189 protein-coding genes, 6 tRNA genes and 6 pseudogenes (2 of these 201 only partly in view) are annotated in these 230,686 nt (G+C 44.6%); 120 read left to right on the forward strand and 81 right to left on the reverse strand.

Features of this window, described 5'->3' with window-relative positions; translation table 11 throughout:
* The 3 genes in view from H8S64_RS03750 to H8S64_RS03760 are tightly spaced (at most 4 nt apart) and all read right to left on the reverse strand, a layout consistent with a single transcriptional unit that may run on beyond the window.
* Positions 1–320, reverse strand: the start of a protein-coding gene (locus H8S64_RS03750) for a zinc-dependent metalloproteinase lipoprotein (RefSeq protein WP_186975045.1). 916 nt of this gene lie to the left of the window's left edge; the window shows 320 of its 1,236 coding nt (coding positions 1–320); its start codon is at positions 318–320; its stop codon lies off the left edge, out of view.
* Position 321: 1 nt separating this feature from the next.
* Complete coding sequence (gene smpB, locus H8S64_RS03755) at positions 322–771, reverse strand: SsrA-binding protein SmpB (RefSeq protein ID WP_186975046.1); 450 nt, start codon at positions 769–771, stop codon at positions 322–324.
* Positions 772–775: 4 nt separating this feature from the next.
* Complete coding sequence (locus tag H8S64_RS03760; RefSeq protein WP_186975047.1) at positions 776–1,363, reverse strand: YIP1 family protein; 588 nt, start codon at positions 1,361–1,363, stop codon at positions 776–778.
* A gap of 208 nt (positions 1,364–1,571) precedes the next feature.
* Here H8S64_RS03760 and H8S64_RS03765 point away from each other — a divergent pair, with 208 nt between their 5' ends.
* The 4 genes from H8S64_RS03765 to H8S64_RS03780 all read left to right on the forward strand — a co-directional run bounded on the left by H8S64_RS03765 (position 1,572) and on the right by H8S64_RS03780 (position 6,106).
* Positions 1,572–3,071 (forward strand): L-lactate permease, encoded by a 1,500-nt coding sequence (locus tag H8S64_RS03765; protein ID WP_186975048.1) that lies wholly within the window; start codon positions 1,572–1,574, stop codon positions 3,069–3,071.
* Positions 3,072–3,135: 64 nt separating this feature from the next.
* Positions 3,136–3,873: a (Fe-S)-binding protein gene (locus H8S64_RS03770; protein WP_186975049.1), complete on the forward strand. Its 738-nt coding sequence runs from the start codon at positions 3,136–3,138 to the stop codon at positions 3,871–3,873.
* Between the two features lie 169 nt (positions 3,874–4,042).
* Positions 4,043–5,410 carry a lactate utilization protein B gene (locus H8S64_RS03775; RefSeq protein ID WP_099292016.1) on the forward strand — a complete coding sequence of 456 codons (1,368 nt, stop codon included), beginning with the start codon at positions 4,043–4,045 and terminating at the stop codon, positions 5,408–5,410.
* A gap of 117 nt (positions 5,411–5,527) precedes the next feature.
* Entirely contained in the window at positions 5,528–6,106 is a 579-nt protein-coding gene (locus H8S64_RS03780; RefSeq protein WP_099292017.1) for a LutC/YkgG family protein, read from the forward strand.
* A 144-nt stretch (positions 6,107–6,250) separates the two neighbouring features.
* Here H8S64_RS03780 and H8S64_RS03785 read toward each other — a convergent pair whose 3' ends face one another.
* From H8S64_RS03785 to H8S64_RS03835, 11 genes are all read right to left on the reverse strand, one after another.
* Positions 6,251–6,496, reverse strand: coding sequence for a hypothetical protein (locus tag H8S64_RS03785; protein ID WP_099292018.1), 246 nt, complete (start codon positions 6,494–6,496; stop codon positions 6,251–6,253).
* Between the two features lie 112 nt (positions 6,497–6,608).
* A complete protein-coding gene (locus H8S64_RS03790; RefSeq protein WP_255469418.1) occupies positions 6,609–7,880 on the reverse strand; it encodes a sugar MFS transporter in 1,272 nt (423 codons plus the stop codon).
* Between the two features lie 179 nt (positions 7,881–8,059).
* A complete protein-coding gene (locus H8S64_RS03795; protein WP_186975050.1) occupies positions 8,060–9,223 on the reverse strand; it encodes a TlpA disulfide reductase family protein in 1,164 nt (387 codons plus the stop codon).
* Between the two features lie 7 nt (positions 9,224–9,230).
* Positions 9,231–10,490 carry a thioredoxin family protein gene (locus H8S64_RS03800; protein ID WP_186975051.1) on the reverse strand — a complete coding sequence of 420 codons (1,260 nt, stop codon included), beginning with the start codon at positions 10,488–10,490 and terminating at the stop codon, positions 9,231–9,233.
* A 27-nt stretch (positions 10,491–10,517) separates the two neighbouring features.
* Positions 10,518–11,729, reverse strand: a complete 1,212-nt coding sequence (locus H8S64_RS03805) for a TlpA disulfide reductase family protein (protein ID WP_186975052.1) — start codon at positions 11,727–11,729, stop codon at positions 10,518–10,520.
* 11 nt (positions 11,730–11,740) lie between these two features.
* Positions 11,741–12,463, reverse strand: a complete 723-nt coding sequence (locus H8S64_RS03810; RefSeq protein ID WP_186975053.1) for a fibrobacter succinogenes major paralogous domain-containing protein — start codon at positions 12,461–12,463, stop codon at positions 11,741–11,743.
* 10 nt (positions 12,464–12,473) lie between these two features.
* Entirely contained in the window at positions 12,474–13,355 is an 882-nt protein-coding gene (locus H8S64_RS03815; RefSeq protein WP_186975054.1) for a hypothetical protein, read from the reverse strand.
* 19 nt (positions 13,356–13,374) lie between these two features.
* Positions 13,375–14,907: a RagB/SusD family nutrient uptake outer membrane protein gene (locus H8S64_RS03820; RefSeq protein WP_186975055.1), complete on the reverse strand. Its 1,533-nt coding sequence runs from the start codon at positions 14,905–14,907 to the stop codon at positions 13,375–13,377.
* A 12-nt stretch (positions 14,908–14,919) separates the two neighbouring features.
* Complete coding sequence (locus tag H8S64_RS03825) at positions 14,920–18,441, reverse strand: SusC/RagA family TonB-linked outer membrane protein (RefSeq protein ID WP_255469419.1); 3,522 nt, start codon at positions 18,439–18,441, stop codon at positions 14,920–14,922.
* Between the two features lie 166 nt (positions 18,442–18,607).
* The gene (locus tag H8S64_RS03830; RefSeq protein WP_186975057.1) at positions 18,608–19,762 is read right to left on the reverse strand and encodes a FecR domain-containing protein; all 1,155 of its coding nucleotides are present in this window, start codon (positions 19,760–19,762) and stop codon (positions 18,608–18,610) included.
* 51 nt (positions 19,763–19,813) lie between these two features.
* Positions 19,814–20,365, reverse strand: a complete 552-nt coding sequence (locus H8S64_RS03835; RefSeq protein ID WP_186975058.1) for an RNA polymerase sigma factor — start codon at positions 20,363–20,365, stop codon at positions 19,814–19,816.
* 467 nt (positions 20,366–20,832) lie between these two features.
* Between H8S64_RS03835 and H8S64_RS03840 the strand changes: the two are divergent.
* The 14 genes and pseudogenes from H8S64_RS03840 (at position 20,833) to H8S64_RS03905 (ending at position 36,844) form a co-directional block, all read left to right on the forward strand.
* Positions 20,833–21,398 (forward strand): annotated as a pseudogene (locus H8S64_RS03840) (virulence RhuM family protein).
* Positions 21,399–21,451: 53 nt separating this feature from the next.
* Entirely contained in the window at positions 21,452–22,153 is a 702-nt protein-coding gene (cmk, locus tag H8S64_RS03845; protein ID WP_186975059.1) for a (d)CMP kinase, read from the forward strand.
* Entirely contained in the window at positions 22,137–22,979 is an 843-nt protein-coding gene (locus H8S64_RS03850; protein WP_186975060.1) for a 4-hydroxy-3-methylbut-2-enyl diphosphate reductase, read from the forward strand. Before cmk ends, H8S64_RS03850 begins: the two co-directional genes overlap by 17 nt.
* A 136-nt stretch (positions 22,980–23,115) precedes the next feature.
* Positions 23,116–24,096 (forward strand): 6-phosphofructokinase, encoded by a 981-nt coding sequence (gene pfkA, locus H8S64_RS03855; RefSeq protein WP_099294467.1) that lies wholly within the window; start codon positions 23,116–23,118, stop codon positions 24,094–24,096.
* Positions 24,097–24,232: 136 nt separating this feature from the next.
* Positions 24,233–26,689, forward strand: a complete 2,457-nt coding sequence (gene priA, locus H8S64_RS03860; RefSeq protein ID WP_186975061.1) for a replication restart helicase PriA — start codon at positions 24,233–24,235, stop codon at positions 26,687–26,689.
* Positions 26,690–27,058: 369 nt separating this feature from the next.
* Positions 27,059–28,051 (forward strand): AAA family ATPase, encoded by a 993-nt coding sequence (locus tag H8S64_RS03865; RefSeq protein ID WP_099292034.1) that lies wholly within the window; start codon positions 27,059–27,061, stop codon positions 28,049–28,051.
* A gap of 167 nt (positions 28,052–28,218) precedes the next feature.
* Positions 28,219–29,097, forward strand: coding sequence for a DUF58 domain-containing protein (locus tag H8S64_RS03870; protein ID WP_099292035.1), 879 nt, complete (start codon positions 28,219–28,221; stop codon positions 29,095–29,097).
* A 26-nt stretch (positions 29,098–29,123) separates the two neighbouring features.
* Positions 29,124–30,161 (forward strand): BatD family protein, encoded by a 1,038-nt coding sequence (locus tag H8S64_RS03875; RefSeq protein WP_227215227.1) that lies wholly within the window; start codon positions 29,124–29,126, stop codon positions 30,159–30,161.
* A gap of 74 nt (positions 30,162–30,235) precedes the next feature.
* Positions 30,236–31,228 (forward strand): vWA domain-containing protein, encoded by a 993-nt coding sequence (locus tag H8S64_RS03880; protein ID WP_099292036.1) that lies wholly within the window; start codon positions 30,236–30,238, stop codon positions 31,226–31,228.
* A 149-nt stretch (positions 31,229–31,377) separates the two neighbouring features.
* Positions 31,378–32,430 (forward strand): VWA domain-containing protein, encoded by a 1,053-nt coding sequence (locus tag H8S64_RS03885; protein ID WP_186975062.1) that lies wholly within the window; start codon positions 31,378–31,380, stop codon positions 32,428–32,430.
* Between the two features lie 12 nt (positions 32,431–32,442).
* Entirely contained in the window at positions 32,443–33,249 is an 807-nt protein-coding gene (locus H8S64_RS03890; protein ID WP_099292038.1) for a tetratricopeptide repeat protein, read from the forward strand.
* Positions 33,250–33,299: 50 nt separating this feature from the next.
* Positions 33,300–35,129, forward strand: coding sequence for a BatD family protein (locus tag H8S64_RS03895; RefSeq protein WP_255469420.1), 1,830 nt, complete (start codon positions 33,300–33,302; stop codon positions 35,127–35,129).
* 34 nt (positions 35,130–35,163) lie between these two features.
* On the forward strand, positions 35,164–35,919 hold the full coding sequence (locus tag H8S64_RS03900; RefSeq protein WP_255469421.1) for a tetratricopeptide repeat protein: 756 nt from the start codon (positions 35,164–35,166) through the stop codon (positions 35,917–35,919).
* A 121-nt stretch (positions 35,920–36,040) separates the two neighbouring features.
* A complete protein-coding gene (locus tag H8S64_RS03905) occupies positions 36,041–36,844 on the forward strand; it encodes a peroxiredoxin family protein (RefSeq protein ID WP_186975064.1) in 804 nt (267 codons plus the stop codon).
* A gap of 42 nt (positions 36,845–36,886) precedes the next feature.
* Here H8S64_RS03905 and H8S64_RS03910 read toward each other — a convergent pair whose 3' ends face one another.
* From H8S64_RS03910 to H8S64_RS03960, 11 genes are all read right to left on the reverse strand, one after another.
* Complete coding sequence (locus H8S64_RS03910) at positions 36,887–37,636, reverse strand: LytR/AlgR family response regulator transcription factor (protein ID WP_186975065.1); 750 nt, start codon at positions 37,634–37,636, stop codon at positions 36,887–36,889.
* 7 nt (positions 37,637–37,643) lie between these two features.
* The gene (locus tag H8S64_RS03915) at positions 37,644–38,666 is read right to left on the reverse strand and encodes a sensor histidine kinase (protein WP_186975066.1); all 1,023 of its coding nucleotides are present in this window, start codon (positions 38,664–38,666) and stop codon (positions 37,644–37,646) included.
* Between the two features lie 131 nt (positions 38,667–38,797).
* Positions 38,798–39,628: an NAD(+) diphosphatase gene (gene nudC / locus H8S64_RS03920; protein WP_186975067.1), complete on the reverse strand. Its 831-nt coding sequence runs from the start codon at positions 39,626–39,628 to the stop codon at positions 38,798–38,800.
* 116 nt (positions 39,629–39,744) lie between these two features.
* Positions 39,745–40,293 (reverse strand): hypothetical protein, encoded by a 549-nt coding sequence (locus H8S64_RS03925; RefSeq protein WP_186975068.1) that lies wholly within the window; start codon positions 40,291–40,293, stop codon positions 39,745–39,747.
* Between the two features lie 11 nt (positions 40,294–40,304).
* Positions 40,305–41,516 (reverse strand): DUF4857 domain-containing protein, encoded by a 1,212-nt coding sequence (locus tag H8S64_RS03930; RefSeq protein WP_186975069.1) that lies wholly within the window; start codon positions 41,514–41,516, stop codon positions 40,305–40,307.
* 20 nt (positions 41,517–41,536) lie between these two features.
* Positions 41,537–42,205, reverse strand: a complete 669-nt coding sequence (locus H8S64_RS03935) for a hypothetical protein (RefSeq protein ID WP_186975070.1) — start codon at positions 42,203–42,205, stop codon at positions 41,537–41,539.
* A gap of 22 nt (positions 42,206–42,227) precedes the next feature.
* Positions 42,228–43,112: an ABC transporter ATP-binding protein gene (locus H8S64_RS03940; RefSeq protein ID WP_186975071.1), complete on the reverse strand. Its 885-nt coding sequence runs from the start codon at positions 43,110–43,112 to the stop codon at positions 42,228–42,230.
* A gap of 14 nt (positions 43,113–43,126) precedes the next feature.
* A complete protein-coding gene (locus H8S64_RS03945; protein ID WP_186975072.1) occupies positions 43,127–44,656 on the reverse strand; it encodes a DUF6850 family outer membrane beta-barrel protein in 1,530 nt (509 codons plus the stop codon).
* Between the two features lie 21 nt (positions 44,657–44,677).
* Positions 44,678–45,883, reverse strand: coding sequence for a DUF4876 domain-containing protein (locus H8S64_RS03950; RefSeq protein ID WP_186975073.1), 1,206 nt, complete (start codon positions 45,881–45,883; stop codon positions 44,678–44,680).
* Between the two features lie 20 nt (positions 45,884–45,903).
* Entirely contained in the window at positions 45,904–48,684 is a 2,781-nt protein-coding gene (locus tag H8S64_RS03955; RefSeq protein ID WP_186975074.1) for a TonB-dependent receptor, read from the reverse strand.
* Between the two features lie 320 nt (positions 48,685–49,004).
* On the reverse strand, positions 49,005–49,796 hold the full coding sequence (locus tag H8S64_RS03960) for a M48 family metallopeptidase (protein ID WP_099292049.1): 792 nt from the start codon (positions 49,794–49,796) through the stop codon (positions 49,005–49,007).
* Between the two features lie 170 nt (positions 49,797–49,966).
* Between H8S64_RS03960 and H8S64_RS03965 the strand changes: the two genes are divergently transcribed.
* Positions 49,967–50,039, forward strand: a tRNA-Arg gene (locus H8S64_RS03965).
* Positions 50,040–50,062: 23 nt separating this feature from the next.
* Here the strand turns inward: H8S64_RS03965 and H8S64_RS03970 are convergent.
* The gene (locus H8S64_RS03970) at positions 50,063–50,953 is read right to left on the reverse strand and encodes a DMT family transporter (protein ID WP_186975075.1); all 891 of its coding nucleotides are present in this window, start codon (positions 50,951–50,953) and stop codon (positions 50,063–50,065) included.
* Between the two features lie 87 nt (positions 50,954–51,040).
* Between H8S64_RS03970 and H8S64_RS03975 the strand changes: the two genes are divergently transcribed.
* Together H8S64_RS03975 and H8S64_RS03980 are read left to right on the forward strand one after the other, a co-directional pair.
* The gene (locus H8S64_RS03975; RefSeq protein ID WP_255469422.1) at positions 51,041–52,021 is read left to right on the forward strand and encodes an alpha/beta hydrolase; all 981 of its coding nucleotides are present in this window, start codon (positions 51,041–51,043) and stop codon (positions 52,019–52,021) included.
* Positions 52,022–52,699: 678 nt separating this feature from the next.
* A complete protein-coding gene (locus H8S64_RS03980) occupies positions 52,700–53,671 on the forward strand; it encodes a hypothetical protein (protein WP_099292052.1) in 972 nt (323 codons plus the stop codon).
* Positions 53,672–53,728: 57 nt separating this feature from the next.
* Here H8S64_RS03980 and H8S64_RS03985 read toward each other — a convergent pair whose 3' ends face one another.
* The 3 genes from H8S64_RS03985 to H8S64_RS03995 all read right to left on the reverse strand — a co-directional run bounded on the left by H8S64_RS03985 (position 53,729) and on the right by H8S64_RS03995 (position 58,387).
* Positions 53,729–56,251 (reverse strand): AsmA-like C-terminal region-containing protein, encoded by a 2,523-nt coding sequence (locus H8S64_RS03985; RefSeq protein WP_186975076.1) that lies wholly within the window; start codon positions 56,249–56,251, stop codon positions 53,729–53,731.
* A 68-nt stretch (positions 56,252–56,319) separates the two neighbouring features.
* Complete coding sequence (locus tag H8S64_RS03990) at positions 56,320–56,883, reverse strand: ComEA family DNA-binding protein (RefSeq protein ID WP_255469423.1); 564 nt, start codon at positions 56,881–56,883, stop codon at positions 56,320–56,322.
* Between the two features lie 91 nt (positions 56,884–56,974).
* A complete protein-coding gene (locus H8S64_RS03995; RefSeq protein WP_186975077.1) occupies positions 56,975–58,387 on the reverse strand; it encodes a S41 family peptidase in 1,413 nt (470 codons plus the stop codon).
* A gap of 217 nt (positions 58,388–58,604) precedes the next feature.
* On the opposite strand from H8S64_RS03995, the gene H8S64_RS04000 reads away from it, so the two are divergent.
* The 11 genes from H8S64_RS04000 to pbpC all read left to right on the forward strand — a co-directional run bounded on the left by H8S64_RS04000 (position 58,605) and on the right by pbpC (position 70,940).
* Positions 58,605–58,677 (forward strand) — tRNA-Lys (locus H8S64_RS04000).
* 609 nt (positions 58,678–59,286) lie between these two features.
* Entirely contained in the window at positions 59,287–59,529 is a 243-nt protein-coding gene (locus H8S64_RS04005) for a helix-turn-helix domain-containing protein (RefSeq protein WP_099292055.1), read from the forward strand.
* 303 nt (positions 59,530–59,832) lie between these two features.
* Positions 59,833–60,456 carry a TetR/AcrR family transcriptional regulator gene (locus tag H8S64_RS04010; protein ID WP_186975078.1) on the forward strand — a complete coding sequence of 208 codons (624 nt, stop codon included), beginning with the start codon at positions 59,833–59,835 and terminating at the stop codon, positions 60,454–60,456.
* The gene (locus tag H8S64_RS04015) at positions 60,446–61,411 is read left to right on the forward strand and encodes an Acg family FMN-binding oxidoreductase (protein ID WP_186975079.1); all 966 of its coding nucleotides are present in this window, start codon (positions 60,446–60,448) and stop codon (positions 61,409–61,411) included. The genes H8S64_RS04010 and H8S64_RS04015 overlap by 11 nt, the downstream gene beginning before the upstream one ends.
* A gap of 137 nt (positions 61,412–61,548) precedes the next feature.
* On the forward strand, positions 61,549–62,643 hold the full coding sequence (locus tag H8S64_RS04020) for an SIR2 family protein (RefSeq protein ID WP_099292057.1): 1,095 nt from the start codon (positions 61,549–61,551) through the stop codon (positions 62,641–62,643).
* 94 nt (positions 62,644–62,737) lie between these two features.
* Positions 62,738–64,018, forward strand: coding sequence for a cysteate synthase (locus H8S64_RS04025; RefSeq protein ID WP_186975080.1), 1,281 nt, complete (start codon positions 62,738–62,740; stop codon positions 64,016–64,018).
* A gap of 76 nt (positions 64,019–64,094) precedes the next feature.
* A complete protein-coding gene (locus tag H8S64_RS04030; RefSeq protein ID WP_099292058.1) occupies positions 64,095–65,423 on the forward strand; it encodes a YihY/virulence factor BrkB family protein in 1,329 nt (442 codons plus the stop codon).
* 133 nt (positions 65,424–65,556) lie between these two features.
* On the forward strand, positions 65,557–65,934 hold the full coding sequence (locus H8S64_RS04035; protein WP_099292059.1) for an START-like domain-containing protein: 378 nt from the start codon (positions 65,557–65,559) through the stop codon (positions 65,932–65,934).
* A gap of 212 nt (positions 65,935–66,146) precedes the next feature.
* Entirely contained in the window at positions 66,147–67,610 is a 1,464-nt protein-coding gene (locus H8S64_RS04040; RefSeq protein WP_186975081.1) for an LptF/LptG family permease, read from the forward strand.
* Entirely contained in the window at positions 67,603–68,559 is a 957-nt protein-coding gene (gene fmt / locus H8S64_RS04045; RefSeq protein ID WP_099292061.1) for a methionyl-tRNA formyltransferase, read from the forward strand. The genes H8S64_RS04040 and fmt overlap by 8 nt, the downstream gene beginning before the upstream one ends.
* Before the next feature lie 11 nt (positions 68,560–68,570).
* Positions 68,571–70,940, forward strand: a complete 2,370-nt coding sequence (gene pbpC / locus H8S64_RS04050; RefSeq protein WP_255469424.1) for a penicillin-binding protein 1C — start codon at positions 68,571–68,573, stop codon at positions 70,938–70,940.
* 150 nt (positions 70,941–71,090) lie between these two features.
* Here pbpC and H8S64_RS04055 read toward each other — a convergent pair whose 3' ends face one another.
* Positions 71,091–71,846, reverse strand: coding sequence for an SDR family NAD(P)-dependent oxidoreductase (locus tag H8S64_RS04055; RefSeq protein ID WP_186975082.1), 756 nt, complete (start codon positions 71,844–71,846; stop codon positions 71,091–71,093).
* Between the two features lie 175 nt (positions 71,847–72,021).
* On the opposite strand from H8S64_RS04055, the gene H8S64_RS04060 reads away from it, so the two are divergent.
* The 6 genes from H8S64_RS04060 to H8S64_RS04085 all read left to right on the forward strand — a co-directional run bounded on the left by H8S64_RS04060 (position 72,022) and on the right by H8S64_RS04085 (position 79,657).
* Positions 72,022–73,566 (forward strand): NAD(P)/FAD-dependent oxidoreductase, encoded by a 1,545-nt coding sequence (locus H8S64_RS04060; RefSeq protein ID WP_186975083.1) that lies wholly within the window; start codon positions 72,022–72,024, stop codon positions 73,564–73,566.
* Between the two features lie 147 nt (positions 73,567–73,713).
* Complete coding sequence (locus tag H8S64_RS04065) at positions 73,714–73,983, forward strand: HU family DNA-binding protein (RefSeq protein ID WP_099292064.1); 270 nt, start codon at positions 73,714–73,716, stop codon at positions 73,981–73,983.
* A 161-nt stretch (positions 73,984–74,144) separates the two neighbouring features.
* Positions 74,145–74,819: a TrmH family RNA methyltransferase gene (locus H8S64_RS04070; protein WP_099292065.1), complete on the forward strand. Its 675-nt coding sequence runs from the start codon at positions 74,145–74,147 to the stop codon at positions 74,817–74,819.
* 3 nt (positions 74,820–74,822) lie between these two features.
* On the forward strand, positions 74,823–75,671 hold the full coding sequence (locus H8S64_RS04075) for a hypothetical protein (protein ID WP_186975084.1): 849 nt from the start codon (positions 74,823–74,825) through the stop codon (positions 75,669–75,671).
* A 2-nt stretch (positions 75,672–75,673) separates the two neighbouring features.
* Entirely contained in the window at positions 75,674–77,575 is a 1,902-nt protein-coding gene (locus tag H8S64_RS04080; protein ID WP_186975085.1) for a dipeptidyl-peptidase 3 family protein, read from the forward strand.
* Positions 77,576–77,590: 15 nt separating this feature from the next.
* Positions 77,591–79,657, forward strand: coding sequence for a cation:proton antiporter (locus H8S64_RS04085; protein WP_186975086.1), 2,067 nt, complete (start codon positions 77,591–77,593; stop codon positions 79,655–79,657).
* A gap of 80 nt (positions 79,658–79,737) precedes the next feature.
* Here the strand turns inward: H8S64_RS04085 and H8S64_RS04090 are convergent, their stop codons facing one another.
* From H8S64_RS04090 to H8S64_RS04115, 6 genes are all read right to left on the reverse strand, one after another.
* Complete coding sequence (locus H8S64_RS04090; RefSeq protein WP_186975087.1) at positions 79,738–81,339, reverse strand: PKD-like family lipoprotein; 1,602 nt, start codon at positions 81,337–81,339, stop codon at positions 79,738–79,740.
* Between the two features lie 25 nt (positions 81,340–81,364).
* Positions 81,365–82,063: a DUF4843 domain-containing protein gene (locus tag H8S64_RS04095; RefSeq protein ID WP_186975088.1), complete on the reverse strand. Its 699-nt coding sequence runs from the start codon at positions 82,061–82,063 to the stop codon at positions 81,365–81,367.
* 19 nt (positions 82,064–82,082) lie between these two features.
* Positions 82,083–83,552 carry a RagB/SusD family nutrient uptake outer membrane protein gene (locus H8S64_RS04100; protein ID WP_186975089.1) on the reverse strand — a complete coding sequence of 490 codons (1,470 nt, stop codon included), beginning with the start codon at positions 83,550–83,552 and terminating at the stop codon, positions 82,083–82,085.
* Between the two features lie 11 nt (positions 83,553–83,563).
* Entirely contained in the window at positions 83,564–86,920 is a 3,357-nt protein-coding gene (locus H8S64_RS04105; RefSeq protein ID WP_186975090.1) for a SusC/RagA family TonB-linked outer membrane protein, read from the reverse strand.
* Positions 86,921–87,286: 366 nt separating this feature from the next.
* Complete coding sequence (locus H8S64_RS04110) at positions 87,287–88,339, reverse strand: FecR family protein (protein WP_186975091.1); 1,053 nt, start codon at positions 88,337–88,339, stop codon at positions 87,287–87,289.
* 72 nt (positions 88,340–88,411) lie between these two features.
* The gene (locus tag H8S64_RS04115; RefSeq protein ID WP_186975092.1) at positions 88,412–88,939 is read right to left on the reverse strand and encodes a sigma-70 family RNA polymerase sigma factor; all 528 of its coding nucleotides are present in this window, start codon (positions 88,937–88,939) and stop codon (positions 88,412–88,414) included.
* A 298-nt stretch (positions 88,940–89,237) separates the two neighbouring features.
* Here H8S64_RS04115 and H8S64_RS04120 point away from each other — a divergent pair, with 298 nt between their 5' ends.
* From H8S64_RS04120 to H8S64_RS04130, 3 genes are all read left to right on the forward strand, one after another.
* A complete protein-coding gene (locus H8S64_RS04120) occupies positions 89,238–89,942 on the forward strand; it encodes a hemerythrin domain-containing protein (protein ID WP_255469425.1) in 705 nt (234 codons plus the stop codon).
* Entirely contained in the window at positions 89,929–90,537 is a 609-nt protein-coding gene (locus H8S64_RS04125) for a response regulator transcription factor (protein WP_186975094.1), read from the forward strand. Before H8S64_RS04120 ends, H8S64_RS04125 begins: the two co-directional genes overlap by 14 nt.
* Before the next feature lie 472 nt (positions 90,538–91,009).
* Complete coding sequence (locus H8S64_RS04130) at positions 91,010–92,647, forward strand: M64 family metallopeptidase (RefSeq protein ID WP_186975095.1); 1,638 nt, start codon at positions 91,010–91,012, stop codon at positions 92,645–92,647.
* Here the strand turns inward: H8S64_RS04130 and H8S64_RS04135 are convergent.
* Positions 92,644–93,846, reverse strand: coding sequence for an MFS transporter (locus tag H8S64_RS04135; protein ID WP_186975096.1), 1,203 nt, complete (start codon positions 93,844–93,846; stop codon positions 92,644–92,646). The two genes, H8S64_RS04130 and H8S64_RS04135, sit on opposite strands and share 4 nt — an antisense overlap.
* Before the next feature lie 151 nt (positions 93,847–93,997).
* Between H8S64_RS04135 and H8S64_RS04140 the strand changes: the two genes are divergently transcribed.
* The gene (locus H8S64_RS04140) at positions 93,998–94,831 is read left to right on the forward strand and encodes a PepSY-like domain-containing protein (protein WP_186975097.1); all 834 of its coding nucleotides are present in this window, start codon (positions 93,998–94,000) and stop codon (positions 94,829–94,831) included.
* Between the two features lie 81 nt (positions 94,832–94,912).
* Here H8S64_RS04140 and H8S64_RS04145 read toward each other — a convergent pair whose 3' ends face one another.
* Positions 94,913–96,091 carry a class I SAM-dependent rRNA methyltransferase gene (locus H8S64_RS04145; protein ID WP_186975098.1) on the reverse strand — a complete coding sequence of 393 codons (1,179 nt, stop codon included), beginning with the start codon at positions 96,089–96,091 and terminating at the stop codon, positions 94,913–94,915.
* A 148-nt stretch (positions 96,092–96,239) separates the two neighbouring features.
* Positions 96,240–96,488: a DNA-binding protein gene (locus tag H8S64_RS04150; RefSeq protein ID WP_099292078.1), complete on the reverse strand. Its 249-nt coding sequence runs from the start codon at positions 96,486–96,488 to the stop codon at positions 96,240–96,242.
* 236 nt (positions 96,489–96,724) lie between these two features.
* On the opposite strand from H8S64_RS04150, the gene H8S64_RS04155 reads away from it, so the two are divergent.
* Positions 96,725–98,029, forward strand: a complete 1,305-nt coding sequence (locus H8S64_RS04155) for a DEAD/DEAH box helicase (RefSeq protein WP_186975099.1) — start codon at positions 96,725–96,727, stop codon at positions 98,027–98,029.
* 257 nt (positions 98,030–98,286) lie between these two features.
* Positions 98,287–99,663 (forward strand): tryptophanase TnaA, encoded by a 1,377-nt coding sequence (gene tnaA, locus H8S64_RS04160; protein ID WP_186975100.1) that lies wholly within the window; start codon positions 98,287–98,289, stop codon positions 99,661–99,663.
* A gap of 135 nt (positions 99,664–99,798) precedes the next feature.
* Here tnaA and tpx read toward each other — a convergent pair whose 3' ends face one another.
* A complete protein-coding gene (gene tpx / locus H8S64_RS04165; protein ID WP_186975101.1) occupies positions 99,799–100,305 on the reverse strand; it encodes a thiol peroxidase in 507 nt (168 codons plus the stop codon).
* Between the two features lie 636 nt (positions 100,306–100,941).
* Here tpx and H8S64_RS04170 point away from each other — a divergent pair.
* Genes H8S64_RS04170 through H8S64_RS04185 form a run of 4 tightly spaced genes read left to right on the forward strand, consistent with a single transcriptional unit; the run spans position 100,942 to position 105,527 of the window.
* The gene (locus tag H8S64_RS04170; RefSeq protein WP_186975102.1) at positions 100,942–102,162 is read left to right on the forward strand and encodes an ABC-three component system protein; all 1,221 of its coding nucleotides are present in this window, start codon (positions 100,942–100,944) and stop codon (positions 102,160–102,162) included.
* On the forward strand, positions 102,159–102,617 hold the full coding sequence (locus H8S64_RS04175) for a three component ABC system middle component (protein WP_186975103.1): 459 nt from the start codon (positions 102,159–102,161) through the stop codon (positions 102,615–102,617). The genes H8S64_RS04170 and H8S64_RS04175 overlap by 4 nt, the downstream gene beginning before the upstream one ends.
* Positions 102,614–104,488 carry a DUF3732 domain-containing protein gene (locus tag H8S64_RS04180; protein ID WP_186975104.1) on the forward strand — a complete coding sequence of 625 codons (1,875 nt, stop codon included), beginning with the start codon at positions 102,614–102,616 and terminating at the stop codon, positions 104,486–104,488. The genes H8S64_RS04175 and H8S64_RS04180 overlap by 4 nt, the downstream gene beginning before the upstream one ends.
* A gap of 1 nt (position 104,489) precedes the next feature.
* Complete coding sequence (locus tag H8S64_RS04185; protein WP_186975105.1) at positions 104,490–105,527, forward strand: nucleoid-associated protein; 1,038 nt, start codon at positions 104,490–104,492, stop codon at positions 105,525–105,527.
* A gap of 79 nt (positions 105,528–105,606) precedes the next feature.
* On the opposite strand, the gene H8S64_RS04190 is transcribed toward H8S64_RS04185, so the two are convergent.
* From H8S64_RS04190 to H8S64_RS04200, 3 genes are read right to left on the reverse strand one after another with little or no spacing between them, the layout of a single operon-like run.
* Positions 105,607–106,275 (reverse strand): hypothetical protein, encoded by a 669-nt coding sequence (locus tag H8S64_RS04190; RefSeq protein WP_186975106.1) that lies wholly within the window; start codon positions 106,273–106,275, stop codon positions 105,607–105,609.
* Between the two features lie 18 nt (positions 106,276–106,293).
* Complete coding sequence (locus H8S64_RS04195) at positions 106,294–107,241, reverse strand: relaxase/mobilization nuclease domain-containing protein (RefSeq protein WP_186975107.1); 948 nt, start codon at positions 107,239–107,241, stop codon at positions 106,294–106,296.
* A complete protein-coding gene (locus tag H8S64_RS04200) occupies positions 107,216–107,584 on the reverse strand; it encodes a plasmid mobilization protein (RefSeq protein ID WP_186975108.1) in 369 nt (122 codons plus the stop codon). Before H8S64_RS04200 ends, H8S64_RS04195 begins: the two co-directional genes overlap by 26 nt.
* A gap of 626 nt (positions 107,585–108,210) precedes the next feature.
* Between H8S64_RS04200 and H8S64_RS04205 the strand changes: the two genes are divergently transcribed.
* On the forward strand, positions 108,211–108,510 hold the full coding sequence (locus tag H8S64_RS04205; protein WP_186975109.1) for a helix-turn-helix domain-containing protein: 300 nt from the start codon (positions 108,211–108,213) through the stop codon (positions 108,508–108,510).
* A 10-nt stretch (positions 108,511–108,520) separates the two neighbouring features.
* Positions 108,521–108,793 carry a helix-turn-helix domain-containing protein gene (locus tag H8S64_RS04210; protein ID WP_255469426.1) on the forward strand — a complete coding sequence of 91 codons (273 nt, stop codon included), beginning with the start codon at positions 108,521–108,523 and terminating at the stop codon, positions 108,791–108,793.
* A gap of 5 nt (positions 108,794–108,798) precedes the next feature.
* On the opposite strand, the gene H8S64_RS04215 is transcribed toward H8S64_RS04210, so the two are convergent.
* The 5 genes from H8S64_RS04215 to H8S64_RS04235 all read right to left on the reverse strand — a co-directional run bounded on the left by H8S64_RS04215 (position 108,799) and on the right by H8S64_RS04235 (position 115,280).
* Positions 108,799–109,173 carry a hypothetical protein gene (locus tag H8S64_RS04215; protein WP_186975110.1) on the reverse strand — a complete coding sequence of 125 codons (375 nt, stop codon included), beginning with the start codon at positions 109,171–109,173 and terminating at the stop codon, positions 108,799–108,801.
* 151 nt (positions 109,174–109,324) lie between these two features.
* The gene (locus H8S64_RS04220; protein ID WP_186975111.1) at positions 109,325–109,747 is read right to left on the reverse strand and encodes a hypothetical protein; all 423 of its coding nucleotides are present in this window, start codon (positions 109,745–109,747) and stop codon (positions 109,325–109,327) included.
* Positions 109,748–109,758: 11 nt separating this feature from the next.
* Positions 109,759–110,388 carry a fasciclin domain-containing protein gene (locus tag H8S64_RS04225; RefSeq protein WP_186975112.1) on the reverse strand — a complete coding sequence of 210 codons (630 nt, stop codon included), beginning with the start codon at positions 110,386–110,388 and terminating at the stop codon, positions 109,759–109,761.
* A gap of 19 nt (positions 110,389–110,407) precedes the next feature.
* Complete coding sequence (locus H8S64_RS04230; RefSeq protein WP_186975113.1) at positions 110,408–111,928, reverse strand: RagB/SusD family nutrient uptake outer membrane protein; 1,521 nt, start codon at positions 111,926–111,928, stop codon at positions 110,408–110,410.
* A 4-nt stretch (positions 111,929–111,932) separates the two neighbouring features.
* Positions 111,933–115,280: a SusC/RagA family TonB-linked outer membrane protein gene (locus H8S64_RS04235; protein ID WP_186975114.1), complete on the reverse strand. Its 3,348-nt coding sequence runs from the start codon at positions 115,278–115,280 to the stop codon at positions 111,933–111,935.
* A gap of 208 nt (positions 115,281–115,488) precedes the next feature.
* Here H8S64_RS04235 and H8S64_RS04240 point away from each other — a divergent pair, with 208 nt between their 5' ends.
* Positions 115,489–115,725, forward strand: a complete 237-nt coding sequence (locus H8S64_RS04240; RefSeq protein ID WP_186975115.1) for a helix-turn-helix domain-containing protein — start codon at positions 115,489–115,491, stop codon at positions 115,723–115,725.
* A 539-nt stretch (positions 115,726–116,264) separates the two neighbouring features.
* Here the strand turns inward: H8S64_RS04240 and H8S64_RS22705 are convergent.
* A pseudogene (locus tag H8S64_RS22705) lies at positions 116,265–116,372 on the reverse strand (hypothetical protein); the annotation flags it as partial.
* A 125-nt stretch (positions 116,373–116,497) separates the two neighbouring features.
* Between H8S64_RS22705 and H8S64_RS04245 the strand changes: the two are divergent.
* Positions 116,498–116,805: pseudogene (locus H8S64_RS04245) on the forward strand (DNA-3-methyladenine glycosylase I); the annotation flags it as partial.
* 811 nt (positions 116,806–117,616) lie between these two features.
* Here H8S64_RS04245 and H8S64_RS04250 read toward each other — a convergent pair.
* Positions 117,617–118,843 carry a site-specific integrase gene (locus H8S64_RS04250; protein ID WP_186975116.1) on the reverse strand — a complete coding sequence of 409 codons (1,227 nt, stop codon included), beginning with the start codon at positions 118,841–118,843 and terminating at the stop codon, positions 117,617–117,619.
* A 243-nt stretch (positions 118,844–119,086) separates the two neighbouring features.
* Positions 119,087–119,160, reverse strand: a tRNA-Arg gene (locus tag H8S64_RS04255).
* A 218-nt stretch (positions 119,161–119,378) separates the two neighbouring features.
* Between H8S64_RS04255 and H8S64_RS04260 the strand changes: the two genes are divergently transcribed.
* Entirely contained in the window at positions 119,379–119,567 is a 189-nt protein-coding gene (locus H8S64_RS04260; RefSeq protein ID WP_099292082.1) for a hypothetical protein, read from the forward strand.
* Positions 119,568–119,660: 93 nt separating this feature from the next.
* On the opposite strand, the gene H8S64_RS04265 is transcribed toward H8S64_RS04260, so the two are convergent.
* The 7 genes from H8S64_RS04265 to H8S64_RS04295 form a co-directional block, all read right to left on the reverse strand.
* Entirely contained in the window at positions 119,661–120,605 is a 945-nt protein-coding gene (locus H8S64_RS04265) for a DUF362 domain-containing protein (protein ID WP_436231460.1), read from the reverse strand.
* Positions 120,606–120,646: 41 nt separating this feature from the next.
* Positions 120,647–121,438, reverse strand: a complete 792-nt coding sequence (gene tatC, locus H8S64_RS04270) for a twin-arginine translocase subunit TatC (protein ID WP_186975118.1) — start codon at positions 121,436–121,438, stop codon at positions 120,647–120,649.
* The gene (locus H8S64_RS04275; protein WP_099292085.1) at positions 121,435–121,626 is read right to left on the reverse strand and encodes a Sec-independent protein translocase subunit TatA/TatB; all 192 of its coding nucleotides are present in this window, start codon (positions 121,624–121,626) and stop codon (positions 121,435–121,437) included. Before H8S64_RS04275 ends, tatC begins: the two co-directional genes overlap by 4 nt.
* A 12-nt stretch (positions 121,627–121,638) precedes the next feature.
* Positions 121,639–122,151 (reverse strand): ECF transporter S component, encoded by a 513-nt coding sequence (locus H8S64_RS04280; protein ID WP_186975119.1) that lies wholly within the window; start codon positions 122,149–122,151, stop codon positions 121,639–121,641.
* 11 nt (positions 122,152–122,162) lie between these two features.
* Complete coding sequence (locus tag H8S64_RS04285) at positions 122,163–124,481, reverse strand: TonB-dependent receptor domain-containing protein (protein WP_255469456.1); 2,319 nt, start codon at positions 124,479–124,481, stop codon at positions 122,163–122,165.
* 188 nt (positions 124,482–124,669) lie between these two features.
* Complete coding sequence (locus H8S64_RS04290) at positions 124,670–126,067, reverse strand: aldo/keto reductase (protein ID WP_186975121.1); 1,398 nt, start codon at positions 126,065–126,067, stop codon at positions 124,670–124,672.
* Positions 126,068–126,087: 20 nt separating this feature from the next.
* Complete coding sequence (locus H8S64_RS04295) at positions 126,088–127,569, reverse strand: 4Fe-4S binding protein (protein WP_186975122.1); 1,482 nt, start codon at positions 127,567–127,569, stop codon at positions 126,088–126,090.
* A 572-nt stretch (positions 127,570–128,141) separates the two neighbouring features.
* On the opposite strand from H8S64_RS04295, the pseudogene H8S64_RS04300 reads away from it, so the two are divergent.
* Positions 128,142–129,254 (forward strand): annotated as a pseudogene (locus H8S64_RS04300) (DNA polymerase III subunit gamma/tau); the annotation flags it as partial.
* A gap of 89 nt (positions 129,255–129,343) precedes the next feature.
* Positions 129,344–129,880, forward strand: a complete 537-nt coding sequence (locus H8S64_RS04305) for a DUF8439 domain-containing protein (protein WP_186975124.1) — start codon at positions 129,344–129,346, stop codon at positions 129,878–129,880.
* Between the two features lie 72 nt (positions 129,881–129,952).
* Here H8S64_RS04305 and H8S64_RS04310 read toward each other — a convergent pair whose 3' ends face one another.
* Complete coding sequence (locus tag H8S64_RS04310) at positions 129,953–132,217, reverse strand: monovalent cation:proton antiporter family protein (protein ID WP_099292092.1); 2,265 nt, start codon at positions 132,215–132,217, stop codon at positions 129,953–129,955.
* A 133-nt stretch (positions 132,218–132,350) separates the two neighbouring features.
* Between H8S64_RS04310 and H8S64_RS04315 the strand changes: the two genes are divergently transcribed.
* From H8S64_RS04315 to H8S64_RS04325, 3 genes are all read left to right on the forward strand, one after another.
* Complete coding sequence (locus H8S64_RS04315) at positions 132,351–133,349, forward strand: 4Fe-4S binding protein (RefSeq protein ID WP_186975125.1); 999 nt, start codon at positions 132,351–132,353, stop codon at positions 133,347–133,349.
* 88 nt (positions 133,350–133,437) lie between these two features.
* The gene (locus tag H8S64_RS04320) at positions 133,438–134,088 is read left to right on the forward strand and encodes a DUF47 domain-containing protein (protein WP_186975126.1); all 651 of its coding nucleotides are present in this window, start codon (positions 133,438–133,440) and stop codon (positions 134,086–134,088) included.
* Between the two features lie 5 nt (positions 134,089–134,093).
* Positions 134,094–135,131, forward strand: a complete 1,038-nt coding sequence (locus tag H8S64_RS04325; protein ID WP_186975127.1) for an inorganic phosphate transporter — start codon at positions 134,094–134,096, stop codon at positions 135,129–135,131.
* Between the two features lie 78 nt (positions 135,132–135,209).
* On the opposite strand, the gene H8S64_RS04330 is transcribed toward H8S64_RS04325, so the two are convergent.
* Positions 135,210–135,743, reverse strand: coding sequence for a DJ-1/PfpI family protein (locus H8S64_RS04330; RefSeq protein WP_186975128.1), 534 nt, complete (start codon positions 135,741–135,743; stop codon positions 135,210–135,212).
* Between the two features lie 165 nt (positions 135,744–135,908).
* Here H8S64_RS04330 and H8S64_RS04335 point away from each other — a divergent pair, with 165 nt between their 5' ends.
* The 4 genes from H8S64_RS04335 to H8S64_RS04350 all read left to right on the forward strand — a co-directional run bounded on the left by H8S64_RS04335 (position 135,909) and on the right by H8S64_RS04350 (position 139,336).
* Positions 135,909–136,256 carry a winged helix-turn-helix transcriptional regulator gene (locus H8S64_RS04335; RefSeq protein WP_099292097.1) on the forward strand — a complete coding sequence of 116 codons (348 nt, stop codon included), beginning with the start codon at positions 135,909–135,911 and terminating at the stop codon, positions 136,254–136,256.
* A gap of 147 nt (positions 136,257–136,403) precedes the next feature.
* Entirely contained in the window at positions 136,404–138,275 is a 1,872-nt protein-coding gene (locus tag H8S64_RS04340; protein WP_186975129.1) for a heavy metal translocating P-type ATPase, read from the forward strand.
* A 5-nt stretch (positions 138,276–138,280) separates the two neighbouring features.
* On the forward strand, positions 138,281–138,703 hold the full coding sequence (locus H8S64_RS04345) for a Fur family transcriptional regulator (RefSeq protein ID WP_186975130.1): 423 nt from the start codon (positions 138,281–138,283) through the stop codon (positions 138,701–138,703).
* Between the two features lie 9 nt (positions 138,704–138,712).
* Positions 138,713–139,336, forward strand: a complete 624-nt coding sequence (locus H8S64_RS04350; RefSeq protein WP_186975131.1) for a phosphoglycerate mutase family protein — start codon at positions 138,713–138,715, stop codon at positions 139,334–139,336.
* Here H8S64_RS04350 and H8S64_RS04355 read toward each other — a convergent pair.
* Positions 139,308–139,907, reverse strand: a complete 600-nt coding sequence (locus H8S64_RS04355; RefSeq protein ID WP_186975132.1) for a Crp/Fnr family transcriptional regulator — start codon at positions 139,905–139,907, stop codon at positions 139,308–139,310. The genes H8S64_RS04350 and H8S64_RS04355 overlap by 29 nt on opposite strands.
* The gene (locus H8S64_RS04360; protein WP_186975133.1) at positions 139,904–141,253 is read right to left on the reverse strand and encodes an MATE family efflux transporter; all 1,350 of its coding nucleotides are present in this window, start codon (positions 141,251–141,253) and stop codon (positions 139,904–139,906) included. The genes H8S64_RS04355 and H8S64_RS04360 overlap by 4 nt, the downstream gene beginning before the upstream one ends.
* A gap of 131 nt (positions 141,254–141,384) precedes the next feature.
* Between H8S64_RS04360 and H8S64_RS04365 the strand changes: the two genes are divergently transcribed.
* Positions 141,385–142,161 carry a hypothetical protein gene (locus H8S64_RS04365; RefSeq protein WP_186975134.1) on the forward strand — a complete coding sequence of 259 codons (777 nt, stop codon included), beginning with the start codon at positions 141,385–141,387 and terminating at the stop codon, positions 142,159–142,161.
* Positions 142,162–142,214: 53 nt separating this feature from the next.
* On the opposite strand, the gene H8S64_RS04370 is transcribed toward H8S64_RS04365, so the two are convergent.
* A complete protein-coding gene (locus tag H8S64_RS04370) occupies positions 142,215–143,276 on the reverse strand; it encodes an NAD(P)H-dependent flavin oxidoreductase (protein WP_186975135.1) in 1,062 nt (353 codons plus the stop codon).
* Positions 143,277–143,632: 356 nt separating this feature from the next.
* Between H8S64_RS04370 and H8S64_RS04375 the strand changes: the two genes are divergently transcribed.
* On the forward strand, positions 143,633–144,382 hold the full coding sequence (locus tag H8S64_RS04375; RefSeq protein ID WP_186975136.1) for an N-acetyltransferase: 750 nt from the start codon (positions 143,633–143,635) through the stop codon (positions 144,380–144,382).
* Between the two features lie 86 nt (positions 144,383–144,468).
* Here H8S64_RS04375 and H8S64_RS04380 read toward each other — a convergent pair.
* Both H8S64_RS04380 and H8S64_RS04385 read right to left on the reverse strand, forming a co-directional pair.
* Positions 144,469–144,542: transfer RNA gene (locus H8S64_RS04380), tRNA-Asp, on the reverse strand.
* A 28-nt stretch (positions 144,543–144,570) separates the two neighbouring features.
* Positions 144,571–144,644, reverse strand: a tRNA-Asp gene (locus H8S64_RS04385).
* Positions 144,645–144,943: 299 nt separating this feature from the next.
* On the opposite strand from H8S64_RS04385, the gene gcvH reads away from it, so the two are divergent.
* Positions 144,944–145,318, forward strand: a complete 375-nt coding sequence (gcvH, locus tag H8S64_RS04390; protein WP_186975137.1) for a glycine cleavage system protein GcvH — start codon at positions 144,944–144,946, stop codon at positions 145,316–145,318.
* 163 nt (positions 145,319–145,481) lie between these two features.
* Complete coding sequence (gene glmM, locus H8S64_RS04395; RefSeq protein WP_186975138.1) at positions 145,482–146,864, forward strand: phosphoglucosamine mutase; 1,383 nt, start codon at positions 145,482–145,484, stop codon at positions 146,862–146,864.
* Positions 146,865–147,090: 226 nt separating this feature from the next.
* Here glmM and H8S64_RS04400 read toward each other — a convergent pair whose 3' ends face one another.
* The 7 genes from H8S64_RS04400 to H8S64_RS04430 all read right to left on the reverse strand — a co-directional run bounded on the left by H8S64_RS04400 (position 147,091) and on the right by H8S64_RS04430 (position 159,846).
* Entirely contained in the window at positions 147,091–147,879 is a 789-nt protein-coding gene (locus tag H8S64_RS04400; protein ID WP_186975139.1) for a hypothetical protein, read from the reverse strand.
* An 11-nt stretch (positions 147,880–147,890) separates the two neighbouring features.
* Positions 147,891–149,399 carry a RagB/SusD family nutrient uptake outer membrane protein gene (locus tag H8S64_RS04405; protein WP_099292107.1) on the reverse strand — a complete coding sequence of 503 codons (1,509 nt, stop codon included), beginning with the start codon at positions 149,397–149,399 and terminating at the stop codon, positions 147,891–147,893.
* Between the two features lie 21 nt (positions 149,400–149,420).
* Positions 149,421–152,855 carry a SusC/RagA family TonB-linked outer membrane protein gene (locus H8S64_RS04410; RefSeq protein WP_186975140.1) on the reverse strand — a complete coding sequence of 1,145 codons (3,435 nt, stop codon included), beginning with the start codon at positions 152,853–152,855 and terminating at the stop codon, positions 149,421–149,423.
* Between the two features lie 17 nt (positions 152,856–152,872).
* The gene (locus H8S64_RS04415; RefSeq protein ID WP_141560946.1) at positions 152,873–153,892 is read right to left on the reverse strand and encodes a hypothetical protein; all 1,020 of its coding nucleotides are present in this window, start codon (positions 153,890–153,892) and stop codon (positions 152,873–152,875) included.
* A gap of 77 nt (positions 153,893–153,969) precedes the next feature.
* Positions 153,970–157,608 (reverse strand): SusC/RagA family TonB-linked outer membrane protein, encoded by a 3,639-nt coding sequence (locus H8S64_RS04420; RefSeq protein ID WP_186975141.1) that lies wholly within the window; start codon positions 157,606–157,608, stop codon positions 153,970–153,972.
* A gap of 126 nt (positions 157,609–157,734) precedes the next feature.
* The gene (locus H8S64_RS04425) at positions 157,735–158,868 is read right to left on the reverse strand and encodes a FecR family protein (RefSeq protein ID WP_186975142.1); all 1,134 of its coding nucleotides are present in this window, start codon (positions 158,866–158,868) and stop codon (positions 157,735–157,737) included.
* A gap of 402 nt (positions 158,869–159,270) precedes the next feature.
* A complete protein-coding gene (locus H8S64_RS04430) occupies positions 159,271–159,846 on the reverse strand; it encodes a sigma-70 family RNA polymerase sigma factor (protein WP_186975143.1) in 576 nt (191 codons plus the stop codon).
* 126 nt (positions 159,847–159,972) lie between these two features.
* Between H8S64_RS04430 and H8S64_RS04435 the strand changes: the two genes are divergently transcribed.
* From H8S64_RS04435 to H8S64_RS04535, 21 genes are all read left to right on the forward strand, one after another.
* The gene (locus H8S64_RS04435) at positions 159,973–161,340 is read left to right on the forward strand and encodes a TlpA family protein disulfide reductase (protein WP_186975144.1); all 1,368 of its coding nucleotides are present in this window, start codon (positions 159,973–159,975) and stop codon (positions 161,338–161,340) included.
* A 23-nt stretch (positions 161,341–161,363) separates the two neighbouring features.
* Positions 161,364–162,443, forward strand: a complete 1,080-nt coding sequence (locus H8S64_RS04440) for a TlpA family protein disulfide reductase (protein WP_186975145.1) — start codon at positions 161,364–161,366, stop codon at positions 162,441–162,443.
* Between the two features lie 11 nt (positions 162,444–162,454).
* On the forward strand, positions 162,455–163,900 hold the full coding sequence (locus H8S64_RS04445; protein WP_186975146.1) for a TlpA family protein disulfide reductase: 1,446 nt from the start codon (positions 162,455–162,457) through the stop codon (positions 163,898–163,900).
* A gap of 353 nt (positions 163,901–164,253) precedes the next feature.
* Positions 164,254–164,832: an RNA polymerase sigma factor gene (locus tag H8S64_RS04450; protein ID WP_186975147.1), complete on the forward strand. Its 579-nt coding sequence runs from the start codon at positions 164,254–164,256 to the stop codon at positions 164,830–164,832.
* A 252-nt stretch (positions 164,833–165,084) separates the two neighbouring features.
* The gene (locus H8S64_RS04455) at positions 165,085–166,281 is read left to right on the forward strand and encodes a FecR domain-containing protein (protein WP_186975148.1); all 1,197 of its coding nucleotides are present in this window, start codon (positions 165,085–165,087) and stop codon (positions 166,279–166,281) included.
* 33 nt (positions 166,282–166,314) lie between these two features.
* Positions 166,315–169,104 carry a SusC/RagA family TonB-linked outer membrane protein gene (locus tag H8S64_RS04460; protein WP_186975149.1) on the forward strand — a complete coding sequence of 930 codons (2,790 nt, stop codon included), beginning with the start codon at positions 166,315–166,317 and terminating at the stop codon, positions 169,102–169,104.
* A gap of 12 nt (positions 169,105–169,116) precedes the next feature.
* Positions 169,117–170,499, forward strand: a complete 1,383-nt coding sequence (locus tag H8S64_RS04465; protein WP_186975150.1) for a RagB/SusD family nutrient uptake outer membrane protein — start codon at positions 169,117–169,119, stop codon at positions 170,497–170,499.
* Positions 170,500–170,534: 35 nt separating this feature from the next.
* Positions 170,535–174,044: a SusC/RagA family TonB-linked outer membrane protein gene (locus tag H8S64_RS04470; protein WP_186975151.1), complete on the forward strand. Its 3,510-nt coding sequence runs from the start codon at positions 170,535–170,537 to the stop codon at positions 174,042–174,044.
* A 12-nt stretch (positions 174,045–174,056) separates the two neighbouring features.
* The gene (locus H8S64_RS04475; RefSeq protein WP_099292121.1) at positions 174,057–175,556 is read left to right on the forward strand and encodes a RagB/SusD family nutrient uptake outer membrane protein; all 1,500 of its coding nucleotides are present in this window, start codon (positions 174,057–174,059) and stop codon (positions 175,554–175,556) included.
* Between the two features lie 32 nt (positions 175,557–175,588).
* Positions 175,589–176,311, forward strand: coding sequence for a DUF4843 domain-containing protein (locus H8S64_RS04480; RefSeq protein WP_186975152.1), 723 nt, complete (start codon positions 175,589–175,591; stop codon positions 176,309–176,311).
* A 12-nt stretch (positions 176,312–176,323) separates the two neighbouring features.
* Positions 176,324–177,904, forward strand: a complete 1,581-nt coding sequence (locus H8S64_RS04485) for a PKD-like family lipoprotein (RefSeq protein ID WP_099292123.1) — start codon at positions 176,324–176,326, stop codon at positions 177,902–177,904.
* A 264-nt stretch (positions 177,905–178,168) separates the two neighbouring features.
* On the forward strand, positions 178,169–179,059 hold the full coding sequence (locus H8S64_RS04490) for an ABC transporter ATP-binding protein (RefSeq protein WP_099292124.1): 891 nt from the start codon (positions 178,169–178,171) through the stop codon (positions 179,057–179,059).
* A 4-nt stretch (positions 179,060–179,063) separates the two neighbouring features.
* Complete coding sequence (locus H8S64_RS04495; protein WP_099292125.1) at positions 179,064–179,741, forward strand: hypothetical protein; 678 nt, start codon at positions 179,064–179,066, stop codon at positions 179,739–179,741.
* A 2-nt stretch (positions 179,742–179,743) separates the two neighbouring features.
* Positions 179,744–180,973, forward strand: a complete 1,230-nt coding sequence (locus tag H8S64_RS04500) for a DUF4857 domain-containing protein (protein ID WP_186975153.1) — start codon at positions 179,744–179,746, stop codon at positions 180,971–180,973.
* Positions 180,974–180,988: 15 nt separating this feature from the next.
* Positions 180,989–181,879, forward strand: a complete 891-nt coding sequence (locus tag H8S64_RS04505; protein ID WP_099292127.1) for an ABC transporter ATP-binding protein — start codon at positions 180,989–180,991, stop codon at positions 181,877–181,879.
* A 4-nt stretch (positions 181,880–181,883) separates the two neighbouring features.
* Positions 181,884–182,549, forward strand: a complete 666-nt coding sequence (locus H8S64_RS04510) for a hypothetical protein (protein WP_186975154.1) — start codon at positions 181,884–181,886, stop codon at positions 182,547–182,549.
* Positions 182,550–182,551: 2 nt separating this feature from the next.
* Complete coding sequence (locus tag H8S64_RS04515) at positions 182,552–183,805, forward strand: DUF4857 domain-containing protein (protein WP_186975155.1); 1,254 nt, start codon at positions 182,552–182,554, stop codon at positions 183,803–183,805.
* 5 nt (positions 183,806–183,810) lie between these two features.
* The gene (locus H8S64_RS04520) at positions 183,811–184,458 is read left to right on the forward strand and encodes a YiiX/YebB-like N1pC/P60 family cysteine hydrolase (RefSeq protein WP_186975482.1); all 648 of its coding nucleotides are present in this window, start codon (positions 183,811–183,813) and stop codon (positions 184,456–184,458) included.
* Positions 184,459–184,682: 224 nt separating this feature from the next.
* Positions 184,683–185,285: a GNAT family N-acetyltransferase gene (locus H8S64_RS04525; protein ID WP_255469427.1), complete on the forward strand. Its 603-nt coding sequence runs from the start codon at positions 184,683–184,685 to the stop codon at positions 185,283–185,285.
* Between the two features lie 328 nt (positions 185,286–185,613).
* A complete protein-coding gene (locus H8S64_RS04530) occupies positions 185,614–186,189 on the forward strand; it encodes an RNA polymerase sigma-70 factor (RefSeq protein WP_099292130.1) in 576 nt (191 codons plus the stop codon).
* A gap of 98 nt (positions 186,190–186,287) precedes the next feature.
* Positions 186,288–187,844, forward strand: a complete 1,557-nt coding sequence (locus tag H8S64_RS04535) for an ATP-binding protein (RefSeq protein WP_186975156.1) — start codon at positions 186,288–186,290, stop codon at positions 187,842–187,844.
* 59 nt (positions 187,845–187,903) lie between these two features.
* Here the strand turns inward: H8S64_RS04535 and H8S64_RS04540 are convergent, their stop codons facing one another.
* Positions 187,904–188,164, reverse strand: a complete 261-nt coding sequence (locus H8S64_RS04540) for a hypothetical protein (protein WP_186975157.1) — start codon at positions 188,162–188,164, stop codon at positions 187,904–187,906.
* A 111-nt stretch (positions 188,165–188,275) separates the two neighbouring features.
* Between H8S64_RS04540 and H8S64_RS22380 the strand changes: the two genes are divergently transcribed.
* From H8S64_RS22380 to mobV, 6 genes are all read left to right on the forward strand, one after another.
* Positions 188,276–188,467 (forward strand): hypothetical protein, encoded by a 192-nt coding sequence (locus H8S64_RS22380; protein WP_222621140.1) that lies wholly within the window; start codon positions 188,276–188,278, stop codon positions 188,465–188,467.
* Positions 188,468–188,505: 38 nt separating this feature from the next.
* Positions 188,506–189,735 (forward strand): site-specific integrase, encoded by a 1,230-nt coding sequence (locus tag H8S64_RS04545; protein WP_186975158.1) that lies wholly within the window; start codon positions 188,506–188,508, stop codon positions 189,733–189,735.
* Entirely contained in the window at positions 189,732–190,106 is a 375-nt protein-coding gene (locus H8S64_RS04550; RefSeq protein ID WP_186975159.1) for a virulence RhuM family protein, read from the forward strand. Before H8S64_RS04545 ends, H8S64_RS04550 begins: the two co-directional genes overlap by 4 nt.
* 307 nt (positions 190,107–190,413) lie before the next feature.
* On the forward strand, positions 190,414–191,619 hold the full coding sequence (locus H8S64_RS04555; RefSeq protein ID WP_186975160.1) for a primase-helicase family protein: 1,206 nt from the start codon (positions 190,414–190,416) through the stop codon (positions 191,617–191,619).
* A gap of 254 nt (positions 191,620–191,873) precedes the next feature.
* Positions 191,874–192,839: a toprim domain-containing protein gene (locus H8S64_RS04560; protein ID WP_186975161.1), complete on the forward strand. Its 966-nt coding sequence runs from the start codon at positions 191,874–191,876 to the stop codon at positions 192,837–192,839.
* Positions 192,840–193,054: 215 nt separating this feature from the next.
* Entirely contained in the window at positions 193,055–194,407 is a 1,353-nt protein-coding gene (mobV, locus tag H8S64_RS04565) for a MobV family relaxase (protein ID WP_186975162.1), read from the forward strand.
* A gap of 475 nt (positions 194,408–194,882) precedes the next feature.
* Here mobV and H8S64_RS04570 read toward each other — a convergent pair whose 3' ends face one another.
* On the reverse strand, positions 194,883–195,686 hold the full coding sequence (locus H8S64_RS04570) for an AraC family transcriptional regulator (RefSeq protein ID WP_255469428.1): 804 nt from the start codon (positions 195,684–195,686) through the stop codon (positions 194,883–194,885).
* Between the two features lie 103 nt (positions 195,687–195,789).
* Here H8S64_RS04570 and H8S64_RS04575 point away from each other — a divergent pair, with 103 nt between their 5' ends.
* From H8S64_RS04575 to H8S64_RS04665, 19 genes and pseudogenes are all read left to right on the forward strand, one after another.
* On the forward strand, positions 195,790–196,959 hold the full coding sequence (locus H8S64_RS04575) for a multidrug effflux MFS transporter (RefSeq protein WP_186975163.1): 1,170 nt from the start codon (positions 195,790–195,792) through the stop codon (positions 196,957–196,959).
* Positions 196,960–196,977: 18 nt separating this feature from the next.
* Positions 196,978–198,301, forward strand: a pseudogene (locus H8S64_RS04580) (sigma-54-dependent transcriptional regulator).
* 383 nt (positions 198,302–198,684) lie between these two features.
* Positions 198,685–199,890, forward strand: coding sequence for a FecR family protein (locus tag H8S64_RS04585; protein WP_099292133.1), 1,206 nt, complete (start codon positions 198,685–198,687; stop codon positions 199,888–199,890).
* A gap of 105 nt (positions 199,891–199,995) precedes the next feature.
* Positions 199,996–203,556 (forward strand): TonB-dependent receptor, encoded by a 3,561-nt coding sequence (locus tag H8S64_RS04590; RefSeq protein WP_255469429.1) that lies wholly within the window; start codon positions 199,996–199,998, stop codon positions 203,554–203,556.
* A gap of 3 nt (positions 203,557–203,559) precedes the next feature.
* Positions 203,560–205,137 carry a RagB/SusD family nutrient uptake outer membrane protein gene (locus tag H8S64_RS04595; protein WP_186975164.1) on the forward strand — a complete coding sequence of 526 codons (1,578 nt, stop codon included), beginning with the start codon at positions 203,560–203,562 and terminating at the stop codon, positions 205,135–205,137.
* Between the two features lie 17 nt (positions 205,138–205,154).
* A complete protein-coding gene (locus H8S64_RS04600; protein ID WP_186975165.1) occupies positions 205,155–205,787 on the forward strand; it encodes a fasciclin domain-containing protein in 633 nt (210 codons plus the stop codon).
* 39 nt (positions 205,788–205,826) lie between these two features.
* A complete protein-coding gene (locus H8S64_RS04605) occupies positions 205,827–206,261 on the forward strand; it encodes a hypothetical protein (RefSeq protein ID WP_186975166.1) in 435 nt (144 codons plus the stop codon).
* An 89-nt stretch (positions 206,262–206,350) separates the two neighbouring features.
* A complete protein-coding gene (locus tag H8S64_RS04610) occupies positions 206,351–207,055 on the forward strand; it encodes a hypothetical protein (protein WP_186975167.1) in 705 nt (234 codons plus the stop codon).
* 307 nt (positions 207,056–207,362) lie between these two features.
* Complete coding sequence (locus tag H8S64_RS04615) at positions 207,363–207,734, forward strand: 3TM-type holin (protein WP_099292138.1); 372 nt, start codon at positions 207,363–207,365, stop codon at positions 207,732–207,734.
* Positions 207,735–207,778: 44 nt separating this feature from the next.
* Positions 207,779–208,369, forward strand: a complete 591-nt coding sequence (locus H8S64_RS04620) for an N-acetylmuramoyl-L-alanine amidase (RefSeq protein ID WP_255469430.1) — start codon at positions 207,779–207,781, stop codon at positions 208,367–208,369.
* Positions 208,370–208,379: 10 nt separating this feature from the next.
* Positions 208,380–209,030, forward strand: coding sequence for a DUF6266 family protein (locus tag H8S64_RS04625; protein WP_186975168.1), 651 nt, complete (start codon positions 208,380–208,382; stop codon positions 209,028–209,030).
* A gap of 34 nt (positions 209,031–209,064) precedes the next feature.
* Positions 209,065–209,727 carry a DUF6266 family protein gene (locus H8S64_RS04630; RefSeq protein ID WP_186975169.1) on the forward strand — a complete coding sequence of 221 codons (663 nt, stop codon included), beginning with the start codon at positions 209,065–209,067 and terminating at the stop codon, positions 209,725–209,727.
* 2 nt (positions 209,728–209,729) lie between these two features.
* Entirely contained in the window at positions 209,730–209,921 is a 192-nt protein-coding gene (locus H8S64_RS04635) for a hypothetical protein (protein WP_186975170.1), read from the forward strand.
* A gap of 178 nt (positions 209,922–210,099) precedes the next feature.
* Positions 210,100–211,656, forward strand: coding sequence for an ATP-binding protein (locus H8S64_RS04640; RefSeq protein WP_099294495.1), 1,557 nt, complete (start codon positions 210,100–210,102; stop codon positions 211,654–211,656).
* A 166-nt stretch (positions 211,657–211,822) separates the two neighbouring features.
* Complete coding sequence (locus H8S64_RS04645) at positions 211,823–212,683, forward strand: nitroreductase family protein (RefSeq protein WP_186975171.1); 861 nt, start codon at positions 211,823–211,825, stop codon at positions 212,681–212,683.
* A gap of 55 nt (positions 212,684–212,738) precedes the next feature.
* Positions 212,739–213,041: a thioredoxin gene (gene trxA, locus H8S64_RS04650; RefSeq protein ID WP_186975172.1), complete on the forward strand. Its 303-nt coding sequence runs from the start codon at positions 212,739–212,741 to the stop codon at positions 213,039–213,041.
* Between the two features lie 17 nt (positions 213,042–213,058).
* Positions 213,059–214,717: pseudogene (locus tag H8S64_RS04655) on the forward strand (FAD-dependent oxidoreductase); the annotation flags it as partial.
* Positions 214,718–214,840: 123 nt separating this feature from the next.
* A complete protein-coding gene (locus H8S64_RS04660; RefSeq protein WP_099292145.1) occupies positions 214,841–215,830 on the forward strand; it encodes a FimB/Mfa2 family fimbrial subunit in 990 nt (329 codons plus the stop codon).
* A gap of 34 nt (positions 215,831–215,864) precedes the next feature.
* A complete protein-coding gene (locus tag H8S64_RS04665; RefSeq protein WP_186975174.1) occupies positions 215,865–216,764 on the forward strand; it encodes a FimB/Mfa2 family fimbrial subunit in 900 nt (299 codons plus the stop codon).
* Here H8S64_RS04665 and H8S64_RS04670 read toward each other — a convergent pair.
* A complete protein-coding gene (locus tag H8S64_RS04670; protein WP_227217837.1) occupies positions 216,703–217,218 on the reverse strand; it encodes a C40 family peptidase in 516 nt (171 codons plus the stop codon). The genes H8S64_RS04665 and H8S64_RS04670 overlap by 62 nt on opposite strands.
* A gap of 160 nt (positions 217,219–217,378) precedes the next feature.
* Between H8S64_RS04670 and H8S64_RS04675 the strand changes: the two genes are divergently transcribed.
* The 3 genes from H8S64_RS04675 to H8S64_RS04685 all read left to right on the forward strand — a co-directional run bounded on the left by H8S64_RS04675 (position 217,379) and on the right by H8S64_RS04685 (position 220,612).
* The gene (locus H8S64_RS04675) at positions 217,379–217,975 is read left to right on the forward strand and encodes an acyl carrier protein phosphodiesterase (RefSeq protein ID WP_186975175.1); all 597 of its coding nucleotides are present in this window, start codon (positions 217,379–217,381) and stop codon (positions 217,973–217,975) included.
* Positions 217,976–217,992: 17 nt separating this feature from the next.
* A complete protein-coding gene (locus H8S64_RS04680) occupies positions 217,993–218,832 on the forward strand; it encodes a mechanosensitive ion channel family protein (RefSeq protein WP_186975176.1) in 840 nt (279 codons plus the stop codon).
* A gap of 136 nt (positions 218,833–218,968) precedes the next feature.
* A complete protein-coding gene (locus H8S64_RS04685) occupies positions 218,969–220,612 on the forward strand; it encodes a B12-binding domain-containing radical SAM protein (RefSeq protein WP_186975177.1) in 1,644 nt (547 codons plus the stop codon).
* A gap of 1 nt (position 220,613) precedes the next feature.
* Here H8S64_RS04685 and H8S64_RS04690 read toward each other — a convergent pair whose 3' ends face one another.
* Positions 220,614–221,186, reverse strand: a complete 573-nt coding sequence (locus H8S64_RS04690; RefSeq protein WP_186975178.1) for an anthranilate synthase component II — start codon at positions 221,184–221,186, stop codon at positions 220,614–220,616.
* A 173-nt stretch (positions 221,187–221,359) separates the two neighbouring features.
* On the opposite strand from H8S64_RS04690, the gene H8S64_RS04695 reads away from it, so the two are divergent.
* From H8S64_RS04695 to H8S64_RS04710, 4 genes are all read left to right on the forward strand, one after another.
* Positions 221,360–222,607: an MFS transporter gene (locus H8S64_RS04695; RefSeq protein WP_186975179.1), complete on the forward strand. Its 1,248-nt coding sequence runs from the start codon at positions 221,360–221,362 to the stop codon at positions 222,605–222,607.
* Positions 222,591–223,337, forward strand: coding sequence for a lysophospholipid acyltransferase family protein (locus H8S64_RS04700; protein WP_186975180.1), 747 nt, complete (start codon positions 222,591–222,593; stop codon positions 223,335–223,337). The genes H8S64_RS04695 and H8S64_RS04700 overlap by 17 nt, the downstream gene beginning before the upstream one ends.
* 80 nt (positions 223,338–223,417) lie before the next feature.
* On the forward strand, positions 223,418–224,392 hold the full coding sequence (locus tag H8S64_RS04705; protein ID WP_186975181.1) for an aminodeoxychorismate synthase component I: 975 nt from the start codon (positions 223,418–223,420) through the stop codon (positions 224,390–224,392).
* Between the two features lie 11 nt (positions 224,393–224,403).
* A complete protein-coding gene (locus H8S64_RS04710) occupies positions 224,404–225,003 on the forward strand; it encodes an aminotransferase class IV (RefSeq protein WP_186975182.1) in 600 nt (199 codons plus the stop codon).
* Positions 225,004–225,005: 2 nt separating this feature from the next.
* On the opposite strand, the gene H8S64_RS04715 is transcribed toward H8S64_RS04710, so the two are convergent.
* From H8S64_RS04715 to truA, 5 genes are all read right to left on the reverse strand, one after another.
* Positions 225,006–225,707, reverse strand: a complete 702-nt coding sequence (locus H8S64_RS04715; RefSeq protein WP_186975183.1) for a hypothetical protein — start codon at positions 225,705–225,707, stop codon at positions 225,006–225,008.
* A gap of 73 nt (positions 225,708–225,780) precedes the next feature.
* Positions 225,781–227,604 (reverse strand): MutS-related protein, encoded by a 1,824-nt coding sequence (locus H8S64_RS04720; RefSeq protein ID WP_186975184.1) that lies wholly within the window; start codon positions 227,602–227,604, stop codon positions 225,781–225,783.
* A 428-nt stretch (positions 227,605–228,032) separates the two neighbouring features.
* Positions 228,033–228,105: transfer RNA gene (locus tag H8S64_RS04725), tRNA-Phe, on the reverse strand.
* 76 nt (positions 228,106–228,181) lie between these two features.
* On the reverse strand, positions 228,182–229,336 hold the full coding sequence (locus H8S64_RS04730) for an Lnb N-terminal periplasmic domain-containing protein (protein ID WP_099292157.1): 1,155 nt from the start codon (positions 229,334–229,336) through the stop codon (positions 228,182–228,184).
* Positions 229,333–230,097 (reverse strand): tRNA pseudouridine(38-40) synthase TruA, encoded by a 765-nt coding sequence (gene truA, locus H8S64_RS04735; protein WP_186975185.1) that lies wholly within the window; start codon positions 230,095–230,097, stop codon positions 229,333–229,335. Before truA ends, H8S64_RS04730 begins: the two co-directional genes overlap by 4 nt.
* A gap of 159 nt (positions 230,098–230,256) precedes the next feature.
* On the opposite strand from truA, the gene H8S64_RS04740 reads away from it, so the two are divergent.
* Positions 230,257–230,686, forward strand: partial view of a YggS family pyridoxal phosphate-dependent enzyme gene (locus tag H8S64_RS04740; protein WP_099292159.1) — the 5' portion only. It continues 257 nt past the right edge of the window; only the first 430 of its 687 coding nucleotides appear in the window; the start codon lies at positions 230,257–230,259; the stop codon falls past the right edge of the window.

The following is a 230,686-nucleotide window of genomic DNA, read 5'->3' on the forward strand; positions in this document are numbered from 1 at the left end:
TGACGGATGGTTATATCTGTTTTGCTTCCGCTTTTATTAGCGAGGGAGAGGGTGACGGAACGTTGATCGGGTGCGATATTGGGAGTAATGGTGATGATCAGTGAGTCACCGGAATCCCCGTTGAGTTGTCGGGTGGAGCACCAGCGCTCGGCACCTGATACCGTCCAATCCGAATTGCTGTTTACCCCGATACGGAGAACGTGTTCGTTATTATCCAGATTGTAAGTGTTGTCTGAAGATAATTCAAGGCTATCGTTATCATCTTTCGAGCAAGCGGCGAGGACGACGAGAAAGAGTGTCCAGTATATTAGTTTTTTCATATTATCTTTTCATGTAACGATCCATTTCCCGTTTGGCGTCTTTTTGTTTGAGGGTTTCCCGTTTGTCGTATTCTTTCTTTCCGCGGGCGAGGGCGATGCGTAGTTTGGCGATGCCTTTCTCGTTGAGGAAGAGGCGGAAAGGGACGATGGTGAGTCCCGATTCTTTGGTCTTGCGTTCGAGTTTCACGAGTTCCTTGTGCTGCAACAGAAGTTTGCGGTCACGGCGCTCGATGTGGTTGTAGTAGGTGCCCAGTTTGTATTCGGCGACGTACATGCCCTTAACCCACAATTCCCCGTTGTGGAAGTAGCAATAGGCGTCGACGAGGCTGGCTTTGCCGGCACGGATAGATTTGATTTCCGTTCCCGTCAGCACGATGCCGGCGGTGTATTCCTCCAGAAATTCGTAGTCGAAGGAGGCTCTTTTGTTTTTTATATTGATGTCGTTCTGCATACTTTTATATATTAAGCGTGATGGTGGGAACACGGAATATGATTACCAGTAACCGTTGTATGATCATCGGCGAAACGATGAGCAACAGTCCCACGATAACAAGGGTACTTTTGCGAAGTTGTACGTTGAGTCCGCCCATTTGGTTTATGCCGACGTATAACGTGCGGAGGCAAAGCAGGCTAAGCAAGCCGGTCAGCTGTCCGAGAAAACCTTCGGGCATTCCTTGCGAGAGGCAATGAAAAATGATGAAGATACCCGAACAGTAGACTGAAAGACGAATGGCTACCTCGTTGGCTTCCGTGATTTTGTCCGTGAGATACTCGCGGCTTACCCGATACGTGGCGTAAGCACCTCCAACGGAGGCGACCAAAGTAATGGCAGCTATGGCGAAAGCGTAGAAAGGCGGGGTGTGCAGCAGTTGCAGGAGGAACGTGCAGACGGAACCCGCTACCGCCAAGGGGATAAGGTAACCCCGGAAAACATCCGTGCCATCCATGTTTTCCCGTTTCACCGCCCGCCACTCCGTTTCCGGGTGGAACAGCATTTCCCGTGTTCTGGCGTATATACCTCTGATATCCGATCTTTTTATCATATCGCGAAAGTACGAATTAATTTTAGATTTTAGATTCTATCGATTCGGTGATTTAGTGATTTCGGATTCGGTGATTGGGAATTAATAAATCGTGATAATATTGTAACATATTTTTCTTTAATTTCGTTAGTGTTAAACGTGAGTAAGTTTAGCGGAAAGCGATTGCGGCGGGAGATAATGACGAATTTTAATCTTTAAAATGATGTATATGGAAACGTTGTACGCGGCATTACCGATTATTATTTTGATTATTCTGATGGGAGTGATGAAAGTTTCCGGTGATAAAAGTAGTGTGATAACGCTGTTTATCACGGCATTTTTGGCATTGTTCGCTTTTAATTTATCGGTGCCGGACATGATTAATTCTTTTCTTTACGGGATGCTGAAAGCGTTGATTCCTATTTTGTTTATTATACTGATGGCGATATACAGTTATAACGTGCTGTTGCAAACGAAGAAGATAGAGGTGTTGAAGCAACAGTTTTCTGCTATATCGGTGGACAAAAGCGTGCAGGTGTTGCTGATCACGTGGGGGTTCGGGGGATTGCTGGAAGGTATGGCGGGTTTCGGGACGGCGGTGGCTATCCCGGCGGCGATATTGATCAGCCTCGGGTTCAAGCCGATGTTCTCGGCGGTGGTCAGTTTGATAGCCAACAGTGTTCCGACGGCATTCGGGGCGGTGGGAGTTCCGGTAATCGTGCTGGCACAGGAAACGGGGTTGCCCGTGATCCCGTTGAGTACGGCGGTGGTATTGCAGTTGTCGGTGTTGATGTTGCTGGTGCCTTTCGTGATCACGTTTTTAGCCGATCCCCGGTTGAAGGCGTTGCCGAAAAACCTGTTATTGAGTTTGTCGGTGGGGGCGGTGTCGTTGGTGGCGCAGTATCTTGCCGCTCACTATATCGGGGCGGAAACTCCCGCTATTATCGGTAGTATTGCCGCCATTATCGTGATTATTCTGCTTGGGAAATTGATTGACAGGGGGAAGGAGAAACCCGCGGGGATGATTTATTCCGGCGGAGAGATTGCACGGGCATGGATGGTGTACGTGTTGATCATGGCACTTGTACTGGTCACGAGCCCGCTGTTTCCCGTTATCCGGGAGGTATTGCAGTCTGTATTGGTTTCCACGGTGCATATTACGATACGCGGAGAGGTGAAAGTGTACACGATACAGTGGTTGATACAAGGTGGCGTGTTGCTTTTTATCGGTTCCTTTGTCGGCGGGTTGATTCAAGGCGGAAAGGCGGGAGCTTTGCTCGTGCTGTTGTGGCGGTCGGTTGTGCAGTTGCGCAAGACGATCGTGACGGTAATCTGTCTGGTGGGATTCTCTTCCATCATGGAAACGTCGGGGATGATCAACCAGTTGGCGGTGGCTCTTGCTGCCGCGACGGGTGCGCTCTACCCGTTGTTTGCACCCATGATCGGGGCATTGGGAACCTTCTTGACGGGTAGTGATACATCGGCAAACATCCTGTTCGGTAAATTGCAGGCCGGGGTTGCCGCGCACACGGGAGTCGATCCCACGTGGTTGTCGGCAGCGAACACGGCGGGAGCCACGGGAGGAAAGATTATTTCCCCGCAAAGTATCGCTATTGCCACGTCCGCCTGCGACCAGCAGGGACAGGAGGGAAGCATATTGAAAGCGGCCATTCCTTACGCGCTGGCTTATGTTATTATTGCCGGGGTGGTAGTGTATCTTTTTGCATGATGGGAAAGCCGGCAACTTGTAACTTGCCGAAGGCAAATGAAACTTGTAACTAATATTATATATTATGAAGATTGGATTATTTATTCCCTGTTACATCAACGCGATCTATCCCGGCGTGGGGGTAGCGTCGTATAAATTATTGAAGTCGCTGGGGTTAGATGTTGATTACCCGTTGGATCAGACGTGCTGCGGGCAACCCATGGCGAATGGCGGATTCCAGAAGGATTCCGCGAAGTTGGCGGGGCGAATGGAACAGTTGTTCGAGAAATATGACTACGTGGTGGGTCCCTCGGCAAGTTGCGTGGTTTTCGTGAAAGAGCATTACCCGACACTGTTGCACAAGGAGGAACACGCTTGTATCAGCAGTAGGATATACGAGATATGCGAGTTCCTGCACGACGTGGTGAAAGTGGATAAGCTGGATACCCGTTTCCCGCACAAGGTGAGTATTCATAACAGTTGCCACGGGGAGAGGTTGCTGCATCTTTCGTCACCGAGCGAGTTGGTGATACCCCGCTACTCGAAGCTGAGGGATTTGTTGTCACTGGTAAAGGACGTGGAGGTGTTCGAGCCGAAACGTGTGGATGAATGTTGCGGTTTCGGGGGAATGTTTGCCGTGGAAGAAGCGGCTACTTCCGTTTGCATGGGACAGGACAAGGTACGTGATCATATATCCACCGGGGCGGAATACATCACGGGTGCCGACAGTTCGTGCCTGATGCACATGGAGGGGATTATCCGCCGGGAGAAGTTGCCGATAAAGACGATACACGTGGTGGAGATTTTGGGTAACGGTTTGTAAAGTTTATAAAGTTCATAAGGTTTATAAAGTCTGTTGACCCCTGCGGGGCGCTTTGCTCACGGCAGCTTGTGCTGCCGATAAACTTAGTCCGAAGGACACCCGTAACCTTATGAACTTTACGAACCTTATAAACTTTATAAACTAATTTGTAAATAACGTAAATCTAAATATTATGAGTTCACATGCTAAAGCAGCCAAGAAGTTTATCGCGGATAAGGAGAGGACGGCATGGCACGATCAGGCGCTCTACTTCGTGCGGGAGAAAAGGGATAAAATGGCGAACGATGTACCCGAATGGGAGGCGTTGCGGGAAATGGCGAGCCAGATGAAACGCCACACGATCAGTAATCTGGGGTATTATCTCGATATGTTCGAGAGAAACGCCACAGCGAACGGTATACACGTGCATTGGGCGAAGGATGCCGAGGAGCACAACCGTATCGTGTACGGGATTATTCAGAAACATGGGGGGAAGAATCTGGTGAAGAGTAAGTCCATGTTATCGGAAGAATGTGGATTGACGCCTTACTTGAAGGCTCGGGGAGTGGATGCCGTGGAGTCGGATCTGGGCGAACGGATCATGCAGTTGATGGGAACGCCGCCCAGTCATATCGTGCTGCCCGCCATTCACGTGAAGCGGGAGGAAGTGGGGAAGGTGTTCGAGAAAGAGTTGCACACGGAACCGGGGAACAGTGATCCGACTTACCTGACGCATGCCGCACGTGCCGCTTTGCGGGAGAAATTCCTGCACGCGGATATCGCCATGACGGGAGTTAATTTTGCCGTGGCTTCATCGGGGGCTTTCGTGGTATGCACGAACGAGGGGAATGCCGACATGGGTACTTCGTTCCCGAAGGTACATATCGCTATCATGGGGTTGGAGAAGGTGATCCCGGATTACAAGGCGTTGGCGCTGTATACCCGTTTGTTGGCCCGCTCTGCCACGGGGCAGCCGTCGACGACATACACCTCGCATTACAAGAAGCCCGTCGAGGGACAGGAGATGCATATCGTGATCGTGGATAACGGGCGTACCGATATACTGGCTTGCACGGAACACGTGAATATGCTGAAATGTATCCGTTGCGGGTCGTGTATCAATACTTGTCCGGTGTACCGCCGCACGGGCGGTTATTCTTACTCTTATTTTATTCCCGGCCCTATCGGGATTAATTTAGGAATGTTGAAATCACCAGAGAAGTACTCGGGTAACGTATCGGCATGTTCACTTTGTTATTCCTGCTCGAACGTGTGTCCCGTGAAGATAGATCTGGCGGAACAGATCTACAAGTGGCGTCAGAATCTGGCACCGTTGCATCTTGCCGCTGCGTCGAAAAAGTTTATGGAGAAAGGCATGAAATTCGTGATGGAGCGTCCCGGTCTTTTCTATCCGGCAATAAAAGCAGGACGGATAGCCGAAAAGATGCCTCGTTTCGTGCTGTACAACAACCTCGACGCGTGGGGTATCGGACGAGAATTACCACAATTCACGAAAGAGACGTTTAACGAGATGTGGAAGAAAGGGAAAATTAAATGATTGACGATTTGTGATTGATGATTTCAGATTTCTCTTCATTTGCTGGGGAACGGTAAAGTCGGTAGAAAGGGGCTTAAAATCTAAAATCTTCAATCTAAAATCATAAATATATAAGTTATGGGTAGTAAAGATGAAATATTTGCAAGGATAAAAGCTCACGGGATTGACCGCGTGGAACGCCCGGAGATGACGTTTACGCCGTTAGTTTATCCTGATCCGCTGGTGCAATTTGAAAAGATATTGAAAGCGGTGGGTGCGAATTACGTGTTGCTTGATAAGGGGCAGGACGTGAACGAGGTAATCCGGAAGGCTTATCCGGATGCCAAGTCGATAGCTTCGAATTTGCCGGAGATTACTTGTGCGACGGTGAATCCGGATATGTTGGATGATCCGAGAGAGTTGAACGGTACGGATGTAGGGGTTGTGCGAGGAGAGTTCGGGGTGTTGGAAAACGGGATGGTGTGGATAAAGCGACAGACTCGTTACAAGGCATTGCTTTTTATCGCGGAGGCGTTGGTGGTGATACTGGATCGCACTCGTCTCGTGAATAATATGCACGAGGCGTATACCCAACCGGATTTCGATGATTACGAATACGGTAGTTTTATCGCCGGACCTTCAAAGACTGCCGATATCGAGCAAGCGCTGGTTATCGGGGCTCACGGGGCAAGAGGAGTGACGGTGATTCTGGAGTAAAGGTTTATAAAGTTCATAAGGTTTATAAAGTTTATAAAGTAGTGGACCCCTGCGGGGCGCTATACCAACGGCAGCTAATGCTGCCGTTTAAGCTGTGTCCGAAGGACACTTGGTACTTTATGAACCTTATAAACCTTATGAACTTTATAAACCGTCCTCTCCCTTATCGGCTGCCTTCGAGAAAAAGCGATAGGCGGCGAAAGATACTATCAAGGGGAAAAGGTAAATAATTCCCGGGGAGAAAAGGGCAAAATACCAAGGAGCTCCCCATTCCGGGGTATCCGCGAACTGGAGGGCTTTGTAGCCGACGTGGACGATACCGACGCATAGGAATAGAATAGCGGCTATGCCGAATAACTTTCTGTTTTTGAGTGCTTTCGTTTTTTCCATAAATTTGTTATTTTGCCTTTGGCAAGTTACAAGTTGCATTCGCTTTCCGTGGGTTACAAGTTCATGATTAACCTGCAACTTGCCGGAGGTAAATGCAACTTGCAACCTGTAACTATTTATTATATAAATGTTTAATGCCAACCCGGTGTCCCGCTACGGCGAAGTAGAGGATAAACAGGTAGCACGGTAATACCATCCAGTAAGCACCTTGGAAGCCCATGCAGGTGGTGAGTGAGCCGTATAGCATCGGAAGCAAGGCTCCCCCGGCGATAGCCATGATAAGCAGAGCCGATCCGGTTTTCGTGTGACGTCCCAAGCCGAAGATGGCGAGCGGGAAGATTGCCGGCCACATCAGCGAGTTAGCAAGGCTTAACAAGGTCAAACACCAGATAGACACGTTAGCCGGAAGAACGGCGGTGCATATCCCGAGGATGACGCCGAGGACGGCACAGTAAGCTAAAGCCCGTTCTTGGGTGATGTATTTTGGGATGGCGATGATACCGATAATGTAACCGACGATCATGGCAATCATGCCGAAGGTCGGGAATACCCGGGCGGCTTCCATGTTCATGTTTAATGATTTGGCGTACCCGATGACCGTGTCGATGGCGATAACCTCGACTCCCACGTAAAGGAACAAGGTGACGATACCGATCCACAAGTGCGGGAAGCTGAATATACTTGATTTACCCCCGTGTTGGATACTGCCTTCTTCTTCTTCCGGGTCTTCGATCTGGGGAAGCGGAGAGAAACGCACGAACAGCGCCAGCACGACGAGCGACACCATAATCACGATGTAGGGTACGATGGATTTCGATGCCAGAAGGTCGAGTTCTGCCGCTTTTTGGATAGGATCCATTGTCTTTAAACTTGCTTCCAGTGCATCGATGTTTTTCAACATGATAGACCCGAGGATAAGCGGGCTGATGGCTCCTGCCACCTTGTTGCAAATACCCATGATGCTCACCCGTTGGGCGGCACTTTCCGGGGCTCCCAATTCAATCACGTAGGGGTTGGATGCGGTTTGCAGCACGGACAATCCCGTACCCATGATAAAAAGTCCCAGCAGGAACAGACCGTAGGTGCGAGTCATCGCCGCGGGTATAAACAGTAATGCCCCGACTGCCATCACGAGCAACCCGAGCATCATGCCGTTTTTGTAGCCTGTTTTGCGTAATACCCATGACGAGGGTAGTGCCATGACAAAGTAGGCAATGTAGAAAGCGAAGGTCACGAGGTAGCTTTGCCACTCGTGTTGCAGTTCGCAAGCGATTTTAAGATAAGGGATTAGGGTAGCGTTCAACCACGTGACGAACCCGAAGATAAAGAAGAGGATTCCAATAATGATAATCCCCATGCTGTAAGAATTTTTCTTTTGTTCCATCATCATCTAATTAATAATATACATAAACACGTAAACACATAAGAGTCCTACAAAGTTATTAATTTTTGATAATGATGGATGAAATTGTAGAAAATTATTGCCCGGAGAGGGGATAATAATAAAACGAGGCTGCCGAAACAACCTCGTTTACAATCTAATAAAGAAAATAGAGATGTTAGTTAGTGTGTTTTTGCTAATTCCGCTTCCAGTTCGTCACTGCTGTGTCCCGAGAAAATGATTTTCCCGTCGGGGTCGATAAACAAGAAGGTCGGTATAGACTTGAGATTATAGTATTTGCCGACTTCTTTGCTCAAAGCACGGGTAGCGAGGAACTGGGACCAAGGCAACTTTTCTTCTCCCATGGCCTTTTGCCACTCTTTTTCTTCTTTGTCTAGTGATACGCTGATAAAATTGACTTTTTCCCCGTGCAGCTTGTACATCTCTCGTAAGTGAGGGAAACTTGCCCGGCACGGTCCGCACCACGATGCCCAGAAGTCGATCAACGTGTATTGTCCCGCCTTCAATTGGGCGAGGAGAGATAGCGTGTCGCCTTTCGAGGTTATCACTTTTCCTTCCTGTAACGGTTTGCCTTGGGCGAATGCGCTCGCTTCTTTCAGGTACTGGCGGAAATTTTTAAGCCTCGGGCAAGTATCCCGGTAGGAAGCGAAGAGTTGTTCCAGTTCATCGAGATAACCTTGGTCGTAGGTAAAAGGTTCTTTTTTCAATTCCTCGACTAACATTAGATTCACGGCGAGGTTCGAGTGGCCCGCTATAAATTCCCGGGTTTGTCGAGCCAGTTCTGTTTGTGCCGCTACTATTCTTTTGGCGTCTTCCGGTTGTTTGTTCTCTTGGAATCTAAACGTTCGGAGAAGATGGCGGGTCGGGATAGTTTGTTGCTGGTAGGCATAATAAATATCCTGTGCCGGGGAACCCGTTAGCGTGTAGTTTTTCTCTTTACGAATATCGTATTTCCAGAAAGAGTGAGGCAGACTGTCCACGTGAGGCGTGGTGAATGTCAATTTCCCGTTCTCCACGAAGAAATTGATATCCGCGTAAATAATTTTGTTTTCTTCTTTTATGTTTTTCCGGTCACAGATGTCTTGGTTATTCAAGCGTAGTTCGCAGAGAGTGGGTTGTTCCAGTTTTCCCCGGAATTCGAATCGCTCGTTGACGATAAATCCCTTAAGACGTTCTTTGTTTTCCCCGGGGATAGCTAATTCTATTTCCGTGCTGTCCATTGCCCCGGGAATGGTACCGCGAAGCACGAAATGATCCATGGGTTTCATGTCACAGGCGCTTATGGCGCTTGCCAGTAATAGGAATGATAGGTATCTTTTTTTCATGTTCATCTTATTTTTTATCAGGTTGTTTTTCCTTGTTCAAGCGTTTTTTGTACCCGTCGAATATCCACTCCGAGTGGCGTTTGTTCTCGTCATCGGGTAACCCGGGAAGTACTTTTTCCCCTAGGGCGATAAGGCGAGCGTAATCTTCTTTTTCCAATCTATCCCCGAAGCACGACAATATGATGTCATAAGTGGTGAGGTCGTTGCTTGATAAGTTTTCAGCCTTTTTTTCCATGTGGGCGATAACTTGTTGCGTGAGTTTTTTGCCGAGTTTCCCGTAGTTAGCGGGATAAGGTTCTTGGGTTTTCCACAAGATGGTACGGAATCCGAAAGCGTACATTTTCAATTCTTCGGCATTCACGTGTGGTATTTTTGCTTTCACGATGGCGGCAACCTTTTCGATATCTCGTTGGCTGACAGGTTCTGCCAAAGCTAACATTTTTTCCAGACTTTCTTGTCCCTTGATACGGAAGCCGTTGATTTGTGCTTTCACTTTCTCCACGGGGGCGGCGTCTTCTTTGGCGTATCCGGCGATGTAATCCTGTAATATCTTAGCATGGTGATAGAATAAGAATTTCTCCACGATTTCTTCGCCCGTGTTCTTTCGGATGGCATCGAGGTTCGCCAGCAGGAAGTCGAACATGGGAGAACCAATCACGCAACTCTCGTCTTCGTAAATCGACCAGTATTCTTTTTCGGTCTTTTCCTTGTCCGTGAGGCGTTGCAATAACTCCTTGTACACCTTAGCGGCTTTCTCGTCACTGGCAGCATCCGATAAGGCATTTTTATATGCCAAAAGTTCGGCATTGCTCATCTTGCCTTTCTCGTATTCTTGGTGCATGTACAGTAGCGAGGTCTTCTCGTTCAAGCCTTTTTCCACTCTATCGATAAAAGTTTCCAGCTTGTCGCCCCCGACCAATTTGTGTTGTATCGTGCCATCGGGACGGATGATAACGAAAGTGGGGTAGGCGTGCACGTCGAATTTTTTAGCCAGTTCCACACCTTCACCCTTCTCCATGTCGTATTTCACGCACACGAAACGGGGATTGAAGTAATCTCCCGCCTCTTTTCGCGGGAACACGTTATTCGCCATGTTCTTGCACGGTCCGCACCATTCGGTGTAGCAGTCCATGAACACGAGTTTGTTCTCTTTTTTCGCTGCCTCTAGGGCTTCAGTGAATGTTAAATCACGGAAGTTCACGCCTTCCTGCGCGAACACCGTGATTTGCACAAACAAGATAGCGATAAACAAATAGATTTTTTTCATACAGGTAATTTTTACAATACGAATTTATTATTGATTATTTTCCACTAATTGGCGTACGGTTAATTGCAGGGCGTCCGCATCGTGACTACTGAACACGACCCTTCCTGCCGGGTCAAGAAGCACGAGCCGGGGGATGCTGGTGACATTGTAAGTTTTGAATATTTCGGTATAACTCTTTCGATCGTTGCTCCGCAATTGAGTCCACGGCATATCCTCTTCTTTCATGGCTTTTTCCCAATCGGTTTTCTTTTCATCCATGGAGATGCTGACCACGTTCAATTGCTCCCGGCTGTATTTGTTGTAGAGTTTTTTCACGGAGGGGATAGCCGCTTTGCACGGTCCGCACCACGATGCCCAGAAGTCGATCAGCGTGTAGCTTCCCGGATGGACGTGTGATGAGAGTTTTTCTCTTGTCCCCACGGGTGTTTCTAGTTCCACGTCAGTGTACTTTACGCCTTTATATTGCCTCATGGCTTGTTCCATTCTTTTGAGGAAACGGGGTTTGCGTATCGTGTCTGTGATTTGTTCCGCTACACGGGATAGTTCTTCCAACTCTTCTTTGGTTCGGGTAAATTCTTCTTTAATCAGGTTTTCCGCGATATACAACGATACGGGGGAAGTCGGGTGCTGGCGGATAAACTCCATGCGGGCGGCATCGACAATCGCTTGTTTCTCCACTTGTTGGGGGTAAAATTCCGCGAATATTTTGGCGTAAACTTCTGCCGGGTAATTGTATTTGTTGAAGAATCTTAGATTTGATAAGGTGTCATAAGGTATATAAGCGTCCAATTCCAAGGGAAGCATTTTTTGCCGGTAAGCGTTGAAGTCGGCTTGCAGCACACCTCCTGTAACTTTAGCGTTTGTTTCCTTTGCCACGGGAAACATCGTGGAAATGTATGATAAGCTGTCATAATGTTTCGCCTGCATCTCCATTTTGGAGTTATCCAAGAACAGGAAAGTTCCGTTGTTTGTAATCTCTTTTTTCTCCTGAACCAGATTCCTGTTACTGATTCTGATGTCACAGAATACCGGGGTAGGAGTACTTCCCCGTAATTCGAAACGACCGTTCCGGACGGTATCCGTGGCTAGGGTTTCTTTTTTCTCTTTCTCAAGGTTGTTGAGAGTGACAATCATCCCGTCTTTCAGTCCGGGAAAACTTCCCCGGATGACGTACTCGTCCTTGTTGCCGCAGGCGCTGTAAACGAACAGCGCTGCGGCAAGGTAAAATAATTTGTTCATATCGTAATGTTTTATTGAGCATCCCGCACGTAACGTACACTCAAGTATTTGGGGTATACGTTGTTCAGATAGTCTTGCTCGTAAGTAGCCATTATTTCACGTTCAATTCGCGAACTGTTATAGCGTATACTCCGGTAATACACGGCTGTGCCTTCCGGGTAACTGTCTTTGTCCTCGGTGGAAGTCCAATAATACCCGTATACCCGCACCAGACGTAAATGCAGATTCATGGGCCTGACAGCCTGCACGGCGACGTACCCGCCTAGGAGGAGATTCATGCCGCTACCTGTTTCGTCTTGTTGTAGGAGTTCGCCGACCCCGGAACCGCGCCATCCCTTTTTGTCGGCTGTGTTATCGGACATCCCCATGGCTTGTTCCAGTTTTTGCCAGTCTTCGTCCGTGGGTAAACGCCACCCGTCGGGTACGTGTTCCTGTGCTTGTTCGTAAGTGTATAAATTGCCGTAGATTTCGAAATCGGCTATTGCCAGTTCTTTATTATCGATGTCAATCAAGTCATCACCCCATCTGTTTGTTGCGTTGTAATAAGGTTCTCCGCCTTTATAATTGGATGCCATCCAGTCTATCCCGTTGTAGCGTACCCATTTGTACACTTGTCCGTCCGTGTCGGTAAAAGTTCCCGTGGCTTCTGGGGTTATGCGGGGCAGTTTGTCGTCATCGTCGTTACATCCGACGAAGGCTAATGCGATGTATAGTAAGTAGAATATTTTTTTCATGTGTTTGGTATTAGAATATGTAACCTTTTTTCTTGACAACCTCTTTCATAATGTCATATTTTTGAAGAATGACAGGGTATTCGGCATATTGCGTTTTGAATGTATCTTCATCTTCATAGAAGACTGCTTTCAGGAAAGCGGTTAAGTCGCTACTCTCGTATGGGAAATAGGAGCTCCAGCTGCTCCATGATATGAAGCCCAACGTGTACATTTCTTCAGCAGTTGGTTTGGGTTTGGTTAGTGATTGGAAAGAGGAGAAATATTCCCCGTAATAGGGAGCGCCGAACGCTATAAATTCCGTCAGTTCTTCGTCGTAATATTTCGTTTTACCCGCGATTATAGAGTAAAAAATGTCTATGCATTGCTCTTTGATTTCTTCTTCATCCATGTCGGATATCCCTTGGGTTGAAAGAGCTAGGCAACGTCTCCCGTTATAAAAATTAGTTTCACTCCACCCGTAGCTGTAGGATTCCATCTTTTCTACCAGAAATATGGAGTAAGGGCGTAATCCCTCGCCTAGATGAGGAAGAATATACGTTTCTACAAAATGCACGGCTTCTTCTTTATGGCGAATATCCTGAATGTACGTGAAGCGTGCTCCATCTGTCGTACCCGTGATATTGTACGATAAATCGAGTAATTCTGTAAACCAATAGGGAGTCCCGTCTGCGTATGTTCCCCGTTGTTCGTGGCGTAGAGTGTCGTTAAAGAGAAGGTGTATTTTGTTGGTTTCGTAAAAGGTTCGGCGTAATATGGATTCTTCATCCGTGGCGTCGGGAGAGATCGTGAAGTAGTCATATCGCATTTCCGTCGGTTCCAGTTTTTCCTCTTTGCTGCAAGCGAAGCTAACCATTAAGGTACAAAGGACTATGAAATAATATATATTTTTCATCGTGGTATACTCTTTATTATTAATTACTTTCTTCTATGGGAAGGCGTTCCGGTCGATTGTTTGTATTTAGGGTATTCTGGAAATCCAGTACTTCTTTCGGGAATGCCAGCGTGTAGGCTTTATCATAAGGCTCTAGTTCGAACAAGCGTACTCTTTCTGCATTCCATCGTGAATCGTAATCAGTGTAGAGATGGCGAATTGCTTTTGACCACGGGTACTTCTCGCATACGGTATAACGGCGCAGGTCATACCAACGGTGACCTTCCAGACAGAGTTCGCGTTGTCGTTCCAGTCGAATCAAGTCGATCAATGTATTTCCCGTTTCGTTGACAGTCGGGGTAGAGTCAAAACGTTTACTTTGTAATTGACCGAGTAATTGTCGGGCTATGTCTTCAGCGTTGTCAAACGCGCAGGCTTCAGCTAAAATAAGATAAGCCTCCGAGGTGCGGAATAGGAAATTGTCCGAAACACTACAAGCGGCACCCCAATGAGCACGTCCCCAGTAAATTTTTTTGTAATAATAACCGTATTCCTCTTCTGAAATATAAAACTTCTTTCTCAAGTCTTTGGCGTCAAACGCTTCGATCAAGTCTTCCGAGATATAAAACGGATATTCATCCTCGTAGTCATCTTGTCCATAGATATAGTTTGTCAAGAAATGGCCTCCCATGGAAAAGATAACTTCCGGGTTATCCGATGTGAAAACATTGTCCGTCCCGGTAAACAGGTTGAGGTCTGTCAAGGCATCATTTCGATCCAAGACGAATTGAGCGTACTTGCGTGCGTTGGGGTAGTCCTGCATGTACAGGTAAACACGGGCAGTCAACAGGTAGGCTGTGGTAAGATCAGCCCGATAGATGCTTTTGCGTGTCGTTTTGGACAGACAGTCGATGGCTCCGTTCAGATCTTTGATAATTTGTTCGTACACTTCGGCAACCGTGTTGTTGTTATATTCTTTATCCTCCACGTACGAGGTCAGTTTCAACGGAACTCCCGGGGTAGTCGCCGCTTTAGAGGAAACGTACGGATCCGCGTACAGGTTTACCAAAGTAAAATAGTATAATGCACGCAGGAATCGGGCTTCTCCTTCCACTCTGTTTTTTGTGGCTTCCTCTTCGTCATCATGAATCGTGACTTCGTTCAATTCGTCAAGAATCATGTTGGTTGCGTTGATATAGTTGTAAGTTCTTTTCCAGTCAGTATTTTCGGTGCCCACGCTGGTTCCCTTTATGTTGATGCCTACTTGGCGTTGCCACGTGTAATACCCGAAAAACTCTTCAAAAGAACCGTAATCTCCATAAGACGTTTCGCTGTTTTGTCTTAGTTCATCGCTCATGAAATGGATAAACTGGTTGTACGGGGCTCCTACCTGCTTACGTGTGCTGCTGGCTATGTAGTAATATCCTGCCGGGTAATAAGCGCTTCCCAGTAATAACTCGTCCAGATCCCCGACGGTTTCAACCCTTGCCAAATCTTGGGAATACTCTTTCAAGAAGCTGTCACAAGAGGAGAGAATGAGTGATATGCAGCCGATTATTAATATGTTTTTCATGATGTTTTGATTTTAAAATGAAACACTTAATCCGAAAGTATAAGTTGGTCTGTCCGATAGTTGTATTTCACTGAACCCGCCTTGTGTCGGGGTTTGTCCTTTCAGTTTGCTGGAGCATAACGTGAATAAGTTGGTGCCCGACAAGGTGAGTGCCAGCCGGGAAAGACCTATTTTAGACAGGGTATTTTCCCCGAATTCGTAAGTGAAGCTTAGGCTGGAGCATTTCAAGTAGTTGGCGCTGACAACCCGGATGTCGGAATAGTCGTACATTGTCCATGCGTCATCGGCAAATTGTTGAATATTATCGAACACGTCGGAATAGTGGTACGTGTAATTCCAATAGGCATCGCTATACAAGGATTCAAGTGCCGGAATATTTGTTTTGAGTTCATCACCCGGGTTTTTCCAACGTTTCAGGAAATCGCGGTGCACGTTGTATTCCGGGGAAAGATTTTTGTCGAACAGGCGGAATAGACGCGTTTTTGCACCAAGGCTGTAGGAGAACATGGCGTTCACTCGGATGTTTTTGTAGCGTAACGATGTACTTAAACCGCCGGACATGTAAGGTTCGCGGCGACCGGTGGCTTTCAGTACGCGAGTGAACGTTTCGTATTTGCTAAGCCCGAGAAGTTCGTGCTTTTGGTCTTCCATATCATTAAACAAGGGACCTCCGTCTATGGGACTAAGCCCTATAAAGTCGTAGGAATAGAATGTATTGACTGCTTTTCCCTTGATAACGGCGGTTCCGTTCAGAAATTCCGTGTAATCGTAAGTTTGTGAACTGGGATCATTCTTTACCGTGTTCTTGTCTTTCGAGAATGAGGTGGAAATCGTCCAGTACAAGTCTTTTCTGGATATCGGGGATACCGTGATGTCAACACTATACCCCTTGTTTTCCACGTCCCCTCCGTTTATCACGTAAGAGTCAACACCATTCATGGAAGCTACTTCTTTTGTCATGAACGCATCCTTGGTTCGTTTGTAATAATATTGAGTTTCCAGTTGCAAGCGATTGTGGAGCAAAGATAGTTGCAAGCCGACGTTGAAAGAACTGGTCTTTTCCCATTTTAGATTGGGGTTGGGGTTGCGTTCTATACTGCTCGTCATTTCGTTGTAATAAGGATCTGTAGGTTGTTTTTTGATTAACATGACGGGTGATTGGTCATCCAGCATGTTTCCTTGGTAACCGAAGGATGCTTTCAGCGTCATGTAGTCAATCCAATCGGCTTTTAGAGCTTCGTGTTCCGAAAAATTGTAAGCCGCGGAAGCCGACCAAATCGGTAAAAACTTGTTGTTGCTTTGATCTCCGAATTTGTTGGAGCCGTCTACACGGGCGTTCACGTTTGCCGTGAAGTAATTATGGTAACTGTAAGAAAGAGTCGCGTAGCCTGAAAGAATATTTGTCAGGTTATTCGAGAGCGAGGGTACATTCGAAGCTAACCAGACACCATATTCGGGAAAGTTTTCAAGGCTGATGCCGGAAACAAATGTCATCCCCCGATCCGGGTAGTAGCAACGGTCTGTACGACTGTACCCCTTGTATTTACTGGAACTCATCTCCATTCCCGCGCTGACGTTGATGTTGTGTTGTTCATTTACACCGAAATATTTGTTGGCGTTTATCTGCAAACGTGCCGTGTAGGAGTTGTTTCTGGTTTCGTTCGTGCTGAGTTCTCCGCCATAGGGTAATTCGGAGTAAGAAGGGGGAACTTCGCCATATTCCGAACCGCGGAGAGCGGCAACGTGATATGTCTTTTCTCCCCAGTAGCCCTCGATTTCCGTGTTGGAATTCGTGTACGATATGATCGCGTTGGCATTTAACCATGAATTGATGTCAAATCGTAAATTGGCGGTAACGGTGATACCGGAGGTGTGTTGATCCGAGTAACTGTTCTCCAGTTCATTCAATATATTATATTGGCGATAATTATTTCCGACTTTTCTTTCATAGTAGAAATACTTTCCGTTTTCATCATAAGCGGGGATAGCCCGGCTGGTGTTGTAGGCATAATCCATGGGAGATGTTTCGCTTTGATTGTATTTCCGGCGGCTCACGTTTCCCTGCATCTGGAACGAGGCTGTCAGCCATTCGGTCAGCGTGGACTCAAGGTTAAGGCTACTAGTGTAGCGTTCGTTGTAATTCCCCTTGATGACGTCGTTGTCGCGGGAATAACCGATGGACGCGTAGTATCGGGCTTGTTCGGAACCACCCGACATGCTGATCGTGTGTTGATGGGAAAAGGTGTCTTCTGTCAACAGTTTGAACCAGTCCGTGTTCAATGTTTCCAGATAGGCTACTTTTTCTGCAAATTGGGTATCGTTGATTTTCCCGTTGTACAGGTCATCGAGTAATCCCTCGTATCCCACGTAGTTAAAGTGTCCGCTAAACACGTAATGCTGTTCATTCAACTCGCGGGAGAATTGGATCCGTTCCCGGGAGTTCATCAAGTTGATTTTGCGGTCAGTGTAACGAGGACGTTGCCGGAACGTGGTGCTCATGTTATAATTGATGACGGGGGCACCGATGCGTCCTTTTTTCGTGGTAATCACGATCACCCCGTTAGCGGCTTTCGTCCCGTAAAGGGCAGTGGCGGCGGCATCTTTCAAGATGTCCAGACGTTCGATGTCCTGCGGGTTCAGTCCGGCAATAGCGTTACCGATGCGGTTGATATAATCCGGGTCATTCAGTTCCTCGGCAGAGATGGGCACCGGGTCTTGCACGATGATCCCGTCGACAACCCATAACGGTTCACGGTTACCTATTAACGTGGAAGTTCCTCGAATACGAATCTTGGGGGCGACACCAACCTCTCCGGAACCGGATACCAGTGTCATTCCGGAAACCCGCCCTTCCAGCATCTGATCAAGATTGGGGACTCCTGCCGTCATGATGTCGTCCATTTTCAAGCGTTGTGAGGCTCCCGTGTTTCTTCGACGGTCAATAACTTGATAACCTGTCACTACCACTTCCTCCATTTCTTGTGAATCTTCTTCTAATACGATAGTGAGGTTAGGTTGTCCCTTGTAAGCGATCGTCTGGGTTTTCATCCCCACGAAAGAAACTATCAACACGATGTTGGAATCTTTAGGTTGTGCCATTTCGAATCGCCCGTCCTTGTCGGTAGCCACGCCTACGCTTGTTCCTTTGATCATGACGGTCACGCCCGGTAGAGGTTCTTTTTTCTTATCCGTGACGATTCCTTTAATTTTACGTGTTTCGTCTTGTTTTTGGATAATACTCTTGCGAATAACGATGACATTCTCGTGAATACTGTATTCCAACCCGCTGTCTTTCAGGCATACGTCCAGAATAGACCGTATATCGGCATCCTTCATGTGAACGGATAGGTTCCCGAGGTGACCGACTTCTTCCACGTTGTAAACAAACGTGTATTCACTCTGTTGTTTAATCGTTTGCATCACGTCACGGATACTCCCGTTCTCGACCTCTACCGTCAGGAGAGCCTCTTGCGCGAGGACTCCCGCCGATAGATTCATGCAAAACAACAACATTAACAATGCGTTTAGCTTCATAATTAGCAACAATTTTTTTAATTTTTCATGCACGGGGGCATGAATAAAACAATTATTTTTCATACTTTTGTTTTATAGGTTTATAATTACACTCGCTTTGACGGGGGAGTGTATATCATTAAATTTGTGGCAGGTCGTGTTGGTAGCATGACCTGTTTTCTTTTATCTACTTGATGTATATGGTATTGCCCTCCTTCCTGCATTTGACCACCCGAGTTTCCTCTATAAAGTTGAGCACCTTGTCTATATCAGCATAGCGGGATACTTCAAGGGTGAACCGACGTTGTTTGGCATTTTCATTTTCAAAGACCACCCGGAACTCGTACCAGCGGGCGAGAGTTTCTATGATTGAGGCAAGGGGTTCCTCGTCGAAGTAGAACATATCCCGTACCCATGCCGTGACTACTCGCGTGTCTACTTTTTTCACCTCTATTAGCGGGTTATCCCGGCTGGTGATGGCTTGTTGTCCCGGACTGATGACCTGAGTGGTAACCTCGTTGCTTACTTCAACCTTACCGTTGACGAGGGTTGTGGCTACTTCTTTTTCCGTGTCATACGCGTTCACGTTGAATGTCGTGCCCAGCACGGCAATCTCTGTCCCTGCCGCGTGGACGATAAATTGTTTGGATGTATCGCGGGTTACTTCAAGATAGGCTTCCCCGCTTAACCACACTTCCCGGGTATCCCCGTTGAACGCTACCGGGTATTTCAAGGTACTTTCCGAGTTCAGTTTCACGACCGTGTTGTCCGCAAGTTTCACGGTGTATTCCCCGTATTTGGGTACAATGATTTTGTGGTAAACGGGAATTTCTTGGAGTGATTCCTGCTCGACAGTCGTGTAGTCAATTTCTTTTTGATTCATCTCGAGAGGGATACTTGCAGTTTGTTTGATAGCGGCATGTTCTTCCCGGTCGAGGGTGATGGTGTTTCCATTCTCGAGCACGAGTTGCACCGAGTTCAGCGGGCGTGGCGTCATGATTTCATCGGCTTTATCCCGCGAATAGAAATGCAGAATACCCGTCGTGAGTAATACTGCCGCGCAGCAGGCGACAGCCGTGTAACTTACCCGACGCCACGTGGCGTATCTTTTCGGGCGTACCCGGTATCTTCGGGTGAAGTCCTGCCACGCTTTCTCGGTGGTTGGCATCCCGTTGTTCCGGGAAGTTTCCGCGTGCAGCAGTTTCTCGTAAAGTTGACGGTTTTCCTCGCTTTGTGCCGCCCACGCCGCCAGCCGCCGTTCTTCATCCTCCGGTAGAACCCCCAATTTGTGCAGGGCGACCAAACGCGCGACCTCGATTCTCTTTATAATTTGTTTTTCCATATTCATTCGTTCTTCTCTTTGAATACGGATGAGGTCGAAAAGCGGGTGCGTCTATTTTTCGATTTTTAATAAATATTTCGCGAAGAATAATATAACGTATTCTTTACCAATGATTTCTCGTAGCTTCGAATACATCTCTTTTTTTCGAGATTTGACCGAATTGATAGAAATACCCAACGTGTCGGCTATTTCTTGGTTCCCCAATCCGTCGAGTGCAAGACGGGCTATTTCAAGACTGCGACCGGTCAATTGTGCAACGGCGGCTTGAACGAAACGTATCATTTCTTGGTTCGTGATTTCATCCAGAAAGAAATCATCGGAATATAATTTCTCTTTCAATTCATCGACGTCTTCCGTGTTGAATTTCTCGTGCCTCAGGACGTCCATGCAGAGATTCTTGGCCGTGATATAAAGAAAGGCTATGGCATTTCGGCGGGAATAAGCATCATCGAGCCGCTCGTACAGTTTGAAGAAGGTTTCTTGAGTCACATCCATGGATTGTTCCCGGTCTTTCAAATAGGTATGACAAAATCCCACCACTGCTTGAAAGTGACTCATGTACAATTCCTTGAACGTGTCTATGCCTTTAATGCCGTTTTCCATGCCTCGTGAGTTGAAGGCACAAATATAATGTTAATATTTTAAAAGTCGAAATATTATCTTCTTTGATATGTGTACTTGGAAAAGGTGTTATTTTATTTGAAGTTTATAAGCATTAAAGCGTAAAATAAAGTAAATAACAGTTATAATATATCTATATTATTTGTAGTTGCTTTATAGCATCTCCTATTCAACTCCCATTCAACTCCTATTCAACCCCTATTAAAATAGAAAAATAATAGGATTTAATTAGGAAATGAAAAGGTTATTTTACAAATTAAATAAGAAGGAAATAAATAGTATATTTAATTTTTATATAGGAATACATGCTGTTTTCTTGTTTACCAATTCTCGATAACCGCAATCGGGTCATCACTGTTTCTTTCAGAAATTATCACTACTTTTGCATATGTCATCAATAATTTATTGCTAGTTTCTGGAACCATTCTTTAAAGAAGAAAAATAGACCAATGAAAGAAGAAAATAAAATTATACTTTATCAAGACGATAACGAAATAACTCGTGTATCTGTGCGTTTTGCCGATGAAGATGTATGGCTGACACAAAATCAGTTGGCAGATATATATTGCACTACGCAAGAAAATGTATCGATGCACATAAGCAACATATATGCGGACCAAGAATTGGATGAAAATCGAACTTATAAGAAATTCTTATTAGTTCGGCAAGAAGGAAAACGTCAGGTAAAACGCAATATTGACCATTACAATCTTGATATGGTTATTGCCCTTGGTTATCGTGTGCAGTTGCAAGTTGCGACTCGCTTCCGTCGTTGGGCAACGCAGCGACTTCATGAATATATCCAAAAGGGCTTTGCAATGGATGATGAACGATTGAAGCAAGGTGGCAATCTATTGCCCATAAAAGAAAAATACTTATCGGCAAAGGTAACATATCACATAAACAGGCTATAGAAAAGGCAGAAAAAGAGTTCGAGATATATCGCAAACGAGAAATGGAATTGCTTGAAAGTGATTTTGATAGAGAGATAAAGAGGTTGAAAGATAAAAATTGATTTTTTTTCGCGAGTTCTTTGTATCTTCGCACGTTGAATAGATTTGAATGAAAATGGAAAAGAAAGGTTTGATAGTTGCCGTGGACGGGCATTCTTCGACGGGAAAAAGTACTGTTTCCAAGATTTTGGCGGCACGTTTAGGATATACTTATATAGATACGGGTGCGATGTACAGGATCGTGACCTTGAGAGCGATGCGGGACGGGTTGATTCGTGATGGCAAGGTGGACGACGAGGGGGTGAAACGAGTACTTCCGTCGATTGTTTTCGGTTTCAAGTATAATGACGAGAAGAAACGTTACGAGTCGTACATGAACGGGGAGTACGTGGAGAAGGCTATCCGGGGACTGGATGTGTCGGATAACGTGAGTCTGGTTGCTTCGTTGCCTTACGTGCGGGAGTTGCTGGTGGAGAAACAGCGGGAAATGGCGAGTGCCGGTGGCGTGATCATGGACGGTCGGGACATCGGTAGCGTGGTGTTTCCGAACGCGGAAGTGAAATTCTTTATGACAGCGAGTCCGGAGGTACGGGCGCGACGTAGGTACGAGGAGTTGAAGGGAAAAGGGGAGCAGGTAACGTACGAGGAAGTGGAAGCGAACGTGCGCAAGCGGGATTATATTGACGAGCACCGGGAAACTGCCCCGTTGGTACGGGTGCCGGATGCCGTGTTGATTGATAATAGCGATATGACGGTGGAGGAGGAAGTAGAAGAAATGATAAAGCTCATTCGTTCACGATATGAAAGTAGAGATTGACGAGAATTCCGGTTTCTGTTTCGGCGTGGTGAACGCTATCGCCAAGGCCGAGGAGGAGTTGCAGCAGGGGGAACTTTATTGCATCGGGGATATCGTTCACAACAATCTGGAGGTGGATCGCTTGAAGGGATTGGGGTTGCGGACAATAGACCACGAGGCGTTTGCCGACTTGCGGGATTGCCGGGTGTTGTTTCGGGCGCATGGCGAGCCGCCTAGTTCCTACGCTTTGGCGGAAAAAAATAATATTGAAGTGATAGACGCTTCGTGCCCCGTGGTATTAAATTTGCAGCAGAAAATCAGAGCGGCATACGAACGGGTGAAAGCGAACGGCGGACAGCTCGTGATATACGGGAAGCGGGGACATGCCGAGGTGAACGGGTTGGTAGCGCAGACGAACGGGGAAGCGTTGGTCGTGGAGCGGGAGGAAGATTTGAAAGAGATAGATTTTTCACGATTGGTTATCCTGTTCTCGCAGACGACGAAAAGCCTTGACGGGTTCAAGCGGATCGAGGAGTTGGTGAGAGCGAGTGCCCGCGGCGGCGTGGAGGTGAATGACACGATTTGCCGCAAGGTGGCAAACCGAATCCCGCAGTTGAGGGAGTTCGCGGTGCGACACGACGTGGTGCTGTTCGTGAGCGGGGAGAAGAGTTCTAACGGCAAACAGTTGTTTGCCGTGTGTCGGGAAGCGAATCCGAGAACCTATTTCGTGCAAGGTGTAGCTGATTTGAGCGATGAGATGTTCGAGGGGGCGGAAAGCGTGGGAATCAGTGGAGCTACATCGACACCGAGATGGGTGATGGAAGAGATAAAGAATGCGGTGATTTAAGATTTATGATTTACGATTTGTGATTGTAAATTTTAGATTTACGATTTTGGATTGAAGAAGAACAAGTAAGAATATAAATTGATTGATTGTAATTGGCATTTTCAATTTTCAACTTTCAATTTTCAATTGAATGATTATGGGAAAGATTAAAAGAATAGGTGTTTTGACCTCCGGGGGGGATGCTCCGGGGATGAATGCCGCTATTCGGGCGGTGGTGAGAGCGGCGATTTTTAATGGCTGTGAGGCATACGGGATTTATGACGGTTACGAGGGGTTGATAGAGGGAAACATGAAAAGACTGGAATCTCATGACGTGAGTAATATCATACAACGCGGGGGAACGATCTTGAAGACAGCCCGGAGTGCAGAATTCCGCACGGTGGAAGGACGTGCAAAGGCTTACGAGCAGATGAAACAGAACGGGTTGGACGCGTTGGTGGTGATTGGTGGAGATGGTACGTTTTCCGGCGCCCGTTTGTTGTGTCAAGAGCATAACGTGCCTGTCGTGGGGGTTCCCGGTACGATAGACAACGACCTGTACGGTACGGATTACACGATCGGCTACGATACGGCGGTGAATACCGTGGTGGATGCTGTCGATAAAATACGCGACACGGCGAGTTCCCATAACCGCTTGTTCTTTATCGAGGTGATGGGACGAGATGCCGGGTTTATTGCCTTGCGTTCGGCTGTTGCCACGGGTGCGGAAGCGGTGTTGGTGCCGGAGATTGAAACGGACGTGAATGATTTGGACAAGTTTTTGGAACATGATTATAAACCTCATAAGTCGAGTGGTATCGTGATCGTGGCAGAGGGTGACAAGTCGGGAGGAGCCTACACGATCGCGGATAAGATATCCAAGAAGCACCCGGAGTATGACGTGCGGGTGACCGTGTTGGGGCATATTCAACGAGGTGGTTCTCCTTCGGCATTCGACCGCGTGATGGCAAGCACGTTGGGCGTGGCGGCGGTAGATGCTTTGCTGGACGACCAGACCAGTATCATGGTGGGTATCATGAACAAGGACACCGTGCATGTGCCGTTCAACAAGGCGATTAAAAATTCCAAACCGTTGAATCATAATTTGTTAGGGTTGACGGAAATCCTGTCGATTTAATAATTTTAGATTTTAGATTTTAAATTTTAAATTGCAGGATTGAATGGTTTTAGATGTGTGATTTTAAATTGTTGAATTGAATGTTTTTAGGTTTTGGATTATTGAATCTAAAATCTAAAATCTAAAATCTAAAATTTTGCAGTTCGCTGACATCATCATCCCTTTGGGAGTGGAGAATTTTTTTACTTATTCGGTACCGACGGAATACGAGGGAACGGTAGCGGTAGGGGGGCTTGTTGTCGTTTCGTTCGTGAAGAATAAGCGTTACACGGGGGTTGTTTACGCGTTGCATTCCAACCCGCCCGTGGGATTCGAGACACGTCCGATAGAGCGGGTGATCGAGGAGGGATTCGCTCTTTCCGCTTCTCATTTGAAATTTTTGTTGTGGTTGAGCGAATATTATATGGCTCCACCGGGAGAGGTGACACGGGCGGCGTTGCCTGTTGCCATGCGTTTGGAGAGTTACACGAGTCTTTGTCTTGCCGCGGATTGGCAGGAAGATGGAACGGGAGGGGTAGAGTTGAGTCTGATGGAACGGGAGGTGATCGGGGTATTCCGACAGAACGGGGAAATTTGCATGGCGGAGGTGGAAAAGTTATTGCGACGGAAAGACGTGTACGTGGCGGTGCGTTCGTTGTTGGAGCAAGGGATTATTCAAGTGAAAGAGTCCGTGGATGATTTGTTCAAACCTAAATTGGAACGGTTGGTGCGTTGGGCGAGAGTGTTCTCGGGGGAAGAGTTGGGGAAGATCATAGATTCGTTGAAACGGGCGAAGGCGCAACAGAAGATGTTGTGTGACTGGATTATGTATTGCGACGAGCATCACACGGATTCGTTGCCTAAGGCGGAGTTTACCGGCGTGATCGGTAATTCGACGGCGGCATTGAAGGGATTGTGCGAGAGGGGCGTGCTGGAAGTTGCGACAATAGAGGTAAGCCGTTTGGATAGCACGGGGGAGGAGGTGCAGGAGATGCATGCCTTGTCGGGGGAGCAGGAACGGGCGTTGGAACAAGTGCGGGGGCATTTCAAGGAGAGGGACTGCGTGTTGTTGCAAGGGGTGACTTCCTCGGGAAAGACGGAGGTGTATATACATTTAATAGAGGAAACGATTCGGCAGGGGAAGCAAGTGTTGTATCTTTTGCCGGAGATTGCTTTGACGGTACAGATCGTGAAACGGTTGAGGCGGGTGTTCGGCGACCGGGTGGGGGTATACCATTCGGGAATGACGGACAGTGCCCGTGCCGAGATGTGGCGCAGGCAGAACGGGGAGAATCCTTATCCCGTGGTACTCGGGGTACGTTCTTCTATTTTCCTGCCTTACCGGAATTTGGGATTGGTTATTATCGACGAGGAGCACGAGGCTTCTTACAAGCAGAAAGAACCCGCTCCCCGTTATCATGGTAGGGATGCGGCTATCATGCTCGGCAAGATGAACGGGGCGAAGATATTGCTGGGTTCTGCCACGCCTTCGTTCGAGAGTTACCAGAATGCCATGAGCGGTAAATACGGTTTCGTGGAGCTGACCACCCGTTTCGGGGAGGTCATGATGCCCGAATTGATGTTCGTGGACGTGAAAGAATATCGCCGGAAGAAAATGATGAAAGGGAGTTTTACTCCCGTGTTGTACGAGGAGATGAAGCGGGTGCTGGAGAGGGGTATGCAGGTAATTCTGTTCCAGAATAGGCGGGGGTATTCCACTTTTTTGCAGTGTAACCATTGCGGGGCTATTTTAAAATGCAAGCATTGTGATGTAAGCATGACTTATTATCGTTTCCGGAATACGCTGAATTGCCATTATTGCGGGAGCCTGCGTCCGGTGCCGACTGTTTGCGAGGAGTGCGGTCAGGGACATTACGTGAATCGCACGCCGGGGACGGAGCGAATCGAGGAGGAGGTGAAACAGTATTTCCCGGAGGCACGCGTGGCACGCATGGATTTGGAGGTGATGAGCAACAAGGTGAAATTTCGTGCTTTGATTGAAGAGTTCGAGGCGGGGAATCTGGATATATTAATCGGGACGCAAATGGTTTCGAAGGGGTTGGATTTCGAGCGGGTGAAATTGGTGGGAGTTATGGATGCAGACAGTTTGGTCAGTTTTCCCGATTTCCGAGCCGAGGAACGGGCTTACGATATGTTGATGCAGGTAAGTGGTCGTAGCGGTCGGAAAGGGGAACAGGGGAAAGTGGTTATTCAAGTTGCCGACCGGGAGAACCGGGTGTACCGGTTGGTGGAAAAAGGGAGTTTCCACGGGTTCTATTCTTTCTTGTCACGGGAACGGGAGATGTTTCATTATCCGCCCTTTTCCCGGTTAATCCAGATAGAATTAAGGCACGTGAACGAGTATTCTTTGCGTAATGCCGCGAATGAATTAGCCCGAAAGTTACGGGAACGATTGGAACGTCGGGTATGTGGTCCGGCGGAGCCGGAAGTGGCAAGGGTGCGGAAAATGTACCGTATACAAGTGCTGATCAAGGCGGAGCAGGGGCTTTCGTTGTCGAAATTGAAGACTTTTATCCGGCAGAAGTGTGACGAGTTATTGAAAGGGGAGTCCGGCAAGGGATTGAAAGTTTATTTTGACGTGGATCCATTATAATCTGAAGGCAAATAGGCAGATTTCTACTTATTGTTAAGTGAACGGAAGGGAGAATTGAGCTGATTTTTGAAGTTTGATTGTTAATTAATGTGCTAGTAGAACAAGTCAAATGTTAAAAATATAATCGTATATCGGTAATAATCCGTAATTTAAGACGAGATTAGAAATTATTTGGGAAAACCTTAAAATTTGCATTAACATTATTTAGTATCCTTGATTTTAACATTTGCCGGAATAATACCTATTTTTGGAAAAACAGAAACGAGGGAAGAGAAGTAAAAAAAACTCTTTTCCGTGAAGTTTGAAACCGAGGTGATAATTTTGACGTTAAAATGTAGTATTAATAAATCAAATATAAAAATCAATGATATGAATACGGTTGATATCAAAGCATTGAACGAGCGCATACAACAAGAGAGTTCTTTTGTCGATATGATTACGATGGAGATGAACAAGGTGATTGTAGGACAGAAGCATCTTGTGGAGGGACTTATGATCGGTATGCTTTCTAACGGGCATATTTTGTTGGAAGGTGTTCCGGGGTTGGCGAAAACCTTGGCGATTAATACCCTTGCCAATATTATTAACGCTAAATTCAGTCGAATCCAGTTTACCCCGGATTTGTTGCCTGCCGACGTGGTGGGTACGATGATTTACTCCCAGAAGAAAGAGGAGTTCGTGGTGAAGAAAGGTCCGATTTTCGCTAACTTTATTCTGGCGGATGAGATTAACCGTGCCCCGGCAAAAGTGCAATCCGCTTTGTTGGAAGCGATGCAGGAGCGTCAGGTGACGATAGGCGATATGACTTATAAACTGGATGAGCCTTTCTTGGTAATGGCAACACAGAACCCGATAGAGCAAGAGGGTACTTATCCGCTGCCGGAAGCTCAAGTTGACCGTTTCATGTTGAAAGTGGTGATCGACTACCCGAAGAAAGACGAAGAGAAACTGATCGTTCGGCAGAATCTGGAAAAGACGTTCCCGGTAGCCAATACCATTTTGCAACCGGAGGATATTTTGCGTGCCCGTGAGGTCGTGAAAGAAGTTTATCTGGACGAGAAGATCGAGAAATATATCGTGGATATCGTGTTCGCTACCCGTTACCCGCAAGAACACGGTTTGGAGAAATTTGTTTCCATGATCGCTTACGGTGCTTCACCTCGTGCAAGTATCAGTTTGGCGAAAGCGGCTCAAGCTTACGCGTTTATCAAACGCCGCGGGTACGTGATTCCGGAGGATGTTCGTGCCGTTTGTCACGACGTGTTGCGCCACCGTATCGGGTTGAGTTACGAGGCAGAAGCCAACAGCCTGACCAGCGAGGACATTATCAGCGAGATTTTGAACACGGTTGAAGTACCTTAGAAATTGAAAATTGAAAATTGAAAATTGAAAATGACATGTTTTCAATCTGAGATTTTCAATTTGATGGCGAGAGAGTTTAGAATTGAGTTAGAATTTAGAGTGAAAAAGCGTTAGTCTTGTGCGGTTGGAATCTAAAATCTAAAATCTATAAATCTAAAATTATTAAGGTGGAGACTTCAGATTTATTAAAACGTGTTAGGCAGATCGAGATAAAGACGCGGGGGTTGTCAAGCAATATCTTTGCCGGCGAGTACCACACGGCTTTCAAGGGACGGGGTATGACCTTCAGCGAGGTGCGGGCGTACCAGTACGGGGATGATATCCGCAGTATAGACTGGAACGTGACCGCCCGTTACAATCATCCTTACGTGAAGATATTCGAGGAGGAGCGCGAATTGACGGTGATGTTGCTGATTGACGTGAGTGCCTCGCGTAATTTCGGAACGGTTTCGAAATTGAAGAAGAACCAGATCACGGAGATCGCTGCCGTGTTGGCATTCTCGGCTATCCAGAATAACGATAAGATCGGGGTAATCTTTTTCTCGGATCAGATAGAGAAGTTTATCCCGCCCAAAAAAGGACGTACGCATATCCTGCATATTATCCGCGAACTGGTGGATTTCTACCCGGAACGCAAGCAGACTAATATTGCGATGGCTTTGCAATACTTGACGAATGCGATTAAAAAGCGTTGTACTTGTTTTCTGATTTCCGATTTTATGGATGAACATGATTTTGAACATCCTTTGATTATTGCGAACAAAAAGCATGATGTCGTGGCTTTGCAATTGTATGATCGTCGGGAAAAGGTGCTGCCGCCGGTGGGGTTAATGTACTTGACGGATGCCGAAACGGGAGAGAGCGTGTGGGTGGATACTTCCGACAAGAAGGTTCGTGATCAATTCGAGGCGTACGCTTTGGAACGGGATAAAGAACTGGACAGGATATTCAAACATTCCGGGGTGGATATGGCATCTATCAGCGCGGATGAAGATTACGTGAGATCATTGATAGCATTGTTCAAGAGAAGAGGGGCTGGGTATTAATTGAAACTGAAAATGGAGAATTGAAAATGAAAAATAGGGTTGTTCTATTCGTAATATTGCTACTGTACGGTATCGGGGGATTGAAAGCTCAAAGCCGGGAATACGCGGCGGAGCTTGATACCAATTATATCATGATCGGTGACCAGATCAATTTCAGAATGAAGGTAAAGGCTGAACCGGGATTGAAGATCGTGTTTCCTCAATTGAAAGACACTCTGGCAAAAGGTGTGGAAATCATTTCCGGACCTGTTCGGGATTCTATCAAAGAGAAAGACGGACGGATACTCGTGCAGGAAAGTTACGTGATCACGTCTTTCGATTCGGGAGTGTTCATGATTCCGCCTATGCCTATCGAGATACAGCAGGAAAGTTATAACAACACGCTACGAACCGACCCGTTGGAGTTGATAGTGAATACTTTCGTGGTCGATCCGCAGAAAGGGAATTTCGATATCGTGATGCCTTTGGCTGCCCCGTGGACGTTCGCAGAGATACTGCCTTATTTATTATGGACTCTATTGGGTGTCGTGGTAATCCTGTTGATAATTTGGATTATCAAGGTGCGGAAATCACGCAAGTCACTCTTCGGGCACGAGAAACCGGCTATACCGCCTTACGTGCTTGCCATGAAGGCTTTGGAAGAGATCAAGAAGGAGAAGTTATGGCAAAGTGGTAAGACAAAAGAATATTACACGCAGTTGACTGATACGATTCGGAACTATTTGGACGGTGAGTTGGGTATTTCGGCGATGGAGCAAACTTCTTTCGAGACTTTACAGTCTTTGGAGAAGTGCGAAAAGGTGAATGCCAAACAGCGGGATAAGTTGGCGGATATGTTCGAAACTGCCGATTACGTGAAGTTCGCCAAGGCGGAACCGTTACAGGACGAGAACGTGCGTAACTTGGATATCGCTTATGATTTCGTGCAGGAAACGAATGACACGATCCGGGAAGAGAAAGAAAAAGAACGTCTGGAACGAGAGTTGAAAGAGCAACAGGAGAGAGAGGCGGCGGAAAAAGCAGCGGCGGAAGCGGCAAAGAGTGAAGAGGAGAAAAAGAATTAATTTACGATTTATGATTTTTGATTTATGATTCTCAGAATCTAAAATCAAGAAATCTAAAATTTAAAATAGAGAATATGTTTGGATATGAATTTGCAAACCCCGAATACTTTTGGTTATTGTTGGTACTGGTGCCAATGATTATCTGGTATATTTTTAAGGAGAAGCAGTCGCATGCCGATATGAAATTTTCTTCTATTCGGGTGTTCAAGCTGATGAAACGGGGAAACCGGATTTGGTTGCGTCACCTGTTGTTTGTGGCTCGGGTGTTCGCTATCGTTTTTCTGGTATTTGCTTTAGCCAGACCACAGTCCAGTTCGAGTTGGCAAACGTATAATAGTGAAGGTATAGATATCATGTTGGCATTGGATATTTCCGGTAGTATGTTGGCTCGGGACTTTACTCCCGACCGATTGGAAGCCGCGAAAGAAGTTGCCACGAAGTTCATACTGGAACGTCCCCAAGACCGGATCGGGTTGGTGGTATTCAGTGGAGAGAGTTTCACGCAGAGTCCCTTGACAACGGATCAGGCGGTGTTGGTCAACGTGATGAAAGATATTGAAAGCGGTATGATCGAGGACGGAACGGCTATTGGACTGGGATTGGCAAATGCCGTGAATCGTTTGAAAGACAGTAAAGCGAAATCCAAGGTGGTTATTCTTTTGACCGACGGTATCAATAACCGGGGGGCTATTGCACCGATGACGGCGGCGGAATTGGCGAAGACTTTCGGAATCCGGGTGTACACGATAGGTGTCGGTTCGCTGGGAGAGGCTCCTTATCCCGTGCAAACTCCTTTCGGCGTGCAGTTACAACGGATGCCGGTGGAGATTGACGAAGATATTTTGACTCAGATAGCCGATATGACCGGAGGTAAGTATTTCCGTGCCACGGATAACAAGAAACTGGAGCAGATATATAAGGAAATAGATCAATTGGAGAAAAGCAAAGTGGAGGTGAAGCATTTCAGCCGCAAGAACGAACACTTTTTCTATTTTGCCTTGATCGGAGCTTTATTGCTGATACTGGAAGCGTTAGGCAGATACACGTTATTGAGGAAAATTCCTTGATTTTAAATTTTAGATTTTAGATTTTAAATTTGGAAATGCAGGTTTAATCTAAGGTCTGAAAGTGAAAATGAAAATATAGAGATTGGAGAGGGACATGGAAAGTCATCAATCTAAAATCTAAAATTATTAAATCTAAAATTGAAAGGGTTATGTTTAGGTTTGCACATCCTGATTTATTATACTTACTGTTAGTAATTCCTTTGCTGATCGTGTTTTACGTGGTGGCTAGGATACGCAAGAAAAAGGCGATAGCGGAATTTGGGAATCCGGAATTGTTGGCAACGTTGATGCCTCTGCAATCGCCCAAGCGGGCGACGTGGAAATTCGTGATGGTATTGTTTGCGTTGTTCTTTGTTATTCTTGGAGTTGCCGCACCCCAATTCGGTTCCAAGTTACAACAAGTAAAGAAAGAAGGTGTCGAATTGATTATCGCGTTGGATGTGTCCAATTCCATGCTGGCACAGGATATAAAGCCCAGCCGGTTGGATGCGGCTAAACAGGCTATTTCCCGTATGGTGGAGAAATTGAGCGACGATAAGGTCGGGTTGATCGTGTTCGCCGGGGATGCATACGTGCAATTGCCAATCACGACGGATTATTCTTCTGCGAAATTATTCTTGTCGGGTATCAATACGGACATCGTTCCGATTCAAGGAACGGCGATCGGGACAGCGATAGAGCTGGCAGCCAAGTCATTTACCCCGGACACGGAAGCGTCGAAAGCCATTATCGTGATCACGGACGGGGAAAATCACGAGGATGATGCTGTCGCGGCGGCAAAGGCGGCCCGGGAGAAAGGGATTTACGTCCACACGATCGGGATGGGATTGGCGCAAGGTGCTCCGGTTCCCGAAAAGGGTAACCCCGGTCAGTACATGAGAGACGGGAGCGGCAATCCGGTGATCTCCAAGTTGGATGAAGATATGTTGAAAGCGATTGCCAAAGCGGGGGAAGGTATTTTCGTCCGTGCAAGTAATTCTAACGTGGGATTGAACACGTTGCTGGACGAGATAAACCGGATGGATAAGACTTTGCTGGAAGAACGGGTTTTTGCAGATTACGCCGATAAGTACCAGTATTTTTTGATTATGGCTTTGATTTTCGTGTTATTGGATTTCATGATATTGGGACGCAAGAACAAAAACTTCTTGAAAATTAATATCTTCGGTACGGAAGAAAAGCGTGTTGAAAGTAAACATTAAAATGAGCGTGTTATGATGAAAGTTTTAATGACAATGATATTCGCGGTGCTGGTAAGTTTGCCGGTATGGGCGCAACAGGAACGGAAATTTATTCGCGGAGGAAATGATTTGTTTAAAGATCAGGATTTCGAGAAAGCGGAGGTGGAATATCGTAAGGCGTTGGACATGGAGGTGAAGTCTTACGAGGGAGCCTTTAATCTGGGAGATGCTTTGTACAAGCAAAAGAAATATGACGAAGCCTTGCAGCAATTCCAATCTTTGGCTCAAAACGAAAAGAACAAGGAAAAACTGGGCGAGTTGTACCACAATATCGGGAATACCCTTTTGTCCATGAATAAGTTGGACGAAAGTATTGAGGCTTACAAGCAATCGCTGAGGAATCGTCCTAATTCTCAAGAAACCAAATATAATCTGGAATTTGCCCGCAAGATGAAGCAGGAACAAGAAAACCAAGACCAGAACAAGGATCAAAACAAGGATCAGAATAAAGACCAGAACCAAGACCAAAATAAGGATCAGAATCAAGATCAACAAAACAAGGATCAACAGGATCAAAATAAAGATCAACAGGATAAAGATCAAAACAAAGATCAGCAAGACCAGAATAAGGATCAACAAAATAAAGACCAGCAAAACAAAGATCAGCAGGATAAGAAGGAGCAGCAACAACAGCAGCAGCAACCTAAAATATCCAAAGAGGATGCCGAGCGTTTGCTGGAGGCTTTAGGGGAAGACGAGAAGAAGACGCAGGAAAAAGTACAAAAAGATAAAGCTCAGGCACAGAAAGCGAAAAAGATGAAGATTGAAAAGAATTGGTAACTTCGCGGTACGTGTCAAAGGGTATAACAGAATAAAAAGAATAAACAAAGATGAGGTCATTAATTATAGCATTATTGTTATGTGTTATAGGGGGGACAAAGGTATTTGCCCAAAAGACGACATTCGAGGTTTCGGCACCTTCCGTGGTGGAAGTCGGGGAGCAATTCAGACTTTCCTACACGTTGAACAAGCAAGGTGAGAATTTGCAGGTTCCGACGTTAAAAGGATTCGATCTGCTGGCAGGTCCCTCGTTAAGTACTTCGATGAGTTTCTCCAATATAAACGGTAAAATGGAGCAAAGCTCACAGTTTACTTACACGTACGTGTTGGAGGCACGAGAGGAGGGTGAATACACGATAGAGCCTGCGACAATCACCATTGACGGAAAGGAACATAAATCAGAGGCTATAAAAATTAAGGTAATCAAAGGCTCCGGGAACACTCAAGGAAACACGAATGGCGGAAACCGGGGAACCACTCAACAGCGGGAAGAGCGGGGGAGTGCTTCAATAAAGAAAGATGATTTGTTTTTGAAGGTAGAGGTATCCCGTAAGTCTTTGTACGTGGGCGAGAGCTTGGAATTGACATTGAAAGTGTATTCCCGTGTGAATCTGGCGGATTTGCAATGGAAGAAGATTCCCGCTTTTGACGGATTCATGACCGAGGAGAAAAAGATACAACAGATCAGGTTGAACCGGGAAGAGTATAATGGTAAGATTTACGATCAGGCGGGAGTATTACAGCAATTGATTCTGTTCCCGCAACACGCCGGAACTTTGACGATCGACCCGTATGAGATTGTTTGTTTGATTCGGCAGCGTACCACGGGGCGCTCCGGTAGTATATTTGACGATTTCTTCGGAGGATACCGGGATGTGCGGGTACTCTGCGAGAGTGATCCGGTAAATATTACCGTGAAGAGTTTGCCGGAAACCGGGAAGCCTCTGGGCTTTAGCGGTATGGTCGGGACTCTTTCCATGAACACGTCTATATCTACCGATACATTGCGGGCAAATGATGCGTTGACTTATAAAGTGGTTTTGCGGGGGAACGGGAATATGAAATTATTGAATGCGCCCAAGATTAATTTCCCGCACGACTTTGACGTGTATGATCCGAAGATCACGAAAGATGTTACCGGGACTTCCGGGACGGTTACTTACGAGTACATCGTGATACCCCGTTACGCGGGTGAATACAAGATTCCTGCCGTGCAATATTCTTATTTCGATCCGAAGTCGAGTACCTACAAGATGTTGAAAGGGGATGAATACACGATTCGTGTGGCGAAAGGGAATGAGGCAAGTTCCAACGCGGGAGAAGCGGCATTACAGTCATTCAAGAAAGAAGATGTACGTGTGTTGGGACAGGATATCCGTTATATCAAGTCCGGTAAGAGTGACTTGCGTCCGAAAGGGATACAGTATTTCGCGACGATGTCCTATTGGTTGAGTTTTATCATACCTTTCGTGTTGTTTGTGATCGGAATGATACTGAACCGTCGCCGGATTAAAGCGAATGCCGATTTGGTACGCATGAAGAGTAAGACGGCAAACAAAATGGCCCAGAAGCGTTTGAGAGCTGCCGCAGTTGCCATGAGAGCAGGTAATTCCGAACTATTCTATCAAGAAGTTTTGAACGCAATGTGGGGATACGTCAGCTATAAACTGAATATAGCGGCTTCCGAATTGAACCGGGATAATATTAACGATCATTTGACTCGTCGAGGGGCGGATGCGGCTTTGATACAAGGATTTATAGATGTACTTGATCATTGTGAATATGCCCGTTACGCTCCCGGGGCGAACCAAGGGGAGGAAATGGATAAGGTATACAAGGATAGTATATCCATTATCACGAAGTTGGATAAAGCGATTTAGGCAATTGAAAATGTACAATTGAAAATTGAAAATGATGAAGAAGGTATATATAATTTTGGTTTTGCTGTTATCCGGTATTGTTGCGTTTGCCACTGATACCAAGGCTTTGGAAGACGAGGCGACAAAGATGTATCAAGAAGGGAATTACCAGAAAGCGATAGATTTGTATAACGAGATTCTGGCTGATGACATGGAGTCGGCTTCCGTGTATTATAACTTGGGAAACTGTTATTACAAGTTGGGGGAGATCGCTCTGTCCATTTTGAATTACGAACGGGCTTTATTGCTCAAACCCGGGGATAAAGACGCCAAGTATAATCTAAAACTGGCACAACAGGCCACGGTGGATAATATCAAGGTTCTGCCGGAATTGTTTCTTGTACGTTGGTATAATGCGTTCGTGACCGCTTTCACGGCTGATCTGTGGGCTTATATTTCCGTGGCTCTTTTTATCGGTTTTCTGATCATGGCGGCATTGTTCTTCTACGCAACGTCCGTCTCTTTAAAGAAGAGTTGGTTTACCGTGGGAGTGATCCTGCTGCTCATGTCGATCATGACGATATTTTTTGCCTCGAAACAATATCATCGTATGACCAACAGGGATAGCGGTATAATCATGACTCCCAGCGTGGTGGTACGCGGTGCTCCCGACAGTAGCGGAACGGAATTGTTTGTCGTCCACGAGGGATTGAAAGTACAGGTTCTCGGTTCTTTGGGCGAATGGTACAACGTGCGTCTGGCCGACGGAAATGAGGGATGGGTTACTAAAGCCGATTTGGAAAAGATATAGAGATAACTACTCGTAGAAAATGATTTCAGCAAAAGGATTGTTCAGAATAAATGAACAATTCTTTTTTTTAACCCAAAAAAGGATTACCTTTGGTCGATATGTACGGCGTTAAATATTTATTATGAAATCATTTCTTTTTCTTTTATTAGTTTCTTTTTCTTTGAATACCTTTTCGCAAGAAATTACAGAAGAGAATTTTCGGAAGGCGGATAGTTTGATTTGGTTAGAGTATGAGCGTGCAATGGACTTTATCGATTCGTGTCGCAAAGTATGTCCGGGAATAGAAGATCAATTGGGAGAGCAAAGTAAACGGGTTTATACTATTGCTGCACGTAAAAATGTAGATAATGCCATTCGGTTCGCTGCGACACCGAGTGGATTGCAACGTTTGTTGTGGGTGCGGGGGGATGTATCGAAAGATACTTTATTGTCCGTGCTAAAAGGATTACCCCTTGAGATGCAAAATTCTCCTTACGGGAAAAGTCTTTTAATGCATATTAATACAAAACAAATACAGGAATTGGATCATTGTTATGATTTCAAGGCTACGACGGTAGACGGTAAAGAATTTTCACTTGCTTCTTTGCGGGGGAAGAGAGTTTTGTTTATTTATGATGGATTGGGATGCATGGGGCAAGGAGGAAGAGATTATTTGAATAATCTGTTTCAAAGTACTTCTCGTGATGATTTAGAGATTGTCGTGTATGGAAGTGTGTTTAATTTAGAGGAACTTGTGGAAATGAAGGTACGCTATCCTTTTGATTATATTTTTGTTTCGGATTTTATGGAAGACCATAGTCCTATCAAAATTATTTATGGTACACAAGCTATGCCGACTTGTTTTCTCATCGATAGGGAAGGTATCGTTAGATTGAAATCCGAGGGATTGGATACGGAAAGACTAGATAAATTATTAAGAGATTGATTTTTTCTCTTGTATTGATTGATTTATTGGAACGTTTGTTTTTTAGCTGACGAGCCACGATTTGAATTCGGAAGCTTTGTTTTTGCTGATATATATGTGTTCGGGGACTTCCGTGTCGAGGGTAACGAGTAGACGGTTGTCGAACCAGATGGTGATGTTCGTGACGCTGTCTTTTGCCACGATGAATTGTTTATTTGCCCGGGTGAAACGTGCCGGGTCGAGAGTGGTGATGATCTGTTCCAGTGTTTTGGAATAAGGGTATTTGTTTCCGTCTTTCAAGTAGATGCAGGTGTTTTTGTCTGTCGTGTAGAAGCAGGCGACGTCACGCAGGTTGACGGGGAGTAGCTTGTCCTTGTGTGGAATTAATAATCGATCTTGGTATTTCGGGGATACAGTGAGTTGGGTTAGTTGTGCGAGGTATTGCACGATGTCTTGGCGGGTGAGTTTACTGTATTTGTCGAGAGCATGGCGGATGTCTTCGACTTTTACCGGTTTCAACAGGTAGTCGATGCTGTTTACGCGGAAAGCCTCGATGGCGTACTGGTCGTAGGCAGTGGTGAAAACAATCGGGGTTTCCACGGTGATTTTGTCGAAGATGGCGAATGCAGAGCCGTCGGAGAGGTGGATGTCCATGAAGATCAGGTCGGGTGACGGGTTGGATTGCAGCCAGTGGACGGTTTGCGTGACACTTTCCGTATTACCGGCGATCCGGATACCGGAGTTTACACTCGTGATGATGTCGGCGAGGTTCTCGTAAGCGGCGGTTTCGTCTTCTACAATCAATACTCTCATGGCAATGTCATTTTAATGGGAGGCAGACACGGAATGTCTCGTTATCTTGTTCTACCCGGATATGTTGATTCATTAATAATTCAAAGCGTTTTCTAAGATTATTGAGTCCCGTTCCGTTCGTGTCGGGCGGGGTTAATTTCGGGTACACGGGATTGGTGATAACCAGTTCCCCGTTTTCGGTAAGACGGATGGAGATCGTCATTTTGTACTCGCTGTCGATGCGGTTGTGCACGATAACGTTTTCCACTATCGGGAGCAGGGAGAGTACCGGTAGTACCAGCGTGTCTTTCTGTCGTTCATCCACGTCGATGGAGAATACCAGTTTGTTGGCGAAACGTACTTCCATGACATACCGGAAGGATTGTATGAATTCGAGTTCCTCGCGCAGGGAAACGAGTCCCTTGTGATCGCTTTGCAGGATATAGCGGAAGATGTCCGACAATTGATTGACGTAGGTCAATGTTTTTTCATCATCTTTTTTGCGGATGAGGGAGGATATGCCGTTCAACGAGTTGAAGAAGAAGTGCGGGTTGATCTGGTTTGCGAGGGCGTCACAGCGGCTTTGCAGGTTCTCGAAGCGCAAGCGCTCGATTTCGTTCTCTTTTTCACGCTGTTTAGAGTAGAGCATGGAGATATATCCGACCACGGTACACAGGACACAGGTCACGGAGAACTGGGAGATCAGCGTGCTACCCCGGAAGTCCGTGCGGATGCCGAAACGGGATACCGTGTACGAGATTCCCAAAAAGACGAGGTAAACAGCCAGCGTGACGAGAAAGGTACGTCCCAAACGCTGACGGAATGCTGCCGTGGGTAACGTTCGTAGGTTGTAGCGTATCAACCAAGCTATCAATCCCCAGAAGAATAATAAACGATAAATGAAGTAGGTGAAATACAGCGGGTAACTCTCGGCCGACATCATGTTGATTTCCCACGGGAGGCAGGAGAGGTTGGGATATATGATGAAAATCGCACTGATCAGACTGATTAGCGGCAGTTTTCGGGATATGTAGAGGTCAAAAGCATCCATAGTCGTATTTTTTGTCGTTACAAAGAAAAAGAAAATAATTGAACCTTGCTCTTTCGGGAGAAGTAAAACGAAAAAAGAGGGAGGGAAAGCGAAAAAGGTTCGCCTGCAACTTGCAACTCGCCGCAGGCGAACTAATTGTTGTTTCTGAAATATTCGATCATTTCGCTCGTGAGGCTGATATCCGATTCGTTGGCGGGGATTTCCCGGCGGGGGAACCATTCAGCGACGGCGAGTTCGTCTTTGTCTAGGGTGATGTGGTCATTTCCCTCGACTTCTGCGAAGAAGCCCATGAGTAGGGTGTCGGAGAATGCCCAAGGTTGACTTTTGTAGTATTTGAGGTTTTTGACGTGCAGGCCGACTTCTTCCATGACTTCCCGGCGTACGGTTTCTTCCACGGATTCGCCTATTTCGGTGAATCCGGCGAGGAGGGCGTATCTCGTGTATTCGCGGTTGGCGTATTTGGATAACAGTATTTTGTCGCCGTTCGTAACGGCAACGATCACGGCGGGCATGATCTTGGGGTATTCCATGTTCCCGCATTTTTCACAATGCATCATGCGTTCTTTGTCGTGGGCAGACATTTTTGCCCCGCAATGACTGCAAAAACGATGGTTGTCGTACCACTTGTGCAAGCTGTAAGCGGTGATTCCGGCGAAAGCGGAATGACGGGGAAAGGCTTTTCTGAACACGGAGATATCGACTAAACGGAACTCGCCTTGTTCCTCGGCAGGTTGGTCTATCCAATAGAATCGGTCATCATCTATGGAGAACAGGTAGGTGGCGGATTGGAAAAGTGTGTCCGTGTCACCTCTCAACTCGCTGAAGCGGGGGAAACGTATGGCACCGTTTTGCTCGTGCAGGAGAACTGTACGGTTATTGAAACAGAGGGCGAAGTCTGTTGTTTCGGGTTCGCGATTGGAATAGGCGTTCGAGAATGTATGTGGTGCGATGTCCTGTATCATGGTGTTATACGCTGAGTTTTGAATAACTATTTATAGGGGACAAAGGTAGGATAAAAAGAGAGGATGTCAAAAGTACAACAGACTTTTGACATCCTCTCTTTTTATGCGATTTTAAACTACTTTACAATATCGTAGTCGATGCCTTCGACGTAGTAAATGACGTAGGCGTCTTTGTTGTTTTTCTTCATCCATTCGCGCATTTTGAGGATGCTGTTTTTCTCGGAATCGCAGTGAGCCTCGTCTTTTTCACCTTTGGCTTCTTCTTCTTTCAGTTCTTTTTCCCATTTGTCGATGTATTCTTTCGAGAAGCGTTGTTCTTTAAGAACACCGGTTACTGCGATCTCGGAATTGACTAATTCCCGGTTGAAGGATTTGATGTTACCACCGACTTCTACGCGGATCGTGGTTTCGTCCGTGGGGTCGGAGATGAAGCAACGGCGTCCGGAGTGGGAGCAGGTGTGCTTCACGGGGCCTTGGAAGACAATGGTGTCATTGACACGTTGGTCAGCCACGGCGAGGAGATCATTGACTTTTAATGCTTTCTCGGTGATGCTCGTGGTTTGCTTTTGTGCATCGGCTTGGGTGTTCTTGGGTTTGCTTTTGCATGAAACGATAGAACAAGCGGCGATGCCGGTAGCGATGATTATAAGTGTTGATTTCTTCATGATGATATAATTTAGTTTTTAATTCTTGCTATAAGGCAAACGGTGATAAAACCCGCTACGCCCGTGAACAGGGAGATGACGGCTGCCGTGTATTTCGCGTAAGGTTTTTGACGGCGGTAGAGGGCGAGTGTTATGATCGCCAGCAAAGCGCCGAGTCCTAGGGCTGTGAAATGGTAAGCCGATACGCGGGGATAGATGTAGCTGTTGGAGCTGTCGCCGAACCCCACGGTAAAGGGAAAGAGGTAAGGAGATACCTTGTCCCACGTCGAGGGAGTGGCGGGGCGATAGAGGTCTGCCACTTGCTTCATCGTGCCGTTTTCCAAGGCATAGGTGTATTCGCCCGAGGGTGATTCCTTGACAACTGTCCAATAGAACATATTTGCCATGACGGATATGCGGTCGATGTCCGGGTTGATGCCTTCCAGTACCTTCACGAGGCGGTAACCGTCGGTGGAGAGATAATAGAGGGTGCCGTCCGTGTCGTACAGGAAGCCGTAGAGGCTCCGGTTTTCCATTTCCTTGGGGAACATGGCGAGCGTTTTGATGCTTGTTCCGACTTTCGTGTCCTTGACGAAAGGTTTGCCGTTTGTCATCTTCACGTGGAAGAGGTTATTGCGGTTGTCGAGTACGAAATAACCTTCGTCGTATGATTTCATACTGGAGGGGATGCCCGCCACCCATTGCGCAGGTGCGGAGAATCCGGCTGCATCGAGGGCTTGCTGGAAGCGGGCGGATTTCTCTTCGTTCACCCGGTTCGTTTCCATGTCGATAAATTCGATACGCTCTTTCAGACGGAACATGTCGTCGGGGTTTTCGAGGTCTACTTTCCCGGAACATGACTCGAACATGGGGTATAGTTCGATCACGGGTGTGTTTTTGTCCTTGGGCTTGTACCAGAAGAAAAAGTTATTGCGCGCGATCGCCTGTAAATCCACGGGAACCCCTTGAATGGAGTCGGGCAAGGCGTTTTCCATTGCCAATTGCCGGTAATAGAACATGGGGAGTACCCGGTTGAATTCAGCGTCCGTGTACGAGTTGCCGTCGAGGTCCTTGCCCATGAGGCGTTCGTCAGCGGGATCGATGTAACAGAATTGGTTAATCACGGAACTGTAATACGTGAACGGGTAACGGACAGAGGAGTCCGTGGTGAGTTGCACGAGTGACGGGATGATCCATGATAAAAGGAATATGGAAAGCCCGATATATAGTATCTTTATTTTCATGTTTTCTTGATGTTTGATCGTTATTGCATACCCTGTTTGAATCGGCGGATGGATATCTTCGGAAACAGGAACAGGATTATGATTGCCCCGCACAGGTAGGGAAGCATGGGGGTGAACGCTCTCGGTACGCCTTCCGTGATGAAGAGCGAGAGGAGGAGCAGGGCGATAATCGCATTGCAGATGCGCTGTAACCACGTGGGTTCGAGTATAATCCAAGCGGTGAGCAGGTAGGCTGCCAGACCTGCCAACATGTGCGGGAGTGTGGTAGAGAACCATGCCCCGATGACTTCACGGGGGAAGTTGAGGGATAGTCCCCAGAGAAAACAACCGTAGCAGACGGCGAAGGCGAGGAGTAACGCTGTAAACCCGTACGCCAGCATCAAGAAGATGATACGGTTTTCGCCCAAGGGGAGATGCAAGGTCAGTTTGAAGCGTTTCTTTACCATTTCCGGTATGAATTGCGCTATGCCGAGGATGATGCCCGCCAGCAGGGGAAACATTTTCAATTGATCGAGAAGTACAACGTTCTTCTGGATAAATACTTCCCAGAGGTGGGGTATACCCACGTTGCGGGAGGCGCTGGATATACGCAGGGCGATGTATGCCATGCCCAACGCGAATACCGCGAAGATGAGCAGGAGTATCCAGCGGGTTTTGATCCACTCTTTAAAAAGTAGTGCTTTATTCATGATCTTGATGTCGTTTTAGTGATTAATATTTCCCGGTCAACCCGATGAACGCGTCTTCTAGGGTTAGTTCTTCCATCTGCAAGCCGGGGAGTCCCGTTCCTCGCGGGACGAGTATTTCCCGGACTTTGTCGGCGGGTTCGAAAGAATAAGTTGTCCATAAGCCGTTGACTTTCTCCGTGTTCCACAGGGCGTCGTGTTTCGCAGGGGATTGCCCGTCGGGAAGCGAGAAACGGAAACGGTGGAAGTTATCCATGATTTCGCGTGTCGGTTTGTGTATCAACAAGCGTCCGTAGTCGAGGATGATACAGTCGTCGATCAGGAGTTCCATGTCTTGAATGATATGCGACGTGAGGAAGATGGTCTTGTCGCCTTTTGCGGCGAAGTCTTTGAGGTATTCGACAAAGAGGCGGCGATAACCGGGATCGAGTCCCATGGAGAAGTCATCGAGGATGAGCAGTTCTGGGTCTTGGGCGAAAAGAAGTCCCAGTGCCACTTGCGAACGCTGACCGCATGACATGTGGTTGATCTTCTGGTGAGGAACCACGTTCAGTTTCTCCATGAGTTCGTAGAATGCCTCTTTTTTCCAGTTGGGAAAGAAGGCGCTGTAATATTTTTCAATCTGTTCTATCGTGAAATAAGAATGTTGGACGTGTCCTTCCAGCAATAACCCGATTTTAGCTTTAGTGGCGGGAGTGAGGTGGTTCATGTTTTCCCCGAGGAGAAAACACTCTCCCGACCGGGGTTGTTGGTAACCGTTGAGGATGTTGATGATCGTGGTTTTCCCGGTACCGTTTTTCCCGAGTAATCCCAACACCTTTCCTTTCTCGACGTCGAAACTCAAGTTCTCGTAAATGAGTTTCTCGCCGTAGTAGTGGGTGATGTTTTTACATTCAATGACTTTTTCCATGTAGTTGTTGTTGTTTAAAACGTGAAGCCGCAATGTGCCTGTAAGGTTTCCCGTTGAAGGTCGCCCTTGAAGGCATCATGCCGCCAGTTGATTTTGATAAAAATGCCTTTGTCCCCGCGGGAAAGCGTGTAATCCCAGCGAAGTGAAATATCGGAAGCCCAGCTGTCGGTTGAGAGGTTTGCGTATACCGTGTTTACCGGTTCCAGCAGGCGTCGCGTGGTTTCGTCTATATCTGTTAATTGTAATTCCGCGTCCGTGTTGTAGCGGTATTCACCTTCTGCGTCGAGGCGGAAAGTGGATTTCTTTATGCTTTTAGCGAGTGATACATTCATTCGTCCGGTCAGGTTGTTCAGTTTCATGAGTCGGGCAGGGTCGAGGTAAGTCATCTTGAACGTGTTCATCTCTGCTTGCGGCAGAATGTTCCACGAGAATTGCTTTTCCCTGTATTCTCTGTCGTACAGGAAAGAGAGTGAGAGGTTGTTTCTCTTGACGGATAATTGTTCCGTGCTGCCGATTTGCGGGTAAACACCCGTGGTGGGGTCGCCGAAAAGGTTCTCCGTGCCCTTGCGGTTCCGGTAGATGCCGTTGAGTTTTAGTCCCCATTGTTCGCGAGGGGTACGTGTCATGTACGCTACCTCGGCTTTTATTTCGTCTTGGTTCAGTTCGTTCAGAGGCAGGTTGTTGAGGGTGGAGATGATTTTCTCGAAAGTGAATCGCTCGTATTCGACAGCCGCGGAAAGTCCTTTTTTAGCGCAGGGAAAGAGTTCGACGCTTGCCCCGTACCGGTGCCCGTTATAGTAAACACTGGAGTTTTTACCGTAGAATCGGCGGGAGTCCGTTCCCAGTCCAAAGAGATGGTATTCGGTAAGTGTACCGAGTTCATTGTAGTATTTAACGTCGTTTGTCTGCTTGTATTTGCCCGCGTGGATGGCAAGACCGACGTCATAACGCCGTGTTATTCTCGCGGAGATGCCCACGGAGCCTTTGAGGTCGGAAACCACGTTTTTAGGACGGGGATCCCGATTACGATACTCGATGAGTGCCCTGTAATTGGCGAATATACCCCACGTGAAGCGTTTGCCCGCTTGCGCGTACCCTCCGGCGAAGTAGTATTCTTCGGTTTTCAGGTTACCGCCCAGCGTGTCCGCCATGACGTAAGGATAGACGGTTAAAAAATCAGAGGTCTCGTTCCATTGCACGTTGTTCCGTTTCCCGTTTTTGTAATATGCATTGCCCCAAGTTTTGCTATTTGCCCGTAATGAAATATATGACGATACGTTAAAATTAAAATTCTGAGTCTTTGAACCTAACTGGGGCAGGAGTGCCTTGTCGGCACTCGTTTGCTCCCAGCCAATTTGTAATTCGGTCAATGAAAAAGAATGAGCGTAATATTGTAATGCCGGGTTGCGGTACACTCGCGACACGAAGTTTTCTCCCGGGGAGAAAAATACCCGCGTGCGGGTGTTTACCGAAAGGGTATCCTGTGCCCGACTACTTGAGAATAAAACGGTTAAACTGAAAATCAGAATGAATAAAGACCTCATGATTTACTTGTTTAATAATAGTTATTTAGCTAATGAAGGAACGGCATCCGCCTCGAAGTCTAAGGTCGAATTGTTCGTGTCTTGTAATTTCTCTATCCCGTTGACGGTGGTCGGCAGCACTTTCCGGCGTACGCTTTTGTTGTAACGGTTCTGATCTTTGTCAATTTCACCGCAGTGAGTCCAGCCCATGTCCAAGGAAGGAGAGGTTACGATCCATTGGAATTCGGCAGGGATGGTCATGTTCACGGCATCGATGATGTACTCGTTCGGCACTTGGAGGCAATCTCCATCCATGGGTATCACGTGTTCGCCAAAGACGAAGGTGTACTCGTAATGATACATATTGACAGAATCAAGTACGTACTCCTCTATATTCGGGATACGGGCGAGGGCCATACTTTTAGATCCCCGGTTGTGGAAAAGGAATCTATCGTAGGGTGTCTTGATATTCGTTACAGCGGGGTTGTCAATATCGTTTGTTTCGTCATAGAATATCTCGAAGTCCGCCTTACTCAAGTCGAACGACTGCGAGTTCGCTTCGCGATGGTCGATGCCGTTGTCGGCGATGATGATCGATTCGCCGGGTTGCACGGGATACACCGTGCCGTCGCCGGGGATGGTGATAATAGCACTTACCGCCATGGCTTTGCTCATGATGTCCGGGGTGTAGTCTTGTTTGGTAACCGTCAGGAATTCTGACACCAATACGGAAAGTCCGTCAGCGTAAAGGACCGTGTCGGAGTTGTTGTAGATTTTGATAAACTTATCCCCGTCATATTGTTTGCCTTCAGGAGTGGTTGTTCCGGTAAAAAATATTTCGGCAATCACGAAATCCGATAATTCTTGAGATAAGAACAAGGTCAACGAGGATGAGGCAGTTTCTCCGGTGATGTTCACGGATTCTTTGTAACCTTTGATTTTGGTATTCATTTCTTGTTCTTCGAAAGAGTATTTCACGTTACCTTCAATCGTGATATGATATATTCCTTCGGTTAATTCGACTTCAAGCTGATTACCGGAGAAAGCGTTACTCGTGGTCGTTCTTCCCGTGTTGATGTTCTTGAAGCTGGCCGTCAGGTTGCTAACCGACGGATCGGTTAGGTCTTTCGGGTTTTCTGTCGTAAGGGTAAAGGCCGTTGTCCGGATCGAATTGTTATCATCGTTACAGGATGATAAGCTGAAGATGCTTGTTACAATTAAGCTGAAAATAATAAAATACTGTTTCATTTTATGGTGTTATTTAATGGTTATAGATTCAAGTTCAGTTCCATGCCGAAATAGGGCGTCACGTAATGTCTGACGGAAAAATTGTTTTCCTTGTAATCCGGGTTATAATCAAGTATGTTATTCACGAACAATGACAAGTTTATTTTATCCCGCATAAATTTTTTGGTTGCTTTAAAATGTACGCTAATGGAAATGGGGTCTGTCCTTTTTATGAATAGTTCTTTATTATACTGTTTCACGAGGTACTGGAGCACGGGATCAGAGAGATTATCTGCCGTGAAATCGTGTTCTATCCCGTCTATACCCACGTATTTTAATGGCGTTCCGCTTTTCCATTTGCTTTGCTGGCTGGAAATCCACAAGCACTGCACGAATGTTGCAAAGCTAAGTCCCAAGGGACGGATATACGTGTCGAACGCGAAGTTCGTGTTGAATTGCTGTTTGATGTACCCGTCATCATCCGGGTACAGGGCGACATATTTGATTTGTGCCCCGTTTATTAGCGTACTTTCATTCCGGTAGACGGGATGACTGTTGTGATAGGTCGATTTGAACCATGCCCCGTTTATCGTGATCTTGGTGCGAATGCTTTCGATACGTTTGGATGTGTACTGGTACTCAATTCCTTCCTTGATGATCATGCTGCCGTTGGTGGTTTGACCGAAGGTGTAAATCACGGTGTCTGTGCTGTAAGGGAGCGTGTTGATATCCGGGGGTGTTTGTATGGAACCGGGATCAAGCGCGGAAGCATCGTATTTTTTGTAATCGAAAGTACGCCAGAAGGAAGAAGTACGGAAACCGGATGTCATTTTTTCTCTGAAGTAGGTCATGGAGAAGTTGTTTTGACTGTAATCGAAGTCAAATCGAACTTCCCATTTGCGATTGCGCGCAGGTTCTAGTTTAAAATTGGTGATGTCTACTTTATAAGTCATCATGTTCAATCGGCGGTACTCTTCGTTCGTGTGGTAGTAATTCAATTGTGTGAGATCCACGTATCGAGTATCCGGGTAGAGTTGTGTCATGACGGGCATTTTCGTGTTCCAGCCGATACCCCCGGCAAGTTGGATATTCAGGATTCTGTTGAACAAGTAGGTGGTCGGGAATTTCCATAATAAATTTACCCGCGGGTCGAAATAAGTTTTACCGTTAATCTTGTATTCTTTATCAATGTTCAATGGGATAAGGGTACGGACACCTCCTGCCGCTTGGAAATTGTGTGTACCCACGGGTACGGTTATCCTGTCTTCGATGAAGAATGCCAGCGTGTGTTCTGCCGGGATGTCGTCATACGGGCGGGGACGTGCTTTCATCGAGGGGTAGAGAGGACGGGTCAAGTCATATACCTGTCCTTTCCCCAAGTTTTTATTCATCCTCCATTCGGCACCTATTTTCATCGCGTTTTCTACTCCCGATATGTTGAATCCCAGTTCTCCCATCGCTTTGCTATAAGCGTTCAACGGTTGACCGTCTACTTTCAGGTGTGCCGTGTAGCGGTAGGGAAGAAATATTCCGTCGTGTTCCCCTTCTTCCGTGTTGTCGGGAATAGGGGTGTCCTTGTCAAGGGAAATGTATTTCGTACGTTTGATTTGGTCTTTCGAGTAATCTATTGCCGCGGATAGCGAGAGGCTTTTTAGCAATCGGTTATTCGTGAAATTCCAGTATAGAGAATTGGCTAGAGCCACGCGGTTGTAAGTCGATTTGTATTTATCTATTTTTTTGTACGAGAGTTCCGGATCGTTCTTGGCATTATCGAACGAACTTCCGTAGTCCGTATTCAGGTTCCACGTCAATATATTCCAAGTACGCCCGATGCGTACGGAGCCCGTGAGGCGCTTGAATGTTTCGAGATTATTGCGGGGATCTATTTTAGAGTCCATATAGTCGATTCCGAAATTGATAGTCCAGCCGTTTCGGGTTGCCAGTCCTTTTCCGGCGTAGACGAGTTTGCTCCCGGCATCAGCTTTTAGGCGTATTTCCCACGGGTGGACTCCCGCTTTACGGGTGATTTTTACCAGTCCGCTCGTGAGTTCCCCGTATTCCACGGAAGGGATACCGCGGATGATTTCTACCGACTGTATGAAATCGGTTGACAGAGTTCTCGTATCGACACCTTTCCCGATACTGTTGCGGTTGTAGTCGTACTCGCCTTGATAGGTTCCCGGTATTTGCTGCATATTCGCGTCCGTGCTTAACGGAATACCGTCAATTAGAAAAGAAACCCCGAGTGAAGTTACATCGTAATCGGAACTGGATACCCCTACTTCACGCAATCGTATTTTGTTTACACTCCCGAGGGACGGATCTTTGGTCATCCCTCCCGGCAACAGAGAGAGAATATCCGTGAAACTTGACGGTTGCAGCAGATTCATGGCTTCCCGGTTTATTTTGGAAGAGGAGGTTAAACCTCGTGATTCGGATGCCGTGACAATGATGTCTTGTAACGTGATCGTGTCGATTTGCATGTGAAAAGACAAAGTTGTGTCCCGATGAATTGAGATTGTCCGGTGAAGGGGAAGATACCCGATAAACGACAGGCTCAAGGTGTATGTTCCCGGTTTGATGTTTCTGAAACTGAAACGTCCGGTTTTGTCGCTGACCGTGTTTAATTGTATCGTGTCGTTTTTTAGAGATACGGTGGTAAATTCCAATACTTCTTTTGATTCTTTGTCTTGTACGGTACCTTGTAAATGACACGTGTTTTTTTGCCCGAAACCGGGTAGGGTGAAAAGGATAAATGAAAATAGAATAAATAGCCTACATAATCTGTTATTTTTTATCCATATACATTTATTAATAATCATATCTTTATTACAATTTGTTACTCGTGTATTATTGGTTGCCACGGTTGATTCCCTGTGAATATTTTTACGTCACAAAATTACGGCATCACAAAATACGAATCCATCACCATAAATGAGGATATTTAAAAAACGGCATCCCTATTTGTGGTGGTGTGTCTTTATGGCTTGTAACAGACTTGTTGTAAGATAATTGTACGAGTGTTGTAATGAATTGGCGTAGCGATTAATAGCTAATAGAGGTGAGTTTCATTTATTGATGTAGCGGCAGATTGGGAATTACCTATTCTGCCGCTACATCTTACCGTATAGAAAACGTTTGATTATTTCTTTTGCAGGTTATCGGCTTTTTCTTTTAAACGGGCAGCTCTTTCGGCACTTCCGGGGTGAGAAGAAAACATCTTTTGAATGAGATTCGCCTTCTCACCGCCGGCTGCTGAAAGTTCAACCAGCTTATTTAAAGCTTTTGACATGGCATACGGGTCGACATTTTGCCGGATACAGAAATCAAAAGCGTAATCATCCGCGGCATTTTCTTGTTTTTGGGAGAATTGGGCACCCATGAATGCTTCGGCCAAATCGCCTAGTTGGGAGTCTGTTAATTTGGATACATTCTCGTTCAAGGCTCCCGCGGCGTTTTTAGCGGCAGAACGAAGATAAGCGTTTTTCATGGCGTTTTTGGAGTCGTGGTGAACCACGTGCCCGATCTCGTGTCCGATAACGGCAAGTACTTCGTCATCCGTCATGAGTTCCATTAATCCGGCGCATACCCGGATGCTACCGTCCCCGCAAGCGAACGCATTGACATCCACGACTTCATATACGCCGAAGTTCAACTTTAAACCTTCTATTTCCGGAAAGTTTGCCGTGATCTTGGCTAATCGTTTACCTAATTCACTATCCGGTGCGGCTAGTTTATTGTGAGTATCCATCCATTGCATGTACTCTTTGCTCATGCTTGCTATATCCTCATCGGAAAGAGTGATTGCTCCTGCCGCGTCCTTTCCGGCTTGAATGGCTTTTTTCGTGTCAATCTTCATTTTACCGATTTTGATTTGCGCCTGCAATGTCGTCACTCCGGCGACTAAAAAGATAAGTATAAATAAATTCTTCATTTTTAATTGTTTATGTTATTATGTATGTTTTATTACGTATCTCTATTTTGGTGGGCAAAAATATATATTTCCTGTAGATAAGGCAATAGTTGTAGATTATTTGAAAAATATTTCCCCCCGTATGATTCGTGTAAAAGAAATTATATTACCTTTGCATCGCTCAAGAAAAAGGACTCGTAGCTTAATGGATAGAGCACTTGGTTACGGCCCAAGAGGTTGTGGGTTCGACTCCCGCCGAGTTCACGAAACCGTCTGAATGTCAACATTCAGACGGTTTTTCTTTTCGTAGTAGAATCTTTGATAAAGACACTTCCCGTTTGCAGGATAACCGAGAGTATGATGATGCTGAGTCCGATATAAAAAGAGATGTTCAGTTCTTTCGCCTCGTTGAAGAGTAACATGGCCAGTAAGATGCTGTACACGGGTTCCAAATTGTAGCTTAGGTTGACGGTGAATGCCGAGATTGTTTTTAGTACTTGAATCTGGAGAATATACAACCCGATCGTACAGATTGACGCCAATAACAGCAGGTTGATGAAATCCGATAAATCGGGGAGTATCGTTGGTACGGGAAAGTAGCTCAAGTAAAGAGGTAATAAACAGGAGAGTCCGATAAATCCGCCTGCCATTTCATACAATAGCAACGTGCTTGTCACGTGCTTGCTGCCGATTTTTTTATTCGTGATCGTGAAAAGGGCGGCGAGGGCGGAAGATATGGCACCCAGACAGATCCCGAGACGATAACGGGTGTCGAAATGGAAGATTAGAATAATGCCGAACAACGTCAACAAGCTGAACAGTATTTCTCTGATAGATATTCTGCGCCGATAAATTAGGGGTTCCAAAAATGCCGTGAAGAATCCTGTCAGCGAGAAGCATACCACCCCGATCGATACATTGGATGCCTTGATACTTCCGTAGAAGAAAACCCAATGAAATCCAAGGAGTAACCCGACACCACCTATTTTGAGCGTATCCCCGAGAGCGATCTTGTGTAATTCTTTCTTGAAATACAATATGATCGAGAATAAAAGAGTGGCGAACATCATGCGATACCAAACCAGCAATCCTTCGTTCAGCGTTATCAGTTTCCCGAATATTCCCGTTGCCCCGGCAAGAATGATAGATACGTGTAGTTTGATAAAGGCTTCTTTCATTTTATGTTATTTGTATGATTTTCATCCGGAGCGAAATTATAATTTAATCTCTAAAAGAAGGATGAATCACGGTAAATAATTATACATTTGGAAGATGTAATCCATAATACGATGAATGCCATGACGACTTCTTACATGGAAGATATTTTGAAAGACGGGTTTGAACAACGGAGTATTTCGTTGCGGGATGATTATGAGGGAAAGGCTGTGAGCGTTTTGGTACGTCGTTTGGCAATAACGGACAAGGGGCAGGCGGTACTCTACATTCATGGTTTTAATGATTACTTTTTCCAAAAAGAGATGGCATTCCGGTTTAATGAACGGGGGATTCATTTCTATGCCTTGGATTTGAGAAAATACGGTCGTTCGTGGCTGCCTCACCAGAAATTCAATGATATCCGGGATTTGAGAACCTATTTTGAAGAGATAGAGGAGGCGTTGAGGATTATTCGTGAGGAGGGGATCCGGAAAACCGTGTTAATGGGACATTCCACGGGTGGGTTGATCATCACGCTCTTTGCCAAGGAAAAGCGGGACAATCCGCTTTTTGACGCTCTCGTGCTGAATAGCCCGTTTTTCGAATTTAACCAGAGTCGGGTGGTGCGAAAGTTATTGCCGTTGGTCGCTTGGGTGGGTAAATATATGCCGGAAATAAAGGTCGCGGGCGGATTCACGGAGGAGTACGGGAAGTATCTTCATCAGGCGTGTCTGGGGGAGTGGGATTATGATTTGACATGGAAACCGCATGTTGCACCCCGTGTTAATTTGGGATGGGTGCGGGCGATATATAAAGCGCAACGGGAGTTGATGAAGCCGTTTTCAGTAAATGCTCCCTTTTTAATACTACATTCTGAAAAGTCGGTTACGGATATTAAAGACAAGGAACAGATTCAGACCCGCGATTCTATTCTGAACGTGGAGGATATCAAACGGATTGCCCGAAATATCCGGGGCGATGTCAATATTGTCGCTATTCCCGGCGGTTTGCACGATTTGGTGCTTTCCGGGAAAGAGGTACGGGAAAACGTGTACCGGGAAATCTTTCGTTGGTGGGAGAGTTTAGGGTAATTATTCGTAAGGTTGGGGTCCACGCGTGGTTAATGGAGTATTTGGGTCATCATCGAAAGGAAGCGTGGACCCCGAGAGGCTCTTTTGAAACCCGTTCCGTTAGTCCGCGTTCGGAACGAGGTGTCCTCTTGCCTACGATTGGAGATCTTCGTGTACACATTGAGGTGAACAATCTGAATAGTTTGTATCGTTTACGTTGGTAAAAGTACTCCAAGGGTGTAAAGCACGGGGACTTATTGTCCCCGTGTTAAACAAATTTGAAAAAAAGAATGAACCGAATACAGTAATAATATATTTAAATTCGTGATGGTCATTCGTGTTTCGAGGGTTAGCTTTCATGGCAAAGGTTTTTATTTAATATTTATCTTTTTTGAACTGATGTAAAGTTATGAAAGATTGTTTTGTTTTTATAGACGTAAATCAAGTACTCGCGGGAGCGTTTTTACGTGAACTGTAGAAGTTCTTTTTCTCGCTTGAATGATTGACAGAAGGAAAGGACATCCCTGTCAGATTTTCATTTTTAAGAAGCGGGTGAATGGGGCTAATGTTGGATGTTTATTTCAAGAGGAAAAAACAGGGTACTGTGTCGAAATTAGTCATAATATCGTTATTTTGTTTCAGAGGTTTCGCTTGAAAATCCTCTACTTTTGTAGAGGGTTGTTAAATAAATTATCGCACATGAACATGAAAGAAGTTACACTGTATGATGGTTTCCTCTCGGAATTGCGAAAGAGAATTCCGAGAGGAGCCGAGCTGACAAACACCTTGGTAGATATGCTGTATATCGAACGCGAGGCTGTATATCGAAGGTTGCGGGGCGAAGTTCCTTTTACTTTTATCGAGGTAATGACTGTTTCGAAAGAACTGGGTATCTCGCTCGATAATCTGGCACAGGCGGATACCGGGAAGAGCAGACCTTTTCAATTGAAATTGGTGGAGTACGCGAATCCGTTAGAGTCGGATTATAAGATGATGAGAGAGTTTATCAATTTGCTTGCCATGGTAAAGGATGGGGAGGATTGGGAAGCCGGACAGTCGACCAATATTCTGCCGAGGTCTTTTTGTTATTACTATTCCAACATTACACGCTTTTATCTTTTCAAGTGGTTGTACCAGTATAGCCATGTCGATTCATTAAAGCATTACAGTGAAGTGAAAATCACGCCACAGTTGGCAAGTATGCAACAGGAGTACTTGCGGGTTACCCGACAGCTTAAATCAAGTTATTTTATTTTTGATCATCTTGTGTTCCATTACCTCGTAACGGATATCAAGTTTTTCGCCAGTATTAATTTGATTACCCCGGAAGATGTTGTTGCTTTGAAGGAGGATTTAATGCATTTGTTGGATGATATGGAGCATTTCGCGGCGAAGGGACGTTTTACGGATACGGGGAACGAGATGCTTATTTATCTGTCCAATATTAATCTCGACACGAATTATTGTTATTTCGGTTCTCGTGATTTTCATCTGAGCATGTTGAAGGCTTTTACCTTGAATATGGTTACTTCACGGGATTCGTATACTTACGAGCGATTGCGTTGTTGGTTACAGTCGTTGAAACGTTCTTCCACGCTGATAACCGTTAGCGGAGAGAAACAACGGGTGATGTTTTTCGAGGAACAACGGAGGTTGGTGGGAAGCCTTTGATGGTTTATGATTTCCGATTAGGTGAGTATCAACCCACCTAATCGGAAATTGCATTATTTATTTGAATAGTTTGTCTAATCCTTTCAGGATATTGTTTTTGAGTTCTTTGCCGGCTTCTTTTTGAATGGATTTCAACGCCTTGCTCAAGTCTGGTGTCACCGTGGGTTTGGATAAGGTTCCGCCTATCTTCACGTCCACGTCGAGAGATTTGATATTGTCGGCGCCGGGAATGGCTTTGAGTACGTTGTCAATGTCTTTCCCGAAATATTTGCGGGCGATGTTCATTGACATCACGTAATCCATTTTGCCGTCAACCGTTTGTGTTCCTTGGAACGTGGTCGGGTTACCCGCTATATTTGTCGTGAAAGGTTCAACCGTGATGTTTCCGTTGTTGATCTTGAAATCAACTTTCAAGTTCGCTATACTGAGGCGGCTTAATTCGTCGTTTTTCAGCAAGCTGGCGAGTTGCAGCATGGCCGGGTTATCCTTGATCAAGAATCCGGTTGTGGACAAACTGCCGCCACCGTTTGCCGTGGTCATGATCGGGCTCATTTCTTTGTCCAGTTCCGAACTGAATTTCATGGCTGCCGAGATTTTACCGCTACAATTCATGGCGATCGGGATACTTTCTTTGACAAACGAGAAAGCGTGGTAAGCGGAATTAATATCAATATCCGATATCCGCAGGTTGAGATCAACGGATGGTTTCGCCGGATTCGCGGTGTTGTACGAACCGTTCATGATCAGATTGCCTTCCAGCATATCCATGCTCAAGTTCTTTAGCGTGGCGATACCGCCGTTTGTTTCGATGCTTCCCTTGATGGTTTTGATAACCAGACTGTCGTACAGGACTTGTTTGATGTTCGTGTTGAAAGCCAATTGGATATTCTTGGGAATGGCGATACCTTCCGGGGCTTCGGCATCAGAAGATTGAACTGCCGTCGTGTCTTTTACCGGGGCGGCTTCGGCATCAGATGTCGAACCGGATGTCGTGCTTGTCATAAATTCATTCACGTTGATCGTGTTGGATGTCAGCGTGAAGTTACCTTTTAATGTCTGGTCTTTAAACACGTAGGGCAGATAGTTTGCCACGTATCCTTGTAACCCGAAATCCGAAGATTTGATTTTGACCAGTAGATTCTGCAAGTTAAGACGTGCGGGTGTGATCGTTATTTCTCCCGACGGGACAGAGATGCCTTCCGGGAAATCCGCGCTCTTGAACAGTACGTTTTTCAACGCTATTTTACCGTTAGCGGTAAATTTCTCGTATTGTTCTTTTTCTATATACTGGTATTTCCCGTCGAAAGAAAGGTCGGTCGTCAATATTCCGCTAAGAGTGATGTCTTTAAGAGGAAGTGCTTTTTTCAAGCTCTCGAAGTTGATAACTCCTTTCATGCCACCTTTGAATGTCGGATCGTCCAAGTTGGAAACCAATACATTCATGTTAAACGGGTTGTTGGCAACGGTGAACGTGAGCGTACTTAAGTTTGCCACGGTCTGTGCTACCGTCCCGCCCGGGTTGGTCACGTTCAGTTTCAGGTTTATTTTTTCTACCGATTCCGGTAATTCCGGGTATTTTAGGCTCGCGTTCAAGATATTGAAATGCAGGTTGATAGCCGGAAGATGATTCTCGTAATATTCTCCTTTGGCTTCCATGCTCAGTTGGAATTCACCGGAAGTTTTTACTCCCTCGAGTTCTTTTTGGAAATCTTTAGGTATTAAAGCGAGTAAACTTTCGAATTTCGTGTCGGGAGCGTTCAGTTTCAAGTCCATAGAGTATTTTTCGTCTTCCATGATACCGAAGCTGCCGATCAGGTCAAGTTTTAAATCGTTGAGCGCCATGTCATTCTTCTGAATGTTGAATTGCATCTCTTTTAGATTCGCGGCGATGTCCGCCTGCCAGTTGAAATCCGTGTTGTTTATCCACACGCTGTTGCCTTGGCGTAAAGAAATGTTTTTTAGGGAAAGCAGCACGTTGAGAATGGTGTTCGTTTCCGAGAAGTTCCCTTTCAGGTTCAAATTCACCGCGTCCACGTGAGCGAACGTTGAGGCTTGATAATCTTTATAATCCAATACCAGATTTCTGACCTCGATATTGTTGAAAGCGATAGCGGTTTCAGAGTCGGAAGCCGGTTCTTCTTTTGTCGCTTCCGGTTCTCGCGTTTCCACGTCTGTTGTGTCGGAAGGTACCATGATATCCCAATTAGCTTTTCCTTCGGCATTAACTTTTGGACTGAAGAAGCAGTCTTTGAGCAAAACGTTATTAATAATAATTTCATTCCCTGAAATAAGGGACTTTAAATTCACCGATGCCTCGAAATACGGGATGTTGATCAACGTATCGCGGGTGTTATTTTCTTCCTTGGAAATCATCACGTCGTCTAAAGTAACGCTAAGATTCGGGAAATTCTTGAACATACTCAAGCCAACGTCGCCGATGGCCAGTTCCGCTTGAATATATTTAGAGGATTTTTCCTCGATCAATCGAAGTATGTCGCTTTTGAAAAAGACGGGGATAACCATAAGAGCGACAATAATCAGCACGATGATAATTGCTAATGTGATAAATACTTTTTTCATGTCTTATATATATTACGTGTGTGTTATTGCAAAGGCAAATTCAAGCCATTGTTACAAAGTTATACAAATTATTTGAAGTAAGGTTTTATTTTTTGCAGTTTATATAACGGTAAAATTTTTTCCGAGTTTAAAATCGAGAAGTTGATTTTACCGAATTTCCGTTTGGCATTGAAAATGAGTTGCACGTCTTCGTAGGCGAGGTAGGGATGTTTCAGTACGGTTTTGAAGTCCATTGTGTCAAGGTTTCTTTGCTTGATCAGGTCTGGGTTTGCCGTAAAGTGGGAGAGGAGGGTATCTATATCGAGGTATTGGAATTTGATTTCTTTGAGTTGTGTGACGGAACGGAAGCCCCCGAGTTGCTCCCGGTAGCGAATGATTTTTGCGGCATAGTAGGGACCGATTCCCTTTATTTTTACCAGCATGGAACTGTCCGCCGTGTTTAATTCAATCGGGGAGGGGAGATGTTTTTTGACGGACGGGATGGAGGCTGTTGTCGTGTCGGGTGTTTCCGGACTCGCGAGCAGGAATAACCCGCACTCCGGTTTCCGGCTTGCTTGGGGCAGGACGAAAAGGGCAAGTATCATGATACCCAAGAATATAATTCCTCTTTTTTCCGATTTCCTTAAGGGCATAGTTCGTGAGGGTTGCTATTCTCTCGAGCGAGGTGAGAGATCTCTTGTCGGTAATGGTTTCCCGGAGATCTTTCACCACGTTCGAAAAGTGTTATTTCGTGTTCGTTATAATGATACGATTGCTTCTGATGTCATTAAACGTTCTGTGTATTTGTTTGAAATCCGGTGTCGATTGCAAGGCACTTCTCGGGCTTAACTTGTTTTCTCCCGTGATTATGGCTATCGCTTTTGCCAACAAGGGTTCATTTTCCGCACCTAGTGTAGAGGCCGGGGGTAAGAGTTGGTCTTCTACTTCATGGTGGGGTTCTAATCCTTTCACTGCGTCCGAGGGATACCCGTCGACATTCGTGTATCTTGAAACGATTGGTGCCATTAGCCAATTCGAGAGTTCTTCATCTGCCACAATTTTGCCGTTAGTGTCTTCTTTCGTGGGTTGCATTAATGCCATTGTGGTAAACTTGCCATATGTTTTTTGTCCGATTCGGATGACTTCCATAAAGGGTTTCAGGCAGATCGCCGTGTATTCGGATGCCGAGATGGTTTCTCTGGTAGTAAGTATATAAACCCGTTTGTTGGGTAAATTCAAATTACAATCTACTTTTTTGAAATAACGGTGGAGTTGTGTATCGAATCGGGAATCACTTTCAAAGGCTTTTTGACATTCGGAGTTCCATTTTTCATATGATAAAAGCTCTCCTTCAATCGCTTTATCCGGCGGAGCGATAGCACTGCACATCAGGGCAGATGCTGCATCGTCACCCCCGTGGTTATACCGGAGGTCAAGAACGAGATCCGTGATTCCTTCTGTTTTGAAGTAATTAAAAGCGTCTTCCAGACTATTGTTAAAAGAAGAGGCGAAGTCCGTGTACATGAGGTAGCCGATCTTGTGGTTTCCTTTTTCGATAACCTTGCGAATGAGTACAGGATCTGTTTCCATTTTTTTTGAAGTTAGCGTAACGGGTGGGGTACCTTCATCAGTTAGTTCATTGCCGTTTATGATTTTACCCTTGGTGAGTTGAATTGTTCCGTTTTGAGTTAGTTTGTCAATATTATCTTTGGTGATATACGTGTAATTGATTTTGAGTATGATATCGCCTCTTTTTAATTTTCCGTCGGCAGGTGAATTGGGATACACGTATTTGACAATGGCTACATAATTGTCTTTGCCAACACCATAGTAAGCTAAGTCATAACCGAATGTTTCCCCCGTGTTGGTAAGGGATTCCATGAGTCCTTGTGCGTCGTCCGTGATAATGGAGGCAGAGTCTTTCGATGACAGTAATTTCTCGAAATATTCAATCGGATCTTTTTCTTTTTGAGGATCAATGGCAGGCATTTCTTTGTTCCAAAGGTAAAACATCGACATGTTGTCGTGAATGAATTGATTAGCCCGTAGAGTTAGTTCTTCTTCTTTCGTGAGTTTGTCATTATCATCATCGTCTTGACAAGCGATAAATACTGATAATAACGCGAATAAATACATGATTTTTCTTACGCCGTTCATATAGGTATAGTTTTAAGTTATGAGTTTTTAAATTTCGTGAAAATTAACGAGACTTCCAAGGATAAATTATAAAATAAAATTATTTCCGCTCTAAATAAATTAAAATGAATCCTTTACCTCTGTTTAGATAAAAAACTGAGAAAATAATGGAAAATAAATTTGTGAGAAAACTAAAAAGGTATACCTTTGCATCCGCAATTGAGAAATACAATTGAAGGATTCAATAGCTCAGCTGGTAGAGCACAACACTTTTAATGTTGGGGTCCTGGGTTCGAGTCCCAGTTGGATCACGGAAGGCTTTCTAAAACAATCGTTTAGAGAGCCTTTTTTTATATTTGGTATCACAATGGTAACACGAGAATACTTTGGGGAACAACTGGAAAATCTGTGTTTTTTTGATAGTGTATCAAAAAGTGTGTATTGCCCTTCTTTTAGGATGCTTATCGATAATCCAATCCTTTCTTTATTGTTTGTCTATCTCTTCTCTCCACCTTATTGGCTTCATGATTACAGTAGAGTCACAGCATGGTCGTAAAAGTATGTACCAGTAGGCATCTTGCTACGATGTTGCTGTGTTCTTAGTCGGGAGAAAGGGGGGACTAAGGGTCGGGAAGGGGATTCTTTGATATTGTATATAAAAAAAATGAGGGTGCCAACTTGTCAGAAGAAACACCCCCAAGGTTCCCGTTATTGCGAGATAAAGGTTGGTTGAAAAGTACATCACTGCGGCTTTCCCTTTAAATCACGGTTTTAAACAGTCCCATTAAATGCTTTTAGAAGAAAATTTATTTTCGATGTGTGGTATTTAACGAAAACTGCGCTACAAAGATATATTTTATTTCGTAAACGAAGACATATTCGTAAGGGAAATTTTATTTAAACGTTCTTTTCTTTAGGGCATGAAACAGCGTAGGGATGATATATTGTTGAAGGAGATAGCCCGAAGGGTTAAGAAACTGAGGGAGATGCATGGTATCTCTCAGGCAGACTTTTTAATCGCGACAGATATTAATATCGGGCGGATAGAACTTGCAAAATTTAATATTACTGTGTCTACCTTAAAAGCGATTTGTGATTATTTTGAAATTTCAGTGAGCGATTTCTTGAAGGATATTCCAATATCCGAATTTTCAAACGAATAGATGTTTTTAGGTTCAGGTGATCGAGTTAGGTGACTATCTATAATGGTATATCCTAGCGTGATTCCAAGGTAATCCTATGGTAATACTACCTCAACTTACTTCCAAACCGGATTGAACTCCGTTATTTCGCCTTTTGTTAATAGTGCTGTAAGGGTTTTAGAAGGAGCTTGTAACCCCGTAGAGGTAGGAGTATGGTGGGATTACCTTGGGAATCTAGGGGGATCGAATAAAATATTTGTCGATATGCTTGTATGTTTCCGATAAGTAACATACTTTTGTTTCCGAATGGTAACATATTGATGTATGAAAGAAAAAAATAGTTTTGGAGAGAGGGATCGGGAGGTGACGGAACGACGTTTGCTTGACACGATTGAAAAGATGGTTATCGAGAACGGGTTCGAGAAGATAGGCGTTAATGCCGTTGCCGCTCAATCCGGTGTTTCCAAGATATTGATATATCGTTATTTCGGTTCGGTGGACGGACTTATGGCTGCCTATATACGGCAGCATGATTTTTGGATAAATTTTCCTGTCGAGGTTCTTGACCGGGAGCAATTGCCGGGATTCTTGAAAAAAATGTTCCGGGGACAAATCGAACAATTGCGGAGTAATCCCACGTTGAAGAGGCTTTACCGTTGGGAACTCTCTTCGGGTAATGATATGATCGTGAAGTTGAGGGAACAGCGGGAAAAGATCGGGGTGAACTTGATAGAGAAGGTGTGTGAACTGACCGATTACCCGCGTAAGGAAATAGAGGTGATGGCGTCGATGCTGACGGCTTCCATTACTTACTTGGTGATGTTGGAGGAGTTCTGCCCGGTGTTTAACGGGATTGCCATTAATCAGGATTCCGGTTGGGAGCAAATCGGTCAAGGAATAGATGCGCTCGTGGATAAGTATTTTAAAAATGGTGGTGATGAACGCTGATTTTCTGAGCATGATTGAATATGCTTCCAAGGCTCCGTCGGGACATAATACACAGCCTTGGAGGTTCGCGCTCACGGGTGACGGAATGGTTATTTTGCCGAAGTTTGAAGTTGCCCTGCCTGTGGTCGATGCTGATAACAGGGAATTGTTTATCAGCTTGGGATGCGCGTTGGAAAATCTGCTAATCTCTGCCCGTCATTTCGGTTACAAGGCTCGTGTCGTCGGATGTAACCCGGAAGGAATAGAAATCCGGTGCGTGAAGGATGAAGATGTCGCCAAGGAGCATTTATTCTATCAGATAGAGAAACGGCAAACGAATCGGAGTATTTATGATGGCAGAAAGTTGTCGGGAGAGGTGCTTGGATTGTTTGAATCGCTTCCCGTGGAGGATAATATCCGGTTGTATTCGGCGCCTGTCGGTTCTGTATTTGCCGATAGCTTGACAGGGTATATTATTAAAGGTAATGAGGTACAGATGAATGACAAGGCGTTTAAAAGAGAGTTGCTTTCTTGGATGCGTTTTAACGCGAAACAGATTAACGGGACTAACGACGGGTTGAGTTACAAGGTCTTCGGTAATCCGCCTCTGCCAAAGATGATGGCGAAGCCGATAGTCCGTTGTTTTTTGAAGGCGGCGGTGCAGAATAAGGCAGACAGGGAGAAAATAAAATCGTCTTCTCATTTGATTCTGTTTACTACCCGGAGCAACACGTTCATGGAGTGGATAGGTTTGGGACGAACGTTACAGCGTTTTTTGCTGAAAACGACGGAAGCGGGTGTCGCTTGCGCGTATCTGAACCAGCCGTGTGAAGTGTATGCTTTAGCTGCGGAAATGCGGGATTTGCTTCCGATAAACAGGGAGTATCCGACGCTGATTCTCAGGATAGGGTACGCGAAGCCCGTGCCTTATTCTCCGCACAAGAACGTGAGGGAGTTGTTGGTATGTCACGGCTGAATTTAAAGAGAGGCTTTATCATGACGGGATATCCTTGAAGGTGGGAATAGAGTTTTGAGTTGTGAATTTAACCGGAATGTCATAAAGATACACGGAATAAATGTTATTTTTGTGTAGGCTAACTAGAATGCGATCATATGAATAAAACGGTTTATTTTTTGGGTTCGGGGTTTTCGAAAGAGGCAGGTGGTCTGGTTCAGAGTGAGATCATTGATACTATTCTCGACGAGAATTTTACGCGGGATGATGAACGGTTGATTCGGGCGAGAGATAGTTTTATCGGTTTTTTGAAGGAGGAGTTACATATTTACAAGGATCATTATTGTAAGGTGCAACTGGAGGACGTGTTCACGCCTATCGACCGCTGTATCTGGGACGGACTTTCTATCGGGCGTTACAGTTCCCGGGCGCTTGTGGAGTTGCGGGAGGAGTTTAACGCGCTGATGGGTGCCGCGGTAAATTATAGTTTCAAGAAAAACGAAGCGTGCAGTGATTATGTCGACGAGTTTGCGGAGTATATCAACGGGATTGCCCGACGTCGCATGGAGGACGGGGAAGACCGAGTGTCGGTGATTACCACGAATTGGGACGTGTTGTTCGATCATGCTTTGAAGCGGGCGATCGAGAATACGCGCCCGGAGAAGTTGAGCGTGGTGGATTACTGTTGTTACGTGAGTTCGTGGGACGCGAACGACGACACGATTAAACCGGGATTGCTTGCCGTGGGATACGGCGGGTATAATATCAAGTTATTGAAGTTGCATGGTTCTATGAATTGGTTCCAATGTCCTTTGTGCCAGCGTATGTACGTGCGTTTCGGGGAGGAGATTGCTATTATGAAGGCGGCGTATTGCCGGCATTGCCGGAAGAATTACGGGATGCCGGATATCAGTTCGATTAAATTGCAGAGTAATCTTTTGTTGCCGACCTATTTGAAGAATTTGAGTAATATACAAATCAAGCTGGTATGGCAGAACGCGGCGATAGAACTGTCGGAGGCGAAGCGTATCGTGTTTATCGGCTACTCGTTGCCTTCTGCCGATTTCGAGATCCGGCAGTTGTTAGCCCGGATGATTCGCCCGGATGCTGAAATTCAAGTGGTGCTTTATCCCCATAGTTCCAGCGTGGAGGCGGAAGCCGAACGGTACAAGAATTTTTTCGGCAGTCGCGTGACGGAGCGGGATATATTCCGGTTGACGGTGCCGGAATACGTGGAGAATTTAAAATCTTAAATCTAAAATAAAAAGTGGTATTTATACCCTATCGCGGGTGTTCGGAATGCTTTACTTTTGTACTGAAGAAATGTACAATTCAAGGAGTGAAGATATGACACGTTATCATTTAGAATCATCGTGCTGTGGAACATCTTTCGAGGACGGGCAATGGGAGTTGGACTGCCCCCATAAAGATGGTGCGGCTTTGATTTTCGCTAATTACGCGAATCGTCAATTTGAAGTGAGAAATGATTTGCCCGGTATATACAAGTATGCTAATTGGTTACCGATTTGCCGGACGCTGGAAGGTTCGGGTGCGCCCGTGACTTACAAGAGCGAGGGGCTGGCGGAATATTTGGGATTGTCGAATTTGTACATCACGTTCAACGGTTATTGGCCGGAGCGGGGTGCTTTGATGAAGACGGGTTCGTTTAAGGAATGCGAGGCGTATGCCGTGTGTGCCCGTATTAACAGGAACAGCGATAAGATCATGGTGGTTGCTTCTGCCGGAAACACGGCGAGGGCTTTCGGTAGGGTATGCTCTGAGAATGGGATTCCGTTGTTATTGTGTATACCGGAAGATAATTTAAATGCAATCTGGGCTGATGAGCCTTGGAATGATTGTGTGAAGTTGGTTTGTGCGGGAGCCGGGTGTGATTATTTTGACGCGATACATCTTTCCAATATTATTTGTGAGATGGAGTATTTTTTCCCGGAGGGAGGAGCCAAGAACGTGGCCCGTCGTGACGGGATGGGAACGACGGTGTTGTCGGCTGTGCAGGAGATTGGTCGTATCCCGGATTATTATTTCCAAGCCGTGGGAAGCGGAACGGGTGCTATTGCCGCGTGGGAAGCTAACAAGCGTTTTATCGCGGACGGACGCTATGGCTCGAATTTGATGAAATTGATTGTTTCGCAGAATATTCCTTTCACGTTGATATATGATTCGTGGAAAGCAAATTCCAGAGCATTGGTGGATCTGGACGAGAATACGGCGCGCGAGGAAGTGAAGGAGATGTGTGCCAAGGTGTTGTCAAACCGTAAACCGCCTTATTCTTTGACCGGAGGACTTTACGATGCGTTGAAAGCGACGGGGGGTGACGTGATGTTGGCAACGAACGAGGAAGCCATGAAGGCGCAGGAGTTGTTCGAGAAACTGGAAGGTATTGATATAGAACCTGCCGCCGGGGTAGCTACGGCTACTTTGATGCAGGCGGTAAAGGAACAGCGGGTAGAAGAAGATGCCGTGATTATGCTGAATATCACGGGTGGTGGTGTCGGGCGTTACAAGAAGGAATTCAAGCCCGTGCAACAGAAGCCTCATTTGGTATTCCCCGTGAATCCCGACCCGGAAATGGTAAAGAAACAAGTCCGGGAGTTGATCGGACGGTAGGGGTTAGAACCTTATAAACTAAAAGGCTTGTGTTGAACAAGCCTTTTTTGTATCTTTGGGGTTTGAACGTGAGATTATGAATGTATTCAAGGAACATAAGGTTATGGACTTATTCCGGCGGTATCGGCAAGAGTTTGCCCGCCGTACGGATTGTTTATTGGATTTGGATTATCATTATATGGTATTGCGCCGGGATTACGGGAACCGTTTTATTATTACGGAGTTTTTACAAAAATCCTTGTCTATCCTTGTCGTTTCGCTCAATCGTTTTGTAAAGGATGCGTGTACGATTTCGGCTTCGGCTCTCACGTTTTATTCCGTGTTGGCATTTATACCTTTGATGGCGTTGGCGTTCGCTATTGCAACCGGTTTCGGGGCGAATAAATCGCTTGAAGATGAGTTTTTGAAACGTCTGGGGGATAATCAGGAGTTCGCGCAACAGTTGTTGGGATACGTGAACGGGGCTATACAGAACGCGAAAGGCGGAGTGGTGACTGGTGTGGGAATTGTCATTTTGCTTTGGGCGGTTATTCGGGTGCTGAATAGTACGGAGTTGACAATGAACCGGATCTGGGGAGTACGCAAGGGACGCAATTTAAGGCGGATGTTCACGGATTATTTCTCGATTATTTTTATTGCCCCTATTCTGATGATCTTGATCAGTAGTGTGAATGTTTTTCTGACCTCTTCTTATTGGCAGGATAATTTTCCTTTGATCAGTTCCGTGTTGACGATGTTTATCAAGTTGTTGCCTTATCTGTTGGTGTGGATGTTGTTTATTTTCCTGTATATGTTTATGCCGGCTACCCCGGTCAAGTTCAAGCATGCTTTTGTGGCGGCGATGATCGCGGGGACAGTGTATCAAGTGATACAATGGTTTTATATCCGTTTCCAGATAGGGGTGAGTTCTTATAACGCGATTTATGGTAGTTTGGCGGCGTTGCCGTTGTTGTTGGTGTGGTTGCAGTTAAGTTGGAGTGTCGTGTTGTGGGGGACGGAGTTGTGTTATATTTTTCGCAATCGTCATTTCATGTATAGGAATGAGTTGCTGGGGGACGAGGCGTGGATGGAAACGCTGGAATGTGCTTTGAAAATCATGAAGTACGTGGCACGGGTGTATATTAACGGTGACGGCGGTCCCAGTCTGGGGATGATTAACAAGGAATTGAAAATTAACACGGGAAAGTTGCGTCTGGTGCTTCAAGAATTGGTGGATTTGCATTTGTTGGTGGAAGCGAAAGAAGAGGAAGATTATTTTTATTACCCGGCTTTTGACCTGCACTCGATGTCTGTCGGGGATATTATTATTCGTTTTTCGCGTGTCCACGAGAGTAGGAACGAAGCATGGAAAAAACAATTTTCGGAAGCTATTCAAAAGGGATTTGCCGGGGATTCTCTGGTGTGAAAATAAAATAGTTGTAACATGCAGAGTTGTAGGGACAATCTATGATTCTTGATAAAAAAGACGGGTCGGAACGTAGCATTTTTTTGCATATTCCGTAAAACTTTCATATATTGTCGAACAAATAGAATGAAGTATGAGGAAAAGAATCGATTTAGAGTACATTTTCTCATCATCGGTAAGTATATTGTTCTCTCGTCTAAGTACCGCGCCGGGGTTAGCGGAGTGGTTTTCCGATGATGTGAAACATGCCGGAAATATCTTCACATTCGTGTGGGATGGTGTTGATGAGCAAGCCGAGCTTGTGGATATGAAGAAAAATTCATTCGTGCGTTTCAAGTGGCTGGACGCGGACGATGAAGAGGAGTTTTTCGAATTTTCTCTGCACGTGGAACCTTTAACGGAAGAGGTCGCTCTGATTATCACGGACTTTGTGGATGATGACGAGGAAGCGGACGAAATCGAGTTGTGGAATAAACAAGTCGAGATGCTTCATCGGACGGTGGGGGGATGACGTGCGAAGCACGTCGGGTTGAAAGTTTATAAGGTTTATAAAGTTCATAGACCCTGCGGGCGCTTTGTTTATGACAGTAAAGCTGTCAATTGAATTATTGACCTTATAAACTTTACGAACTTTATAAACCTTATAAACTTTTTCCTATCTTTGTAAATTCATTCGTGAAGAGTTAGATAGAAAAATAGAAAAAATAATATAAGGTGCTAAAGATGAAGAAACTACACCTGTATATGCTGAAAAGCTTTGTAGGTCCTTTCGTGGCGACGTTTTTTATTAGTATGTTCGTCTTGATTATGCAATTTTTGTGGCGATACATTGACGATCTCGTGGGGAAAGGATTGGATGGTGACGTGATTATACATTTGTTGTCTTACGTGGCTTTGACCTTGGTTCCGATGGGATTGCCTCTGGCGGTGCTTTTGGCCTCTATCATGACTTTCGGGAGTCTGGGAGAGAATTACGAGTTGACGGCATTGAAGGCGGCGGGTATTTCTTTATACCGGATCATGCAACCGTTGATTTTTTTAATTATCCTGTTCACGATTGCGGCTTTCTTCTTTTCCAATAACGTGCTTCCTTACGCGAATCTGAAAGCCAGTACCTTGCTTTATGATATCAAGAAACAGAAACCGGAATTGTCGTTGAAAGAAGGGGTGTTTATTAATGATATCGAGGGGTATAGTATTAAGGTGGATAAGATAGACAAGAAGACGGGGATGATGTATGACATGCTGATTTACAGTCACCCGAAAAACACCAGAAGGGGAAACTTTGAAACGACGATAGCCGATTCCGGGATAATGGAAGCCGATAAGTCCGGACTGTTTATGGAAGTGCAGTTGTATAACGGTTTTACTTACACGGACGAGGGCGGAAAGTCGGGGAATAAGGATACATATCCTTTCCGGAGGGTGAAATTCGATAAACAGTTTTTCGTGATCCCGTTGGCTGATAATCAATTGCAACGTTCGGATGATGATCTGTTCAAGGATAGTTACGGGATGTTGAATATCGTTCAGTTGGAGAATGCCGTTGATTCTTTGCAGAAACGATTGAGCGGACAGAAAAAAGGAACAATCAAAGGTATGTTGAGTGATAATTATCTGATAAAGAAAGAACGGAATCCACAACGGGATAGTGTGTTCGTGGAGGAAACGAGAGGGGAAGCGAGGGATTTGGATAGTTTGTATCAGAATTTTGACATACAGGAGCAGAAGAGTGCCGTGGATGCAGCTTTGAAGTTTGCCAAGAGTGCGCAGGAAAAGCATAGATGGGATTTGCAGGTAAATTCTAGGGACGAGGCGAGTATCCGCAGGTACAATATCGAGTGGCACCGGAAGTTCACGCTTTCGTTCGCTTGTTTTATTTTCTTCTTTATCGGTGCGCCTTTGGGAGGTATTATCCGAAAAGGAGGTCTGGGGGCACCCGTGGTTGTGTCGATATTCTTGTTTATCATGTATTACATTATATGGATGATGGGAGAGCGTGCGGCACGCGAGGGAGCATTGGAGCCGTGGCAGGGAATGTGGATTTCTTCCGTGATTCTTTTGCCGTTGGGGGCTATATTGACCTACACGGCGATGACCGATTCGGCTATAATGAGCAGTGAGTCTTACATGAATTTTATCAAGAAGATTGTCGGATTCTTTAAAAAGAAGAAAAAGGATGCGTAAATTGAGAATCGTGTACATGGGAACGCCGGATTTCGCGGTGTATCCTTTGCAGAAGTTATTGGAGGCAGGACAAAATATCGTGGCTGTCGTGACGAATCCGGATAAGCCTGCGGGGAGAGGGCAAAAGTTGCAGGAGTCCGCAGTGAAGAAATTTGCCGTGGAGCGGGGATTGCCCGTGTTGCAACCGGAACGTTTCCGTGACGAGCGATTTCTGGCGGAGTTAAAAGCATTTGAGGCGGATTTGCAGTTGGTGGTGGCGTTCAAGATGTTGCCGGAAGTGGTTTGGAATATGCCGCCCTTGGGTACGGTTAATTTACATGCTTCTTTGTTACCCGATTACCGTGGGGCCGCACCGATCAATTGGGCGGTGATAAACGGGGAGAAATATAGCGGAGTGACTACTTTTCTTTTAAAACACGAGATAGATACGGGAAATCTGATTTTTCAACAGCGGGTGGATATCAGCGATACCATGACTGCCGGAGAGTTGCATGATCAATTGATGACTGTCGGGGCGGATTTGTTGGTAAAGACCGTGGAGGCTATGGCAGAGGGGGAGTATCCTTTGCAGGATCAGATTGGGTTGTTGTCGGGACGTGAGCCGAAACATGCTCCCAAGATTTTCAAGGAGGATATGAAGATAGATTGGCAGCGGGAGCTGGATACGATATATAACCATATCCGCGGGTTGTCGCCGTTCCCGACCGCGTGGACGGAATTGAAGCACAAGACTACGGGAGAATGTATCTCGTTGAAGATATTTGTAGCCGAACGGATTCCGGAAAAGCATGGTAAGGAAGTTGTATTGGTGTCTGACGGGAAAAAGAGTTTGGATATCCTCGTGAACGGGGGAATTATCCGGGTGAAAGAATTGCAGTTATCCGGTAAGAAGCGGATGGGAACGGAAGAGTTTTTGCGAGGCTTCCATATCGGAGAGTATACCTTGTAATATAATCGCGTATGCATATCGGGCGGGATAAGATGCGAAGACCGATGCTCCGAAGGTGCATAGGGGGGTGCGTGTTACTCGCTTTTGTCTTGGGATGGTGGTATTTCTTGCCCGCCCCTTTATTTCGGGTTCCTTATTCAACCGTGATTCTTGACCGTGAGGGTGAGATCATGGGAATGACTGTTGCCGGGGACGGGCAGTTTCGGGTATCCGGTCGGGGGCGTCTGTCGGGAAAGTACGTGGCAGCCTTACTTTGTTTTGAGGATAAACGATTTTTCACGCACGAGGGGGTTGACCCTTTGGCTGTGGCACGTGCCTTATGGCTGAACGTGCGAAGCGGTTCGGTGGTAAGCGGGGGGAGTACTTTGACGATGCAGGTGGTACGCCTTTCCAGAGAGAACCCGCCTAGAACGATTCCGGAGAAGATTCTGGAAATGTTCCTTGCGCTTCGGTTGGAACAAAGTTACAATAAATGGGAGATTTTGAATATGTACGCCGATCATGCTCCTTTCGGGGGGAATATCGTGGGGATACAGACGGCGGCACTCAAGTATTTCAATCGTCAACCGGATGAATTGAGTTGGGCGGAAGCGGCTCTTTTGGCGGTATTGCCGAATGCTCCCGCGTTAATGTATCCGGGGAAGAATATGCCGGAACTGAAGGCGAAAAGGGATAAGTTATTGCGGGAGCTTCACGAAACGGGGTATTTCGGTGAAGATGATCTGACGGTTGCCATAGCGGAACCTTTGCCCGAACAGGTGTACAGCCCGGAGTGTATAACCCCGCATTTGTTGGCGAAGGCTTACGGGCAAAGGAGAGGACAGATCAGTTCTACTTTTATAGACTCGCGATTGCAGGCTAGGGTGAACGAGATCGTGGCGAGGCATATAGAGGTATTGAGGCATAATCATATTTATAACGCTGCCGTGTTGGTGGCACATATCCCGACCGGGGAAGTGCGGGCATACGTGGGGAATAGTCCGAAAGTGAGGGAAAACGGGGGCAATCAAGTGGATATTATTACTTCTAACCGAAGTTCCGGTAGTATTTTGAAACCGGCGTTGTATGCTTTGATGCAGCAATCCGGTTACATCCTGCCGGGGACAATCGTGTCGGATGTGCCTTCCCGTTTCGGGAGTTATACCCCCTCTAATTTTAATAAAGATTTTCAAGGGATTGTACCCGCGGGGAAAGCATTGTCCATGTCTTTGAATATTCCGTTCGTTCGTTTGCTGCGGGAGTACGGGGTGGAGCATTTTTATGATGATTTGAAAAAGATGGGAATAACCACCTTGGATCGTAAGGCCGAGAATTACGGGTTGAGCCTTATTTTGGGCGGGGCGGAATGTAAGTTGTGGGATTTGTGTAATATGTACGGGGGGATGGCTTCTATTCTGAGGCATTATTCGGAATGTGACGGGGCTGGTTTTGACCACGAATTTAGGCGTCTGCGGGTATGGGGGGATGAGGTGACAGATAGTACGGTTATTAGGCAAAATGTGGTAACGGCTTCGGCAGTTTGGCTTACTCTCAAGGCGTTGCAGGACGTGGAACGACCGGATTTAGAGTCGGGATGGAAGAATTTTGCATCTTCAATGAATTTGTCTTGGAAGACGGGAACGAGTTTCGGTTTTCGGGATGCTTGGGCGGTCGGGGTGAACCCGGAGTACGTGGTTGGGGTGTGGGTTGGTAACGCGGACGGCGAAGGGCGTCCCGGACTGATCGGGGTGAGAGCTGCCGCACCGATATTGTTTGAAGTGGCATCCCTGTTGCGAACGGATGAACGTTTTTATATGCCGAGGGAAGAAATGGTGGAAATGACCGTGTGCCGGAAGAGTGGCTATCGGGCTTCCGATATCTGCCCGGAAACGGATACCGTGTGGATAGCCCGTGCGGGAGAGAAGACTGCCGTTTGTCCTTATCATCGTTTGGTAAATTTGGATTTGGCGGGGAAGTATCGCGTCGATTCGGAATGCGAGTCCGTTAATCGGATGAAGATAGAGCCTTGGTTCGTGTTATCGCCCGTGCAGGAGTGGTATTATGCCCGCACGCATGCGGATTACAAGAAATTGCCGCCTTATCGTGCGGATTGCCAACGGGGACAGGATGACGTGATGGAAATGATTTATCCTCAACGGGGATTAAGAGTGTTTATTCCTAAAGATTTAGGGGGTATCGTGAGAGGGGTTGTATTTGAAATGGCTCACCGGGAGCCGTCGACAGTGGTTTATTGGCATATTGACAATCAATTTTTGGGAACAACTCGTTATCATCACCAATTAGAGGTGAATGTTGCGCCGGGACGGCATGTTCTGCATTTAGTGGATGCCAAGGGGAATACGCTACGACAGAGTTTTGTGGTGGTGGATGGAGAAAAGTAAGGTTTGTAAAGTTCATAAAGTTTATAAGGTTCATAAAGTTACGGGTGTCCTTTGGACAGCATTCATTGACAGTTTTGCTGTCATCAACAAAGCGCCCGCAGGGTCAATGAACCTTATGAACTTTTTAAACCTTATGAACTTTCGACTCCATTATTGTCTATTCACATCTCTGGAACTTGCTTGGGCGGTAGGCATGATTTGGATGTCGTTCAGGCAAATATGCGCGGGACGGGTGACGGCAAAGACGATGGTGTCGGCGATGTCTTCTCCCGTGAGCGGGATGATCCCTTTGTAAACATTATCGGCAGCTTGTTGGTCACCCTTGTAACGAACAACGGAGAATTCGGTTTCTACCATGCCGGGGGCGATGTTGGTTACTTTGATGTTGTGTTTCAGCATGTCAATCCGCATGGCTTTGGAAAGGGCGTCCACTGCGTGTTTGGTGGCGCAATAAACATTTCCGCCGGGATATACTTCTTTACCGGCGACAGAGGCTATATTTACGATGTGTCCTTTATTATTTTTAATCATCAAGGGAGCGACTTCGCGTGTGATGTAGAGTAAGCCTTTCACGTTCGTGTCGATCATGCGTTCCCAATCATCCAGAATACCGTCTTGAATAGGAGAAGTACCCACGGCAAGTCCGGCATTGTTCAAGAGTACATCTATATTTTTCCACGTATCCGGCAGACCGGAAATGGCATCGTGAACTTCTTGTTGATTGCGGACGTCAAATTGAAGTGCCAGTACACGGGTTCCTTTAGCTTTTAATTCGTTTTCAAAAGCGGTTAAACGGTCACCCCGACGTCCGGTGATGATGATGTCATACCCGATTTCAGCTAATTTAATGGCTGTTGCTTTTCCGATACCGGAAGTTGCTCCTGTGATTAATGCTATCTTGCTCATAAGTACATTTATTTAAAAATCTGTTGTGCGAAGGTAGGTGTTAATTGATGAATTTGGAAATTTGGAAATGTGAAAAATGGGTAGGGCTTGAAATTTTTCTTACTTTTGGATTTTGTAACTTATAACTTGTAACCTGTAACTTGTAACCTGCAACGTGGCGAAGCCACATAAGACTATGTATAAAGAGATAGAATTAAGAATAACACCGGAAGAGGCGCATGATAAAGAAATCGTCGATGATTTGTTAGCGAAAAGATTGCACGTGGATAGCGAGAGAATCAAACATATAGAGATTCTTCGTAAGTCTATTGATGCACGGCAACGTCAAGTTGTGATACAGTTGAAAGTGGGAGTGCATATAGACCGGATAGAACAGAAAGAGAGGGAATTTGTTCCGTTGTACAAAGATGTATCACAAGCGGAAACGGTGGTAGTCGTGGGGGCAGGTCCGGCGGGATTGTTCGCGGCGTTGAGGCTGATCGAGCGGGGGAAACGACCGATTGTGCTGGAGAGAGGTAAACGTGTGGAAGAGCGGAAGTTGGATTTGAACAGTCTGTATAAAACCGGGATTGCCGATGAGGATTCGAATTACGGTTTCGGCGAAGGCGGAGCCGGGACTTTTTCGGACGGGAAATTGTTTACACGTTCCAAAAAGCGGGGAAATGTAAATCGTATTCTGGAAATTCTGGTATATCATGGGGCTTCCGAGAGTATATTGATAGACGCGCACCCGCACATCGGTACGGACAAGTTGCCGCAGGTGATTGTCAATATCCGTAAAACGATAGAGCAATACGGGGGAGAAGTACGGTTTAACAGCCGGGTGACGGATATTATTATAGAGGAAAATCGGGTGAGGGGTGTTGTCGTTGGTAATCAAGAGATTCGGGCGGAGCATGTGATTTTGGCGACGGGACATTCTGCCCGTGACGTGTATCGGATGCTGCATGCCCGTGACGTGTTGATGCAGCCGAAAGAGTTTGCAGTAGGATTACGGCTGGAACACCCGCAGGCTTTGATTGACCGGATTCAATATCATAATCCGCGAGGGAGAGGGGATTTCTTGCCTGCCGCGGAGTATAGTTTCGTGACAAACGTGGACGGTCGGGGTGTTTATTCCTTTTGCATGTGTCCGGGAGGTGTGGTTGTACCCGCTTGCACGGGACCCGGTCAACAGGTGGTAAATGGTATGTCGGCTTCGGGACGGAACACGGCATGGGCAAATTCCGCCATGGTGACCTCTATCGGGGAGGCGGAATTGGTCGGGATGAATTATAACGGTTTGTTTGCCGGAATGGAGTTCCAAGAGGATTTGGAACGAATGGCATGGGAAGAAGGCGGACGAAATTTATACGCTCCGGCACAACGATTGACTCATTTTCTGCGGGGGCATTTGAGCGAGAATTTGCCTAGGACATCTTATAAACCGGGAGTACGTGCCACGTTGTTCGGGGAGTGGTTGCCGGAAGTGGTGTACCGTCGACTTTGTACGGGATTGGAGCAATTCGGGAAGAAGGCGAGAGGTTTTATCACGGAAGAGGCTGTTCTGTTAGGCGTGGAGAGTCGGACGTCTTCACCTTTAAGGATTCCGCGGGAGGCGGAAGGTATGGAGCATCCCCAAATAAAGGGATTGTATCCGTGTGGTGAGGGAGCGGGGTATGCTGGAGGGATTGTTTCCGCCGCGATGGACGGGGAAGGGTGTGCCGAGGTCATTTGTTAAAAGAAAAGGGTGATTTTGCGACTTAGCGGCTGTACGAGTATTAATTTGATTTGTTTTTTTCGTAAAAAATTTGCTTTAATCGAGAAAATACCTACATTTGTCGACATATAAGAAAATTTATTAGTTCTAATCCTAAAACTATTGATTATGAATAAGGCTCAATTAATTGACGCAATTGCTGAAAAAGCTGGTTTGACTAAAGCAGATTCTAAAAAAGCATTAGAGGCTTTTGTTGCTACTGTTGGTGAATCTTTGAAAAGTGGGGATAAAGTAGCATTAGTAGGTTTCGGTTCTTTCTCTATCTCTGAGAGAAGTGCAAGAAGCGGAAGAAACCCACAAACGGGAAAGACTATCCAGATACCGGCAAAGAAAGTGGTGAAATTTAGACCTGGTGCTGAATTGGAAGGCCAACTATAATTACCATTTTGAAGATAAAAAGAGGGTGTTGAAAGACACCCTTTTTTTGTGTTTGTAAAGTTTATGAAGTTCTTAAGGTTCATAAAGTTCGTATTATTCATGAAATTTTGTACTTTTACCTTATAAACTTTATGAACTTTGTAACTTTATAAACTGTTTATATGCATTCGATTAGAGAACAAGTAGAGTATTTGAGCGAGTTCGTGACGGACTATAAAAATGATTTATTTACAAGATTGGTGAACGAGCGGACGAGTTATGTCACGATGGTGCTGGAGGATTTATACCAAGAACACAATTGCAGTGCAGTCTTGCGTTCTTGTGATTGTTTCGGGATTCAGAACGTGCATATTATCGAGGGGGAGAACAGTTTTCACGATAATTCGGAAATTTCTATGGGAGCTTCCGATTGGTTGACGATACATCGGCACAGGCAGAAAGAGAATAACACGATAGAGGCAATCGAAACGCTGCGTGCGCAAGGGTATCGGATTATTGCAACGACTCCGCACGAGCGGGATACATACATAGATCAGTTGGATTTGCAAGCGGGGAAAATGGCTTTTTTCATGGGAACGGAGTTGACCGGATTGTCGGACGAGGTATTGGCGAGAGCGGATGAATTTGTGAAAGTGCCCATGTACGGTTTCACGGAAAGTTATAATGTAAGTGTATGCGCGGCTTTATTGATGTATAGTGTCGTGCAACGGTTGCGACAGACGGATATCGACTGGCATCTGTCGGAAGAGGAGCGGGAACGGGTGTTGTTCACTTGGTATAAACGCTCCGTTAAAGCATCAAAACAGATATTAGAACGGTTTAATCAGAATCAGTAAGTTATGTACTATTTGAAATGTAAACATTGCAATCATCTTAACGAGGTGAAATCGGAATACATGGTGGTTTGCGGCTTGTGTAACCGGAAACTGGAGGATAACTTTAAAGATTGGAAAGTCCGTCACCCGGAAAAAACGTTTGAGGATTTTCAACGGGAGGTATGTTTGACGGAAGAGCAGGTGAAGAAAGGCGATTTGTCAAAACCCGCGGGAAAGAAAAACAAGAAGGGGATTATAGCCGGGGCAATAGGGGCTTTGCTGATGGTATTGTTTATCGGTTTGCTGATAGGTGAGTTTATCAAAACATATAAGGCACAATTCGGGGATTCGGATGTTCCGGTGTTGGAACAACAATGGTACACGGGAAGTTATGCCGGTGGGGTTTCACTGACAACTCCGAAAGCAATGAAATCAGCCGGTGCAATGCTCCGTAACCGGTTGCCAGAGGAAGTACAAGCCTTAATCAAAGAGATGGATGTGTATTCGTATTCGGGTTACGGGATGGATTTGGCGTTTATATTTTCGGAATATGTCCCGGAAGTCGGAAAAGCTGATTTGGAAGGAGCTGCCGAAGGTGCTTTGAATGAATTAAAGAAGCAGCGTGGAGTGTTTGATTTTAAGAATGATAAGGCGTACGCGCAGATGGGGAACATGATTGGTATTGTCATGCAGGGAACATTCGTGAAAGGGGGTACGGAATATGAATTTAATATCACGATTTATGCCGACGGACTGAAACTTTACCAGTTGGTTTCAAGTAATAAAAAAGGTGACGATATTGCCCGGGGTGTTGTCCGGCGAATATATGATTCGTTTAAAGTTGCCGGGCATGAAGAATCTAAAACAGAGTAGAAATGGATGAGAAGAAGTATTTTTTGGAGCAATTTGATGATATAAAGATATTGCGTTATGATGTTCCCGTGTTCGACAGTTTGACGCTGAAGGAGAAATTGTTTGTTTATTACCTGAGTCGTGCGGCATTGGCGGGAAGGGACATCCTCTGGGACCAGAATAACAGGTATAATCTTCGCTTGCGGAAGGTGTTGGAAAAAATCCTGCGGGATTATAAAGGAGATCGGGAAGCACAGGAATTTCAGCATTTTCTGGTGTATGCCAAGAAAGTGTTTTTTGCTAACGGGATTCATCATCATTATTCGATGGAGAAATTTATCCCGGAGTTTACCCCGGAATACTTTAAATCGCTTCTGTTGGCGGTTGGGGAAGAGGAAATGTACGGGGAATTGGAGAGAGTGATTTTTGATCCGCGCTATATGGCTAAACGGGTGGTGCTTGACGATGGAAAAGATCTCGTGCAGGCTTCCGCGAATAATTATTACGAGGGAGTGACGCAAAAGGAGGTAGAGGAATTTTATCGGGAGAAAAAGAAACAGAATGAATTGATTTCTTGGGGATTAAATTCCACTCTTGTGCGTGACGAACAGGGGCGGTTACGGGAAGAGGTGTGGTATGTCGGGGGAAAGTATAGTAAAGAACTTACCCGTGTTGTGGAAAACTTGGAGAAAGCGGCTGAATACGCTTGTAACGAGCATCAGAAGGAAATTATAGATTTGTTGGTACAATATTACCGGACGGGCGACCTTGCACTTTTTGACAGATATTCGATCGAGTGGGCGAAAGAAAGTGCTGCCCCCGTTGATTTTATAAACGGTTTTATCGAGGTGTACGGTGATCCTCTGGCGTACAAGGCAAGTTGGGAGTCTGTGGTACAGATTATGGATGAAGAGGCTTGCAAACGCACTCGTAAGTTGGCGGATAATGCCTTGTGGTTCGAACGGAATGCCCCGATAGACGAACGTTTTAAAAAGAGCGAGGTCGTGGGGATTATTGCCCGTGTGGTACAGGCTGCCATGTTGGGCGGGGATTGTCATCCGGCAACTCCTATCGGGATCAATCTCCCGAATGCCGAGTGGATACGGGAGCGCTACGGGAGTAAATCTGTGACTTTGGATAATATCACGTATGCGTACAATCAAACCTCGTTGACTTCCGGCGTGCTGGACGAGTTCGCCTATTCGGAAGAGGAGAAGGAGTTGGTGCGGAAATACGGTTATTTGGGTGGAAACGTGCACACGGATTTGCATGAATGTCTAGGACATGGTTCCGGCAAAATGTTGCCCGGGGTGGGACAAGAGGCTTTGAAGAATTATTATTCCACGATAGAAGAAACGAGGGCTGATTTGTTTGCGCTCTATTATGTCATGGACCCGAAGTTGGTCGAACTGGGGGTTATCCCGTCTTTGGATGTGGCTAAAAGCGAGTATTGCAATTATATACGCAATGGTTTGATGGTGCAACTTACACGAGTGAAGTTAGGAAATAATCTGGAAGAGTCGCACATGCGCAACCGTCAATTGATAGCGTCTTGGGTGTATGAAAAAGGGAAAGCGTCAAACGTGATCGAACGGGTGGTACGTGACGGTAAGACTTATTTCACCATTCGGGATTATGATGCGTTACGTCAACTATTCGGTAAGTTACTGGCAGAGATTCAGCGGGTGAAGTCGGAAGGGGATTTCGAGGGAGCCCGGAATTTGATCGAGGGGTATGGTGTGCGGATTGATCCCGTTTTGCATCAAGAAGTTTTGGAACGTTACCGGAAGTTGAATGTTGCCCCGTATGCCGGTTTCGTGAATCCTGAATATAAATTAGTAGAAAAAGAAGGAAACATCACGGATGTGGAAATAACGTATCCGACGGATTTCTTGGCACAGATGCTGGAATACGGGAATATGTGATTATAAAGAATGTATATGATACCAATAATACTTGCTAATATTACTTTACCGTTGACCGATCCGGTATTGAAGTTTTTGTTGATTCTGATTATTATATTGGCAGCCCCGTTGTTGCTGAATAAATTGAGGATTCCCCATTTGTTGGGATTGATTATTGCGGGAGCCGTGATTGGTCCTAACGGGTTCAATCTGGTATTGAGAGATAGTAGTATCATTCTTTCCGGGACTGCAGGATTGCTATATATTATGTTTTTGGCGGGACTGGAGATTGATTTGGGCGATTTCAAGAAGAACAAATGGAAGAGTCTGACTTTCGGTATGTACACCTTTTTAATTCCCATGGCATTGGGGACATTGGTGGGACTTTACGTGTTGAATTTTTCGATGTTGACATCCGTTTTGCTGGCGAGTATGTTCGCGTCGCACACGTTGATCGCTTACCCGATTATCAGCAAATTAGGTATCACGAAAGATAAGTCCGTGGGGATTACCGTGGGGGGAACCATGATCACGGATACCTTGTCGTTGTTGGTGTTGACGGTTATTGTCGAGATGGCGGTGGGGGATATGGATGATTGGTTCTGGTATCGGCTGGGGGCGGCAATTATTATTTTCTTCGCTTTCGTGATGATCGTGTTTCCTTTGGTCGGACGTTGGTTTTTCAAACGATGTGACGATAATATTTCACAGTATATATTTGTGTTGGTTATGGTATTCCTCGGTGCTTATTTGGCGGAGCTGGCAGGACTGGAATCCATTATCGGGGCGTTCCTTGCCGGAATGGCTCTCAATCGGTTGATACCCTCGACTTCTCCTTTGATGAACCGGGTGGAGTTCGTCGGGAATGCTATTTTTATTCCTTTTTTCCTGTTGGGGGTGGGGATGTTGATTGATTACCGGGCTTTCTTCACGAATATAGAAACAATAAAGGTTGGAGTCGTTATGATTGTGGTTGCCACGGTTGCTAAATACGCGGCTGCATGGTTGACACAAAAGACTTTTCGCTTGTCACTGGATCAACGCCGGGTGATTTTCGGGTTGAGTAACGCGCAGGCAGCGGCAACTTTGGCTGCCGTTATGGTGGGATATAACGTGATCTTGGGAGAAACATCCGCGGGAGAGCCGATTCGGCTGTTGAACGAAAGCGTGTTGAACGGTACGATTCTGATGATTTTGGTTACTTGTACGATGGCTTCTTTTGCCGCACAAAAGGGGGCGCACAATATAGCGATGGCAGAGGAACCGGAGGACAACGGGGAGATGGAGGAACATAAAGAGCGTATTTTGATACCCGTGTCATACGAAAGAAATGTGACTGAACTGGTAAATTTGAGTACGGCGATTAAATCGAAAAAGAATAAGGACGGGTTATTTGCTTTGAACGTCATTAATAATAAAGTGTCGGATGAGGCTGCTTTCAAGCAGGCAAAGAAAGTGCTGAATATGGCAGTGACGACGGCATCCGCGACGGACAACAGGTTGAATGATTTGTTACGCTACGATTTGAACGTGGTAAACGCTATTATCAGCGTGATAAAGGAACAAGGGATCACGGATCTCGTGTTGGGATTGCACCAAGGAAAAAGAGCGACTTCTTCATTTTTGGGTAATATGACCGAGGGGATATTGGGGCAGAGTAACGTGAATACTTTGGTGTATCGTCCGATGCAGCCTATTGCCACGGTGAAACGGCATTTGATTGTTGTTCCGGAACAGGCGGAGAAAGAGGTCGGTTTTTCCATGTGGGTAAACAAGGTCTGGAATATTATCCAGAACACGGGAGGTAAGGCTATATTTTACGGGACGGAAACGACTTTGGGATATTTGAAGGATATCTATAAAAAGCGTCCGATTGAAGCGGAATTTACCGTTTTCGACGATTGGGACGATTTCTTGATTATTTTCCGTGAAACGAAAGAGAATGATATGTTGTGGGTGATCATGAGCCGGAGAGAGCGGATTTCTTACCACGCGAGTATGAATCGTATCCCGAATTACTTGAGCAAGTATTTCCAGATGAACGGCTTTGTGCTGGTGTACCCCATTCAGGCGGGAGAAACGGATAACAGGTATCTTGTTTAGTGCTATTTACAAGATAAATAGAAATGGGGGTGACTTTCTAAATGATAGTCACCCCTTCGTTGTGTTTATGTTTAGGTGAATTAATTGTATTGCATCATGGCCGACGTGTGTTTGTAGATAATATCGACAACTTCGCCATATCCTTCAAATTCCTTGTATATAGTCGGGTTGCCCTCTGATATAATGGAATTTCTGGAAGCATCGACAAAATGAACTTTCCCGTTTGCGGTTCCGATAGCAATTCCGGTATAACCGAACATCGTGTATCCTTCATTGAAACTTAAAGCCGTGATCGTGGCTCCCGCGTTGAAGAATACGGTTGTTTTGTTCGTGTTCACTTGATAACAATAGAGTATATCGTTATTTATGCCCCCTGTGAAGAACAGATAATCACCGGAGCGGTGGCATAAGAATTTTGTTTTAGTGGTGATCTGATCTCCTTTAGGTAATTCTTTCAATATGTCACTAACGGGGTTAATTTGTAATTTCCCGATAGATGAAGACGGCATGTAGCAAGATTGTATCCAGTGTTTCCCGTTTGCATCTTTTAAGATGAAGTAAAAATAGGAGTCGTTCCAACTGGTCATCAAGTCGTCTTTACAAGGACAGGCGTATACCAGATTGTAATCACCCAGATTGTCCAGTGGTACATAGTTTTCCGGCCATTCCCCCGTACTTGAGGATACGACAGCCATTCCCGCACGGTTGTTTCCAGCCATGGAAACCAGAATGAAACGTTTGTGTTCCGGTGTGGCGTCATACGCTAAAATCGTGTTTGTCATCGAGGAATTTGCCGGTTGTACCAATAGTGTGATATTACCACCGCTAACACCGTTATCCACGTCTATATTCATAGGTATATTGCTATAAGCATTGGATTGAAAAGCATTCGAAACGGTAATCATGCGATTGTACAGGCTCCCGTCGCTGTTTAACAACAGGTTTATTCTCTCGTTGTAGCAAACATCCACGGGTTTGAATATCTCGGGAACTTTTTCATTTACAAATTCATGTTCTGTCAGTATAACTTTCTTTAGGGTTACTCCATCCAGTTCTAAAGGACCTTGTCCACTGCGTTGAATAACGAGAACCTGATCATCCGCACCGTAACTTGAAGAGAAATGTTGAATTAATCTCACCGGGTTGCTTCCCAGGTCTTCTCCCTCGTGAAATTGTTTGTACAATTCTTTTTCGTTCCAGTATTCAAATCCATCCGGTGTTTTACCGTTACCGGGTACTTTTATGAATCCAAGACGGGACGTTCCGCTACTTTCTTTATAAAGTACCATGAATCCGGTTTTATAACGAGTTTCCACGCGGAGGATAAACATTCCGCTGTTTTTATAGGAAATATTTGTCCTCTCGTCTGTCAGGTATAATGACACGTAAAAGTCTTTGATCTCCGGGAAAACATATTTCAACACCTTGTCATGTGAAATGGTGTCCTTGTCAACGAGCCACGTGTAAGTGAAGTGGGCTTCATCTTCCGGATTCTTCCAAGTAATTTTGGGTTCGAGAACAAATTCCGTTCCCTCGATACAGGAGGAGCCGGAGTTTGAGCTTCCCGGTAATTCTATTGTCACTAAATCTTGAGGCAAATAATTGTAATTCCCGTCGTCGTCCACGCATGCGCTTAATCCGCAGATGAACCATGCCAAAAATAATATCATTAATTTTCTCATAATATTCTTTCTTTTCATGTGATGATTAATAACCTAACACGGGGATATCCGTGGACATATCGTCTAATCCCAATTCTTCGTCCGGATAAGGCGTTCCGGCATAACGTAACCGTAATAATTCCCGTTTGAATTGCAAGGCAAGGGCTCTACGCTCGTCATAGTTTTTGTTTTCCCAGTCACCGGTTCCCGTGACGTCAATTAATTTTTGGAATTTAGGTATGGAATATTTTCCCAAGAAAACATCTTCCACGTCACTGTCCCACCATCCCGGACGGGATATCTCCGTGCTGAACCATATAATTTGTCGGGAATAAAGGCTCTGTCCGCTAAGTATTTCCGTACCGTCAGCGATATCGACAACCAGCCGAACTTTTTGATTCAAGCCTTCCCGTTTTAACGTGATGTAAAGCGTGTCCATTGTTTGTCCGGCTTTAAACAAAGCTTTGTCAGGCAGTGCGAATTGAGAGGATGAAGCCGTCGAGTATTGGCTGTTTGCTTTTAATACTATTTCTTTTGCCTCGGTTAAGGGCATACCCACGAGTTTTACGGGTAACGGTATTTCTATTTGTTGTGCCGAACCGTAGAAGAAGAACGATATCTCCATTGAGTCCGTGTAATCATTCACGAATTGCACGTAATGTTGTGAGTCATATAAAGGGATATTTTCTTTGCTGCAAGCGTTCAATAACCCTGCTAATAAACCGAATAGTAATATTTTTTTCATAGTTGTTCTCCTTTATCGTTTAGAATACATCTTCTTTTTCCGGGATGGGAAGTACAAATTTGTTTCCCACGTTTACGGTTTCTCCGCCATTCTCGATGGCTATGTTCAAGCGTTTGTAAAAGAAAAACAGTTGACCTTCCGTCAAATATTCCTTTTTCATTTCCAGCGTTAATTCCTTCTGGTAACGATTCATGTCAACTGTCCGGTTGTCAGCTTGGTACGCATCTCTGACTTTTTGCAAGTATACTTGGGCGTTCGTCGCATCGCTGGTATTATAGCGACATTCGCTGATGATATAATACATTTCAGACAGACGCAATACCGGAATCAGGTTAAAATTCGGTGTGACATCGGGAACTTCCGTGTCGAAAGATTGCCACTTTAATAAGTTGTACAATCCTGTTTCATAATTATATTCACCCAGATTCTTTCTCGAATCGTCCCCGTCTTCCGTGAAGAAGTCCGTCCATGCTTTTAGTGCGAAACGTGTGTTGTTCGTGGTTTTAAATTCGTCGTATAAGTCCGTTAATTTGTCATCATACAAGGCAAACATAATTTCCGATTTATACTTGGTATGCAATCCTTTACCGGAAGTTAATTCACTTGTTGAGGCAAAACGTAACGCATCTTCACCACCTTCTGATGCTACAAAATGTTCCAGAACGAAACGAGCTTCTTTTTCGGCATTCGTTTCATCTCCGGCATACATGTATACCCGGGCGAGCAAACCGTGAATGGCTATGTAATTTAGTCGGATACCGCGGGAATTGAAGAAACGACCTAAATTTATACTTTGCGGGGTGTATCTCCATGTTGCGGAATACAAACCGGTTTCTGTTACATGGGTAGAATCAAAGTGGGCTACCAGATCTTTGGCTTTCGACAGATCACCGATCACGAGTTGCAAGAAATCGGATGTTTTTTGTTTCGGTTCATATTTTGACGGGTAAGTCGTGAAATAAGGTAAATACGTACCGGTTGCGTTCACTTTTGGGGACGGGGCGAATAAACGTAATAAATCGAAGTGAATGAATGCGCGCAAGGCAAGGGCTTCTCCCTCGATTAAGTCTTTTTCTGCTTTTCCCAACGGGAAGAATGTTCCGTCCTTTTTTTGAATCTCTTCAATTAATTTGTTACAGTTCGCGATGGCATTATACATCTGTATCCATAGATTGTCAATCATTTTTTTGGTATCTGCCAGATCGTAGTTGTAAGTTGCGACTTCCGGGTAAGCTTTATTCAACCTGTCGGCATTGTAATCTTGTGCGAGTACGCTTATCAATCCCCACGATAGTTCCCGCCCGTATAGACCTTGTTGAGAAAGTTCCTGATATATTCCGTTCAATGCATTACGAAAGCCTGAATAATCATCAAATAATTTCTCGTCCGTTACCTGATTTTCAGGAGAAACGTCTAACCAGTTTCCACAACCGTTCAAGGTAAACAAAGTGATGGTTGCCAGAATGATATAGTATTTTATTTTGTTCATAGCATCATGATTTAGAAAGTTGCATTTAAAGAGAAATTAAATGTACGGCTGAAAGGGTAGGATAGTCCTCTTTCTTGTTTCACATTCGAGATGTGAGCGACATCACCCATTTGGAATTGCAGGCGGAGCATACTCAAACCGAAACGATGGATTAATTCACGATTAAAATCATAACTTAAACTCAATGAGGTGAAATCTATCGCGTTGTAGTCTTGTACGAATCTGGACGTTGGGCGTGTAGTTTCGCTTCTATCCTTGATGTCTTTTAGTGTGGTACGTTGTCCGGCTGATTCCCAGCGTTGTGTCAGTACGCGTTTATCCGCATTCTGGTAACGCAGGTCAACGCACTCCACTTTTTCCACGAGAGTCGTGTTGTATACTTGTGCGCCGAATTCATACATAAAGGAAGCGAACAACGAGAAATTCCTGTAACGCAGGTTTACCCCGAAACTACCTTGTGCATCCGGTTCCTTGTCTCCGAGAATCTGTTGTTGGGAGGAAACATAATCGTAAGAAATTGTTCCGTCCCGGTTTACAAATATCTCCTTTCCGTCGCTGGGGTTGATACCCAAGGATTTCATACCCCAAATAGCTGTTAATGAACTGCCTTCCTCGTATTTTATAAGCGGTTTGGCATAGGTTAAGTTCTTTTTATCATTTTCAAATTTGGCGAATTCCTCGTCAACACGGGTGTTGTATGCCTTTAACGACTCGGAGATTTTCATGATCCGGTTCTTGTTATGTGCCATGTTCCCGTACAGGATAACATCCCAGTTTTGCGTTTTGTACACGTTGGCACGCAGGATTATTTCATATCCCCGGTTTCGTACTTCTCCAAGATTATCCTTGTAAGACTCGAATCCCGTGGATACCGGAATAGTCACGTCCGTGATCAAATCTTTAGTCAATTTGTTATACCAATCGGCTTCCAATGTGATGTTGTCGTTAAATAATCCCAGAACCAGACGGAGGTTTAATTCGTTTGTCTTTTCCCATGTTAATTTATCATTACCCATGTAGAATAGCGTCAGTCCGTTGCCCGTGCCGTAATACTTGTCAGAGATTTTATACGTGTGTTTTGCGGCGTAAGCGGGGAAGTTTACTTTACCGGTTTGTCCGTAAGTACCAGTTAATCTTAGCTGGCTGATTTTATCCAATTTCTGCATAAAATCGTATTTATGGAAATTGACTCCCGCACCGATAGCGTAGAATGAAGCTGTTTTGTTATCTACCCCGAATTCGGAAGAACCGTCCATGCGGTAGGAGGCATCTAGTAGATAAATATCTTGAAAAGAATAATTTAAAGCGGCGTACACGCTGGATAGACGGGTGTGATTATCGGAGAATGTGGGAGCATCCGATTTTTCAGCGTACATGGGGGAACTTAGCTCTCCGGAAGGGAATCCGCGGAAAGTGGTGCTCTCGTAGCTGTATTTGTTCTCGTTTAATTCGATTCCGACCGAGAAGTTGATGTTGTGATTGCCTAACGTCTTCACGTAATTGGCGAATGCTTTGAAGTTCCAGTTTATTGTTTCGGAATCGCTCTTGTCCAATGTCCCTTTTTGTACGCTTAAGTCCTCGGAACTATTCTTGAACGTGGCAGATTCCGGATCGACGAAAACGGAAGACCACTCGTTTGTTTTCGTGATTGAGAATTGGGCTTTCATTTGGAATCCGTCCATGATATACCAGTTCACACCCAGATTATCCGTCAGTGAACTGTAATTATTGTGACTGAAATTCTTCATTAGTTTTGCCTCGTAATAAGGATTTAAACGGGTATCGTTAATATGCCATTTCAAGTCGTTCACGTAGTTTCCGTCAATATCTTTGTAAGACACGTAAGGTAGGCGGCGGGTATATTCGCTGAAATCCCCGTAAGGTGAGTTTGTACCTTTGGTAACATCATAACTGACTTCGTTGCGCAATTGTAAGTTCTTTACCCGGTAATCCAGCATAAAAGAAGAGCCGATACGAGTTCTCCCGGACTCTTTCATTACTCCGTTTTGTACGTCATAACGCATGGTGATGCCGAATCGAAAATCGTTGGAACCACCCTCGACAAACAGGCTGTGTTTGTGATTAAAGGGATTTCTCAAGGGCAAGGAAATCCAATCGGTGTTCACGCCTGCCATGATGTTGTTTCTTTTCTCGATATATTCTTGTTGCAGGCTTTGGTATTCTACGGGAGCTTCAGAGTCAAAGAAGCCTGCCAAGCGTTCAGCCTCCAACTTCTCACTTGCGTTCATCAAGTTGTAGTCAGAGATATCCGGTACAGTTAATTCTCCCATGAAGTCGTAGGAAACACGGAGTTTGCCGGGTTGTGGAGCCACGGTTTCAATCACAATCACACCGTTGGCGGCACGGGAACCATACAAGGCCGTTGCGGCAGCATCTTTCAGAATCGTGATGTTCGCTATCCGGTTCGGGTCGAAATCGTACACTTTATCTATTTTTACCTCATACCCGTCCATGATAAACAGGGGGGAGTTGGGGTTGTTCTGTAAGGCCGTTTTGGATACGGAATTTTTGTCGAGTTCCATAACGCCCACGCCGGAACGTCCGCGGATGTAAAATTCGGGAACAGTATTCGGGTCGGACCCCATGTCGTTATTTTTCATGATGCGCAAAGAGGGATCGAAGACTTGTAATGCCGATATGACATTTCGTGAAGCAACCTTTAACAATTCTTTTTTCTCTACCCGGATGGCTGATCCCGTGAAGCTGGATTTTTTTACGTTAGCGTAACCGGTAACCACGACATCTTCCAGACTTTCTTTTTTCTCCCGGAGAATGATCTTGATCTCTTTCTGGTTTGATAGCTCGATTTCTTGTGTTTCAAAACCAAGAAAACTAACCACCAGTGTGATGTTCTTGATATTCGGAAGTGTCAGTTTGAATTTGCCGTCTTTATCCGTGGCGGAACCTACTTGTGTTCCCTTTATCATGATCGTTGTTCCGGGTAAAGGGGAGTTGTTCTCGTCAAGTACGACACCGCTGATTTCTTTATTCTGTGGTGTATTATCATTTTCTTCCTTTAATTTTATAACGACCGTATCGTCGATAATCTGATACGTGAAATCTGTATTTTCAAGGCAGAGGGTTAAAACTTGCGTGAAAGGTTTCTTTTCTGCTTTCACGGTGACGAGCGGAGCTTTATTAACTATTTCCAAGTTATACAGGAATTCGTAACCTGTTTTGTTTTTTAGTTCTTTGAGGACATTTGCCAAAGTTTCATTTTTGAAATCGACACTGATGATTTTGTCCTGAATTTGAGTTCCGTTCCCTGCAAACGAGAGGGAGGCAAAACATAGGGTAAATGTAATTAACAGATACCGTTTTAGTAGGTTATTGATATTTTTTTTCATAAGTTGTGTTATGGTTTATGTTAATTATCTTAAGTATTAATTACCATAAAAGTCATGCTCAATAAACGAACGTTTATTAATCGTAAAAAAGGAGAGAAAAAAACTTTTTTATAGGGATTGCAGTAAAATGATAATCACTTGATATATAGATGATAGTTTGTTATTTGTGCGGCGTTTTGAAACGTGTGCTTAAACAAGTAATAAACGTTGGATTAATGACATAAATTCTCGTTTTAGATAGTGATACTTCATTGTATAATTCTCCCATTTACCGATACTTTTCAGTTCAGTATTAAGTTTTTTAATGATTCGTTTATCGTGTCATTTCAGATTGATATCAAGATACAGAAATGACATTTACATCCTCTATTCCTTTAGTTTAACAATTATATTATTCTTTTCCAGTTCAAACCTCACGTGTGTCGTTAATTCTATAATATTACAAATTTCTTTGATGCTGCTGTATTTAGGTACGCTTCCCTCGAAATGATACTGTTTTGCCGCTTCATCCTTGAATGTTACTTGTACATCGTACCATCTGGATAATTTTTTCATGATGTTTTCCAGACATTCGCTGTCAAAGTAGAAACGGTCGTTCATCCACGTGGTGTAATAGTGTGGGTCTACTTTCTTTATGGATATTTTCCCGTCTTTCAGAACTGCCTGCTCGCCCGGGATTAATATTTGGCGTTTGTCCCCGTGTAATATTTCGATTTTTCCTTTTGCCAGTGTCGTGTGAGAATAATTGTCATCATTGTAGGCCATCACGTTAAAAGCTGTTCCCAGTACTTTGACGGAGTAATCTTTTGTTGTCACGATAAACGGTTTTTCTTTATTATCGGTCACGATAAAGAAAGCCTCGCCTTCCAAATGTACTTCCCGAACGGAATCTGAAAAGATAACGGGATACTTCAATGAGGAAAAGGAGTTTAGCCATACTTGGGTTCCGTCGCAGAGAGTGATGTTATATTCTCCTTTAAGAGGAACTACAAGTGTGTTATAGATTTCTATCGTGTTACTTGTTGTTTGCGGGGTATAGACAATTCCTTCGTCTTTCGCGGATAGTATCCGGGTTCCGTTGATCTCTGTCAACGAGAGTGTATCCTCGGAAAGGACGAGTGAACTACCATCTGATGTATATAGAATAGCTTTTTTATCACCCGGTAATATTTTTGCCAAAGTTTGTTCTGTCCGCGGGGGAGTGTGATGAGGATTATCCAGCAAGAGATAAAGTCCGCATGCTAAAATAGGTAACATGAATATGGCAGCATATTTTACTATTCGTATTTTATGCTTTCGGCGGATGGCAATTTGAAGTTTATCCTTCATCTGCGTCCAATATCCGGGATGTTGTAGTTTTTTCATTTCAACCCAATCCCGGATGATTTGTTCGTCTATATTTTCTTGCTCGTTTGGCATGGTTCTGTGATATTGTTTATAATAATAACAAATATGACGCAGAATCTACCTAGTCATTTTTCCAACTTTTTTTCACTTTCTCTTGAATTTAACATTTCGAAGAAGGAAAAGTAATACTAAAAGGTGTTTTCGTAAATGTTTAAAGGCGGTTGTCATGTGCGCCTTCACGGTGTGATAAGAGATTTCCAACTGTGTGGCGACATCTTCATAGCGTTGACCTTGTAAATATACCCGCTTGAATATCTCTTTGCATTTGGCAGGTAAAGATTCAATGGCAGTATCCAGTCGTTCCAGTTGTTGCATGTGGGCGATTTCTTCCTGTACATCTTTATCCGGGATAAATTCTTGAGCGGGAGAGAGGGGAACCATTCTCTTTTTCGAGAAGTTTATGTAATTTAATGAAGCGTTTTTCACACAAGTAAATAAAAATGAAGGAGTCGCATACTTCAGGCGTTTACTTTCGAACAAGTGCAGGAATACATCTTGAACAATGTCTTCCGCCGGTTCTTGTGCTCCGATTAGCTTTCTGGAATAAAGAACCAGATGACTAAAATAACGATTGAAAAGTTGTTCCAGTAATATGACTTGATCCTTTTCCATTTGTTTTTTATGTGATATATTCCTGACAAAATTATAATTTCTTCTTTAATGAACAATAAATTTCATTTACTATATATTGGCGATCTTGTGTGAAATACGAAGGATAATTCGATTTACAGGGATATAATCCCCATTTATGGGGATGGGAGCCCGTGCTTTTACCCGATTTTGAGGATGTTATAGCTTCGGATACTTTTGTACTTTTGATGTCGTGAAATATTACAAATAATTCTATAAACAGATGAATAAACTTGGTGGAGAGTCGAATATTTCCAATATTTGTGATAAAAATACTACTATGAATTCACGTTTATTTTCTGCTGAAATGAAACTGGCAGATGTTATTCATGCCGATTATTCGCTCTTGTTGCTTTTGCATCGTTTCGGGTTGAATCTGGGGTTCGGGGACAAGACCGTAAAGGAGTGTTGTGAGGCGAATCATGTATCTTGCCCTCTGTTTCTGATGATCTGTAACGTGTACAGCAATGAAGCGTATTTGCCCATGGATAAGGAAATCGAGCGTATTGGGCCGGATGTAGACCAGTTGATTGCTTACTTGAAAAATTCTCATGATTATTATCTCAATAGCCGGATGTTCGTGATAGAGGAACAGTTGAAGGAGATTTCCGAGAATTGCGAGGAACATCATAAAAAGATACTTCATCTTTTTTTCAATGAGTACAAGAATGAGGTTATCCGACATTTCGCCTACGAGGAGGACACGGTTTTCCCCTATATTTCCGGTATCGTGCACGGGAGTCGTTCGGGAAATTACGAGATCGAGGAATTCAAGGAGAATCACAGTAATATAGATGATAAACTGAATGACTTGAAAAATATTATAATGAAGTATTTACAAGGAGATGCGCTGTCGGAAATGCGTATTCGGGTGCTGTTCGGTATATTTTCATTAGAAGAGGATTTAAGCAAACATTCTTTAATCGAGGATAAAATTCTAATCCCGTTAGTCAAGAAATTAGAACAACAGTATGGCAGGCAATAATAAATGTTATCGGATTGTTATTATTGAGCCGTCAATGATCATATCGACCGGTTTGCGGAAGTTAATAGAGATTAGGCATGGTTTTGAGGTTGTTGCATCACTTGCCGATTGCTATCATTGCGTGGAGAAAATAAATCATCTCGAACCGGATATTATTATTATTAATCCTTCGACAGTGGAGCCGAAAAGGCGACAACACTTGGAAGAGTTGTTCGAGGGAATGAGAAATGCGGCTTTAGTAGCTTTGGTATATCAATATATAGAACCGGAAGTGTTGAAACAATATCACACGGTGATCGACATCTCGGATGATTCGGAGAAGATAGCACAAAAGTTGTTGCAATCGCTGGATGCGCTGAATGCCCCGTCTGATGCGGCAGATAAAAATGAACTTTCCGAGCGGGAGAAAGAAATATTGGTGTCATTGGCAAAAGGGAAAATCAATAAGGAGATTGCCGACCAGCATCATATATCCGTGCACACGGTCATCACGCACCGGAAAAATATCATCCGGAAAACCGGGATTAAGTCCGTATCGGGACTTACGGTGTATGCTATTTTGAATAATCTCATCGATATTAATGAGGTGGAATGATTTTTTGTCGAAAATATACCTAATGTAGGGGATTGTGGGGAAAGAGTAAAATCGAGATCTTTGTAATGTTAATAATATGATTTTTCTTTTCAACGTAAGCCATTGAAAAAATTTTGCCAAAAAACTCTCGTCATACAGACGAGAGTTTTTTAATTTCATGTTTAGAGGTTCTGACAATCGGAATATTCGCTTTTTTCACAATCTTTGTTTTAAATCTGGGAAACTTTACATCGTATTGCTCCATTTTATCAAAATGTCATGAAGGAAGGAGTTGCTTTATGATGAGCGAAGAAGATCGGAAAGCTGTTGTGGCTTACTTTATACCCGTAAGCTGTCGGATTCGTGAAGGCGATAGAGAAGTTGATTAAATAATTACACGAACATTTTAATAAAAAGCAAGAAAGAAAGTATCATTAAGTAGCGATAAATAGCCATATTTTATATATTTGTATGTTACAAATAAACTACTGACATGAAAATAAAATCTTTTTTCCTGTTTTTCTTGTGCTTTTTTCTCGTAATGGCTTGTTCCGATAAAGAATTAGCTCCCGGTTTTGCCATAGAGAATAGCGGTGACATCGTGATTAATGCCGGAGTCGGTTCGACAACGGTCTTTTCTTTTACTAGCGCACGTGAATGGAAGGCTTCTTGTTCTGCTGATTGGCTTTCTGTATCTCCTCTTTCGGGGGAAAGCGGGAAAGCCTCGCTTACGGTTACCACGAAGAGTGAAAATTCGACTACTGTCGAGCGTTCTGCCACTCTTGTATTGACTTCCGGCACCGTGCAGAAGGAAATCACGTTGACGCAAGAGGCGGGAGAAGTTGGGTTTATCGAACCGGATTTGTCAGAATACAGAATACCGGTCGAAGGGCGAGTGCTGGAAATAGGATTCTCCACGAATATGGGAGAGGATGAATTTGCTATATATTCTTCAAAAGTGGATTGGTTGAACCAGAATGAAGGCGGGCGGTCTGTTTCCGAATACGGGATGAGGATAAACGTTTTGGCTAACCCAGATGAGGACTCTAGATCTGCTGAATTTACTTTTGTCAGAAAGGTTGATTCTAAACAATTGGCAACAATCAAGGTTGTCCAAGCCGGGAAATCGACGCCTATTGATTATAAGACAGACCAGAGTGTCCGTGTTTTGCAGACAGCAAGTAAGGGGAACGGTATCCCTGTCATCATCATGGGGGATGGATTTACACAGCAAGAGATCGACGATGAGTACTATGCTGATGTCATGGATAAAGCGTGCGAGAATCTATTCTCGGAAGAACCGATTAAGTCACTCCGCGATTATTTCGATGTGTATGCCGTGACAGCAGTTTCGAAGAGTAATGATTTCACGAGTGGTAATAACACCATTTTTAAATGCAAATTGGCAGGTGGTGGGAGTACCGCAATCGAGGGAAATGATAACATCGTTCAAACGTACGCGCAATGCGTGCAAAATATTAATTATAACGATGCATTGGTTGTCGTGATACTGAATACTGAAGTTCATGCCGGAACTACTTTTTGGTATATGGATTCGCATACGGGCAAGGGAATAAACTTTGCTATCGCTTATTGTCCGGTTATCAAGGGAGTGGAAAGTGAAAACTTCCGGCAAGTGCTTACGCACGAGGCTGTCGGGCATGGCTTTGCCAAATTGGGTGATGAATATTCATACGAGGAAAATCCGATCATTCCTGCCGAGGTGATTAAGGAGGTGCAAACACTCCAACGTGACGGATGGGTGCAAAATGTTAGTTTGAAAAATAACCCGGTAGAGGTTCCTTGGTCTACTTTCCTGACTGACAGTCGTTATGTATCGGAAGAATTGGACGTGCTAGAGGGTGCTTACACCTATATGAAGGGTATTTATCGCCCAACTTATGAAAGTATGATGAACAGCAACACGACCGGATTCAATGCCCCAAGTCGCAAAGAGATATACGACCGGGTAATGGAGAATGGTGAAAATATAACACCTACTTACGAGAACTTTGTGACATTTGATACACAGCATAAACCACAACGAATACGCGAGTTTATTCGTGTCCGTGCGGTTGCGGAAAAACCGTTTGCACGCCCGCGGTTAGTTAAGAGAACTTTGAGTTTTTAGTTTTCCTGCATCAACCGTGCGCCCCTGTAAGCGATGGCGTATAAGATGAAGGTTAGGGCGATGAGTGTGGCGATAAACCATTGCCAACCGAAGTTGTCGAGGACGATGCCGGTGGCTGATCCCCATACGCTGGAACCCATGTAATAGAAGAGAAGGTATATGGATATGGTGACAGAGCGTTTTTGTAGATTGTAGTCGCTCACGACACGGTTACAAATGACATGCACCACGAAGAAATTGAACGTGAAAATAGCTAACCCCAGAGTGACGATCCAGAAATTGTTCACGTACAACAACAGGAGTGCCGCCACGGACGATAATACGATGGTTTTCTGTATCTTGAAATGGTTGTATCGTGCGGTGAGTTTTGCGGTAGCGATAGAACCGAATACCCCGAAAATATACATGAAGTAAATGTAGTGAATCAAGTAATCCGGAAAATTGAAAGGCTCTTTCACGAGGTAGAAACCTAGATAATTGTACAGGCTCACGAATATTCCCAGCATAAGTGATCCAATCAGATAGAACGGGAGTAATTTGGCTGAAGTGAGCAAATGCAAATTAGAAATGATGAGTGATTTGAAGTTCTCTTTCTTCGGCTTGAAATTAATGGAACGGGGACTGAAAATCAAAAACAAGATTGCGAAGACGGCACATAACACTCCGATGGAAGCGGATGCTGTCCGCCACGAGAATTCCGTGCTGAGATACGAGGAAATCACGCGTCCGCCCATTCCCCCGAGTGCGTTTCCGGCGATGTATAACCCGGTGATTTTACCTTTGTTCTTGGGTAATACTTCTTCCGATATGTATGCCAGCGATACGGATGTCGCTCCCGATAGCAAAAAGCCTTTTAAGGCACTGAGCGCCACGAGCAAGAAAAAGGAATTTGAATACGAACAGATTACCGAGGCGACAGAAGAGGACAATAGTGCCGCACTGATTAAATTTTTTCTTGGGATACTGTCCGCCACGAACATGGCGGTAAATAGTCCGATGACCATACCTAAGGTTGAAAACGAAATAGCCAGACTGCTATAACTTGCCGATAGGTTGAACTCGTGTGCAAGATCGGGCAATAACGGTTGAAAATAATACAACTGTGCAAAACAAGAGAATCCCGACAAGAAGACACATATCGAGATGATATTGTCTTTCGTGCTTTTCCCGGATGTGCTTATTTCTTGACAATTATCCATTTCATAGTCCTTAAATTCCGGTGCAAAAGTAAGCAATCCGCGAACAGGTTGTCCTGTTATTTTGTTTTTTTTCGATAGAAACCTTCTGCTTCTGTTTTTCGTTAGAAGGGATAGTAGGAACATAATGTTAAACAGATAAATAGGAAAGATTATGAGAGGAAAGATTTTGATGGTAACCCTATGGATTGCCTCGTTATTTGTTTTTGCCGCTTGTCATGACGACGATGATGATGATAAGAGTTACAAGCCGGGAAAGAGTGTTGTGGAAGCTTTTACGGCGAAGTTCCCGAACGCGACAGCCGTGTCATGGGAGAAAAACGGTGTGTATGAGAAAGCTGAATTCCGTGAGGCGGGGCAGGAATGTGAGGCTTGGTTCGGTAAAGACGGCGAATGGGTGATGACGGAGAAAGATATGCTGTACGCTAATCTGCCGGAAAAGGTAAAAACCGGATTTACCGGAAGTATATACGGCTCTTGGAAAGTTGAGGATGTGGAGTACGTGGATCGGGTGAATACATCTCCCGTGTATCGTCTGGAGATAGAAAATGCTAGTCAAGAGATGTATCTTTATTTTGATGAAGAGGGTGAATTGATAAAACAAGCGGAGGAAAATGCGGTAGATTTACCGGCAACAGTCAGTAGTTTTATCACGCAAAATTATCCGAAAGCATTGGTTGTCCATGATGAACGTTGGCAAGACGGAATCTTGGAAGTGGATATCCTTGATGAAAATCAAGTAAAAGAAGTTCTGTTCGCTCGCGATAATAGCTGGATCAAAACTTCATGGCCTGTACTGGAGGCAAATGTGCCGCAAGTGGTATTGGATGTGCTGAAAGGTGAAGCGTATAATACTTTTTCGATAGACAATATACACTTTATCCAGTATGCTTCCGGTGATAACGTGTATCATTTCCTGCTAAAGAAAGAACATTCAATGGATATATCCGTGGAGATTTATCCCGATGGTAGTATTCGATTAGATTAAGATATTTGTTTTCTAGTGAACTGTTTTAGATTGATAAAGAGTATCCAAAAATAACTTTTCGGATACTCTTTTCATTAAATGCTATTCCACGTATAACACCAATCCTTTCAAATACTCCCCTTCCGGGTGATAAATGCTGATCGGGTGATCGGCTGGTTGTGTCAATTGATGTAATATTTTGACTTTGCGTCCGGTGTTTGCCGCCGCAGTGAACACGGTTTGGCGGAACAGGTCTTTCGTCATTACTTGAGAACAAGAGAAGGTGAAGATGATACCACCCGGTTTCACGACTTCGATACCTTTGCGGTTGAGTTTTTTGTAACCCTGTATGGCATTGTCAAGTACGTTTTGGTGTTTGGCGAATGCCGGGGGGTCAAGGATAATGAGGTCGTATTTGTCGTGGGATTGATTCAAAAATTTGAAAGCGTCTTCCACGAATGCCTCGTGGCGGGAATCACCGGGAAAGTTCAGTTCCACGTTTTGGTTGGTCAGTTCAATAGCTCTTGCCGAGGCGTCAACCGAATGCACGAGTTTTGCTCCGCCTCGCATGGCGTAGAAAGAGAAACCACCCGTGTAACAGAACATGTTGAGTACGTTTTTTCCTTGAGAGTATTGTTCCAAAAGGCTTCGGTTTTCCCGTTGGTCAATAAAGAAACCCGTTTTTTGGCCTTCGAGCCAGTCCACGTTGAATTTCAGTCCGTTTTCGGTGGCGATAAAGTTATCAGTGTGTCCGTACAAGTAGCCGTTTTCTGGGTTCAGTCCTGCCTTGTAGGGGAGAGTTCCTTCCGATTTGTCATATATGGCGGTGATTTTGTCGCCCATGACTTCGAGAAGGGCTTTCGTGATCTCTTCTCTTGCCTTGTACATGCCCACGGAGTGGAATTGTACCACGGCTACCCCGGCATAATAGTCCACGATAAGCCCGGAAAGATCATCTCCTTCACCATGTACCAAACGAAAAACGTTATTATTCGATGCCGTTGCCAGACCGATGGCAACGCGGGTGTGGTATGCTTGACGGATGCGTTCTACCCAAAAAGGATAATCAATCGTTTCTTCTTTGAAACTGAGCACACGCACGGCAATACTCCCGATCTGGTAGTGCCCGACGGCAAGAAATTCATTGTCGTGGTTATATACTTTCACGACATCTCCCTCTTGGATGTCATTGTCTTTTTTGGCGATGGCACCCGAGAATACCCACGGGTGAAGTCTGTACAAGGATCTCTCTTTACCGGCTTTTAGTACTATTTTGCTCATAATATATTATGTCGCCGTGCGACGTTACAGGTTACAAGTTGGCAGGTTACAAGTTTATACCGTGAACTTGCCGTTGCAAAAGTAGATAAAAAAGCGGTAAAAAAATACCGGGAACGTTTTTTCGACAGTTCCCGGCTCTAATTTTTTTCTACACGTTCAGGAGTTCCTTGGCTTTGTCCAGAATGGTAGTGTCATCTAAGACTACAATTCCCCCGTCCGGTCCTTGCTCCACGTGAATTCCGGCACTAGAACCTCCGTTGTCATAATTATCGGCTCCGAAGTAGTTACGCACTGTGTCAGTACTGATGCCCAAATCGTCTGCAATAGTTTGCATACTTCCGTGGGGTAACATGTCTTTGATCTTCCTTAACTCGTTAAAAGTAATAGTATAAGTCATAGCGTAGTAATTTTAGAGGTTTTACCTGCAATAAATTTAGAACATTATTTTGAAAAAAACAAATATAGGATTGATTATGGCGTTTTTTGTAACGGGTATGTCTTGTTGTATCGTTTTGAATATGAGTGTGATATTTTTGATATTTAGATGCAATTTATTTTATAAATAAATTTATTTCTGCCGAGTGCCTACTTTTTTGTACCTTCGCGGATAAATAGACTTAAAACATGATACCTATGGGATTTCAGGATTTGAATATAAATAAGCAGATTTTAATGGCGTTGGAAGAGGCTGGTTTCGAGAACCCGACCCCTATTCAGGAAGAGGTTTTTTCTGTCAGTCGTTCCGGGAAAGACCTTATCGGTATAGCACAGACGGGTACGGGAAAGACGCTGGCTTATCTGATCCCGATGTTGATGAAATTGCATTATGCGCAAGGGTTGGTGCCGAGAGCATTGGTGGTTGTGCCTACGCGGGAGTTGGTCGTGCAAGTGTGCGAGAGTGTTGAATTGTTGACGGAATATATGGATATCCGTTGCGTGGGCGTGTATGGTGGTACGAATATAAGGACTCAACAAGATAAGGTGTTCGAGGGGGTAGATTTATTGGTCGCCACACCCGGTCGTTTTATGGATATATATTATAATGGTATCATCCGGACGAAAATGATTAAAACGGTCGTGGTGGATGAGGCCGACCGGTTAATGGATTTGGGGTTCCTGCCGCAATTAAAGGGTATATTCGAAGTATTACCGGAGAAGCATCAAACGATGTTGTTTTCGGCTACATTCTCGGAAGCGGTAGAAAGTCTATCCCGTGATTTCTTGAAAGAACCGGTGCGGGTGGAAGTTGCACGTCAAGCAACCCCGGTGGAACACGTGGAGCAATTCCGGTATGACGTGCCGAATATCACGACGAAAATCAATTTGTTGAAAGTATTGCTTGCGGATAAGGAGAGATACAAGAAAGTGATGATATTTACCGAGACAAAGAAGAATGCCGACCGGATCGTGGAACGCTTGGCGGATCATTGGAAAGGAGAGTTGAGCGTGATACACTCGAACAAGGCACAGAATACCCGGTTGAACGCTTTACGTGCTTTTAAAGAAGGGGAAGCTCGTATTCTCGTGGCTTCAGACGTGGCGGCACGCGGCATTGACGTGCAGGACGTGACTCATGTAATAAACTTTGATATCCCTTCTTTGGCGGAGGAATACGTGCATCGTATCGGGCGTACGGCTCGTGCGGGAAAAGAGGGAGTGGCAATCAGTTTCGTGTCCGAGATAGAGGAAGACCGCTTCACGGATATCGAGCGGTTGATTAATCAAAGCGTGGAGGTGTTGGATTTGCCGGAGAAGTTGGAAATATCCCAGTTGTTGCTGGAAGAGGAACAGGTGCAGACAAGTAATATCGTTTACCAGCAGGGACGACAACAAGGGGGAGGTGCTTTCCACCAGAAGAAAGCCAAAAATAGTTACACGGCGGAAGATAATCGACGAAACGTGATGCGGAAGCGAAACGCGAAGAAAAAAAAGAAATAATAAAAAAGACCAAGATTTCCTTGGTCTTTTTTATTATTTTTCCCAAATTTGCTTCGATGAAAGATAAGAGCGTCATATTAGTAAGTAAACTTTTCTTAAATATTAAGAAGCGCGACACCTTTGTTTGTTGAAGGTGGGGTCTTTCGTGTCCTCACATTTATTATTTCCTTATTTAACATGATGACCTTTTAAGGTTGTTTGATTGGAAAATCATATTATAATTATTTATATCATTAACTATTTAAAGTTTAAAGATTATGGAATTACCTTTTGCAGAATCTTGGAAGATTAAGATGGTTGAACCCATCCGTAAAAGCACTCGTGAAGAGAGAGAACAATGGATTAAAGAGGCTCACTACAACGTGTTTCAATTACGTTCGGAGCAAGTGTATATAGACTTGATTACGGACTCCGGAACCGGTTCCATGAGTGACCGCCAATGGGCAGGAATGATGTTGGGTGATGAAAGTTATGCTGGGGCATCTTCTTTCTTCAAGTTGAAGGATATGATTACCCGTTTGACCGGATTCGATTATATTATCCCGACTCACCAAGGACGCGCTGCCGAGAACGTGCTTTTCTCTTATTTAGTAAAAGAAGGCGATATCGTTCCCGGTAACTCTCACTTCGATACCACGAAGGGGCACATCGAGGGACGTAAGGCTATCGCTTGGGACGTGACTATCGACGAGGCAAAGGATACCCAATTGGAGATTCCGTTTAAAGGAAACTTGGATCCGGTGAAATTGGAGAAAGTGTTGGCAGAACATGCTGACAAGATTCCGTTTATTATCGTGACAGTTACGAACAACACGGCAGGAGGACAGCCTGTTTCCATGAAAAATATCAAGGAAGTGCGTGCTATCGCCGATAAATATGGCAAACGCGTGTTGTTCGATTCGGCTCGTTTCGCTGAGAACGCTTATTTTATCAAGACTCGTGAAGAGGGTTATCAAAATAAGACGATCAAAGAGATCGTGAAAGAGATGTTCGATAACGCTGACGGTATGACCATGAGCGCGAAGAAAGATGCTATTGTGAACATGGGAGGTTTCATCGCTACCCGCCACCAAGACTGGTTCGAGGGAGCTAAGGGCTTCTGCGTGCAGTTCGAGGGGTACTTGACTTATGGTGGTATGAACGGTCGCGATATGAACGCTCTGGCTATCGGTTTGGATGAAAATACAGAGTTCGATAATCTTGAAACTCGTATCAAACAAGTGGAATACTTGGCAAAACGTCTGGATGAATTTGGTATTCCTTACCAACGTCCCGCCGGAGGTCACGCTTTGTTTATCGATGCGCCGAAAGTATTGACTCATGTACCGAAAGAAGAATTCCCGGCTCAGACGTTGACGGTGGAATTGTACTTGGAGGCTGGTATTCGCGGTTGCGAAATCGGTTATATCTTGGCTGACCGTGATCCGGTAACTCGTGAAAACCGTTTCGGAGGTTTGGATCTTTTGCGTCTGGCTATCCCGAGAAGAGTGTACACGAACAATCATATGGACGTGATAGCCGTTGCCTTGAAAAATGTATTTGATCGTCGTGAGCGGATTACTCGTGGTTTCCAAATTACTTGGGAAGCACCGCTAATGCGTCACTTTACCGTTCAATTAGAGCGTGCTAAATAATAAAAAGGGGCGAAAGCCCCTTTTTGTTTATAAGGTTTGTAAAGTTATTCCTTCGGAATTTAAAGTTCATAAAGTTAGCTTGTTGAAGCTTTGGGTGTTTACTTGTACTTTATGAACTTTATAACTTTATGGACCTTATAAACTTTTCAAACATGCCAATGCGGCGTCATAGTTAGGTTCGTGTGTGATTTCCGGTACGAGTTCTTCATAAACGATTTTCCCGTTTTCGTCAATAACGACAACCGAGCGAGCCAATAGACCTGCTAATGGGCCGTCAATCATTTCCACCCCGTATTTCTCCCCGAATTTATGATCCCTGAATGCAGATAGAGGAATTACTTTATCAATTCCTTCCGTCGTGCAGAAACGTGCGTGAGCGAAAGGGAGGTCTTTAGATATAGCAAGTACCACCGTATTTTTCATCTCTGCAGCTAATTTATTGAAAGTACGCACGGATGTAGCGCATACGCTTGTATCAAGACTCGGGAAAATATTCAGGACAACACGTGTTCCTTTTTGGTCGGTTAATGTCAATTCGGACAAATCCGTTTTTACTAACGAGAAATCCGGAGCCATGGAACCTACTGAAGGTAAGTTACCTTTCGTGTTTATACTGTTACCAGCAAGTGTTACTTTTGCCATAGTGTTTAAAATTTAAATGTTTGACTTAATATGTATCTTCAAATGTATAATTTTAATTCTTGTTTCGCAAAAAGAAATTTTACAATTTGTTCTACGGGTTATTCCTTAAAAAAGTTTGCGAAAAGAGATGAAGAATGAAAATATATTTCTCTATAGGAACTTGACCTAAAAATAGAGTAAAGAGTTACGTTTAAAATATGTTCTTAATAAAAAAACAACTTACTGTAAATAAGTAAGTTGTTTTGAATGTGGTGATCCGGAAGGGATTCTCCAACTCGAATCAAGTATCTTTGTTATAATGATTTACAATTCCTTGTAAAAGCAAATCCACCGATTTTTGTAAGAACTAATTTATTCGTTTTTACAGCAACTTGCGTTGCTAAAAATCTTGATAACAAAGATAAGGAATTTTATTGTTAAATCAAAAAGAGTTCAATCGTTGTATTTGAAATTTACTTATATTTTGGGGATGAGATAATGAAGTAAACTGAACTCTGTACTCTCCTGCTAAAAGATAAACTAATATATGAATTGATTAATAGGGCACAATTATCAACTAAACAATAATATTATATTTTCCTTTTTTATCTATCGATTAATTTATAAGTTTGTAACTCACTTAAGTTAATATTAGATATGAATAGCCTAACTGCAATTCAAGAAAAGCATACAGCAAGTGCTCAAGCTATAGCATTTGATTACCAATTCTATTATTTTATGTGTTTGGCATTAGACCTGAGACATGGAGATAAAGTAGGTTTCGAAGTTAAAGATGATGTACATATTGATCTAAAGGACGGTACTACAATTCTATTCCAGGCAAAACATACCGTGTCGACCAAAGCAGATGGAACACTTGAAAATTTAACAACATTAGATGTTGACTTGTGGAAAACACTAAATATTTGGGTTGATATGATAAAAGCAGATGAATCTATTTTACAAGATCATTGTTTTTATCTGGTAACAAACAAAGGAGAAGGTAATAATGAATTTATTGAATCACATATTCTTTTCAAAACAAACAGTGACATTGATAAAATAATTGATTTATTAAAAGAACTCAAAAATAAAACACAAAATAACGAGGTAAAGTCTTGCATTAAGAATATTTTGTCAATTAGGAGGAAAAAGATGAAACTATTCTTTTCGAGACTCTCTATTGAAACAAATATTGATGACATTATTGATAGAATAAAGTTTAAGATATACGAACACTGTCGTCAAAAAGATTTGATTGATGCAATCTTTGAATCACTATCATCGAATATGAATGTGGCTAAATATCTTGATACAAAGGATAGAAAAAAGTTTGAAATTACCTTTGAGGATTTCAATAATAGGTTTGGAAAATGCTTTCGAGTAGCCTTTGAAAAGAAGCCATTGCCTAAAAGAACCTATCCAATAAATTTACCTGATAATTTGGAGGAACAAACATTCGTAAAACAATTACTTGATATAGGAGAAATAACTTCGGGAGATCCCTTAATTATTGAATATACTACGCAAATGCTTCAAGCAATGAATCATTTAGCCGATTGGACAGAAAAGAATCTTATTCTCCCAACTGAAATGGATGAATTTCAGAAAGAGGCTATTCTTAAATGGCGAAATGAATTTCAGGCTAAATATCGGCAAATAAGGCGGCAAGTCAATTCTGGAAGTTCTATTGAGGATTTAGAAATGGATATTCAAAATTTGGGACTTCAACTGATAGACTTTTTGAGAAAAGAAAACCTTGCCATTGCTGAAGATGCTTTGGGGATAGAATTAAGTAATGGGCATTATTATGCATTATCCGACAAGCCTGAAATAGGTTGGCATTATGATTGGGAACAAAAATACAAGCTAGTATGAAAGAAATTTATTACACATATAATAATGAAGCTATTGCAAGCTGTCTATTTTTAGAGCTTTTACAAAAAGTGAAAACAATTGACACTGCTCGTTCTTGTTTGATACTTCCTTTTCTACTAGATGATAAAACAGTGAAGTATTTCCAAAAATTATCGGATGAAGAAAATATTAGCTTAGAATACATAGCTAAAGAGCAACCAAGATTATTTACATCGTTCAATAAAAGATATTTATCATTATTGCCAGTTACAATAAACTCTTTACTCCTACTAAATAAAAATAATCAGATAAGAATTTCATCATCTGGAATTTATACTAAAAGCGAATTCCTATATGAAGAAATAGACATGGGTAATAGGTTTAACGAGATTAAAAAGGCTTTACCTATTTTTATACGAATGATTGAGCGATATTCAACAGTCCAACTTTATCGAATTTTAAAAATACAATTATGAAGTTTATTATACATGAAGTTAAACTTTGGTTTAAAGGCAAAAATAACCTTTCCAAGAGTTACGAGTTATTTCCTAATAAAATTAATGTAGTTACGGGTGATGCCACAACTGGCAAAACAAGTTTCTGGAGTATTATTGACTATTGCTTAATGTCTGGTAAAACTAATATTGCCAATACTATTAATGAAAAAGTATCATGGTATGGTATCCGATTTACTATAAACGAAAAGGAAATTTCAATCGCAAGAAAAGCAACGCAAAAAGATGCAGCTTCGTCCGAAGTTTGTTTCAACTACGGAGCTTTGCCTAGCAAACCACAGGAAAACATTCAAATAGCAGAAATAAAATCTATACTGGATACAGAGTTCGGTATAACTGACAATCTAAGATTTCCTTACGGGAAAGATTTAGGGAAAACATCTTTTAATTTGTCTTATAGACATTTTCTGTTATTTAGTTCTTTGACAGAGGATATTATCGGAACATCCAAAACATACTTTGATACGACGTTCTATGGCAAAGAAGAATACGATAAAGCCTTGAAGCATATCTTCGATATGGTAATTGGAGTTAACGATATGGAGAATACTAAAGCCAAAGAAAGAATTAAGCAAATTGAAGGCGAAATAAAGCGAATGCAGTCCCTTGAAACTCAAAAGGGACGGGCAGAAAAGAAATTTAAAAGTGATATTTTCTTTCTCATAGAAAAACTGAAAGAAAAGGGATTTGTTGATTATTCATTAGTAATAGAATCTCTGGAAGAGGCAAATTTTATTATTAATGAAGTTATTGCAAACACCAAAAAGACAGCTAATAATTTACAACTTTTTACGGAAATCGACAGTTTAAATAAGCGCAGGATGGATATAAAAGCTCAACTGTTGGCAATTGATAAGTACAGGAAAGAGTATGATGCATACAAAAGGGGATTGAATAAAAGTGCTGATAGTCTAAAACCTATAGAATTTTTAAATAAGAATTTATCAGACCAACTTTTAGAATCATACGAAACAAAAATTTTCATTGATTCTTTGGAAGCTTCTTTGAAAACAATTCAAGATAATCTTTCAAAGAAAGCAGTTGAACCATTACGAGTAACGGGAGATGCAAAAGGATTACAGGAAGAATTGAACAAAGTTGAAAATAGAATCAATCAATTAAATCAAATACAAAAAAATTATCTTTCAGAAGGTGAAAAATTTATTATCATAGGAGAGGTGAAAAACGCTTATGAACAAATATTGAAAAGAGATAAAATTAAACCTATCGATACTGTTCGATTGAATCAACTAAATGAAGAAAAATCCAATCTGGAAAATAATCTTAAAAATATTGAGCAGATTAAATTTACAATGAAAAATTCGCTGAATCAATGTATTCAGCGAAATTATAATCAATTGAGTTCTTTACCTGCGTATAAAAATAGCCAAACGCAGTTCAATGATTCAGAAATGATTTTGCAATTAGTACCAAAAGGGCAATTATTTCCCCTTGAAAATGTAGGAAGTAAATCAAACTATATGTTTATGCATCTTTGTTTCTATTTAGGGTTACATGAACATATGATTGATGTAGGTCAAATACATGTTCCTCAATTTTTATTTATTGACCAACCGAGTATTCCTTATTATACAGGTACTAGTAATGAAAATATAGGCAATGATGATAAAACGAAGTTACTTGATGCTTTTTCACTGCTTAATTCATTTATCAGTTATATCACAACTGAGAAAAAAAACTATTTTCAAATATTTATGGTAGAACATGCTCCTAAGGAATATTGGACTGAAAACAATTTAGTCAACTTTTATACAGTGGATGAATTTACCAATGGAAAAGGATTAATCCCAAGTGATATTTATAATGAGTAATATGCAGAACTTAATTTTAGGCGAACTTGACAAACTTGTTGTTCATTATGTTGGCAATAAAACAAATGGCGATGGTGTTCGATTTTCCAATGTTCTGACACAGTTCGAGAATATAGGAGGATATATCAAGCAATTAATAAGTAGTAATTTTAAATTAGATGAATTGTATTGTTTTTACTTCTTACCAAAATTGGAACTAAATCCGATGTTTCAGTTTATTAATTCAATTTTTGAAGATAAGAATACATTAGTAGAACAATCACAAAATAGTGCCAGATATCTTTATGACAAAAGCATCCATCCGCAAGTAAAAGGTGGAGAATTGTGTTTTTCATACTTCAAAAACTGCGAATTAAATGGTGAAGTTGTCGATTGTATTGGCATATTCAAATCTGAAAACAAGGAAACGGTATTGAAGATTTCTACTTTAACCGAAGGATTTGAATTGAAAGACGAAAAAGGAATAAACGTTAATAAAATAGATAAAGGTTGTCTGGTTTTTAATACGAAGAAAGAAAATGGATATATTGTTTCTTTAGTGGACAATACAAATAAAGTAATAGAAACACAATATTGGAAAGATGAATTTCTGAAGATACAACCCATAAATGACGAATACCATCAGACAAAAGAGTTTCTGAACATAGCCAAAAATTTTGTAACAAAAGGACTCTCAGATAATTTCGAAATCAGCAAAGCTGATAAGATAAACTTATTAAATAGATCTGTCGAATATTTCAAAAAACGTGATACATTTGATAAAAACGAATTTGAACAAGAAGTATTTCAGAATAATAATTTGATAGATTCTTTTAGAAAGTTTGATGAAACTTTCCGAAAAGACAATGAAATAGATTTATCCGATGGTTTTAACATTTCGTCTCAAGCAGTAAAAAAACAAGCACGTGTATTCAAGAGTGTTCTAAAACTAGATAAAAATTTTGATATTTATATACATGGTAATAGAGATTTAATTGAACGAGGGGTCGAAAAGGATGGTCGTAAATATTACAAGATTTATTATCAAGAAGAAAACTAAAAAATCCTGATTTGAAGCGGTATCAAATCAGGATTTTCTCAGGACTGTCAAGTAAAATTTGAACTAATATAGATTTAAACTAAAACTTTCGTTTCAAATTATCCATTTCAATTTGCTTTTCTTGTGTTTTTCGTTCTAAACATTGAATTTCTTCCCATTTTCTTGCCAGTCTTTCATTGTGCTTTTCTTTCTCGATAACTTTTCTTCTTAACGCATTAAATTCACCTTTATCATTACAGACACTATCCAATTTTAATAGAGAATCATTATTGGAATTCCTAAGATGTAAGAAACGATACTTTATATCATTCACTTCACTACGTAATAAATCGTCTTTCCAAATAATATTACACGAGAGAGAAATAGAAAACAAAATAGCTAGTCCGACAGAAACGAATATGCTAGAATAAAATCGTTTTATGAACTTCCGTTGAGACTCTTCACAAGAATGTATTATATCTTTTTCATGTTCCATTTCAGAAACCGCTCGAAGTAATGAATCCATTTGTTTACTTGTGACATAGAATGCTTTTAATATGCAATCTGTCCGTTCTGTTAAAACATTTGTTTCTTCATTTATGCTTTTAGTCAATCGCTCAATTTGTTGGGATATACTTTCAATTTGATCCGAGAGATCAAGACTTTGAGATTCCTTTATTTTTTCCTGTAATGTCTTGAATTTTTGGTCTAGTGTGGACGATAATTCTTTATTTATTAATTCTTGAATATCTTCTATTTCGATTTTCATAAGAGTTTTCGTTTAAATTTATAATTTCATTTTTCTTCTCCGTTGCCTTATGTTTTCGGGTGTGTTTTCTTCCTCTTCTTCGTCTTCCTCTTCTTCACTTGGAAACTTATGCTTTATTGCATTGTTAGGTACGGGGGTATGCCCAAGATTATCAATCAAGTTAGCAAGGATTGTGTCAGAGTTGGAATGTCCCGATAGCTTTGTTATAGTTTTTGGTTGCTGTTCTTGGGATTTTCCTCTTGTATTTTTCTCCAAACAACGGGAAATCTTACTAAAACAGAGTTGCCGATCAATTTCGGAACCTTTAAAAGAATACTCACCTCGTTTAAAGCTGACGCCTTGAATTTCTTTCGTGTTCCCTTTATACTTGAAAAGTATTTCTATATTTCCCGGAGCCAGATAATCCTTTAATTCTTGCCAAGACTGACAGCGTGCTATTCCACCTTTAATGATTTCTCGCATCTCATATTTGCTTCTTAGGGGTTCACGTAAACGATAGGTCTTCACGTTTTCTTTCCCTTTCGGCATGTATAAACCGTATTTTCGTGTCAATTCTTTGCAGACAGATAAATTTCTCACGAAATCTCCGTTGTCAGGTAAGGTGCGCCCCGAGTTTGATACCCGGTTATACACGATATGACAATGAGGATGCTCCCGATCTTGATGTCTGACGATGATGTACTGCGTGTCCGTGATACCCATGTCCTGTAAATATTCTTGAGCGATTTCAATCATCAGTTCATCCGTGAATCTCTCTTTATCCCGGGGAGAAAAACTCAAAGATATATGTCCGACCTTGATCTTCAATCTCGGGTTCATTTTAGCTTGAAGGTAAAAACTATTATTTATATCCATATTTGATTCTGTTAATACTCCCTCGCTGTATAACAAGCGAGCATCTTCTTTTCCTAACACGTATTTTATCAATCCGCTGAAACTTTTACCCTTTGTTATTTTTCCAATCATCTGACAAATGATTTATTAAATGGATAATTATTTTCTTTAGCTCTAAAAGTTCTGGTACAATAAACAGAATACCGCCCGTGTTAGCAAGTTTTGTTAATTGGTTCAGATTATTGGATTGCCCCGATAGCTTTCTTAAAATATCCATCTCCTCGGGTGATATTCTTGGTACAATTTGTCCCTGCTTCAATAGCTGGTACAGGTAATCACTTAAAGAGAGATTACAGTTTTCAGCTTCTCTCTTTATTGTCAAATATTCAAGTAACGTGAGACGGGTGCTGATAACTTTGATTCGAAGTCTTGACCTTTTTTCTGGTGGTCTTCCTCCTTTATTTTTTACTTCCATTTATAGTTAAATTTGTGACCAACGGGAACCTTTTGTGCCTGCAAAAGAGATAATTTAAACGTTTTTGTCTACAAAAACATAAACTTGCTACCTTAACTTATTGCAAAATATGAGCTCTCGTTGAATCTGATTATTTAATTAATATTATCTACCGCGAAAGGGAAAATATACTCAATCTCTTCACTGTAACTTCAAAGAAGAACTTTAATTATTAGTACTTCATTTTTCCCCTTTCGTAAAAGTATGTTGGAGAAATTAGATTGATTCAATTATACACATAAGACTTACTGGGAAATACACATACATTAATACTATCATAATATAATGTTGTAGCCAAACTTACCTTAATCAAGTACCCGATAAATACCACGGATGGTACCTAATACGGATCAATATCAGGTACCCAAAAAGTCCCTAAAATGATCCCTAATTTGTGCCTATTTTTGGTTCTTGATCAATCTCCTATTAAGTCCCTAAAAGATCCCTTTATTGGTATCTATATCAAGACTTGTAAATACTACATACATATATGAAAATGATGTCTTGTCATATGTATGTATTTATATTTCATACAATTATATTGCATTTCAATTTATATTTGCCAGGTATTAATAAATATATCACGTATGGAAATTATCACGTTTGATAAAGAGGCTTACGACAGACTTGTGGAGACATTAAAAACATTCAATGAAATAGCTAATTCATTGTGTTTGCAGTATGGTTTATTAGATGAACCAGCATGGATTGATTCCCAAGAGGTATGTCAAAGATTAAGAATTAGCAAACGAACTTTGCAGACTTACAGGAATCAAGGAATAATCCCGTTTTCTGTTATTCGAGGCAAAGCTTATTACAAGATTGAAGATGTTCGAGAAGTTATGGACAATGGCTATACACGAAAGGGGAAAAATATTAAACGTTAATTACAAGATTATGGAATTAGTCGATAAAAATTCGGAATTATTTACTGGTTTGATTTTTCCACTTGAAGGGAAAATGAAATTACTTGCCACGATCAAAGGAAATAAAAGTCAATGGCTAAATGGTAATGAAGTTTGCCATCGACTAAAAATCAGCACTCGGACGTTACAGTCATATCGGGATGAGTTTATTTTACCTTATTCCTGTATTCGTGGCAAGTTCTATTATAATGAAAAAGATATTGAAGAATTATTACAGAAGAATTACTCGACTCCACGAAAATAACCTTGTCAAATCGTTATTTCAGATAATTTCTCTTCTAGCCTTTCATAGAAATAACTTTTCCAATCGATATACTCGAAGAATTTTTCTATTCTTAAAAGGAAATACATGTATTTTTTTAACGCCTCCCGTAATGGTGCTACCTCATCCTTGGGACAATTTTCACTTGATATATAATTCAAACAAGCGGACAGTATGACTTCCTCGTAATTGCGGTTTTGTTCCAAAAGTTTGAACAAACGGCTCATACATCCCACGTCATCTTTTAAAACATCTTCCAAGTTTGGATAGTGCATGAACTCGGTTTTACTTTCCTGTATCTGCCGAGTGATTTCCCGATAGAAATCTTTCTCGCTATTAATGTCATTCTGGTATATTCTCATATCCTGTATTTTATTGTAAAAGCCGGAAGGATGAACCGGGGCGTAACAAGTAAACTTTTTGATATATAATTGTCTACACGGGTTTGCCAAATTTTTCCTTAGCAATTTTATCTCGTTTATTGTTCGCCCGGCTCATCACTCCCGGTTTATCTTATTTCACGATCACCGTGAACACCGAATCTTTAACAATGGTTCGTCCCTCGTTGGATACCCGTATGCCGATCACGTAACGTCCGGGAGGAACCGTGTGGTTCCACGGTAACTCGATCACGCCTTTTCGTACCATCCGGAATTGATTCGCCGCCGTGGGGTTCCCGTCAGTCGTTTGAACACTGGCGATCTCGTACCTGATCGGGGCGGTTCCCTGTACTCCCTCTAACGGGACGGTTTGCCACGGGATTTCTCCATTGATTTGTTCCTCGTCTTCCTCCGCGTCCAAGACAGCCTTTACTTCCAGCGTGTCGGGGGTGTAGGAGAGGTTATCGGTAAAGAGATAACCCACCGTGATCTTGTCACAACCTAGCGTGGCAAGCAGGAAGAAGAGCGGGATCAATAGTATGTATCTGTTTTTCATGGTTATATAGTTTAAAGTTCTGATAGTTGATAAGTTGTTGCTAAAGAATGTACAATACCGTTGGTCGTTTCGATATTGGACGAGGCGATCAAAGCGATATGACCGAAGGTGAGAGAGTGAACGTACAAGGCTTCGGGGCCTATATCGGGAATTCCCATGTACTCGCCTTTAGCCCTGTAGATTCTCAGGTCGTTCCCGGCTAGATTCTTGGTTTCTGTCCCCCCGGTTAAAGTCCCCTTGACCTCGAAATCAAAGTCCGTGCTTTTCTTCTTTCCCTTGATGACGTGGGAAAGGATTATCTGTTTGCAGAGTTCGACGGGTATATCGTTAATGGAGTTATACAGCATCTCGTAATTGTCATCCACGGTCTTGAACAAGAATTGCATGATAGACATGTTCGTGGGGCCGAAGAAAGTAATTTCATCGTTCTCGGGGTCAGTACCGTCAAACAGGGATTGTAGACCCGCCCTTTCTATGATCAAGATGGTGGAATCCCAATTCTCGTGATCGGTCTTCATGTATTCCCACGTGGTGCAGTCGTGCTTTCCATCGGCTAATCCCGTGTCGTGAAAATAATCATCGCCACACCCGGTGAAGATACCAGCCAGGATCGTGATCGTAAGTAGTATGTATTTTTTCATAATATCATGGTTTAAGTGGTTAATAAGCGTACCCGTTTCTCGTCCAGTAAGGAGTCTGCTTCATGAGCGTGTTGTTGTCAAACGCAGCGACACTCACGGGAATGTACAACGCCCCGTCTGTCACGTCTTGATCGGTGAGGGTCTTGTATTTCCCCCGGAGTTTTTCCCGGAATGTACCGTTCCTGACGATATCGAAATACCGGAGGTTGGGCGTTTCCAAGAAGAGTTCTTTCTCCCTTTCGAGCGCGATGACTTCTTTCAAATCTCCTTCTTCTGCCGAATAAACATGGGCCTTTGCCCGGTTCCGGATCGTGTTCAAGTCCGAGATCGCACCGTTCTGATCACCGGTGTTTGCCCTCAGTTCCGCGCGAAGCAGGATGATATCAGCTAAACGAATCAAGATTTCGTTGTCCTCGTAAGTTTTTATCTGTCCTACTTGAGAACCATCCGTGTACGTCACCACTCCCCTCCACTTTTGGATATATGCCGCCCCCTGGGTGATAGATGTCGCTTCCTTCGCCATCAAGTCCAACTCGTAAAAGTATTCACTTCTTCTCTCGTCGTTTAAATCGGGGAATAAAGCCATTGCCGTGGCGTTATTCATTCTTAACAAGGATCTTCGAGTGGACGGGGTTGTTAAGGGAACAACGGGGTATTTTTGAAAAGCTGCCGCCGCGTATGATCCGGCAGGTTTTAAATCATTGTCTGATGTGTTTTGATAATCTAGTTCAAAGATACCTTCTGCACTATTTCCACGAATGACTTTATCACAAATATCTTTCGCGTTACCTGCTAGTTGATAGGATTGATCCCCGATAACAGAATCACAAGCAGCCAGGGCAAGTTGGTTCAATTCCGGTTCCTTGTTCAGGGAAGCTTTCCAGGCGTACACGTGAGCCAAGATTGCCCAGGCGGAACCCTTGGATGGAATCTGTTTGCTCGTGATTGATGTACCATCCTCGTTTGTCAAGTTAGCCGCCACGGGGAGTAACTTTGCCGCCTCTTTTAAATCCTCGATAATAAAATCTGCCACGTCTTGCCACCTGCTTCTAGCTTTCTCTCCCGTGTCCACGGATGCTTTGATCAAGGGAACGTCCCCCCATGTTTTTATTAAATACAAGTACGTGTACGCTCGAACACAAAGAGCTTGCCCCAGGTAGAAACTGTAACGACTTTTTTCCAAGTTCGCCCTGTCAATATTATCTATAATCAAGTTGCAGTTTGCAATAAGCCTGTATAAACCTACCCAATTCAATTCTCCATCAGTATTTTTCCATGTTGGAGTACCGTTCGAGATACGAGCCCATACCGCGTTCATGTAGTCGAAAGGAAGTCCCCTGTCCCGGTAAAACAAAACGATGTTGCCGAAAGTATTTCTGAAACTCACGTGCATCCCGTAAATCGCGGATTCAACGTCTTGTCCCGTTTTCCAGAAATTCCCGTTTGTCACGGAATTTTCCGGTTCCTCGTTCAAGAAGTCCTCGCACCCGGTAAACAGGAATAACGGAAGCAAGAAGAGAATATATTTTATCTTTTTCATGTCTTTAGAAATTAACTGTTAAACCTAAAGTCAAACGTCTCGCTAATGGATAATTACCAAAATCATCTATACCTGTCACCAAATCCACGGATTCGGGATCGGGTCCCGAATAATTCGTGATCGTGAACACGTTTTCGGCGGAAAAGAATAACCGCGCGTTAATCCCGATGGGCTTCATGATTACATCGGGTAACGTGTAGCCTAGCGTGATCGTTTTCAGTTTTATGAAACTCACGTTCTCCACGTTGCTTTTCAAGTTTGTCACGAAATTGGACAAGCCGTATTCGACACGATTCACGGGAAAATTCGATTTATCGCCAGCTTGTTGCCAGAAAGTGAGTTTTTCCGGGGCAATGAAAATAGGCTTCGTGGTTTCGGATAATGTCACTCCGACACGAGTGGCGACCGAGGCATCCCTCCCGGCGTTTAAAATGTGACGACTGATAACGAAATTAAACAAAACGTTCAGATCGAAACCTTTCCATGACAAGGAACTCGTTATACCTCCCGATGCTTTGGGTAAAGGAGAGCCCCCGTATACGCGATCATCTTGGGTCGGTTGCAAAACATTGATTTGTCCGTTCCCGTCAACGTCCGCGATAATCCGGTCTCCCGGACGATAAAATTGTGTCACGTCACTACCGTATAGATACATTTTTCTCCCGTTCGAGTAATACGAGGGAATGTCGGTTTCATGATTATAGTATCCCTTGTCATCGTAAACATAAATACCGTTCAATGCTTTTCCTATTACACTCAAGTTATTGTAAAAATTCTCGCTCCCGTTAAAATTTTGAAAGTCCATGCCGTTGTTACTTTTTTTCAGCTTGTTCCAGTTGCGGGCTATGTTAAACGTCATGTCCCACGTGAAGCCTTCCTTCCGGAAAATATCCCATTTTACTTGAAATTCTATCCCGGAATTAACGATAGCGTAAGCGTTTTGCCATTGACGCTGGTAACCGGAATAATTACCAGGCAAGGTGATATTATATAGTAATTTATCCGTGAGCCGGTAGTAATAATCAACCGTGAAGTTTAACTTGTGATCAAACAGGTCAAAATCTAAACCGAGATCGTATTGATCGGTTTCCTCCCATGTAAGTTTGTTGTTTGCCAATCCATCAAGCCATTCGGGTTGCACGGTCGGATATCCCAAAAAAGGAGTGTATACAGTGAGTAAACCGTGCGAGATATAAGGCTGGTCAAACTGCTTTCCCGACTTCCCGTAGCTCGCCCGGATCTTCCCGAAGTCAAGCCATCCCCGTGACCAGTCCATGAAAGGTTCTTCCGAGAAGGTGTACCCGATGGCGTAGGAGGGGAACGTGGCCCAACGCACGTTTTCGCCAAACTTGGAGGAAGCGTCCCGGCGCACGGTGATGGAAGCGAAATACTTTTGCATGTAGTTATAGTTTACCCGCCCGAACAAGCCGACCATCGTGCTTTTCTCCCGGTTGGAATAGAAATCTTTCAATATTCGGTTTGAATTGGCATCAAAGACGTTCTCGTACCATGAAACGTAATGTATCAAATCGCTGGGTGCTTTTCTTCCATACCCTTCAAGGTTATTTGTTTCATCCACTTGAACGGAATGTCCCAGCAATATATCTATATTGTGATCTTCCCCGAAAGTGTGTTTGTAGGTCAACAGGTTTTCGTTTAGCAACATCATGGCTCGCGCGATCTGACCGCTGGAAAATGATTCGTTATTCTCGTCAAGGTAAGACGGTTGAAACACGTTCAGGTTTTGCTGGGAGTAATCGGCGGCAACGGAAGTTTTGAAGGTCAACCCCTTGATAAACTCGTAACTAACATCAAAGTTAGCCCGCACCCGGTAGGATTCGTTCTTCTCTTTCGTCCCCTCGTAACGTTCGATCATTTCTTCAAAGGCCGGGGTTCCCTTGCCGGGGTATAACGTGGAGGTTTCAAGTAACTCTGAAGGTATTCTTTCGAGTTCGCTACCCGTGGTAAAGTTAAACCCGTTTTGCTCGCTTGATTTACGGCTCCTGTCCGTGCGGGCGAGATAGAAACGGAGGTTCATGTTCATGTTATTTACCGGGGTGATGAAAAGATTCGAGAGTAATTTTACCCTTCCGAATCCCGTCCCCCTTAACACGCCCGTTTCATCGTAGTACCCCAAACCGATGTTGTAGGCGATACTCTCCCCGCCACCGGAAACTTGGATGTTCGCGTCCGTGACCTTTGCCGTTCGAAAATAGTAATCGAATAAATCCGTGGAATTATTATAGAAAGGGTTCAGACTGTCTTGATACAAGGGAATGGTTGCCCCGTCTCCCGCATTCCAGAAATAATTATATTTTGCCCCGTTCTCGTAGCTCTCTTTAAAACTGGTAGGATATTTGTACGTGTTATTTTCAAAGTCAAGATAAGCTTGCTGCATGTTTTTCAAAGCTTCCATTCTAACATGCCTTTCTTTATTACCCCCGATCAGATCGGGTAAAGAAGGACTGAATATAAAGGTTTTGGAAACGTTCAGGCTCACCCTCGCTTTTTGATTCAAACGCCCTTTCTTGGTCGTGACAAGGATTACCCCGTTTGCCGCACGTGAGCCGTATATGGTGGCAGAGGCGGCGTCCTTCAATACTTGAACGGTTTCAATATCTTTCGGGTCGATCTCGCTTAGGGTGTTGAGGCCCGTGATCGGGGAGGTGAAGGAATACATGGGTACACCGTCAATCACCCACAGGGGTTCCGAGTGGCGTTGAGAGGCTTCAACGGATAAACTGTTGAAGCCCCTGATGGTGGTAACAATACCGCCACCGCCCGGTGCGCCAGACGTGTTCAGCACGCTCATCCCCGCCACTCTACCTTGCAGCAGGTTCGCTAAACTTGGAGTGGGAATATCTTTAATCTCGTCAGCCCTCACGGTTGACATGGCACCGATGATGTTCCGGCGACTTTGTTCCCCGTAGGCGACAACCGTCACTTCATCCAGCCGGGATAGTTCTTCTTTCATGTGAACCGTGATCGGCTTACCGGCTTCAAATGGTACTTTCAAAGTCTTGTATCCAACGAACGAGAACACGAGTTGACCTTTCGGGTCGGGTAGCCGCAAAAGGAACGCCCCCTCGCTATCGGTGGTGACTCCTATCTTGGTAGAGTCAAGTAAAACAGTCACGCCGGGCATGGGTAAACCTTTCTCGTCAAACACGCTACCTTTTATAAGGTATTCCTTCTTTGCCGTTCCAACGGTGTCAATATCGCCTACCAGCGTGCTAGATAGTACCGGTCGTGCAGATAATATAATGATAACGAGGCAGAAAAAAAGGATACTTTTTCCTCTCCCCGGCACAATTCCTGTCTTCGGAATTTTTAGAACTCTGTCTTTTTGCATAAATTTGTCTTTTAAAGTAGTAAAACATTTTTGTTTTCAGGAGAGTACCAAGGTTTCCTAGGCATTGGGCTCTCCTTTTTTCATTTTAAATCTTCTAGGTTCAATTCTTCATTCTCATCAGTATCTATTGTTTTATAATTACTATCCTATAGGCTAGTTCATAACACATTAAAAATCTCTTACTTGCAATAGTTTAAATTTTGAATCTATGCTGACTAAGATTGAACAATATGCTATTGACAGAGTACGAGATAAAAGGAATGAACTTGGTTTAACACAAGTTGATTTAGCTATCAAATCAGGTTATTCTTCAGGTTTCATTGCAACAGTTGAGGCTGGTAAAAAAGGTAAGAAATATAACCTTAATAATTTACTTGCCTTCGCTAAAGCTATGAAATGTTCTCCAAGGATTTTTTTACCAGAAGATACTTCAATTTTTGACTAATTAATTTGGTATGTTCTCCATATTTGCGTTTTTAGTTTTGCCCCAATCCTCAAAAGCAAAAATTATACAATAAAAAAGCGAGGATCATTATACTATCTAGATCAAGGTATCGCTAAACACCTGTACGCAAAATAGACAACAATCCACGCTAGCCAGCGTGAAATATTTGTCAATCCCAGCGTACAATAAATTAGCGATTTTTGATCTAAGATTTAGACAAACTTCCAGTAATATGTTCGAGGTAGGCTCTCCTACCCATTAGTATCATTTCTGCAAATGTAGGAATACTTTTTTTATTTTCAAGTACATTTTTTAGTTTACTCAAAAAAAATGATAGAAATGTTTATATGGAGTGGCAGAAAAGTTCGAGGAGAATATGCGATTGGTTTTATAAACTCAATACGGTAAACGTATACTTTTGCCAATAGATGGTTGTTTGTCTACTTGCTTAACTTGTGAATTTAATAGCAAAAATTGGCTCTCTACTCGTCACATATCTTACAATAATGCACTTGTTGTTTCTTTGCCGCCATACTCCGCTATTTTAGCAATGCTTTCCCCTTTTCCGAGAGACGGTATTTCGGTTTAGGATGTTTGGGTTGTTCGGGATAAAGCGGCTCTACCAATTTCAACTCTATGGCCGGATAAAGGTAGTTCCCAAGAAGTTCCCTTTATCTTTCAAGCCCATTGACTCCATGACTTCTTTGGCCGAATGTGTATTGACTCCGATTGCTACTAGAACTTTTTCAACTTGTGGGGTACTGTGGGGTAACTGTGGGGTTTTGCCCAACAGTATCCCGTACATAACGTACGGTGCAGGACTGACGATCTGTATGTGAAATGCCACGATGAAGAATGGTAAAATTAGTAGCAAACGCCAAGACTCTATTTGAGTTTTTAGTATTGGAGAGTGCACAAGCCGAACTAAGCTGGATAACCATCCTCAGAATGCGCAAAGGTTACCGCAGAGCCTTTTACGATTTCGATCCAGAATGCGTGGTATAAATGAACGATGAAGATGTTGAACGATTAATGTTGTTTGAGGGCATTGTGAAGAATCGGCTACAAATCAAATTGACTGATGGATTGAACGAATACACTCCATTGATTTGTTGTATCAAAAAAAATATTACATTTGTTTTATAATCATACTTTGACATTAACTATGGATTCAGGTTTCAATTCCATCAAGGCTATTTTAGATACATTCATGACAATAGTGAATGTAATCCTTATTTTGAGGTCATCAAAAAAAAAGCCATTTAGGTTTACTTTTGTAAGAAGTAAACCTCGTATGATGTTGCTAGTCAATGTAATTTAAAGCTCACATAATCTTTCACCTAATTTTTTCACCTAATTATTGAAATGTAGACTTGGACTAAAAACCTAAGTTGCTAATTATCAATGAAAACAAATTATTATTATTTTTCATTACTATTAAAAAAAGCAATTTTAGGTTTACTTTTGTAAGAAGTAAACCTCGTAAAGTACTTAAAATCAATACAAGAAAAAAAAGAAGGATTTTTTCGCATTCTTCTTTATATAAAATCAGATTGTTCTATTCATTTAGGAAAAATCATCGAAAATCATGATATAGGAAAATTCAGACAATGTCATGAATATAAAACAAACGAACTTTGTATATTTATACAGTAGCGCCTGTATTAATCTCGTAAATTTTGAGACATGTATTTTCCTAGGCAATAATAAAGATAATAACTCTTTATTAACTAATGATACCGCTCTGTAACGACTATGCGGGATCGCTTCTTTGATGATTTTAACAGCTACGATATATTCCCATTACTTATAGCTACGATATTAGTGTTCAAATATAATTAATAATTCTTTATCATTTCTTGTTAAACTAACCTGATTACTTGCTTCCATGTCAAATATCAAGTCCATTCAGTTGTTCCTTTATTTTCTGCATATCCCGGAAGATATTCTGATCCAAGACTCTCGCGTAATGCCGGGTCATATTAATATTTGAATGTCCTAGCATTTTAGACACGTTTTCCAAGGATGCCCCATTAGCCAAGCTGATCGAGGTGGCAAAAGTATGTCTCGCACAATGGGTTGTCAAATCTTTCGGAATGCCACAAATATCTGCAATTTCTTTCAAATAAGCATTCATGCGTTGATTCGTGGGAACGGGTAATAAGGTTCCGGATACTTGACATTCCGGGTCATCCTTGTATTTATCCAGAATCTCCAACGCCCATGGTAATAAAGGGATATTACACATATTCTTGGTCTTCTGACGGCATTTACGAATCCACGAATCTCCTTTATTATCCGTGACAATGTGTTCCGATTTTAACTGCTGAACGTCGCTAAAAGCTAACCCGGTGAAACAACAGAACACGAACACATCCCGAACCCGCTCTACTCTTTTTATCGAAAATTCTTTAGACATTATTGTCCGCAGTTCATCGATTGTCAAAAATTCGGGTTCAACCGTTTCGACATGGAATTTATACCCAATAAACGGATCTTTCCCCAGCCATTCATTTTCTAGTGCTACATGGATCACTCGTTTTAGATTTTTCAAACGAGTAATTGCCGTGTTATGACCACACTTTTTCTTGGTCTTCAAGAATGTATCAAAGTCACGAATGAATGAGATTGATAAATGGTTTAACGGTATATCAACCCATCCATACTTTATTTTTATAAATTCTTTCAAGTAACGAGCGGTTCCCTCGTAACGTATGACCGTTTTATCCACGAAGTCTTTCCCGATAAGTTCACGGATACTCTTGTTATATTCATCAAATACTTTCAACAATGTTTTTTGCCCTTCATCTTTACCGAAATAAAGGTCACGTACTAAATCAGCCGTGATAACCTTATCTGCCAAAACTAATTCACGGTAAATCTGGTAAAGCTTCGAGCGAACCGTTCCGATATAAACGTTCGTTTCCTTGGCAACTTTATCTTTACCCGTTGAACATTCTTTATCCGGGTTCCAAAGGTCGGTAGGTATACTACGCCTGATTTGAAACTCTTTCCTGATCCCGTTCACGGTTATTCGAGCGTAAATGGACGCTTCACCATTTTTCAATAATTTGTTCTTTAGAATGTAGAACAACACGCTGAAAGTCGAATTTGCCATCTTTTAAACGTCATTTTAATGCAACAAAACTACTAATAATCGCTTATTTTCTTGCGACGCAAAAAGCTGTAATACAGTGAATAATGTTCAAATTCGGTGGGTCAAATTTTTGAGCAGTTTCACCCACCGAATTTCGTGTGGGAACCTTGCTTTTTTATGCCTTTTTTTGCTTTCTGATAGGAAATAAAAAATCCTGAAAGTGTTGATTTTCAGGATTCTGCTTCGTTTGTTCATTATTCCTCGTGATCCGGTTGGGATTCGAACCCAAGACCTACGGCTTAGAAGGCCGTTGCTCTATCCAACTGAGCTACCGAACCGGGTGTCATTTTTTTGACGGTGCAAATATAGTGCTTTCCGTTATAAATGCAAACTTTGAGGGATACTTTTTATTATATTATTTGTAGAAATTTCAGAAGGAAATAGATATTGTCTGGTAATTGGGGTGGTTTGTTTCGTAAATCAGTGGTTTTGTCTTATTATTTGAAATGGTATTAAGATAGGGGATATTTTTGTTTTATAATTAAATAATGGAGGTATGAACAGAATAGAATTGATGGAAAAAGTATCCCAAGTGTCGGGATTTGGTATTTCGGATTGTGATAACGTGCTGTCTGCGTTGGAAAAGGTTTTGGAAGCGGAGTTAAAAGTAGCGGGAAGGAAAAGATGTATATTTGATACGGTTTATGGTTTTATGACGTTTTTGAAGAAGATTCGGGAGAAATAAGAGGCTGTTCGGCAGCCTCTTAATTTGGGTAGAGTCCGGTAAGCGGTTTTTAATTTCCTTTATAAACAGGGTGGAGGGTTAATACTTCCTTTGTTATTCCTTGTCCAGTAGGATTAATTCATACTTTTGGCTGCCCATGCCTAATTTCTCGGCGTGGACGAGCGTGTGTATGCCGTGGCGGGATTCCATCCGTTCGATCAAGTGGATACGTCCGTGATCAGGTGAAGAGTACACTTGATCGACACACGCTTTGTCCAAAGCCACGGGGTCTAGGGAGGCGAGGATGCCGATGTCGCCCATTTTTGGATCTTCGGGGGCAGAGGCGCAGTCACAGTCGACCGATAGGTTATTGGCTACGCTGATATAGAGAATCTTTTCGCCACAATGGTCGGCGATGGCTTTGGCGGCTTCAGCCATGGATTCCAAGAAATCGTCTTGTTCGGGCAGGTAGCTCCACGGGTCGTCTTTTGTCTTTCCGGCGCTATGAATCCATGCTTTTCCTGCCGAGGAAGCGATGCCGATCGACATATTTTTGATCGCGCCACCGAAGCCACCCATCGCGTGTCCCTTGAAGTGCGAAAGGATAATCGTGAAGTCGTAATTCAGAAAGTGCGAACCCACGAAGTCTTCTTTCAGGTGCTTGCCACCCTTGACCGGGAGTGCTGTTTCTCCCTCCGCGTCCATGATATCGATTTCGGCGATGGCTGTGAAACCGTGGTCTTTGGCTGCTTGCAGGTGGGCGGTCGTGTTTGCCCGTCCGCCGCCGTAAGCGGTGTTACACTCGACAATGGTACCGTTTACTTTTTTCACGAGAGCGCCGATAAGCGCGGGTTTCAAGTAATTGTTGCCACCCGGTTCTCCAGTAGAAATCTTAACGGCTACTTTTCCCGTGGCTTCCCGCCCAAGTGCTTCGTATATGCGGAGAAGGCTTTCCGGGCTGATTTCTTTGACCATGTAAACTTTGGGAAGGCTTTTTTTGCTTTCCTCTTTCGAGGGTGAATTATAGCTGAATGCTGTAAGTGGTGACACGAGTGTCATAATTAAAATAGGTAACAGATTCGTTTTCATATATAAACTTTTTAACGTGTATGTTTAACAATTAAAATGCTGATTTCATACAGTAGCCACATGGGAAGCGATACCATTAACAGGGTGAAGACATCCGACGTGGGGGTGATGATAGCGGCGAGCACGAGGATTACGACTATCGCGTGACGGTGATAACGGCGCATGAAAGCGGCAGAGAGCAACCCGAATTTAGCTAGCAGCCAGCATAGGATAGGTATCTCGAAGACGATGCCCATCATCAGGTTCATCATCATGAGGGTATCCATGTACGATTGCAGGGAAATCATGTTTTCCACCTCGCCACTCACTTGATATGTACCGAGAAAGCGGAATGTCAGTGGAAATATCAGGAAATAGCTTAACGCGACACCCAGCATGAACATCACGTAGCTACTCCCGACTACCCGTGCGGCGTATTTTTTCTCTTGGTTGTACAGGGCTGGAGAGATGAACCGGAACAAGGTATAGAGGATATAGGGTGAAGCGATGAGGATACCCGCGTATATGGCTGCCCGCATATGTATCACGAATTGCTCCGCCAGTCCGGTGTTGATTAATTTGACGGAAAAGGCTTCCGGGGCGACACCCGGCAGTGACAGCCGTTCGCTTACAAAGGCGAATGCTTTGTAAATGATGAAGCTGTCGCTTTTGGGAGCCAGAATGATAGCGAACGTTTCGTCCTTGAACAGAAACGCCGCTATCCCGAATATCACGACGACCGCGCCTATTCGTATCAAGCAGCCGCGCAGTTCATCGAGATGCTCCCAAAAAGTCTGTTCCTTTATGTTGTCCGTCGCGTTCATTTCTCTTCGGTTGTGTCTTTTTCTATTTTGGTTTCAATACCGTTCATTCCGTCCTTGAAACTGCGGACACCTTTACCGATGCCCTTCATTAATTCGGGTATTTTCTTTCCGCCGAAAAGTAACAGTACTATAAGCGCTATAAACAATATTTCCGGTGTCCCGATAAGGAATAAAATCATGGATGTCATAAGCTGGAATTTTTATTTGTTAATAATGTATTTAATAAACGAGTATCCCCCGAAGATTTGCAGGGCTATTCCCGGCAATCCGATACGGAAGTCCTGCACGGCACGGGTGAAGTCGCCAACCATAGCCCATTCCCCGAGTATGCCTGCGATTTGGTAAGATAATACAACCGCGATGAGGAGCGGGATGGAAACACGTTTGAACCGTTGGGCGGCGTACCCCGCGGCTACAGCCAGTAGCACGGATTTCAACAGAATCGCCGGTAAGGCAGCCGCGAGCGGCATACCGAACAGCAGGGAGTTGAGCACGGGCGAGAATACCGCCGTGAGCAGTCCTACTTTCCAACCGTATTTATAAGCACCGATGAGGGTAAAGAAATATATCGGCAGCCACGTGGTCCCGCCTTGCGGCACGAGATGGCATAATTGTGGCAGCACCATGTTGCCGACGATGAAAAGCGATGCCGCGAGATAGGTTTTCGCTTCTTTGTAGTCTAAGGTGTACAATTGAATAGCTGTTGTTTTCATATTTTTTCGTTTTAGAAGTGTAAATTTATTCCCCCCATGAATGTAGCCTTGGGCATGGGGAAGCCGTCGTTTATTTCATACCGTTGTGCCAGAAGGTTTTCTCCCCGTACGAAGACATGGGCGAAGGGACTCAGGCGATAACTGGCTCTTGCGTTCCACTGCACGAAACTCTCTTTCTTCTCCACCGGGTCAACCGTGGTGTAAAGTCCTGCCACGTATTGTACGCCTGTCGATGCACTCCACCGTCCCCTCGTGAAGTCAGCCCCGATGAATAGCTTGTGCTCCGGTGCCGCCACTATCGGGTGTACCATGCGTAGCCAGCTGTAATTGGCGGTGATATTCCATTCCGGGTGGATACGGTAAGCTGCGTCGGCTTCCGCTCCCCAGTTTTCTATTTTCCCGGTATTGATGTTCATTCGGCGTCCGTCTACCATTTGCGGGCTGATGATATTTTCCCCGTTGATATAGAAAAGATTTATCCCGTAATGAAGCTTGTTGTTCAGCAGGCGTTGCGTGTAAGATAGCTCGTGGTTCCACAACCTTTCCGGCAATAAATCCGGGTTGGCGACACGGAACATGTACAACTCTTTTATCGTCGGGTTGCGGAAGCCTTTGCTTACCATTGCTTTCAGGCTACTGTTGTTGGGCAGGTATGCCGACAATCCGGCTTGTGGTATCCATTCCGTGCCCGTTACCGAGTGGTGGTCTACGCGTATTCCTACATCCACGGTGAGCCATTCTGTCAATGCTTGCCGGAAATCTGCGTAGCCGGCTACCTCGTTTTCCGATTTGTCGGATATCTCCTCCTTGTGCCCGTCCGTGACGAAACGATTCCAAGCTTCACCGCCGAAGTGTTGGAAGTCTACGCCTAGGGTTATTCGGTTGCCCTTGAACAGGGTTGCGCTTTGGTACAGGGATACGCCCAGCATGATGTCTTTCGAGTGGAAGCGGTACGCCAGCGGTTCTTTTCCCTTGGAATAGCCGTCGTTAATTTCGTGGCGTCCCCAGTTGTAAAAGAAACTCAACGCGCCGGATGTTTTCTCGTGATGGTTGGTTAGGGCGAACGAGGTCATGCCTCTGGTGATGCGGGAATCGTTGTCCAAGAGGGGGGCGTTGACCGTACCGGGGTTCGAGGCGTTGAAGTGTGTGACGTTCACGTCGCCGTACATGCTCCACGTGTTGTTCAATTCGTATCCCAGTTTGGCGTACCCGCCGTATTGTTCGAATCCCATGTCCTCGCGGTGGCCGTCGGTACGGTTGTATGAACCTGTCACGATGCTGCTGAATCTGCCTCGTTTCACGCTGTTCGCGGCTTCGGTCATGAGGGTATTGTACGAGCCGTAACTCAGGCGGGCGCTTGTCTTCACGGCGTCATCCCGTTGTTGGCGGGTGATGATGTTGATTACACCGCCCATGGCGTTCGACCCGTAGAGCACGGATGCCGGACCCCGTACAACTTCCACGCGTTCAGCCAGCATGGATTGATAGGCGTCGGCGATGGGGTGTCCCATGAGTCCCATGTATTGCGGATGACCGTCAATGAGCACGAGCAACCCGGTGGTGGAGTTTCCCCCGACACCCCGCAAGTTCATGCCCCCGGCAGCCCCTGTCGATACGCCGTATCCCAAGATACCCCTGCTGGTGATGAACAGTCCCGGGATTTGTTCCGTCAAAATAGGGAGTAACGAGGGTTCAAGTCGTTTTTCTATTGTTTCTCGGTTCACGACGGAGACGGTCATGGGAAGCTGGCGTGCATCCGTTTCGTTGCGTGTCCCGGTGACCACGACCTCGTTAATGGTGTAGTTACGGGCGACTTCGGTCGTGTCCTTTCGTGATTGTGCCTGTAATCCCGTGCCAAGGAGCATACATGTAAACAAGGCACATGCCAATTTTTTAGTCATTCTTATTTTTGATATGAAGTTTTGTATCACGGGGAAGATGTCCCGTGCCGATTTAATATCGAGGCAGGCGGATTCCAACGGGCACCAACCTGTTTTGGCGCGATTCTCTATGAGAGGGACGCGTCTGGTGAAGCATACCTCTATGTTGGCTTCACGCAACAGCGCTAGGGCGGGTTCGCTAATCGTGTCCGTGTAGACGCTTTCCACGCCGCCCAACACCATGAGTGCCGCTGCCGCTTTGCCAATCACTTTGTCCGCTACCCGCGCTCCTTTCATGAACGAGGGCTCTTGTTCCAGCAGGTCGTACAGGTCTGCAACGCCGCGTTGGCTGAAAGTACGGGTTTCCGTTCCTTTCGCGATAACGCAGGAGTACCCGCCGTCGTGCAATAAGTCGATGAGGGATTGCCTTTGGCAAGTTGCAGGTTGCAGGTTACATTCGCCTTCGGCGAGTTGCAGGTTGTGTGCGTCAGCATGTTGTGGTTCTGTTGTGCTTTCTGTCATGATGTGGTTCTTTTGTTTTGACGCGAAGTTAGGTTATCCGGTTTACTTTGTTATGATATGAATTACAGTTGCTGTTACCATTTTTACAGGTTAATTGATTTTTCAATTTTCAACTTTCAACTTTCAATTTTCAATTGTTCCACGAACCTGTCGATGCGGTGCAGTTCGCTGGGAATGTCGATGTTCTGCGGGCAATGGTGTGCGCATTGGTTGCAACCGATACAATGGCTTGCCTGCCGTAGTTTCGGGACGCTACGGTCATAACCGACGAGAAATGCACGTCGTGCTTTACGGTAATTTTCATCCTGTTTTCCGGCGGGTATATTCCCTTGATTCACGCATTTGTTGTAATGAATGAGGATGGAAGGGATGTCGATGCCGTACGGGCAGGGCATACAATATTTGCAGTCGTTGCAGGGAATCGTGGGGTATTTCAGCATCAGTTGAGCCGTTTCTTCCAAAAATACTTTTTCGTCATCGGTCAAGGGTTCCAGCGGGGAATAAGTAGCAAGGTTCTCTTGCAAGTGTTCCATGTAAGTCATGCCGCTTAATACGGTTAATACTCCTTCCGGCGAGCCCGCGAAGCGGAACGCCCACGATGCCACGCTATCCGTCGGGCGACGTTGTTTCAGGCGGCTGACGATGTGATTGGGCACGTTTGCCAGACGTCCGCCCAGCAGGGGTTCCATGATGATGGTGGGAATACCTCGTTTGGAGAGTTCCCCGTACAGGTATTCGGCATCGGTGTTGCGGGTGTTTACCTCCTTGGCGTGTTTCCAGTCCACGTAATTGAGTTGGATTTGCACGAAGTCCCATTTGATTTCGTCGTGTCGTGATAGCAGATAGTCGAAAACTTCGATATCGCCGTGGTAGGAGAAACCGAGATTACGGATACGTCCCGCTTCACGTTCCGCGACCAGAAAGTCGAGCATGCCGTTGTCAAGGTAACGTCCTTTCAGGGCTTCCATTCCCCCCATGCCGATGCCGTGGAGCAACATGTAATCGAGGTAATCCGTTTGCAATTCTTTAAGCGAATTACGGTACATGGCGAGGGATGATTCCCGGTTCCACGTGTCGGGCGAGAAGTTAGATAATTTAGTGGCAATAAAATACTTGTCCCGCGGGTGTCGGCTGAAGGCTATGCCCATGGCGTGTTCCGAGAGTCCCCGGCAATAGGCGGGCGACGTGTCGAAGTAGTTTACCCCGTGGGCGAGGGCGTAGTCCACTTGCCGGTTTACCATTTCTTGGTCGATTTCGTCTTGGCTATCTCTCGCGCTGGAGTTGGCGATGGTCGGCAGACGCATGCAACCGTACCCGAGCAGCGAAACTTTGTCGCCCGTTGTCGGGTTGACGCGATAGGTCATTTCACCCGTTTGTTTGTTTGCCATGTTGCCGTTGGCGGAGTTATTCCGCGGACGGCAACCGTGTAACGCGGCTGCCGTGACCACCGTTCCCGCGCCTAGTACTTTCAAAAATTCCCGTCGGTTTATCTCTTTTTTATTCTTGTTGTCCATATCTTTTCCTCTTTTAAACGTTAAACGGTTTTATGCATCTCGTGTCCTTCCACGTAAATGGCGCTGAAGGGACGTGCCGGGCACAGGTTTTCGCAGGCACCGCAGCCGATACAGCGTTCGGTGTTTACCACGGGTATCCGGGGAGAGTCCGTCATGTCCGGGTTCGATGCCACCATTTCGATAGCTCCCGCGGGGCAGTGGCGGGCACAGTTGCCGCACTCCACGCCGTCGGTCAGCGGCACGCAATTTTCTTTTACCCACACGGCATGACCGATTTGGATAGAGGATTTGTCTGCTGCCGTGATGGGGAGGATGGCTCCTGCCGGGCATACTTCGGAACAACGGTTACATTCCGGTCGGCAATACCCCCGTTCGTAGGACATTTCCGGTTGCATCAGCGTGAGCAGGTTGCCCGACGGGCGCAACACTCCATTGGGACAAGCCGTCACGCATAGTTGGCAGGCAGTGCAATGCCGGCTCATGTTACGAGCCCCGAGAGAGCCGGGAGGCGTGAGTGGCGTGTTGCGATGAGGGATTTTCTTGTCCTCGATAGCGGCAAGTCCGCCGTCCACTTTCTTCTCCTGTGCTTTTAGCACGGTGGTGCTTGCCAGCAGCGTGGCGACGGACAGGAAGTCGCGGCGTGTTTTATTTACCGCGGAGGTTTCACCCGCTTGCGATGGTTGCGCGTGGCGGCGTTCGTAACGGATAGCGCCATGTTTGCAGGTAGCGACGCAATCCATGCATGCCACGCAACGGCTATAATCCATGCGGTGTTCCTTGTAGTTGATACAGGCTGCCTTGCATTGGCGGGCGCATAGGCTGCACCCGTTGCACTTGTCGGCATCAATCGTTACCCGGAAGAGCGAGTAACGGGAGAGGAATCCCAGCACGGTGCCCACGGGACAGACGGTGTTGCAGTACGTGCGCCCGTTGCGCCATGCCAGTATGGTGATTACCGCGAAAGTCACGACGGCGATGATGAAGGTCGGCAGACTCTTCAGCCACACGTCCGTCTCGTAGAAAGCGTAGCTGTCCGCCCGTTGTGCCATGTAAGCGAGTAGGTTGTTACCCCATTGCCATACCGGGGCGAAGAGGTTGGCGGCGATACGCCCGTAAGAGCTGTAAGGTGCGAGCAGGGCGACCACGGAACCTATCCCGGCGACGAGCGCGATAATGAAGACTCCAAGCATGCCGTACCGCAACCACGACAGGGCGGGGGAGTAGGAGTAGGGTAGTTTCTTCCGCCGTTTCCCGAACCATGCCACCACGTCTTGAAATACACCCAAGGGGCAGAGCACGGAGCAATACACTCGTCCGAACAACAGGGTGAGGAGGACGAGGAATACGACAACTCCCGCGTTTAGAGCCAGAACGGCGGGGAGGAATTGGATTTTTGCCAGCCAGCCGAACCACCCGTGCAACGTTCCCGTGAAATCGAGGAAGAGGAGGGTGATGAGCGCGAAGCAAATCATAGCAAGTGTCAATCTGAGTTTTCGTAGCATCACGTCTTTGTTTTTGAGTTTACACGGCAAAGATATCCGGGTAATACTCTGATTAATACACTTGTTGCTTTAAAGCGAAAAAATGTAAACTAATGACGAAAATAAATCAATTCCACTAAAACGGAGTCGTGGGAAAATATAACTCTGTTTTCTCTAGAGTTTCATGTAAGATAAGTTAATTTGTGTTTATATATAATGTATCATACTTATAGTTGATTTGTAGTATCTCCTATTCAATTCCCATTCAACTCCTATTCAAAGCCTATTATAATAGAAAAATAATAGAATTTAAATTGTATTTGAATAAAATTTAATAATTCAGAAATACATGTTATTATCATTTATATTAAGAATAATATTATGGAGCGTTTTAGAATTTTTTCTCGAAAACGGGAGGAAACCTGAAAATATTTTGACATGTCGGGGGGAAGGGGGCATAAATCGTGGAATGTCAGTTGTTTGATGTCGGTAGGAAAAATAAATTGATTTTGTAGAGTGATAATTCATTTTACTTTGTAATTTTGTAGACCGATGTTCAAAGAAAGTCATAAGTAAATAGAAAGTTATTATTCATGGAGAATTATATTGTTTCGGCGCGTAAATATAGACCTGCAAGTTTCGATACAGTGATAGGGCAACACTCGATCACATCCACGTTGAGAAACGCTATCCTCAATAAACAATTGGCACAGGCTTATTTGTTTTGCGGACCGCGCGGTGTCGGGAAAACGACGTGTGCCCGTATTTTTGCCAAGACGATTAATTGCATGAATTTGCAACCCAACGCGGAACCCTGCAACGAATGCGAGTCCTGCCGGGCGTTTAACAGCGGGCGTTCGTTGAACATACATGAACTGGATGCCGCCTCGAACAATAGCGTGGATGATATCCGCGGATTGGTAGACCAAGTACGGATATTGCCGCAGGTGGGGCGTTACAGCGTGTATATTATCGACGAGGTGCATATGTTGAGTGCCTCGGCTTTCAATGCGTTTCTGAAGACATTGGAAGAACCGCCCGCCCATGCCATATTTATTCTGGCGACGACGGAAAAGCACAAGATTCTGCCGACCATATTGTCGCGTTGTCAGATATATGACTTCAACCGGATTAAGGTGCCCGATACGATCGAGCATTTGAAGCGTATTGCGACAAAGGAGGGAATACAGGCCGAGGAGGAGGCTTTGAACGTGATCGCCCAAAAGGCTGACGGGGCGATGCGTGACGCTCTTTCTATCTTTGATCAGGTTGTCAGTTTCTGCGGTAAGAATTTGACCTACGATAAAGTGATCGAGAATCTGAACGTGTTGGATTACGATTACTATTTCAGGTTAACCGATTTGTTCTATGCCGGGAAGGTGGCCGAAACGTTCTTGCTTTTCAACGAGATCATGGAAAAGGGATTCGATGCCGGAAACTTGATATCGGGGCTCGGTCGACATTTTCGCGATCTGTTAGTGGCGAAAGAGTCGATAACAGTACAATTATTGGAAGTGAGTGCTTCCATCAAAGAGCGTTACCTGCAACAGGCACAGACGGTAACTCCCGATTTCATCTTCGACGCCTTGAAAGTCATCGAGCAATGCGAGATGCAGTATAAAATTCGCATGGAGAAACGCTTGTGCGTGGAACTCACTCTGATTAAATTGTGCCAGATTAATGAGCTAAAAAAAAAAGCCTTAGTATAGAGGAGTTTGCCGGGTTATTAAAGATCGAAGGATTTAGCGGTAAATTCCAGCAAGCGAACGGGGACAATGTAAGTGTGACGCCACCCGTGGAGGAGAAGCGTGTCAGCGTTGTAACTCCGAAGACAGGCGGAAAGCCCGAGAATATACATTCTTTCAATTTGAAAAAGGCATTGGAAGAAACGAAGGAGAAACACAACGAGCCGCGGGAGAGACAGAGTGTAAAAACTGATGATAACCGGGTGAAGGCTCAAAGTGAATTCTCTCTTGCCGACGTGTCGGGTGCGTTGGAAACATTCCTCGCTACCTTGGGTGAGGAGGATAAGGCGGCGAAGATCGCCCTTTTGTCCCACGCGCCTAAAGTGGAGGGATTTGTTATTACGATTGAAGTGGATAATGATTTCCTATTGACCAGAGTCATGGATTTACATCCGGCATTACTTTCTTTCTTGATGAAGAAACTGAATAACGGGTATATCACGCTGAACGTGCAAATCTACGTGGAAAAAAATAACGGGGAGGAAAAGAAGCGTCTGTTTACCTCTAAAGATAAGTTTGAACATTTCGTGACTATTAATCCCGCTGTCGGTGAATTGAAAGCCCTTTTCGGGTTGGAAATAGAGTGATTCTGTGATTAGAGAATGACAGGAACTGAAAGCATTAAATCACAGAATAAGCGTCAGCTTGTGTGGAGGAATTTAGATTGTTTCCCCGTCTGCCAAATGGATTAATTTATCCCTTTCGCCCACGATCCACACGACATCCCCTGCCTCGAAAATGGTGTCCGGGGTGGGATTCATGGTGGACGTGCCGTTGCGCTCGATACCGATGACCAGACAGGCGGCTTTATCCCGGATGCCGGATTCCCGGATGGAATGCCCTACCAGCGGGGTGTTTTCTTCGATCATGAATTGTTCCAGACTGACTTCGGGCGGGCGTTGCTGTTCCAGTTCCTGTTTTCTTTTTTCCACCCGGTCTTCCACGAACTTACGGAACACTTCGATCTCTTTATCTGTCGCTGCCACGATGATATGGTCAAACGGGTACAAACGTTCCTCGCCGCCGGGGATATTGATGCGTTCCTCGCCGCGGATGATAGTTACCACGCTTACCCCGCAGGATTGGCGGAAATTCAATTCTTTTAATGTTTTCCCCACGCTGGGAGAGGATTGTGACACCTCGAAATCTGCCAAATGAAGATCCCGGTTGAGCAAATGTTGCACGAAACGTTGTTTGATAGGTGATTTGCGTTCTTGCTCCTGTTGGCGTGCCGTGAAATTACGCAGGAAACGCCTTTCCAGCAGGATAGAATACTTCTTCAGTCGTTTGGAATAAATGAAAAACAGGATAATGGCACTCGCGATCAGCAATAAAAGTCCTGCCGCCACGTTCACGAGGCTGGAAATCACGAACATGACAATTCCGATACACAAGGCTATACGCAGCACGATGAGCGACACGAGCGGTCCCCGGTTGTATTTACTGTCGTTCCAGAGGTGTTGAAACTCTTCCGAGTGATTTTTCTTCATCATCATGGCACGGAGAAACGGGGAAATCAGCAACAATATGGCAATAGCGCTGACTATTCCGCCTTGTATCCCCGGTAATTCCTGTCGGATAATCGGCGTGAGGTATTGCAGGAAAAGGACGATCGTGAAGATAGAGAGTATAGTGTAGGTAATCACGATACGTAATAAGGCCTTCAGTAGCCGGGTCCACATCCCTTTATGGTGTATCGTGTTTGTTCCCGTGCTGTACCTGTCAAGGAAGCGAATCCATGCTTGGGGCAGATGATTATTCACGAACCGGTAAGCCGGTTCTGATAGCCGGATCATGTAGGGGGTAAAGAACGTGGTAATGACCGATACGGTAACAACGATAGGATAGAGAAATTCGTCCGTCACGTGCAGCGACATTCCCAGTGACGCGATGATAAACGCGAATTCGCCGATTTGCGCGAGCGAAAAACCGGACTGGATGGCTATTTTCAAGTTCTGACCGGAAAGTAGTATTCCGAAAGCGGAAAAGGTAATTTGTCCCACCATGACCACGACGGTGATCAACAAGATCGGGAACCAGTACTCGATCAGCATGGCGGGATCGATCATCATGCCGACGGAAACAAAGAATATTGCCCCGAAAAGGTCTTTTACCGGCTTGATCAAGTGTTCAATATTCTCCGCTTCTACGGTTTCAGCCAGAATCGAACCCATGACGAATGCCCCCAATGCCGCAGAGAAACCCGCCTTAACTGCCAATAAAACCATGCCGAGGCATAAACCTAGCGACACGACGAGCAGTGTTTCGGCATTCAACCACTGTTTCGCTTTTTTGAGAAAAGTGGGTATCAGGAAAATACCCGTGATCGACCAAAAAACAAGGAAAGCGACAAGTTTCAGTATGCTGTTTGCCATTTCCATTCCCTCGAAATGCTTGCTTACCGCCAAGGTGGACAACAATACCATCAAGACAACAGCGAAAAGGTCTTCCACGACGAGGATACCGAAAACCACTCCCGCGAAACGTTGCCCTCGTAATCCCATGTCCTCGAAAGCCTTGAAAATAATCGTCGTGGACGACATGGACAGCATACCCCCGAGGAAGAGGCTGTTCATGTGCCCCCAGCCGAGTGCCAGTCCGGCAGAGTATCCCAACATCATCATAGCTCCCACGATCGTGAGGGCGCTAATCATGGCGGTACCGCCGACATTCATCAGCTTTTTGAAACTGAAATCGAGTCCCAAGGCGAACAGGAGGAAAATAACCCCGATATCGGCCCATATTTGGATATTTGCCGAGTCTGTGACCATGGGGCCGCCGAACGTGTAAGGTCCTGCGATGATGCCTGCCATAATATATCCTAACACGACCGGCTGTTTTAGCCATTTAAAAATAATGGTTATCAGTCCTGCAGAAAAAAGAATGACCGCCAGATCCGAAATTAAAACAGGAATGCCCGACATATAGCTGTTTATTATTATCGACGACAAAGTTAATGCTTTTATGGATTGGATATACGGGATGACGGCATGTTTTTGTATATTTTCTATTTCGAGGATAAAGCTTACGGTTCGAAAATATTATCTTTGCCCCGTTATGATTAAAAATAACCATGTAAAAAAAGAAGGAGTTACGGGTGCCGTCGTGACGATGCTGGTCACGGGAGCGTTGCTCTCGCTCGTGCAGGTAATGGTGCGACCGCCGCTATTGCTGGCGGAACGCCTGTTGCCCGGCGGTGGTTGGTTGCAGGTCGTGTTGGCGGCACTGTTCGGCGGGTGGCTTTATTTAAAGATGTTCGATAGGGCGAAGCGTGCCGTTTGGCGGCGGCGGATATGGTTATTGTTTTCCGTGGTATTTTTCTTTCAACTGGCTCTGGGTATTTTCGCGGATACCGTTTTCCTCATGTCCGGCAAGTTACACTTCCCGATACCGGGATTGATTCCGGTCGGGGTATTCTACCGGGGAGAAATGTCCTTTATGCCCTTCTTGTTCTTGATCACGATATTGCTTTCCGGGGGGGCGTGGTGCAGTCAGTTGTGTTACTTCGGGGCGTGGGACAGTCTGGCGGCGGGGAAGAACGGCAAGCGGCAGGGGATAAAGCCGGGCACAAGAGCCGGCATCCGTTGGACGGTACTCGCGGCGTTTATCCTCGTGGCTTTGGGACTGAGATTATTTCATGTTCCCGTGATTTATGCCTCGCTAATAGCTGCCTTCGCGGGAGTGGCGGGCGTCGGGATAATCGTGCTTGTATCCCGGGGACGGAAAATAGCTGCGCATTGTTCAACCTATTGTCCGGCGGGTACCTTGGTGTCTTATTTGAAGTATATATCCCCGTGGCGTTTCCGGGTAAACGACCGTTGCACGCGTTGCATGGCTTGTTCGCGGGTATGCCGCTATGATGCTTTGCCCCGGGAGAGCATCCTCAAGGGGCGTCCGGCGGTGAATTGCACGTTGTGCGGCGATTGCCTCGCCGTGTGTCGCCACGGTGCTTTGGAGTATCGTTTTTGGGGACTTTCGCCTCTTGCTGCGGAACGTTTATGGCTAGGTACGACGCTGGTCTTTTTCACTTGTTTCCTTTCGATCGCCCGAGTGTAAACGTTTGCGGGAAATGTGATATTTTTGTAATAATTTAACACTGTAATATGCGGGAGGATTGTACATTTGCGTACTAATCAATAATGAAATGAAAATAGACCGATTTCTTCAATTATTTGTCGTAAAGGAAAAAAAGTTTTATCCTTTATATATCGAGCAAGCCGTTAATATCGAGGCTGCTGCGAAACTTCTGGTTGAACTTTTGCAAGAGCGGAAACCTGAAAATCAAAAGACTTTGTACAAGAAAGTCAAAGATTACGAGCATAGCGGTGACCTTATCACGGCGCGGCTCTACGAGGAATTGAACAAGACATTCGTGACCCCTTTCGACCGGGAGGATATCAACCGTCTGGGAAGTAGCATGGATACTTTGTTGGATTTTATCCATGACGCGGCAAAAAGGGTATTGATGTATCGGCCGAAAAACGTCAACCAGTTGATGGTTGCCATGGCGCAATGTATCGTCGAGGATGCCCGGATTCTGGGGCAAATCATGGACGAGTTGGATCAACTCCAGAAAAGACCGCAGGAGATTAACGAGAAATGTGTCCGGATCAAGCAGATAGAGCATGACGTGGATAACCTGTATGAAGAATTCATGAGCGACGTGTTTGCCAACGAGAAAGACGCGATAGAGTTGGTTAAATTGAAAAACATAGGACAGGTACTGGAAGATGCTACCGACCGGGCAAAGGACGTGAGTGACATCGTGAGGGGTATTATCATCAAATTTGCCTGATCGTTATGCTGACAATAGTTCTTTTAGCCATCGTGATCGCTCTCTTGTTCGACTTCCTGAACGGGATGAATGATGCGGCAAATTCGATAGCGACGATCGTCGCCACTCGTGTATTCTCTCCCACTATGGCAGTGCTTTGGGCGGCGTTCTGGAATTTCGCCGCTATTTTTATCTTCGGCGTGAGCGTGGCGCACACGATGGGAGAGGGGATCGTGGAAGCCTCCCGGATCAATGAATACCTGATTTTCGCCGCTTTGATCGGCTCGGTCGTCTGGGTATGGTTATGTACTCATTTCGGGATGCCTATCAGCGTGTCCCATGCCTTGATCGGCGGGTTGATCGGTCCCGTGTGGTTCACCTTCGGGAGCGATGCTCTCGTGGCTTCCGGGATTATCAAGATTGCAGTGTTCATCGTGCTTTCCCCGCTTATCGGTATGATACTCGGTTTTTTCACGATGTGCCTGACGATGTTGATATTCAGACGCAAACACCCGTTGAAAGTCGAGGGCTTGTTCAAAGGATTGCAATTATTCTCTTCCGCTATATTCAGTTTGGGACATGGCGCGAACGATGCCCAGAAAACGATGGGTATCATCGCTATTTTGCTTTATAGCGTGGCAGGTAGCAACACTTTCGTGAGTGAATACCTGTACGAGAACACGGGATCGTTCCACGTGCCCGTGTGGTTGATCGTCACTTGCTACTCGGTGATCGCCTTGGGTACCATCGTCGGGGGAAAGAAAGTGATCAAGACCTTGGGCGACGGGTTGGCACGGTTGAAACCCGTCCAAGGATTCTGTGCCGAAACATCCGGTGCGTTGACGTTGATGGGAACGGCAGTTCTGGGTATTCCCGTGAGTACCACGCATACCATCACCGGTGCCATTATCGGCGTCGGCATCACGAAAGGTGTGGCATCCGTCCGTTGGGCAACGGCGACGAATATCGTGGCGGCATGGGTATTGACTATCCCCGCGACCATCGTGATGTCCGGACTCGTGTACTGGATCATGGGGTTGTTCATGACGATGCCGGGCAATTGAAATTGACTTTTGATACCTTTATTCTTGAAGTCCCCAAGTGTGGGGACTTCAAGAATGAGGGATTCGGCAATCATCGGGTCAATTCGTTTTCAATCTCTCGATCAATTGCGGCATCATCGTCCAGATCGTGTTTTCAGTCTGGGCAGTGTAGAAATTACCATCGATCTCGAATTTCTCGTCGGTAGCGATGCCTTTTTGTATGGTGGCTTTTGCCAGCGGATGGACTGCCACTTTCTTGCCGGTGCTGATACCCGTGGCATCAAACATCATGGCTGCGGCACAGTGACCGATAATAATTTTCCCCTTGTCGCCGAAAGCCTTGATGACGGCGAGCATATCCTGATTGTAAGGTTTCCCGGCATTCTCGCCGAACTTGGGCATGGCGTCGCCACAACCGAACACGAGTGCGTCGTATTCATCCTCGTGTCCCTTGAGGTGAGCGATCACGTCGTCGGCAAACAGGGTGATACCGGAGTTTGTTTTGATCTCTTTCGTGTCGGCAACCGCGAATACTTTATAAGGTATCCCGTTCTCGAAAAACGCTTCCAAGTACTGGAATAAACCGAACCCGTTGACCGGGTTTACTGCCAAAACTGCAACTTTCTTTGCCATAATGTATTTTTTTAGCGTGAAACAATAGTTCTATTAAGTAAGTTTATTACTTTTGTATAGCAAAAGTATGCTATCTAATTCGTAAAAACAAGAACGTACTTGGAGATAAGATAGTTACACGGATGTTAGTAATGTTGATACTAAACGGGATATATTGATAAAAAAATGAAAAATTTTCACGCTAACGGGAAATGTCCTATACGTGACGTGTTGAGTCGTCTGGGGGACAAATGGTCGATGCTGGTGCTGGTGACGCTGGAAGCGAACGGAACAATGCGTTTTCGGGATATTCACAACGCTATTGCGGATATCTCGCAGCGAATGCTGACGGTGACCCTGCGTATCCTCGAGGCGGACGGGTTAGTGTCGCGCAAGGTGTACGCCGAAGTACCCCCGCGGGTAGAGTATCAACTGACGAGAACGGGCGAAAGCTTGATGCCCCATATCCGGACGCTTGTCGATTGGGCGATGCAGCACATGCCGGAGATCGTGGAAAGCAGGGAAGGACACTGACGCATTAGCGTCTTCAAGCGGATACAGAGTGTCAACTCGGAGAACACGCGTGTGAACGGTAATGCCGGGAATGCGTGTGTTCTGTTTTTTTTGCAATTTGGTTGCAAGATTATCTCTGTACCTTTACCGGCAATAAAACGAAAGGTTATGAAACAATACGTGAAAGAGATCGTGTCATTTATCCTGTTGGTTAGCGGGATCGGGATGACATGGGGAAACGCGGCGTGGTTCGGGGAGGGACACGTGAGGGCGATGTGGTATGCGGTGGCGTTTCTTCCGGTAGGTTTGCCCGTATTGCGGGAAGCTGTTGGCTGCCTGTGGGAACGGGAGTATTTTAACGAGTTTATGTTGATGAGCGTGGCGGCACTCGGGGCTTTTTATATCGGGGAATACCCGGAGGGAGTGGCGGTGATGCTGTTCTATTCCGTCGGGGAGAAGTTTCAAGACGCGGCGGTGGAACGTGCCCGTTCCCGCGTGAAGGCGTTGCTTGACGTGCGTCCGGAAGTGGCGGCGGTGGTTCGCGGGGGCAGTGTCGTGGCGGAAGTCCCGGCAAACGTGCAGGTCGGCGAGACGGTGGAGGTGAAGGCGGGTGAACGGGTGCCGCTCGATGGCGTGATGCTGGGCGAAACGGCGGCATTCAACACGTCGGCGTTGACAGGCGAGAGTTTGCCCCGGGATATCCGGCAAGGTGAATCCGTGTTGGCGGGGATGATCGCCATGGATCGGGTGGTACGGGTGCGGGTGATGCGACCTTATGACCGGAGCGAGCTGGCGCGCGTGCTGGAAATGGTGCAGAATGCCACGGAACGGAAAGCACCGACGGAGTTGTTTATCCGTCGTTTCGCCCGGGTGTACACGCCCGTGGTGACGGGGTTGGCAGTATTGATCGTGTTGTTGCCCTTTATCTATTCGCTGGCGCAACCGGGATTTGCTTATGTCTTTGACGATTGGCTGTATCGTGCCCTCGTGTTTCTGGTGATCTCTTGCCCGTGTGCCCTCGTGGTGAGTATCCCGCTGGGGTATTTCGGGGGAATCGGGGCGGCATCCCGTCACGGGATCCTGTTCAAAGGGGGAAACTATCTCGATGCGATCACGCGGGTAAACACGGTCGTGTTTGACAAAACGGGTACACTCACGCGGGGTGAGTTCGAGGTACGGGAGGCACACGCCGGGAACGGTTTCGAGGCGGACACGATGCTGGCAATCGTGGCGGCGGCAGAGGGAAATAGCACGCACCCCGTGGCGAAAGCGGTCGTACGGTACGTCCGGTTGCGGGGAATCGAGCCGCTGGCGGTGACGGATGCGAAAGAATTACCCGGTCACGGGTTGAGTGTCCGTGTCGACGGGCGGGAAGTGTTGGTCGGGAACACGCGGTTGCTGGACACGAACGGGGTGACGTATCCTGCGGGTTTGGCGAGCGTGCCGGAAACGGTAGTCGTTTGCGCGGTGGACGGCGTGTACGCGGGCTATCTCTTGTTGGCGGATGCGCCGAAGGAAGATGCGGCAGATGCGGTTGCGGCATTAAAAAGTTTAAATATTAATAATATTGAGGTATTATCGGGAGATAAACAGGCAATTGTTACTAAATTAGCGAAAAGTTTGGGTATCGACAAAGCTTACGGTGATTTACTCCCGGCAGATAAAGTGGCTCGGTTGGAAGAGTTGAAAGCCGAGCCGGGCAGGAAAGTGGCTTTCGCGGGTGACGGGATCAATGATGCCCCGGTACTTGCCCTCGCTGACGTGGGGATTGCCATGGGCGGACTCGGGAGCGATGCCGCGATAGAGATTGCCGACGTGGTGATACAGACCGATCAGCCGAGCAAGATTGCAACCGCCGTCAAGATCGGAAAAGTTACCCGCCGCGTGGTGTGGCAGAATATTGCGTTGGCATTCGGCGTGAAACTGGTAGTACTGGTGCTTGGGGCATTCGGGGTCGCTACCATGTGGGAGGCAGTCTTTGCCGATGTCGGGGTTGCCCTGTTGGCGATTCTCAATGCGATAAGGATACAGGTAAAATAAAGGATATGGAAGAAACGGTATATTTGGATAAACTGGAAAGGCGGGGAATTAAACCCACCGCCATGCGGCTACTGATATTAAAAGGTATGTTACGGTTTACGCGGGCGTTCAGCCTGCTTGATCTGGAGAACGATTTGGACACGGTAGATAAGTCCACGATATTCCGGACGATCAATCTTTTTCTGGATCATCACTTGATTCATTGTATTGACGACGGTTCCGGTTCATTGAAGTATTCCGTGTGCAGCAATGAATGTACTTGTTCTATCGACGACCTGCACGCCCATTTCTATTGCCGGAATTGTCACAAGACCTATTGCCTGCGAAAAATACACGTGCCGACAGTCGATTTACCGATGAACTTCACCCTCGAAAGCATCAATTACGTGCTGAAAGGCTTGTGTGAAGATTGTGCCTTGAAAAAATGAGATATATCTATGGACAGTAAGAACCTGCAACCCGCGACTTGCCCGAGGCAAACGATCGAAAATTTAGCTCTCCGTAACCTGCGGCGAGCCAAGGAAATTATCGCGGATACCGGCATCGAGGCTATTTGGCGGTCAGTGGGAGTGGAACCCCGGTTGGTAGGATCGGTAAAAACGGGTTTACTGGTGAAGCATCTGGATATCGACTTTCACGTCTATTCCAATCCCGTCGTGATTGCCGACAGTTTTGCCGCCATGGCGAAGCTGGCAGAGCATCCGGCTATCCGGCGGGTGGAATGTATCAATTCATTGGATACCGACGAGCACTGTATCGAGTGGCACGCTTATTACCTCGACCGGGAGGGTGACGAGTGGCAGATTGACATGATTCATATACTGGGTGGTTCCCGTTATGACGGTTTTTTCGAGCGGATGGCGGAGCGAATCACTCAAGTACTGACACCGGAAACGCGGGGAACTATATTGAGGCTGAAACACGAAACTCCCGATGACGAAAAAATCATGGGCGTGGAGTATTATCAGGCAGTCCTTCGGGACGGCGTCCGCACGTACACCGATTTCATGAACTGGCGTAAACGGCATCCCGTCACGGGAGTGGTGGAGTGGATTCCGTGAGCCGGACTAACTGAGCCCTGATGCGACTTAGGGATTGAGCCGTGACACCAAGGTACGACGCTATATGCTTCAAGGGAACGGACTGTATGATTTCCGGTTGTTTTTGCAGGAGCATCACGTAGCGCTCGAAAGCGGTGCGGTTATACGAGTCCAGCCAAGAGATTTCGATTTCCAGCATGAAGTTTTCAAGAAGCCTTCGCCCGAGATTTGCCAACTGCACGGAGGAACGGTACAATTGTTCCAGTTTCTCTTTGGTCAGGCAATAAGCCTCGCTGTCCGTCACGGCTTCCAAGGTCAGACGGGAAGGGATGTTTGCCACGTATCCCCACGTGGAGAAAGCGATTTCGCCTTCGCCGGCGAACCACAGAGTGGCTTCCGAACCGTCCTTGAACGTGTAAGCACGCCACACGCCGCGGGTGATGATATAAAGGTTACTGTTCGATTCCCCCTCGTGGACAATGATATCCTTGTGGGAGAACGTTTGTTCCTCCGCGTTCTCCAAGAGTGTCCGTATTTCATGCTCGGTGGCGGACAAACGACTCGTTATTATCTGCAAAGTGGTATCTTTCATCTTTTAAAGTGCTGGCGTAAATAGTACGATACGATAATGGCAAAGGTAATCAATTCCGTGAACGGTACCGCCAGCCATATCCCTTTTATTCCCCAGAGGAGCGGGAGGCTGACAAAGCACACGGTGATGATAACAATACCCCGGAGGACGGTAAAGAACGTCGCTTGCTTGAATTTCTCGATGCTCTGGAAATACCCGATACACACGATGTTAAGCGCGAAGAACAGGAAGCCGAGCGCGAAGTAGGGGATGCCCTGTATGGCAATTTCCCGCGCGTTACCCGTGCTGCCGAGGAAGAGGGACACCACCGCGGGGCATAGCACGATGGTCACGAGACAAGCCAGAGCCCCGCAAATGATAGCGAATTTCAACGAGAGCCGGAATGCCTGCTTCACCCGTATCCATTGTCCTGCGCCGTAGTTGTAACTGATGATCGGTTGGGTGGATTGCGCGATGGCGTTGTTTACCATGAAAACAATCGGGAACCAGTAGCAGGCAACGCTATACGCCGCCACGCCGTCCTCTCCGAGATAATGGATGAAAACGTAGTTACCGACGAGCATCATGCAGGCAATGGCGGCCTCGTTGAGGAATGCCGAGAAGCCCAGTTTTATCATGTATCCGATATTTCTTATCGTCAAGCGTATGCTTTTGAGGGAAAATTTTGGGCGGTAAAGATACAATACCTTGTTATATTTAAGCAGGTAAACCAGTATCATGATACTCCCGACCACGACCGAGATTACCGAAGCGATGGCGGCTCCCGCCAAACCGAGCTGCAACGGGAACACGAGGACGTAGTCCAGTACTAGATTTATCGCCGCGGGAACGGCACTACACATCATGGCGAACGTCGGGGAACCGTCCAGACGAATGACAAACAATCCCACGCTCAATAGCATATTACAGGCAAGGAAAGGCACGATCCAATTCATGTATTCCAACACGAGAGGCAGCAAGAGGTCGGAACTGCCGAGCAGGTAAGCCATGTCTGTTCTGAATAGCATGACCAAGGCGCACAGCAGAACCGTGATACTTAACGATACGGTAATTGCCTGCGTGATATTTATACTGGCAACTTTCACCTTGTTGTGTGCCAAGTGGATGGATGCGACGATAGAAGCCCCGACGCCGAACATAAGACCGATACCCGCCGACAACATGAAGAACGGGGCAACGATGTTTACCGCCGCGAGCGCGTCGCTCCCCACGCCGCGTCCCACAAATATCCCGTCGATAATCGTGATCGTGGCCGAAAGAACCATCCCCAACAAGGTGGGAATAAACATCTTGCGAAATAACTTGGGAATATTCATCGTCCCGAAATCAATACTGTCCTGCATCATAATCTTTTCGTTTTTTATTTCCGGCTGCAAAGGTACGGCTATGATCTTTGGGAAAAGTTACCTTTATGGTAAAAAAGCGGGGAAAATACATATCTTTGTTTCAGTACTGAATAATTGAACCGTTTTGTTTTATGGTAAGGAGAAGAATAGTTTTGTTTTGTATGTTGTTCGCAATGAGTTTGGCTGTATCGGCACAGCATCATGGAAGACGTGTTCCCGATAAAGATAGGGAGTTGTTTCGTAACCTTGGATATATCATGAGGTTGCCGGAAGGGATGCACAAGATTTATAACGGGAAAGGAAGTTCCGTTTTTGACGTGCTCTACATGATTGAAGTGAAACGCGACAAGCGAACCGTGTACAAAGGCGGGACGAAAAGTGTGTTTGATATCCTTTACACGATGAAATATTCCGGCAATAAGTTTACCGTGTACCGGGGCGATTCAACTTTCAATTCGGATATTATTTACTCGTTCGAAACGACGAGAGAGGGTTTCCGGGAGTACAGGAGAGAGGCATCCGGGAGAGATTTCATGCATTCCGACAGGGGTGGGAGGCCGGGAATAATTCCCTCGTTTGACCGGGAATTGATGAGTGATTTGATTCGGATTATGAATATGTCGAAAGGGACACATAAAATCTATAACGGGACAGGAAGTACTGTTTTCGACGTGCTTTACACGATTGAAGTGGCTGATAATAAGTGGACTGTGTATAAAGGGGGGATGAGAAGTGTTTTTGACGTTCTTTACTCGATAGAGCGTTCCGGGGATACGTACCGGGTGTATAAGGACGGCACTTCCCGCTTTGATGTCATTTACACGATCAAGAAAGAGAGAGATAACTTTAAAGTATATAAAGGGGATGATACTTTCTGGAACTTGTTGTATTCTTACGAGAAAATGTAGAGGTTTAGAGTTTAAAGTAATTTCATCACTCTAAACTCTAAACCTTTAATTTTTTACCCGAATGCCAAAAGGTCCGCCTTTAGTTTGGCGATAACTTCTTTCACGCTACTGATCTTATTCGCCAAGTAGGCGTTCTGACCGGCGAAAGCGTATCCTTCCTTTAGGTTTCCGATTGCAGCATTGTAAAGCGCCTTGATAATGCAGTAAGGGCTTTTGGTGTAGTCGCAAGTTTTGATGCAATGGAAAGGACAGGATTTAGGTTTCTTTTTACCCTCGGCAACGTCCCGGATAAACTCCCCGTCGAAAGCACGACCGGGCATTCCTACCGGACTTTGAATGATGCGAACGTCTTTTTTATCCGAGTGAATGTACACTTCTTTAAATTCCGTGGAGGCATCGCACTCTTCCGTGGGTACGAAGATGGAACCCATTTGTGCTGCCGAGGCGCCGAGTTTCAAGAACCGGGCAATGTCTTTTCCGGTGGATATACCCCCGGCGGCAATAACCGGAATGTTTTTCTGTTCGGCGTAACTTTTCGCTATTTCCACTACTTCCGGGATCAAATGTTCGAGAGAGTAATTTTCATCCTCAATTTGTTCCTTTTTGAAACCCAAGTGTCCGCCGGCTTTCGGGCCTTCCACCACGAGTGCATCGGGGAGATAGTTATAATTTGTCAGCCATTTCTCGCAAATCAGCTTTGCTGCCCGTGCCGAGGATACGATGGGTACCAGCATGGTTTTGCTGTCCTTTGTCAAGAATGACGGGAGATTCAACGGAAGCCCCGCCCCGGCAAAGATAACGTCGGCTTTCTCTGCGATAGCCGTCCGCACCATATCCGAAAAGTTGGAAAGGGCTACCATGATATTCACGCCGATAACACCGTATGTTTTTTCACGGGCTTTCCGAAGTTCCTCGCTAAGCCCGTAAATGCATTTTTCCAGATAATTCCCTTTGAATTGAGGGTAAAGGAGTCCTAATCCCGCTGCCGAGATAACTCCGACTCCGCCTTCGTTAGCCACGGCGGAAGCCAGTTTGTTCAATGATACACCGACACCCATACCACCCTGTATAATAGGCAGCTTGATCTCGTATTTACCAATAAAAAATGATTTCATTTTTACAACATCGTTGATATTTAACATGTGCCCTTTTCAGTCCGCACGACAGTTTTTTAGGGCTATTACTAACAAAACAAGGAAAGTCATACTGGTCTGATTCAACGATGAAAAAAGAGCGGATGTCACCAGTCCGACAAAAATACATACGATAACGATCAGAATAAACTTACACTGTTCACGGTGTAAAGGTAATAATAAATTTATGAAATATACTAGCTTTAGGCTAAATAAGTTGATGATAGTACACGGGAAAACGGTATAAATTCACTACATTTGAACTTCATAACATGGATAGTAGAGCGATACAATTGCAACTGGTTGATTGATAATATCTAATTTGAAGCGAGATGCGCATGAATACTGATTTTGTAAACTTAACAACAGAGAACCTGACCAACGAGCATTTATGCTGCATCATCCGCAGTAAAAAGCCCCATCAGGGTATTGACGCCAAACGACAATGGCTCTCGGACAGGCTGAGTGAAGGTCATGTCTTTAGAAAATTGAACGCGAAGGCTACGGTTTTTATTGAATACGCTCCTCTTGAAACGGCTTGGGTTCCCGTGATTGGAAACAATTATTATTACGTCTATTGCTTGTGGGTTCTTGGTAGTGATAAGGGAAAAGGGTATGGAAAATTACTGATGGAGTATTGTTTGGCTGATGCCAAAGAGAAAGGTAAATCCGGCATTTGTATGCTCGGGGCAAAGAAGCAAAAATCTTGGCTTTCCGACCAATCATTTGCGAAGAAATTCGGCTTCGAGGTTGTTGATGCTACCGATGATGGATATGAATTGCTTGCACTTTCTTTTGACGGAACAATACCGGCGTTCGCGCCAAATGCCAAAAAGCAGAAGATTGAAAGCAACGTGCTGACAATTTATTACGATATGCAATGTCCCTATATCTATCAAAAAATCGAGCTCATAAAACAATATTGTGAAACGAACAACGTTCCCGTGTCTTTAATTCAAGTGGATACCTTGCAAAAAGCAAAGGAATTACCTTGCGTTTTCAATAACTGGGGAGTGTTTTATAAAGGAAATTTCGAGACGGTGAATTTGCTGGATGTCAGCTATTTGGAGAGAATCCTCAAAAAATGAAATTATCATTTTAGCTTTTCCTCGTTGATAATCGTCATGTAGCTGAAAGCAAAAAGTCTGTAAATCATATGATTTACAGACTTTTGCGGTCTGGACGGGACTCGAACCCGCGACCCCATGCGTGACAGGCATGTATTCTAACCAGCTGAACTACCAGACCAAATAGTTTTTTCTTCAATAATAAAAGGCGGTCCGGACGGGACTCGAACCCGCGACCCCATGCGTGACAGGCATGTATTCTAACCAGCTGAACTACCGAACCTTTTTTTTGCATCAAACAACCGCTGTTGTTCTCAATTGCGGTGCAAAGATAGGTAGTTTTTCTTATTCTGCAACATTTTGATACCGAAAAATAGAAAAAAAATACGATTTCACTAAAGTTTGAGTGTTTCGGAACGCTTATGGATAAAGGAATACAGGATATTCTTATTGAGAATGAAATGGTTAAATGCAAAAGTGATAAATCATCTCTAAAATTTCAGTTTCAGTGATTGGAGTTTAATTTTTTCCTTATATTTGTGCCTTATAATAATTGTCAAATTTAAATTAACTTATAAGATAATGAACGTACCTGCAGAATTAAAGTACACTAAAGAACACGAATGGATTCGTGTTGAAGGTGAAGAAGCATATGTTGGTATTACTGACTATGCACAAAGTCAATTAGGCGATATCGTGTTTGTTGAGGTTGAAACAGAAGGTGATGAGCTGGAAGCTGGTGATACTTTTGGAAGTATCGAGGCTGTAAAGACAGTTTCCGACCTGTATATGCCGATTTCCGGAGAGGTTTTGGAATTTAACTCTGAGTTGGAAGATCAACCTGACCTCGTGAACAAAGATCCTTATGGAAAAGGTTGGATTATCAAAGTAAAGGTTGATGACGAAGCACAATTAGACGGTTTGTTGAGCGCTGACGCTTATAAGGCATCTATCTAATTTTTTTGATAAGACAAGGACTGTATGCGTTATCTCTTTCGGGGTAATGGATACAGTCTTTTTTTATTTCGTGATTTGATGATTTATGATTTTAACGGTTGAAGGTTGAGTTGGTAATGTGTGACATTTTCAATTTTCAATTTTCAATTTTCAATTGCTTGTTATGACTTTAATAAAATCTATATCCGGTATTCGCGGCACGGTTGGGGGACAACCGGGAGATAATCTCACTCCGTTGGATATCGTGAAATTTGTTTCCGCGTATGCCACTTGGCTAAAAATCGGTGCCGGGAAAGAGAAGGCGAAGATAGTGTTGGGACGCGATGCCCGTATTTCCGGTGATATGTACGCTAAACTCGTGGAAGCCACTTTGTGCGGCTTGGGGCATGACGTGGTGAATATCGGGTTGGCGACCACGCCGACAACGGAAATTGCCGTGACGGCTGAAGGGGCAGACGGGGGAATTATCTTGACCGCGAGCCATAACCCGAAACAATGGAATGCTTTGAAATTGTTGAATAACCGGGGTGAATTTTTGTCTGCCGAGGATGGGGCACAAATTCTTCAGATGGCAGAAAAAGAGTCGTTCGAGTATGCCGAGGTGGATGATTTGGGAACGGTTACTTGTAAAGATTACACGGACTACCATATCCGGCATGTGCTGGATTTGAAATTAGTAAATCCGGAAGCTATTGCCAAAGCTAACTTGAAAGTGGTGGTAGATGCCGTGAATTCGGTCGGGGGAACGGTGATTCCCGCTTTGTTACGTGCCTTGGGCGTGAAAGAAGTGGTGGAATTGAATTGTGAACCTACCGGGCATTTCAGTCATAACCCGGAACCGATACCGGAGAATCTGACCCAGATATCGGAAAAGATCAAAGAATGTGGTGCAGACCTTGGAATCGTGGTAGACCCGGATGTGGATCGTCTCGCGTTGGTTTGCGAGAACGGGGAGATGTTCGTGGAGGAGTACACGCTGGTTGCTGTTGCCGATTACGTGTTGAAGCATACCCCCGGAAACACGGTATCCAATCTCTCCTCTTCCCGTGCGTTGCGTGACGTGACGCTGGCTCACGGGCAGAGTTACAGTGCCGCTGCCGTTGGGGAAGTGAACGTGGTCGCCAAAATGAAAGAAACACATACCGTGATCGGTGGTGAGGGTAACGGAGGAGTCATTTACCCGGAAAGTCATTACGGACGTGATGCCTTGGTGGGTGTTGGGCTGTTCCTTTCTCATTTCGTGGCGGAGGGAAAGACAATGACAGCATTGAAGGCTACCTACCCCCAATATTTTATCTCCAAGAATAAATTGACTCTTTCTCCCGACATGAATGTCGATAAGATTTTGGAAGGGTTGAAGCAAAAATACGCTTCGGAAGAGATTACCGATATTGATGGCGTGAAAATTGATTTCAAAGACGGGTGGGTACACTTGCGGAAGTCTAATACGGAACCGATTATCCGTATTTATTCCGAGTCAAAAGATGAAGCTGCCGCCAATCAATTGGCAGAAGAAGTGATAAAGGTTGCACAGAGTTTGTGCTAAACAACAAAGGGGAGTTCGATGACTCCCCTTTGTATATTTATTCTGTTCCGCCTACACAATGTAAATCAATACCATATTCGGCAAAAGTTTTAATAAGGTAGTCGCATTTCTTTTGGATTGGCGGGTTATTCACGTAAATTGGGTTAGCGTGTAATTCGCTTTTGGTTTGAGAGAAGATGAATTCAATAAACGAGAATAAATCATGTACTTTATCTGTCGGAGCACTCTAGTAATATGGTTCCCAAAAATACCAATACGTACCGTATTCCAAAAATCCTAATTTGTACATATCTTCTTCTTTATACCATTTGTTATCGGAAGAATACGCATTGGTTACTCCTTTTTGGGCAGCGCTTTCTTCAACCAAGGAATAGGACGCACAAGTATTTATAATGTTGCCGTAGTCTATTTTAGACATAATGTCATTAAAGGGTTGCATTAAGAATAAAATGAACGTGCGATTGATCGCTATTTTCAATCTTTCCCGATATTTGGGTTTACTGATTCTTTGTCCGAATTGTTTATCCACGAGTGGCAAAGTAATATGGTCAATTCCTCGTACCATAATTCCCCGTTGAAAATAATAGCTACCATAGCTGATAGTATCCCATAAAGGTACATAGTTGCCTTTCGTGTATAATTTCCCTGCCATCAGGATTTTAGAGGGGAACAATTCTTTTTTTACTTTATCCGGGTACAAATCAAAAAAGTCTTCTTTCAAAAATTGTACTGCTGCTGCAATCCCTTCTTCATCCGCCTCGGCTTTTATATCATAGTCTGCATTTTTTATAATTTGATAATTCAGGTCCGGATTTGTAAATTTGTATAATACAGATGTCCCGTATTTAGCATACCATTCCACTATTTGATTATCAAAATCATGGTCTCCTTGCGGGATGTCGAATCGGGTTTCTTTTTTGTCGGGGATCACCAGATTATCTTCATCACTGCAAGAATCAAGAGTAAAAAGGAATATAGCCCCTAATATCAGTATGTATGCATTTATTTTTTTCATGATATTTCGTTTTAATTTAGTGCAGGATTACTTTCTTTGTGAGTTTTCATAATAGGTAATACCCATCTGGGGGTAGCCGTACCGATTTCAACCGTGTATTCGTCTCCGCTGTTTGCGGATTCATCGACATAATGCGAGAAAGATTTCATTCCATAGCGGCGTATGTCAAACCAGCGCATACCTTCGAAACAGAATTCTCGACGGCGTTCTTCTTGGCATTTTTCAATCAATTTGTCTGCATTATTGTCGACCGTGCTGCTTGTCCATACTTGAGAGGTGTAATTCTTGATACGTTTCTCTCTGATGGTGTTCAAGTCGGAAATGGCTTTTTCCATGTATTCGTGTTGTCCGGCTTTAGCCATGTGTGCGTATGCCTCTGCCCTGTTAAGATATGCTTCGCTAAGGCGTAAACAAGCACCGAATTTCAGTTCTCCGGCAAATTTAGAGGATGCTTTTCTATTGGCATCTTTGTCGTACGGGGTCAAGTATGCTTTCAGTCGTTGGTCATCGTCTGCGTAACAATTCAGTAATTCATCGGATGCCATGAAACAAGTCGATCCATAGAGGGATTCAACTGCGTAATGCTCGGCACTATTCGCGTAAAAGAACATGATTTCCGAAGTGTTCAAGGTAAAAGGATAAGGAAAATTTCCATTGTTGATAGCTTCCGGATAATCGGTAGTCGTTATATCAAGCAATAAAAGATTATTGCCGGGAGTGGAGAATACGGCGGTAGCGTGTTCCGCGGCTTTTTCCCAGTTTGCCATGAAAAGATAGTAGCGACTTGCCAACAGGTGTGCCGTGCTGATACCAATACGGAATTTGGAACCTTTAGTAGCGGTTTCTGTCAATAGGCTGATTCCTTTCTCCACGTCCGAGATGATATGATTGTATACCTCTGCCACGGTACTACGGGGGACAGAGTTTTGGTCGATAATACTTGTTAATTTTAGCGGTACTCCTGCTGATTTACCTTCGGGTGCGTTGGGTGCATTGTAAGGGTAGGCGTATAGGTTCACGAGATTAAAGTAGTAGAAGGAACGCAGCACGCGAGCCTCTCCTTCGACTCTTTTTTTCATATTGCTTTCGCCGTCGACATCACCGATCATGTCCAGCACGACATTACATCCCGCGATCATTTTGTAAAAGCGTTCGTACGAGTCTACGTCGACAGATTTCGTACCATTCGTCGGATTCGGCAGATTCTGGTAATCCTCGAACATCGTTTCGTTATTTGCTGAAGAGCGACCTCCCCAGAGATACAAGGGGCTATACTTGGTTACAGTGGATATTTGGTTGTTGCTTGTGATGTATTGAGTCGCATCATCGGCTAAAATATCCAGATAAGGCATTAGTTGGCGATCGTAACGCGGGTATCCCTCGTAAGCTAGTAATTGATCCAGATCTTCAATGGTTGACGGGATTACTTCATCTTGGGAGGCCTCCTTGAGAAAGTCGTTACAAGAGCACAATCCGATGACAGACAGGAATAATATGCTTTTCTTTATCATTTTTTTCATAATCTCTCTATATTAATATGATTAAAAACCAAGGCTTACACTTAACGAGAATTTGCGTTGGCGGTCAACGACCGGGATAATGCTGGTAGCGCTCGTGCTAAGGGTTTCCGGGTCTTGTTTGCCGAGTCCTTTACTTTTAATCACGAAAGGATCGGTTACTGTCAATGCAAAGGTGAGGTTCGTGAGTTTTATTTTATCCAGTTGTTTTCTGGGTAAAGCGTATGCCAGACAAATACTGTTACATCTGATGTGATCGGCTTTTACTACCCGGAAATCGGATAGGTTATACATCTGGTAACGATATACTTGACCTGAATTGCTTAATGTCAGTGAGTTATCTGGCAAATATTTGCTCAAATCCTCGTCTTGCGTGAGAAGCGCCGGTATATCCGTGTATTTTTCGTCACCCGGTTGCCTCCAACGTTTATTTAGTTTCGTGCTGGCATTTTTCTCCGGGTTCGGGATACTTAATTGCCCGTTCGTGCCACTTGTCGTTTGGCTTTTCATGAATGGGTTCAAGCGTTTGTGATGTCCCAACTGGAAATTGAAAGAGGCAGATAATGAAAGCTGTTTGTACCGGAATAGGGTAGATAGTCCGCCGCTGAATATCGGGTCTTTTACTCCGCTGTAAATCATATAATCCAATAAAGTTCCGCTCTCGACCTTTGTCGTGGTACCGGGAGTCTGGTCTATGACGGCGAATTTCGGGGTTCCCTTGTCGGATAACCCGATATACGGGAATGACCAGAAACTGTTCAATGCAAACCCGTCAATAATGACGCTTCCTTCCGTGATTTTTTCGAGTGTGGCATTGTCCACGTTGTCTTTTACTTTGTTGCGGTTGAAGCCGGAAGTGGCACTGATGCTCCATCTGATATCTTTTGTTTTTACGGGGATAACGGTTAAAGATATGTCATATCCCTTGTTGACCAATGTCCCGTTGTTCACAGCCATATTACTTGTTCCGTTTTCAATAGGGATGTTCACGTACGTGATCGCGTCTTTTGTTTTTTTGTAATAATAGTCGATACTTCCGTATATCCGGTCATCCAGTATAGATAATTCGATACCGCCATTGAAACTTCGGGTTTCTTCCCATTTCAAGTCTTTATTGGGTAAGTTCTTGATGGATAAATATTGCTCTCCGGTTAATATATCCGGTGCGATGTTGAAATTGGCGATCAGGTAAGGACTGATATCCGGAGCTTTTCCTTGTGTACCGTAGGAAGCCTTCAGCGTGAGGTTGGATAACCACCCGAAACGACGCATGAAATTTTCTTCGCTGACGTTCCATCTGATTCCGGCAGACAATACCGGGTTGAAACGATTGTTGGTGTTTTGCCCGAATTTATTGGAAGCATCTTGACGGAAACTGAAAGATAGCGTGTATTTCGTGGCGTAGGAGTATCCCACGGTGGCATAGTATGACATATAGTTTTCTATCTTGTCCGTCAGTTTCATGGAATGACGTTCCGCGTATGTTGGTACATTTACGGTTTCACTGTATTTTGAATCGGGATAAATGGACAAAACGTAATCCTTGTTTGCTTGCTGGCTGTAATTGTAATCCACGCTTTTACCTCTATTGGGCATGTACCCGTATTCAGTTCCTTCCTGTCCGATATAGCTGTTGCCTCTGATCTCGTGTCCCAAGGCGATATTGATTGCGTGGTTCCCTTCCTTATCAATAGCTTTCCCGTAGTTGAGCTGGTTGCGGACAGTGTAACTCTGTTGAGTTATGGAATTGTAATTCAAGATACCGCCGTAGGGGAGTACAGATGCAAGAGTGAGCCATGAATCGCTTTCTCCGGTGACAAGTTCCCCGTAGTTGGCTCCCCGAATTTTAGAAACGGCATAGGAATGGTCATCCGCCCACGCGTTGGCTTCGGAACTGTTTCTTGTAAATGCACCGGTCAGCTCGTGTCTTAATTCCGGAAGAATATTCCAAATGATGTTTCCCGTGATTTGGAATTTTGTGTTTTTGTTCTCGTTCCCGGTATGCTTCAATTCATTCAGGAAATTGTATTGGATATCTCTATTAATTGCTGTAATGTCAGAAAGATAGAATTGAGCTTTTGACTCGTTTATCGTGTACCATTCATCGGAAGCGATTGTTCTGCTGGTATTCAACGCGTAATCTTCCGGGTTGACTCCCGTGTAGAAAGCGTTCGTTTCGGATTGACTGGCGGAGAATTGAAATTTTGTACGCAGATTACTACGTAGTTTGGCATCCACGCTGAAATTGACGGTTTTGTTACTTTGGTCGTTGCCTTTGTAACTGCTCAACGATTTATTGAACCCCACGGAACCGTAGAAATTGATTTTGTCATTTCCACCGCTTAGGCTTAATGAGTAATTTTGGCTGGCGGCATTACGAGCGAGTAGTTTGAACCAATCCGTGTTTTGTTTTTCAAGACGGGTAACTTTTTCATTAAAATCCTCCATGGAGATTTCCTTGTTGATAAGTTGCAGGTAAGCACCCTCGTATCCGACATTTTGTGGAAATTTGGTGAACGGGACTCCCGATTCGACGATCTCTTTAGACAAGGCTACTCTGTCGGCAGAGTTCATCCGGTCGGTTTGGCCGTACGTTCTTCTTGGGGTGACGGAAATATCCGACCGGAAATTTACATTTATTTTTCCATTCGTGTTGGAACCTCTTTTGGTTGTGATTACGATAACGCCGTTAGCGGCTTTTACTCCATAAATGGCAGTGGCCGAGGCATCTTTCAGGAAAGTGATACTTTCGATGTCATTCGGGTTAAGACCGGAAATACTACTCGCGGAGATACTTGCCATAGAACTGCTCAAGTCGCCCGAACTAAGGATGTCATTCAATTGTGTTCCGGCAAAAGGAAGAGGATCTTCTTGAATGATGCCGTCAATTACCCATACGGGAGAAGCGTTTCCGATTACGGTAGAAGTTCCCCGCACTCTTACTTGAGGTGCGGTACCGATAAGACCGGAAGGGATCGTGATACTGACTCCCGGGATCATGCCTTGGAGCGCCGCGTCTACCCGGTTGATACCGGCAATACGGATATCATCGCCTTTCACGGTGTAAGTGGAACCCACGACTTCATGGCGTTTCAGTGTCTGGTAACCCGTGACTACCACTTCCTCTATGGCTTGGGAGTCTTCTTTGAGAGTAATTTTGTAGGGAACTTGTTTTTGATTGACTATCACTTCTTGGGTTTTCATTCCCACGAACGAGAAAACAAGCGTTGTTCCCTCCGGGACGGAAATCGTGAATTTTCCATCTTTATCGGAAAGTACTCCGACTCCTTTTTGTCCTTTTACGGTAATAGTGACAGACGGTAAAGTGACACCGGCTTCATCATAAATGGTTCCGGTCACTTTGACCGTGTTGTTTTGGGCATGTACGATCCCCGATAGTGTAAACAACAGGATAAATAATATCCGGGTTACAAGTTGTTTTATATATATCGATTTCATTTGAATTTTTATTTATATTAATAAAGGTATTGCGGTGCAGCCTTGATATTTAAGGTAATGTATCCTTTTTTACCGGGCACGATTTCTTTCACTTGGTAAACGGCAACTTTGTGTTCCTTTTCCGTCGTGTTTGACGGCCAATTCAAGTATCTGTACATGGACATAATATAAATACCTTCCCAAGTGGGATGATTGGTTGCATTGCTACTTGTTGGATTACCGTAACTCGACAGATCCGTGGTGTATTGATATTCATCGATATATTTCGGTGAGGCATTGATTATATGTTGTGCGAATGTTATTCCGTTGATTTGTTCCAACGCCGGAATTTTATAAGAGGCCATCGCTTCAAATGTGTTCGTGAGATTTAGCCAACTTGCTGTGTAACTTTGTACACCTGCTAGGGGGTACAAGTGTTGTTCTTGATAAGAGCTGGTTACTTCATCCTCTTCACCATAGAAATAACATACATCGATGTGCAAAAGTTCTTCTAGGTTCATTTGGCGTACTTGTTCCAATGTAAATACTTCACCTGTGCTGATGTTTAGGAAATTACCGTATTGAGTATTTCCTTGTGCGCCTAAAGTTACCGTGTAAGATTTTAACTCGTCCGCGATCAGAATTGTTATTGTTTTATTAATCAACTGTTTCGGTTGATTGTTGTCTTTGCAAACTACTTGAAAATTATACGATTGATAATGCGATCCTCTTTCCGGCAGATAGTCGTTGGCACAGAACGAGTAAGTGTATCGGTTTTTGTTTTGTAGTTCGGTCGAGTCCATCGTCAATGGAAAATCGGGTAAATACACTCCGGCATTGTCCTTGATATATAATTCTTGAATGATGCCTTGGTTCGCGATAAATTCCACGTCAACCGTGATTTCCTCGCCGGGTGCGACGATAATGGAATCTCTTTCGATGCCGTTTAATTTCACGACCAACCCCGGACGAGGAGGCAACTCGTGGAGTTCTTTTACGCATCCTTGACAGAGTGTCAGCAGGAGGCTAATGATTAACAGATAGTTTCTTGTTCTCATAAAATTGGTTTTAAGGTTTAATAAATGATCTGATAATTTGTCTGTCATTAATTTGATTTTAGGTTTATATTCTTGGTTTAAAAAATAAATTCTGCACTGATGGAATAATTCCGTTGTCGCTTCATCGTCGGGGAATATGATTCGGCATTCATGTTCATGACTTCCGGATCTTGTCCTCGTAATCGATGATTCTTGATAATAAACGGGTTAGTTACCGTTATGCCGAGGTTGATATCTGCCACCCGGGTAATGCTTGTTTGATAATTCAGTGACATCCGATTGCACCGTAAGTGACTGGCGGAGACAACACGTGCCGTGCTCCGGTTGTACAATGAATAACGGTACACGGCGTTGTAATCCCCCAAACTCAACGAGTTATCCGGGAGATAAGCGGATATATCTTCATCGGTTATTTGCAATGCCGGGATATTCGTGAATTTCTCGTCTCCCGGTTGTTGCCAGCGGTTCAACAATTCGGTGGAAGCGTTTTGTGCGGCATTCGGGATGGCAAGCATCCCGCTGGCGTTACTCGTCATGAACGGGTTGAGTCTTTTGTAGTGCCCTAGTTGGTAATTGAACATGGCATTCAGCGAGAACCGCTTCCATCGAATAGTCGTGTTCAGTCCCCCGGACATGCGGGGTTCGCTGTCCCCGCTGTAAACAAGATAATCCAGTAGGGAACCGGACACTTTTTGCATTTCTCCACTGATCTGGTCTATGACCGAGAACAGGGGAGCCCCGTTCTTGGGGGATAACCCGATGAACGGGACAGACCAAAATCCGGATACGGGGAAGCCGTCCAAGGCGGCATTGCCATTCGTGAAACGTTCAAGCATTGGTTCGTCGGTATAACTTTTTTTCAAAATGTCTTTCATGTAAGCCATCGTGAATGCAATATTCCAAGTCCAGTCACGAGTGGATACCGGGGTGGCTTTTATTTGTAATTCGTACCCTTCGCTGGCGATAGCCCCGCTATTGATGTACATTTTGCGGGAACCGTTCTCGATGGGAATCTCTTTCTCGACCACGATATCTTCGGTTTCTTTTTTGTAATAATCAAATGATATATCCAGTGTATTTTGGAGTAGAGACAAATCCAATCCCAAATTCCATGATATAGTTTTTTCCCATTTCAGATCGGGATTGGGCAATTGTTCCAATTGCAAGTAGTTTTCGTTCGTGATCGGATCGCTCGGGACATGACTGACTAATGCTTGCGGCGAAACGTTGGTAACGACGTTTCCCTGTCTGCCGTGGGAGGCTCGTAGGGTTGTTTCATTGATCCACGATTTTGACGGGAACCATTTTTCCCGGTGGATATCCCAACGGACTCCGGCAGACCACACGGGATAAAAACGATTGTTCGTGCGTTCCCCGAATCGATTGGAAGCGTCATTCCGGACGTTGATGCAGAGGGTGTAACGGCTGTCGTAAGTGTAGCCGATTGTCCCGTACAGGGAGAACGTGTTCTCCACCCTGTCGATTAGAGTCAGGTCGTGGTCGTCCGGCAAGGTATTGTACGATTCTGCAAGTTCAGTGCCGGGGAAATAATCTTGTACCGATCGGAATCTTTCCGCCGCGGAGGTGTAGTCGTGCGTGAACGTCTTGTTTTTGCCCCGCTCGTATCCCCATTCGATACCTTGTTTCCCCGTGTATTTGTTTTCGCATATTTCGACGCCGACGGTTGCTGTCAGAGAATGGTATACCGCTTCTCCCCACGTTTGCCGGAAATCCAATTGTCCTTTCAGCGTATAAGATTGGCGGGTATTTTTCATGTAATCGAGTACACCGCCCGAGGGAAGCGGACTGATATATGGTATCAGATCATCCACTTCACCGGAACTTGTAGTCCCGTAATCGGCACCTCGTAAAAGAGCCGCGTTCCATGAGCGAGCGTCAGCCCACAACTCGCTGTCATTCGAGCCTTGAGACCATGCAGGGGTAACCGTCAGATTCAAATAGGGCAGAGGCTTCCACGTGAGATGGGCACCCAGATTTAATTCCGAGGTTTTGTTGTCATTGCCCGTGTATTCCAGTTCATGCAACAGGTTGAAATGAACGTCATTTCTGGTATATTGTAACACGCCATTTTTTCGGTATGATAATAACACCGCTTTTCCGTTCGAGTAAAATTGCTCTTTAGCGATCGCGCGACTCGTGGTTAAGGCGTATTGTTCGGGATTGATTCCCGTGTAGTAACCGGATGTCGTGATATGGTAACCGGAAATATGGAGCGCTAATTTTATTTTGGGGGATGAATTGAACTTGAAGTTCAACATTCCGGTGTAAGTGTTCCTGTCATTCCCGATATAGGAACTGTTTTCTTTACGATACCCGAAAGAGGCGTAATAAGCCATTCCGTCTTTCCCGGAATTGAAATTCAAATGATAGTTTTGGCTAATCGCCGTGCGTCCCAATGCTTTGAACCAATTAGTGTTCATTTTTTCAAGCCGGGTTACCTCTTCGTTAAATTCGGCATAGGAAATGTCTTTGTTGATCATTCTCAGGTATGCCGCTTCGTAACCGATCTCCCGGGGAAAAGCCGGCAAAGAGATACCTGTCTCGATGATTTCTTTCGATAGCTGTACGCGTTGGGCGGAGTTCATAACCCCGGTATTCCTGTATGTCGGGATGGGACTGAACGTGATATCGCCACGGAATCTCACGGTAGGCCGTTGCTCGTCACCCTGTTTCGTGACGATGACAATCACCCCGTTCGATGCCCGGATTCCGTAGATTGCCGTGGCGGACACATCCTTCAACAAGGTGATACTGGCAATATCGTCAACATTGATACCCGAAAGATTGTTTCCCATGATACTGGAGCGGGCTGAGTTTGTCAAGTCGTTATTATTCAATAAGTCATATAACGAGTTGCGATCGAACGGCCAGATATTCTCCCGGATGATACCGTCTACCACGATCAAGGGTTCCGGGTTCCCGACAATAGTGGAAGTGCCCCGGACTTTCATGCGTCCCGTGGCTCCTATATTCCCGGAAGGAATCATCACTTCCAACCCGTTTATGGCTCCTTGGAACGCTGCCTCAAGTGACGTGCTTCCCGGCGTGCGTATGTCTTTGCCTTTTACCGTGGAGGTCGCCCCCGTCATTTCATTCTTGGCGATCATCTGGTACCCGTTGACAATCACGTCCTTTACCTGCGACACGTCGTTCAAAAGAGTGATCCGGTAATCGGATTCGGGGGAAACGGGCGTGTAGTTCGTTTTCTTCCCCACGTGACTTGCGCTCAGAATTGCCCCCGTGCCTTCCGGGATACGGAGGATGAAACATCCGCTTTTGTCGGCGACGGTGCCCCGTGTACTGCCTTTCACCAGAATCGTGGCGGAGGCAAGCGGGAATCCGTCTTCGTCCCGAACGATCCCGGTGATTGTACGCATGGAGGGGACTGGCTCTTCCTGCCGTTTCGTGATAATAATGGTTTGGTTGTAAACACGGAAAGTCAGAAAAGTCCCTTGCAGGCAATGCTCCAGAACTGCCTGTAATTCCATGTTATCAAGATTCACGGACTTTAGGGTTTGTATTTCTCTCACGTCTTCCATTTTGTACACCATATCGTGTTTTGTCTTTTTCTTTATCTTTTTTAGTATTTCTTCCAGTGTGGCATTCTTCACATGGATGCTGATTTTTTGAGCCCACGCTTCCCCGGAAGTCCCCAACAGGACTAACAAAAACGTCAGTAGCATAATTTTTTTCACACCCATTACTTTTATTCGTTAGGAAAACATTAATTTATTTCATAGCTTTGTAATGGTTTTAAGGGTTAATTTATTGGTCAATAATTTAATCTGTTAAGTCGGGAGATGTGTCACCATTTCCCGATTTTATTTATATACTCGGATTTCATTGCCTTCTTTTTTGAACTTTACTCCTGTCGCGAGGTGGAGTATTTTCAATATCTCGTTATATCCTTTATCTCTTTGTATGGATATAAAGCATTTGATATCTTTTAATTCCGGGTTATCGAAAACAACATCCAGCGCGAAACTTCTTCCGATGATGGTCATGATCCTTCCTAACTCGACATCCTCGAAAGCAAATTCGCCTCTCGTCCATGCTATCCGTTCTGCCGTATCCACCGAATCCACTTTCAAGATGTTTTCCTGTACATGGAAACAGGCTTGTAGCCCCGGTGTCAGTACGGTTGTTTGACCAAGCGTATCCGAAGGCGTATGGCAGGTAACGGCAACTTTCCCGGTAAGGAGGGTGGTTGTTGCCGTCGGATCGCCGGGATATGCAGTCATGTTGAACGTGGTTCCTAATACTTTCACGTTCATGACATTACTTTTGACAATGAACGGGACACCGGAATGTGTTACCTCGAAGTAGGCTTCGCCGGAAAGTTCTACTACGCGGGATGCGTTGTCAAAAGTAGAAGGAAAAACAAGTGTGCTTCCCGCGTTCAGGTGCACGTTTGTTCCGTCGCTTAATTGCAGCGAATATTCTGTTCCTTCCGGTACAATCAACTTGTTGGGAGAAGTAGAAGGGGAATCTTGTGCTTTTTGATAGGAAACTTTTCCCGCGTCGGAATTGATAATCCTTGTGCCGTTGTAATCCAGTTGCACTTGTCGACTCAAATCAACTTGACGTCCGTCGTCCAAGATGAGGTAGGCACTTTTTGCCATGAGTTCGGTCTTGCCCGTTGATGAGCTTGTGCTTTGGTAAAGATAATAACCGATTCCAAATATCAGGAAACAAGCAACAGCGGCAACGTACTTGTAGAGCACGGGGAAGCGCCGTGCCGGACGGGTAGCGGAAATGAATGTCCGCAGAGCCTTTTCCGTGTCGAAGCTGTCGTGTAGCTTTATATTTTCGTGTAGCCGTTCGGGGATACCTACTTCCTCGTGCAGGTAGGGACTGTCGGGTGCCACCTGTTCCCAATTGCCTTTTGTCAAGGCTTCCTCGACTTGACGGGCTATCTCTTGGGCTTCTTTTATTTTATCTTCGACCTTTTTCATGTCTGTATTTTTATGAATAAAACAACTGACATAAGGAAAGTGTCTAAAAGGAATGGTGTTTTTTTGTGATTTTTAAATTTGCGTATAGGAATAACTGTACATTATTATAGGTAATCCCCGCTAGAACTTACCCGTGACGGGGATATTATTTACCATTTTTTTATAGTTCAGTGGGAGATACTTCTATCATACTTCTATCATACTTCCATGAAACTCCTATAACAATAAAAAAATATTGCATTTTGTTTGTAATTGGATTGTTGTTCTTTTAAATTATTCCCCATGTAGGTGTCTTGTTGCGGTAAAATAAAGGTAGTATATTCACGGGAATACTTCAGTTTTACATGTGAAAGTCCAAGCGGAGTGTTTGTTTTTCGAGAGAGAACAAGTGGTTGTCAGGGATTAGTGTGTCTGTTGCATAAAGAGGATGAACAGGGCGTATAATTCGGGCGACACTATTTTTTTCAAAAGGGCAATACCCCGTTGTTTTTGGGATCTCACGGTGCTGGATGAGGCTCCTGTCAAAGTAGAAATTTCCGTGCTGTTGTATCCTTGCATCACGAGTTCCATGATTTTGGCGCATTCCGCGGGGAGTTGACGGATGTAGTCGGACAGGAGGCTGATGATCTCCGTTTCTACGATGGTGTTCCACGTGTTCTCTTCCGTTTCTTTCGTTTTTTGGGTTTGCGCGTGTTCAAGCACTATATTGTGATGTTTGATGTAATTTAAACAACTGTTGCGGGCGGAGAGATAGAGGTATGATTTCAGCGCCAAGTAGTTTTCAAAATGATTATTTTTTTCCCATAAACGTACAAATATGTCTTGGGCTATGTCTTCGGCAACGTCCATGTCTTTCAATATTTTGCCGGCGTAATAGGCAATATCTTGAAAGTATTCCCGGAACAAGAGTTGAAATGCCTCGTGGTTTCGTGCATTCAGTCTGTTCAAAAATGTTATATCTGTTTCGGATGATTTCATACCGATGCAAACTTATGGATTTTTGTGCTATTTTGTATCAACTGGCGGGAAAAACTTTTAGACACTTTCACGGGGTGAGTTGTTTTTAGGATGTGACAGATAAATCAACCTTAAAACCAAATTTTGATGAAGTACTTGTTATTTTGTTGCCTGTTTATCGGGCTTTTTTCCACGGGGCAGGGGCAACCGGCACGTGTGAAACTGGACGTGAAAAGTGATTGTATCGTGAATCACGAGGAAAAGCGTTATGAATTAAAGGCGGGGGATACATGGGATGTCGTGTTGGAGGGGATGCCGTGTTACGGGGAGGTGTTTCGGGTGAATTTCCACGATTATTATTTTTTTCTTTGCCCGGGGGAGTGCTTGGAAATTGTTTTAAAAGAGAACAAACGAGTGGAAGTGAAAGATGACGGGAGTTTGTGTGCCGAACGGAATTTGTTCCTTCACGAGATGGCGGGTTTCCAGCAAGAGTTTTATTATGCCAAGGCGGTGCCGGAATTGGTATCTGAGAGTGTACGAGATCTGACGCTGGATGGCGTGTGTGATACATTGCACGCTCGTTTGGAACGTTATCTAGGGATGCACCCGGGGGAGGCGAAAGATTTCGGGAAAGTCGTTCGCACGGAATTGAAGTATTACCGGATGTATGAAGCTTGTGGAGCGTGTGGAGGGAGGAGAACGTTTTATGAATTTCCGGGGGAGGTGTTGCAACAGTTGGCGGAAGTGATTCCGGATTCCAAGGATAAGCGGGTGATCTGCTCTCCGACTTACTGGAAGGTGTTGAAGGTTTATACCGATTATTTAAGGGTGGAGGATCCTCGCCGATTGTTGGGACCCGGGCGGCAGATGTACGAGAATGAGGTACGGCTGGCGAAGTATTATGCTGCGAAAGAGATAAGGGAGCGGCTCGTGTACGAGAATTTTCTTGATGTTTTGTATTGGGTAAAACCGTATGAACGAGAGAGCGTGGAGAAATGTATCCGGCGTTTGCCTTCCCGTTATGCGGAGTTTATCCGGAAGAATTTGGACAAGCAGGATGTTTCCCGGGCGAAGCGAAAATGGGTAATGCCGGGATGTGTCGTGGAGTTGTCGGGGGAGGACGTGAACGGGGAGGAGGTGAGGTTGTCTTCTTTCCGGGGTTCTTGGATATTTTTGGATGTATGGGCAACATGGTGTGGGCCGTGTAATAGCGAGATACCTTATTTGAAGAAGATGGAGGAAAAGTTGCGGGGAAAGAACATCGTGTTTGTGTCTTTGTCGGTAGATAAGACGGCTGACCGGGAGAAGTGGAAGAATTTGCTCCGGGAGAAGAAAATGGAGGGCGTGCAGTTGCGTTGGAACGGGCGTGCCAAAGGGGTACACGAGATGTTGGGTATAACGGGAATACCGCACTTCGCGATCGTTGACCCGGAAGGGGTGTTGAGATGGAATAATTTGCCTTTCGTGTCGAGCGGTTTGATTTACCGGATATTGCGCGAGGTGGGAGATAAATGATTTTTTAATTTTAAATGAACAGGATGAAAAGTATTATATTATTCATTGGATGTTACGTGTGGTTACTGGTGGGGTGTTCCGCCCCGTCTTATCGTTTAACGGTTTCGATTTACGGGAATGGTAGCGTGCCGGGGGATACGGTTTATTTGTTCGGGTTTGACGGGCAAAGTTATGAAAAGCGGGATTCTGCCGTGTTGGATGAACGGCAGCAAGTTGTTTTCACGGGAGAGTTTTTGGCGCCTGTTTGCGTGGCGATAGGCGTGAAGGGGAAAGGTGCATCAACTGATTTTATATTAGACACGACGGAAATGTACGCTTATAATGTTTTATTGCACGGGAAACCTGATTTTTTTAATTCAAGCGGTTATCGGTTTACACGACGGGATATGGTCGTGGATGGGGGACGGGAGTCTGATATTTTGAGTGCTTATCGTGCAATGGAACGTATGTTTCTTGCCCGGAATGCTTTTTACCGGGAAGTTTCCGTGAAGAACGAGATGTTTTTGGATATGATCGAGGAGAACCCGGATTCATGGGCACTAGTGATGATATTGCACGATATCAAGGAGCGTTTCTCGTTGGAAATGTTAGGAAAAGCTTTAGAGATGTTTACCGGAGAAGACATACGGGAAGATGTTTTTTATAAAAGGATAGCGACTTACCGGGAAAGAGAGTTGAAAACGGTGATCGGTGCCGTGATACCTGATTTTGTTTTGCCCGGGGAGGATGGCGAGAAAGTTTCTATCGCGGATTACCGGGGAAAATACGTGTTGATAGACTTCTGGGCATCATGGTGCGGGCCCTGCATGGGCGAGTTGCCTAACGTGCGGAAGGCTTACGAACTTTTACATGACAAGGGACTGGAAGTGGTAACCATTTCTACCGACCAGAAAGAGGGTGCGTGGAAAGAGGCGTTGCGGAAAAAACAAATGGATGTTTTCATGAATTTGCATGACACGGAAGATGTGTTGAGCCAATTTTTTAACCGGACGGCTATACCGTTTATTTTGTTGCTTGATCCGGAAGGACGGATCATTGCCAAAGAGTTGAGAGGGGAAGATATTTATAATGTTCCCCGGAAAGCGATGAGTACTAATCTATAAACAAGTGAATGATGGAAAAGATAAAATATTGTATTTTGTGCGGAATCATGTTGGTCGTGATGGTGGTTCGCGGGCAACGCGTAGAGATTCTCTATCAAGGGGATGAGCCGTTGTGGATTTCTGAACAATATCAGTTCGTGTGGGATAAAATGGTGCCTTTGTCTTTCGAGAACGGGCGGGCGGTTTATGATGTCCGTTATGCACCCAAGGTATTGAGGTTGGCGACCGAGTCCGGGTTTTCTTCCGTATTCTTTGTCGGAGAAAGGGAGCGGGTGACGGTTGCCGTGGAAACAGTGGAACCATTGAAAGTGGAGATACGAGGGGATGTGGCAGGTGTGCTTTATTACGAGATCAACACGATAACGGAACAATACACGAGAGAGAAACTTGCTTTGGCAGAAAAGTATATGAATGGGTGGTTGGCGAAAGACCAGAATACGCTGGATAGTATTGAAGATATGCTTCAGGAATTAAGACGTCAACGTGACGGGGAGTATGGCGAGGTGATTCAACGGGCTTTCGGGAAAGGACGGTTGTGGGATATATTAGTGGTAGCGAATATGCCCTTGAGTTTGAAGCACAAGGTGGTTCAAGAATTGGGGGAGAAAGGATACAAGATTCCGGGACGGGTTACAAGTCAATTGGATTTGTACACGAAAATTTATACACCCGAATATGTTTATTGTAATTTGTACTATCCTTACGCGTGGGGCGGGGAATTGAATACTTTGGCTTTGGAAGATGAGAGGGGGAGTGAGTTGGTACGGAAGGTGAGAATGTTGATGCAACAAGAATATTATAATACGGTGTGTAATCGGATTGAGGAACCGACTACTTTGGAAGATTTAAGAAGTGCGTCCGGATTGATGGATTTGAATGATTATGTAGGAGTACACATGGAGTTGCCCGTTCGGGTGAAACGGGATACCTTGTTGGATAAGTTGACCGGGCGCATGGAAAAGATGTATCGTACCCGGTTGACGGGTATGATGCACGAGTTCGTGTCTAAAACGCCCGAGGGAAAGACCGTTCGTTTGTCAGATTACCGGGGTAAGTATGTTTTGCTTGATTTTTGGGCGTCGTGGTGCTCTCCCTGCCGGGGATTGACTCCGAAAATGAAGATGTTACACGAGAAATATCATGTGACGGGGAAGTTTGATATTATCGGTATATCCAAGGACGAGGATCGCGGCAAGTGGCTTAAGGCTTTGGAAGAAGAAAATGTGTCGTGGGATAATATCCGGATGAAAGAATGCGTGGTGGAAAATCCCGTGCAATTCGAGTCCGTTACCGGGATTCCCCGTTTGGTACTGGTTGGTCCCGACGGTACCGTGATATTGGATATCAGCGGGGGTGATCATTGGGATCAGCTCGTCGGGACTTTAAAAAAATTGTTGGATACTACTCCACGTACAACACCAAACCTTTCAAATACTCCCCTTCCGGGTGATAAATAGCAATGCGGGTGTGGTATGGATTATCAATGCTTAAAAAAGATATCCGAGAAGTGTGGATGTAATCGATGGAATATAAAACGATTAAATAAAGAGAAGTAGTCGGAAGATTTTTCTTCCGACTACTTTTTTGTCCCACTCTATTTTTATGCCTGATTATCGTAAAAAAGATATTATATTCCTCCGATGCAATGTAAATCTATACTGTATTGGGTATCATTCTATTTGCACTAAAATAGATAATAATGGTTTTAAAGATAAATTTGATTCTATAAGGTTTTTGTATATATTTGTCCCGGATGTATCTGTTTACATGGTATTTCATGCGACGTGTACGAATTTAAATATCAGAAAGAATGGAAGGTAAATTTACGGACGAGATTTTTTTTCAGAAACTGCAAGAAGGTGATCCGGGAAAATTGAAAGAATTTTTCAATGATTCTTTTGCCTTGTTTGTTGCTTTTGCCCGTAATTATTTGGGACAGGACGATACGTGTGAGGATGTTGTACAAGATACATTTGTAGCCTTTTGGGAGCAACGTGCTTCATTCAAGAATATTTATTACGTGAAGGCTTTCTTTTACAAGACGATACGTCATAAATGCTTGAATTACATCAGACACCAAAAGATTACTTCACGACACGCGAGCGAGGAGCAACAGATGCAGAATGATCTTGCCGATAAATCTTATTTTATCGATACGATCATCCAAGAAGAGGCTTCCCGTATGATTTATGAAGAGATTTTAAAATTGTCAAACATGGGACGTCAAGTAATGTTACTGGCGTTGGACGGTTACTCGAATGAGGAGATTGCCGAGAAATTGGGTATTTCCGTGAATACGGTAAGAACTCATAAAGCCCGGACGTATCAATATCTTCGGGAAAGATTAGGTGAATTGAGAATTTTGCTTTTAATCCTGTTTCCGTATTAAAAATTAATTTTACCGGGAGGGAATAGATCGGATGACGAGTGTTAAAAGCAGCAGTTATTAGGACTGAGTGTGTATTTTATTTATTTTTTTTTAATCATGCTGTAAAATTTTATTTAATTGAATTACAGTGTGTTGTTCCTGTATTTGTATCTATGTGTACAAATAAATTCTAATTTTTTTGAAATAGATGTCGTCTTACTTTTCGACTTGGGTGTTGTAACCGTCGAAAAGGAACAATAAAAAAACAGACAGATGAAAAAGATCGTAGAAGCAATCAAGATTGGCGAGAGTGTGGGAAAGAAGGTGTTGGGTAGAGCCACGGAGGAGGATAACCGGGCGATAGCCGGTTGGGAAGGAGCTGAGGAGAAGAAAGATGAATTGTTTCAAAAGATTTCCAATCCCGATTTTATCCAAGAGAAAGCGTTATTTTACAAGAATTTTGATGTGACGAAAGCGTGGAAAGAAGCCAAAGTGAGAGAACAGGCTTCCACGGGACGCCGTGTCGGAAGACGGAGATTTGTTTGGAGTGCGGCAGCGGCTATCGCGGTTATATTCTTGAGTGTTACTATGTATTGGATGTTACGCGACGTGAGGGGGGATGAGGAGAAGGACGTGCACCAAACGATAGCCAAAATCGTGCCGGGACGGGGTGTTCCCGTGTTGTACTTGGAAGATAATACCTCGATAGAGTTGAATGCAAGGGTACAATTTATAGAAGAAAAAGAAGGGATTGAGGTTGGTGTGAAAACTCTCATTTATTCCAAACAACAAGCGAAAGTACAGGAAAAGTATAATAAATTGGTTGTACCTAAGGGTGCGGAGTACCATCTGGTGTTGGCGGACGGTAGTGAAATTTGGTTGAATTCGGAGTCCACGTTACGGTATTTCGTGAATGATGTTGATGCGGAGCGTGTTGTTTACCTTCAAGGAGAAGCGTATTTTAAAATTGCAAAAAACGAGAAAAGACCTTTCAAAGTGATTTCCGGAGATCACGTGGTAAAGGTTTTAGGAACAGAGTTTAATATAAATGCCTATGTCGGGGAATCTCTTGTTTACACTACTTTATTAGAAGGATGTGTAGATGTGGGTGTTGTGAATCACCCCGATATTCATCAAGTTTTATCAGAACGAGGCAGACAGAGTGCCTATAACCCGACTAATAAAGGGATCTCGATTCGTCGGGTGGATCCTCGCGTTTACACGGCGTGGAAAGAGGGGTATTTTGTCTTTAATTATTCCACTTTGCGCGAAGTGATACATCAATTATCTCGTTGGTACGACTTTGATTACGAGGCAGATAATTCGATTCTGGATCATTACCATTTCTCTGGTGAGTTCAAGCGTTTTGATAATCTGGACAGTGTGTTGGAAGTTATCCGTTCCACGGGTATCCCTTTCAGCTTGGATTATCGGGACGGTAAAATTATCATCAGGAGGAATAATGTCTAAACATTATTATCTAATTCATTTAAACAGTAACTTATGATTAAACTTTTGCGTGTGAAGGAAAGGAAGTATCCGGGAATTTTTCGTTCGAATGCTTCTGTTCGGGGTCTGTTGCTCGGAATGATTCTTTTAGGGAGCACCGCTGTTACAATGGCTCAAGTGGATTCGGGGGAGAAGGTGCAGAATTCACGGGAAAAGGGGAAGACGTGGAGTGCGGGAGATTATTTTAGCGGTGAGCAATTAAGACGATTTCATCCGACAGACCTGTTAAAGGCTCTTCAGGTGATGGAACCATCTCTGAGGGTGGCAGGTGACGCTGAATTATATGGTTCTGATCCGAATTATGTACCCAAAACGATTGATATACGGGGAAAGAAATCCATACTCGGCTCCGACATGGAGGAGAATGTTTTACCGTTGATTATGGTTGACGGTTACGAAATCTCGATCGATCGATTGGCTGATTTTGATATACATCGGGTAAAAAGCGTGAGTGTGATAAAAGATGCCGCGGCTATGGCGGTTTACGGCATACGGGGAGGAAATGGCGTGATCGTGATCACGACTAATGAAACCCGTCCCGGTACGTTGCGGATACGTTATCATTTTGACGGGGGAGTGGACATGGCTGACTTGAGTAGTTACGATCTGATGAATGCCAAGCAAAAGTTGGCATTAGAGAAGGAGATGGGATTGTATGACGGGAACGAGGAGTTGTACCGGACACGTTTGAAAAACGGTAACACGAATTGGTTGAAGGTACCGCTTCAGAAGCCTTTCCGCCACAAACACCGTCTGGAAGTGGAGGGTGGTGATAATTCCATGCTTTATCAAGTGTATTTATTGGCAACCCCCGGAAACAAGGGAATCATGAAAGGTTCCAAACGGGATATGTATGCCGTGGGTACCCGTTTGAATTATTCCCACCGAGGGATATCCGTGTCGGATGAGTTGAGAGTGGATGTGATTTATAGTAAAGATTCTCCTTACGGGATTTTTATGAATTATATGGCTATCAACCCGTATTACCGGAAGTATTCTGAGGATGGAGTTGCGGAGGCCGAGTTGGGTAGCGGGACGTTTAATCCTCAGCCTTCTCCGTTTTACGAGACGACGCTGTCCGGTTTTTCCAAGAACAGGACTACACGGGTGATTAATAACCTGCAAGCGGCGTGGCAGATCACGGAGGAATTGACTTTGTCGGGACATTTTGCTTTCTCGAAGGATTTTAACAAGCAAGATCAATTTGTTTCCCCGAAGTCATACCGGTTTATGGGCTTGCCGATCGAGGATTCCGAGCTTGCCGGGGAATATGCCGTGCGTCGGAACAACACGACGGTTTACGAGGAGAAACTGATGCTGAATTACCGGAATGAATTTGGGCATCACCGTTTGAATGCCTTGTTGGGGATTCACTCGTATGCCTCTAAAGTGTATAGCGATAATTATACCGGTGTCGGGCTTGCCAGCGATCACATGAATTACATTTCTTTTGCCCAGAAATACGCTTTTGACAGAAAACCGGGGGGAAGGGAATTTCGTGACCGTTTGTTCGGTAGCTATGCCGTGATCAGTTACGATTATGCCGATCGTTATATGGCGGATGCCGTGTTGCGGGTGGAAAAATCGTCCCGTTTGGCGCCCAAAAAACAAGTGGCGACTTCTTGGGGGATTAACGGGCGTTGGAATATTCACCGGGAAGAGATGTTCGCGGGATGTGAATTATTGAATCGTCTGACTCTTCAGGCGGGAGTGGGGGTAGTACCCGGATACCAGTTTGACTATAATCAAGTGAATCCGGTGTATGCTTATGATATCGACAATCCTTATTTGAACGGGATCAAAAATTCGTTGGGGTTGGTAACTCTATCACAGATTAATAACTATAATCCTCGCTTGAAGTGGAGAAGCGACCGTAATTTTTATGTCGGGTTACAGTTGTCCATGTGGGAAAGAATTGATATTCAAGCCCGTTATTATAATACTTTGAGCAAAGATCTGGTGGTATTGAAAAAGAGCGATGTCGTGACCGGGTTTGACGAGAAATGGGTAAATGACGGTGAGATACGGAATTCCGGGTTGGAGTTTTCTTTGAATGCCGGGATATGGAAGGACGAAGAGGGACTTTCTCTGAACCTGCTCGTGAACGGGATCATGAACAAGAATGAATTGGTGACGGTTCCCGATTATTACCGGGTGAAATACAATCAAGCGTACGCGGAAACGGGACGGCAGTTGACGGAGGGTAAAGCGGTGAATGCTATTTATGCCGTGAAATCAGACGGGGTGGATCCGGCTACCGGGAAAGAGATTTATGTTGGTACGAACGGGAAGACCGGCGTGTGGAATGTCGATGATATTACCTGTCAAGGAGATCCTACGCCCAAGTTTGCGGGTAGTTTCGGGTTATCCGGGAATTACGGGAATTGGGATTTTAATTGTATGTTCCGCTATTCGCTGGGCGGAAAGGTGTACAACCAAGAAGCGGCCGAGTTCGTGGATATGGCGGATTTGTACGCCAATGGTCCCGTGCAGATGCGCGACAAATGGCAAAAAGCCGGACAGAATGCAAAATGGCAAGGATTTGAGAACACTTTAACATTGCCGACTTCCCGTTTCGTGGAAACCCGGAACGTGTTGTCTCTTTCTTCTTTGCACGTGGGATACCGTTTTGATACGGCTTTGGCGGAAAAGATGTACATGAAGAGTTTACGACTGGGGGTAAGTTGCAATGATTTGTTTTACTCTTCGTCCGCGAAGATGGAACGGGGATTGATTTATCCTTTCGCCTGCGGTTTTACTTTCTCTCTTCAAGCCACTTTTTAAATGAGAATGATTATGAAGAAATATTATATTGTAGTATTGTCGCTTCTTCTGTTTAGTGCTTGCAACGATTGGTTTGATGTTGCGCCTAAGGAGGATTATATTGATGAAGAGGCATTGTTCAGTAGCGAATCCGCTTTTCGGAATGCCATGAACGGAATATATACCGAAATCCGCGATAGGGATTTGTATGGAGCTAATCTGACGTTGGGCGGAGTGGAGTTTCTGGGACAGACGTTTGTCCCGGACGAGGCATTAAAACCGATCTCCGATTTCAATTATGAATCTTCATTGGTTCGGGGAATGGCTTCGGGTATTTGGGTGAAGATGTATCATGCCATTTACTCCTGTAATAATCTGACCCGGCTGTTGCAAAAGAAAAAAGAAGTGGTCTTTGTCGAGGGGTCGCGGGAGATGATGCTCGCCGAGTTGAAAGCGTTGCGCGCTACTTTGCATTATGAGTTGGTGCGTCTTTTCCATCCTTCGGTAACCGCCGATGCTAATTTTAAAGGTGTGGTGTGGATGGAAGGTACGAAGGCAGAGCCTTTATCGTTGACGAATCTGGAACTTGTGACAAAGATTGTGCAGGAATTCACTGCGGCAATCGATGAACTGAAGAAATACGATCCGATTTCCACGGGCGAAAGCTATAACACGGATGCTTTGTTCGGCACGAAGCCGGCAGACCGGGTTTGGAAAATGAATTATTACGCCGCTCTCGGTATGAAAGCACGGGTTTCCCTCGTGTTGGGAACAAGTGCCGGATACACGGATGCACGGAGTTGTGCGGATGCGATAATCGACGACGGGTATTTTGCCTTTGCCACGACGGCGGGAACTGATTTGGGTTTCTCGGTAGAGCATCTCTGGGGATTAGCTCCCGCGGATAAAGACTTTAGCGTGCTTTCAAACGAATTGTTTGCCGAACGGGGCATCCCGTTGTCCGACGTAGTGGATGCGGCGTCATGGAAAGCAAGCGCGGCGGACGATTTGCGTTTCAAATGGTTCAAGACGGATCTGGTTAGTATGCTTCCTAAATTCGATTCCACGAGTTTGGTGAAAGACAGTGAAACGTCGCCCCGTATCCCGATGATCAAACTAGGCGAGGCATATCTTATTGCGGCCGAAGCGGCGTTACAACAGAGTGATTTGGCAGGGGCATACGGTTACTTGAGTACATTTATCAATAAACGTTTTTCCAGAACGACATTGACAGAGCATTCAACCCCGGAGGAATTCCGGGCGGAGATTCGTACCCAGTATGTTCGCGAGTTTTTGGGTGAAGGACAGTTATTCTATAACTACAAGAGGTGGAACCTTTCTTCCATACCGTCTTATACCGGGGGAAGCACGGATATGACGGCTGCCAAGTACACGTGGCCTATTCCCGTGAATTGAATCGGAATATGGAACTATATAAAAGGAACAGAATTATGAAGGAGAAATTATGTAATATATTTGAAGCCGGAAATTCCAAGATGAATATTCGGAAATTCTTCTTGAAAAGTTTCCTGTTTTTATTTCTGCAAAGCTTCCTCGTGATGGCGGGTTACGCGCAGAAAGAAATGGTGAGCTTGGATGTAAAAGACGTGAAATTAGAAACGGTATTCCAGTCTATCCAAGAACAGACAGGATACAAGATATTCTATAATAACGAACTGGTGAACGCGACTCAACTGGTGACAATTCAAGTGACGAATGTCCCGTTGGATACGGCGTTGCGTAAATTATTGACGCCTCTGAATCTGACTTACAAAACGGTAGACAAAACGATCGTCATTTCCAAGGAAGCCCCGGTTAAAACGGGTGTGAAGACCGTGGAGTTGTTCGAGATTACCGGAACAGTCCGGGATCAACAGGGCGAAATATTACCCGGTGTGACAGTGGTTTATAAAGAAACTCCCACTCAAGGAACTTCTGCCGATGCCGAAGGAAAGTACCGCATACGGGTGCCATCCTTGGAAGGGGAGATCGTGTTCTCGTTTATCGGAATGGAAACCCAGACTATTGCTATCAAAGGACGTCGTGTTATTGACGTGAAGATGGTATATAAAGTAGAACAGATTGAAGATGTGATTGTTACAGGATACGGTACGAAAGCGAAAAATAGTTTCACTGGTACGGCTATTCAAGTGAAAGGGGAGGACTTGCGTAACGTGAACCCGACAAATCTTTTTGATGCGTTGAAGGTGTTCGATCCCTCGTTCTCGATCGTGGACGACGAGGGGCTGTTCGGTTCCGACCCGAACCGGGTACCGGATAAGATCGAGATTCGCGGACAGAGTAGTATGCCGGATATCTCGCAAGGGAATTTGCAGACGTACACTTCATTGCCGATTTTTATCATGGATGGTTTCCAGATTTCGGTGCAACAGGTTTTTGACCTCGATATGAACCGGATACAGTCCGTGACCATATTGAAGGATGCGGCGGCGGCTTCCATTTACGGTTCGAGGGCTGCGAATGGGGTTATCGTGATAGAAACCAAGGTGCCGGAGGGTGGTAAATTACGTTTCTCGTACTCTTTTAACGGGAGTATCCAAGTACCGGATTTGTCTTCTTACAACTTGATGGACGCTTCGGAATTATTGGAATATTACGAGAGATCCAATTTATTCACGAACGGGAATAAAGGGGATAACACGGCAACCAATATTTACGAGGATTTGTTGGGTGGAAACCCGGGACGCCAGAATCTCTATATGTTATTGAAACAGGAGGTGGCGAACGGGGTGGATTCTTATTGGCTGTCACAGCCGCTACAAACGGCGATTCAGCATACTCACACGATCATGTTGGAAGGCGGTACCCGTTTCGGGGAAAAAGAGCGTCGTAATATCCGTTATCAGGTAAATCTGACGGCAGCTCCCAGTCAAGGCGTGATGAAAGGTTCCGACCGTAATCGTTACGGGGCGGGTTTGAAGTTGCTGTACAATGACAACCGTTTGCAGGTAACCAGTGATTTGCAATTTGCACTGGTGGACAACACGGATTCTCCTTACGGGAGTTTCTCCACGTATGCCAATTTGTTGCCTTTCTACCGGATGAAAGACGAGAACGGGAAATATTTGCCGATGCTTTCTTATAGTAATATACCTATTTACGAGGGTTTCCCCAGACCGGATTTCACGGGTAATACATTCTCGGAACAGTTGAACCCGATCTATGAGGCGAAATACCTGAGTAGTTTTAGTAAAGGAGAAACCACGAATCTGACATTTAACTTGGGATTTAACTGGGAAGCGTGGGAAGGATTGCGTGTGCAGGGATCTTTCTCTGTGAATAATGTACAGGATAAATCTGAAGTCTATCGTTCGCCGTTATCGGCTGATTTCTTTGACTATACATCGGTTACGGATGGCGAATCGACCAGTGAAGGGTATATATTGAAGAATATCTATAAACGGGGAACTTATAATATGACCAATAGTTCGCAGTTTGATTATTACGGGCGCTTGACCGTGGCTTACACGAAGTCTTTCGGAAGACATTTGTTGCAAGGAATTATTGGCGGGGAGTTGAAGGAAACCAATTCGGAGAGTGACGGTTACACTTCTGTCGGGTTCTTGGATGATGCTTTGGGATATCCCTCGTATGCCGTGCAGTTTGACCCTTATAAGGGACCTTCCGGAAATCGTTCTACCACTCGTTCTGCCGGGGTTTTCGGTAATTTCAACTACTCTTGGGACAATCGTTATCTTGTGGATATAACGGGACGTCTGGACGGTTCTTCCAATTTTGCCAGCAATCAGCGCTCGGCTCCGTTCTGGTCTGTCGGGGTACGGTGGAATATTTATAACGAGAGTTTTATGCGGTCACACGGTATTTTCGAGAATCTGGCGATTCGGGCAAATATCGGAACGGTGGGAAATTCTAATTTCCAATTAAGTCAGATCATGACTCTTTATAACTATATGAAGATGTACGACGGTGTGATGGGTGCGGAGATCATGTCTATCGCCAACCGTAAATTGAAATGGCAGACCACGACAAACCGTAATATCGGGTTGGAATTCAGTATGCTGAAAGGGTTGATGAATTTTGATTTCAACTTCTATTCCAACACGACTAACAACAACCTGACGGATATAGCTATCTTGCCTTCAACGGGTTTCACGACTTATAAAGCCAACATGGGTAAGGTGCGCAACCAAGGATTAGAGTTCGCGTTGAGTGTAACTCCCGTGCGGACGAAGGACTGGCGTGTGAACGTGTTCGTGAACGGGGCTCGCAACAAGAATAAGTTGTTGAGTATTTCCGACGCGTTGAAGGATTATAACGAAACGGTAAAAGAGAACCAAACCACGGGTACGGGAAAGACGAAGTTAGAGCGGGTTTTCATGTTTGAAGAGGGTAAATCACTGAATTCTATTTATGCCGTGCGTTCGGCAGGTATTGATCCGGGTACGGGACAAGAGGTGTTCATGACCGTGGACGGGGAACGGACTTTCACGTGGAATTCGGCAGATCAAGTGGTCGTGGGGAACACGGAACCGGATTTGAAAGGATTTTTCGGTGTGAATGTCGATTACAAGCGGTGGAGTTTGGGTATGAATCTTCAATACTCGTTCGGTGCCGACAAGTATAACAAGACTTTATACGAGAAGATCGAGGGAGGTGATTTCTCCCAGAATATGGATCGCCGGGCTTTGAAAGGACGTTGGACGCAACCGGGAGATATTGCCCGATACAAGGGATACAGTAATCTGGCACAGTTGAAGCCGACTTCCCGTTTCGTGCAGAAAGATAATTTCTTGTCGATGACTTCTTTGAGATTGACTTACACGTTGAACGATCGGGATATTGATTTTCTGAGATTGTCTTTATTGAAAGTCAGTTTATCAACGAACGATTTGTTCTACGTGTCGACGATCAAACAGGAGAGAGGATTGAATTATCCTTTTGCCCGCACGTTCTATCTTTCTATTCAAGCTAACTTCTAAAAGGTAGAGATTATGAAAAAGATTAATATACTTGTATTTGTATTGGTTGGCCACTTGTTATGCAGTTCCTGCGGTGATTGGTTGGAAGTGTTGCCACAGTCGCAGATCACGTCGGAGAAAGTGTTTGATAACGAGGACGGTTATTATTCCGCCCTGTCCGGGGTGTACTTGAAGATGGCGGATAAGGATGCTTACGGGAATTCGATGACCGTGTGCCAGTTGGAAATCATGGGACAGACGATGAGTATGGCGCAGGCATCCTTGATAGAACCTTATTATGACCAAGGTGATTTTAACGGTTTCGCTACCTATTACTATCCCTTGCAGACCCGTTTCGGGAATATTGAAAATACGCTCACGGCGATTTGGAAAATGACGTACAATGCCATTGCCAATGACAACCTGTTGTTGGAGAATCTGGAAACGCAGGACGCGGGTTTGTTCGAACCGGGAGCGAAAGAAGTGTTGCTCGGCGAGGCTCTCGCTTTGAGAGCGTATATGCATTTCGATATGTTACGGATTTTCCAACCGCCTTACACGACGGAGGAGGGAAAGACACAGAAGCGAATACCCTATAAGGAAACTTACGGGATGGATTTTACTCCTTCTTCTAATTCCGACACGATATTGAATCGTATACTTGTTGATCTGAAACGGGCGGAGATGATGATGAAGGATAATGATCCTATCTCTTCCGGCAAGACTTATCGGGCTACTTATTTGAGCGGCGACCGGAAGTTGAAGATGAATTATTACGCCGTGAGAGCTTTGCAGGCAAGAGTGTACTTGTGGAGAGGGGATTACCGGGAGGCTTATGATGCGGCAATGGACGTGATCGGGGCGGCGGACGGATTGGGAGTACGTTTCCTGACGATGGATGATTTGAGCACGAAGGACTCGCAGAACGATTACGTGAACCGGAGTTGCCCCATGGAGTATATCTTCGGGTTGCAGGTGGATGAAATCGGTGATTATATCGATTATTATTTCCGTACCAGTTTCTCGTATTTCGAGCGTTTCCGGTTGCAGTCGAGCCGTTATCCTAAATTTTATTCATCGACGGGAGATATTCGTATGCTGGCGTGGAAAAAAGGGTCAGGTTCCAATATGTATCTGGCGAAATACGGACGTGCCACTTTGGAGAAAGACCTCGCTTTGTACCCTCGTCCGGTGGTTTCGATGTTGAAACTGGGTGAGATGTACCTGATTGCTTCCGAGGCCGCGGCTCATGCGGTATCCACGGGAGAGGCGCTCCGCTTGTTGACCGTGTTGCAGTCTTCCCGTTTGGGGGGCGTGTTCACGGGAACCGAAAAGGAGGCGATTCTTGCCGAAATACTGAAAGAGTACCGGCGTGAAATGATCGGTGACGGTCAGGTATTTTACGCCTATAAACGCCGGAATGCACCGGAGATAGAAAAGGGATACTTAGCTTCCGGTGTGATTACCATGAATGTTGAAAAGTACACCCCGGATATTCCGTCCTCGGAATATGACGGCGGACGTGTTTATTGATCGGGTAATAAATAAATCGTAATACAATGAATATGAGAAAGAGATTTATATTAGCGATTATTTGTTTTGGGACATTGTGGGCTTGCCAGCGGGAAGAGATTATGAAAGTGGATGAAGAGGTGGCCAGTCTGAATTTCCCGAAAACGAAATACCTTTCCGAGTACAAGAACGATAGTTTGCAGTTTTTGGCCTTGTTCAATAGCGGCGTGGAAGAAGCCGTACTGTATATTCCGGTTCGTTTGTCGGGAAAGATTGCAGATACAGACCGGAAATACAAATTGCGTATTATTCCGGAGGAGTCGTTCGGGGTGACGGAAGGAAACCATTTCACACTGGAAACGGAACAGGTATTCCGGGCGGGACGATATATTGATTCTACCGTTTTGAAGATTGATGCGAAGGAGGTGATGAAAGATAAAGTGGACGGACGGTTATACATTGAATTGGTGCCGAACGAGAATTTTGAGAAAGGGATTGATTTCTATCAATACATGATCGTGCGGATTTCCGGGGCGGGGTTGACTTCGCAACCTACATTCTGGAACAAGAACAGCTTGGGTAATTACGGTGGTACTTATTCGGCAATCAAGGCGGAAAAGTTTATCGAATTGAATAATATCCCGGCTGCCGATTGGCTGGCGCCTAACAAATCAGTCCTGTTTGCTTATGCCAAGAAAACATACGAGTGGTTTGAAGCCAATCCGACGTATGATAATGGCGAGCGTGTAGTATTTAAGGGTGTTGTTGAATTTTAAAAGGAACGACCTATGAAAAAGATAAATAGATTTATACATGTACTTCTGGTTGCCGTGGTCGGATTCGTGGGGTGTTACGAGGACAAGGGAAGTTACGATTACACGAGTTGGACGGATTTTATCTCCATCACGGGGATTGAAATTCCGGGTAGTTCCTACGGGCGGGTGACGCTCTCGGAAGGTGAAGTGTTGCGCATCAACCCGATCGTGGAATACAAGGCGGGCGTGAAACCGGAGGATTTTGAATTCCATTGGGTGATGGGGGGCGATACGATAGCTTCTACTTTAAATCTGGCATGGACGATCACCCCGACGAACGTGGAGTTATTGAGCGGGGAAGCCTATTTCTGGCTTGCCATCGGTAATAAAAATACCGGGGAAACATGGAAATGTTACGCGACTTCCAATGACGGCTATTATATGGTGAAAGTGAAGATTACGCCGACGGCAATGCCGTTGATTGGTGTGATGGTTTACGAGAAAGCGGACGGGACGCTGGAATGGGGTTCCATACAAGGCTCCAATCCTGCACAACCACAGAATTTCACCACGATATTAACGGATATGTACAATCGCTACAATCCTAGCCGGACGATACAGGGACCGTTCGTGGGGGCAACACTGGACGTAAGTCAGTTATCCGTTTACACGAATGCAGCCCCGGATTACGGGGTGATGATCCAGACGACCAATACCGGGGGATTTCCGTTCGGGAATTACATGGGGACAATTCAAGATCAAACATTTACAAGTGTGCCGACTGCCGCGATCAATGCGAAGCATGGGTATTACAATAGTATGCAGGAGATATTGATCGGGAATGAGTTGTTCATGTTGCCGATGACCAGTTCTTACCCGTATCAGCTACTCGATCCGAATTCCACGGGGAATGAATCGGGGGTGGCACAGGTGATCGGTGCGTTACCCTATACGCGTAACGCTCATGTGACTTTGCAACGAATGACGAATGGCGACGTGTATTATTACAATTACAGTGAAGCCAGAGGCTATATGCGACAAGCGGTGAGCGACGGAAACGGCGGCACGCTGAACGTGGACGAGATTGTCGGGTTGTTCCGTGAACCGACAGCGATTAATGCTTCCGAACAGAATTTGCGGTTCTTTGTTATCGGACGGAAAGGGGCGATCTACACGATGTATATCTATTCGTTTGTGCAATATACTGCGACTCCGCATGTGATAGAGTTCAAACAGGCAAAAGACGTGACCGCTTGGGCGGGAGGTATGAATAAGGATGCCATCTGGTTTACTTCCGTGGTTCCGGTGGGTTGGAATTATGCCTATATCGCGAAAGGTAAGGATTTGTGGCGGTTTAGTTATGAAGGATTGGAAACCCCGACGGTGGTCAAGAGTTTCGCGGATGATATCGTGGAGGTGGTTCCGGTGCCTAAGGCTTCATTGATCGGTGGTGACGAGGAGTTGTACACGGCTGTATTTACTTACAACACGGGTGCGAAAACCAGTTCCATGTATACCGTGAATATCCGGACAGAGGACGTGGCGGAGTATTCTTCCTGCGTGGGGGCTGTGCCCGGTAAAGTGTTGATGTATATACCGTATTTTAGTAATTAAAATAATTTATGGAGGATGTGTCAAAAACTTATCACTATATCAAAAACTCCCTCCCGGCTTCGCCGTACTCCCTCTATAAACAGAGGGAGAGCTGAGTTACTCACTGTCTTCGGTAAGAATCACCAGCTCCTCCTCTGTTTATAGAGGAGGTGGCGGCGAAGCCGACGGAGGAGTTCTTGACACATCCTTTCTTTTAACTTTCCTCGCGCGAGGAAACAGGGTAACGTATGTGTGTAATTAATGTGTATTTAATGTAAATTATTTATGGAAGAGAATGTAATCGAGTGTAAGAATCTGACTCATTACTATGGAACCCGTCTGATCTACGAGAATCTGAATTTCTCCGTGAAGAAGGGGCATATAATGGGACTATTGGGAAAGAATGGTTGTGGCAAAACAACCACGATCAACATTTTGAACGGTTTTCTGCAACCTCGTTCCGGGGAATGTCTGATCTATGGCGAGAGTACCCGGAACTTGAGCCCGGACACGAAACGGCGGTTGGGATATTTGATAGAAGGACATATACAATATTCTTTTATGAATATCTACCAGATCGAGAAGTTTTATTCCGGTTTCTATGAAAACTGGAACCGGGAAGCGTATTTCGAGCTGATGAACCGGATGAAGATATTGCCGACACAAAAAGTGTCCAGTATGTCATGCGGGCAGCGGGCGCAGGTGGCGTTGGGATTGATATTGGCACAAGATCCCGACCTGTTGATTCTGGACGACTTCTCGCTGGGACTGGATCCCGGTTATCGTCGTCTGTTCGTGGATCATATGCGGGAGTATGCTAAGGCGGGAAACAAAACGGTGTTTCTGACTTCTCATATCATACAGGATATGGAGCGTCTGATTGATGACGTGTTGATCATGGATTACAACCGGGTATTGTTGCGGGGATCCGCCACCGAGTTTATGGAGAAGTTCCATCAATTCACGTTTGATCTGGACAGGGATGATCTGGATTTCAAAACGGAAGCGATGATCGTGGAGGCTGATCGTATTAAAAATCACTATGAAATTTATACCTATGCTTCGAGGGATGAAGTGGAAGCGATGTTACAGGCAAAAGGACTGGTGTATCGTGATTTTACACCCGTGAAGATGACATTGGAAGATGCATTTATAGGTTTAACCGGAAAATACTAGAAATATGATATTACATCTTTTTTATAAAGAATGGTTGAAAACGCGGTGGTGTTTGTTTTTCATCGTGTTGTTGGGGTTGGCGATTGTCACGTATATATTCCTTGACGTGGATAATAACGTGCGGATGAAAGGTTCGTTCAATTATTTGATGAACGTGTTTTACGGGATTCCACAGGCGAATTATTATAATTCGCTGATAAAATATGTACCCCTGTTGATGGGCGTGTGTATCGGGTTGTCGCAATACGTACCGGAAGTCATCGACAAGCGTATCAAATTGACGCTTCATTTACCGATGCACAATACAGTAGCCCTTTACATGATGCTCTGTTTCGGATTCCTTTTATTGATGACGGCATATGTGCTCGTGTTCGGAACTTTCTTTTACTTGAATAACCAGTATTTTCCTTTCGAGGAAAGTTGGGCGGTATTGACTTCCTTGATGCCTTGGTTGTTGGGTGGTGTTGCCGTTTATTTTATGATTGCCATGATCTCCATGGAGCCGAACTTGTTTTACCAGTTTTTGTACGGCATCGTGGCTTTTTTCCTCGTGAAACAATTTTATATCGGGGTGGAACACGCGGATACGCGTCATATTATTCCGGCTTTGGCTATCATGGCATTTGTGCCTTGTACGGCGCTTTTATATACATCATATCGGTTTATTAAAGGGGAGAGATAATTATGACAGCAAAGGTAGTACGAATAATAATGGTATTGTTGACCGTGTTTATCGGTTCAATCGTGATACCGGATTTTTACAGAACCTCTTTCAAACGGAACGTGAAGTACGTGAGTTTGAATTATAGCGAGGTGACAAAACAGTTTGTGATTTGGGGATTGAAAAAAGACAGGTTGCTCGATACATTGGGAAACGAATATTCCCGTCAGGAATATGAACGGATGGTACCTTTTTCCAGTATGGCGCAATTAATGAAACGGGGTGAATTTCCCGACACGGTGGACGGCGTTCCCGTGACTCCGCAACTGGTGGCGGCAAACAGCTATCGCCATATCGTGAATTTAACGGAACGGGGACGCTATTATGCCATGACGCCGTTGGTACACGGGGGAACCGATAGGGTGGGGTATATCTACACGAATGACATGATGCGGGTGAACCGGAACGGTATCGAGTTTTATAACTGCGAAACCAATCGGGTTGACGAGGAAAAAAGTGCCTTGTTTGACAAAGAGTTACGCGGATTGGGTTATTGTCCCCCGGCAAAGAAGTTGTACGGGCAGTCCAGTACGGGACGTAACCGGGATGACGGATTGTTCTTTGTAGATAGCAAAGACCAGTTGTTTCAAGTACGTTACCGGGCATACAAGCCGGTGTGTCGCAAGATTGATTTGCCCGACGGGATTAAATTGCGACGGGTAGAGTGCGAACCCGATCACCCGGAAGTGGTGGCTTATCTTTTCGGTGACAACAACGGGGTGTATATATTGACGGTAGATGATCGTGTGCTTAAATTGGAACTGGATGATTTTGATTACGATTCATTCAAAGTATTCGACGTGATGGGCAACCTCTTTTATCACATGGTTTCCATACAGAAGGACGGTTTTGAGAAGTTATATATTTTTGATCGGGACTATAAGTTAGTGGACAAATACGGTATCCATTCCGATGTGTACGAGAAATCGGGAGCCGGGATGGCGGAAGGGTTCCTGTTCCCCTTTGTGACCACAACTTTCTCGTACGTCAATGGTTACTATATTAGTACCGAGGGGCAACCGTTCGTCAAGTTTATATGGTTAAACCTCGTTTTGGCGGGAGTACTTTTATGGATGAAACGCCGGAAAGGACTGGACGTGAAAAACGTGTTCAACGTGATTGACGTGTTGCTCGTGGCGGTATTCGGAATCTTCGGGTTTGTTGGTGTGTTGATATATCCGATTCGGAAATAATAAAAATGAAAACTCATGGAAGAAAATATAATTGAATGTAAAAATCTGACTCACTATTACGGGAAACGGTTGATTTACGAGAATCTGAATTTTTCAGTCAAAAAAGGTCATATCATGGGACTGTTGGGGAAAAATGGTTGCGGGAAAACAACCACGATCAATATTCTGAACGGTTTCCTTCAGCCTCGTTCCGGGGAATGTTTGATTTACGGGGAGTCAACCCGGAATTTAAGCCCGGAAACCAAACGACGTCTGGGCTACCTCATCGAGGGACATATCCAGTATTCGTTTATGAATATCTACCAGATAGAGAAATTTTACTCGGGATTTTATAAAAACTGGAATCGGGATGCTTATTTCGAATTGATGAGCCGGATGAAGATATTGCCGACGCAAAAAGTGTCCAGTATGTCATGCGGACAGCGGGCTCAGGTGGCATTGGGATTGATTCTGGCGCAAGATCCCGATCTCTTGATTCTAGATGACTTTTCGCTGGGATTGGACCCCGGTTATCGTCGTCTGTTCGTGGATCACATGCGGGAATACGCGAAGGCGGGTAACAAAACGGTATTCCTGACTTCTCATATCATTCAAGACATGGAACGCTTGATTGACGATGTCTTGATTATGGACTACAACCGGGTTTTGTTGAGAGGTTCTGCGTCCGAATTTATGGAGAAATTTCATCAGTTCACCTTTGATCTGGAAAGAGATGACATAAACCTTAAAGAAGAAGCGTTGACGGTGGAGGCAGACCGGATAAAGAATCATTATGAACTTTATACCTATGCATCGGCAGAAGAAGTGCAAGCGATGTTGACGGGCAAAGGGTTGGCGTTTTCCGGTTTCGAACAGGTAAACATGACGTTGGAAGATGCATTTATTGGTTTAACGGGTAAATATTAAGATTATGACATTATATCTTTTTTATAAAGAATGGTTGAAAACAAAATGGTTCGTGCTGGCGTCCCTCGTGCTGGGAATCGGTACAATCCTCTATGCTTTCATCGGTTTGAACAGTAATATTATCAACGCGGAAGGCGGTTCGCAATACGTGTTCGAGTGGTTTACCCGAGGGGGCAGACCACATTACGGTATATTTCGGAATATACCGTTTATTATCGCTTTGTTGGTAGGGGTTTCCCAGTATTTGCCGGAAGTGTTGCAAAAACGGATCAAATTGACTTTGCACTTGCCGCTGAACGAGATCGTGATGCTCTACACGATGGTTTTATACGGTTTTCTCGTGATTCTCGGGTTAATGGTGATCTTTATGGCTGTATTTTTCCTGATTGATCTTTACTTTTTCCCGGGAGAGATGCACCTGATGGCGATAAAAGCCTTTATTCCTTGGATTCTGGGAGGTTTTGCCACCTACTTTTTCGTGGCGATGATTGCCATGGAACCGAGTTGGAAATTCCGTTTCCTGTACGCTGTTGTGGTGTACTATTTATTGGATATATTTTTGTTGGGCGGTGATATGTCCGATCTGTATCCGTTACTGATCGTGATCCTCGTTATCGCGAGCCTTGGAATGATATATACTGCAAACCGTTTTAAAATAGGAGAGAATTGAGTATGATACCTAAAATGATAAGATTGGCTCTGGTCATGTTAGCCGTGTTGGTCATGGCTCTTGAGTTACCGAAGATATACAAGAAAACATTTGAACAACGGGAGAGGCGTACACAACTTGCGTTCAGCGAAACATTGAATGATTTCGTGTGGTTGAAATACGAGTACGACACGGTACAATTGCGCCAGATACAGGTAGGGTATGACCGCACGGGCAACACGTATAATACGGAGGCTCTGATGGATGTTTTCCCGATGCGGAATTGCCGGCAACTGATGTACGAGAACCGTTTTCCCGACACGATCCGCGGGCAACACGTTACCTTGCAGATGATTCAGGATGCGGCACGTTTCCCTTTGTTTTTGGGAACAGGGCCGGGAAGAAAAAGTTTGTTATGGATGTTCGAGTCACATACCGATCGGGTAAAGATGGAACTTCCTCAAGATATGTTCCGGCTGACGGAAAACGGGATTGAATTTATAGAAACCGCGATCAACCGGGTAAAGTGTGTGAACCGGGAGAAAAGCGACCGTTTCACGGAAGCGATGAAAAAGGAGGGAATGCTTTTCCCGATAAAGAACATCTACGGGATGCCTTCTACTTCTAAATCCAAAGATGACGGGTATTTTATGATAGACAGCAAGGATAAATTCTATCATTTGAAAATGGTTGACGGGGCTCCCGTTTGCCATAATATACCGTTGCCTGCCGGGATGAAAGTGGACGGAATGAATTGCCTCGTGGATACCGTGAACTATGGGTACGTGTATGATCAGGATTTGAATATCTACCTGTTACGAATAAAAGATTACAGTTTCTTCCAGCTTCCGATATACGATTATAAAGAGTACGGCAGTCTGGTCACGATGAGCGAGGATCTTTTCTTCTACACGTATCAATTGTACGGGACAGACCGGGCAAAGATATATGTTATGGATAAAGAGCATAATTTGTTGGCGTCGGAATTGCAGGTATATCCGTTGTACGAGAACTCTAGGGAAGGACAGCGGGAAAATTATCTTTTCCCTTTTAAGGCCCGGTTTACCCGAAGCGCTCCCAAGGAATTGAAGATCGAGTCTTACGATATGCATCGGTTTATGTACCTCAATATCACCTTGGCTGTTTGTCTTTTGTTCATCAAGTTGTATCATCGACGGAATTTCCGTGACGTATTCAATTACTTGGATCTTGCGGTGGTTCTCGTGTGCGGTATTTACGGCTTTTTGGCTGTTTTGATATTTCCCAATAGAAAATAGAAATGATGATAAGAAGACTATTATGGATAACGTGGTTACTGGCACTGTCAGTAACCCTTTACGCGCAGAAAACATTTGAACTGAAAACTGGGGATATCCTGTTCCAGACGAATAAGGCGCAGACCTCTTTCGTGAAAGCGATCGAGAACGTGACGACAAGTGCGGATGATTTGAATTTTTCCCACGTGGGAGTCGTCGTGATAGAAGAGGGTGAGATTTTCGTGCTGGAAGCCACGATGCCCGTGGTGTGTAAAACACCCTTGGAAAAGTATCTCAAACAAGCCAAGTTGGTAAACGGCAAACCGTTGGTGGTCGTCGGACGTTTGAAACCCCGTTTCCGGAAGTCTATCCCGAAGGCGATCGAAATAATGAAATCCCTTTTGGGAAAACCTTACGATTATGTCTTTTTGCCGGATAACGATGATTATTATTGTAGTGAGATTATCTATCTGGCATTTCTCCGACGTAACGGAAAGCCTATTTTCAAGGCGTCGCCTATGTCTTTCAAGGACAAGAGAACCGGGGAAACCAGTCCGTTGTGGGTAAAACATTTTGAACGGCATAAAACGCCGATTCCCGAGGGGGTGCCGGGAACAAGTCCGGGTGAGATGTCCCGTTCCAAGGCGATCAAGCTCGTGCATCACTTCTTTTAATCTCGAATTGCCGGAGGAAGTGTTTGTTGGGAATATTTTATTGATATTAGTACCGTAATCCGGATTATTTTTTTGTCTATTTAGATGTTAATATGCTGAATGATTGCATGAAAAAATATTTCACGGTTGCGGTACACAATATCGTTAAACTATGTATGTTTGTATTGTTTTAAATACAAAAACAAACCATGATAAAGGAGAGATTCTGAGCGAATCTGGCAATTATGAAAACAAGTATAAGCGATTTACCCCGATCGGAGAGTCAGGGAAATGAGTTCTTAATGTTACGGAAGAAAGCGCATGAAGTGAGGATAGAAGGGGACGGATTTGTCGTGCGCGAATGGCGGTTCTCGGATTGCGATTCATTAGCCGAGAATGCCAACAATGAAAAGATCTGGAATAACGTGATGGATCACTTTCCGCATCCATACACGAAACAAGATGCTTTTGATTATATCAGTATGGTTCATGTTTTACCTGCCCCACCGACACGGTTTGCCATTGAGGTAGACGGAAAGGCGGTAGGAAGTATCGGGTTCGGTTCCGAGGGTGACATTGAACGTGTGACCGCCGAGATCGGTTATTGGCTGGGCGAGCCTTACTGGGGAAGAGGTATTATGCACAAGGTTGTGGCTGCCGTTACCCGATACGCCTTTGAAACCTTTGGTTATCAGAAACTATACGCCCTCGTGTTCGATTACAATCCCGGTTCTATGCGGGTATTGGAAAAAGCAGGCTACAAACTGGAAGCAGTTCTGCACAAAGCCGCTGTTAAAAATGGCAAGGTGATCGATTTCTACTATTACAGTGTTATGAGAGAAGATTGATATAGGTCTGTAAAGTCCATAAGGCCCATAAAGTCCATAAGGTCACGGGTGTCCTGCGGACAAAGTTTATTGATAGCTTATGCTATCATGATTAAACATCCTACGTACCTTATAGACTTTACAGACCTTATGAACTAAGCGAAGCTTACTATAGCCCTTCTTTTGCTCTTTTGCGCTTGTCGAGTGCTATACCTACGATTCTGCTTCGAAGACAGTAGTTCTTTAAGGTGGGGAATGTCTTTTGACTCGTCAATTTGAAAAAAAGTAGACTAGATATAATGCATTATTGTAATATATTTATTTAATTTGTGAAATTAACGGTGTATGTATGAAAAGGGCAGAGGAAATATTAGCGGCGTTGAAAAACGGCGAAGAAAAAGCATTCAAGACTTTTTTCTCGGAATATCATGACGTGTTGGTCTTGTATGCCACGAATATTCTAAAAGATGTCGATGCGGCAGAGGATGTCGTGCAGGACTGTTTCATGAATGTTTGGGAAAACTCTCTTTATGACAACCTTTCTAACGGTTTGGATAAATACATGTTCCATTTGGTCAAGAATGCTGCCTTGAACGAGCTGCGGGGCAGCAAACGCAGAGAAGCTCGTCATGAAAAAATGATGGCAGAAATGCCTGTGGTGGAAATGATGAAAGAAGACGAGCAGACTGAAATAGATATTTTATACACCACGATTAATCAACTTCCCCCGGAACGCCGTCGTATTTTTATGATGGTGTGTGCCGAAGGAAAAAAATATCAGGAAGTTGCCGACCAACTACAAATCAGCATTAATACTGTCCGCACTCAATTGATGCGTTCTTTAAAATTTCTACGTGAAAAATTGAAAGAGCAAATGTTTTCAATATTACTGTTTTGTTGGAAGAAAGTGAAGATTAGGTTTTAGTAGAGTCTTTTAAAATATGTCTGTATGGATATATTTGTAAGATACTTTCCGTATCTTTGTTTCATAATGAGATAATAAATGAGAAAGGAGACTATGATATGACAGCGAGGATTTATCCTATCGGTATTCAAAATTTCGAAAAACTTCGGGGTGACGGTTATGTCTACGTGGACAAGACGTCACAAATGTACCAAATGGTGAAAACCGGCAGTTATTATTTTCTCAGTCGTCCGCGTCGTTTTGGTAAGAGTTTATTATTATCTACTTTAAAGGCTTATTTCGAAGGAAAGAAGGAACTTTTTGCAGGGTTGGCTGTTGAGCGGTTGGAGAAGGAGTGGAACCGGTATCCTATTCTATATTTAGATCTTAATATAGAGAGGTATGATATACCCGGGAGTTTGGATAATATATTGAATGACACGTTGAAACAATGGGAAAGTATTTATGGTAGCCGTCCCTCTGAAACCTCTTTTTCTTTACGTTTTGCCGGTGTTATTCGCCGGGCTCACGAGCAGACTGGGCAACGTGTTGTTATTCTTGTCGATGAGTATGATAAGCCTATGCTACAGGCTATTGGTGATGAAGAATTGCAAAAAGAATTTCGTTCGACGTTAAAACCTTTCTATGGAGCGCTCAAGACAATGGATGGCAGTATTAAGTTTGCCATGTTGACTGGTGTGACTAAGTTTGGGAAAGTCAGTGTATTCAGTGATCTGAATAACTTGAAAGATATTTCTATGGACGGGCGTTACATTGATATTTGTGGTATTAACGAACAGGAATTGTATAGCTATTTTGAAGATGATATTCGTCTTTTAGCCGCTGCACAAAATATGACCTATGATGAGGCGTGTGCCGAGTTAAAGGAATGTTATGACGGGTATCATTTTGAAGAAAATACTCCCGGTATCTATAATCCTTTTAGTTTGCTCAATACGCTTGATAAACGGAAATTCGGTAGGTATTGGTTTGAAACGGGTACTCCTTCTTATCTTGTGGAATTGCTTCGTAAGCATCACTATGACCTTTATCGTATGGCCCACGAGGAAACGAATGCTGATGTGTTGAATAGTGTAGACTCAACTTCTACGAACCCGATTCCGGTTATATACCAGAGTGGATATTTGACAATAAAGGGGTATGATAAGGAATTTGGAATTTACCATTTAGGTTTTCCTAATCGAGAAGTGGAAGAGGGGTTTGTAAGTTATTTAATGCCTTTCTATACTGATGTGGATAAGGTAGAATCGCCTTTTGAAATTCAGCGATTCGTGCGTGAAATACGTGAGGGTGATATTGATGCCTTTTTTCGGCGTTTGCAAAGTTTTTTCGCGGATATTCCTTATGAATTGACTCAAAAACGAGAGATTGAACGCCATTACCAGAACGTGTTGTTTATCGTTTTTAATCTTATAGGCTTTTATGTCAAAGCAGAGTATCATACAAGTGAAGGGCGAGTGGATCTAGTGCTTCAAACAGACCGTTTTATCTATGTAATGGAATTTAAACTTGATGGTACGGCAGAAGAGGCTCTTCAGCAGATTCGTGATAAACATTATGCAGATCCTTTTCTCGCTGATCGGCGAAAACTTTTCCGGGTAGGGGTTAATTTCAGTGACCAAACTCGCAATATCGAGCGTTGGCTTGTTGAATAGGGAAAGTTATCTGTTTTCAGAACGAGGGGCTTCTTTGCGATATTTGGCGTGAAAGAAATTTATGCTTGACATTGTTCTATATCTAATAAATCATTAAACACGTTGTTTGTCTCTGCTAATAGATTATTTAAAAAATTATTATCAGAAGGAAGTCCTCTTACAAATTTTAGTTTAGAAGCAATACCATTATCTTTAATCTCATATATATTTAAATCTGAAGATTTGACATAGGAAGTTTCGGGAATGATTTTAGATAGTTGCTTCTTGATATTTTCATTACCTTGAGAAAGTTCAAATATTTGATTTGCTTTAATAGCCAATGTTAAATAGTTAATAAGGTAAGGACTATGTTTTGGCACATAATTTTAAAATGCTTGATTTTCGAACAAAATTACAGAAAATCTTTGGAATAACCGAGAAAAGAGGTTGAAATGTCACTGAAATGGCTATCATTAAAGCGTTTACAGTGCCAATTGAAGCCAACCGCAAAAAACGGGAAACGCAAAGGAAAGCAGTTCTATGAAGTAGAACGGTTTTCAAATCGTTACCCGAAGCAGGATGCATTTTTAACGTTCCCTGCAATGATTGCGCCGTTCTGCGCCGATTTGCTTATCAAGGTCTAACTCGTTGAGTAATAACTTTGCAAACAAAAAAAACGAGTATGGCAAGAAGTACATTCAAAGTGCTGTTCTACGTGAACGGCAGCAAGGAGAAAAACGGTATTGTCCCCATCATGGGACGAGTGACAATCAACGGGACTGTGGCGCAGTTCAGTTGCAAGCAGAGTGTCCCGAAAACGCTTTGGGACATCAAAGGCAACCGAGCCAAAGGCAAGAGCAAGGAGGCACGGGACATCAATTTGGCTTTGGACAACATTAAGGCGCAAATCATCAAGCACTACCAGCGCATATCCGACCGTGAAGCGTTCGTGACGGCAGAAATGGTGCGCAATGCCTATCAGGGTATCGGCAGCGAGTACGAGACACTGCTCAAAGCTTTCGACCGTGAGAACGAGGTGTTCAAGAAGCGTGTCGGCAAGGACAGGGTAATGGCAACCTACCACTCACGAGTGAGGGCAAGAAACCATGTGGCAGCGTTCATCAAGTCTTTCTACAGACGGACGGATATGTCCATGCTGGAGATTACGCCCGACTTCATCAAGGAGTTCGCAGCCTACCTCTCAACGGAAGCAGGACTGCACAACGGGACGATATGGGAAAAGTGCATGTGGTTGAAAGGTGTTGTCATGCGTGCGCACTTTAACGGACTGATACCGAGAAATCCGTTTGCCCAGTTCCACATCAGCCCGAATGTAAAGGAGCGTGAATACCTGACGGAAGACGAACTGAAAGCGTTGATGACGCACGATTTCGGGGATGCCAAACTATCCTACATCCGTGACATTTTCGTGTTCGCCAGCTTCACCGCCCTTTCATTTGTGGATATCAAGGAGCTGACCAACGATGATATTGAGGAGGTGAACGGAGAGAAATGGATATTATCCAAACGGCACAAGACAAAAGTACCGTTCCAAGTGAAACTGCTGGATATACCCTTGCAGATAATAGAGCGTTACCGTCCCTTGCAGGAGGACAACCTCGTTTTCCCCAATCTCAACTACTGGTCTATCTGCAAACCGCTGAAAAAGGTGATGAAAGAGTGCGGGATAACAAAGGACATCTCGTTTCATTGTGCCAGACATGGCTTTGCAACGTTGGCTTTGAGCATGGGTATGCCTATTGAGAGTGTGAGCCGTGTTTTGGGGCACACGAACATAGTCACGACCCAAATCTACGCCAAAATCACAACGCAGAAGTTGGACAACGACCTTACCATGTTAGGCAACAGGCTGAACCAATCGTTTAACAACGTATCAATGGCAGGACAATGAAAAGGAATGTAATCGAAATCACAGAACACGGTACGATAACTATACCGAGTGAAACGATATGGATGAGCGAAGCGGAACTTGTCAGCCTGTTCGGTGTTATCGCTCCATCCGTCCGTGCAGCAATCAAAGCAGTCTATAAAAGCGGAATACTGAAAGAGTATGAGGTGCAACGGTATATCCACCTATCGGACAAAATCGGTGTGGATGTTTATAGCCTTGAAATGGTTGTCGCACTCGCTTTCCGTATTAACTCATACGGAGCGGAACGAGTACGGAATGCCGTAATTGAAAAGTTGTACTTGCGAAAAGAGAAAACAAGCATCTTCTTTTCGCTATGTAATAGCATAAAATCATCTGAATATCAAGCGTAAAGTGTATTGGTATGACGACATGAAGTAATGAAACCGATGCGTATTCCCATTGCCGAAAATGTATCCATATACATAATTGGGTAGGCGTATTGTCATTCATTCACAGGAATGTGGCAATCCCGAAGAAGCACCCCTCTATGACGGTTGGTTTTTCGGGATTTTTTGTTGTTATACTCCCTAACAGGCTGTAAGTTTTTCATTCCGTGTGTTTTTTGCGCCATTCTGCGGTGATTTGCGTATCAAGGTTTTAAGCAGTTCACTCTAACTTTGCATACGATTATTTATCAACCATTTAAGCGTATGAACAATGAGTAAATCAGACAACAGCAAGGAGGAGTTTATCCGAGTGGGTACGACCCTCTACAAGTTAGTGAACCAGCCCCGACTGAACGGTGGCTATGTGAAGAAACGAATCGTGTGGAACAACGAAACGTTACGGCAGGACTACGGCAAGCACTATCTCGCCACCGTCCCCAAGTATGACGGCTTCTGCACGGTTCCCGACCATGTGAATTACCGTCCGATAGTGGACAAGTTCCTGAACCTCTATGAACCGATAGACCACAAACCGATGGAGGGTGATTTTCCCTCTATCCGTTCGTTGGTAGAGCACATCTTCGGGGAACAATACGAGTTGGGTATGGACTACCTGCAACTGCTATACCTGCACCCCATTCAAAAACTGCCAATCCTGCTGTTGGTATCGGAAGAACGCAACACAGGCAAAAGCACATTTCTGAATTTCTTGAAAGCCCTGTTTCAGAACAACGTGACATTCAACACCAACGAGGACTTCCGCAGCCAGTTCAATTCCGATTGGGCAGGGAAGCTTCTTATTGTGGTGGATGAAGTGTTGTTAAGCCGCAGGGAGGACAGCGAGCGGTTGAAGAACCTGAGTACCACGTTATCCTACAAGGTAGAAGCCAAAGGCAAAGACCGTGACGAAATAGCGTTCTTCGCCAAGTTCGTACTGTGTTCCAACAACGAATATCTGCCCGTCATCATAGACGCAGGGGAAACACGCTATTGGGTACGCAAGATAGAGCGCTTGCAGTCCGATGATACAGACTTCCTGCAAAAGCTGAAAGCGGAAATCCCTGCTTTCTTGTACCACTTGCAGCACAGGCAGCTATCTACCGAGAAAGAGAGCCGTATGTGGTTTGCCCCGTCATTGCTGCATACTGAAGCCTTGCAGAAGATTATCCGCAGCAACCGCAACAGATTGGAGATTGAGATATGCGAACTTATACTTGACATCATGGCAAGTATGGGTATCGACACTTTCTCTTTTTGCTGCAACGACATTCTCACGTTGTTGGCAAACACGTATGTCAAGGCGGAGAAGCACCAAGTGCGGAGGGTATTGCAGGAGTGTTGGAAACTCACGCCAGCACCGAACGGATTGACATACACCACCTACCAACTGAACTATAATCGGGAGTGTCGGTATGAGCCGATAAGGAGAGTGGGACGCTTCTATACCGTCACAAGGCAGCAGCTTGAAACGCTGTAAATCCATTGTCTTTTTGTTGAATTGTTGAATAAGAATATAATCCTACTGATAATAAGCAATATACATTCTCAACAAAATCTCAACAGACCAAAAGAGAAGTTGAGTCATAAAGCCACAACCGATTGTCGGTTTCTCTTTTGACGAGTGGTTTGTTGAGCGGATGTTGAGAATATATCTATATGTATATAAGCATATTACATATACCATTCAACGAATCAACGATTTTCATTCACCATTAAAACCATAAGAAGATTATGACTACACAGGAAGCAAAGAAGATACGCATCGCAGACTATCTGCAAAGTTTAGGCTACAGCCCCGTCAAGCAGCAGGGCAAAAGCCTTTGGTACAAATCCCCGTTCAGGGAGGAAACGGAAGCATCGTTCAAGGTGAACACCGAACTCAACCAATGGTACGACTTCGGAACAGGCAAGGGCGGTAATATCATCGCTTTGGCGCAGGAACTTTACGGTTCGGACTATGTGCCTTACCTGCTTGGCAAGATAGCGGAACAAGCACCGCACGTCCGTCCCGTGTCTTTCTCTTTTCGCCAGCAAACATCCGAACCGAGTTTCCAACATTTGGAAGTTGGCGAACTCACGCACCCTGCATTGCTCCGCTACTTACAGGAGCGTGGGATAAACATCGCATTGGCGAAAGCGGAATGTAAGGAACTGCACTTTGTCCATAACGGCAAGCCTTATTTCGTCATCGGGTTCCCGAATGTGGCAGGAGGTTATGAGGTGCGCAACCGTTTCTTCAAGGGTTGCATCGCCCCGAAGGACATCAGCCATATCCGACAGTCGGGAGAGCCGAGAAACGTGTGCTATCTGTTCGAGGGCTTTATGGATTATCTTTCGTTCCTTACCATTAGAGTGAAGAATAATCCGCAATATCCACGACTGACAACGCAGGACTATATCATATTGAACTCTGTTTCCAATCTCTCAAAGGTGGAAAGCCTATTGGCAAACTATACACAGATTGGCAGTTTCCTTGACAACGACATGACAGGACGGAACGCCTGTGAAACCTTGAAAACTGAGTTCGGAGAACGGTTATTTGATAAGTCGCTTTACTATCGTGAGTACAAGGACTTGAACGACTACCTGTGCGGTAAGCCCTTGTCCCAATCGGCAGAGCCGATAAAGCAGGAGAAGCAAGTCCAATCCGCAAGGCGGATGATGCAGCCACCGAAAAAACGAGGGCTGAAAATGTAGTAAGGAATATGCTTGCAGCGACACGGATATTTGCCAACGGAAAATGCCGTAGCTTATTAGGGAATTTGTCCGAGCCGCATTGCAAGCAACGCTGAAAATCCCCCAATAAGCCAAAGAGGTTGCACCTCTCTGGACACTCCCAAGCCAACGGCAAAAGCCGTACAGGAGTAAACCATCAACCATTGTTTCACAAGTTAAAAAGAAAGGATTATTATATGGGTTATGCAGTATTGCACATGGAGAAGACAAGCGGAACGGATGCCGCCATGTCAGCGCACATAGAGCGCACCATCAAACCGAAGAATGCCGATGAGAGCAGGACGCACCTCAATCGGGAACTGATAACATTTCCTGACGGAGTGTATAATAGGACACAAGCAATACAGCACCGACTGGACACCGCAGGACTGACACGCAAAATCGGCAACAATCAAGTGAGGGCTATCCGTGTCCTGCTTACGGGAACGCACGAGGATATGATACGCATCACCAACGAGGGCAGACTTGATGAGTGGTGCAGCGACAATCTGAAATACCTTGCCGATACATTCGGCAGGGAGAATATCGTGTCGGCAGTCCTGCACATGGACGAGCAGACACCGCACATACACGCTACCCTTGTACCGATAGTCAAGGGAGAACGCAAGCGCAAGAAGAAGGAGGAGCAGGTAAAGAAGCGATACCGCAAGAAACCGACCGACACAGCCCGACTGTGTGCCGATGAGATTATGACACGTACCAAACTCAAATCCTATCAGGACACCTATGCCCAAGCCATGAGCGGTTACGGGTTGCAGCGTGGCATAGACGGTTCGGAAGCGAAGCATATCTCCACACGGCAGTATTACCGTGATTTGATGCAGCAGACAGAACATTTACGAGCGGACATAGGGCAACTTCAAGACCGCAAGGAAACGGCACAGGAGGAACTCAGGCGAGCCAAGAAAGAAATGCAGACCGAGAAGTTGAAAGGTGCAGCTACGACCGCAGCCACCAACATAGCCGAAAGTGTCGGTTCTTTTTTCGGAAGTAACAAGGTCAAGACTTTGGAGAGGGAGAACTCCGCATTGCATCAGGTAGTTGCCACCCACGAGGAAACCATCGAAACGCTGCAAACCAAGCTACAGACCATACAGGCAGACCACAGCCGTCAAGTGTTGGATATGCAGCAGAAACACATCAAGGAGTTGCAGGTAAGAGATACCGAACATAAGAAAGAGGTATCAAGGCTTACCGCCTTGTTGAACAAGACATTGAAATGGTTTCCGCAAATAAAGGGTATGCTCAATCTCGAAAGGTTATGCTTTGCTGTAGGTTTCAATCAAGAACAGACTGCGGTGCTGATGATGGGCAAGCCCCTTGGATATAGCGGTGAACTCTATTCGGAAGAACATAAACGGAAATTCATGGCAAAAGAGGTCAAAGCCAAAGTGTTCTCTGACAAAGGTAGGTTCGTACTTACGATTGACTTGCAACCGATTGGGGAATGGTTCAAGGAACAATTTGAGAAGTTAAGGCAAGGTGTAAATATTCGACAAAGCCCAAAACAAAGCCGACTTAAACTATAAATCAAGGCAAAATCCGTGATATTTGGCGTTTTATGAGCGTTATATCACGGACATTTTCTACTTTTGTATAGAAATTAAATGTTATGAAATTGAATAGTAAAAAATTTTGGATATTCGAGGTAATGATGTTGGTTGCCTGCATTATTACTTGTGTCTTATTTTATGCCATATTAAGAATCGGGTTAGGTGTCCTATTTTTTGATTGGCTTTGGCTGACTTTTATTTGTCCTCCTTTTCTATTGGGAGGAGCCATCGTTTGGAAAATCTGTAAAAGCGACAATTGGAAGAAATTAGCTATGTCGGAAATCATAATTGCCAACTTATTGTTATTCTCAACAATGGCAATTCTTTGTATTGGCTCAGATGGGATGACCACAGGTTATGCACTCATGTTTTCTTTTATTTGCGCCTTGTCATCAATTCTGCCAATTTTACTTTGTTGCTATTTACATAAGCGACTGAACGTTTGCAATATTTAGCCTTTCCTAAATTGCAATGGCGTTATTCCGACACATTTTCTAAAGAATCTTGCAAAAAAGGAGGAGTTTGGGAAACTAAGTTCTTCAGCTATCTGCGTAACACTTTTATCTGTTGAACGTAACTGGAATTTGGCCTCACGCATCAAGAAGTCTGATAGCCAAAAATGGAATGTTCTGCCTGTCCGGGCTTTAACAGTACGCATCAAGTGTTTATCTGTCACACAAAGGCGGTCTGCATAGAAAGTAGCCGTATGCTCTTTCTTATAATATGAATGTAATAAACGAAAGAAATTATCCGTCAATTCATCTTGTCGGGATATTTTTGTCGCTATATTCAGGTCTGTATAGATACGGCTTATTTCTACAATCAATGAAAAAAGCAAACCTTTTGTAACTTCCGTATAGCCTTGTCTCTCGTTTATAAGGTGGAAGTATCTTTTTATCAAAGCAAATGTTTCTGTGTCGAATTTGCAATGAGGCATATTCATCGCCTTGTCCGATACATCTGTTTTGAGCAATAAAGGGAAATCTGCCAAATAATCAAACGCAAAGAAAAGGTAGTCATACAGGAAATCCTCGGTTTGCGATATTCTGCGCAACTGTACGTTTGGCAACAGAAAGAGAAACGAGCCTTTTTGAAGATGCAAATTACGTCCGTCTATCTCCACCCATGCCTCCCCTTGCAGCGTGAGCACGAAATGGACATATCCAATAGGCGTACGCTTTCCTGTTTGCGCTGGGAATAATTCAGATAAAAGATTTATTCCCGATGTGATATGAAATTGCATTTGCTGTTTCATAATGCAAAGATAATCACTATTTGAACAATATGCATACAGATTAGGGCGAAATTTTTCATGAGAATGTCGGTAACTTTGCAGCGTAATTTACAACAAGAGAATTATGGCAACAAGAAACTCAAAACTTTATCTTTTAATAACGCTCGGAATTGCATCTGCTTTCGGTCCGTTTCTCACTGATTTTTATTTGCCTACACTGCCTGTATTGGACAAGTATTTCAACACTTCCGCTTCATTGGTGCAATTGAGTTTGACTTTTTGTATGATAGGATTGGCGGTAGGGCAACTTTTCATCGGACCACTAAGCGACAAATACGGGCGTAAACGTCCGCTACTTTTGTCTTTAGGATTGTTCGGTGTGGCAACTATCGGTTGTATCTATTCGCAGGATATTCATTGGTTTATTTTATTTCGATTAGTTCAAGGATTGGCAGGTGCAGGAGGAGTTGTCATTTCCAAATCTATTGCCACAGACCTTTATGAAGGAAGGGAACTGAGTATGTTCTTTTCCTTGTTAAGCGGAGTGCAAGGACTGGCTCCTATCTGCGCTCCTGCATTGGGTGGTTTTTTGCTTGAAGTGACAGATTGGAAAGGGATTTTTTGGATACTGTTTGCTATAGGTTTGTTATTGGTTTTCATACTGTCATTTTTTAAGGAATCGCTTCCGAAAAAATGTAGGCAAAAAGAGAATATATATTCAACATTCCATAACTACATTCCCGTACTCCACAATAAACGGTTTATAAACTATGTGTTAGTGCAGGCATTTGCAATGGGAGTGATGTTCGCCTATATTGCCGCTTCACCCTTTATTTTCCAGACACATTATGGTTTATCTCCTACAGCATACGGACTTTGCTTCGGTGCGAATGCAGTAGCTATTATGTTGGGAAGTTTTTCTGTGTCGTTTTTCCACAGTGCAAAACAGGCGATGAGAACAGGAACTGTCGGTTTTGGATTGGTAAGTTTGATGGTGGCAGTTGCGCTTATAAGTAATGCTACTGTCATAATAGTTGAGAGTATATTGTTTCTATTCCTCATTTTTTTAGGATTGATATTACCAAGTTCCACAGCATTAGCCCTTGATGAAGAACGGGATAATTCCGGCAATGCGTCTGCACTGCTCGGTTTTCTGACATTTTTATTCGGAGGTGTAATTTCTCCGCTTACAGGATTAGGAAATATGCTTTATACTACCAGTATTATCATTATAGTTTGTTGTTTGGGAGTATGGTGGTGTACTCGCAAAGCAATATCAGACATCGTTTGTTGATTCTTCAAATAAGAATAAATGAAACAATGTCATAATGGTACAGAACAACTGATTGTCATTGACTCCAATCCAAAACAAAACGAATACATCTGCAAACTCATACAAAGAGCAGGTTTCCCAATTAAAGGATTATACAGTCTGAAATCAGCTCGTTGTCTTTTGGCTAATGGGAACTATGTCATTATAACAAACTCACACCTATCAGATGGGGAATGTGTAGATTTATTAGAATGGATACATAGTAATGGTAAAACGTATCCAGTAATTATTGTAACCAACCGTCCCGAAGTCCATACGGCAGTCACGGTGATGAAACTGGGAGCAACGGATTATATCCCTATACAGTTGGCAGAAGACAAACTACCACAGCTCATTCAGGATTTACAACAGGAAGATAAGAAACGTACTCTTCATTCCATCCTCCAAAGGACAAGCGAAGCATTTCAAAAAATACATCATCGTATTCGTTTGGTAGCACCAACCGAATTGAGCGTATTGATATTTGGCGAAAGCGGAACAGGAAAAGAGAACGTCGCAAGAGAGCTGCACCAATTCAGTAAGCGGGCAGACAAGCCTTTTGTTGCAGTGGATTGTGGCTCTTTATCAGCTGCGTTGAGCTATTCCGCATTCTTCGGACACGAAAAAGGAGCATTCACAGGTGCAGATACGGCGAAAACGGGATTTCTTCAAGAGGCAAATGGAGGCACACTTTTTCTTGATGAGGTAGGCAATCTGCCTGTTGAAACGCAACAAATGCTTTTGAGAGCTTTTCAGGAAAAGCGATATAGACCCGTAGGAGCAAAAGAAGACCGAATATTCAACGTGCGGATAATAGCCGCCACCAACGAGAATTTGAACATAGCCGTAATCGAAAAGCGTTTTCGGCAGGATTTATTATACCGTTTGCAGGACTTCACTATAATTGTTCCACCACTTAGGGATTGCCAAGATGATATAATGCCTTTGGCTGATTTTTTTTCGGGAGCAAGCTAACAAAGAACTTGGTTGTTATACACAAGGTTTTGATAAATCGGCACGAAGTGCAATGCTGTATTATAAATGGTCGGGCAATGTACGTGAACTTAGGCAAAAGGTGCGTTCTGCTGTATTATTGGCACAAGAAAAAGTTATCACTAGAAACGATTTGGAACTTGAATACACACGAGCCCACTTTTTCCATTTATCCCTCAAAGCTGATAAGGAAGAAGAACGAAAACGTATTATTCAAGCCATTAAATATGCACGAGGTAACTATACCATTGCGGCGTATCTATTAGAAATAAGTAAAACGACTTTGTACTATAAGATGAAACAACACCATATTAGAATCAAGCACCAATAACGATATTTTTTCTTTTGGTTAGTAGCTACTATCAAACAATTATATTACCTTTGCACATACAATGAGTTGCTAAGAAAGCATTTCAAAGCAGAATGCAGCAACAAGAACGGTTGGCAACTCGTTACCTCAAAATCGGGTAATCTTCCCAAAGTCCTTATTATAAAGGGATAAAGATTATATTCCAAAATTAGGAAAAATATTTGACTCTATTTGCTACAAGAATGGATTTCAAGACTTTTTTCTCGGAATATCATGACGTGTTGGTTTTGTGTGCCACGAATATTCTAAAAGATTTCTTACAAAAGCACTTTTTTCCAAGAAAAAATGAATATTCCTGTCACATGATTTGAGGGGTGGTGGTGTTATAGTAGAAAATAGTGATTATGGAAGATGAGATTTTTAAAATTATTGCGGCGGAGATGGCGGGAGAGAAGGTGACAGAAGAGGAGAGAGGAAAGGTGGAGAGGTGGCGGGTAGAGAAGGAGGAGAACGAGAGGGTGTATAGGATGGTGGTGGGAGAATTGGGAGAGGTGGTGAGGTTGGTGAAGGCGAAGGGAGGATTGGATGAGAAAGGGGCGTATGTGAGGTTGGAAGAGGAGATGCGGAGGAGAATAGTAGAAAGGAGTGGGAAAAGAGAAAGTGGAAGAGGGAAAGCGAGAAGGATGGCGTGGTGGAGATACGGGGCGAGTGTGGCTGGGGTGTTGTTGATGTTGGGAGTCGGGATGATGATGTGGATGAAGTCAGGAGGAGATGGAGAAAAGGTGACGGAGGAGCGGATTGTGCCGGGAAGTGGGCAGGTGATGTTGACATTAGGGCGGGGTGAGGTGGTGCCGTTGAAACGGGACACGAATGAGCTGATCGTGGCGGATACGGCATTACGGATTATGAATGAACGGAATACGCTGGTGTACACGAAGGTTGAAAGCAAGGGGAAAGCGGAGGATGTGGTGCACAACACGTTGACGGTTCCGGTAAGTGGGGAATATTGTCTTGTTTTGGCTGACGGGACAAAGGTGTTTTTGAATTCCGGTTCAGAGATTCGTTATCCGGCGATGTTTAGAGGAAAGCGACGGGAGGTTTTTCTGAAAGGCGAAGCGTGGTTTGAAGTGGCGAAAGACAGTACACGGGGATTTTGGGTACACGCGGGAGAAATGAATGTAAAAGTGTTGGGAACTTCTTTTAACGTGAAAGCCTACGAGAAATTGGGAACTGTGGCAACGACTCTTGTTGAAGGGTGCGTGGAGATTGTATGTGAAGGGAAAAACTTTCGAATTGTGCCGGGAGAGCAGTTCGTGTATGATAAAGATAGTAGGGAGTCGGACGTGAGGGAAGTGGATACTGAATTATATACTTCATGGAAAGATGGGTATTATAAGTTCCGGCAGGCGGCTTTGGAAGAGATTATGACGACACTTTCGGTGTGGTACGGGTTGAACGTGTTTTATCAGAATGAGGATGCGAAGCACATAGAGTTCACTGGAAAAGTGAAACGGTACGAGGATGTCCGGAACTTGTTGAATAAGTTCGAGCAAACGGAAAATGTGGTGTTTGATATAAAAGGAAACAACGTTGTTATTAGAGTAAAATAAAAAAAGCTGTTCGCATGGACGTGGAACAGCTTTTAGTTAAAGCATGAAGGCGAGAATGTGGTTATTTAGCCAACATGCAAAGTAGAATTTTCAAAACATAAAGGTATGAAAAAAAATCGAATCGGAGCAAGATCCGGAGGAAGGATTTTTGTCCGAAAATGGATGATGATGATGAAGTTTGTATTTATTTTCCTGATTTGTAGCTTGGTACAGGTACAGGCTGCGGTGTATTCACAGCAATCAAAAGTTTCTGTGGAATTAAAAAATGTGACGCTGGAAAAAGTTTTTCAGGAGTTGGAACGGCAAACGGGTTATAGTTTTCTCTATAATCATCGGGTAATAGAAGTGCGAGGAAAGGTGAGTGTTCAAGTGGTTGATAAAGAGTTGGGAGTTGTTCTCGACGATTTATTGACCAAATTAGGATTGGGATTTACTTTTGACGATAATCTGGTGATTATAAAGGAACAACCTCGGATATGGGGGCAAGATTCCGTACGAAAAAGTTTGCGGATCGTGGGAAAAGTAGTTGACGAGAAAAAGCTACCGATGCCGGGGGTAACCGTAAAAGTTGTTGGACTCCCCGTGGGTACGGCAACGAACGAGAAAGGGCGATTTGCGATAGAATTGCCTTTGGTAAAAGGAACACTGGAATTTTCTTTTGTCGGTTTTAAAAAGAAAATAATAGAGTTTTCGGAGAAGACGGCTAAAGACACGCTTCGCATCGTTATGGAAGAAGATGTCCAAGCGTTGGACGAAACGGTTGTGGTGGCGTATGGGAATACTACTAAACGGAAAATGACGGGAGCTGTTTCTACGATTAAAGCGGATGAAATAAAGGGTATCCCGTCTGTTAGCATTGAAACTTTACTTCAAGGACGTGTGGCAGGGATGGATATTACGCGAATGTCCGGAGCTCCTGGGGGTGGAGGTACGGCGGTGACTATTCGAGGATATAACTCGTTAGATGTGGAACAAGGACGCCGTTTTTCCGATCCTTTGTGGGTAGTTGATGGAGTTCCTTTGAATTCATTTACTTCCCCAATTACAGGTACTAATTTATTATCTGATTTAAATCCAGACATGATTGAATCAATTCAAGTTTTAAAAGATGCTTCTTCTTCTGCTATTTATGGATCTCGTGCTGCAAATGGAGTAATCATTGTAACCACTAAAAAGGGAAAAAAGAATCAGCATGCTACATTAACTGTGAATGCTTCACAAACGTGGAGTGTTTTACCAAAATTACCAACGATAACGACTGGACGAGCAGAACGATTATTTAGATTGCGTTCTTTTAGAGATCGTTTCCAAGCTTATATTGAACCAAAAACCAATCGGTATAAATATCCTACCACTCTTCGTGAACAGTATGATAATTGGGGACAGGATGCAATGTTGGACGGGAATTTTATTCCTATGCCAGATAATGTAGATAATGGGAATATGTTTCAAGATAGTTTAAATGCTTTTTACAATAATTCGACTAATTATTTTCCAATTTACTACGAGAGAGGGAAAGTGACGAATGCGAATATTCAAACTTATGGAGGTTTAGAAAGAACAACTTATGGGATTGGTTTGGGGTATTACAATGAAGAGGGAATTTTTAAGGGTACAGGTTTTAATCGTGTGGATTTAAATTCTTCTATTAATGTAATTCCAGTAAAATGTTTAAATGTGGATTTACGTTTGAATGCTTCTCTTGCGAACCGTAAACGCGGAACTAAAACTGATATGTTAGGGCTTGCCCCACCAATAGAAACAGTTCCGGGAGATCCGTATAAATTGTCCTCTTTATTACCAGGAGAAAATTCTGTAGCATGGAATGCTGTGACGGATAGTTACAAGAAAACAAAGGAGAAAAACCGATCTGTTCGTTTGCGTACTAATTTTAGATTGGGATATGAACCATTTGATGGTTTGAATATAACAACTTCCTTGGCTGCAGATTATTCAATTGAGCGTCGAAATTATTTTCAACCTTCTTATTTGAGTTATTCAGGATATTCTAAAAGTGTTGGTGAGACAGGAATTAATTTAATGATGCTGAATGAAAATATTCTCTCATTTAATCGAAGTATAAAAGAGGAGCATACTATAAATTTTGTAGCAGGATTCTCATATCAGTACGATCAAGAGGAATATAATGGGGGATCGGCAGAAAATGCTCCGAGTGATAAAATATATTATGCTCCTCCTGGAATGCCTGAGATTGGTTACGAGGGGTGGGGGGATTATCAAGAACCGATAGCTTTCCAGCATTATCGTTCAGATATGCAAGAGAAATGTCTGTTATCTTATTTTGCTCGATTGGAGTACAGTTACAAGGAACGATATTTGTTGTCGGCTAGTATTCGGCGTGATGGGAGTTCTACTTTCGGAGAAAATAATCGTTGGGGAACCTTTCCTTCTGTGGCTCTTGGTTGGACATTTTCCGAAGAATCTTTTATAAAAGAGAAATTTGAATGGCTCTCTTTTGGAAAACTACGAGCGAGTTGGGGACGTTCAGGGATGCATTTTACCTCTAATTATTTAGCATTAGGCGTTATGGAAGTGGGGAAAACTTCTTATAGAGGTAATTCAACGATAGAGCCAATATGGTATGATGGTTTATATAATAATGAACTTTCATGGGAAGAAACAGATCAATATGATTTTGGGATTGATATGGATTTCTTTAACTATCGTTTGAATTTTACTTTTGATTATTATTATCGCTATACTGATGAATTATTAGCTCGCATGAATTTGCCGGGAGATCATAATGGTTATAGACAACAATGGCGTAATGCTGCAGCAATTTCTAATGAAAGAATTGAATTGATGATTAAATACGAGATTTTTCGTCAATCGGATATTTATTGGAAGATTTCTATAAATGGAGCAAGAAATTGGAATCGTTTTGAAAAATCATATAATAATAAAGATTTTAAAGGAAATATTATCGGAAAATCTTTGAATGGAGTTTACGCCCGAAAAACTAATGGTTTTATAGACACTCAAGATGACGTGAAAGTTTATTATAATAGACGAGGGGTGAGTTACTATTTACCCTATAGTGATGATAAGAGAAACATTTTTTATAAACCGGGAGATTATAATTTTATAGATGTAAATGGAGATGGACAAGCTAATTTTGATGATGAAGTTTATATTGGAAGTGCTTTGCCAAAAATCACCGGAGGTATCGTCAATGAATTTCGTTGGAAAAATTTTGATCTAAATTTATTGCTTACATATATGTTGGGACGCCATATGGTGAATTCTTTGGAAAAGAGATGTCTTTCTTCTGATTTATATTATCAAGCGTTAGTTGTTGACTTAACTAAAATTAATTTTTGGGAAAAGCCTGGAGATAAGCCTGACTATTCTAGAATTCAATATGATCAGTTTAATGGAATGTGGGATACGGTAGATCGTGACGTTGAAAAGGTGAATTATATGAAATTGAAAACATTAACATTGGGATATAGTTTTCCTAAAAAATGGAGTAGAAAAGTGGGAATGGAGGAATTAAGAATATTTGTAAGTGGCGAGAATTTAGTGACTTGGACAAATTATTCAGGGATGGATCCAGAAACAGTAAACATAACAAGTGGAGATGATTGGCAACAGGGGTATCCTCTGGCAAGAAAGTATACATTGGGTTTAACTTTAAAATTTTAGATGATGAGAAACTATTATATCTTACTTGCGTTTTGGGTTTGTGCCTTATGTGGTGCTTGTGAGGACACGTTAAGAATGATCCCAGAGAATTCGGTTACATTCTCGAACGCATTCTCGAATGAACGAGAAATTGAGAGTGGTTTACTTACGGTAGAAAAATATGCAAGGAATGATTTGGGCATGACAAATATTGCTTATCCTGCAATGTACGGTATGTATACGGATTATCTTTATCCTTCAGATAATGCTCTTTTACAGGAAAATAGTCCTGAACAGTATATGTTACAATGGCTTCATCTGTATAGAGTAATTGCGATAGCAAATGTTCCGTTACCGTATATTGATAAGATAGAGATGCCGCAAGAGCGTCGGGACTTTTACAAGGGACAAATTTATTTTACAAAGGGGTTAGTCTATTTTGAGTTAGGTCGTCGATGGGGACGGTGTCCGATTATTCGTGATAAGGTTGAGGTTAATCCTGTAAAATATTCTTCATGGATAGAGGTGATTGATTATGCAATTGATTTAACCCGAAAAGCAGTTAAGTTGTTACCCGAATATACGGATTTAAAAACATCAGATGGAAGAGCGATAACTTACAAATCAGTTCCTTGTAAAGGTGCGGCACAAGCATTATTAGCTCATTTATGTGCATGGAAAGCTGGTTGTAAATACATGGCAATTCAGGAACAAGCAACTTACGATGAGAATACCTTCTGGGCTGCAGCAGATTCTGCTTGCACAGCAGTGATTAATTCTCCGATTTATAATTTGGCGAAAAATCCCGAAGATGTGTGTACGAGTACCCTTGTGGGTGGTGATCAAGAGAGTATTTATGAGAATACTATGCGTGGGTATTGGAATGAGTTGGCGAATGAAGATTTTCCTTTAGATGATGGAATATTTTGTTTCGGACGATTTTTTCAAGCATGGCCGGTTATTCCTAATGCAGAAGAAGGAATGATTACGAGTATGCCATATCGAATATTGAATACTACTGTGCGTAAAATGTATCCGGATCGAATTGTAGGAGATAAAAAAATAACAGATTTGCGTCGTGATGCTTATTTCTATGATTTTGAACGAATGGAAAGTGAAAGTACAAATATAACGGGAGGTTATGCTTATCCTTGGAAATGGCGTTTAGCTAGAGTGGGAACTTCTGGTTGGGCTGCAGGTGAGTTTGTGAATTTTGACCAAAATCGTATATGGTTTCGATTAGCTGAAATTATCTTGTTACGTGCAGAATGTCGGGTACGATTAGGGGATGATGCTGGGGCTATTGCTGATTTGAATTGCATAAGAGAACGAGCTAATGCAGAACTTTATAATCCTTCCGAGTATGATGGTGATTTGCGTTATGCTATTTTCAAGGAGCGAGAAAAGGAATTGTTAATGGAAGGATGGCGTTGGTATGATGTGCTTCGAAATGGATATTATAAGACTGAATTGTATGGAGGGTTTCGTGAAGTGTCTATACAGGATATTATTGATGGGGTATTTTTTAACGGGGTTGATAAAACTGAATTTATAGATAATCCTTTAGCTCGTCAAAATACCTATTGGCTAAATAGAATGTAAAACTGAAAATATAGAATATGAAAGCATTACAATATATATGGATGTGTATTTGTATCTTACCTTTTTTAGCGGGTTGCGATACGAAACAAGATTGGATTGATACAGGAATCGCTTCTCCATATCATGATTGCAGCATAATGGAATATTTGCGAAGAGATAAGTATAATTGGGAGTTAACGGTGGAGATGATTGAACGAGCAGACTTGACAGATTTGTTTGAAGGTAATGATCCGGACTACAAAGAAATTACTTTTTTTGCTCCACCAAGTTATTCCGTGTTAAGATATTTGTGGGATGATAATAAGGAAGCTGTAAATGAACTTACGCCTGAATTTTGTCGTGAAATGATTTTAAATCATGTGGTAAAAGGAAAAATACTGAAATCTGATATAGCTTATCGTAATCCAGATTATTCAATTACAGATTCCAATCAGGATGGAGGAACCGACTTAATGTGTTTAGGTGGTAATCGTTTAAAAATATATGTAGACAAATCTCCTTATGCTGGGGTCCCTGATGCAGGACCAGAAACTTTGTATTTATATTCTTTTTCGGTTCGTAATCATGTACCATTGGCAACTCCAGATATACAACCGTTGAACGGGGTCGTTCACGCTTTGAATTACAATTATATATTAGGAAAAATCTAATAGGAAGAATTTATAATTTGAAACATTGAATTTAGAGTTATGAGGAATTTAATTATATTGATAGGATTTGTATTGTTTGCATGGTTGGAAGATGGATGTCAGGATATTACAGTTGGGTATCTCTTAACGGAAGGAGCGAGTTACAGTCCGGATACATTAGTAATAAAGACTAGTAATTCATTGGACGAAATAGGAGAGGATTATGCACGAATAAAATGGGGACAACCTTGGGTGAGTACGCCGATAGAAGGTGTTGAAGGAACTTCCCAAGTCATTGTGTCGATTAAAAATATCACCTCAATACAAGGCGATCCGGGCAAATTATGGGAAGTACTTTCCGTGCGGGGAAACGGAACATTCGAGGTACCGTTGCATCACGATGTTCCCGTTGGGCGATACGTGATATCCTTAAACTTTAAAAACGAAGGGTATTCCAAGGATATAAATGATTGCTTCACGATTATCGTGAAGTAACGTTGAGTGTTAAGTTTATGGTGTAAAGTTTTTTTGGGGCGGGCTGGTGTTTTGTTGTCAGTCCGTCCTTTAAATTAAAGTAGAAAAGTATGAGTTTTAATTTGAATTATCTGGCAGATTACGAGTTTGCCATTTTTGATGTTGTGGTACAATTACCCGTAAATTCGAAAGAATCGTTACGGTTTAATCAAGAGAAAAGTTGCAGAATGTATATGAGGCGTATACTGGAACGGGAAAGTTTGCTGTTTTATAAAATAGGAGCCCGGATTGAGGAAAGTGACTGCCCGGAGGAAGCGAAAGAGGAGATTCGTAATCATTTGGAATTATTGGAGGAGTTGTTCGTGACGGATGTAAGTAAACCGAGGGAGAGAATTGTTTTCTTACGAGGGGACAAACTTACGGAATGGACGGATTTGAGTGTAGAGGAGCAATTACGGGTTTGGCGGTTTGTGATAGTCCAATATAATTCAGTACGAAGGTTGAGGGAGCATTTTGGACGGGAGAGATATCTGGTGCCGGGGTATTACCGTTGGACGGAGAGTCCGTCTTGTTTGTTGGAAATGGGGAATATTCTATGGGAAACGAAAATTGTGGTGGCGAATGGTGGTGTGAACACGAAAAAGGCCTTTCTGAATTATTTGTGTTTGTTTTATGATGTATCATTTCCCTCGAATTACAATCGGGAGTTGTATCGGATGGAGAATCGGGAGAATCCCCACAAGTTTTGGTCGGAGACTTCAGACAAGTATCTTCAGTGGATTCAACAGCGTTTGGGAGAAAGTGAGGAAGAATAGTACAAGTGTTGTGATTGAAAAAATGTTAAATGTGACTCGGAATGCTGACTAACAAGTCAGCATTTTTATTTTTTTGTTTGTGTAAAGGTTGTTTGAAAATCTTTTTACTCTTGTATAGAATAACGTGATGTACCTATTGGAAACCGCAATGGGTAAGGGATTCATTGCCTTGTTCGTAATAAAAAAACAATCAGAAAAGGAATTGTTGAATTATTTCTATTAAAAAAATAATAATTGCCGTGGGGGAGTATGATGTTTTCGGGTTGATATGGTTGTAATATTGTATCAAACCAAAATATTGATTATCATGGGTGTATTTTCAAATGTATTTCAAGAAATCGGAGATGTAATTAACGGTTTATCGGTGTCTGCAAAAGAAAAACAACAGATTCAGGCAGATATTATAGCCTTGTTATATCGCCACGAGAGTGAATTGACACGAGGCAGGCTGGAAGTCGTCGATCGGGAGGCGCAAGGAAATTGGTTGCAAAGGTCGTGGCGTCCGATCGTGATGCTTGTGTTTACCTTGGTTATTTTATTAGGAGTTTTTAATCCTTCTCCGCTTTTGTCCGAAACATCCCGTTTTTGGGACTTACTTGAAATCGGGTTGGGAGGATACGTGATCGGAAGGAGTGGGGAGAAGATTACAGGGAATTTATTCAGGAGAAAAATAAAATGATCTGATTCATTTTAAATTTATGATTTACAATTAAATAATTATTTATGTTGAGTATTGTATCGGATGTTTTGTGCGGAGAAGAAGTAAAGTATTTTTCGTGCGGTAAGTGTAAGACCCGGATGAAAGTGGTGGACACGATTGTGTTGCACGGAACCGGGGGAGCAAGTGCGATGTCGTCTGTGGTACATTTGTGTAATCCGGGGACGAAGGTGGCGGCACATACGGTTGTTGGACGGGATGGCGATTATTATCAGATGGTACCTTACGTGATTAAGGCATGGCATGCGGGAGTGAGCATGCATCAGGGAAGAGCGAATGTAAATGACTTTTCTATCGGGGTGGAGATGGATAACGGGGGACAGTTGAAACGGAAAGGAAACCGTTTCTTCTCGTCGTTCGGGCGGGAGTATATGCCTGACGAGGTGTACACGGGAATAGAGAACGGACGGGCGGTGTATTGGCATGCTTACACGGTGGAGCAAGTGGAGGCGGTTATTCGGTTATGTCGATTACTGCGGGTACATTACGGGATCAAGTATCTCGTGCGTCATTCGGATATTACTTCCCGAAAAGTGGATCCGGGACCGGCGTTTCCGTTTGAAGAGGTGAAGAAAAGAGCGGGGTTTGTATATTGAAGGAGGAAGTATGGCAACTAGAAAGTCTTTATTTGATTGTTTCTCGGGAAAGTTGGGAAACGTGGTGTTGTACACGAGATTCGGGAAAGGATTCGTGCGAATGTGTCCGACTCGGGTGAATAATCCTCGAACAGAGTTACAAATGTTTTACAGGGCACGTTTACGGAGGGTGAACACGTTTTACAGTGCGGTGAGGCAGACTCCTTTGGCTGAGATATGGAGGATTGCTGCACGGGAGGTGAACACGGGTGCAAACGTGTTGTTCAATAAAATGAATATCCGGGCTTTTAACGGGGAGAAAGGTATTTTCTACGACAGATTGCATTTCACGGCAGGAAGTTTGCCGCTGGCGGAGGAAATGAGGGTGAGGCGTTTGTCGGAACGAGAGGTGTTGTTGACATGGAAGAATATCGCTGTTTTGAATAAGGATCGGAAATGGGATCGGTTGTTGGTAATAGTTATGATGGAAAACGATTTGTTTGACGTGATATTGCCAAAGGTGCCGGGGAGTATGCGTTGGGATGAGGAAGCCGTGGTGTGTTTGCCGGAGGGGACGAAAGAGGTAAAGTATCTGTATTGTGCTTTTGTTTCCGGTAATTGGGACAAGTGTTCGGATAATCAGTTTTTAGAGATACCCGATTCGGCAGAGAGTGTCCGATAGGGAGGTTTAATGTTTCATTTAAAAAAGTAGAATTATGGTTTTATTCAGGTCATTGTTTTTTGGAGAAGTGAGGAAGTCGATTGGTAATGTGACGACTTATTCGGGAGCAAAAGGGTATAGCGTGGGCAGAACCCGGCGCATGAAGATACGCAATCCCAAAACCCCGGGACACTTGCGACAACGGGCAAAAATGAAGGAACTGTTGCGTCTTTCTCTTTATTTTGCTCCCGCCGCGGAACTTGGTTTTCCGGGACGTACAGCCGGAACTTCCTGTTATAACGCATTTGTGAAAGAGAACATGGGGGCGATCACTGCCACGGAGTCGGAGAGTGGGGAGGTCGTGGCTACGGTGAATTACGATCAAGTGGTTTGTGCGTCCGGTTACTTGACCTCGCTGGCGAATGTGGAGGTAACTGTGGATACGGCTGCTAAAAAAGTAAACGTGACACAGGAAGCTCAAACATATTGGTCGGCAGTGGCGAACCCGAACGATGTTTTGTACGTGGCGATGTATGAAAAAGAGAAACAGGAGATGGTTGTTACGGGCTGCCGCAACCGGAAGGAATCGGGTTCAACCAGTATCGCATTAGGAAAGAATTGGGCGGTAGAGAATCTGGTGATTTATGCTTTCATGTTGTCGAAAGACAAGCGGAAAGCATCCCGAAGTATTGTACTTCAACCGACTTCAAATGAATAAGTATGGAAGGAGTCGGTCATTTTGTCGTCGGATTGTTCTCCACGTACTGTATTAACGTTTCGTTTGTCCGCATGGGGTGTGTTTCGGTAACCGATGCAATGCTTTCACATGTGGTGAGTATTGTCGGGGGTGTGTTAAGTGCCGTGGTGGTCGCGTGGTTGAGAGAGCGGTGGGGAAGGAAGAAAAGTTTGTGACGTGATGCCACGGTACTTTAGACTACTGTTATCGTGGTGGCGAGAAGTTAAGAGGGTGTCTCAAAAAAACATGAGATGCCCTCAGCTGAATTACTACTGTCTTCGGGAAACTTCAATTCTAAACTCTAAATTCTAAATTTATTTTTATCTTTGTATGATAAACAACGGAAAAGCAGTTATGGATAATATGTCACGCAAACTTCCCATCGGGATACAGACTTTTGAAAAACTTCGAGAAGGCAACCATGTTTACGTGGATAAAACGGCCTTTATTTGGAAGATCGCTTCCACGGAAACCCCTTATTTCCTAAGTCGTCCTCGCCGTTTCGGCAAAAGCCTGTTATTGTCGACTTTTGAGGCTTATTTCGAGGGGAAGAAGGAGTTGTTCGAGGGACTTGCGATTGCCGGGTTGGAGAAGGAATGGAACGAGTACCCGGTGTTGCATCTGGATTTGAACGCGGAGAAGTATGATTCTCCCCGGAAATTGAATGATATATTGAGCAATAACTTGACGCGATGGGAGGCTGAATACGGCAAGGGAGAGGACGAACCGACTCTTTCGCTTCGTTTCTCGGGCGTGATTCGCCGGGCGAGTGAACGGGCGGGACGTGGCGTGGTGGTACTGGTGGACGAGTACGACAAGCCCCTGCTGCAAACCTTGGGTAACGACGCTTTGCTGGAAGATTACCGCCAGACGTTGAAGGCATTCTACGGGGTACTGAAGAGTTCAGACCGTTATTTGCGTTTCGTGTTCCTGACGGGCGTGACGAAGTTCGCGCAAGTGAGCGTATTCAGTGACTTGAATCAATTGAACGACATCAGTATGAAACCGCAGTACGCCACGATTTGCGGCATCACGCGGCAGGAACTGGAAGCGACGTTTGCGCCGGAGCTGGAGCGGTTGGCGGAGGCGAACAGGTTGACGCGTGAGGATGCCTTGGACAAGATGGAAGCGTTGTATGACGGTTATCATTTTTGCGAGTTCTCGGAAGGGGTGTTCAACCCTTTCAGCGTATTGAACGTGTTCGACGGTTACAAGTTCAGCAATTACTGGTTCCAGACGGGTACGCCGACCTTCCTCGTCGAGTTGCTTAAGAAAAGCGATTACGACCTGCGGGTATTGCTCGACGGTCTTGAAGCACCATCTTCCTCGTTCGCCGAGTACCGGGTGGATGCCAATAACCCGATCCCGCTGATTTACCAGAGCGGGTACTTGACGATAAAGGGTTACGACGCGGAATTCGGGAATTATCTGCTGGAGTTTCCCAATGATGAGGTGCGGTACGGGTTTATGAATTTCCTCGTTCCTTTTTACACCTCGGTTCCCGACGAGGATAAGGGATTCTATATCGGTAAGTTCGTGCAGGAGCTTCGTGTGGGAAAGGTGGATGATTTCATGTCACGTTTGCAAGCCTTCTTCGCGGATTTCCCGTATGAACTCAATACCAAGACGGAGCGACACTACCAAGTAGTGTTCTACCTCGTGTTCAAGTTAATGGGGCAGTTCACGGACGCGGAGGTGAAGAGTGCCGTGGGACGGGCGGATGCCGTGGTGAAGACGCCGAAGTACATTTACGTTTTCGAGTTCAAGTTGAACGGGACAGCCGAGGAGGCTTTACAGCAAATTGACGACAAGAAATACTTGCTCCCTTACCAAGCGGACGGGCGTGAGCTGGTAAAAGTCGGCGTGGAGTTTAGCGCCGCGGAACGGAATATCGGGAAGTGGATTTATTAATTTTAGATTTATGATTTTAGATTGAGGACAACCCCTCCGGCTCCCCCCCTTACACGGTGGAAGAGACGTGATGCAGGAGTTGTTTTTCATTGAAGAAGTACATGGATAAAGAGATGCTTTTGTGGTAATAATCATTGAAGCCAAATAAACTTTAAAATGATATGATATGACGTTAAGTATAGACCAAAGCAGTTGCATAAAATGCGGAAAGTGCGTAAAGGTTTGTCCGGCGGCGATTTTTACACAGGTAAAGGTGGGGGAAGTCGTGGGGATCGAGCACGAGGAGATGTGTATCGGGTGTGGGCATTGTGCTGCGGCGTGTCCGACGGGTGCGGTGAAGCATAGTGATTTCCCAGCGGAGAAAGTACACCCGATTGATTACACGCTGTTGCCGACCCCTGAGCAGATGATGCTTTTGTGCAAGGCACGGCGTTCGAACCGGACGATGACAAAGCAACCTGTTCCGGCGGAGATGTTGGATATGATCGTGGAGGCGGCACATCGGGCTCCCACGGCGACGAACGCGCAGAGCGTGTCGTTCACGTTGGTTACAGATCCGAAACGGGTGCGTGAAGTAAGCGAGTATACGCTTGGTATTTTTGGCGGGGTGTTGAAGAAATTGAAGAATCCGATATTGAAACCTCTGTTGAAACCTTTGTTGAAAGGGGTTTACAGGTATGTGCCTGTTTTTGAACGTTTGCTCCGGGAAGATCGAGCCGGGAATGACCCGATACTGCGTCATGCCACGGCTTTGCTTTTCATTCATACACCTGAGTCGAATCGTTTCGGGTGTGAAGATTGTAATCTGGCTTATCAGAATGCCTCGTTGATGGCGGAGAGCCTTGGCGTCAGTCAAGTGTATATGGGATTCGTGATGTCTGCCGTCAAGCAGGACAACAAGAGAGGGTTGGCGAAATCGTTGGGGATAGACGGACATATCCATGCTATCATGGCACTGGGGATGCCTGCTTTCCGTTATCCGAATTACATTGACCGTAAAGATATAAAAGTGACGAAATTGGAATAACTTGTCTTCGCCGGTTGACGTATATCGGATATGAATTAACGAAAACAATAAAGCTATGGACAAGTTCAACGAATTGATTAATGGTGACAAACCGGTATTGGTAGACTTTTTCGCTACTTGGTGCGGACCTTGCAAGATGATGCACCCGATACTTGAAGAGGTAAAGAAACGGTTGGAGGATAAGGTGGTTATTCTGAAGGTGGATGTGGATGTCCCGGCTAATCGTCAGCCGGTGTATCAATATCATGTTCAGTCGGTACCGACACTCATGTTGTTTAAAGGAGGACGTATGTTGTGGAATAATAGCGGTGTGGTACAGGCCGCACAGTTACAGCAAATTATAGAACAGTATATGTGACATTTAAAATAAATTGTATGAAGTATGTGATAGTCGGTGGTGTGGCGGGAGGAGCTTCTACGGCAGCCCGTTTGCGTAGACTGGATGAAAATGCTGAAATAATCCTTTTCGAGAGAGGTGAGTATATCTCTTATGCGAATTGCGGATTACCTTATTATATTGGAGATGTGATTTATGAGCGACAAAAATTATTCGTGCAGACGCCGGAGAGTTTTGCCGCTCGTTTTAATATAGAAGCTCGGATACGTTCTGAAGTGAAGGGAATAGAACCGGGGAAAAAGGTGGTAACGGTGTGCGACTTGAATTCGGGGAAACGTTACGAGGAGTCGTATGACAAGTTGATTCTATCGCCGGGTGCGGAGCCTGTGCGTCCCCCGTTACCGGGAATCGATGGCGACGGGATATTCACCTTGCGTAATGTAAGCGATACGGATCGGGTGAAAGAGTACGTGGAGGAGCGTGACGTGAAGCGGGTAGTGATTGTTGGTGCCGGTTTTATCGGTTTGGAGATGGCGGAGAATCTGCACGAGTACGGAATTGACGTGTCGATCGTGGAAATGGCCGATCAGGTGATGACTCCCGTGGATTACGAGATGGCGGCGATTGTACACCAGCATCTTAAAGCAAAGGGCGTGGGACTTTACCTACAAGAGGCAGTGACAGCCTTTCGGCAGACAGGGGAAGGTATGGAAGTCGTGCTGCGAAGCGGGTTGATATTGCAAACAGACATGGTACTGCTCTCTATCGGGGTTCGTCCGGATGCCCGTTTGGCAAAAGCTGCCGGGTTGGAGATCGGGGAAACGGGAGGAATCAAGGTGAACGAGTATTTGCAGACTTCCGATCCGGATATTTACGCGGTGGGTGATGCCATAGAGTTTCCCAATCCCGTGAGCGGTCGTCCGGCTCTGGCATTTTTGGCGGGTCCCGCTAATAAACAGGGACGAATTTGTGCGGATAACGCGGTTTACGGTAACCGGAGAAAATATAAAGGCTCGATCAACACGGCTATCGCGAAGGTATTCGACTTGACGGTAGGGGCAGCGGGTTTGTCGGCGAAGATGCTCGAACGGTTGCAGATCCCTTACAGGGAAGCTATTATTCACGGGGCTTCGCACGCGGGGTATTACCCGGGGGCAATCATGATGGATATCAAGATTAATTTTTCCCCGACAGACGGGAAATTGCTGGGAGCGCAAGTGGTCGCCGCGGACGGGGCGGACAAGCGATTGGAAATGATGTCGGCAGTGATACGGGAAGGTGGTTCCGTGTACGATCTGATGGAATTGGAACAGGCATACGCACCCCCTTATTCTTCGGCAAAAGATCCGGTGAACATGGCGGGGTTCGTGGCAGATAATATGTTGAGCGGAAAGGTGAAGATGATTAGCTGGCGCGAGTTTCAAGCGATGGATACCGAAAGCACGCTCGTGGTCGATGTCCGTGTGCCGGGAGAATTCGCGGAAGGTAGTATAGAAGGTGCCGTGAATATTCCTTTGGACGGATCGCGTGCCGAGTATCGGAATTTACCGAAAGATAAAACGATCGTGGTCTTTTGTGCTATCGGTTTACGGGGATATATTGCCGCGCGGGTATTGATGCAATTGGGATACAGCGTGCTGAACTTGAACGGGGGATACCGTACTTATGCCGCGGTTACGGCAGGAAAAGGTAATCCGGTTAATCTTTTTAGCGTACCGTGTTCGGGACCTGTAAACAAAAAATGAACGACTCTCCGGGATATTGAAACAATTGAATGTCTTCATTCGCTATAAAAGGAAACTAAACTAACGAATGAAGGCATGAAGCAATTTGCATTATTAATTTTGGCGGTCATCATGGGTATGGCAATTAGTTGCTGTAGTGATGACGATGACAAGGAAACGGTTATTCCGGCAGGGAATAAAAGTATTGATTTAACCGTTACGAGTAGAGTCGGGACGGTCATCAACGATGATCTTACCAATTACGTGGAATCGTTGAATTTGTTGACTTTTCGGAAAAATCGTCAGGGTACATACGTGTTATACCAGAGTTCCGTATTGACGAAGGCAGAATTGAAAGCGCTTGAAGCCGGCGACGGAGCTGTCGCACCCGGATTCACGGCGAAGAAGAATGTGACGATAGGTAAGTTGCCCGTGGGGACTTATCAAGTGGTGGGATTGGCGAATGTTTTGAGTGAAACCGGGGAAGCGTTGCCGAACGCCTCGTTGAGCGGTGTGACGATAGGTAATACGATGGAGGAAGTGATTGCCTCCGTGTCAGACGGAACCGAGGCTCCCCGTTTTTTCTGGGGAATAACAGATCCCGTAACTTTGGGAGAGCAGATGACGGCAACGCCGACATTGACGTTGAATAGAAAAGTATCCATGTTTGTACTTACCTTGAAAGATGTACCCGAAGTCGTGTCGAAAATAACTTTGGAAACACAGAATACTTACGGGGCTTTTGATATGAGCGGACAATTTCAAGCGACTCCCGTGATCGATGTGAGCGAGAGTTCTTCTTATAATTTCTCGAGTGTTCAAGATAGCGTGATCGTGGCTTCTATCTCTCTTCCCACGGCATCTTCGGTTACCCGTTCCACGTTTTCGGTGACGTTCACTTTGGATAACGGGCAAGAGATAACGTCGACTCTCCCGCAATATACATTGCAAGAAAATACAATTCTTCGGTTGACGGCAACGGTGAACACGGAGAAACCGGGTGAGCAATGGAAGATTGATCTGACTTTTGATTTGATGGTAAACGTGGAATGGAACGTGGATCAGGAACCGTCGATTGTGATTTAGTTCATAACGTTAAAAAGAAATCGTCGGGTGACGAATGGCAATGAAAAGAATAGGGATATACGGGATTGTTATAATATTCGGGTTATTAGGTTGCGAGAAGGAATCGGATTGGGAAGGAGGAACCAGTAACACGGAAGGATTGAAGAGAGTGAGTATACAGATGGCGATAGAGGAGGGAGCGTCTTTTGAAAAGTATATTCATTCTCTTGCCGTATTCGCTTTTCAAGAGACGGACGATTCTTTTGTTTATTATAAAAAGGTGGCGGATTTGACGGCGGGGGATATCCATAACTTGGAATCGGGTATGGCATCGGTTGCAAATTCCAAAATGTTGAAAATGACTCTGCCGGCAGGACTGTATCGATTTTATTATCTGGCTAATGACCTGTCGAACGAGTATGTGGAACCACCCCGGGGAGGAAGTGTGGAGCAGGGGTATTTGCCATTTCCCCCGGTAGGGGTGGAACAGGCTTATTTCATGGGAGAAGTGGAGATGAAACCGGGTGCTGACGAGAGTACACCTCTTTTTGTCGTGTTAAGTCGGGTGGTAAGCCGTTTGACCGTGGTGATAACGGGTATTCCCGACCAAGTCGATTCGGTACGCTATCGGGTGGAGGGAATAAGTTCCCGCGTGTTGTTGACAGAAGCAACAGCCGGCGATACGACTTCCTACACGGGGATATATTCGAGAGATATTCCCGCGTCTGCCGATACGGTGATTTCTCGTTTACTGTTATTTCCCGGCTCCGGTGCAAAGATCGGGTTTCAGTTTTTTGCCGGAACCGGGGTGGTTAAAGAAAAAACAATACCCGTTTCCGGTCTTGTTCCGAATAATGATGTTTTTATTTCCGGTCGCTGGGAGGAAACGGGAACTACCAGACTTTTCCGGATTTTCTCCACCCCTTTTTATAATAGTTTTCACTCAGGTGACTAACGATGACTCCTTTCGAGGTGCTGGCATGGACAAAATAGCCGTTCTTGAGGAATATACCGACGTGTGTTAATCCTCGCCTTTTCTTTTTGGAGAAGTTGAAGAACACGAGGTCACCGGATTTTACCCTTCGTTTCCCGATGCGTTGACAATCTTTGCTATACATGTTTGCAACCGTACGTTGCAATGATTTATGATAGACATTCTTGTACACCGCTCCCACGAAGCCCGAACAATCAGCTCCCATGCGAGTGGTTCCCCCGTAACGGTAGGGGGCGCCAAGCCAAAGACTTACTTCTTCAAACAGGGGCAGGTTGTCCCGTTTGCTCACGGTGAAGCCCAATTTACGTGATAATTGCTCTGTTTTACTTTTTTGGACGGCGAGTTGCCGCGATGAACTACAAGAGGATAGTGCCAATGCCAAAAAAAGGATGCTCCAATATAGAATCTTTTTCATCTGATTTACAACGTTTATATGCTTATTTGCCCTGCTTATTTGACAAAGATAATTAAATAGTCCGAGGTTTTTGTTATTTTCGCGTGGGTAGAGTTGTTAAAAATAGTCCTATTCATTTGAAACTTGTTATAGGCAATTAACGTTGAATCCGAGTAGTAAGATGAATTATTTGGCACATATATTTCTTTCAGGAGATAACCGGAAGATACAAATTGGAAATTTTGTCGGGGATGCGGTGAAAGGGCATGCCTATAAAAAGTTTTCCCCCGATTTCCGGAAAGGAATATTGCTGCACAGGGCGATAGATGATTACACGGATCATCACCCGTTGGTGCGTGAAGCTATCGAACTGTCAAGAGGAGAATTTGGCAGGTACGCCGGGGTGATAACAGACATTTTTTTCGATTATTTCCTCGCAACGGGTTTCAGACGCTATACGGGAAAATCCTTGCGACGGTTTGCTTTCGGGTTTTATGCTTCGTTGATTGTGAATTACCGTTATTTACCGGAGCGTTTTAAAGGATTCCTGTGGCATTTTATTCTCACCAATCGTTTGGTGAAGTATGCTTCGTTAGCGGGAATCCGGCGTTCTCTGGAGATTATGGTCGAGTATAAAAATCTGGGAGTAGACCCGGATAAAGCCATTGGATTTCTCGCGGCGAACCGGGTACAGTTGCAGGGTATATTCGAACGATTTTTTCCTGATGTACAGGAAATGAGTCGAGTGAAGTTGAATGAAAATATGATTATTAACTAGATAAATAAAAAAAGAGTATGGAAGAATTATTTACAAATCCGTCTAATGTTTCTATGGATGCGTTTTTGAGCAGGATGGTAGATTTGGGGATTACCGTCGGCTCTAAAATTTTATTTGCTGTTATTGTTCTGATCGTGGGGCGTTGGATCGTGCGGCGATTGAACAAGTTGGTGAACAAGATTCTGACCAAACGGGAAGTGGATGCTTCGTTGACTACCTTTGTAAGGAGTTTGGTGAGTATCACGTTGAACTTGTTATTGGTTATCGTGATTATTGGAATACTTGGAATTGAAACCAGTTCGTTTATCGCCCTCTTCGCTTCTGCCGGTGTTGCTGTCGGTATGGCGTTGAGCGGTACACTTCAGAACTTTGCCGGGGGAGTGATGATTTTGTTGTTTAAACCTTTCAAGGTTGGCGATTTCATTGAAGCACAGGGACAAAGCGGTACGGTGAGAGAGATACAGATTTTTAATACGATACTTACCACGGCTGATAATAAGGTGATCATTATCCCGAATGGAGGTTTGTCAACCGGCTTGATGAAGAATTACTCCAAGGAACCGACTCGTCGGGTGGATTGGGAGTTCGGTATCGCTTACGGGGATGATTACACGAAAGCGAGAGAAGTATTAGCTCGTTTATTAGATGCTGATTCCCGAGTGTTGAAAGAGCCGCCTTATTTTATAGCCTTGACTTCATTAGGCGCGAGTTCCGTGAATATCGTGGTTCGTGCTTGGGTAAATTCCGCCGACTACTGGGGTGTTTATTTCGATATGAACGAAAAAGTGTACAAGACATTTGCACAGGAGAATCTGAATATTCCTTTCCCGCAAATGGATATACATTTGCATCAATAGGTTTAATAAGGTTTGTAAAGTTCATAAGGTAAGATTCTGTTTAAAGGATTACCTTATGAACTTTTTTATTATCTTTCACCCTCGAAATCTTGGAAGTCTTCCGGAATTTTATAAACCTTATAACTTTATACACTTTATGAACTCATTAGTTTGGTTGGATTTGAATTCATCATACGCTCATTCTTCTTTGGCTCTTCCGGCGATTCATGCGCAAGTGAAAGGAGATGAAGGAGATGTCACGTGGAGTAAGGTTTCGGCGACGATTAATTCAAACGTGGGGAGTGTGGTTGCGGAGATCGTGGAGAAGAAACCGGATATATTGGCTGCCACGGCATGGTTGTTTACTCATGAGGTGTTATTGAAGATAACTTCGCGGGTGAAAGCTCTGCTGCCGGAATGTACGATTATATTCGGCGGGCCGGAGATGTTGGGTGATAACGGGGAGTATTTACGAAGATACCGTTTCGTGAGTTGCGTGTTCCGCGGGGAAGGGGAGATCGGTTTTCACGAGTGGTTGAGGGTATATGATCGTCCGGAGGATTGGTATTCGGTGACGGGACTTTGCTGGTTGGATGCCGAAGGAGTGTATCATGACGGCGGATTAGCGAGGGTGATGGAGTTTGAGCAGTTACAAGTACCGGAAACCAGTCGGTTCTTTGATTGGTCAAAGCCTTTCGTGCAGTTGGAAACGACACGGGGGTGCTTTAATACTTGCGCGTTTTGCGTGAGTGGTGCGGAGAAACCTGTGCGGGTGCTTTCCGTGGAGCGAATACGGGAGAGATTAACTGTTATCCGGGAGCATGGCATCCGGGATATACGTTTGCTCGACCGCACGTTTAACGGGAGCTCGGAACGGGCTATTCGTTTATTGCAACTGTTCCGGGAGTTTGCCCCCGCGATGCATTTTCATCTGGAGATACACCCCGCTTTGCTTTCCGATGAGGTGAAGGTGTTGTTGCGGGAGTTACCGACGGGTTTATTGCATTTGGAAGCGGGGATACAAAGTCTGCGGGAAGAAGTACTGCAAGCCTGCCGTCGAATCGGTAATTTGCAGGCGGCTTTGGATGGTTTGCGTTATTTGGCGGGATTGCCTAATCTTGTCGTGCATGCCGACTTGATAGCGGGATTGCCTTTATATACCTTGGAACAGATGGTTGCTGACGTTCGGGTGCTGGCTTCATTCGGCACAGGTGAAATTCAATTGGAGTTGTTGAAATTGTTACCCGGCACGGTGATGCGGGAGGAGGCAGAGAGCTTGGGAATAATATATTCTCCGGATGTACCTTACGAGGTGTTGTGTACCCGGGAGATGAGCGTGGAGGATTTACGGCAAGCCCGGTTATTGTCCCGCTTGATAGACGGATTTTATAACGCCGCGGCATGGCAGGAAGTGGTGCGCCGCTTGATAGTTCATGATGAACATTTCTTGCCGGATTTCTTGTCGTGGTTGGAGAGGTTGGAACTACTGGAACAACCGTTGAGTCTGGAAAAACGGGGAGTCCTGTTATATGAATTTTGTGAAGATCGTTATCCGGCATTTTTAACGGATATTTCCGTGGCGTGGATCGTGGCGGGTATTCCTTTTGCCAAAGAACCGGGCAAACGGTTGAAACCTTGGAATAGTGAAATTCCGGGAGGCATCACGGTTGTAACGGGTGAATACACGGAAGTGATGAGGGTATATTATTTCATGGATGGGGTAAAGGAGTACTGGTTCGGTTTTGACCGGGGAAAGTCAGCATCGAAGCCTCTCTTTGTCGCTTGTCGGGGAATAGATTGAATTACAAGGTGATCCAGTTGCTTATGATTTCCTTTCCATGAGAAGTGATGATGGATTCCGGGTGATATTGGACTCCGTGGAGCGGGAGGCTTTCGTGATAAAAAGACATGATATTGCCCTCTTCGTCAACGGCGCTTATTTTCAAGCATGGAGGAAGCGTTCGCGTGTCAACAATCCAAGAGTGGTAACGTCCTACCTGCACGGGGGTGGCGATTTCATGATAAAGCGTGTCCGCGGAGTCGGTAATAAAAAGAGGACTCGCGTGCCCGTGTTTGGGATGCTCCAATTGTTGTAAGCGTGCCCCGAAACATTCGGCTATTGCCTGATGTCCAAGACATACGCCAAGTATGGAATGTGTATGTTTGCACCGGTCTATGAGAGGGAGCAGGTCGCCTGCTTCTGCCGGGATGCCGGGACCGGGCGAGAGCAGAAGTTTGTCGTAGCGGTTAAGAGCGGAAAAGTCTATGTTATCATTGTAGACAATATCGAATTGGCAATTTTCACATTCCCGTAAAATCTGAACGAGATTGTAGACAAAAGAATCGTGATTGTCAATGACTAGAACGCGTTTCATGAAGGCAATTTGTTTTTTTACTTTGCAAACTTTATAAACTCTTTCGGTTGCAAAAGTAGGAATTCGGAGCTAAATAAACTACCTTTGACCTGACAGTTTTTCGGGAGAAGTGCGTGATTCCCGGGGTTGCAATGAATTTGCAACTTGTAGTCTGTTGGTTATAAGTGTATGTTATGGCAAAAAGAAAAAATTGGTTCTCCCTGTTCTTCACGAATTATTTAGGAGTATTGAATGATAATTTCCTGAAGACATTAGCGTGCTTTATTTGTATCGCTTGGGTGGGTAAAGAGAACGAGTCAATGGTCGTCACGTTGGCATCGGCTGCATTGGTAATTCCCTATTTATTGTTTTCCCCGTTGGCGGGACGTTTGGCGAAGATATACAAGAAACGGAAAATCGTGGTATGGGCAAAGTTCGCGGAGATGTTGATCATGCTCGTGGCCGCGGCAGGGTTTCTGGCGCACTCGACATCGCTCGTGTTGGGTTCTATCCTTCTCATGGGATTGCAAAGTGCTTTATTTTCGCCCTCTAAATACGGATTGATACGAGATATCGGGGGTGAAGAGGGTATTTCTTTCGGTTCGGGTGCAATGGAAATGTTTGCTTTCGTGGGGATTCTGACCGGAACGCTGATGGCTGCTTTCCTATCGGAAAGCGCGGGTATTCCGGTGTTGTGTGCGATCCTTTTCGGGGTGGCGTTATTCGGTTGGTTGTCGAGTCTGACGATTCGTGCGAACGAGAGCGAACCGTTGAAAGAGAGTCACGAGACGTTGAATCCCTTGAAGTTCGTGAAAGATATGTTCTTGCGTGCGAAAGCTTTTAAAGGATTGAACCTTATCGTGGTAGGACTTGCCACATTTTGGTTTATCGGTTCCATGATACAGATGGTGCTTATCGTGTATTGCCGTTCCGATTTAGGGATGAGTGATTCGGAAACGGGTATCGTGATGTCGTTGGCGGCTATCGGTATCGGGGCGGGGTGTTATCTGGCGGGAGTGTTATCCCGTCATGATGTCGAATTAGGGTTGGTGCCGTGCGGGGGGATTACCACGGGACTGATGTTGTTGGCAATTTTTATTTTTGATGCGGGGGGAGTGTTCTTTGCCGTACTGGTATTCTTTGCGGCGTTTTTCAGCGGGATGTTCAAGGTTCCGTTGGATGCTTGGATTCAGGCAAACGTGAAAGGACGAGAGCTGGGGGATATGTTGGCTTATTCTAACTTGATTACATTCTTGTTTATGCTTTTTGCTTCGGGATGTTTCGGGGCGATAAATATGTTTTTTGATTCCAGAATTGTGTTTATTTTTCTTGCGGTACTGACGTTCGCGATAACTTTCATCCTGTTTGTCAGAGTGACTGAAGTCCGAGAACGGTTCCGTAAATTGAGGATAGTAAAGTTTTTTTATGGTAGCAAGGTATAAAAGAGTATTGGCGGCTTTTTACCGGGGCGTGTTGAGTTCCCGTTACCGGGTACATTTGAAAGGAGCGAAATTGTTGACAGAGTCGAAGACAACATTGTTTCTGCCGAATCATCAGGCTTCGGTCGATCCGCAGATCGTGTGTTCTCAATTATTGCGTTACACGGATGTATCCCCGTTAGTGACAGAAGGGTATTTTAAGATTCCTGTTGTGGCACAGATACTTCATTTGATGGGAGCCGTGCGGGTTCCCGATCTTGAAAAAAGCCGTCGGGGCGTGGAAGTCGTGGCAGGATTGAACAAGGTCGTGGTGGACGCTTTGGCAGCAGGCAGAAACGTGTTGATTTATCCGGCAGGACAGTTGACCAACGGCGGGCTGGAGCATGTCGGTAACAAACAGGGTGCGTGGCAAGTGTGCCGCCAGTTGCCGAACGGAACGCGAGTGGTCGGTATGCGGATTCAAGGATTGTGGGGGAGTATGTGGTCTAGGGCCAAGACGGGAAAATCTCCTAATTTCTTGTGGACTTATATGAAAGCTGTCTTTTACGTGTTGGCGAATTTCATTTTTTTTGTCCCTCGTCGGGATGTGACAATTACCTTTGAAGATATCACGGGGGACGCCGTACGTTACGCGGAAGAAGGAAGACAGCCTTTTAACCGCTATCTGGAGAGTTTTTATAACGCGGAAGGAGAGGAGAAGCCGCTTTATTTGAAGCACCTCTTTTATAATTGAAAATGGAGAATTGAAAATGAACTCTTTCGTCGGTAAGCGGGGCGGAAATCATAAATCTAAAATCATAAATCTAAAATAGGATGACCGCGAATGAAATAAAAGAGCGAATGAATCTGTCGGGAGGTCGGCGGGAACCATTCTTGTTCGGGGTGGATTTCGAGTTGACAAAAGGCTTTTTTATACCTTCTCCCTTGCAACAGCAGGACATTCTTTTTGAAGTAGGAGGTGTGACGAATGTACCGGAAAACAAGAATGTTCCGAGAGGAGGGGTGTTTGAGCGACATCCGGTTTCCCGTGAGGAATACGAGAGGAAGTTTAATGTTGTGAGGCAAGGATTGATGAGGGGGGATTCGTTTTTACTAAACTTGACTGTTGCGACTGCTCTTGAAACGGATTGGACTTTGGAGGGGATATTTTATCGGGCACGTTCCCCGTATCGTTTGTTGGTGCCGGATGAATTTGTCTGCTTCTCTCCCGAGATTTTTGTGCGAATCAAGGACGGGGTGATTTCATCTTTCCCGATGAAAGGAACCATTGATGCCCGTGTGCTGGATGCCGAGCGGGTGATTCTTGAAGATTACAAGGAGCGTGCCGAACATTATACCATCGTGGATTTAATCCGTAATGATTTGAATCGGGTTGCCGAGCGGGTGCGGGTTCCTCGTTTCCGTTATATCGATCGTTTGGGTACAAGTAACGGGGAAATACTTCAAGTGAGTTCCGAAGTGGCGGGAGATCTGACTGGAGATTGTTTCTCCCGTTTAGGAGATATCGTGTTCGGGCTATTGCCTGCCGGTTCCATTTCCGGGGCACCGAAACCCTCGACTCTGAATATTATCGCCCGTGCGGAAAAGGAACCCAGAGGTTATTACACGGGTGTATTCGGTTATTTTGACGGCGAAGGATTCGATTCGGCGGTAATGATCCGGTTTATCGAGCAACGGGACGGAAAGTTCTATTTCCGTAGTGGCGGGGGAATCACGATCAATAGTGACCGGGAGGCGGAATATAAAGAAGTGTTGGAAAAGGTGTATCTGCCGTTTTGTGATAATTAAATATATACGGTATGGAAAGTAGTTTCGTGGAAACAATCAGAGTGAATAACGGGCAGTTTTGCCATTTGGCTTATCACGAATGTAGGGCTAGGGCTACTTCTCTTGCTGTGTTCGGTTGTCGTTTGGAATGGGATGTTGCCGGAATGACTGTACCTGATGAGGCACGCCAAGGGGTGGTGAAGTGTCGTGTCGTGTACGATACGGTAATAAGGGACGTGACTTTCTCTCCCTATACTTTTCGGCGTATCGGTTCTTTACGGTTGATTGAAGATAACGCGATAGATTACCGTTTCAAATCAACCGATCGTGTTGCGCTTGAACATGTATTTGCGCAACGGGACGGGTGTGATGATGTACTTGTCGTGCGGCAGGGGATGATAACCGACACATCATTCTCTAATATCGTGCTGGAAGATACCACGGGGTTGTACACGCCCGATACGTTTTTACTCAACGGTACCCGGCGTCAGCGATTACTTGACGAGGGTGTCGTGCGGGAGCGTGTTGTTCCGGTGAGTGAACTTTATCGTTATGACCGATTATACTTGATTAATGCCATGATCGGACTTGAAGACAACATATCACTTCCGTTGAGTGCGGTGAGATTCTGATATTATTCTGCCGTTGTCCGGTAATACACCCGTTTGCTGGTTTTGAATATCAATTCCATTTTATCGTAATTGACGAAGGCCTCGCTACGGAAATTCGTGAGCGGGTTGCTGGCAAACTGGATGTAATCTTCTTTTAACAAATACCATGTCCCGTTGGCTTCTCTTGTGGTATTGGCTGCAATATCGAGGATGCTGAATCTATAAGTATAGTCGGGATAAAGCGTGAACGTGAATCTCTCGGACGGTTTGATATTATTGGGAATATAGGTGATATAACTTCCGGTTAAAAGACGTGATGCCTGACATTTTGTTTCCGGGTTAAGACTGATGGCACGCGTGATAATGAGTTTCTGTCCGGGAATTTGTTCAACCTCATCGTTGGGGGTAATATAACCATAAAATTGAGCGTATACCGGAGTCCCCTCGGGTAGATGTAATGCCTTGTATTCTTTCTCAACCTTGTAGGCCTCTTCACCGAAGGTAATCGAAAGCGATTTCCCCGTGGCACAATCTTTTAGTGTTGCTTTTTTGCCTGCAAGCACGTATTCTCCGGCAAAATAGTAATCGGCAGCGGAGGTCGGCATGGCACTTAACACGGTATCCACGGATGTTGCAGGTTGCCGTGCTTCTTTTGTTTTTGCTTTATTTTTGCATCCGCAAAGGACGATGATGATAGATACGAATAATAATGCGTGTGTTTTCATTGCTTTTTTGTTTTAGAAGTAAAACGGGGAAAAAGCTTGAAAGGTTCACGTATTTAGAATTTAGATAGGGTATTTAGACCAATTTCATTTTTTCCAATAATATTGAAGCATTCATATTTTGACTGATACCGGGTTTCAACTTGTAGTCGTACACGATGTCATCATCGGTATGAGTGATCTCGAAACAACGATTGAAATAGTGCTCCGGTTGAGTATCCGCAAGCGCACCGAGTTCCAGATCATGCGTGGCAACGAGTCCGGCAATGGGAAGTGTCAGTAGTTTTTGCAGGAAACGACGGGAACCGTTGAGTTTGTCGCGGGAGTTCGTTCCTTTCAGTATCTCGTCGAGAATGATAAATGTTTTTTCTTCCCGCTCTGCCATGGTAACCAGCTTTTGCAGGCGAAGCAGTTCGGCATGAAAATAAGAGGTGCCCTTGGCAAGATCATCAACCGTGCGCATGCTGGTAAATATCGCCATCGGTTGAAACTCGAACGAGGAGGCACGTACCACCGCACCACAGCAAGCCAGCACTAGATTAACCCCGACAGCACGCAGGAATGTACTTTTACCTGCCATATTAGCCCCCGTGATGATATAGAACTCGTGAAGACGGTCAATCCCGAAATCATTTGTCACGCAACCTTCGGCGGATAGCAGGGGATGCCCGATAGCCGCACCTCGCAGGATCACGTCCGTGTTCAGCGCGGGAGTGACAAAATCCGGGTGGTTGTACTTGTAATTGGCGAGGCTGACAAGAGCGTCAAGTTCTCCCGTGGCGTTTACCCATGCCGGGATGGCTTCGGCGTATTCCCGTTTCCATGCCACGAGCCGTTTAAGTAAATGCAATTCCCGTAATAGTAGCCCGTTCAGTAATATGGCGACCAACACGTTAGTACGCTGGTCAAAACCTTCTTGAATCTTGCGCAGGGAACGGAGTGCCGTGTCCGCATTCGAGGAGGTGGAGAACAATTGCTCTCGAACGGATAGCAGTTGGCTGCTATGGCACGGGAAGTCGGCAAAATGATGGATTAACTCGTGCAAGTTGCTGAACGAACGTGTAAACTCATCCAACCGCAGGTGCGCCCGAAGCGTGCGACTCGCCGGGACATAGCAAAGAATGAGCGAGAGGCAGGAAAGCGTGAACGGGAGATTCCAAGCTATCACGGAAAAGATATTCAATATCCATGCGGAAATGGTGATTACCGGGAGAATATACAGAAACGGCGTGATCCAACGGGGCAATGATTCCCGCTCTTGTTGCCATTTTTCGATTTGTTGTATGGCGAGAGGGGATACCCGTTGACTGTTTCCCGTGGCACGAAAAGCGTGACACCAGTCCGGGTTGCCGCTTAACTCGCTTGCCGCTTGTTGCCGTGCGGTGATTTCTTTTTCTGACTTCAAGGGATTGAGCAACCACTGGCGCATCTTTTCCCTTCCGTGAGGAGTCACCGTCCGATTGACCGCTTGAAAAAGCGAGCTGTCACCGAAAAGATCGAGATCATGCGCGTAAGGATGCGTCTGATCTTTATATTCGTTTCCCGCGGGGAGGTGTTGCAGGTTTCCCGCCAGATATTCCAACTCCACTTCCGAACATTTTTTCAATTCACTCAGGAATGCGATCTTCTTCAATAATTTGGTTTCAAAAATGTTTATAACTATAAACAAGGCAATCGCTACAAAGAAAGCGCAAAGGTAAACGACAGCACTCGTGTTCGCAAACGTGTATATAAAAAAGACGGCCGAGAGGAATAGGATGATTTTTACTAGCGTGATCCCGTTCCGTTTCTGTTTGTGATTCTTCAACAGTGCGGTTACTTCTTCTAATTTGCCGTGATAGTATTGTTCAGGTTGTTGCATGACTCGTGTGCTGTTTTTCGCGAATATACGGCTAAACATGGAATTTTCATTGTTTTTTATGGTGAATCTATAGAGAACCCACTGTAAACCTACCCAAGTAATACCGTAATCCTACCTCATCTTCAGTTATGCTCCGTTTATCCTCTGAACTTCCTGTTATCTCCAATATAGAAATGCTGGAGTTAAAGCAGAGTAGCATCGGCACTATGTACTTATTACCCTAGGTCTTGGGTAGGTTTACAGTGGGTTCTCTATAGGAGTTTGTAGAGTAAAGAAGTGTATTTGGAGTATGTTAAATTTCAATTTTTCACAAGAATAGCGGTTAAGTATCTTTTGTATTTGATTACTCCATGTTTATGTCTGAATTCTAGTTTCTGGTTGACAAATTGGTTGACAAAACGGTCAAAAACACCTAAAAATAACCAAAAAGAAAAAGAGAGTCACTTTTGTAACTCTCTCTGATTCAGTGGTGCCACCAGGAATCGAACCGGGGACACAAGGATTTTCAGTCCTTTGCTCTACCAACTGAGCTATGGCACCATTTTGGAATTGCGAGTGCAAATATAGAGGTTTTATTTGAACTTGCAAGGCGTGGGATGCAAAAAGTGGAAAAATATTATTTCTGTACTTGTCGCAAACGGATGCAGAGGTATATCATCCACACGAAAATGACCATGGAGGCGTAAGGTACTGCCGGAATGAAAAGGAACCAGAGCAGGAAGCCGATGATTAGGACGTAGAGATATACGAAGATGTATTTGTTGATAATCCACGGTAATTTCTCTTTGCCGATAAAAAAGGCGGCGATGAGGTTGAGTGGATTAGCCCAAAGAGCGTTGAAGTTGGGGTACATCGTGGGATGTTTGGTGAAAAAGCAAAGGAAGACGATAAGGCAACCGATGATACCCGTGATGATAAAAAACGGGATGGCAATGGCTTTCAACAAGCGTCTGCTTCTGTATTTTTGCAGGAGCAGGATAAGTGCTAACGTGCAAACGGCAAAGACAAAAAACGGGGAAATGTACCACGGGTTATTGGGAGTCTGGTCTGGGGCTTGGTAAATCACTTTAATCGGTTCAACCAGAGGCTTGCCGTTGAAATAGGCAGAGTCCAGTCGATACATGAGGTAATCGGGCAGGAACATCTGTTCCCGGGTGGTCACGATAGAGGTTGCAGGGGAACCGAGAATGGTATGGATACCCCATTGCGTCCACTGGGAGCGGCAGAGATATTCGTCCAACATGTTCCAGAAACTCTTGGTGGAAGGTTCTGCTATCCACGTGATACTGTTGTCGGTGCTTTTCTCGACAATATCCCTCGCTCTGGTTGTACAGTTGTCGTAAAGGAAGTTATAGAGATAAGTCCGGTTTTGTGGCTGATAATTTTCCACGAGTAGATCCATGAGTCGTTGTTTCTGAATGGAGTCCAGATTCAAGATTTGCGAGTACACGCTACGTTCCTCGTAAACATAAGAGGCCATGAAGCGGTCGAAATCCGAACAGGACAATTGATAGGGAAGTAATCCTCGGGCGAACTTGAAATAGAAACCTTGCGTGTTGAAATCAAACGTGCCATAGTTGAATACGATATCCAAATTATTTGCCTTGTCAGTGACACGGATGCCCGTGTGCCCGAAAAGAGAGTAGAGTTCATTTCCCGGTGCGCACGTGAGGATGCTGATCGTGGCATCTTTCGTTAGTTTGATTGCCGATGTGTTTCGGGCAAACATACATAGAAAAAGGATGAATAATATGAATATTTTTGTTTTCATGCTTCGGGTGTTAGTTGTGTTTTACATGGCGGATACTCGATATCGCAGAGGAACAGTGCGTTCCCGGGGACTGAAGTGCCCGCGTTGCAGCGGTTTTTGCTTTCGATGATTTGTTGGAATTGTTTCAAGTCGATCCGTTTCTGACCGATGTCTAGCAGGGTTCCCACGATAGCCCGTACCATGTTTCGCAGGAAACGGTCTGCTTTTATCGTGAAGACAAGTTGTTCGTCGGTTTCTTCCCATCCGGCTTGCATAATTCGGCAAATATTGGTTTTCACGTCCGTGTGGAGTTTCGAGAAACTGGTGAAGTCCTCGTAACGTGTAAGTAACTCGCATGCTTGATTCATTAACCGGATATCGGGTAACGGGTGAGGTGTGTAAGCAAACGGGTAGGTGAACGGGTTCTTTGTTTTATTGATGTAATATTTGTATGTCCGCGAGAGCGCAGAGAACCGGGCATGAGCGTCCGGAAGGACGGGATAGATCTCTTTTATGGAGATGTGTTTCCCTAGGAAACGGTTAAGCTTATCGGTCAGGGCTTTCGTGTCCGCTACGGGAGTGACGCTGTCGAAATGGGCGACAAAAAAGGATGCATGCACACCCGTGTCGGTACGTCCGGCGCCGGTTACGTTGATGTCTTGCTTTAGCAACAGGGACAAGGCTTTGTTTATCTCTTCCTGCACGGAAGGAGCGTTAGGCTGGATTTGCCAACCGTTATAACCACTTCCGTTGTAAGCTAGTTCTATAAAATACCTGTGCATATTTTTCCTTTTGAAAGTCCAAAATTAACACAATTCGGGGAGACTTGCAACCGTCGGTGTAAAGTCTTAAAATTTTAAGATGTTTATCCCGACATTATGGATTTTACGTTATATTTGTAAGTCCATAGTTTCACGGACATCGATAAACGTTGAAATGAGATGAATAGTATAGCTGAAAATTTGAAACGTATAGCCGATAGTTTGCCGGAAGGGGTAAAGCTGGTGGCTGTGTCAAAAACGAAGCCGGTAGAGGCGATAGAAGAGGCGTATAATGCCGGACAACGGGTGTTCGGGGAGAACCGGGCACAGGAGTTGGCGGAGAAGTACGAGGTGCTCCCGAAAGATATAGAGTGGCATCTGATAGGACATTTACAAACCAACAAGGTGAAATACGTGGCTGGATTCGTGGCAATGATTCACGGCGTGGAAAGCTTGAAGTTGCTGGAGACGATAGACAAGGAAGCAAAAAAACACAACCGGGTGATCCCTTGTTTGTTACAATTCCATGTGGCAAAGGAGGAAACGAAGTTCGGGTTGAACATGGAAGAAGCCCGGGAGTTATTGGAAAGCGAGAGTTACGCGAACATGA

The organism is Butyricimonas hominis, from assembly GCF_014287455.1.
GTDB classification, from domain to species: domain Bacteria; phylum Bacteroidota; class Bacteroidia; order Bacteroidales; family Marinifilaceae; genus Butyricimonas; species Butyricimonas muris.

Bases quoted from the DNA above. Each gene is read 5' to 3' on its own strand.
- smpB (WP_186975046.1), bottom strand. From the start codon at position 771: ATGCAGAACGACATCAATATAAAAAACAAAAGAGCCTCCTTCGACTAC.
- H8S64_RS03760 (WP_186975047.1), bottom strand. From the start codon at position 1,363: ATGATAAAAAGATCGGATATCAGAGGTATATACGCCAGAACACGGGAA.
- H8S64_RS03765 (WP_186975048.1), top strand. From the start codon at position 1,572: ATGGAAACGTTGTACGCGGCATTACCGATTATTATTTTGATTATTCTG.
- H8S64_RS03770 (WP_186975049.1), top strand. From the start codon at position 3,136: ATGAAGATTGGATTATTTATTCCCTGTTACATCAACGCGATCTATCCC.
- H8S64_RS03780 (WP_099292017.1), top strand. From the start codon at position 5,528: ATGGGTAGTAAAGATGAAATATTTGCAAGGATAAAAGCTCACGGGATT.
- H8S64_RS03785 (WP_099292018.1), bottom strand. From the start codon at position 6,496: ATGGAAAAAACGAAAGCACTCAAAAACAGAAAGTTATTCGGCATAGCC.
- H8S64_RS03790 (WP_255469418.1), bottom strand. From the start codon at position 7,880: ATGGAACAAAAGAAAAATTCTTACAGCATGGGGATTATCATTATTGGA.
- H8S64_RS03795 (WP_186975050.1), bottom strand. From the start codon at position 9,223: ATGAAAAAAAGATACCTATCATTCCTATTACTGGCAAGCGCCATAAGC.
- H8S64_RS03800 (WP_186975051.1), bottom strand. From the start codon at position 10,490: ATGAAAAAAATCTATTTGTTTATCGCTATCTTGTTTGTGCAAATCACG.
- H8S64_RS03805 (WP_186975052.1), bottom strand. From the start codon at position 11,729: ATGAACAAATTATTTTACCTTGCCGCAGCGCTGTTCGTTTACAGCGCC.
- H8S64_RS03810 (WP_186975053.1), bottom strand. From the start codon at position 12,463: ATGAAAAAAATATTCTACTTACTATACATCGCATTAGCCTTCGTCGGA.
- H8S64_RS03815 (WP_186975054.1), bottom strand. From the start codon at position 13,355: ATGAAAAATATATATTATTTCATAGTCCTTTGTACCTTAATGGTTAGC.
- H8S64_RS03820 (WP_186975055.1), bottom strand. From the start codon at position 14,907: ATGAAAAACATATTAATAATCGGCTGCATATCACTCATTCTCTCCTCT.
- H8S64_RS03825 (WP_255469419.1), bottom strand. From the start codon at position 18,441: ATGAAGCTAAACGCATTGTTAATGTTGTTGTTTTGCATGAATCTATCG.
- H8S64_RS03830 (WP_186975057.1), bottom strand. From the start codon at position 19,762: ATGGAAAAACAAATTATAAAGAGAATCGAGGTCGCGCGTTTGGTCGCC.
- H8S64_RS03835 (WP_186975058.1), bottom strand. From the start codon at position 20,365: ATGGAAAACGGCATTAAAGGCATAGACACGTTCAAGGAATTGTACATG.
- cmk (WP_186975059.1), top strand. From the start codon at position 21,452: ATGGAAAAGAAAGGTTTGATAGTTGCCGTGGACGGGCATTCTTCGACG.
- H8S64_RS03850 (WP_186975060.1), top strand. From the start codon at position 22,137: ATGAAAGTAGAGATTGACGAGAATTCCGGTTTCTGTTTCGGCGTGGTG.
- pfkA (WP_099294467.1), top strand. From the start codon at position 23,116: ATGGGAAAGATTAAAAGAATAGGTGTTTTGACCTCCGGGGGGGATGCT.
- H8S64_RS03865 (WP_099292034.1), top strand. From the start codon at position 27,059: ATGAATACGGTTGATATCAAAGCATTGAACGAGCGCATACAACAAGAG.
- H8S64_RS03875 (WP_227215227.1), top strand. From the start codon at position 29,124: ATGAAAAATAGGGTTGTTCTATTCGTAATATTGCTACTGTACGGTATC.
- H8S64_RS03880 (WP_099292036.1), top strand. From the start codon at position 30,236: ATGTTTGGATATGAATTTGCAAACCCCGAATACTTTTGGTTATTGTTG.
- H8S64_RS03885 (WP_186975062.1), top strand. From the start codon at position 31,378: ATGTTTAGGTTTGCACATCCTGATTTATTATACTTACTGTTAGTAATT.
- H8S64_RS03890 (WP_099292038.1), top strand. From the start codon at position 32,443: ATGATGAAAGTTTTAATGACAATGATATTCGCGGTGCTGGTAAGTTTG.
- H8S64_RS03895 (WP_255469420.1), top strand. From the start codon at position 33,300: ATGAGGTCATTAATTATAGCATTATTGTTATGTGTTATAGGGGGGACA.
- H8S64_RS03900 (WP_255469421.1), top strand. From the start codon at position 35,164: ATGAAGAAGGTATATATAATTTTGGTTTTGCTGTTATCCGGTATTGTT.
- H8S64_RS03905 (WP_186975064.1), top strand. From the start codon at position 36,041: ATGAAATCATTTCTTTTTCTTTTATTAGTTTCTTTTTCTTTGAATACC.
- H8S64_RS03910 (WP_186975065.1), bottom strand. From the start codon at position 37,636: ATGAGAGTATTGATTGTAGAAGACGAAACCGCCGCTTACGAGAACCTC.
- H8S64_RS03915 (WP_186975066.1), bottom strand. From the start codon at position 38,666: ATGGATGCTTTTGACCTCTACATATCCCGAAAACTGCCGCTAATCAGT.
- nudC (WP_186975067.1), bottom strand. From the start codon at position 39,628: ATGATACAGGACATCGCACCACATACATTCTCGAACGCCTATTCCAAT.
- H8S64_RS03925 (WP_186975068.1), bottom strand. From the start codon at position 40,293: ATGAAGAAATCAACACTTATAATCATCGCTACCGGCATCGCCGCTTGT.
- H8S64_RS03930 (WP_186975069.1), bottom strand. From the start codon at position 41,516: ATGAAAATAAAGATACTATATATCGGGCTTTCCATATTCCTTTTATCA.
- H8S64_RS03935 (WP_186975070.1), bottom strand. From the start codon at position 42,205: ATGAATAAAGCACTACTTTTTAAAGAGTGGATCAAAACCCGCTGGATA.
- H8S64_RS03940 (WP_186975071.1), bottom strand. From the start codon at position 43,112: ATGGAAAAAGTCATTGAATGTAAAAACATCACCCACTACTACGGCGAG.
- H8S64_RS03945 (WP_186975072.1), bottom strand. From the start codon at position 44,656: ATGAGGTCTTTATTCATTCTGATTTTCAGTTTAACCGTTTTATTCTCA.
- H8S64_RS03950 (WP_186975073.1), bottom strand. From the start codon at position 45,883: ATGAAACAGTATTTTATTATTTTCAGCTTAATTGTAACAAGCATCTTC.
- H8S64_RS03955 (WP_186975074.1), bottom strand. From the start codon at position 48,684: ATGATTATTAATAAATGTATATGGATAAAAAATAACAGATTATGTAGG.
- H8S64_RS03960 (WP_099292049.1), bottom strand. From the start codon at position 49,796: ATGAAGAATTTATTTATACTTATCTTTTTAGTCGCCGGAGTGACGACA.
- H8S64_RS03970 (WP_186975075.1), bottom strand. From the start codon at position 50,953: ATGAAAGAAGCCTTTATCAAACTACACGTATCTATCATTCTTGCCGGG.
- H8S64_RS03980 (WP_099292052.1), top strand. From the start codon at position 52,700: ATGAACATGAAAGAAGTTACACTGTATGATGGTTTCCTCTCGGAATTG.
- H8S64_RS03985 (WP_186975076.1), bottom strand. From the start codon at position 56,251: ATGAAAAAAGTATTTATCACATTAGCAATTATCATCGTGCTGATTATT.
- H8S64_RS03990 (WP_255469423.1), bottom strand. From the start codon at position 56,883: ATGCCCTTAAGGAAATCGGAAAAAAGAGGAATTATATTCTTGGGTATC.
- H8S64_RS03995 (WP_186975077.1), bottom strand. From the start codon at position 58,387: ATGAACGGCGTAAGAAAAATCATGTATTTATTCGCGTTATTATCAGTA.
- H8S64_RS04005 (WP_099292055.1), top strand. From the start codon at position 59,287: ATGAAACAGCGTAGGGATGATATATTGTTGAAGGAGATAGCCCGAAGG.
- H8S64_RS04010 (WP_186975078.1), top strand. From the start codon at position 59,833: ATGAAAGAAAAAAATAGTTTTGGAGAGAGGGATCGGGAGGTGACGGAA.
- H8S64_RS04015 (WP_186975079.1), top strand. From the start codon at position 60,446: ATGAACGCTGATTTTCTGAGCATGATTGAATATGCTTCCAAGGCTCCG.
- H8S64_RS04020 (WP_099292057.1), top strand. From the start codon at position 61,549: ATGAATAAAACGGTTTATTTTTTGGGTTCGGGGTTTTCGAAAGAGGCA.
- H8S64_RS04025 (WP_186975080.1), top strand. From the start codon at position 62,738: ATGACACGTTATCATTTAGAATCATCGTGCTGTGGAACATCTTTCGAG.
- H8S64_RS04030 (WP_099292058.1), top strand. From the start codon at position 64,095: ATGAATGTATTCAAGGAACATAAGGTTATGGACTTATTCCGGCGGTAT.
- H8S64_RS04035 (WP_099292059.1), top strand. From the start codon at position 65,557: ATGAGGAAAAGAATCGATTTAGAGTACATTTTCTCATCATCGGTAAGT.
- H8S64_RS04040 (WP_186975081.1), top strand. From the start codon at position 66,147: ATGAAGAAACTACACCTGTATATGCTGAAAAGCTTTGTAGGTCCTTTC.
- fmt (WP_099292061.1), top strand. From the start codon at position 67,603: ATGCGTAAATTGAGAATCGTGTACATGGGAACGCCGGATTTCGCGGTG.
- pbpC (WP_255469424.1), top strand. From the start codon at position 68,571: ATGCATATCGGGCGGGATAAGATGCGAAGACCGATGCTCCGAAGGTGC.
- H8S64_RS04055 (WP_186975082.1), bottom strand. From the start codon at position 71,846: ATGAGCAAGATAGCATTAATCACAGGAGCAACTTCCGGTATCGGAAAA.
- H8S64_RS04060 (WP_186975083.1), top strand. From the start codon at position 72,022: ATGTATAAAGAGATAGAATTAAGAATAACACCGGAAGAGGCGCATGAT.
- H8S64_RS04065 (WP_099292064.1), top strand. From the start codon at position 73,714: ATGAATAAGGCTCAATTAATTGACGCAATTGCTGAAAAAGCTGGTTTG.
- H8S64_RS04070 (WP_099292065.1), top strand. From the start codon at position 74,145: ATGCATTCGATTAGAGAACAAGTAGAGTATTTGAGCGAGTTCGTGACG.
- H8S64_RS04075 (WP_186975084.1), top strand. From the start codon at position 74,823: ATGTACTATTTGAAATGTAAACATTGCAATCATCTTAACGAGGTGAAA.
- H8S64_RS04080 (WP_186975085.1), top strand. From the start codon at position 75,674: ATGGATGAGAAGAAGTATTTTTTGGAGCAATTTGATGATATAAAGATA.
- H8S64_RS04085 (WP_186975086.1), top strand. From the start codon at position 77,591: ATGATACCAATAATACTTGCTAATATTACTTTACCGTTGACCGATCCG.
- H8S64_RS04090 (WP_186975087.1), bottom strand. From the start codon at position 81,339: ATGAGAAAATTAATGATATTATTTTTGGCATGGTTCATCTGCGGATTA.
- H8S64_RS04095 (WP_186975088.1), bottom strand. From the start codon at position 82,063: ATGAAAAAAATATTACTATTCGGTTTATTAGCAGGGTTATTGAACGCT.
- H8S64_RS04100 (WP_186975089.1), bottom strand. From the start codon at position 83,552: ATGAACAAAATAAAATACTATATCATTCTGGCAACCATCACTTTGTTT.
- H8S64_RS04105 (WP_186975090.1), bottom strand. From the start codon at position 86,920: ATGAAAAAAAATATCAATAACCTACTAAAACGGTATCTGTTAATTACA.
- H8S64_RS04110 (WP_186975091.1), bottom strand. From the start codon at position 88,339: ATGCCAAACGAGCAAGAAAATATAGACGAACAAATCATCCGGGATTGG.
- H8S64_RS04115 (WP_186975092.1), bottom strand. From the start codon at position 88,939: ATGGAAAAGGATCAAGTCATATTACTGGAACAACTTTTCAATCGTTAT.
- H8S64_RS04120 (WP_255469425.1), top strand. From the start codon at position 89,238: ATGAATTCACGTTTATTTTCTGCTGAAATGAAACTGGCAGATGTTATT.
- H8S64_RS04125 (WP_186975094.1), top strand. From the start codon at position 89,929: ATGGCAGGCAATAATAAATGTTATCGGATTGTTATTATTGAGCCGTCA.
- H8S64_RS04130 (WP_186975095.1), top strand. From the start codon at position 91,010: ATGAAAATAAAATCTTTTTTCCTGTTTTTCTTGTGCTTTTTTCTCGTA.
- H8S64_RS04135 (WP_186975096.1), bottom strand. From the start codon at position 93,846: ATGGATAATTGTCAAGAAATAAGCACATCCGGGAAAAGCACGAAAGAC.
- H8S64_RS04140 (WP_186975097.1), top strand. From the start codon at position 93,998: ATGAGAGGAAAGATTTTGATGGTAACCCTATGGATTGCCTCGTTATTT.
- H8S64_RS04145 (WP_186975098.1), bottom strand. From the start codon at position 96,091: ATGAGCAAAATAGTACTAAAAGCCGGTAAAGAGAGATCCTTGTACAGA.
- H8S64_RS04150 (WP_099292078.1), bottom strand. From the start codon at position 96,488: ATGACTTATACTATTACTTTTAACGAGTTAAGGAAGATCAAAGACATG.
- H8S64_RS04155 (WP_186975099.1), top strand. From the start codon at position 96,725: ATGGGATTTCAGGATTTGAATATAAATAAGCAGATTTTAATGGCGTTG.
- tnaA (WP_186975100.1), top strand. From the start codon at position 98,287: ATGGAATTACCTTTTGCAGAATCTTGGAAGATTAAGATGGTTGAACCC.
- tpx (WP_186975101.1), bottom strand. From the start codon at position 100,305: ATGGCAAAAGTAACACTTGCTGGTAACAGTATAAACACGAAAGGTAAC.
- H8S64_RS04170 (WP_186975102.1), top strand. From the start codon at position 100,942: ATGAATAGCCTAACTGCAATTCAAGAAAAGCATACAGCAAGTGCTCAA.
- H8S64_RS04175 (WP_186975103.1), top strand. From the start codon at position 102,159: ATGAAAGAAATTTATTACACATATAATAATGAAGCTATTGCAAGCTGT.
- H8S64_RS04180 (WP_186975104.1), top strand. From the start codon at position 102,614: ATGAAGTTTATTATACATGAAGTTAAACTTTGGTTTAAAGGCAAAAAT.
- H8S64_RS04185 (WP_186975105.1), top strand. From the start codon at position 104,490: ATGCAGAACTTAATTTTAGGCGAACTTGACAAACTTGTTGTTCATTAT.
- H8S64_RS04190 (WP_186975106.1), bottom strand. From the start codon at position 106,275: ATGAAAATCGAAATAGAAGATATTCAAGAATTAATAAATAAAGAATTA.
- H8S64_RS04195 (WP_186975107.1), bottom strand. From the start codon at position 107,241: ATGATTGGAAAAATAACAAAGGGTAAAAGTTTCAGCGGATTGATAAAA.
- H8S64_RS04200 (WP_186975108.1), bottom strand. From the start codon at position 107,584: ATGGAAGTAAAAAATAAAGGAGGAAGACCACCAGAAAAAAGGTCAAGA.
- H8S64_RS04205 (WP_186975109.1), top strand. From the start codon at position 108,211: ATGGAAATTATCACGTTTGATAAAGAGGCTTACGACAGACTTGTGGAG.
- H8S64_RS04210 (WP_255469426.1), top strand. From the start codon at position 108,521: ATGGAATTAGTCGATAAAAATTCGGAATTATTTACTGGTTTGATTTTT.
- H8S64_RS04215 (WP_186975110.1), bottom strand. From the start codon at position 109,173: ATGAGAATATACCAGAATGACATTAATAGCGAGAAAGATTTCTATCGG.
- H8S64_RS04220 (WP_186975111.1), bottom strand. From the start codon at position 109,747: ATGAAAAACAGATACATACTATTGATCCCGCTCTTCTTCCTGCTTGCC.
- H8S64_RS04225 (WP_186975112.1), bottom strand. From the start codon at position 110,388: ATGAAAAAATACATACTACTTACGATCACGATCCTGGCTGGTATCTTC.
- H8S64_RS04230 (WP_186975113.1), bottom strand. From the start codon at position 111,928: ATGAAAAAGATAAAATATATTCTCTTCTTGCTTCCGTTATTCCTGTTT.
- H8S64_RS04235 (WP_186975114.1), bottom strand. From the start codon at position 115,280: ATGCAAAAAGACAGAGTTCTAAAAATTCCGAAGACAGGAATTGTGCCG.
- H8S64_RS04240 (WP_186975115.1), top strand. From the start codon at position 115,489: ATGCTGACTAAGATTGAACAATATGCTATTGACAGAGTACGAGATAAA.
- H8S64_RS04250 (WP_186975116.1), bottom strand. From the start codon at position 118,843: ATGGCAAATTCGACTTTCAGCGTGTTGTTCTACATTCTAAAGAACAAA.
- H8S64_RS04260 (WP_099292082.1), top strand. From the start codon at position 119,379: ATGAACAGAATAGAATTGATGGAAAAAGTATCCCAAGTGTCGGGATTT.
- H8S64_RS04265 (WP_436231460.1), bottom strand. From the start codon at position 120,605: ATGACACTCGTGTCACCACTTACAGCATTCAGCTATAATTCACCCTCG.
- tatC (WP_186975118.1), bottom strand. From the start codon at position 121,438: ATGAACGCGACGGACAACATAAAGGAACAGACTTTTTGGGAGCATCTC.
- H8S64_RS04275 (WP_099292085.1), bottom strand. From the start codon at position 121,626: ATGACATCCATGATTTTATTCCTTATCGGGACACCGGAAATATTGTTT.
- H8S64_RS04280 (WP_186975119.1), bottom strand. From the start codon at position 122,151: ATGAAAACAACAGCTATTCAATTGTACACCTTAGACTACAAAGAAGCG.
- H8S64_RS04290 (WP_186975121.1), bottom strand. From the start codon at position 126,067: ATGGACAACAAGAATAAAAAAGAGATAAACCGACGGGAATTTTTGAAA.
- H8S64_RS04295 (WP_186975122.1), bottom strand. From the start codon at position 127,569: ATGCTACGAAAACTCAGATTGACACTTGCTATGATTTGCTTCGCGCTC.
- H8S64_RS04310 (WP_099292092.1), bottom strand. From the start codon at position 132,217: ATGTCGGGCATTCCTGTTTTAATTTCGGATCTGGCGGTCATTCTTTTT.
- H8S64_RS04315 (WP_186975125.1), top strand. From the start codon at position 132,351: ATGATTAAAAATAACCATGTAAAAAAAGAAGGAGTTACGGGTGCCGTC.
- H8S64_RS04320 (WP_186975126.1), top strand. From the start codon at position 133,438: ATGAAAATAGACCGATTTCTTCAATTATTTGTCGTAAAGGAAAAAAAG.
- H8S64_RS04325 (WP_186975127.1), top strand. From the start codon at position 134,094: ATGCTGACAATAGTTCTTTTAGCCATCGTGATCGCTCTCTTGTTCGAC.
- H8S64_RS04330 (WP_186975128.1), bottom strand. From the start codon at position 135,743: ATGGCAAAGAAAGTTGCAGTTTTGGCAGTAAACCCGGTCAACGGGTTC.
- H8S64_RS04335 (WP_099292097.1), top strand. From the start codon at position 135,909: ATGAAAAATTTTCACGCTAACGGGAAATGTCCTATACGTGACGTGTTG.
- H8S64_RS04340 (WP_186975129.1), top strand. From the start codon at position 136,404: ATGAAACAATACGTGAAAGAGATCGTGTCATTTATCCTGTTGGTTAGC.
- H8S64_RS04345 (WP_186975130.1), top strand. From the start codon at position 138,281: ATGGAAGAAACGGTATATTTGGATAAACTGGAAAGGCGGGGAATTAAA.
- H8S64_RS04350 (WP_186975131.1), top strand. From the start codon at position 138,713: ATGGACAGTAAGAACCTGCAACCCGCGACTTGCCCGAGGCAAACGATC.
- H8S64_RS04355 (WP_186975132.1), bottom strand. From the start codon at position 139,907: ATGAAAGATACCACTTTGCAGATAATAACGAGTCGTTTGTCCGCCACC.
- H8S64_RS04360 (WP_186975133.1), bottom strand. From the start codon at position 141,253: ATGATGCAGGACAGTATTGATTTCGGGACGATGAATATTCCCAAGTTA.
- H8S64_RS04365 (WP_186975134.1), top strand. From the start codon at position 141,385: ATGGTAAGGAGAAGAATAGTTTTGTTTTGTATGTTGTTCGCAATGAGT.
- H8S64_RS04370 (WP_186975135.1), bottom strand. From the start codon at position 143,276: ATGAAATCATTTTTTATTGGTAAATACGAGATCAAGCTGCCTATTATA.
- H8S64_RS04375 (WP_186975136.1), top strand. From the start codon at position 143,633: ATGAATACTGATTTTGTAAACTTAACAACAGAGAACCTGACCAACGAG.
- gcvH (WP_186975137.1), top strand. From the start codon at position 144,944: ATGAACGTACCTGCAGAATTAAAGTACACTAAAGAACACGAATGGATT.
- glmM (WP_186975138.1), top strand. From the start codon at position 145,482: ATGACTTTAATAAAATCTATATCCGGTATTCGCGGCACGGTTGGGGGA.
- H8S64_RS04400 (WP_186975139.1), bottom strand. From the start codon at position 147,879: ATGAAAAAAATAAATGCATACATACTGATATTAGGGGCTATATTCCTT.
- H8S64_RS04405 (WP_099292107.1), bottom strand. From the start codon at position 149,399: ATGAAAAAAATGATAAAGAAAAGCATATTATTCCTGTCTGTCATCGGA.
- H8S64_RS04410 (WP_186975140.1), bottom strand. From the start codon at position 152,855: ATGAAATCGATATATATAAAACAACTTGTAACCCGGATATTATTTATC.
- H8S64_RS04415 (WP_141560946.1), bottom strand. From the start codon at position 153,892: ATGAGAACAAGAAACTATCTGTTAATCATTAGCCTCCTGCTGACACTC.
- H8S64_RS04425 (WP_186975142.1), bottom strand. From the start codon at position 158,868: ATGAAAAAGGTCGAAGATAAAATAAAAGAAGCCCAAGAGATAGCCCGT.
- H8S64_RS04430 (WP_186975143.1), bottom strand. From the start codon at position 159,846: ATGAAATCATCCGAAACAGATATAACATTTTTGAACAGACTGAATGCA.
- H8S64_RS04435 (WP_186975144.1), top strand. From the start codon at position 159,973: ATGAAGTACTTGTTATTTTGTTGCCTGTTTATCGGGCTTTTTTCCACG.
- H8S64_RS04440 (WP_186975145.1), top strand. From the start codon at position 161,364: ATGAAAAGTATTATATTATTCATTGGATGTTACGTGTGGTTACTGGTG.
- H8S64_RS04445 (WP_186975146.1), top strand. From the start codon at position 162,455: ATGGAAAAGATAAAATATTGTATTTTGTGCGGAATCATGTTGGTCGTG.
- H8S64_RS04450 (WP_186975147.1), top strand. From the start codon at position 164,254: ATGGAAGGTAAATTTACGGACGAGATTTTTTTTCAGAAACTGCAAGAA.
- H8S64_RS04455 (WP_186975148.1), top strand. From the start codon at position 165,085: ATGAAAAAGATCGTAGAAGCAATCAAGATTGGCGAGAGTGTGGGAAAG.
- H8S64_RS04460 (WP_186975149.1), top strand. From the start codon at position 166,315: ATGATTAAACTTTTGCGTGTGAAGGAAAGGAAGTATCCGGGAATTTTT.
- H8S64_RS04465 (WP_186975150.1), top strand. From the start codon at position 169,117: ATGAAGAAATATTATATTGTAGTATTGTCGCTTCTTCTGTTTAGTGCT.
- H8S64_RS04470 (WP_186975151.1), top strand. From the start codon at position 170,535: ATGAAGGAGAAATTATGTAATATATTTGAAGCCGGAAATTCCAAGATG.
- H8S64_RS04475 (WP_099292121.1), top strand. From the start codon at position 174,057: ATGAAAAAGATTAATATACTTGTATTTGTATTGGTTGGCCACTTGTTA.
- H8S64_RS04480 (WP_186975152.1), top strand. From the start codon at position 175,589: ATGAGAAAGAGATTTATATTAGCGATTATTTGTTTTGGGACATTGTGG.
- H8S64_RS04485 (WP_099292123.1), top strand. From the start codon at position 176,324: ATGAAAAAGATAAATAGATTTATACATGTACTTCTGGTTGCCGTGGTC.
- H8S64_RS04490 (WP_099292124.1), top strand. From the start codon at position 178,169: ATGGAAGAGAATGTAATCGAGTGTAAGAATCTGACTCATTACTATGGA.
- H8S64_RS04495 (WP_099292125.1), top strand. From the start codon at position 179,064: ATGATATTACATCTTTTTTATAAAGAATGGTTGAAAACGCGGTGGTGT.
- H8S64_RS04500 (WP_186975153.1), top strand. From the start codon at position 179,744: ATGACAGCAAAGGTAGTACGAATAATAATGGTATTGTTGACCGTGTTT.
- H8S64_RS04505 (WP_099292127.1), top strand. From the start codon at position 180,989: ATGGAAGAAAATATAATTGAATGTAAAAATCTGACTCACTATTACGGG.
- H8S64_RS04510 (WP_186975154.1), top strand. From the start codon at position 181,884: ATGACATTATATCTTTTTTATAAAGAATGGTTGAAAACAAAATGGTTC.
- H8S64_RS04515 (WP_186975155.1), top strand. From the start codon at position 182,552: ATGATACCTAAAATGATAAGATTGGCTCTGGTCATGTTAGCCGTGTTG.
- H8S64_RS04520 (WP_186975482.1), top strand. From the start codon at position 183,811: ATGATAAGAAGACTATTATGGATAACGTGGTTACTGGCACTGTCAGTA.
- H8S64_RS04525 (WP_255469427.1), top strand. From the start codon at position 184,683: ATGAAAACAAGTATAAGCGATTTACCCCGATCGGAGAGTCAGGGAAAT.
- H8S64_RS04530 (WP_099292130.1), top strand. From the start codon at position 185,614: ATGAAAAGGGCAGAGGAAATATTAGCGGCGTTGAAAAACGGCGAAGAA.
- H8S64_RS04535 (WP_186975156.1), top strand. From the start codon at position 186,288: ATGACAGCGAGGATTTATCCTATCGGTATTCAAAATTTCGAAAAACTT.
- H8S64_RS22380 (WP_222621140.1), top strand. From the start codon at position 188,276: ATGTCACTGAAATGGCTATCATTAAAGCGTTTACAGTGCCAATTGAAG.
- H8S64_RS04545 (WP_186975158.1), top strand. From the start codon at position 188,506: ATGGCAAGAAGTACATTCAAAGTGCTGTTCTACGTGAACGGCAGCAAG.
- H8S64_RS04550 (WP_186975159.1), top strand. From the start codon at position 189,732: ATGAAAAGGAATGTAATCGAAATCACAGAACACGGTACGATAACTATA.
- H8S64_RS04555 (WP_186975160.1), top strand. From the start codon at position 190,414: ATGAGTAAATCAGACAACAGCAAGGAGGAGTTTATCCGAGTGGGTACG.
- H8S64_RS04560 (WP_186975161.1), top strand. From the start codon at position 191,874: ATGACTACACAGGAAGCAAAGAAGATACGCATCGCAGACTATCTGCAA.
- mobV (WP_186975162.1), top strand. From the start codon at position 193,055: ATGGGTTATGCAGTATTGCACATGGAGAAGACAAGCGGAACGGATGCC.
- H8S64_RS04570 (WP_255469428.1), bottom strand. From the start codon at position 195,686: ATGAAACAGCAAATGCAATTTCATATCACATCGGGAATAAATCTTTTA.
- H8S64_RS04575 (WP_186975163.1), top strand. From the start codon at position 195,790: ATGGCAACAAGAAACTCAAAACTTTATCTTTTAATAACGCTCGGAATT.
- H8S64_RS04585 (WP_099292133.1), top strand. From the start codon at position 198,685: ATGGAAGATGAGATTTTTAAAATTATTGCGGCGGAGATGGCGGGAGAG.
- H8S64_RS04590 (WP_255469429.1), top strand. From the start codon at position 199,996: ATGAAAAAAAATCGAATCGGAGCAAGATCCGGAGGAAGGATTTTTGTC.
- H8S64_RS04595 (WP_186975164.1), top strand. From the start codon at position 203,560: ATGAGAAACTATTATATCTTACTTGCGTTTTGGGTTTGTGCCTTATGT.
- H8S64_RS04600 (WP_186975165.1), top strand. From the start codon at position 205,155: ATGAAAGCATTACAATATATATGGATGTGTATTTGTATCTTACCTTTT.
- H8S64_RS04605 (WP_186975166.1), top strand. From the start codon at position 205,827: ATGAGGAATTTAATTATATTGATAGGATTTGTATTGTTTGCATGGTTG.
- H8S64_RS04610 (WP_186975167.1), top strand. From the start codon at position 206,351: ATGAGTTTTAATTTGAATTATCTGGCAGATTACGAGTTTGCCATTTTT.
- H8S64_RS04615 (WP_099292138.1), top strand. From the start codon at position 207,363: ATGGGTGTATTTTCAAATGTATTTCAAGAAATCGGAGATGTAATTAAC.
- H8S64_RS04620 (WP_255469430.1), top strand. From the start codon at position 207,779: ATGTTGAGTATTGTATCGGATGTTTTGTGCGGAGAAGAAGTAAAGTAT.
- H8S64_RS04625 (WP_186975168.1), top strand. From the start codon at position 208,380: ATGGCAACTAGAAAGTCTTTATTTGATTGTTTCTCGGGAAAGTTGGGA.
- H8S64_RS04630 (WP_186975169.1), top strand. From the start codon at position 209,065: ATGGTTTTATTCAGGTCATTGTTTTTTGGAGAAGTGAGGAAGTCGATT.
- H8S64_RS04635 (WP_186975170.1), top strand. From the start codon at position 209,730: ATGGAAGGAGTCGGTCATTTTGTCGTCGGATTGTTCTCCACGTACTGT.
- H8S64_RS04640 (WP_099294495.1), top strand. From the start codon at position 210,100: ATGGATAATATGTCACGCAAACTTCCCATCGGGATACAGACTTTTGAA.
- H8S64_RS04645 (WP_186975171.1), top strand. From the start codon at position 211,823: ATGACGTTAAGTATAGACCAAAGCAGTTGCATAAAATGCGGAAAGTGC.
- trxA (WP_186975172.1), top strand. From the start codon at position 212,739: ATGGACAAGTTCAACGAATTGATTAATGGTGACAAACCGGTATTGGTA.
- H8S64_RS04660 (WP_099292145.1), top strand. From the start codon at position 214,841: ATGAAGCAATTTGCATTATTAATTTTGGCGGTCATCATGGGTATGGCA.
- H8S64_RS04665 (WP_186975174.1), top strand. From the start codon at position 215,865: ATGGCAATGAAAAGAATAGGGATATACGGGATTGTTATAATATTCGGG.
- H8S64_RS04670 (WP_227217837.1), bottom strand. From the start codon at position 217,218: ATGAAAAAGATTCTATATTGGAGCATCCTTTTTTTGGCATTGGCACTA.
- H8S64_RS04675 (WP_186975175.1), top strand. From the start codon at position 217,379: ATGAATTATTTGGCACATATATTTCTTTCAGGAGATAACCGGAAGATA.
- H8S64_RS04680 (WP_186975176.1), top strand. From the start codon at position 217,993: ATGGAAGAATTATTTACAAATCCGTCTAATGTTTCTATGGATGCGTTT.
- H8S64_RS04685 (WP_186975177.1), top strand. From the start codon at position 218,969: ATGAACTCATTAGTTTGGTTGGATTTGAATTCATCATACGCTCATTCT.
- H8S64_RS04690 (WP_186975178.1), bottom strand. From the start codon at position 221,186: ATGAAACGCGTTCTAGTCATTGACAATCACGATTCTTTTGTCTACAAT.
- H8S64_RS04695 (WP_186975179.1), top strand. From the start codon at position 221,360: ATGGCAAAAAGAAAAAATTGGTTCTCCCTGTTCTTCACGAATTATTTA.
- H8S64_RS04700 (WP_186975180.1), top strand. From the start codon at position 222,591: ATGGTAGCAAGGTATAAAAGAGTATTGGCGGCTTTTTACCGGGGCGTG.
- H8S64_RS04705 (WP_186975181.1), top strand. From the start codon at position 223,418: ATGACCGCGAATGAAATAAAAGAGCGAATGAATCTGTCGGGAGGTCGG.
- H8S64_RS04710 (WP_186975182.1), top strand. From the start codon at position 224,404: ATGGAAAGTAGTTTCGTGGAAACAATCAGAGTGAATAACGGGCAGTTT.
- H8S64_RS04715 (WP_186975183.1), bottom strand. From the start codon at position 225,707: ATGAAAACACACGCATTATTATTCGTATCTATCATCATCGTCCTTTGC.
- H8S64_RS04720 (WP_186975184.1), bottom strand. From the start codon at position 227,604: ATGTTTAGCCGTATATTCGCGAAAAACAGCACACGAGTCATGCAACAA.
- H8S64_RS04730 (WP_099292157.1), bottom strand. From the start codon at position 229,336: ATGAAAACAAAAATATTCATATTATTCATCCTTTTTCTATGTATGTTT.
- truA (WP_186975185.1), bottom strand. From the start codon at position 230,097: ATGCACAGGTATTTTATAGAACTAGCTTACAACGGAAGTGGTTATAAC.